Below are 230,686 nucleotides of genomic sequence, written 5' to 3' on the forward strand. Positions count from 1 at the left end.
GCCCGCTCTTCCGGCGACAGGGGCCGCTGGTCGGCCAGTTTTTCGCCCAGGCGTTCGAGGATCTGCTTTTCCTTTTTTGCCCGCTCGAAGGCGCGCATGGAAATGTCGGTATAGATGCTGCTGCCCGTCAGGGTTTCCAGCAATTCTCCCCGTTCATTGTCTTCCGTCTTGAGGAAGGTGGAAAACTCGTTCTGCGCCAGCAGCACGGCGCGTGTAAACTGGTCGAACGACAGGCCGATGCGCTTTTCGATCTCTTCCTTGACTTCCGTCTTGGTGCCGCCAATGGGCTGCAGCGCTGGCAGCTGGTGCAAGCTCATGGCGGTCGCCTGCAGCGCGCCTTCGGCCCGGGTACGCGAGCGGCGCACGCTCCAGCGCGCGCGATAGTGACCGCCGTCGTTGCCGACGAAGTCTACTTGCGCGTAACCGTCCGGCGTGCCGCGGCGCAGCAGGGTGCGCGTATCCTGGGCGTTGACGGTTTCCTTGCCCACGTCGGGCAGGGCGCTGCCCCGGCCCAGCACCTTCAGCAGGCGCGGCGTGGCGTCGTACAGGGCCAGGCACAGGGCGTCGAGCAGGGTGCTCTTGCCCGCGCCCGTGGGGCCGCTGATGGCAAACAGGCCGGAGGACGCCAGCGGCTCCTGCTGGAAGTCGACTTCAAATTCGCCGGCCAGCGAGGCCAGGTTCTTGCCGCTGATTTTCAGTATTTTCATGGTTCTTCAGGTACCGTCAGGCGCCGGGCAGCAGCAGTTCGGCCAGGGCCGACAGTTGTTCGGGCGGCGCGGGCCGGCCGTATTTTTGCAGGTACAGGCGTCGGAAGATGTCGTCGGGCTGCAGCTGGCTCAATTGGTCGAGCGTCATGTTGTCGGGCGCGCTGCTGCGCGCGGCGCTCGACGTTTCGATCTTCGCCAGGCGCACCTGCTTGCCGTCGAGCGCTGTTTCGATGCGCGTGCGCAGGCCCGGTTCCGGCGCATCGAGGCGTACGCGCACTTCCAGGAAGGGCTGCGCTTCCGGTGCTGCGGCGGGCACGTCGAGGGCGGCCAGCTGCGCCAGCACCTCGTCGATGGGCGCCGGCGTGGCGGGCACGCGCAAGAGGGGCACGGCACGCGGCACCTCGATGGTGCGCACGTCCTTCAACTGTTCGCCATCGATGTCGAGACACAGCACCTGATGGCGATAATTGACTTCGGCGAAGGACAGGGGAATCGGGCTGCCGCAATAGCGGATATGCTCCTGGCCGCCCACGGCTTGCGCCTTGTGCAGATGGCCCAGCGCCGCATAGGCGATGGCGGCGTCAAAAATCCCCGAGGGCAGCATTTCCGTGCCGCCGATGACGATGCGGCGCTCGGAATCGTTCGACATTTCGCCGCCCACCATGTGGCAGTGGCCCATGGCAACGATGGCTTGTCCGGGCTGGCGGCGCGCCAGCGCCAGGTCCGCCAGCTGGCGGTACAGCAGGGAGATGCCGCCCAGGTAGGCGTCCTGGGTATCGCCGGCCGGCAGTTTCGGCACGTCGCCGGGACGCAGGAAGGGCACGGTCAGGCACCAGGCTTGCACTTGCCCATCGGCGCCCGTCAAAGGCAACAACAGGCGCTCCAGGTCGATCTGGCCATCTTCGTCGCGCAGCAGATGGCCGATCACGTGCGTGCCGTGCGCGGCCAGCAGGGGACCGGGCGCTTCCAGCCGGCCGGCCGAATCGTGGTTGCCGGCGACGACGACCAGCTGCAGCGCGGGCAGGCGCGCGCGCGCCTGCTGCAGGAAGACGTACAGCTGCTTTTGCGAGGCGGCCGACGGGTTGGCGTTGTCGAACACGTCGCCGGCGACGAGCAGCACGTCGACCTTTTCGGCCACGAGGGTGTCGAGCAGCCAGTCGAGGAAGCGCTGGTGCTCGTAGCCCCGCTCGTAATTGTGCAGGGTCTGGCCCAGATGCCAGTCGGAAGTGTGCAGCAGGCGCATGGTGGGCCAAGGGTAGGGAAGACAGGCGCCAATATAGCAGGAATGATAGGGGTCAGACCCGCGCCAGGCGCCAGCGGCCATATCAAGTGGTCAGCATCCCGGCGCGATAGGTATTCCGGCCATCCTGCTTGGCCTTGTACAGCAGCACGTCGGCCCGCTGCAGCAGCACGGCGGGGGAAATGTCTTCGTCGCGATAGAAAGCCAGGCCGATGCTGGCGGAAATGCGCACGGTGATGCCATCGAGTTCGAACGGCTGCTGCATGGCGGCGACGATTTTTTCCGCCAGCACGGCCGCGTCCTCGGGCCGGGTGATCTGTTCCATGATGATGGTGAATTCGTCGCCGCCCAGGCGGGCGACGATGTCGGTGACGCGCATGGTTTGCGTCAGGCGCTGGGCGAAGGCGCGCAGCAGCGCGTCGCCGGTGCCGTGGCCGTGCGTGTCGTTGACGGGCTTGAAACGGTCGATATCCATGTACATGACGGCCATCAGGTGCTGATGCTGGCGGCTCGCGTGCATGGCGTCGCTGAGTTTTTGCTGGAATCCGGCGCGGTTCGACAATCCCGTCAGCGCGTCGACCTGGGCCAGTTTCAGCAGGCGCTGTTTTTCGCGCTTTTGCACGGTGATATCCTGGCGCATCACGTGAAAGCCCACCACCTGCAGCTTGTCTTCGCCGATCTGCGGGATGTAGATCACTTCCAGGCAGCGCTCGATGCCTTCCTTGTCGTCTTCTTCCTCGAAGCTCAGGGTTTCGCCCGCCAGCACTCTTTCGATGTACGGCGCCACCGTGCGGTAGCGCGCCTCGCCCACCGTGTCGCGCACGCTCTTGCCCAGCGCTTGCCGGCCCGTCAGGCCGAATTCGCGTTCATAGGCGATGTTCAGGAAGCGGTAGACCTGGTCGGCGTCGATGTAGGCGATCATGGCCGGCAGGGTGTCGGCGATGGTGCGCAGGCGCGCTTCGCTTTCCAGCAGCGCCACTTCCGATTCGCGCAGGATGGTGATGTCGTCCAGGCTGCCCACGTAGCCTTCGATCCGGCCGTCGATGAGGATGGGGGCAATTTTGACGGAGACCCATACCAGCCTGCCGTCGCGGTGCAGGCAGCGCAGGGTGGACTGGAATGGCGCATGGCTGCGCGTGAGCTGTTCCAGCGCCACGTGCATCAGCGGATAGTCGTCCGGGTGCAGGGCGCTGGTCCAGCCGGCGCCCAGGGCGGCCGCGCGCGGCAAGCCCGTGATCGATTCGAAGGTGCGGTTGACGTAGGTGCAGCGGCGCTGGCGGTCCAGGCGCACCAGGCCGAGCGGCGAAGCGTCGTTGACGGCGGCCAGTTCGGCCTGTTTCTGGCGCAGTTCCAGTTCCTGCTGGCGGCGCTGCGAGATATCCTCGGCGATGCACAGGATATGTTCGATCTGCTGGCGCTCGTCGAACACGGGCACGGAGACGGCGCGCAGGTAGCGCAGGCTGCCATCGAACAGGCGCAACGGCTTTTCCGTATGGTCGATGACGCCCCGCTCGGCCAGGATGGCGCGGTCGTCCTCGGCGTCGTGCAGGCCGAAGTCGGGCGGGAAGGCCTGGCAATCGGTCTTGCCGATGACGTCGGCGGCCAGGTGGCCGGTGATGTCCTCGGCCGCCTTGTTCCACACTTCCATCTGGCCGAAATTTTCCGGGCGCGCGCTTTTTACATAGACCAGCACGGGCAAATGGTCGATCAGCGACTGCAGGAAGCTGCGGTTGTCCTGCAGCGCCAGTTCGTCGTGCTTGCGCGCGCTGATGTCGCGCGAGGTGACGGCCACGCCGTCGGCGATCGGCACCACCTGGTGGCGCAGCCAGCGCGTGCCGCCCGAGGCCAGCGGCAGTTCGAATTCATCTTCCAGCGGCTGGCCCGTTTCCATCACCAGCACGAAGCGCTTGAAGAAACGCTCGCCGCGCAGCAGCGGTATCAGCGGCAGCACGCGCTGGCCCAGCAGTTCGGAGCGCGGCTTGCCCAGCATGTCGGCGGCGCGCTCGTTGATGTCGGCAAAGGTGAAGTCTTCCACCGGCTTGCCCGGCGCGGCGCGCCAGGCTTTCAGCAGCAGCACGGCATCGAGGCTGCCCTGGTGCGCCGCGCGCAGCAAGGCTTGCGTTTCCGTGGCCTGGCGGATGCTGCGGCGCAGGCGCGCGCTCTGGCGCATCAGCAGGGTCGTAAAGCCGGCAATGAGCACGCTGGCGGCGAGCAGCGCGCCGACATATATCAGGCGGCGGTGTTCGAAGCGCGTCAGGGCGACGGCGCGGCTCACGCCCACCACGGCCAGCAGCGGGTAGCGCGGCAGCTCGTGGTAGCTGTAGATGCGGGACGTCGCGTCGACGGGCGGCTCGATCAGCAATTCTTCGGCGGCGTGCTGCGGCGGTCCCGGCATGCGGAAGTCGATGCGGTCGCTGAGGATCAGTTGCTCGCCGATGCGCCCCGCCGTCAGGCCGCTGTCGCGCGCCACCAGCATCAGCGCGCCCTGTTCATCGAGGTTCAGGCGGTCATAGTCGTCGACAAAATACGTGGGGTCGACGAGGATGACGATGGCGCCGGCAAAGCGGCCTTGCGCATCGTTCAGGCGGCGCGCCAGGCGGATGGTCCAGTGCTTGCCGCCCGCGTCGAGCATGGGCGTGTCGACCAGGGCCGTGTCGGACGCATTGGCGGCCAGCGCCTTGAAAAATGCCTGGCCGGCCAGGTTTTCCGGCAGGTAGGCGTTGGCGCTGTCGAGCACATTGCCCTGCGCATCGACGAGGGCGATCGGCAATGCCAGCTTCGACGGCAGCACGCTGTCGAGCAAGCCCTGGCGGCGCGTGAATTCATTCAGGCGCAGGCCGCCGTCCGTTTCCTCGTATTTGAGCTTGAACAATTGCGTGGCGTGATCCGTCTGGCGCAGGGTGAAACTGGTATGGTCGGCCAGGGTGCGCGCCAGCGACTGGCTGACGGCCACGGCGTCGCGCACGGCGCTGGCCCGTTCCTGGCCCACCTGGTAAAAGACGGCCGCCCACAGCGCCAGCAGCAGGATGAGCGCGAACAGGGGCACCAGGCTGAGACGGTACAGGCGGCGGGCAAGGCGTTGCAGGGGTCTTGTTATCGCTATCACGGGCGCTTGCAGGCTATATTCATGGAAAAGGGGAGGGGCGGCGTGGCGCGCATGATAGCCGAAATCGGCCGCCTTGCGCGTCAGCGTGTTGCCGCCGCTGCCATCGTCTGTTCGCGGTCTGTCGCTGGCCTTATTTTGCTTTAAATCAAGTAGCTGTGGTGCCGCGCACGCTAAAAAAAGCACGCCGGCGGCGACACGGGCTGGCGCCGTGGCAGAAAAAGTACAATTGCGCCCCCATCCTCATTAAAATGGATGCTTCTTCCTCCCATATCGAAAGTTGTCATGCAGAGTAAAAAGCCCGACGCGGCAAGACTGGACAAGATCGTGGCTGAAGCGCGCCGCGCCGCCGACCAGCGCGAGAGCGGCTACCGCGAGCGTTCGCTGAAGATGTACCCGTGGGTCTGCGGCCGCTGCATGCGCGAATTCACGCGCGCCAACGTGCAGCAGCTGACGGTGCACCACCGCGACCACAACCACGACAACAATCCGCCCGATGGCAGCAACTGGGAACTGCTGTGCCTGTATTGCCACGACAATGAGCACTCGCGCTACCTGGAAGCGGACCGTGGCGCCGGCCTGCTGTCGGCCGAGGTGGCGCCCGCCACGCACAATCCCTTCGCCGCGCTCGCTGGCCTGATCAAGAAAAAGGACTGAGCGGCCCGTCCGCCTCCCACCCCATGCGCATCTTGCTGACCGAAGACGACCCGCAGCTGGGCCGCGCCACGCAGATTGGCCTGGAACAGGCCGGCCATGCCGTCGACTGGGTCACGAGCGCCGAACACGCGCACACGGCCGTGCGCCTGCACGACTATGGCTGCATTTTGCTGGACCTGGGCTTGCCGGGACAGGATGGCATGCAGGCGCTGGGCGTGCTGCGCGACAATGGCTACAGCGGCGCCGTGCTGGTCGTCACGGCGCGCGACCAGGTGGGCGAGCGCATCGCCGGGCTCGACGCGGGCGCCGACGACTTCATCGTGAAACCGTTCGACCTCGACGAGCTGGCCGCGCGCATCCGCAGCGCCTGCCGGCGCGCCGCAGGCCGCCTGCGCGAGCACCTCGTACACGGCGACCTCGTGCTCGATATCGCGGACCGGCAGGTGACGCAAGGGGGATTGCCCGTGATGCTCACGATGAAGGAATTTCGTATCTTGCAATTGCTGCTGGAACACGGCGGCCGGGTGCTGAGCCGGGAACAGCTGGAGAAAAACCTGTACAGCTGGGGCGATGAAGTGGAAAGCAATGCCGTGCAAGTGCATATCCACCACCTGCGCAAGAAGCTGGGGCGGGACTTGATACGCACCGTGCATGCGATCGGTTATTGCATTGATAAAGCGCAAGCGGCCTGATGGAAAAACGGGCTACCCTGAGGCAGCCCGTTGGCATCGATGATGCGGATGGATTAGCGCATCAGAAATCGACGGTGGCCGACAGCCACAGACGGCGGCCGTCCAGGCTGTTGACATAGCGGTTGGCGTAGGTCAACGTTGGCGCGCGGTAAGGCTGGTAGTCGACGAAGTCCTTGTTGAGCAGGTTGTACACGGCCGCGTTCAGGGTGACGCGCTTGTTCAGCTGGTAGCTGCTGCCCAGGTGCAACATGGTGTAGCCCTTGTAGTCGCCCAGCGCGGCCTTGGCGGCGCGCGTGGAAGCGGAGGTGCCTGGATCGCGGAAGCGCTCGCTGCGGTACTCGGCGCGCAGCCAGCCGTTCCATTCGCGCGAGATATCCCAGCTCAGGCGCGCGTTGACGGCGTGCTTGGGCGTGTCGCTCAGGGGCTTGCCGGCGTTGCTGCCGCTCTTCTGTTCGCTTTCCGTGTACGTGTAGTTGGCGCTGGCCGACAGGGTCTTGCCCAGCGGGAAGCGCGTATTCAGCTCGACGCCGCGCGTGACGGCCTCATCCACGTTGACCGACTGGCCGAACGCATCGACGTTGGGCCAGTTGCCGAAGCTGACGCAGCCGGGACGGTTTGGCGAGGGACGGTAATCGCAGTTGACGAGGCCCGTGCCCGTCGTGATCTTGTCCTTGAATTGATTGTTGAACAGGGAGCCGCTGGCGGTCCAGCCGGCCAGGTTGTCGAAATACGCGCCGATTTCCGTCGTCGTGCTCGTTTCCGGCTTCAGGTTCGGGCTGCCGACGAGGGGGATCGTGCCCTGGCCGCCGAAACCGTTGATGCCTGGGGACAATTGTTCCACGCGCGGCGTCTTGTAGCCCTTGCTGACGCCGCCCTTGACGGTCCAGCTTGGCGTCGCGTTCCACACGGCATAGGCGCGGGGGCTGGTCTGGCCGCCGAAGATGCTGTGATCGTCATAACGGGCGCCGAAGGTCAGCGCGATATTCTCCAGCACTTGCCATTCGTCTTCCACGAACAGGGCTTTTTGCGTGAATTCGAATTTCTTTGGCGCCACGCCATCCGTCATTTCCGCTTTCCACCATTGCGCGCCGACGGTGGCCATGTGTTTGCCCAACGGCATGACCAATTTGGTGTCGAACACCTGGCTTTCCACTTCCAGAGTGCGCGCGCTGCCGGCGACGGCGCCGGGCGTGCCTGGCGGAATCGTGCGGCCCAGGGTTTCCGTCTTGTTCACCATGTAGCTGCTGTCCAGGGTGCCGAAGCCGAAGCGGCCCGTGTGCGACAGGGTCCACTGGTCGCGGTTGTATTTCTGCTCGGGACCGTAGCCGCCCTGCAAGCCCAAGGTGCCCAGTTGCTTCTTCGAATTGTCGTAGGTCTGGCGGCCCGCATCCGCGTCGAGGATGACGGTATGGAAACGGTTGGGCGTGAACGCCAGGCGCGCGCCAAAGTTCTCGATGTCCGCGCGCACGGGGTTGGCGCCCATGTTCGGCACATTTTCCGCACCGGCCGCGTCGTTGTAGCGGATGTGGGCTGCATCGCGGCGTTGCTTGCTGCCGCGCAGGGATAGGCCCAGCAGGTCGGTGGCGATAGGGCCGCTCAGGTAGAAGCGGCCGCTTTTCACGTCGCCGAAATCGGACTCTTCCTGCAAGGTGTAGTCGGCCGAGATGGAACCCATCCACTGCTTGCCCACCTTGCGCGTGATGATGTTGATCACGCCGCCCATGGCGTCCGAGCCGTACAGGGTCGACATGGGGCCGCGGATGATCTCGATGCGTTCGATGGCGGCCAGCGGCGGCATGAAGCTCGTCTGCGTCCCGCCGAAGCCGTTCGGCGTGACATTGCCGGCCGCGTTCTGGCGGCGTCCGTCGATCAGCACCAGGGTGTAGTCGCTGGGCATGCCGCGGATGCTGATGTTCATGCCGCCCGTCTTGTCGCCCGCCGCGCCCACGTCGATGCCTTCCACGCTTTCCAGCGCCTGGGTCAGGTTGCCGAAGCGTTCCTTCGACAGTTCTTCACGCGTCAGCACGGTGATCGAGGCGGGCGCCTGCTTGATATCCTGCTCGAAACCGGAGGCGGAAACCACCACTTCCGGCATGCTGGCAGGCGTACCCGTCTGGGCGTGGGCCGGCAGGCAGGACAGGGCGGCCAAGGCCAGGGCCAGAGTGGTGGGACGCGGCAGGCGCGCGCGGCGGGGGCTGTTGGACATGCAAACTCCTGAGGGTGAATGAATTATTGGTCTGTATTCTTGAGGTAATGGGAATCATGAAAGCAATAAGAATCATTTACAATTGCAGGCATGGCTTCCCAAAAAATATTTCGCTCCGGATCTTGCGCAGAAGTTCTTAAGAGATTCTTAACGGCTGGCGGCGGCGTGAAAAGCTGGTCGCTGCGGCGTACCCTGCTGGCCGTGCTGCTGGGGCTGACCCTGGCCCTTTGGGTGGGCAGCGCCGCCATCGTGTACGTGGAAGCGCGCCGCGAAAGCCAGGAATTGTTCGACCAGTCGCTGATCGAGACGGGCCATTTGCTGCTGTCGCTGGTGGAAAAGGATGCGCGCGAGCATGGCTTGACGGGGCCCATCGACCTGCCGCTGCGCGGCCATCCGAATCCCCACCAGTATTTGCTGTTCAAGGTGCGCGACGCGCAGCAGCGCGTCCTGTACCGCAACGACGCGGCGTCCGACATTGCCCTGTCGCGCAGCGCGCCGGACGGCCTGTCGTGGACCAGCATCGGCGGCCAGCGCTGGCGTCTGTTTTCGCTGTGGGACCCGCAGCGCAGCCTGCAGCTGCTGGTGGCCGAACCGACCAGTCACCGCGACGACATCAGCCGCGGCTTCTTTTACCGCATCGCGCTGTTCGGCCTGCTGCTCGTGGCGCTGGCCACCATCGCCATCTGGTGGAGCATCCACCGCGTGTTTCGCGTGCTGCAGGCGTCCGCCGACGAAGTGTCGGCGCGCACGCCCGATGAACTGACGGACATGCATGTGCACGGCGCGCCCTCGGAGTTGCATCCGTTGCTGCTGGAAATCAACCGCCTGTTCGGCAGGGTGCGGCACAGCCGCGACAATGAACAGCGCTTCACGGCCGATGCTGCGCACGAGCTGCGCACGCCGCTGGCCGCCATCAAGACCAATCTGCAAGTGCTGCAGCGGGCCCGCAGCGCGGACGAATGCGAGGAATTCATCGCCGCCCTGGGCGCCAGCGTGGAGCGCGCCACGCGCCTCGTCAACCAGTTGCTGGCGCTGGCGCAGCTCGATCCGCAGTCGCAGGCAGAGACGGCGCTGGCGCCGGGCGACCTGGCGCAGCTGCTGGCAGCGCAGGGGGCGCAGTGGCAGGCGCTGGCCGCGCCGTACCAGTTGTCGCTGGCGGTCAACGTGGCGCCGGCGCCTTGCGCCCTGCATGCGGACAGCCTGCAGGTGTTGCTGCGTAACCTGGTCGACAATGCGCTGCGCTATACCCCGGCGCCGGGCGCCATCGAGATCAGCTGCGGCGTGGAGGCGGGGCGCAGCTACCTGCGCGTGGCCGATACGGGGCCGGGCATCGCCGAGCAATGGCACGCGCGCGTATTCGAACGCTTCGTGCGCCTGGGCGGCAGCCAGGTTCCCGGCAGCGGGCTGGGCCTGTCCATCGTGCGCCGCATCGCCGAGCGCCATGGCGCGCAGATCATCCTCGGCGCCGGACTGCAGGGCCGGGGGCTGGCGGTGACGGTCGTGTTTCCCGCAACGTAGCGGGCGCGATCCGATAGCGATAAAACGCACAAGGCGTGTGCAGAATGCGGTATCTTTCTGTTATGCACAGCCCACACCAGCCCATTCTTTTCGATCCCCCCGCTTTATCGCTGGCCGCCGCGCGCGCGCTGCACCTGGCCGCGCAGGGCTTGCTGCAGGCGCGGCGCAAGAAAGCCGTGAAGGCGGACGTGCTGGCCGCCGTGCGGCAGATGGGCGTGCTGCAGATCGACACCATCCACGTGGTGGCGCGCAGCCCCTACCTGGTGCTGTGGAGCCGCCTGGGCGACTATCCGCAGCCGTGGCTGGAGCAGCTGCTGGCCGAGGGCGCGCTGTTCGAGTACTGGGCGCACGAGGCTTGCTTCGTGCCCATCGAAGACTATGGCCTGTACCGCCACCGCATGCTGGACCCGGCCGCCATGGGCTGGAAATACTCCGTCAAATGGATGGCCGAGCAGGGCGAGGCCGTCGCTTCGGTGCTGGAACACATCCGCGCCAACGGCGCCGCGCGTTCGGCCGACTTCGAGCGCACGGATGGCCAGGCGGGCGGCTGGTGGAGCTGGAAGCCGGAAAAGCGCTCGCTCGAAGTGCTGTTTACGTCGGGCGTGCTGATGATCGCCAAGCGCCACAATTTCCAGCGCTATTACGACCTGGCCGAGCGCGTGCTGCCGGGCTGGCACGACGGCTTGCTGCCGTCCGAGGAGCAGGTGCGCCGCCGTTTGCTGCTGGCCAGCGTGAAGGCGCTGGGGCTGGCGCGGGCCAGCTGGATCAGCGACTACTTCCGCACGAAGCAGTCGCGTGCCAGCCTGGCGCGCGATCTGCAGGCGCTGGTGGACGAGGGCGCGCTGCTGCGCTGCACGGTCGATGGCTGGAGTGATGCCGTGTACGTGCATGCCGAGCATGGGGACTTGTTGCGCGACGCGGCGGCCGGCAAGCTGGCGCCCACCCTGACGACGATCCTGTCGCCGTTCGATCCCGTCGTCTGGGACCGGCGCCGCGCCCTGGAATTGTTCGGCTTCGACTACCGGCTTGAATGCTACACGCCGGCCGAAAAGCGCCGCTATGGTTATTTCACCTTGCCGATCTTGCGCCGCGGCGCGCTGGTGGGGCGCCTGGACGCCAAGGCGCACCGCGCGCAGGGGCGCTTCGAGATCAAGTCGCTGGCGCTGGAAGACGGCGTGCGCCTCAGTACCCGCCTGGTGCAGGACGTGGCCGGCGCCGTGCAGCGCCTGGCGCTCTGGCATGCCTGCCCGGATATTGATATTGCGCAGACGCAGCCGGCAGCCTTCGGCGCGCTGCTGGCCCAGGCCCTGCTCGACGGCGGCGCTGCCGCAAGGCGGGCCGCATGATGCTGCCGCCGGCTCCTCCCCAGCTGCTCGACGCCGATGGCGTCCCCTGCTTTGGCCGCTACACGGGGCAATTGAACGCCTTTGACTGGGCCGCTCTGGCGCCGCCCCACGCGCGCGGCGCCCTCTGGCGCCTGTTCCACCACAAGCGCTGGCATTATGTGGCCCTGTCCACGCCCACGCTGTTCTGCGGCGTGGCCATCGTCGACCTGGGCTGGACCAGCACGGCCTTCGCGTATGCCTTCGACCGCCACAAGGGCAAGATCGTGGCCAGTTTTTCGCAGGATGGCGTGCCGGGTTTGAGCGCCACGGTGGCGCCGCATGCGGGCGCCAGCAGCCGTTTCCGCTTCCTCTCGCAAGTGATCTCCATTGAGGCCCAGCCCCAGCAGCGCTATCGATTGCTGCTCGATTGCGGCCATTTCGGCATCGATGCGGAATTCGGCCCGCCCGTGGCGCCCACCTTGCTGGCCGTGGGGCCCGTGGGCGAGGGCGGCAGCGTGCATGCGACGCAAAAGTCGGGCGGCTTGCCCCTGTGGGGCAGCGTGCGCTGCGGCGCCATGGGCTACAGCTTGGACGACGGCGTGGCCAGCTTCGATTATTCGAATGGCTTGCTGGCGCGCGAAACGGAGTGGCGCTGGGCTTCGGCGCACAGCCTGGACCTGGGTTTCAACCTGCAGGCCGGCTATTTCGGCGCGCATGAAAACGCGCTGTGGCTTGATGGCCAGCTGTATCCGCTGGGCCGCGCGCATTTCGACTTCAATCCCGACAACCCGTTGGCGCCGTGGCATGTGTGGACGGACGACGATTTGCTGGACCTGCACTTCAAGCCGGAAGGCGCGCGCCGCGAGGATAAGAATCTGTGGATCGCCGCCAGCCGCTACATCCAGCCCATCGGCACCTTCAGCGGCTGGGTGCGCACCAGCGCGGACTCTCCCAAGCGCATCGTGGCGCAGCTGGCCGGGGTGACGGAAAGCCACCGCTCGCGCTGGTAGGGGTACGCGGTTTTTTCGTGAAATGCAGCGCAAGGTCAAATTTTTTTGGCAACGCATCCCTTACACTGGCGCGTAGCCGCTCCGGCAATCCCGCTCCGGCAATCCATGAGGCCAGAACATGAGTATCCGTAATCTCGACAAGCTGTTCAAGCCGGCCTCGGTGGCCCTGATCGGCGCCACGGCGCGCGAACGCAAGCTGGGCGCCATCGCCCTGTACAACCTGCTCGGTGGCGGCTACCAAGGAGACATCTGGCCCGTCAATCCCAAGTACGACGAGCTGATGGGCCTGAAATGCTACCGCAAGCTGGCGCAGTTGCCGAAAGCGCCGGACCTGGCCATCATCTGCACGCCGCCCGCCACCATCACGGCCCTGATCCGCGAACTGGGTGCGCTGGGCACGCGCGCGGCCATCGTCATGACGTCCGGCCTCGACCCCGTGCGCGAGCAGTCGCTGCGCCTGGCCATGCTGAAGGCTGCCAAGCCGCATCTGCTGCGCATCCTCGGCCCCAACAGCATGGGCTTGCTGGTGCCGAAACTGGGCTTGAACGCCAGCTTCGCCCATGTGGGCGCGACCAGCGGCAAGATCGCCTTTGTGTCGCAATCGGGCGCGCTCGTGTCGGGCGTGCTCGACTGGGCCAATGCGCATGGCGTGGGCTTTTCCAAGTTCATTTCGCTGGGCGCCAGCTACGACATCGATTTCGGCGATCTGCTCGACTACCTGGCCGGCGACATCGACACGGCCGCCATCCTGCTGTACATGGAAGATATTCAGGCGGCGCGCAAATTCATGTCGGCGGCGCGGGCGGCCGCGCGCAGCAAGCCCGTCATCGTCCTGAAAGCGGGGCGCGAGGCGGAAGGCGCGGCCATGGCGGCCTGGCATACGGGCGCGCTGGCCGGTTCCGACGCCGTGTACGACGCGGCCATCCGCCGCGCCGGCATGCTGCGCGTGTATTCGGCCGAAGAGCTCTTCGATGCCGTGGAAACCCTCACGCATATCCGCTCGCAGCGCGGCGAGCGCCTGGCGATCCTGTGCAACGGCGGTGGCCTGGGCGTGATGGCCACCGATGCGCTGGTGAGCAGCGGCGGCAAGCTGGCCGACCTGTCGCCGGACACCGTCATCGCGCTGGAAAAGGCGCTGCCACGGGGCTGGTCGCACGACAACCCCGTGGGCTTGCCCGGCGACGCGGCCGTACAGCGCTATGCCGACGCCATCAAGCCGCTGCTCGACGAGCCGCAGGCGGACGCCTTGCTGCTGCTGCACGCGCCCACGGCCATGGTCTCGTCGATCGACATCGCCGAAGCCGTCACGCCGCTGATCAAGGCCACCTCGCGCACGGTGCTGTCGTGCCTGCTGGGCGGCACCACCGTGGCGCCTGCGCGCCAGGTCTTCAACCGGGCCGGCATTCCCACCTACGACACGCCGGAAAAGGCCGTACATGGCTTCATGCAGATCGTGCAGTACCGGCGCAACCAGGAAACCCTGATGCAGGTGCCAGCGCAGCTGCCCATGTCGGCCACGCCGCGCCGCGCCAGGGTGCGCGAAATCGTCGCCGCCGCGCTGGCGGCCGGCCAGACGGTGCTGGGCGAATGCCGTTCGAAGGAAATCCTGGCCGCCTACGGCATTCCCGTCGCTACCACGCGCATGGCGGCCGACGTGGAAGAGGCGCTGGCCGTGGCGGCCGACATCGGCTATCCCGTCGCGTTGAAAATCCATTCGCCCGACATCGCCCACAAGTCCGACGTGGGCGGCGTGGCGCTCGACCTCGATACGCCCGACATCCTGCGCACGGCCGCCGCCGCCATGCTCAAGCGCGTGCGCCGCATGCGTCCCGACGCGCTGATCGACGGTTTTACCGTGCAGCAGATGGCGCGCCGGCCGCAATCGCATGAGTTGATCGTCGGCGTGACGACGGACGCCGCCTTCGGCCCCGTGATATTGGTGGGGCAGGGCGGCATCGCCGTGGAAGTGACGGCCGACCACGCCATCGGCTTGCCGCCCCTGAACATGGTGCTGGCGCGCGACATGCTGGCGCGCACGCGCGTGTCGAAGCTGCTGGCTGGCTACCGCAACCAGCCGCCGGCAGACATCGACGCCATCTGCTACACCCTGATCCAGGTGGCCGAACTGGTGGCCGATATCGGCGAGCTGGCCGAACTCGACATCAACCCCCTGGTGGCCGATGCGGATGGCGTGATCGCCCTCGACGCGCGCATCCGCCTGCAGCCGGGCCAGAAGCGCGACCGCCTGGCCATCCGCCCGTATCCGCAGGAGCTGGAAGAGCAGGTGACGTGGATGGACCAATCCATCCTGCTGCGCCCCATCCGCCCCGAGGACGCGCCGCAGCACATGGACCTGTTCCACGCGCTGGACCCGGACGACGTGCGCCTGCGCTTCTTCACGTCCATGCGCGAGCTGCCCGTGTCGCAGCTGGCGCGCCTGACGCAGATCGATTACGACCGCGCCATGGCCTTCATCGCCACGCACACGGGGCCGGACGGCAAGCCGGAAACCCTGGGCGTGGTGCGCGCCGTGGCCGATCCGGACAATATCCACGCCGATTTCGCCATCGCCGTGCGCTCGGCCCTGAAAGGCAAGGGACTGGGACACATCCTGTTCGAGAAGCTGGTCGACTATTTCCGCAGCCGGGGCACGGAAGCGCTGGTGGGCGAGGCGATGGCGCGCAACAAGGGCATGCAGCGGCTGGTGAAAAGCTTTGGCGGCGAAGTCACGCCGTCGGAAGAGCCGGGTGTCGTCAACCTGCATATCGGCTTGCGCGCGCCGTAAAAGAAAGCGCGGCTGGCCAGCCGCGGGTTTGTGCAGGATCAAACCGGCCCCTGTCGGTAGTCTTTACACTTTCACTTCCAGGATGACATATCCAGCGCGTTTTCGGGAGTGAGTGCATGCTTACTGCAACATATATATTGGTTTCCCTGTCGGTGGAACAGGCCAGCATCCGCATGAGCTTGTTGGCTTTTCAGAAATACATGCAGGTGCAACTGCGCCAGCAAAGCAGGCTCAGTTTGGCGCAACTGCAGTACACGGGCGACTGGCTGAACCGGCTGTACCAGGGGAGCTATTGGCGCAAGGTGGAGATGTACCTGATTCCCGCCATCCGCCAGGCCGCGCCCCATGTGGACGGCTTGCTGGACGAGTTGAACGGCTTGAACCACGCGGCGCTGGAAAGCATCAATGTCGTGCAGCAGCGCGCGGGTGCCGCCATCGACCATTCCGAATTACAGGCCGAGCAGCTGTGCGCCGCCATCGATGCCTTTTGCGCGGCCTTGCTGCAGCGCCTGGAAAAGGAAGAGCGCGAACTGTTCGCGCTGGCGCGCAAGGTCATCGTCGGCGAAGCGTGGTTTGCCATCGCCTACCAGTTCCTCGCCCACGATGCGCGCGCGCAGGAAGCGCGCCGTGGCAAGGCGCAAGTACTGCCCTTTGTTTTGCCAGCGCCTTTGCCGGCGCCCTTGCCTGCAGCCGGCGGCGCTGAAACGCTGGCGGATGGTGCCGCGTCCGCGCCGCCCGCGCCGGCACAGCCGCTGCGTGCGCAGGCTTGAACGGGTAGCGAGTGCACACCCCGCCAGGCGGTGTCTGCCGGAGGCGTTTTCGCGAGGGCGGCCGGCGCACCGTCTTAGGGCAAAAATCCAGGGAAAAGATTCAGGAAAGATTCGGAAAAGATTCGCTTTATTCATTTGATAACTTGTTCAGTCCTGTCCGATGCAATACCCCGGGCTTTGTTATGATGGTGGTTTTGATCCACGCGAAACCCGTCATGTTCGAATTTCTCTTCAAGCGTTCTGCCAGCAAGACTGCCGTACCCGACCCTGTCGTGGCAGAACAGGCCGCCGCCTCGGCGCAGAGCGCATCGCGCCGCGCCGAACAGGTGGCGCGTGCCCATGCCGTGGCTGGCGACGAGGCTGCCGCCTTTGAATTCATCGTGTCCAGCGAATTTGCCGATGCCCGTCTGATCGCGGCCGAACACGTCCACGCCTTGCCCCTGCTGGAAAAAGTCCACCACGCCATGCGCAACACGGACCGCCGCGTGGCCAAGCTGATGCAGGGCCGTATCGACCTGATCCGCCATCAGGCTGCCGAGACGCAACGCGCCCAGGCCAGCATCGACACGGCCCAGCGCCTGTTGAACGATGAAAAGCTCAGCCCCAACCAGGTAGCCGAACTGGACCGCCAATGGCAAGTCATCAAGGCCACGCCGGAACTGGCGACCGCCTTTACTGCCGCGCGCGCCGCCCTGGCCGCCCGCCTGGAAGCGCAAGTGGTGCTGCAGCGCGCCGTGATCGACGCCGTCGCCGCCGCGCGCGCGCTGGCCAGCAACGGCCAGTCCGCCGGCGAGCTGGCGCAGGCGCTGGCCCGCCTGGACGGGGAACATGCGCAGCATGCGCAATCGCCCGAGCGCGGCTCCTTGCCGAAACACCTGGAAAGCGACTTCGCCCAGGCACGCGAGCAGGCGCAGTCCGCCCTGCAAGCCTTGCAGCAACACCAGGCCGTGTTCGACGTGCGCCAGGCCGCGCTGGCGGAATGGCTGGCGCAGGACGCCGCCACGCTCGACGTGGATACCCTGAAGCGCGCATGGCAAGCCCTGCCGCGCCTGCCCGAGTCGCCCTTGTCCGACAGCTTGCAGCAGCAATTTGCGGCCGTGCTGGCCAGCGCGCCGGCGCCCGTGCAGGCGGCAACGCCAGAGGCCGCACCAGCCCATGCGGACCCGGCGCCGCGCAAGCCGCGCGCGGAACACGCGCCCGTGTCGAAAGAAGCGACGGAACAGTTCTTCAAGGTGCTCGACGCCATGGAAGCGGCCCTGCAGGACGGCTTGCTGCACGTGGCTTCCGAGCATGACAAGACCTTGCGCGATAGCAAGCACGGCCGTTTGACGCCTGCGCAAGCGGACCGCCTGGCCCATGTGCGGGGAGAATTCAAGCGCCTGGCCGACTGGGCGCGCTGGGGCGGCAATGTGTCGCGCGAGGAATTGGTCAAGGCGGGCGAGGAATTGCCGGCGCAGGAACTCCCAATGGCCGAGCTGGCCAAGAAAGTGGGCAGCCTGCGCGAGCGCTGGAAGTCGCTCGATACCTTGTCCGGTCCCGCGCCGAAATCCCTGTGGGAACGTTTCGACGCCGCCTGCAGCCTCGCGTACGCGCCGGCGGCCCAGCATTTCAAGCAATTGGCCGAAGAGCGCCACGGCAATGCGGCGAAGGCCCAGGAACTGATCGCGGAAACGGCGGCCCTGGCGGCCGAAGAAAGTACCGACTGGAAACACGTCGCCTCCGCTTCGCAGCGCCTGCGCCAGGCCTGGACGCGCCTGGGCACCATCGACCGCAAGGAAAAGAAACGCCTGGATACGGAATTCGGCGCCGCGCTGGACGCCCTGTCGAAGCCGCTGGACACCCAGCGCCAGATCGAGACGGCGCGCCGCGAACAATTGATCGTCGAAGTGGGCTTGCTCAAGCCATCGGAGCGCAACACGGTCGACATGCTGAAAGCCTTGCAGGATAAATGGCAGGAACTGGCGAAAGCCCTGCCGCTGGAACGCCGCGCGGAACAGGCGCTGTGGCAGCGTTTCCGTGCCGCCTGCGACGATATCTTCGCCAAGCGCAAGGAAACGGCCCACGCGGCCGACCACGAGCGCCGCGAACACCTGCATGCGCGCGAAGCGCTGTGCGCCGCGCTGGAAACGGCCGTCGTGCCCGAGGGCGACGACAAGTCCCGCACGGCCTTCATCCATCACTTGCTGCGCGACACGCGCGCCGCCTGGAACGCCACGGGCCCCGTGCCGCGCGCCAGCGAAGCGAAGATCGAGCAGCGCTACCACGCGGCCGTCGCCGGCGTGCAGGCGCAAGCGGACGCCATCGCCGAACGGGCCGGCGCGGCCCAGGCCAACGCCTTGCGCGACAAGCTGCGCCTGGTGCAATCGCTGGAAGCGTCGCTGGCCGAGGGCGGCGCCGATGCCGACGCGTCAGCGTGGAGCGAGCGCTGGAGCGCCTTGCCGCCGCTCGACACGCAATACGAACGCAGCCTGCTGCAGCGCTTTGCCGCCGCCCAGGCCGCGCTGGGCGAGGGCGCTTGCGCCTACGTGCAGCAATTGCAGGCCAACGAGGCCCGCTTGCTCGAAGAGGTCTTGCGCCTGGAAATCGTCGCCGGCGTCGACAGCGGCGCCGAATTTGCCCGCGACCGCCTGAAAATGCAGGTGGAAGTGCTGCAATCGTCGCTGAAATCGGGCCAGAAGCCGCTCACGCAAGTGTCGCAGCTGATGCAGCTGTGCGCGATTGCCGCCGCCACCGATGCGCGCACGGCCAGCCGCATCGAAACCTTGCTGCGCCGTATCGGAGGGCATGCCAAATGAGTACCAGCGTCCGCGTCCAGCAAGCTGATTTTGACTTGAGTCAAGAAATCGCACAATTGCGTGCAGGCAACCCCAAGGTGGGCGCCGTCGTCGGCTTTGTCGGCACGGTGCGCGACATGAACGAGGGGCTGGACGTGGCCGCCATGGAGCTCGAGCATTATCCGGGCATGACGGAAAAGTCCATCGAAGCCATCGTCGAGCAGGCGCGCGCGCGCTGGCCCCTGTCGGGAGCGCTGGTGATCCACCGCGTGGGGCCGCTGCTGCCGCAGGAACAGATCGTGCTGGTGGCCGTCTCGTCCGCCCACCGGGGCGAGGCGTTCGCCGCCTGCGAGTTCATCATCGACTACCTGAAGACGGAAGCGCCGTTCTGGAAGAAGGAAGATACGCCGGAAGGGGCGCGCTGGGTCGATGCGCGCGACAGCGACGAGACGGCGCTGGACAAATGGGCGACAAAAGCAAGCACCGTTTGAATCGTATCTGCCGCGCACGCTAGCATTTGCCCAAATGCAGCGGTTTTCTGCTTTGTGTATGCTTGAAAAGTACTGCCTCACCCCAATTTGGTTAACAACTAATTAACCGGGAGCGCTTTTCATGCGACAAGACAAACTCACTACCAAATTACAGGAAGCCCTGGCCGATGCGCAAAGCTTGGCCGTGGGCAACGACAATCCCTATATCGAACCAGTCCACCTGCTGACGGCCCTGTTGAACCAGGACGACGGCGGCGCCCGTTCGCTCTTGCAGCGGGCCGGCGTCAACGTGGGCGGCCTGTCCAAGGCCCTGGGCGCATCCATCGAACGCTTGCCGAAGGTGTCGGGCACGGGCGGCGACGTGCAGGTCAGCCGCGAATTCGTGGCTCTGCTGAACCTGGCCGACAAGGAATCGCAGAAGGCGGGCGACCAGTTCGTGTCCAGCGAAATGGTCTTGCTGGCCATGACGGACGACAAATCCGACTGCGGCAAGCTGGCGCGCGAAAACGGCCTGACCCGCAAGGCGCTGGAAGCGGCCATCGAGGCTGTGCGCGGCGGCAACAAGGTCGATTCGCAAGAAGCCGAAGGCCAGCGCGAAGCCTTGAAAAAATACACGCTGGACCTGACGGAGCGGGCGCGCAAGGGCAAGCTCGACCCTGTGATCGGCCGCGACGATGAAATCCGCCGCACCATCCAGATCCTGCAGCGCCGCAGCAAGAACAACCCCGTGCTGATCGGCGAACCGGGCGTGGGCAAGACGGCCATCGTCGAAGGCCTGGCGCAGCGCATTGTCAACGGCGAAGTGCCGGAATCGCTGAAAGGCAAGCGCGTACTGTCGCTGGACATGGCCGCCTTGCTGGCTGGTGCGAAATTCCGCGGCGAATTCGAGGAGCGCCTGAAATCCGTGCTGAAGGAACTGGCCATGGATGAAGGGCAAACCATCGTCTTCATCGATGAAATGCACACCATGGTGGGCGCGGGCAAGGCCGAAGGCGCGATGGATGCCGGCAATATGCTGAAACCGGCGCTGGCGCGCGGCGAGCTGCATTGCGTGGGCGCGACCACCCTCGACGAGTACCGCAAGTACATCGAGAAGGATGCCGCGCTGGAACGCCGCTTCCAGAAAGTGCTCGTCGACGAACCGACCGTGGAGGCGACGATCGCCATCCTGCGCGGCTTGCAGGATAAATATGCGCTGCACCACAAGGTGGAAATCACGGACGCGGCCATCATCGCCGCCGCCGAGCTGTCGCACCGCTACATCACGGACCGTTTTTTGCCCGACAAGGCCATCGACCTGATCGATGAAGCGGCGGCGAAGATCAAGATCGAGATCGATTCCAAGCCGGAGGTGATGGACAAGCTGGAACGCCGTTTGATCCAGCTCAAGATCGAGCGCGAAGCCGTCAAGAAGGAAAAGGACGAAGCGTCGTTGCGCCGCCTGGCCTTGATCGAGGAAGAGATCGTCAAGCTGCAGCGAGAATACAATGACTTCGAGGAAATCCTGAAGGCGGAAAAGGCCGTGGTGCAGGGCAGCACGCATATCAAGGAAGAGATCGAGCAAGTCAAGCTGCAGATGGAGCAGGCCACGCGCGAGAGCAACTGGCAGAAAGTGTCGGAATTGCAATACGGCAAGCTGCCGCAGCTGGAAGCCCAGCTCAAGCAGGCTGACAGCGGCATCCCGAAACTCGACCCTGACCAGCCGAAACTGCTGCGCACGGAAGTGGGCGCCGAGGAAATCGCCGAAGTGGTGTCGCGCGCGACGGGTATCCCCGTGTCGCGCATGATGCAGGGCGAGCGCGACAAGCTGCTGCATATCGAAGAGAAGCTGCATGAGCGCGTCGTGGGCCAGGATGAAGCGATCACGGCCGTGGCTGACGCCATCCGCCGCTCGCGCGCCGGCCTCTCCGACCCGAACCGTCCCTATGGTTCCTTCATGTTCCTGGGACCGACGGGTGTCGGCAAGACCGAGCTGAGCAAGGCGCTGGCGACCTTCCTGTTCGATACGGAAGAATCGATGATCCGCATCGACATGAGCGAGTTCATGGAGAAGCATTCCGTGGCCCGTCTGATCGGCGCGCCGCCGGGCTACGTGGGCTACGACGAGGGCGGCTACCTGACGGAAGCCGTGCGCCGCAAGCCGTACAGCGTGATCCTGCTCGACGAAGTGGAAAAGGCGCATGCCGACGTCTTCAACGTGCTGCTGCAAGTGCTCGATGATGGACGCATGACGGATGGCCAGGGCCGCACGGTGGACTTCAAGAATACCGTCATCATCATGACCTCGAACCTGGGTTCGCATAAAATCCAGGCCATGGAAAGCGATGATCCCGGTGTCGTGAAGCTGGCCGTGATGGCCGAGGTACGCTCGCACTTCCGTCCCGAGTTCGTCAACCGTATCGACGAAATCGTCGTGTTCCACGGCCTCGACGAGAAAAACATCGGCGCGATCGCGAAGATCCAGCTGAAGATCCTCGAAGAACGCCTGGCGCGCATGGACATGGCGCTGAGCTTGACGGACGCGGCCTTGCAGCAAATCGCCGAAGCGGGCTACGACCCGGTGTATGGCGCCCGTCCGCTGAAGCGGGCGATCCAGCAGCAGATCGAAAATCCGCTGTCGAAGCTGATTCTGGAAGGCAAGTTCGGCCCGAAAGACGAAATCCGCATCGACGCCCAGAACGGCAACCTCGTATTTACGGGGGCGCAAGTGGGGCTGGACAAGGTGTAATGTTGCTTGGGGTCTGACCCCGGCAGTGAAAGCAGGGCGGTATCAGGCTGGACCTGATGCCGCCCTTCTTGCTATCATCGGCACTATTTTCTGACTAATTCCGGAGGCGGTACGATGGCAAACACATGGCAAGCAGGGCGGCGCATTGGAGTGGGACTGACCTTGGCGGCGGCCGTACTGGCCTTGCCTGGCCAAGCGCAGGCTCAGGAAGAAAAGGTTCTGAACATCTATAACTGGTCGGACTATATCGGTGACGATACGATCAAGAATTTTGAGAAGGAAACGGGCATCAAGGTACGCTACGACGTTTTCGACAATAACGAAATCCTCAATGCGAAACTGGTGGCGGGCAAGTCCGGCTACGACATCGTCGTGCCCACGGCCCAGTGGGCGCGCCTGCAGATCGATGCGGGCCTGTTGCGCAAGCTCGACAAGAGCAAGCTGACGAATTTGGGCAACCTGGATCAGAACCTGCAGGCCAAGCTGTCGAAGATCGACCCGAACAACGATTACCTGGTCGACTGGCTGTGGGGCTACACGACGGTGGGCATCAACGTCAACAAGGTCAAGGCGGCGCTGGGCGGCATGCCCATGCCTGACAACGCCTGGGACCTGATCTTCGACCCGAAATACGCGGCGAAGCTGAAATCGTGCGGCGTGTCCTTCCTCGACTCGCCGTCGGAAGTGCTGCCGGCCGCCCTGCAATACCTGGGCAAGCCCGCGTACTCGAAAGCGGCCGCCGATTACCAGGAAGCGGGCAAGGTGCTGCAGGCGATCCGTCCCTACGTGACCCTGTTCAGCTCATCCGGCTACATCAACGACATGGCCAACGGCTCCGTCTGCGTCGCGCTGGGCTGGTCGGGCGACATCAATATCGCGCGCCAGCGCGCCATCGATGCGAAAAACGGCAATGTGATCCAGGTGCTGGTGCCGAAGACGGCCGCCCTGATGTTCGACACCATGGCCATCCCCGCCGACGCGCCCCATCCGAGCAACGCGCACCTGTTCATCAACTACATTTTGCGCCCGCAAGTGCATGCCAGCCTGAGCAACAAGGTGTTCTACGCGAATCCGAATCCGGCCAGCATCAAATATGTGCGCAAGGACATCGGTGAAAACAAGGCCATCTTCCTGTCGGACGCCGACAAGCAGCGCATGGCCGCACCGGAAGCGACCACGGCCGACATCCGCCGCTTGATGACGCGTATCTACACGAAGTTCAAGACGGGAGTGTAAAGTACTAGCTCCCTACAAAACTGTAGCGAGCGGAAGGGAGTTGTGATCGAGAAGCGGAACTGTGCTGTGCACGGGGCCGCCGAGGCAGTGAGCATCGCAGATTGCAAATCGCGACGCGCAGTAAGTTTTGTGGGGAGATACAAGGATGGCGCGAGGGACGGGCCTGTAGGCCGTCGCTGGCGCCATGCGATATTGCCGAGGCGAACACTACTCGTGGTAGCGATCCATCAGCTTGTGGTGACTGCCGCGCATTTCTTCGATCAGTTCAAAGGCGACGAAGCCGATGATGGCGGCGAAGATGGCGATGAAGAGAAAAACGACGAAGGTTAACATGGTCTTTCAGCCGCCGTTGGGCGGCTGTCCGCTGGGTTGCTCAATGTGCCAGAGCAGCGCTCCAACACGTAGTTGATGCAATTAAACTCTAGCAGATCGGCAGCGCTTTACAAGGCCGCCGAGTTGTAATTCCTGCTAGTATTTGTCCCAGCGCACTTTTTGCGCATTTTCTCTACTTCACCACCAGGTCATGCGCCATCACGGCCTTCAGATAAACGCTGATGGGGTCGCCTGGTTCGCGTTGGGAGAACCACCACGCGCTGGCCTTGCGCAGTTCCCATTCCTGCTCTTCTCCCGTCAATAGCAGGGCGGCGGCCTGGCCCAGGGTGGGCTGGTGGCCGACGATGAGCACGGTTTCCTTGCCGCCGGGCCAGTTGGCCGCCTTGAGGATATCCTCCGCCTCGGCGCCGGGCGCCAGTTCCGGCATCAGCTTGAACTTGCGCCCCAGCGCTTCCGCCGTTTGCAGGGTGCGCAGGGCGGGGCTGACGAGGATACGGCAATTTTCCGGTAGTTGCGAGGCCAGCCATTCGCCCATGCGGCGCGCCTGTTTCTGGCCTTTCACGGTCAGGGCGCGTTCGAGGTCGGGGACGCCCGGCTCGGCTTCTGCGTGTCGCCACAAGATGAGATCCATGCTGTGCTCCTCTGTGTAGAATTGCCTATTCGCCGACCTCCGCGCCCGGCGTGCCCAGTGAATGCATCAAATACTGCTGGGCACTGAACGGCGTTTGCTTGCCGCGCGGCTTGCGGCGCGCGTAATGGCCCGTCGGCTCCAGTTCCCATGCATTGGTATTATCCTTCAAATACGGATTCAGGCCCTCGGCGATCACGCGCCGCTTCAGCGCCCGGTCCAGCACGGGGAAGGCCACCTCCACCCTGCGGAACAGGTTGCGGCTCATCCAGTCGGCGCTGGCCAGGTAGACATCGTGCGCCAGGTCGTTGCGGAAATAATAGATGCGGCTGTGTTCGAGGAAACGGCCGATCACGGAGCGCACCTTGATGTTTTCCGACAGGCCAGGCACGCCCGGCTTCAGGGTGCAGGCGCCGCGCACGATCAGGTCTATCTTCACGCCATCGGTCGAGGCCGCATACAGGGCGCGGATTACGGATTCATCCACCAGCGCGTTGACTTTCACGATGATGCGCCCGCGCCGGCCCGAACGGGCGATCTTCGCCTCGTTGCGGATGGCCTTGATGATCTCGCTTTGCAGGCCGAACGGCGCCAGCCACAAATGGTTCAGGTTGTGCGGCTTGGTCAGGCTGGTCAGGTGGATGAAGACTTCATTGACTTCCACGGCCAGGTCCTGGTTGGCCGTCAGCAAGCCGAAGTCCGTGTACAGCTTGGTTGTCGTGGGATGGTAGTTGCCGGTACCCAAGTGGGCGTAGAAGCGCAAGGAGCCTTCTTCGCGGCGGATGACGAGCGCCACCTTGGCATGGGTTTTCAGGCCCACGACGCCGTACACGACTTGCGCGCCGGCTTGCTCGAGCTTGTCGGCCCAGTTGATATTGGCTTCTTCGTCGAAACGCGCCATCAATTCCACGATGACGGTCACTTCCTTGCCCATCTTCGCCGCCGTAATGAGCGACTCCATCAGGTCCGAGTTCATGCCTGTGCGGTAAATCGTCTGCTTGATGGCGACGACGGACGGGTCGTAGGCGGCGCTGCGGATGAAGTCGATGACCGTCTGGAACGACTGGTAGGGGTGGTGCAGCAGGATGTCGTGCTTGGTCAGCGCGGCAAAGATGTCGTTGCCGATGGCTTTGTGCGCGAGGCCGGGGAAGAACGGCGGGAAGCGCAGCTCGGGCTGCTTGACGTGGTCGATCATTTCCGACAGGCGCACGAGGTTCACGGGGCCGTTGACGCGGTACAGGCGGCTTTGATCCAGATTAAACTGGTCGAGCAGGAACTGCGACAATTCTGGCGGGCAATTGCGCGCCACTTCCAGGCGCACGGAGGTGCCGAACTGGCGACCGACCAGTTCGCCTTTCAGGGCCTGGCGCAAATTCTTGACTTCATCCTCGTCCACCCACAGGTCGCTGTCGCGCGTGACCCGGAATTGCGAATAGGCAATCACTTCGCGTCCGGCGAACAAGTCCGAGATATGCGCATGGATGACGGAGGATAATAAACAGAAGGACACGCCGTCGCCGGAAATCTCGTCCGGCAGCTTGATGACGCGTGGCAAGACGCGGGGCGCCTTGACGATGGCGATCGCCGTGCCGCGGCCGAACGCATCCTTGCCGCTCAGCGAGACGATGAAATTGAGACTCTTGTTGACGACCTGCGGGAACGGGTGGGCCGGGTCGAGGCCGATCGGCGTCAGCAGGGGGCGCACTTCGCGGTCGAAATATTCCTTCACCCACGCGCGCTGCGCCTCGTTGCGGTCGCTGTCGCGCAGCAAATGCACGCCCGCTTCGCGCAGGGCCGGCAAGACGTCGTTATTTAATATCTCGTACTGGCGTTCCACCAGCGCATGGCATTCCTTGCCGATGCGCTCCAGGTTGGCCGCCAGGGCAGGGTGGCCGGCCAGCGAACCGCCGATGCTGCCGGCCGCCAGCAGGCTGGCCACGCGCACCTCGAAAAACTCATCCATATTACTGCTGACGATGCACAGGTAGCGCAGGCGCTCGAGCAGCGGAATGTTCGGGTCTTCCGCCTGGGCCATCACGCGCCGGTTGAAAGTCAGTTGCGACAGCTCGCGGTCAAGCAGGATGCCCGATTTGGTCACTTCCGTGTGCAGTTCAGGTTTCATATTCTTTTGTCTTTGCAGATAGTTAATTCTAGCCGTATTTCATCATGTATGACGCGCTGTGAGTGTAATCATGAAATATGACGTAAGCGTGACATAAGCTGTCATAAAGCGTCGCCCGCCCTGTCATTTTTCATGCCGAAAACGGGTATTCTCGGGGCGTAGCCAATTATTTCAGGATTTTTTACCCATGTCATAAAGCTGTCATATTCGCTTGCTAGACTGCGCAGCATTCAACCGGGACTTTGAGCCCTAACAACCCTGAGGACTTGATATGCAAATGAAGCAAATGTTCAAATTTATCGTCGTGGGTGCTTCGGCAGCGATGGCATTTTCTTCCGCTTCCGTCATGGCGGCAGATATGACAGGTGCTGGCGCAACCTTCCCGTACCCTATCTACGCCAAATGGGCTGAGACGTACAAAGCCAATACCGGCAACGGCCTGAACTACCAGTCCGTCGGTTCCGGCGCTGGCATCAAGCAAATCAAGGCCAAGACTGTTGAATTCGGCGCCTCGGACATGCCTTTGAAGGCAGAAGAGCTGGAAGAAGCGGGCCTGATGCAGTTCCCGGCCATCATGGGCGGCGTGGTCACCATCGTCAACCTGGACGGTGTAACCCCAGGCCAGCTGAAAATGACGGGTAAAGTCGTTGGCGACATCTACCTGGGCAAGATCACCAAGTGGAGCGCGCCGGAAATCGCCGCACTGAACACGGGCGTCAAGCTGCCGGACACGGAAATTACCGTGGTACACCGCGCCGACGGTTCGGGCACGTCCTTCCTGTTCACCGACTTCCTGTCGAAAACCAACCCGGAATTCAAATCGAAAATCGGTGCGGGCTCGGCTGTGAAATGGGCCGTGGGCGTGGGCGGCAAGGGTAACGAAGGCGTCGCCGCCAACGTGCAGCGTATCAAGGGTTCGATCGGCTACGTCGAGTGGGCTTACGCCAAGAAAAACAAGATGTCGCACACCCAGCTGCAAAACAAGGATGGCAACTACCTGCAACCTGACGACGAAAACTTCAAGGCAGCAGCCGCTTCGGCACCTTGGACGCAAACCCCAGGCTTCGGCGTGGTCCTGACCGACCAGGCTGGCAAGAACAGCTGGCCGATCACCGGCGTGTCGTTCATCCTGATGCACAAAGTCCAGGCTGATGCAGCCAAGGCCAAGGAAGTCCTGAAATTCTTCGACTGGGCCTACAAAAACGGCGGCCCAGCTGCCGTTGAACTGGACTACGTGCCAATGCCGGCATCGGTCGTGAAACTGGTGCAAGAGTCGTGGAAAGCCAACCTGAAAGACGCATCGGGCAAGTCGATCTACTGATCCGATAGTCTGCATGCCTGACTAAGTACCCATCCTTGCCCCCGCCAGCAGCACGGCGGCGGGGCAGGGAGTTAGCCAGGACCGCCCGCAAGCCCTTGCAGACGGTCCTGGCTAAAGAAGCAACAATAAAACAAGAGTTCAAAATAGCGACACCGGCAGTACCACCCACATCTGGCACAATATGAGCGCACAATCTACCTCCTCCACGATCCCCCTGCCAGGCGGCACCATGACCGATTCCATCAGTCACGCGCAAATGCTTTCCACCATGCGCAAGCAGCGCATCCAGGATTTTCTGTTCCACAAGGTGACGATGCTGTTCGCCCTGTCGGTGCTGATCGTCCTGGTCGGCATTATCATTTCGCTGATCATGGAATCGATACCGGCCTTCCAGACCTTCGGCCTGCATTTCATCGTGTCCGCGGAATGGGACCCCGTCAATGACCAGTACGGCGCCCTGATCCCCATCATCGGCACCCTGGTGACGTCCGTCATCGCCTTGCTGATCGCCTTCCCCGTCAGCTTCGGCATCGCCCTGTTCCTCACGGAAATTTGCCCGGCCTGGCTGCGCCGCCCGCTGGGCACGGCTGTCGAGCTGCTGGCCGGCGTGCCATCGATCATCTACGGCATCTGGGGCCTGTTCGTCTTCGCGCCCCTGTTCGCCGACCACGTCCAGCCTTTGCTGAAAGCCACCCTGGGCAACGTCCCCGTCATCGGCCAGCTGTTCAGCGGCCCCATGATGGGCATCGGCTTGCTGACGGCCGGCCTGGTGCTGGCCATCATGATCATCCCCTTCATCGCTTCCGTGATGCGCGACGTGTTCGAGATCGTGCCTGCCGTGCTGAAGGAATCCGCATACGGCCTGGGTTGCACGCGCTGGGAAGTGGTGCGCAAGATTGTCTTGCCTTACACCAAGACCGGCGTCGTCGGCGGCGTCATGCTGGGCCTGGGCCGCGCGCTGGGCGAGACCATGGCCGTGACCTTCGTCATCGGCAACGCGAACAAGCTGTCGTGGTCGCTGTTTGCCGCCGGTAACAGCATCACCTCGCTGCTGGCGAACGAATTCGGCGAAGCGCAATCGGCGCTGCACGTGTCCTCGCTGTTCTCGCTGGCATTGATCCTGTTTGTCATCACCTTTATCGTCTTATCCGCCGCCAAGCTGATGCTGGCTGGCATGTCCCGCAAGGAAGGCACGAAATGAGCCAAGTAAGCACTCTCGACGTTCCGGCCAAGCCGGCCATGAACCCCGTCTACCGCAAGCGCCTGCTGATGCACCGCGTCGGCATCGCCCTGTCGGTGGCCGCCATGGCCCTCGGTCTGGCCGTGCTCGTGTGGATCCTGTTCACCCTGGTGATCAAGGGTTTCGGCGCCTTGTCCGTCGACCTGTTCACGCAAACGACGCCGGCTCCCGGCAGCGAAGGCGGCGGTCTGATCAATGCCATCGTCGGCAGCGCCCTGATGGTGGGCCTGGCAACCGTCGTCAGCACCCCGATCGGCATCCTGGCCGGCATCTACCTGGCCGAATACGGCGAAGAAAACAAGCTGGCGCAAGTGACGCGCTTCGTCACGGACATCATGCTGTCGGCCCCATCGATCGTCATCGGCCTGTTCGTGTATGCGCTGTACGTGGCGCACGTGAAGCACTTCTCCGGTTACGCGGGCGCCATCGCCCTGTCGCTGATCGCCGTGCCGGTGGTGGTGCGCACGACGGACAATATGCTGCGTCTGGTGCCGAACAGCCTGCTGGAAGCCGCATTTGCCCTGGGCGCGCCGCGCTGGAAGGTCGCCACCCTGGTGCGCTTGCGCGCCGTCAAGGCGGGCGTCATCACCGGCGTACTGCTGGCATTGGCCCGCATCGCCGGCGAAACGGCGCCGCTGCTGTTCACGGCCCTGAATAACCAGTTCCAAAGCTTCAACATGAATGCGCCGATGGCCAACTTGCCGTCCGTCATCGCATCGTTTGCGATGAGCCCGTACGACAACTGGCGCTCGCTGGCCTGGGGCGGCGCACTGCTGATCACCTTCAGCGTGCTGGCCTTGAATATCCTGTCGCGCACCGTGTTCAGCCAAAAAGTCCCTAATTAAACAGATACCGAGCGAAGCGAACCCATATGAATACGCAAATGAATCCAGCACAAGACCTGGCACCAAAGAAAAAAACCATCGAAATTTCGGGCCTGAACTTTTTTTACGGCAAAACGCAAAGCTTGCATAACGTCAACCTGGACATCCACGAAAAGAAGGTTACCGCTTTCATCGGCCCGTCCGGTTGCGGTAAATCAACCCTGCTGCGCACCCTGAACCGCATGTACGACCTGTACCCGGGTCAGCGCGCGGAAGGCTCAATCCTGTACCGCGGCCGCAACGTGCTCGACGCCGACCAGGACGTCAACATGCTGCGCGCCAAGGTCGGCATGGTGTTCCAGAAGCCGACGCCGTTCCCCATGTCCGTGTACGACAACATCGCTTTCGGCGTGCGCCTGTATGAAGATCTGTCGAAGGGCGAGATGGACGAGCGCGTCGAGTGGGCCCTGAAAAAGGCCGCGCTGTGGGGCGAAGTCAAGGATAAGCTGAGCAAGAGCGGCCTGTCGCTGTCGGGCGGCCAGCAGCAGCGTTTGTGCATCGCGCGCGGCGTGGCCGTGAAGCCGGACGTCTTGCTGCTCGACGAGCCGACCTCGGCGCTGGACCCGATCTCGACGTCGAAAGTGGAAGAGCTGATCAGCGAATTGAAACAGGATTACACGATCGCTATCGTGACGCACAATATGCAGCAGGCGGCGCGCTGCTCCGACTACACGGCCTATATGTACCTGGGCGAGCTGGTGGAATTCGGCGAAACGGACCAGATCTTCATGAATCCGGCCCGCAAGGAAACGCAGGATTACATCACGGGCCGCTTCGGCTGATCCGCCCCGCGCATACACAACAACTGAATACGGAGAGACAGCATGATAGGCGAACATTCATCCAAGCAATACGACAACGAACTCGAAGCGATCCGCTCGAAAGTGCTCCTGATGGGCGGCATCGTTGAAACCCAGTTCCTCGACGCGATGACGTGCTTCCGCATCGGCAATCCGGAACGCGCCGACCGCGTGATGCGCGAAGACGACGTCGTCAACCAGCTGGAAGTGTCGCTGGACGACGCCTGCAGCCATCTGATCGTGCGCCGCCAGCCGGCCGCCAACGACTTGCGCACCATCATGGCCACCATCAAGGTGATTACCGACCTCGAACGCGTAGGCGACGAGGCGACGAAAATCGCCCGCGTGGCGAAGAATCTGCACAAGCGCGGCAACGGCGTCGTCAACCACTACGAGATGGTGCGCGGCATTGCCAACACGGCCACCGACATGCTGCACGACGCGCTGGACGCATTCGCGCGCAACGATGGCAAGCAGGCCTTACAATTAATTGCACAAGATGCCATCATCGACCACGAGTTTCGGTCTATCATGCGCAACTTGATAACCTTTATGATGGAAGACCCGCGCACGATTTCGGCGGCGCTCGATACCCTGTGGGTGGCCAAAGCCATCGAACGGATCGGCGACCATGCGAAAAACATCGCCGAATACGTGATTTACGTGGTTGAAGGCAAGGACATCCGCCACACCAAGGTGGCTGCTCCCGCCATTTCCGAGGAGCTCCCTGAGTAAGCTTTATGGCATCTGATAAAACCACGGTATTGATTGTTGAAGATGAGCCGGCCATCGTTGAACTGGTGACCTATTCGCTGCGCGAATCCGGCTGGAATTGCTGTTCTGTACAAAACGTCGCCGATGCCTGGGAATTCATCCAGCACCGCACGCCGCACCTGATCCTGCTGGACTGGATGCTGCCGGACCAGACGGGCTTGCGCCTGCTGTCGCGCATCCGCGCCGACCGCAATTTCGCCGCCATCCCCGTCATCATGCTCACCGCCAAGAGCATGGAAGAAGACAAGCTGGCCGGCTTGAACAGCGGGGCCGACGATTACGTCACCAAGCCGTTCTCGCCGCGCGAGCTGCTGGCGCGCGCCAAGGCCTTGCTGCGACGCAAGAGTCCGGAACACGCGCAGGCGCCCATGCGCGCCGGCAACGTGGCCCTGGACCCCGTCAGCTGCACCGTGATGATGGATGAACAGAAGATCGATATCGGCCACGCCGAATACAAGCTGCTGAAATTCCTGCTGGCCCATCCGGAACGCGTGTTTTCGCGCAGCCAGCTGCTCGACAAGGTGTGGGGCGACCATGTGGTGATCGAGGAACGCACGGTCGATGTCCACGTATTGCGCTTGCGCAAAGCCTTGAAAGAGGCGGAAAGCCTGATCAAGACGGTGCGCAGCGTCGGCTACATGTTGTCTGAAAAGTAAAGTTTGACTCTATGAATCCGAAATTGCTGTTCTGGGTACCGGCCGCCCTGCGCATGGTGCTGGCGCTGCTGGGCGTTGCCGTCGTCTGGTATTTGTTTGGCGCCACGTATGCGCTGGGCATCGCCTTCGTGCTGATGGCCATGATGGTGTTCGTGCAGCTGTCGTATCTGTTCCAGCTGAGTAACTGGCTGGACAATCCGCAAAGCGCCAAGCTGCCCGACGGCTGGGGCGCCTGGACCAGCATTTTCGCGCGCCTGTACCGCATGCGCCGCGACGACGAGAAAAACCAGGCCGAGCTGACGGAATGGCTGGCGCGTTTCCGCCAGGCCATGCACCTGCTGCCCGACGGCGTCGTCATCATGGATGACGTGCTGTTCCTCGAATGGTGCAATCCTGCCGCCGAGAAACATCTGGGTCTCACGCACGAGCGCGACAAGGGCATGCGCGTGACGAACCTGATCCGCAGCCCCGAGTTCATGGATTACATCATCCTGGGCCGCTATGACCAGCCGCTGACGATCACCTTCCGCAACCGCAAGCTGATCGTGCAGATCATTCCATTTGAAAACCGCCGCCAGATTCTCGTCACGCACGATGTGACGGAGACGGAACGCATCGAAATGATGCGCCGCGACTTTATCGCCAACGCCTCGCACGAGCTGCGCACGCCGCTCACCGTCATCGTGGGCTTCCTGGAAATCGCTTCCGCCGAGCTGGACCTGGACGCCGCCACGCGCGCCGCCCACCTCAAGCTGATGACGGAGCAGGGCCACCGCATGCAGCATCTGATCGAGGACATGCTGACCCTGTCGCGCCTGGAATCGGTCGACTATCCGCTGCGTCCCGAACCGGTGGATATCAAGAAACTCATGCAGCAAGTCTTGCGCGACGCCAAAGGTTTGTCGGCCGGCAAGCATGAAGTGACCATGGAATGCAACGGTCCCGACGTGCTGGGCAGCTACGACGAGCTGTATAGCGCGTTTGGCAACCTGGCTTCGAACGCCGTGCGCTACACGCCGGCCGGCGGCACCATCACCCTGCGCTGGCAGGATGGCCCGGCCGGTCCGCAATTCATCGCGCAAGATACGGGCATCGGCATCAGCCAGGAGCATATTTCGCGCCTGACGGAACGTTTCTACCGCGTCGACAAGAGCCGTTCGCGCGAAACCCAGGGCACGGGCCTGGGCCTGGCCATCGTCAAGCACGTGCTGCTGCGCCATGGCGGGACCCTGGCCATCCAGTCCGTGGCCGACAAGGGCAGCAGTTTTATTGTCAGCATGCCAAAATCGGTCGTCACGCCGCTGCAGGGCGAGCTGCTGGTCAAGTAGGCCGGGGGGAGGGGAGTATCCCCTCCCTGTTTCCTGCGCGACTAGTGCAAGGTTGGCATAAGTCGTTACAATCAGGCCATGACTTTAATCAACGCCTCTTTTCGCCACGCCGGCGCGCAGCAACTGGCCCAGTCGCTGCAGGCCGCGCGCCAGGATACGCTTTCCCTGTTCGACTGTTATGTTACTGCCGGCCTGGACGTGGTGGCCGGCATGCCGCGCCATTCGCGGCTTACGCCGCCCCTCTGGCAACTTGCGCAGATCGCCTGGTTTGCCGAGTGGTTCATCCTGCGCGAAGCCGCTACCAGCCACCCGGCCGACGCCATTTATAACTCCCTGCTGACGCGTGGCGACGACTTGTTCGACGCCAACATGGTGGAGCACCGCGCGCGCTGGAAGCTGGAACTGCCCAGTCCGGGCGCCGTGAAGACGTATTGCCGCGAAGTACTCGACCGGGTGCTGGACAAACTCTCGCGCGAAGCCAATGTCGACAGCGCCCTGGCGCCGTACCGGCTGGCCCTGGCGCATGAAGACTTGTGCGGCGAAGAAATGCTGGCAGGTTTGCAATGGCTGGGCCTGGAAGCACCGGAGTCCCTGTCGGCCAGCCCGGCCTTGCCGCCGGGCGCGGGCGAGATCGCGTTTCCTGGGGGCACCATCGAACTGGGCTCGCCGCGCGGGGCCGGTTTTGCCTTCGACAATGAATCGCCGCCCTACAGTTGCTACGTGGCGCCGTTTTCCATCGATGCCTGCGCCATATCCAACGCCCAGTATGCCGATTTTGTCGCGGACGGCGGCTACCAGAACCGCCAGTTCTGGAGCGCTGCCGGCAGCGCCTGGCTGATGCAGCAGGAGCGCTCGTCGCCCCTGTACTGGCTGCGCGAAGCGACACAGTGGCGCACCATGCGTTTCGGCCAGCGCACGACCTTGCCGCCGAACGAAGCCGTGCGCCACATCAACCTGTTTGAAGCGCAGGCGTACTGCGCCTGGGCGGGGCGCCGCCTGGCGACCGAGGCGGAATGGGAGTATGCTGCGCTGTCCGGCCATCCGCGCTTTCACTGGGGCCAGGTGTGGGAGTGGACGGCGACGCCGTTCGAACCGTATCCGGGCTTTGCGGTGGATGCCTGGCGCGAATATTCCGCGCCGTATTTCATGCAGCACCAGGTGCTGCGCGGCGCCGCCTTCGCCACGCCGCCGCGCCTGCATTCGGCCCGCATGCGCGCCTTCCACGCGCCCGAGCGGGGCGACATCTTTGCCGGCCTGCGCACCTGCGCCTGGTAAGCACGCAAAGAGTAGTAACCATTTCAGGAATACTTTTGAGTACAGATAACGCCCCGCAGTTCATTCCCAAACGCATCACGCCCACGCCGGAGCAGGTCGCCATCCAGACGGCGCAAAAGAAAGTGGTGCTGATCGACGCCAATGCCGGCGCGGCCAAGACGACCACCCTGGCCCTGCGCCTGGCCGAGGCGCTGCACCGGGGGCGCGCGCCCGAACGCATGCTGGCCCTCGTGTTCACCGAGGCGGCGCGCGTGGCCCTGCGCCAGCGCTTGCTGGAAGTGGGCGTGCCGCTGGGCGTCGTCAAGCGCCTGACCATCGACACCTTCGACGCCTTTGCCGCCAAGGTGCTGTTACAGCTGGAAAACATGCAGGTGGCAGCCATGCGCAGCGATGAAGAGTTGCGTCCGGTTGCCTGGGAAGCACTGGAAGTCGTGTCGGAAAAGTATGCTCACCGTTACCCGCTGGAAATCAATACGACCAACGGGGCGATTGCCGAGTTCTTGAAACTGCAATTGCGCACCAAGGCGCGCCTGGATTTCCAGAATCCCGACTTCGAGAGCAATTCCCTGGATGACAACCTGGAGCTGCTGGGCATGTCGCGCACGCATTATCTGTGGCTGCGCGAATACGAAGGCTTGCGCGGAGCCGACACGGGCGATATCCAGTTCCGCGCGCCGTTCGACGCCACCTACGACCTCGTGCGCATGCTCGACGGCGACGAGCCGCTGCGCCAGCAATTGCCAGCCTTCCAGATCATCGTCGCCGATGAATTGCACGATTTGAACGAAGCGTCGTTCCGGCTGCTGACCATGCTGATACGCCGCGGCAACGCGTTTTTCTGCGGCGCGGGCGACAAGGACCAGGTCATCTACACGTGGTCGGGCGCCGACCACCGCTTCCTGCGCCAGCGCTTCGAACAGGAGTTCCCCGCCTTGCAGCGCTTGCCGCTGACGGCCTCCTACCGCTACGGCCCGCAGCTGGCGCACGCCGTGGGCGTGCTGAAAAACAAGGCCAGCGTCTCGGCCCTGTCGCGCGCCACCCACATCGAAGTGTTGCAATACGAGCATGCGCAGCCGCAAGCGTGCAGCGCCCAGCTGATCGCCGCGCTGGAACACGCGCATGCGGGCACGACGGCCATCTTGCTGCGCGACCGCGACCAGGCGATCCGCGTGGAAACGGCGCTATTCCAGAGCGGCATCGCGTATGGCCTGGTGGACATGAACAGCTATCTGCTGAGCCTGGAAGTGCTGATGCTGCGCGGGATGGTCGCCATCGCCCGCAAGGACTTGCACGCGATCAAGAGCGGCCCGCGCCGCGGCGAAATCCTCGAAGCCCTCGTGGCCTTCGCGGAAATCCCGTTTACGCGCACGGAATTGCAGCAAGCCAAGGCCGACGTGGCCAACTATCCCGACTTGCTGGAAGGTTTCCTGACGAACCAGCTGGCCAAGTCGCAGAACCAGGACAAGGCGGCGCTGACCCTGGCCGCCGTCGACTACCTGCGCGCGCTGCCTCCCGACGCTCTGGCGGGCGATGCCTTGCAGCACATCTTTGACATGATGCAGCTGGAACAGACGGCGCGCCGCATCTATGTCGACCCGGCGCAGGCCAGAGTGGTGGCCCGTTCCCTGCACGGTTTCATTGCCGTGTGCCGTGAAGCGGGCGTGGCGCTGGGCGGCTTTGCCGGCTGGCTGGGCGAGATGGAAGACGCCGTGACGGTCTCGACCGGCAAGGCTAAACTCGTCATCGCCTGCATCGACCAGATCAAGGGCCTCGAATACAACCACGTGATTTTGCCTTACCTGGCCGTCGACGAGTTCCCGCGCAGCAAGACCGACCCGCTGGAAGAGGAAAACCGTTTCTATGTGGCCGCCACCCGCGCGCGCGACAGGCTCACCTTGCTGACGCCGCAAGACCCTGCTTACCAGAGCCGCTACATCGCCGCCTTGCAGCTCAAACAGAAGATTGTTGCGCCGAAGTCATAGATCTTTTGCCGTTCGGCTTCTTTTTGCGAAAGACGAAAGCGGGCATACTGGACTGGTGTGATTCACAGCAATCTAACCAGACAGGGAGCAAGATATGAAAGTATTTTTGACAGGCGCAGCAGGTTTCATCGGCAGTTCCATCGCGGCGGGCCTCGTGCGCGCCGGCCATCAGGTCACGGGCCTCGTGCGCAAACCGGAACAGGTGGCCGAACTGGCCAAGATCGGCGTGTTGGGCGTGCAGGGCGAGTTGAACGACCGCGCATTGCTCATCGAGCAGGCAAGGGCGGCCGACGCCGTCATCAACGCGGCCAGCAGCGACCACCGGGGCGCCGTCGAAGCGATTCTCGATGCGCTGGCCGGCAGCAACAAGCCTTTCCTCCACACCAGCGGTTCGTCCATCGTGGGCGACGCTTCGGGCGGCGAGGGCACGGAGCAGATCTATTATGAAGACAAGTTGCCGGCGCCCACGGCCGACAAGGCGGCCCGCGTCGCCATCGACGACCTGGTGCTGGCCAGCGCAGGCAAGGGCGTGCGCGCCAGCGTGCTGTGCAACACCCTGATCTACGGCCATGGCACCTTGCCGCGCGACAGCGTGCAGCTGCCCCGCCTGCTCAAGCAGGCGCGCAAGAGCGGCATCGTGCGCCACGTGGGACCGGGCCGCAACATCTGGTCCAACGTGCATATCGACGATGTCGTCAGCCTGTATTTGCTGGCCCTGGAAAAGTCGCCTGCCGGCACGTTTTACTTTGTCGAATCGGGCGAAGCGGCCTTCCGCGACATGACGGCCGCCATTGCCACGGCACTGGACCTGGGGCCCGCGCAGGACTGGCCGCTGCCCGAGGCGATAGCCGAATGGGGTTACGAGATGGCTTCCTACGGCCTCGGTTCCAACAGCCGCGTGCGCGGCGAGCGGGCGCGCAAGTTGCTGGGCTGGCAGCCGCAGGGACCGTCCGTGCTGGCATGGATCAAGAACGACATGCTGCACCCGCCGCACGCCATCGGCGTTTGATGCAGCTCAGCAAAACCTCATCAGTGTGCGCTAGCGAACGGTGCTTTGTGGCGATCGGGAGTATGATGGCTTTGCTTGGTTGAGACGCACTGCCGTGAAGTTGGCGGCATGTTCGATCTTCCAGCAGGTCAGCCGGTCGCCTCAAGGATCGGCACCAGATTCTTGCTGCCGGCGCGCTTGCGTCGTGCGGCTGTGCACTGCAACTCCAGGTCGCGGTGTGGACTGCGAACCCCTTCAAGGCCGGCTCTAGCCGGTCTTTTTTTTGCCCGTTGTTTCCATCGCTGCGCCATTCACCGCTGTCTTTCCGCCATTCGCCGAAGCGGTGTTTTCCCCCGTCCGAAATCCGCGTATCTTTACGATCAACCAACTTCAAGGGGTGACCGTGAAACCTGAACCAGCTTATTGCCGCCGTACCCAGCTGCTGTGGGGCGTGCTGCTGATCGCCACCGGCGCCATCATCCTGCTGGACCGGCTCGATATGATCTATCTCCACGATTACTATTCACTATGGCATTATTGGCCGGTGATACTGGTCGTTTTCGGCTTGAACAAGCTGCTCACGCCAGTGTCCGCCAAGCAGGTATTGAGTGGCCTGTGGCTGATCTTCTTCGCCGCCTGGTGGTATGTATCGTATGAAGAACTGTGGAACCTGAGTTTTTATAACAGCTGGCCCGCCTTGCTGATCGCCTGGGGCGTGGGCCTCGTGCTGGAGCCGCTGTTGAACAAACATTTTATTGCCTACCGGGAGTCCGAGCATGAAAAATAAACCGCCGCTGCACTCGCCATCGCAGATCGTGCTGGGCGTCATCGTCATCGGCCTGGGACTGTTGTTCCTGCTCGATAACCTCGGTTTCATCGATGTGCGCTACACCTTCCGTTTCTGGCCCACGGCGCTGATCGTGTTTGGCCTGCTGAAACTGTCGCAAAGCCGCAGCGCGAACGGTTATTTATTGGGTGGCATGCTGGTGCTGCTGGGCGTGGCCTGGACCCTCAAGCACATGGGCATCTTCTATATGAACTGGGACTTGCTGTGGCCCCTGCTGATCATCGGCCTGGGCGTGGCCGTGGTGTCGAAGTCCCTGCCCGGCGCGCAGCAGCGCCAGCGCCGCCGGCGCTTTGCCGCGCAACAAGATGGAAGCGCTGCGCCCGACTCGTTCGGCCAGGCCAGGAATGGCGCCGTGTCGCTGGACAAGGATGCCGCCGATGCCACTGCGGCGCCCGGCGCCGGCGGGCAGGCGGACGATGACAGCATCATCGAAGTGACGGCTATCCTTGGCGGCTATGTGCGGCGCGTGTCGTCGCAGCGCTTCAAGGGCGGCGATATCAATGTCATCATGGCCGGCTGCGAAATCGACTTGCGCCAGGCGTCGATCGAAGGCGAAGCCGTGCTCAACGTATTTGCCCTGTGCGGCGGCGTCACCATCAAGATTCCGCCCGACTGGAGCGTCGTGCTGCAGGGCACGCCCATCCTCGGCGGCTTCGAAGAAAAGACCATCGTGCCGCCGAACCAGAACAAGCGTCTGTATGTGACGGGCTACGCCATCATGGGCGGCCTGGAAATCCGCAACTAGGCGCGCATGTCGGGGCCCTTGTCGAAACGGCGCGGCGCCGTGGTGGTGTTTCTGGTCTGCATCGCGCTGGGCCTGGCCCTGGCCTTTATTCTGGCCAGGGTGGCGCACGCGCCCTGGCTCAATGCCGTCGTGCTGGTGGTGCCCGCCACGCTCGTGTATGCGATCGGCTCGGGGTTTTCCGCGTTTTACCTGTGCCGCGCCTACCCCTTGCACGTCCGCCATCCGCTCGCCATCGCTGGCGTGGTGGGCGTGGCGGCCCTGTTCGCGGGCTTGTTGTGGGCCACCCTGCTGCAATTTCTGAATAGCGTCAGCCTGTTGCTGGAGCTGCGCTGGCTGGGCGTGAACCTGACGCAATCGCTGCTGGCCCTGTTCTTCGGCCTGGGCGTGCTGCTGTATTGTCTTGCTGCTGCAGTGCATTATCTGTTGCTGGAATTCGTGCGCGCCAGAATGGCCGAGCAGCGGGGGCTGGAAGCGCAGCTGACGGCCCAGGAAGCGCAATTGCGCATGCTGCGCACGCAAATCGATCCGCATTTCCTGTTCAACAGCTTGAACTCCATCAGCGCCTTGACGTCTATCGATGTGGCGGGCGCGCGCCAGATGACGGTGCAACTGGCCAGTTTCTTTCGCCAGAGCCTGAGCCTGGAAGCGCACAAGCACATTACCGTGGAGCAGGAGCTGGTGCTGATCCGCCATTTTCTTGCCATCGAGCACGTGCGTTTTGGCGAACGCCTGCAAGTGGCGGAAAGCATCGACACTGCCGCGCTGGCGTGTTTGCTGCCGCCCATGCTGATACAGCCGCTGGTGGAAAATGCCGTCAAGCATGGTATCTGCGGCTTGACGGAGGGTGGCCTGATCGCCATCGAGGCCCGGCGCGCAGGCAGCCTGCTGCAGATCGCCGTGCGCAATCCCGTTGATGCAGATCAAGGGCCTGCCCGCGGCAATGGCGTGGGCCTGGAGAATGTGCGCCAGCGCCTGGCTGGCGCGTATGGCCACGAAGCCAGCGTGCACTGGGGGCGGCGCGACGGCCAGTTCGAAGTGATGATTTCCATGCCGGCGCAGACCGGCGACACGGAGGAAGCATGATGCAGGCAAGAATGCGGGTCGCCATCGTTGACGATGAGCTGCTGGCGCGCAGCGTGTTGCGCGAATACCTGGCGCGCCACGACGATATCGACATCGTGGCCGAGTGCGCCAACGGCTTCGAGGCCGTCAAGGCCATCGCGGAGCTGGAACCGGAACTGGTGTTTCTCGACATCCAGATGCCGCGCCTGGACGGTTTTGAAGTGGCGGAGCTGATCGGCGCAAAGACGCGTTTGATCTTTGTCACGGCCTATGACCAGTACGCCTTGAAGGCATTCGAATGCCATGCCCTGGATTATCTGCTCAAGCCGTTCAGCGAACAGCGCTTCGACCAGGCGCTGGCCCATGCGCGCGCCAGCCGCAGCACGCCCGAGACGGTGCTGACGGTGGCGCGCGAAGCGGCCACGCGCGCCGCGCCACTGGACCGCGTGCTGATACGCGACGGCGCCAAGGTCCACGTCATCGCCAGCGCCAGGATTGATTACATCGAGGCGCAGGATGACTACATCAGCATCCGCTCCGAGGGCAAGTCCTACCTGAAAAGCCAGACCTTGGCGGAGCTGGAAACACAGCTCGACCCCGCCAAGTTCCTGCGCGTGCACCGGTCATACCTGCTCAATATCGACGGCATCCGCCGCATCGAGGCGGCCACCAAGGACAGCCACGTGGCCATCCTGCGCGACGATACGAGGATACCCGTAAGCAAGGCGGGGTATCAGAAGCTGAGGTTACTGGTTGGCTAGCTGCACATCCCACCACGTGGGCAGCAGCTGGCGAATTTCCGGGCGGGAAAAACGGTCGTCGATCAGGTAGACGACGCCCTTGTCCGATTGCGTGCGGATGACCCTGCCTGCCGCCTGCACCACCTTTTGCATGCCCGGATACAGATACGTGTAGTCGTAGCCGGCGCCGAAGATGTCGCCCATGCGTTGTCGGATCTGTTCGTTGACGGGGTTGATCTGCGGCAAACCGAGGGTGGCGATGAAGGCGCCGATCAGGCGCGCGCCGGGCAAGTCGATGCCTTCGCCGAACGCGCCGCCGAGCACGGCAAAGCCGATGCCGCGCGTGTCCAGGCCGAAACGGCCCAAAAATTGCGCGCGGGCAGCGTCGTCCATGCGGCGCGGCTGTTGCCAGAGTGGCACTTCCGGGTAATGCTGGGCGAACAAGTGGGCCGTCTTTTCCATGTAGTCGAAGCTGCTGAAGAAGGCCAGGTAATTGCCCGGCGTTTCCGCGTATTGCTTCGCCATCAGCTGGGCGATGGGCAGCAGCGAGGCGGCGCGGTGCTGGTAGCGCGTGGAAATGCTGTCGGCCACGCGCACGGACAATTGCTCCGCCTGGAACGGCGATTCCACGTCGACCCAGGCCGTGTCGGCCGGCATGCCCAGAGTGTCGCTGTAGTAATTCCACGGACTCAGGGTGGCGGAAAACAGGGCCGTGCTGTGGCTGGCCGCGAAGCGTTCCTTGAGAAACGGCGCCGGGACGATGTTGCGGAGGCAGACGGTGGAACCGGTATCCGTTTTGCTGACGTCGAACAGCGAATGCTCGCCAAAGCTTTCCGCCAGGCGGTTGATCAGCAGCACGTCAAAGTAAAAGCGCTGCAAGTCCTCGTCCAGCGCGGCGGCATGCTCGGCCAGGTAGTCGCCGATGGCCGTGGCCACCCCTTGCAGGGCGCCAAAGAATTTGTCCGGCAACGCCGCATGCACGTGGTAATCGCCATCCTGTTCTTTCAACAAGGCCGTCCACTGGCGCGAGAGGCGGTCCAGCGGCTTTTTCAAGCCCTCCGGCGCGAACTTGCGCAGCATTTTCAGGTCGATCTGTGCCAGCTCGGCCGAATACATGCTGCGCGCGCGCGACACCATATTGTGCGCTTCGTCGACCAGCACATTGACTTTCCAGTCGTGGGCCAGGGTCATGCTGTACAGCATCGCGCTGAGGTCGAAGTAATAATTGTAGTCGCCGATGACGACGTCGCTCCAGCGGGCCAATTCCATGCCCAGGTAATACGGGCAAATACCTTGCTGCAAGGCGATGGCGCGCACGGCTTCCTTGTCCAGGATCAAACCGCTGGCCAGCGCCACCTCGCGCGCCAGCGGCAAGCGGTCGTAAAAACCCTTGGCCAGCGGACACGACTGGCCATGGCAGGCTTTGTCAGGATGTTCGCAGGCGCTGCTCTTTGCGCTCAGTTCCAGCACGCGCAGCGGCAACAGGGGCGCGCTATCCTTGAGGATGGCGCAGGCGTCGAGCGCCATCTGGCGTCCCGGCACCTTGGCGGCGAGGAAAAACAGTTTATCCAGGCCATGCGCGGCCGTCGCCTTGAGCATGGGAAACAGGCTGCCTACCGTCTTGCCGATGCCGGTCGGCGCCTGCGCCAGCAAGCCGCAGCCGCGGCTGCTGGCCTTGTACATGGCTTCGGCCAGCTGGCGCTGCCCCGGGCGGAAGTCGGCATGGGGAAACGCCATGCTGGTCAGCTGTGCATCGCGGCTGGCGCGGTGCGCCAGTTCCTGCTCGGCCCAGTCGAGGAACAGCGCGCAATGCTGTTCGAAGAAAAGGCGCAACGCCTCGGCCGTGCATTCCTCGTGCATGACCGTTTCCTTCTGGCTTGCGATATCGAAATACACGAGCGCCACGCGCAGCATGGGCAGGTTCAGCTGCTGGCACAGCAAATGGCCATAGATGCGTGCCTGCGCCCAGTGCAACTGGCGGTGGTTGGCGGGCATCGTGTCCAGCTCGCCCCGGTAAGTCTTGATTTCTTCCAGCTGGCGCCGCGCCGGGTCGTAGCCGTCGGCGCGGCCCCGCACGTGCAGGGGGCCGAAGTCGCCGGACAGGCTGATTTCGCGCTGGTAATCGTCGTCGCGCCGGCCAGTGACGGTGGCGTGGCCGGCCATGCCTTCCTGCGCCGTGGGGGACGGGGTGAAGCGCAAGTCCAGGTCGCCTGCCTTGGCCGTGAATTCGCACAGGGCGCGCACGGCGATCGTGTACCGCTTGACGCTCATGCGGCCGCCTCCCACTGCAGGTAGCACACGCTGACGGGCATGGCGTGCTCGGCGCAATACGCGATCCAGCGCAGCTGGTTGTCTTGCAGGCGGTCGCCCGGACCCTTGACTTCGATCATGCGGTAGCGCTGTTCGGCCGGCCAGAACTGGATTAAATCGGGAAAGCCGCTGCGGTTGCTTTTGATGTCGAGCAAGATGCGCTCGAATGCCTTTTTCAGGTGGATGGCCGGGATGCAGGCCAGCGCCAGGTCCAGCAAGCCGTCGTCCAGCACGTCCCAGCTGACGAAGGGCGAAACGATACCGTGCTTGGCGGCAAGCGTGGCGCGGATGACGGCGTGGTAGCTGCCGTCGTCCAGTTGCGCCAGGCAAGCGGCAAAGTCCAGGCTGCGGCGCTGGTAAAAGTCGGCGCTGTGCAAGTCGGCCGGACCACGGTGAAACGGGTGGAAGAAGGCGCCCGGCATGGCCTTGAAGATGGCGGGCCAGCACAGCAGGCCGAACAGCGAGTTGATCAGGGTGTTTTCCACGTAGTACACGGGCGCGTCATCCCGCATCAGGTGTTGCTGCACCACGCCTTCCACGTAGCACGCCTGTTCCGGGCAGGGCAGCAGCAGGTCGATGCGCTCCACGCTTGCCGCCGCGCTGGCCGCCTGCTTCGCATGGCCCAGCTTGCGCCGCAAACGGGGCGCCATGCGCAAAAGTAATTGTTGTTCCGCTTCGCTTTCCGGCGCGGCCAGGGCGATCAGTAGGCGCTCATAGGCCGCTTGCGGCTGCTCATCCTTTTCCAGCACGCGGATGGCGCGGCCACGCGCGCCCGGATAGCGGCAATCGGCGTAGGCGCGGTAGGCGGCCGGCCAGTCCTGGCATTTTTCCAGGTGCTGGGCGATCTGGAAGCGCAGCTTGTCGCGCCGGCTGGCCAGCCAGGTATTGTCCTGCGACAAGGGCAGCGCCGCCAGTTCCTGCAGCACTTCGTCGGCCGGCGCACTGTCGTTGTAGCGTTCGCGGCACTGGTGCAGCACTTCATAGTGCTCGATATCCTGGCGCGTGCGAAAACCGCGCGAAGCGGGCGAGAATTCCACTTTTTCATACTGGTACACGCCCAGGTCGGACAGCACGAATTCCGACCAGTCCTGGTGATAGTTGCCAAAGTAAATCAGGCGCAAACGGTCGCACAGGGCTTGCAGGCCGATGCGGTACAGCACGTCGCCGCAGGCGGGATGCCAGGCGGAAAACGGCTTCTCATTCACATGCTGTTCGCGCAAGGTGTCCAATTGTTCCGCCTTGCGCGCCGCCTTCAGGGGCGCGGCGAGGTCGAAGGCCTGGGCGATTTCCGCTTTCAGCAGCAGGTCGAACAGCTCATCGAGCGAAATGGCGGGATCGGCCACTACCCAGCCGGTGGCCAGCAGGGGCAGGGCGGCTGCGCGCGTGTCGCCGATTTCCGGATAATTGAGCTTGCTTGCGCGAAACAAGCAACCCTTGCGCATGACGAGGCGCACGAACAGGGCGCGCGACGGCAGCGGCAGTGCGCCGAAGTCGGCGATGAACTGCGTTTCCTCAATACTCAGCAGATCGGCGTAACGCGCGCTGATCCAGTTCAGCACATCCTGGAAATTATCCAGATAGTACAGGGGATTTTCCAGGACTCTCAACATGGGGGCAATAGGGCAAGGTGATCGGTTTTACTGTGTTTATATACAGTTTAAACCTTCAGCCGCTGCTTGCACAGCGATTTTATGTTCAGCCAGCCGTGCTGTAGGCAAAACAGCTGTCGAACTTTTCGTAGGGAATCAGTTCCGCGCGCAGGCCAGCCAGTTCGATATCGCTCAGCAAGCCCCGGTGCGCTTCCTTGCGTCCCTTCGGCAGCAGCACGTCGTAATCGATGATGTCCCTGGCCAGCAAGGCTTGCAGCACCTCGGCCTGGCGCGCCGTCAGGTAGCGCGCATGCGTGCCCAGGGTGTTTGCCAGTTGTTCCTTGAATTCCCCATCGCTGACGTCGTTGTATGTATCCTGGTCGGCCATGCTGTTCAACAACATGTGAAACAGGAAATCCTGCAGATTCTTTGCCAGATATTGGGCTTCATCCTGGTCATGCCACAGCAGCACGACGGGCATGTCGCCATCGTGCTGGCCAGACGCGAAGAAGCAGTAGTGGTCGCCCGTGCCCGTTTGCGCGAACGGGATGAAGCGGAAGGCGGGATCGATCTGCCGGTAATCGTCGGGATCGGCCAGTTCTTCCATGGCTGCCGCTGCGGCTTTGACGCTCAGCAACTCGAAATCGTCCGCATGCAGCAGCAGGGTGGGCCGCTCGGTCAAGGTGGGATAGACCAGCTTGTACCAGTCGGGGCCGTATTCGCCCACGGCCAGCATGCCGTCGCGGTCCAGCTGCCGGTACAGCGCAGGATAAGTGAAGCCGTGTTGCTGTTCAATTTCTGCCAGTGTCATGTTTTCCCTGTTCAACGTGAGTCATGCGGCAATGATAGCCGAGGCGATGGCGCGCACGGCTGGTCCCACGGCGACAATGATGCGCATAATTAATAAACATTTTTGTTTACTTATGTGGCGTGCTCACGTAGTCTGGCCAGACCATCTCCATCGAGCCCGCATGAAAAACATCATCCTGATTTCCGCCGCCTGTTTGCTGGCGTTGCTGTCGACCATCGGCGCCTCCCTGCCGTACCCGATCCTGCCGCCCCTGTTCGCGGCCGAGGCGCCGAATGCTTTCAACAATTTCCTCGGCTTGCCATCGAAACTGCTGTTCGGCCTGGCGCTGACCATCAACCCGCTGGGCTTGCTGATCGGCTCGGCCTTGCTGGGGCCGCTGTCGGATCGCTATGGCCGCCGTCCCTTGCTGATGCGCACGGCCGTGGGCGCCGCCATCGGCCACGCCTTCACGGCCTGGGCGCTGGTGATCCAGTCCTACCCCCTGTTCATCGTCGCCCGTTTCATCACCGGTTTGCTGGAGGGTAACGGCGCCGTGGCCCGCGCCATGCTGGCCGACCAGCTGACGGGGCCGCTGCGCCTGCGCGCCATGTCCTGGCTGAATGGCGCGTTTTACCTGGGCTGGCTGGTGGGACCCATCTTGGCGGGCGCCACCCTGCATTGGGGCGTGACGGTGCCGTTCTGGATCGCCGCCGCCGCCCTGATGCTGGTCGCCGTGCTGGTGGCCGCGGGCTTGCCGCGCGAAACGCCCTCGTTATTGACGACGTCGTGGTGGCAAGTGGCGCGCGACCGCCATTCGCTCAATTTGCTGCGCCATGACGAGCTGCGCACCCTGTTCATCGTGCAACTGGCGCTGACGTGCGGCGTGGCCAGCTTTTACGAGTTCTATCCGCTGTGGCTGGTCGAGACGGCCAATTACCATGCGCAAGAGATTGCCTGGGTGAATGTCGGCCTGTGCGGCACGATGACCATCACCTCGCTGCTGGCGGGCGGTCCCAGCCGCCATGCGCCGTTGCTGCGCGCCAGCTGGTATGCGTGCGGCGTGGCGTTGGCCGTGGGAATCTTGGCGCTTGGCAATATCTGGGTGGGCATCGCCGCCATCGTGCTGTTCGGCATTCCGAATGCGCTGTACAACACGGTGATCCAGGGCTGGTGCGCCGAGCGCTTCAGCGCGCACGGGCAGGGCGCCGTGATGGGCTTGCTGGCCACCACCTTTTGTATCGCCAACATCGTCGTCGCCCTCAGTGGCTCCGTGCTGACCCTGATCGACACGCGGCTGATCCTCGTCGCGGGCGCCTGTTCTGCCGCCTGGGCCGCGTGGCGCATGGCCGCCTGGCGCCGCCAGCTGGCCGGCGCCGTCGATGCCGAGGCCGTGGCATGAATACGTCCGAGCAGACGCTGTTCTTGCTGAAGATGCGCGGGCCGCAGACGGCGCAGCAACTGGCGGCCTTGCTCGATATCACCTCCATGGGCGCGCGGCGCCAGCTGGAAGCGGCGCAGGACAAGGGCCTGGTGGCTTGCGGGGACGTGGCCGACAAGGTGGGGCGCCCGTCGCGGCGCTGGCAGCTGACGCCAGCGGGCCACGCGCGCTTTCCCGACCGCCATGCCGACCTGACCCTGGAATTGATCGCGCAAGTGAAAACCCTGTTCGGCGACGAGGGGCTGGATAGACTGATCGGCGCGCGCGAGCGCAGCAGCGAAGCCGCCTACGGCAAGCTGGTCGACCCTGGGCTTGATCTGGCGCAACGGGTGGATAGCCTGGCGCGGGCGCGCGATGGCGAAGGTTATATGGCCCATGCGGAACCGCAGGACGATGGCAGTGTCTTGCTGGTGGAAAACCATTGCCCGATCTGTGCGGCCGCCAGGGCGTGCCAGAATTTCTGCCGCGCCGAGCTGGCCATCTTTCAGCGGGTATTGGGGGACGATTGCACGGTGGAACGCAGCGAATATCTGCTGGAGGGGGGGAGGCGCTGCGTGTACAGAATCATACCTATCGGGACCTGAAGAATCAGGCCCCGATAGCTGCAAACTGACTTCTTGTCAAATTACTTCTTGGCAGCCTTCGGCTTGGCGGCAGGTGCCGCTTTTTCAGCCGCGGCGGTGGCGCCGCCCGTCGCTTTTTCCGTGGCTTGCGCCACTTGCGCGCTGGCCTTGGCGATCTGCTCTTCTACCGTTTTCACGGCCTGTTTCGTGGCCTTGGTCACTTGTTCGTAGCCGAGGAAGGCGTTGTCGATGGCGGCCTTGACGATGGCGACGGCGTTTTCCGAGCCTGGCGGCACGTTTTTCGTCACGTCGTAGATCAGGGCGCTCAGATTGCTTTTCGCTTCGGCCACATGGGCTTCGGCGGCCGTCGTGAATTCCGTGTGGATTTCCTTGATGATGTCGTCGAGTTGCTGTTTATACGCTTTCGCGCCGGCCACGCCCGGTTGCAGCTGGGCAGCGGCGGCGGCCATGGCGGCCTTCGGATCCTTGGCCTGACTGATTTCCTTGCTGGCGGCCAGGCCATCCTCGATGCCGGACTTGGCGGTGGCCATGTTCAGCGCCAAGACCTGTTCCACGCCTTGCACGGCCTTGGAGGTGAGGGTGTTGAAGGTCATCAGCTGGAATTCAAACAGGGCCTTGGTGGCCGTTGCGAATTGTTCGGGATTCGTAAACATGTGGTCTCCTCGGTTTGAATAGATACGTTCTTATCGTTCCATACTCTTTCGACGCCGCATTGCCATCGCTTGCTCTCAAGCCGGTGCCCCGTGTGGTCATGGCCCCATTATTTAACAAGCGCCGGTTTTTCGCAACGGCTATCTTTGTACGGTCCCGAGGCCAGTTCCCAGCCAAATCCCAGGGTCGATTGGGCGCACGACAGGGTGCCGTCGATCTTGCTGCGCCATTTGTACCAAGGGGCAGGTCCGGCCATTGCGCCAGCGCAAACTGCCAGCAGGGCAGTGGCGATAAGGTATTTCATGGGTGCTCCGAAAGAAATGCTTGCTGGCATTGTAGCGCGCTTGCCCGTCAGGGGGCGGGCGCTTGCGGCGCGGCGGCGGGCAGCTGCAAGGTGAAGGTGGTGCCGCTGCCGTCGCCGGTGCTGCTGGCAACATGGATATGGCCGCCCAGCACGCCCGTGACGATGTTGTGCGCCACATGCAGGCCCAGGCCCGACCCGCCGGAACCGAGCTTGGTCGTGAAGAAGGGGTCGTAGACATGCACGAGGTCATCGGCGGCGATGCCGACGCCCGTGTCGGCGATGGACAGGGTGATCGTCTGCCCGTCGTCGCTGCCGCGCGCGGCGATGGCGATGGTGCCGCCGCTGCGGCCCTCGAAGGCATGGCGCAGGCAGTTTTCCAGCAGGTTGCTCAGGACCTGGCCCAGCGGACCCGGATAGCTGTCCATGGCCAAGCCTTCGGGCACGTCCTGCGTCAGGCTCAGGCCGGCGGCCTTGAGCGGCGTCGACATGGGCAGCATCAGTTCGGCGATGAACTGGCGCAGCAGGAAGTGGCGGCGCTGCGAGCTGGCGCGGTCGACGGCGATCTGCTTGAAGCTCGACACCAGGTCGGCGGCGCGCTGCAGGTTGCGCAGCATGATGGCGTCCGCCTCGCTGGCCTGGGTCAGGTAGGCACCCAGTTCGGAGCGGCGCAAGCCGTCGAGGAAGCTGGCCTGGATTTCGCGCGTGCGCTCGGCCATGGTGGTGGCCACCACCAGGCCGTTGCCGATCGGCGTATTGAGTTCGTGCGCGATGCCTGCCACCAGCGCGCCCAGCGCGGCCAGCTTGTCGCGGCGCACCAGTTCTTCTTGCGTGATGGACAGGTTTTCCAGCGCGGCGGCCAATTCGAGGTTCATCTGCTCCGAGTGTTCCTTGGCCTGCGTCAGCGCTGCCGTGCGTTCGGCCACCAGCTCTTCCAGGTGGGCGCGGTGGCGCTGCAGCTCGCGTTCGTGGCGCATGCGGCCAATCGCGATGCCGGCCAGGTCGGTGGCCGTGTCGATCAGCTCCAGGTCGCGCGCGTCGGGCTGGCGCACTTCGCGGTAGTACATGGCGAAGGAGCCGAGCACGGTGCCATCCTGGCCGAAGATGGGGCGCGACCAGCAGGCGCGCAAGCCGAATGGCGCCGCCAGTTCGCGGTAGGGTGCCCACAGCGGATCGCGCATGATGTCGGTGACGACCACCGGTTCGCGCAGGAACATGGCCGTGCCGCAGGAACCCACGCCGGGGCCGATGGCCACGCCTTCGAGCAGGGCCATGTACTCGGCCGGCAGGCTGGGGCCGGCCGCGCTATGCATGTGGATGCCGTCGTCGTCGAGCAGCATGATGGAGCAGAGCACGCCGCGCGACTGGCCTTCGATCAGCAGCAGCAAGTGGTTCAGGGTGGGGATCAGCGGCGCGCCCTTGGCGACCATTTCCAGCAGGGCGCTCTGGCCCGAGCGCATCGCTTCGGCGAGGTTGCGTTCGGTCAAGTCGATGATGCGCGCATGCACCAGCTGGCGGCCGGGCACGGACAGGCGCATCAGGCGGATTTCGCAGGCGATCGGGTGGCTGTTGCGGTGGCAGCAGCTGGCGCGGAAGACGACGATCTTGCCTTGCAAGGTATCGCGGATCTTTTCTTCCAGCAGTTGCGGCGAGGCGCGGCCATCGCCCTGATGCCTGGGGAACAGCGGCTCCATGCCGCCTTGCAACAGCTCGGCCAGCGGCATGCCGAACAATTCTTCGGCCAGGTGGTTGGCGTCGATCAGCAGGCGGTTGTCGATATCGAACAGCAGCACGGCGTCGGGCGAACCGGCCAGGATGGAGTGGTAATTGACTTCCAGCGTTTGCGGATGCAGGGGGCGCGGCGGCGTGGCAGCGCGCGGCGCGGGCGCCTCGGCCTTGTGCAGCGCCAGTTCCATGAGGATTTTTTCCGCCACGTCGCGCGCATTGAAGGGCATCTTGATGTAGTCGGAAGCGCCGGCGCCCACGCTGCGGCCTTGCTCTTCGGCGCTGGGGGTGGCCGACATCAGCAGCAGGGGCACGCCGTGGCGTCCGCCAGCATTGCGCAGGCGCATGCAGGTGGCGCCGATATTCGTGCCCGCCAGGGCCGCGTCGAGCAGGATCAGGTCCGTGCCGCCGGCCGCCAGTTCCACGCCTTCGTCGATATCGCCCGCCAGCCCCGTACCCAGGTTATGCCGGTCCAGCACATACAGCAGTTCGCGCACATCGTTCGGCGAATTGCTGACCAACAGCACATTGGCCCGGTCAGTGATGGAAGAAATCAACTGGTTCATGGTGTCGCGCCCTTACGCGTTTCATGGGCCTAGTATTACATCAAGGCAAGTAGGAGTAAACGATAATTCTTGATGACTAAAAGCAATGCGGATGGCCCTCGTTCACGCGGCGTTTTGCACGGCAGGCGCCGTGGCCAGGTCGGCGCGCGCCTGTTCGATGCGCGGGTAATTGTCCTCGATCCAGTCGACCAGCACGGCCAGGCGTTCGGCCGCCTCGCGTCCCAGCGGCGTGAGGCTGTATTCCACCTTGGGCGGGATCACCAGGTAGGCCTGGCGCAGCACGAAGCCGTCGCCCGCCAGCGCTTCCAGGGTTTGCGCCAGCATTTTTTCGCTGACGCCGCCCACTTCGCGGCGCAGTTCGCTGAAGCGCCGCGTGCCGCTCAGCAGCAGTACCAGCACCAGCACGGCCCAGCGGCTGGTCAGGTGGCTGAGCACGGCGCGCGACGGGCAGGCGGCCGCCAGCAGGTGCGCGCCCTGGTTTTGGCGGGCGAGGGCGGCGCGCAGGCTGGCGCCGGGAGTGTCTGTGGACATGATAGTTGGCCTCGTTAATGAGATTTTATTTATACTTACCAAAAGGTACGTACTTACAATAAGTAAGTAATAGTCCTATTATAGGGTTTTACCACCCACGTACCAAGGAGAAATCATGATCGTCATCACCGGCGCCACAGGCAACCTGGGCCAGCACGTCATTGCCAGCCTGCTCAAATCCGTCCCTGCAGCCAACATCATCGCCGCCGTGCGCAACCCGGCCAAGGCCGCCAGCCTGGCCGCGCTGGGCGTGCAAGTGCGCCAGGCCGATTACAACGATGGCGCCAGCCTCGATGCGGCGTTCAAGGGTGCAACGAAAATCCTGCTGATCTCGTCGAGCGAAGTGGGTCAGCGCGCGCAGCAGCATCAGAACGTCATCGATGCGGCCAAGCGCGCCGGCGTGGCCTTGCTGGCCTATACCAGCGTCTTGCGCGCCGACACGTCGCCGCTGGGCCTGGCCGCCGAGCACGTCGTCACGGAAGCGGCCATCCGCGCATCCGGCTTGCCATACACTTTCCTGCGCAACGGCTGGTACCTGGAAAACCATACGGAACACCTGGCGCCCGTGCTCGAGCATGGCGTCGTGCTGGGCGCGGCGCAAAACGGGCGTTTCTCGTCGGCCGCGCGTCTCGACTACGCGGCGGCCGCCGCTGCCGTGCTGACGGCGACCCAGCCGCAAGCCATCTATGAACTGGCCGGCGACCAAGGCTTTACCCTGGCGGAATATGCGGCCGAAGTGGCGCGCCAGTCGGGCAAGGCGATCGCGTACAAGGATATGCCGCAGGCGGACTTCAAGGCGGCGCTGGTGGGCGTGGGCGTGCCGGAAGGCTTTGCCGATCTGCTGGCCGATTCCGATGCGGGCGCGGCCAAGGGCGGCCTGGAAGACCATGGCAAGCAATTGAGCGCGCTGATTGGCCGTCCGACGACGAGCCTGCATGACGCCGTGAAGGCGGCGCTGGCCAAATAAGGGGAGGATGCCGCAGGGATGCGGCATTCTGGAATCATTCTGGAATGAAAAAAGCCGCAAACTCGTGAAAGTTTGCGGCTTTTTTGCGAATTAGGTAATGGTGCCCACGAAGGGACTCGAACCCCTACACCCGAAGGCACATGGACCTGAACCATGCGCGTCTACCAATTCCGCCACGTGGGCACTGATGCTGCTAATGCTACTTCTATATCTCACTACTGTACTGCGGATTACAACGAAAACGACTCGTTGCTGGTGGTGCCCACGAAGGGACTCGAACCCCTACACCCGAAGGCACATGGACCTGAACCATGCGCGTCTACCAATTCCGCCACGTGGGCATTGTGCTGCTTTTACTGCTATCGACTACTTTACTGCGGATCACAACAATGAACAACTTGTTGCTGGTGGTGCCCACGAAGGGACTCGAACCCCTACACCCGAAGGCACATGGACCTGAACCATGCGCGTCTACCAATTCCGCCACGTGGGCATTGTTACTGCTTGCTGCTTGTCGCTGCATGTTCTGCAGCGAGGACAAAATCATAAGGGCTGGCGCGCATTCGGTCAATCAACATTTTGCACTTTTCTGCAAGAAACATGTTTTTTCGCCTGAAAAGGGCTTTTCCCTATGAGAAAAGGCTGAATCTGCCTATTTTTTCAGCGTTTTTTGATGACGGATGGCGTTCGCTGGAGTGCGGAGGGTGAATGTCATCGCCTGGCAGGTGCGTGGCGATTGCGGGGAGGGGGAATAGATTTTCGTTTCGGAAATGAAAAAAGCCGCAAACTCGTGAAAGTTTGCGGCTTTTTTGCGAATTAGGTAATGGTGCCCACGAAGGGACTCGAACCCCTACACCCGAAGGCACATGGACCTGAACCATGCGCGTCTACCAATTCCGCCACGTGGGCACTGATGCTGCTGTGACTTATTACTTTTACTGCTCGAGTACTTGTTGAAAAATAACTTCACAACAATTCTGCTATTATAGCGACTTGAAGAGTTTTGCGCCAGATGAGCTTTCGCTCCATACTGCACATCAACCCTGTACCGCTTTCCTGCAACTGCATTCCCGTGAAGGTTTGTCGCTGCAAGAGACCGAGATTATAGAGCAATATTTGCCGAAGTCAAATGCATTGCGCAGCTTTTCTCCTTTTTTTCATCGGCGGGGCACTTGTTCGGTTTCCGCTACGCTGTCCGTTAGGCAAACCAAGGCGTCCTCCGGTACACTACCGGACATCACCGTGTCAATATTGACGGTGATGTCATCGGTCTTTGTCTTCCGTTTGATCACTGTCAATAACAACTATAGAAATACTTTTGAGCCAAAATACCCACACCATCCCCAGCCGGGAGGACATTCTCGGCATATTCCGCAGCGTCAGCGCGCCTCTCGACCCGCAGTCTCTCGGGAAAACGCTGCAAGTGCATGCCGATTCCATGGATGTCCTGGTCCGTCGCCTGAAGGCGATGGAGCGCGACGGCCAGCTCAAGTCTGACGCCAGCGGTGTTTTCAGCCTGGCCGACCAGAGCGCGCTTGTCGCCGGTCGCGTCACCAGCCACCGCGACGGCTTCGGCTTTGTCATTCCCGACGACGCCAGCGCCGACCTGTTCCTGCCTGAGAAGGAAATGCAGAAAGTACTGCATGGCGACAAGGTCATGGCCCGCATTGTCGGCACGGACCGCCGCGGCCGTCCGGAAGGCACGATCGTCGAAGTCACCTACCGCGCCAATACCCACGTCATCGGCCGCCTGATCCAGGAAAACGGTACCTGGGTCGTGGCGCCGGAAGACCAGCGCATCGGCCAGGACATTTTGGTCACCGGTTCGGTGGGCAAGGCGAAGGCCGGCCAGATCGTCAGCGTCGAGCTGACGGAGCAACCGATGCGCTTCAAGCAGCCGGTCGGCAAGATCGTCGAAGTGCTCGGTGCGCTCGACGATCCCGGCATGGAAATCGAGATTGCCGTACGTAAATTCAACGTGCCGCACGTCTTTTCCGCCGCCGCCTTGAAGCAAGCTGAAAAGCTGCCCTTCGAAGTGCGCGCCGCCGACCTGAAAGACCGTGTCGACCTGCGCGACGTGCCTTTGGTAACCATCGATGGCGAAGACGCGCGCGATTTCGACGATGCCGTGTATTGCGAACCCGTCAAGATCGGCCGCGCCAACTGCTTCCGCCTGATCGTGGCGATTGCCGACGTCAGCCATTACGTGAAACCGAACGACGCGCTCGATATCGATGCGTTGGAGCGCAGCACGTCCGTCTACTTCCCGCGCCGCGTCATCCCGATGCTGCCGGAAAAGCTGTCGAATGGCCTGTGCTCGCTGAACCCGGCCGTCGACCGCCTGACCCTCGTCTGCGACGCCGTCGTCAGCGACAAGGGCGAGCTGAAGGCTTACCAGTTCTACCCGGCCGTCATCCATTCGGCCGCGCGCCTGACCTACGACGAAGTCGCTGCCGTGCTGGGCAATACCAAGGGACCTGAAGCGGCACGCCGCGCGGACATCCTGCCGCACCTGCAGAACCTGGAAGCCGTCTACCGCGCCTTGCTGAAAGCACGCACGGAGCGGGGCGCCATCGATTTCGAGACGACGGAAACGTATATCGTCTGCAATAGCGCGGGCAAGATCGAAAAGATCATCCCCCGCACGCGCAACGAAGCGCACAAGATCATCGAAGAGTGCATGCTGGCGGCCAACGTCTGCGCGGCTGATTTGTTGCTGCGCAACAAGCATCCCGGCACGTACCGCATCCATGCCAGCCCGACCAAGGAAAAGCTCACGCAAGTGCGCACCTTCCTCAAGCAGGTGGGCCTGAACCTGACGGGCGGCGACACGCCATCGGCATCCGATTACCAGACCCTGATGCAGCAGATCAAGGCGCGTCCCGACGCGGCCCTGCTGCAAACGATGTTGCTGCGCTCGATGCAGCAAGCCGTCTACAGCCCGGACAATATCGGCCACTTCGGCCTGGCCTACGAGGCGTATGCCCACTTCACCAGCCCGATCCGCCGCTATCCCGACTTGCTGACGCACCGCGCCATCAAGGCCATTCTGCAAGGCAAGAAATACGAGCCGAAGCTGTCCGAAAAAACCGTGCTGAACACGAACGTGTCGAACGCCACGCGCAAGCAGCAGGCGAAGGACAAGGCCGACGGCAAGCCGAAGAAGACGGATTTGACGATCTGGGACGCGCTGGGCGTGCATTGCTCGGCCAACGAGCGCCGCGCCGACGAAGCGTCGCGCGACGTGGAAGCCTGGCTGAAGTGCTACTTCATGCAGGACAAGCTGGGCGAAGAGTTCACCGGCACCATCACGGGCGTGACGACGTTTGGCGTCTTCGTGCAGCTCGATACGCTGTTTGTCGAAGGCCTGGTGCACGTCACCGAGCTGGGCACCGATTACTTCCAGTACGACGACGCGCGCCATGAATTGCGTGGCGAGCGCACGGGCAAGCGTTATCAATTGACCGACCGTTTGACGGTGCAAGTGGCGCGTGTCGACCTGGAAACGCGCAAGATCGACCTGCGCCTGGTCACCGATGCGGAACTGGCGGGCGAAGAAGCGCCAGCCAAGCCGAACGGCAGCGGCAAGCGCAAGGGCGAAAAGAAATCGATGGTCAAGCCCGGTCCAGCGACCGAGCAGCGCCATGAGATCAAAACCAGCGTCAACAACGGTGGCAAACCCGGCAATGGTTCCGGCGGCCGTGCCAACGGCGCCAAGGCGCAAGCCAAGCCTGCAGCCAAGGCCGCGCTGAAGGAAACCCCGAAGGCGGCAGCGCCCAAGGCCGCCGCGCCGAAACGCAGCAAGAAACCAGCCGCGGCACCCGCTGCGGCGGCACCACGAGCAGCAAAAACTGTATCTGTATCAAAAACAAGCAAGAAGAAACGATAAATAATGAAGAATAAAATGATTTTCGGCTTCCACGCCGTCACCTCGCGTCTGCGTCATGAAGCGTCGTCCGTGGAAGAAATTTTTGTCGATGCCAGCCGCGTCGACGGCCGCATGAAGGACATGATCGCCGCAGCCAAGGCTGCCAACGTGCGCGTCATGCCTGTCGACTCGTCGCGTCTGGACAAGATCGTCGGCACGCGCCGCCACCAGGGCGTGATCGCGTTTGCCTCGCAACTGTCGCTGGCGCGCAATCTCGATGAGTTGCTGGACGCCATCGACGGCCCGCCGCTGCTGTTGATTCTCGACGGCATCACCGACCCGCACAACCTGGGCGCCTGCCTGCGCGTGGCCGACGGCGTCGGCGCACATGCCGTCATCGTGCCGAAGGACCGCGCCGTGGGCCTGAACGCCACGGCCGCCAAGGTCGCCAGCGGCGCCGCCGAAACCGTCCCGTACATCACCGTGACGAATCTGGCGCGCACCATGCGTGAAATCAAGGAACGTGGCATCTGGCTGATCGGCACGTCGGACGACGGCGAAAAAGGCTTGTACGAAGCCGATTTCACGGGCCCGACGGCCCTCGTCATGGGTTCCGAAGGCGAAGGCATGCGCCGTTTGACGCGCGACACCTGCGATATCCTCGTCAGCATCCCGATGTTCGGCTCCGTCGAGAGCTTGAACGTGTCGGTCGCTTCCGGCGTCTGTCTGTACGAAGCCCGCCGCCAGCGGATTGCTTTGGAAGCTTAAGAACGTCCTGAACGTTTTGTAGCGCTTCCATGATCGGCCGCCGCCCTGGTGCTGGCGGCCGATTTGCTTTCCCCTCCAGCATTCCCCCGCCGAATACGCTACCATTTGCGTTCCACCTTATTCATTGTCATTATGTTCCACCACCTGCGCGAAGATATCAACAGCATCATTGAACGTGACCCCGCCGCCCGCAATGGCTGGGAGGTGCTGACCTGTTATCCGGGCTTGCACGCCATCGTCATGCACGGCTGGGCGCACTGGTGCTGGACGCGGCACATGAAGTGGGTAGGGCGCTTCATTTCGTATATCGGCCGCATCATCACGGGCATCGAGATCCATCCGGGCGCCGTCATCGGCCGGCGCGTCTTCATCGACCATGGTTTCGGCGTGGTGATCGGCGAGACGGCCGTCGTCGGCGACGACTGCACCATCTACCAGGGGGTGACTTTGGGCGGCACCTCGCTGCACAGCGGCAGCAAACGCCATCCGACCCTGGAACGGGGCGTCATCGTCGGCGCCGGCGCGCAGGTGCTGGGCAGCTTCACGGTGGGCGAGTACGCCAAGGTGGGCTCGAACGCCGTGCTGCTGAAACCCGTGCCGTCCGGCGCCACGGCCGTCGGCAACCCCGCGCACATCGTGCAAAAGGATGTCAGCGCCCTGCGCGAGGGCAGCACGGCCCATTTGTTCGCCGCGTATGGCGTCACGCCCAACGGCGACGATCCCCTGTCGAAAGCCCTGCAAGGCTTGATCACGCACGCCGTGGCGCAGGAACAGCGCATCGAGACCATCCTCGCCACCCTGAAGGCGGCGGGCATCTGCTGCCAGGGCGTGCCCGAGTGTGATAAATTTGATTCCGAGCAAATGAACAAGCTGGTTGATTAAGGATACAGGCATGACTACAGACGCAAACGCAGCAGAGAAAAGCAGTGACAATCCGAATCTGCTCGACCCCTTCGAGATCCGCGTGCTGGCCGTGCTGGCCGAAAAGGAAGCGCTGACGCCGGACAGCTATCCGCTGTCGCTCAACGCGCTGACGAACGGCTGCAACCAGCTGTCCAGCCGCGACCCCGTCATGGCCCTGTCCGAAGAAACCGTCTACGACGTGCTGCAGCGTTTGATGCAGCGCAAATTCGTCAACGGCATCACGCAGGCGGGTGCACGCGTCGCCAAGTACGAACACCGCATGCGCATCAAGTGGTCGCTGGAACAGGATAAATTGGCCATCCTGACGATATTGATGCTGCGCGGCTTGCAGACGGCGGGCGAGATCCGCAGCCGCAGCGGCAGGGTGCATGAATTCAAGTCCGTGGCGGAAGTGGAAGCCGGCCTGCAATTCTTGATCGACAAATACCCGCCGCTGGTGGCCAAGCTGGCCGTCGCTCCCGGCGCCAAGGAGCCGCGCTACGGCCATCTGCTGGGCGGCGAAGAGGCGCTGGCGCAGATCGAGACGGCGGCCGGTTTTGCTGGCGCCGTCAGCGCGCCGCAGCAGGGCAGCAGGGTCGCCCAGCTGGAACAGGAAGTGCTGCAATTGCGCAGCGACTTCGATGGCCTGGCGGCGCAGTTCGAGGCGTTCCGCAAGCAGTTCGAATAGTTTTCAGGGCACGCCTATTGGGCCTGCGGGTCGAAATAGGCGGTCCAGGTCAGGCTGGAAGCGGCAAGACCCTGCGCCTTGCCAAATTGCGCGATGGCCTTGCGCGGCTTTGCCAGTCCCGCCAAGGCCACCCCCAGGTTGTAATGGGTATGGCTGTCCGTCGAGCCCAGCTTGAGCGCTGTTTCCAGTACGTTGACGGCGTCCCTGTCCTTGCCCTGGTCGCACAGCACGGCGCCCAGGCAGGTGATCAGGGCGGTGTCTTGCCGGGCCGCTTGCAAGGCGCTGCGCAACACGGCTTCAGCTGCCGCCATGTGCGTCTCCCAGTGCCCGGCATCGGTTTCGGCCAGCTGGATATGCGCCCTGCTTGCGGCGATGGCGTCCATTGCCGCCCTAGCCAGGCCAGGCGGCGGAATTGCTTCCGGTTTCATAGTCGACGCTGGCGGTAAAATCCCAGTCATCGGTGTCACGCCCTGTCTTCTCGGACCAGGCCTCGGGAGCGACGCTCAACAGTTCCTCCAGCCACTCGTCCGTTTGATCGGGCATCAGTGTGGGGTCGGCCAGAACGCTGTCGTACGTGGCCTTGCCCGAGCCGACGACGAAACAGCGCGCATACAGGAAACTGTCATCCGACTTCCCTGAATCACCGGCCTGCTCCGCAAACACCTTGCCATCGAGCTGGTAGAGTGCCTGCGCCAGGCACTCTTCGAAGCCCTTGATGTCCTTGACCGGCAACTCGGCGAGGGCTTCCGTCAATGGTTCCACCGCGGCATCGGCGTCGCCGTCTTGCAGGGCTTCACGGTCGATTTTCTCTATCAGCTGCCAAAATTTTTCTTCGTTCATTGTTCATTCCAGGTAAATAGTCCATCGATACTGAAAGAGGCCAGGCATGCAATGCCCGTGGCGCGATGCGTCCCGTCTCTGCATCTTGGGATTGTTTAGAATATCATCTTGCCCGAATGCCAAGCGCACAGTTTCCCCAAGTAACTTTTTGCATGCAATACCGCAAACAATTCGAATAAGCAGCCTTCCCATATGACTTTCTCCTTCCAGTGCCGCTCCTGCGGCGAGACCCACACGGGCATGCCCAGCTTCGGCGCCGATGCGCCGTGGCTGTACGAGCAGATGGCGCCCGCCGAACGCGAAGCACGCTGCCAGCTCGACAGCGACGCCTGCATCGTCGACGAAGCGCACTGCTTCGTGCGCGCCACCATCGACATCCCCGTGCATGGCTTTGACGAGCCGTTCAGCTGGGGCGTGTGGGTGTCGCTGAGCGGTGACAGCTTCGACGCCTGGGACGCCTGCTTCAACGATGCCAAACGGGCGCATATCGGCCCCTTCTTCGGCTGGCTCAGCACGCAGCTTCCCGTGTATCCGGACACCCTGAACCTGAAAACCCGCGTGCACCTGCGCGACGATGGCATACGTCCGGCCATCGAGCTGGAACCGACGGATCACCCGCTGGCGGTGGAGCAGCGCGACGGCATCACGGCAGAGCGGGTGGCCGAGCTGTATGCGCGACTGATGCATGGCGCGTGACAGGCCCGGCGTTGCAGCCGCTCCCTGTCGGACCGGTCATGTTTCCGGTATCATTCGGCATGAATACTATTTCCTTCCAACCGTTTGTTATTGGTGTCGCTGGCGGAAGCGGCAGTGGCAAGTCCACCGTATCCCAGCAAGTGCTGGCGTCGTTCGGCGCCGACATGGTCTCGGTCGTGATGCAGGACGACTACTACTGCGACCAAACCCACCTCTCCCCTGAAGTGCGCCGGCAGCAGAATTACGACCATCCGCAGGCGTTCGAGTGGCCATTGTTGGTGCAGCACATCCAGGCCTTGCGCAATGGCGAATCGATCGAGATGCCCGAGTACGACTTCACGCTGCACAACCGCTCCGACAGAACCATCTTGGTCAAGCCGGCGCCGGTGATCGTCATCGAGGGCCTGTTTGCCCTGTATGACGAAGACTTGCGCAACATGATGTCGCTGAAGATCTTTGTCGACACGGCCTCCGACGTGCGCTTCATCCGCCGCATGCAACGCGATATCACGGAACGTGGCCGTTCGGTGGAAAGCGTCATCGAGCAATACCTGGAAACCGTGCGCCCGATGCACAAGCAATTCATCGAACCGACCAAGCGCAATGCCGACGTCATTTTGCCGCACGGCGCCAATGGCCCCGCGGTCGACATGATCACGGCCAAGGTGGCCAGCGTCATCGGTCGATTGAAGCCGGCCGTTTGAAGCCTGCCGGTGACGCAGCCCGCTGCGTCACCGCTCTCCCATCGACTCCGAGAATGTCTTGGTGATCGGTTTCGTCAGGTAGCGCAACACCGTCTTGCGGCCCGTGTTGATTTCCACGGTGGCCGTCATGCCGGGCTGGATCAGAATCGGCTCGCCATTCTTGCCCATCAGGTTGCGCCCGCTGGTCTTGATCTGCACGCGGTAGTACGGCTGCTCGTTGCCCTTGTTGTCTTCGCTTAAAGTGTCCGCGCTGATGTAGCTGACGGTGCCGCGCAGGCGGCCGTAGATGCCGTAGTCATAGGCGTCCAGTTTCACGGCCGTGGGCAGGCCGGGCTTGATGAAGGCGATGTCGGCCGGTTTGACTTTCGCTTCGATGATCAGGTCATCGTCCGTGGGCACGATTTGCAGGATTTCCTCGCCCGGCTTGGCTACGCCGCCCAGAGTAGTGAGGCGCACGTTGCGCACGATGCCGTCGGTGGGCGCGTAAATGTCCGTCGAACCCAGCTGCTCCTTGCGCTGGGTCACCGTCTGCAGCACGCCGGCCAGGTCTTCCTGGGCTTTCACCAGGTCCGTCTGGCTGTCTTGCAGGTATTTGTTGCGCCGGTTGGTGATCTGCGCCTGGATGTCGACCACTTGCCGCCGCAGTTTCAGCACCTCGGCGCGGCTGACGTCTCCCGTTTCCAGCAGCGGCAGATTCATTTCCAGCTCTTCCTTGATCAGTTTCATGGCGCTTTCCAGCGAACTCACTTCCGCCTGCACGGCGCCCTGGCGCTTGCTGAACAGGGCCAGCTGGTTGGCGCGAAATTCCGGAAACGCCTGCAGTTCGGGCGGGAACTTCGGCGCGCCGCCAAACACTTCCGCCTGCAGGCGCGCCACGGCCGCCTTCAGCCCGGCCGCCTTGGCCGTGCTTTCCAGGTAGCTCGTCTCGGCCCGCGTGCGGTCGAAACGGGCCAGCAATTCGCCTTTCTTCACGATGCTGCCTTCATGCACGCGCAGTTCGGCCAGCACGCCCCCATCGGCCACCTGGATGATCTGGTTGCGCGAGCTGGCGATCACCTGGCCGTTGGCGCGCGTGACCTGGTCCAGCTCCGCCCACGAAGCCCAGGCGATGACGCCCGCCAGCGCCGCCGTGCAGCTCCAGATCAGCACCCGGCCCCGTTTCGCTTCTTCCCTCGTTTCGACCTTGGCCAGTTTCATGCGACGGCTCCTTGCGCTGCCGCTGCCTGGACCACCGGCGCGGGCGCGGAAGCGGGAACGGCTTGCGGTTTGCCCGACAGCTTGGCCAGCACGGCATCGCGCGGGCCGTCCAGCAGCACCCGTCCCGCCTGCAGCACCACCAGGCGGTCGAGCAGGGGCAGGAGGGCGTTCTTGTGCGTGGTGGCGACCATGGTCACGCCTTCGGCCGCCAGTTCGCCCAATAGCCCGACGATGCGCGCTTCCGTCTTCGCATCCATGGCGCCCGTCGGCTCGTCGAGCAGCCAGATGCGCGGCTTGGCCAGCAGCAGGCGCGTGACGGCGATCAACTGGCGCTGGCCGCCCGACACGCCCCGTCCGCCCTCGGTGATGCCCAGCGCCAGTCCCCGTGGCTGGCCCAGTATCAGCTCGATCAGGCCCGTGCGTTTGGCGGCGGCCAGGATGGCTTCCTCGCCCGGGTCGGCCAGTCCCAATAACAGGTTGTCGCGCAGGGTGCCGCTGAACAGCCGCGTTTCCTGCGGCAGGTAGCCGACCATTTCGCGCACCACGGCCGGCGCCAGCAGGGCCATGTCGACGTCGCCCAGGTAGGCTTTCCCCTCGGCCGGCAGGTACAGGCCCGAGGCCAGTTTCAGCAGGGTGCTCTTGCCCGAGCCGATGGCGCCCACCAGGCCGACGCGTTCACCGGGGCGGATGGCGAGGTTTTCCACTTCCAGCGCCACCTTTTGCGCGCCGCCATACGTAAAGCGGATGCGTTCGAAGCGCAAGCCCGTGTCGAGGCTGCGCGGCGTCAGCGCGAACTGCGCATTGTCGGCTTCGTTGGGCAGGCTGATGACCTGTTCCAGGCCGTCGATCGAAGCGCGCGCATGCGCCCATTGCACCATCACGGCGGGCAGCTGCACGATGGGCATCAGGGCGCGGTTGCTGATGATGGTGCAGGCCATCAGGGCGCCCATGGTCATCTGGTTTTCGGCCACGAACCAGGCGCCCATGGAGATCAGCGCCACATTGGTCAGCTGCTGGAAGGCGGCCGTGATGTTTTGCGACAGGGCCGCATAGTCGCGGATATTCTGCTCGGCGTGGCTGCTCTCGGCCACCAGTTCGGCCCAGCGCGCCTGCATCATCCATTCGGCGCTGCTGCCCTTGAGTGTTTCGACGCCGTCGACGGCTTCCACCAGCAAGCCGGCCTTGCGGTTGCTGGCGTTGAGGTTCTTGCGCGTATGGCTTTCGATGGCGCGCTGGAACATCAGCCCGCACGCGAGGGCCAGCGGCAGGGCCACCAGCGGCACCACCACCAGCCAGCCGCCGATGATGGTGATCATGGCGAGAAAAATCACGGCGAAGGGCACGTCCGTCAGCACGAACAGCGATGTCGACGTGAGCACGCCGCGCACCATTTCAAAGCCTTTCACCTGCGCCGCCAGGGTACCGACGGACGCGGGGCGCGCCTCCATGCGGATGCCCAGCATGCGCTGGAAAAACCACTCGGACAGTTCATGGTCGACGTCATTGCACGAGTGGTCGACGATGCGGCTGCGCACCTGCTTGAGGATGAATTCCAGGCCGATCGACAGGGCCACGCCCACCACCAGTACCCACAGGGTGCTGAAGCTCTGGTTCGGGATCACGCGGTCGTACACCTGCATGGAAAACAGCGAGGTGGCCATGGTCAGCAGGGTCACCAGCGCCGTGGCCAGCACGGCGTCGACAAATACGCTTTTCTTCAGCCACAGGGCGTTGCGCACCAGGGCCAGGGCGCCGGGGCGGGCGCCGCTTTTTTCGCTGCGGCGCGGCAGGCCCACGCAAGCCAGGCCGGTCAGCGAGGCCAGTTGCCAGGCGCGCCCGTCGATGCCTTCGCCGCGCCAGGCGCCGTCGGCACCGCGCGACTGCAGCAAGCCCCAGCCCGTGCTGGCGCTGTAGACGGCGAACGGCAGCTCGCCCGGCGTCGGCTCGTGCAGCGCGCGCGCCGCGCCTTCCAGCCCGGCCACCTGCCAGATGGTGGTCAACACAACGCCGGGGGCGCCGTTGTCGTCGACGTCATCGAGCTGGCGCTGCAGGTCGGCCAGGCGGGCGGCGGGTACGTGCTGTCCCGTCAGGCGGGCGGCCCGCTCGATGAGTGTCAGCAAGCCATGTTTGATGGAGGTATCCACGCTGTCTCCTGTTCGTGTTCTGTGGCGGTCAATTGGCGCGCACCGACGCGGCCGGCGCCGTGCGCCCGGCCAGGGTGCCCGTTTGCGCGGCCAGGCGCAGGCTGGCGGCGATCGCCTGCGCGCGCGTGTCTTCCAGCGAAAACTGCGCCTGGGTCGCTTCGCGCACGGCGTTGAGCACGTCGTTCCAGCTCTTGCGGCCGATCACGTACTGGCGCGCATACGATTCGAATACCTGCGTCGAGGTGGTGCTGGCCTCGCCCGCGTTGCCCAGGCGCTGGCGGCTCGCCTCGGCCTCGTTCCAGTCCAGCGTGAAACGCTCGCGCACCTCGCGTTCGGCCACGTCGTGCGCGGCGCGCGCGCCTTCGCGGCGGGCCACGGCGGCATCCACGCCCGCCTTGGCCGACAGGCCGGCGCCCGGCTGCGCCTGCAGCACCAGCATGGCGCGCGTGCGGTTGTCGGCATTGATGCCGCCCGTCGGCTTTTCCATGCGCAGCACGACTTTCGGCATGTAGGCCGAGCGCTGCATGGTGATTTCGGAATCGGCGGCCTGCGCCTCGAAATCGAGGCGGTGCAGGGTGGGGGAGTAGTCGATGGCCTGGCGCATGACCCGCTCCAGGCTGGCGTCGGGCAGCGGTTCGCCCACGCCGATGCCGGTGGTGCTGACGAGGCGCACGGGCTTGCCCGCCAGCTGCGACAGCTGCGCCAGCGCGTTTTCCAGCGCCTGCCGCGCATTCGACACGTCGTTGGCCGCCTGGTAGGCGCGCGACTCGGCCAGGCGCTGGTCCGTCTGCGAGCTGACCGACTGCACCACGCGGCGCTTGATCATGTCCAGCAGGCGCTGGTGCTCGGCCAGCCCCGCCTCGGCTGAACGCACGCGCGCCGTCTGGCGCAACGCCTCGGTATAGGCGGCGATCACGCGCAGGGACAGGGTCAGGCGTTCTTCCTCGATGGCGGCGCCGGCCGCGTCGACCCGGCTGCTGGCGGCATCGATGCCGGCGTCGATGCGCCCGCCGCTCCACAGCGGCTGCTCGATGCGCACCACGCCGCCCGTTTCCTGCGAACCGGTGGGGACTTCCGCCGACAGGCTGGGAAAGCGCTGCCATTGCGCGCCATCGAGGTCGGCCCGCGCGGCTGCCTGCGCCGAGCGCCTGCCCTGCACGGCGGGATGGCTTTGCAGCGCCTGCTGCAAGACCTGGTCGAAGTTCCAGGCGGTGGCGCCCTGGGCGCCGGCGAAAGGGGTGACGCTGGCCATGGCGACGGCTGCCAGTACAGCCGCGATGCAGGGCAGGATGCCGGGCCAGGGGCGCCGGCGGCAGGGTAGTGCTGGCAAACTGCGTAATCTCATCCCGTGTTTTTCCGGCCTTGCGGCCTGCAGGGTTGCAACGAGGATCACCAGGACCGCAGGAGCGCGGCGCGACTGCGTACGCGCCCCTGCGGCCGTTGTGGCTACGTTTCCATGAGCATGGCCTCAGACATGGAAGTTCGCCGCCGTCAGCTGCGTGATGTTCACGCCGCTCAGCAGCACCAGCGCCGTGTCGATGGCGTTGGCGTTGCTCAGGTCACTCGAGTGATAGACCGTGACGGCGCCGCTGTTTTGCGCATCGGCGATGACGATGTAGCCCTGTCCCGACAAGACGCTGTTGTCGGCCGCGATGGCGCCGGCGGCATCGTGGATCGACACGGCCGTGCTGTCGAAGATGAACAGATTGTCGTTGCCAAAGTCCGTGCTCAGGTTGACGCCCACCGCCACCGCTGCCGTCAGGTGGGCGATGGCCGACATGTCGATCACGTCGCCGCCGGCGGCTGGCAGGCCGGTGCTGAAGTCGCTCACCGTCAGCGGATTGTGCAGTGCGTTCTGGCTCAGCACGAACAACTGGCTCGCATCCGTCAGGTCGGCGTGGGCCTGGGCTGCCGCTGCCGCTGCGGCTGCGGCGTTTGCCGACACCGTCAGCGAGTTTGCGTCCGTCAGGTCCGCCTGCGCCTGCGCCTGCAGGGCCGCTGCCGCTGCCGCATCCGCTGCCAGGTGCAGGGCGGCGGCGTCCGTCAGGTTGGCCGTCTGCGCCGCGGCCAGGGCGGCGGCCGCAGCCGCATCGGCGGCCTGGGTGAGCGCCACGGCATCGGTCTGGTCGGCCAGCGCTTGCACGGCGGCGGCGTGGGCGGCGTCCGCCGCCGACACCACGGCTAGGGCGCTGGCGTCCGTTTGCGCGGCCAGGGCGTTCGCTTGCACCAGGGCCGCATCGGCTGCCTGCGCGTCGGCGTTGGCCTGGGCCGCTGCCGCATCGTCCGTGTAGGCCGCATTGGCATTGGCATGTGCCTGGGCCGCTGCTGCTGCCGCGTTGGCGGCGGCGACATCGTCCGCTTGCGCGGCCTGGAAGGCCAGCAGCGAGGCGGCGGCCTGGGCCTGGGCCAGCGGCGCGGCCGCATCGGCGGCATGGGCGGCCAGCGCGGCTGCGGCCGCATTGTTGGCGTTGACGGTGGCCGCTGCCGCTGCCGCATCGTCGGCCTGTGCCTGCTGCGTGATGGCCAGCGAAATGGCGGCCTGGGCTGCTGCGGCTGCTGCGGCGTCATCGTCGTTCTGCGCCGCGGTGGCGGCGGCCAGGGCGGTGGCTGCCGTTGCCGCCGTGCTGATGGCCAGGGCATCGGCGGCGATCGCTGCCGTGTGCGCGGCGGTGGCGGCGGCGGCATTTGCCGCCGCCTGGTTGGCGGCCGTGTCGTCGGCTTGTGCTGCCTGGGCCGCGAGCAGTGCCGATGCTGCCGCCGCGGCGCTGGCGGCGGCGGCGACATCGGCGGCAGCTGCTGCCGTCGCTGCCGCTTGTGCGAGGGAGGCGGCGGCTGCGGCGTCCGCTGCGGCCTGGTCGTCGGCGACGGCGGCGTTGTGCGCTGCCTGGGCGTTGGCGGCGTTGGCCGCGGCCAGGGCGGCCGCCGCGTCATCGGCCTGTGCCGCTTGCGTGGCTGCCAGGGTAATGGCGGCCGCGACGGCCGCTGCCGCGGCGGCGGCATCGGCGTCGTGCGCGTTTTGCGCTGCCAGCTGGGCAGCGGCTGCTGCCGCTGCGGTGGCGGCGACATTGGCGTCGGCGGCGAGGGCCGCGTTCAATGCCAGCTGCGCATTCGCTGCTGCCGTGGCGGCCGCTGCTGCCGTGGCGTCATCCGCCTGGGCATTGAGCGTGGCGGCCAGCGAGATGGCCGCCTGCGCCGCCGCCGTTGCTGCGGCTGCATCGGCGTTCTGCGCTGCGACGGCCGCCGCATGCGCGGCTGTCGCATTGTTGGCGGCCGTGACGGCCGCTGCATCGTCGGCCTGGGCCGACGCCAGCGCCGCATGGGCGGCTGCCGCATTCGCGTCGGCCTGGGCTGCTGCATCGGACGCATTTTGCGCGGAGATGAGCAGGTTCAGCTTGAGCGTCTTGTCATTGTCGGCGTCCAGGGCGTTGGTATCGGCCGTTACCGCCGCGTTCAGGTTGGCGATGGCCGCGTTGAGCGCCGCATGGGCGTTGAGGGCGGCCGTGTCGGCCAGTTGCGCCGCCAGCGTGGCGGCTGCCGACAGGGCCGCCGTGTGCGCGGCACTGGCGGCCGCATCGTCGGCGGCCAGCGCGGCGCTGGCCGCGGCCAGTGCATTGTTGGCCGCCGTGGCGAGGGCTGCGAGGCCGGCGTCGGCCTGCAGCGCGGCGTCGGCAATGATCTGCGCGGCCGCGGCGGCGGCTGCCGTGCTTGCCGCCGTGGCGTCGGCACCCACGGCGGCATTAGTGGCGGCGAGCGAGTTGCTGGCAGCCAGGATTGCCGCATTGAGCGCCGTCGTGGCCGCATTCAGGGCCGCTTGCGCATTGTTGGCCGCCGTGGCCGCTGCTGCGGCGACGTTGTCGTCGTTCAGGGCCTGGTTCAGGGCGGCCAGTGCGGCTGCTGCTGCCGCCGCCGTCGTGCCGACGGCCAGGTCGGCCGCCTGCGCGGCTTGCGTGGCGGCCAGCGAGATGGCCGCCGTGAGGGCGGCTGCCGCTGCTGCGGCATCGTCCGCCTGCGCATGCTGCGTGGCGGCGGCCGAGATGGCGGCGACGGCGGCGGCAGCGGCGGCGGCCGTATCGGCGGCGGTAGCGGCCGCAGCGGCGGCCGTGGCGTTGGTGGAGTTGAGGACGGCGGCAGCGGCGGCCGCATCGTCGGCCAGTGCCTGGTTCAGCGCGGCCAATGCATTGGCGGCGATGGTGGCGGCGCTGGCGGCGGCATTGTCGGCCAGCTGTGCCGCTTGCGCGGCCGCTTGCGAGGCATTGGCGACGGTGGCGGCCGTGGCGGCGGCCAGATCGTCGGCGACGGCGGCGGCCGTGGCTGCATTGGCCGTGACGGCAGCCGCTGCGGTAGCTGCTGCATTCGCGTCGGCGGCCAGCGCCGCATTCAAGGCGGCCAGGGCATTGGCTGCCGTCGCTGCCGTCGCGGCGGCGGCGGCATCGGCCGCTTGCGCTGCCTGTGCCGCTGCCAGCGAGGTGGCGGCCACGCCGGCGGCGGTCGCCGCGAGGGTGTCGTCCAGCTGCGCCGCCGTGGCGGCAGCCTGCGAGGTCAGGGCCAGCGTGGCGGCGGCGGTGGCGGCATTGTCGGCGGCAATCGCATTGTTCAGCGTGACCAGCGAGGCGGCAGCCGTGGCGGCCGTCGAGGCGGCAGCCGCATCGTCGGCTTGCGCCGCCAGCGCCGCCGTGTGCGACAGGCCGGCCGTGGTGGCGGCCACGGTGGCGGCCAGCGCGGCCACCAGGTCGAGTGGATGGGCGGCCGAATAGGCGGCAGCCGCAGCGGCGCTGGCGGCATCGTTGTTGGCGATGGTGGTCAGCGCGGCCGCGTCCGTCAGCGCCGCCTTGGTGGCGGCCACGGTGGCGGCCGTGACGTCGAGCGTATGCTGGGTGCCCAGCACGACGGCGTCGGTCAGGCCGGCGACGGTGGCGGCGGTCGCGGCGGCCGTGGCATTCACGGTCGCCACCAGGCCCAGGGCGACGGCGTCCGTCAGGCTGGCCGTTGTTTGCGCGGCGGTGGCGGCGGCCGCATCGACGGTGGCCGTCAACCCCAGGGCCACGGCATCGGTCAGCGCGGCGGTGGCGGCAGCCGTGTTGGCGGCAGCCGTGGCGGCCGCCGAGACGGTGCCCAGGGCAACGGCGTCCGTCAGGTTGGCTGTCGTGGCGGCCAGGCTGGCGGCCGTGTTGGCGGCCGTCGAGACGAGGCCCAGCGCCACGGCATCGGTGAGGTTGGCCGTCGTTTGCGCCGTGGCGGCGAGCGCCGCATCGGCCGTGGCGACGAGGCCCAGGGCCGTGGCGTCCGTCAACGAGGCGGTGGCGGCGGCCGTATTGGCGGCCGTGGTGGCGGCGGCCGAGAGCGTGCCCAGTGCCACCGCATCGGTCAGGTTGGCAACATTCGTCGCCGTATTGGCGGCGGCGGCCGCGGCGGCGGCGGCCAGGCCCAGGGCGGCCGCGTCCGTCAAGTTGGCCGTTGTCAGCAGGGTGGCGGCCAAGGTGGCATCGGCGGTCGAGATCACGCTCAGCGCCGTGGCATCCGTCAGTGCCGCCAGGCTGGCGGCCGAGGCGGCAGCCAGGCCATCGGCGTTGGAAATGAGGCTCAGCGCGATGGCGTCCGTCTGGCCCGCCGTCGTGACGGCTGCGGCGGCGGCCGCATCGGCGGTCGACGACGCCACGGCCAGGGCCGCGGCATCGGTCTGGCCGGCCACGAGCTGTGCCGCGGTCAGGGCGTTTTGCGCCAGCGTATTGGCGGCCGTCAGTGTGCTGACGGCGGCCTGGGCGGCAAGTTCGGCGGCGGCATCGGCGGTGGAGACAAGGCCCAGTGCGCCGGCATCGGTCAGCGCGGCGGTGGCCGCTGCTGCCGTGGCGGCAGCTTGCGCCGCCGCCGCGGCGCTGACGGCCGAGATGTCGATCCCGCCCAGCAGGGCAGCCGTTTCCGCCGCCGTAACGGCCGCGGCGGCGGTGTTGGCGAGCGCCACGGCGTCGGTCAGGTTGGCAGTGGTCAGCGCAGTCGCGGCCGCCAGCGCATCGGCTGCGGAGATGCCGGCGAGGAAGAGGGCATCCGTCAGGTTGGCAGTGATGTCGGCATTGTCGGAATCGAGCTGCAAGGCGTTGACGGTGGCCGTCAGGTCGACGACGCTGGTCTGTCCTGCCGTGACGTTGGCGGCCAGGGCGGCGAGGTTGGCCAGGTTGAAGGCATTCAGGGCGACGTTGACGTCCAGCAGGCTCGCTTGCGAATGGGCGGCCGCCGCATCCGCATCGGCCTGGTCGGCAGCTTGCTGCAGAGCAACTACATCGGTCTGATCGGCCACGGCCTGGGCATTCGCGGCATCGCTGGCCGCCGCTGCGTCGGCAGCGGCCAGGGCGGCAGCGTCCGTCTGGTCGGCGGTGGCTTGCGCTGCCAGCGCGGCGGCGGCGTCATTGTCGGAGACGATTTGCAGCGCGGCCGCATCGGTCAGCGCCGCTTGCGCGGCGGCGGCGGTCGAGGTGTTGGCGGCGGCATCGGCCGTGATCTGCAAGGCGGCTGCGTCGCTCAGGTTGGCTGTCACCACGGCGTTGGCGGCGGCAGTGGCGGCAGCGGCGGCAGCGATGTCGAGCGCGGCGGCATCCGTGTTGCCGGCCAGGGTGGCCGCTGTCGCCGCTGCGGCGGCATCGGCGCTGGAAATCAGGGCCAGCGCTGCCGCGTCGGTCAGGTCGGCCTGCGCCTGCGCCGCATCCGACGCCAGGGTGGCCGCATCGGCGATCAGCCCCAGGGTGGGCGCGTCCGTCATGTTCGCTTGTGTCTGCGCATTTGCGGCGTTCGTGGCGGCCGCATCGGCGGCGGCCTGCAGGGCCACCGCATCGGTGGCGTTGGCGATCGATGCATCCCAGGCGGCTGCGCCGGCGGCGGCGTCCGCTGCCATGGTCAGCGTCACGGCGTCGGTGAGTCCTGCTTGCGTGCTGGCCGCGGCGGCGGCACTCACTGCCGCTGTGGCGGCGATGCCCAGTGCCGCGGCGTCGCTGGCATTGGCGTTGATTGCCGCATTCGCTGCCGCGGTAGCGGCCGCATTCGAGGCGGCGGTCAGGGCGACGGCATCGGTGGCGGCGGCCACGCTGGCGGCCGCGGCGGCGGTGGCCGCATCGGCATCGGAGATGACTGTCAGAGCGGCGGCGTCCGTCAGGCTGGCCTGTATGCCGGCCGTGACGGCGGCGTTGGCGGCGGCCGTTGCCGCCAGGTCCAGCGCGGCGGCGTCCGTGGCATTGGCCAGCGCCGTGGCGGCGGCAGCGGCGGCGGCATCATTGGCCGAGATGACGCCCAGCGCCGCGGCATCGGTCAGTGCCGCCTGGGTGTTGGCGGCGGCGGAGACGACATCGGCCGCATCGGCGATGACTTGCAATGCGGGGGCGTTGGTCTGGTCCGCTTGCGTCTGTGCCGCATCGGCAGCGGCGTGCGCGGCGGCGGCGTTGGCGGCGGCCGTGACGGCAGCCGCATCGGCATTTTGTGCCGACGTGGTGGCGGCCAGCGAAATGGCGGCGGTGGCCGCCGCGGCAGCGGCCGCGTTGTCGTCGGTCGTGGCAGCCGTGGCAGCGGCTTGCGCACCGGGCACGGCGGCTGCCGTGCTGGCGGCCAGCACATCGTCGCTGGTGGCGTTATTGGCTGCGAGCAAGGCTGCCGCCGCTGCAGCTGCCGCGGCGGCAGCCTGCTGGTCGGCGAGCGTGGCCGCATTCGCCGCTGCCAGCGCAGCTGCTGCCGTGGCTGCGGCTGCTGCGGCGGCGGCATCATCGGCCAGGGCACTGTTGGCCGCCGCGACCGCTGCTGCTGCGGCCAGCACGGCCGCGTCGGTAATCGTCGTGGTCGTGGATTGATTTCCCGTGCTACCGCCGGTCGAGCCGCCCGTGCCGCCAGTTCCTCCCGTTCCGCCCGTGCCACCGGTTCCTCCCGTGCCCGTGCCGCCAGTGCCTGTGCCTCCGGTCCCCGTGCCACCGGTGCCGGAACCGCCAGCCGCGGCACCGCCTCCGCCGCCACCGCCTGCTGCGGCGGCTACCAGGCCAAGGCCGCCGAGCGCGCCCAGCACGCCAAGTCCGCCCAGGCCGCCTGCAGCACCGGCGCCTGCGCCTGCGCCCGCTCCAGCTGATGCTCCTGCGACATCCACGACGCTGCCGCTGGGGATGCCGGCGGCGCCTGCGCCGGCGCCTGCCGCGCCCGCCGCACCGCCGTTGTTGTCGCCTTGCGACGTGCCGGGATCGGCACTGCCGTTGCCGGCCTGGCCTGCAGCCGCGCCGCCACCACCGGCCGCCAAGGCGGCTGCAGCCACTGCCGCGGCCGTGCCCAGGGCAGCGGCATTGCCGCTATCGGCGCTTCCCGTGACTTCCACGACATTTTCAGGCGGCATGGTCGCGCTGGCATCGGCCCCTTTTATCAGTTCGTCTTCGTCATACTGCTTGCGGTCGCCGTTTTTCGGATTGAGCACTTTTTTAGCGGGCGTCGCGATCTTGGCGCCAGCGCCTTCGGCATTGACGGGAACTTGTGCTGGATTTTGGGTGGTGGCCATTTGAAAATCTCCGGAAGAAGGTTATATGTTCGTTCAATTTTTTAAGATATTAAAAAATCAATAATGTGTTTCGTTTCCTTGCTTACTCCGGCGTGGCTTGGGCCGTGGTTGAAATTGGGTATTGCCGATGCAGATGGTGAAAGTAAAACATAACTGGGGAAAAAACGCTGGCGTAATGGAACGCCGGCCCTGAAATATTTAAAATGCCATTTTTACATTTGTTTTGCATGGCGTTATTTTCTTGCATCCTGTTTTTGCGATAACTGGCTTGCCAGCCGATGCACCTTGAAAGATAGCGGTATTTACATGCAGGCCGCACCAGCTCTCACTCTGATGGTAGTTTCAATTTTGAAACTTTCAATTTCATTTTAATCATTTTTCATGACTCTATTCTGTCAAGCTTTGCGCAAGCGAATAATCACGGATTGTCACGGAATGGGACTTTTAGGATGAATCCGCTACCCAGTTGCAGTGTTTCTGCGATTTTCATCGAAAAAACCCTATCGCTATCGAATTGCTAGTTGTTGCTTTTTTGCATGGTGATTATCAAATTTGATTGGTAATAAAATACGATAGAAATAATTATTTGTAATTTTTATATTGGATTGATGCTATCGAATGAATAGTCTTTATTCAGGGAGGGAATTTTTTAATAATCACTATCAGAAAGGTAGTTATTATTTTCAGATGTTTTGCCAGCGCAGAAATAGAAAACGCCCCGACGGGCGGGGCGTTTTTGAGGGGGAAGAGATAGTGCGCTGTCAGCCTTCCTCGCGCCAGCTGCGCAGGCGGATGGCGGCGTAAATCAGCGCCGCGCCTGCGGCCGCACCGAGCCAGACGGCCGGCAAGGCCAGGCTGGACCAGGAATTGCTGAACACATCGATGCGTGTCATGTGCGATCCCCCCTCTGCCAGGGCGTGCATGCGCGGCAGCAGTTCCGGTTCGAACAGATACCAGCTGCCGGGGAGGGTACCCAGCAGGGCGCGTCCGATGACATTCATCTGTATCCAGCTGACATCGCTTTCCGTCTGCGTCAGCTTGCCGGCCCAGACTGTCAGGATGAGCAGCAGCAACGGCACGCCGACGGCCCACAGGAAGACTTTCGACTTGGCCCAGCTCGATACCATCAGCAGCCAGCCGACAGTCGGCAAGGCCCACAGGCAATACACGGGCAGCAAGCCAAACACGCGCAGCGGTCCCAGGTACAGGCCGGAAGAGCCCAGCAGTTCGGCAAACACGTGGATGCCGTTGGCCGCCAGCACGCCGCTGAGGATCAGGATCAGGGCCAGCGACGTCAGGCTGGCGGCGGCGGCCACGATCAGCGGCGCGACCAGCAGGGCGATGGCCGCTTTCGACAGCACCGTCTGCGCATCCGAGATGGGCAGCGATTTCCAGAACAGCACGCTGCGGTCGCGGCGGTCGTCATGCAGGGCGCTGAGGCAATAGAAAAACACGAGGAAGCCCAGCGCCAGGAACAGCGGCGCGGCCGTGTACGTATAGTTGTTGGCGACGGCGTCGATGATTTCCGTGCGGCGCGGGCCAAAGGTGCGCGTATTGAAGACGGTGCTCCAGGAAATTTCCTCGCCATTGACGATGAGCGCCGTGTGCATTTTGGTCTTTGCGACGGTCGCGGCCGCCATCAGGGCGCCCAGCACCGTCATGACGACGCCGATCACGGCAGGCGTCCACACCAGCATGCCCTTGTGTTCCCACAACTCGCGCCGGAGCAGCCATTGCATCTTGTTTACAGGGGAAATACTCATTGGTACGATCCTTTCATGGTCGCGACAAACAGGTCAGCCAGGCTGGGCGTGCGTACTTCGCCGAGGGCCGCCAGCTGGGTGCGGGCGACGCCATCGAACAGCATCACGGACTTGCCGAACACGCTGCGTTCGCTGATCGGCTGCAGGGCGCGCGCCGGATTGACGTGCTGCGGGCCCACCATCACCTCGATATAGCGCTCGCCCACCTCTTCCATGCTGGATGCCAGCACGATCTTGCCGTCGCGAATGAACATCAGGTCGCTGAGGATGTGTTCCACTTCCTCGATCTGGTGCGTGGTGATGACGATGGTCTTGTTTTCATCGAAATAGTCTTCCAGCAAGTTCTGGTAGAACTGCTTGCGGTACAGAATGTCTAGGCCCAGGGTCGGTTCGTCGAGCACCAGCAGTTTGGCGTCGATGGCCATCACCAGCGCCAGGTGCAGCTGCACCACCATGCCCTTCGACATGGCCTTGACCTTCATCTTCGGCGACAGCTTGGTGTGGGCCAGATAGCGTTCGGCCTTGCTGCGGTCGAAACGTGGATGCACGCCGGCAACGAAATCGATGGCGTCGGCCACGCGCAGCCAGCCCGGCAGGATGGCCACGTCGGCGATGAAGCACACGTCGTCCATCAGCGCGTCGCGTTGCACGCGGGGATCGCGCCCCAGCACGGACAAGTCGCCATCGAAGCCCGTCAGGCCCAGGATGGCTTTCAGGGTGGTGGTCTTGCCGGAACCGTTAGGCCCGATCAAGCCGACGATGCGCCCCGGCGCGATATCGAAGCTGATGTTGTCGATGGCCACCTGCTTGCCATACTGCTTGCGCAGGCCGCGCGCGCTGATGACGCTGTCCTTGTTCAATGCATTCATGCGTTCTCTCCGTGTGCGCCGCCGTCGCGGCTCGCTTGCAGCAGTTGATCGAGATCAAGGCCCAGGCGGGTGATGTGTTCCAGCAAGGCTGGCCATTCTTCGCGCAGGAAGCGTTCGCGTTCGCTGGCCAGCAATTTGTCGCGGGCGCCTTCCAAGACATACATACCGAGTCCTCTGCGTTTTTCCACCAGGGCATCGTCGACCAGTTCCTGATAGGCGCGCGAGACCGTGATGGGATTCAATTGATAATCGGCCGCCACCTGGCGCACCGAAGGCAAGGCGTCGCCGGACTGCAGCACGCCATCGAGCATCATGCCCACCACCCTGGCCTTGAGCTGGCGGTAGATGGGGCTATTGTCGTTCCATTCCGTGCTCATGGGATGCGCTCCGACAAGGGCGGGGCGGCGCGGCGCGTAAAAAGTGCTGTAGGCATCGAAGCTCCGTGATGTATTGGGTTGGTGTTGTAGTGAACTATAACAGTGGAAATATAAATGTCAACATTTTCATGTTTCTCTATCCATGGAGAAACTATAATGTTGCGTGTTTGAGAATCTTACTTGATAACTTTTGGCGTGCATCGTCGCCACAACCATGAAAGCAGAAATGATAAATTGCTTTGGAGAAGTACAAAACCTGTTCAGGCGTGCCGGTTGCGGCGCCGCCCTGTTGGCGGTGCTGAGCGCCTGCGGCGGCGGTTCCGGCGGCGGCACGGCCACGCCGTCCACCACGCCTGCCGTTGAAACGACGCGTTACCTGCTCGGTGGCACGGTCAGCGGCTTGCTGCCTGGCGCCAGCGTCGTGCTGGCGAACGGCACGGATAAAGTGACCGTCACGGCCAACGGTCCCTTCAGTTTTGCCGGCAAGCTGGCGGCGGGCACGGCGTATCAAGGCAAGGTCGACAGCGCTTCTGCCGGCCTGGGCTGCAGCATCGCGCAAGGCGCGGCAACGATGGGCAGCGCCGACGTCAGCACCCTGGCCGTGCGTTGCCTGCCCATCGTGCTGGCGGGCGTGCAGGAACAGATCCAGCGTGTCGATGGCATGGTGCAGGATGGCGCGGGCAATTATTACTTCGCCGATTCGTCCACGCAGGTGATCCACAAGCTCGCCCCTGACGGCAGCCTCAGTATTTACGCCGGCGTGCCGGGCAAGGCTGGTGCCGTTGACGGGCCTGGGATCAGCGCGACTTTCTACATGGGTGGCGGGCGTGCACCGCTGGCGATCGACGACAAGTCGAATTTGTACGTGGGCGACAGCTGCAATGGACTGGTGCGCAAAATTACGCCAGAAAGGGTGGTCACTACTTTGGCCGGCAAGCGCCGCGCCAATTGCAGCGCGATACCGCCCGAGCCGAATGGCACGCCGGTGTATGCCGATGGGCCGGGAGCGCAAGCGGGGTTCGGATGGATCTCCAGCATGGCCGTGGAGCGTAATGGCGATCTGCTGCTCGTCGATGATGGGCAGTTCCAGCTTCGCCGGGTGACGCCAGATGGCGTGGTCAGCTCCGTGCATGTCATGTTTTTCGAACCGAACAGCCAGCTGCGGGCAGGGCAGGTTGGTCAGATTGCGGTCGATGCCAGCGGTCTCATTTATTTGAGCAACTATGGCGGCAGCAAGATATATCGCCTTGATAATGGCCAGGCTTCCCTGATGGCTGGCAATGCGAGAACGACTGGCTACGATGGCAAGGGCGTCAATGCCAGCTTCAGGGGCGTACGCAGTATGGTGTTCGAGCGCAACGGCAATTTGTTGCTGGTCGACCGCGACGCCATCCGCCGCATGGCGCCCGATGGCGAAGTGACGACGGTCGTGGGGCGCATGGTGCCTGATGCTGCGGGGAAACCTGTCGACTGGAAAAACCTCGCGCTGATATTGCGCGAGAATTCAGGCGCCATGCTGGTCTTCGATTTTGCCTTGCAACGGCTGAACCGGGTGGATGCCGGCAACAGGATTACGACCGTGCCGGTCATTCTGAGCGAAGCCGGGCCGGCGGACGGCGTGGGCGCGGCAGCCCGCGTGGGTGCGGTCAGGGCATCGGGCATGTGCAGCGACCCTGCCGGGAATGTCTATCTGCTCGATGCGGCCAACAAGGTATTGCGCCGGCTCGCGCCGAATGGCAAGCTGGAAGTCCATGCGGGGATTGCCGGCCGCGCGGGCAGCGATGACGGACCACGGCTCAGCTCGACCATGCTCAGCCCCGTGGCGATCGCTTGCGGTGCGGATGGCGCCGTGTATGTGGCGGACAGGGCGCCGAATTCTGCTTCGTTTAATTTGCGCAAGATCAATGCTGACGGCGTCATGTCCACCATCGAGCAATTGCCGGCTGGAATGACAGGCATTCAGCAGTATATCCTGGCGATTGACAAGGATGGCTATATCACATGGACGGAGTCCTTCGGCGAGGGCATTTACCGGCGCCCGCCCGGTGGCGTATTTTCCTTGTTTGTATCTTTTGAGACGCTCGCGCGCTCCTTCAGTGACAGCGATTTCGGCTTGCAAGATATTCTGCCCTACAGCATGGTGTTTGACAGCAAGGGGGAGATGTATTTTGATGACTATTATCATCAGGTGGTATTCAAGGTGAATCGTTCCGGCGCCGTGAGCGTGTTTGCCGGCACCCTGTACTCGACTAAAAATATCGACGGTGCGCCTGGCGTGGGCAGCCTGTCCTTTGCCGGCATACCCAGCCTGGCCATCGACAAGGCCGACAACCTGTACCTGAGCGGCCAGGATGGCGTGCGCAAAATCGATACGGCCGGGGTCATTTCCACACCGCAACTGGCATGGGGCAATCCCATCGTGGACATCGTGGCTTTTGGCAACGGTACCCTGTATGGCTATACCGCCCGCGCCATCGTCCAGACGCCCTTGCCTTAGGTGGAGCGATGCGCAGGCGCGGCTGGCGACTCCATCAGCCGCGCCTGCAAATCCAGCGCATTGAACAGGGCGGCTCCGGCCGCCGTGTTGTCGAAGATGCACCAGCTATCCGCCTGTGTTTGTGCGTGCAATTCAGCGGCCAGCGCCGTCAGGCAATCGGCCGGGTAGTCGGAATAGTATATTTTCGGGCTGCCGTGCAGGCGCAGGTAGGTCACTTCCGTCGTCGGCACGTGCGGCCCCGGCTGGCCGGAGGGCGGATCGGCGCGCACGCGCGTGATGCGCTGCACGGTCAACAGTTCGGTGGCTTCCGCCGCGAACCAGCCTGGGTGGCGCGCCTCGCAAGCGAGCATGCCGCCGAAGCGCTGGCGCAGCGCCTGAAAAAACTGCACGGCCACGTCCGCCTCGAAACGCAGGCTGGGCGGCAGCTGCACCAGCACGCAGCCCAATTTATTTCCCAGTTGCATGACTTCTCCCGCAAAGCGATCCAGTTCGGCCGCACAGTTGCGCAAGCGCCGTTCGTGCGTGATGCTGCGCGGCAATTTCACGCTGAAGCGGAAGTGCTCGGGTGTGCTGGCGGCCCAACGCGCGTAAGTGGCGCTCTGGTGCGAGCGGTAGAAAGAGCTGTTGATTTCCGCGCAGGGCAAGACCTGGGCATAGCGCTGCAGGTGGCTGCCATCGAGGGGGAAGTGGCTGGCGGCGGCGCTGGACAGGCTCCAGCCGGCCGTGCCGACGTAATGAGTATGCATGCTGCCATTACAGCAAGGTCGGTCGGGTTCGGCTATCGGACAAACGCCCGTGACGTGGTCGGCGCCAGCCTAGTCGATGATGTCGCCGTTCAAGTCATGGCGCGTGATGTTGCCGCGCGCATCGATGGCGATCCAGCCGCCGCGTGGCTGTTGTGGCGGCGTCACGTCGCATTCCCAGTCGGGCAAGACATAGCGCAAGGTTTCGTCAACTTTATGCAGGGCGGGGCGGTGCGTATGGCCGTGGATCATGACGGTGCTCGCATGTTCGGCAAATACTTGTGCCACGGCATCGGGCGTGACATCCATGATGTCCATGGATTTTTCGCCATTGTGCTCGCGACTGCTTTTGCGCAAGCCGTCGATGATCGCCTTGCGCTGCGCCAGCGGCATGGACAGGAACTGTTTTTGCCAGGCAGGCTGGCGCACCATGGCGCGAAACTCCATGTATTGGACGTCTTTCGTGCATTCGGCGTCGCCATGCAGCAAGACGATGCGCCGGCCGGCAAGCGTGGCCACGTGCGGTTCGCTGAGCAGGGTGGCGCCGGCGGCGGCGGCAAAGCCGGAGCCGACGAGAAAGTCGCGGTTGCCGGCGATCCAGTAGACGTGCACGCCCGCATCGCTGACGGCGCGGATGGCGGCCGTCATGCGCGCATTGAACGGGTCTTCCAGGTCATCGTCGCCGGCCCAGTATTCGAACAGGTCGCCTAATAGATACAGCGCTTGCGCATATTGCGCATGGTGTTCCAGGAAAGAAAGAAACGCCGCGCTGGTGCGCGGGTGCGAGCTCTGCAAATGCAGGTCGGAAATAAAGAGTGCGGCAGGCATTGTCATCATTCAACGCTCCCAAAAAGTGATGTACATGGAGAGGCGCAAACGCTGCAATGCCTGTTATTCATGGTGCCAGAGCCGAATTAAGCGGCTTCTACCTTCTCGATGATGACGTCGGTCACTGGCACGTCGGCGAACATGCCGGCGCGCGAGGTTTTCACGGCGCGGATGGCGTCGACGACTTCCTTGCCTTCGGTGACTTTACCGAACACGGCGTAGCCCCAGCCGTCCTGGCCTGGGTAGTCGAGGAAGCTGTTGTTCTTGATGTTGATGAAGAACTGGGCCGATGCCGAGTGCGGGTCCGACGTGCGGGCCATGGCCAGGGTGTAGGTATCGTTTTTCAGGCCGTTCTTGGCTTCGTTTTCCACGGTGGTGTCGGCTGGCTTTTGTTTCATGCCTGGCTCGAAACCGCCGCCCTGGATCATGAAGCCGTCGATGACGCGGTGGAAAATCGTGTTGTCGTAGTGGCCGGCTTGCATGTAGGCCAGGAAGTTGGCAACCGTTTTCGGCGCTTTTTCGGCGTCCAGTTCAGCGGTGATCTTGCCCAGATTGGTGGTGATGATGACGGAGGTCATGATGATCCTTAATAAATTGGATGAATAATTGATTCAGCGGCGCCAGGCAGGCGGGCGCCGCAAAAACGCTATTTTACAGTTTTGCGGGCGCTGTCTTGAGTAAAGTCGCCGATTCGATCACCACGGGGGTGACGGGCACGTTCTGGTGCGGGCCCTTGTCCGCCACGGGCACGGCCTTGATCTTGTCGACCACGTCCATGCCGCTGACGACTTTGCCGAACACCGTGTAGCCGAAACCGTCGCGGCCAGGGTAGTCGAGCGGGCCGTTGTCGTTGACGTTGATAAAGAATTGCGCGGTGGCCGAATGCGGGTCGCCCGTGCGCGCCATGGCGATGCTGTAGGTCACGTTCTGCAAGCCGTTCTGCGCTTCGTTCTTGATCGGCGCTTTCGTCGGTTTCTGCTTCATGTTCTTGTCGAAGCCGCCGCCCTGTATCATGAAGCCGTCGATGACGCGGTGAAATACGGTGCCCTTGTAGTAACCGCTGTTGACGTACTGCAGGAAATTGGCCACGCTTTTCGGTGCTTTTTCCTGGTCCAGTTCCAGCACGATCTCGCCCATGCTGGTTTTCAGGGCCACGTGCGGCGTTGGGTCGACGGCGGTCGCCGGAGCGGCTGCCACGACGGCGCTGCCCAGGGTCAGGCCGGCAAACAGGGTGCAAAAGCGGGCCAGGAAAGACAGGCGTTTCGATTTGATTTCTTGCATGAAGGCGTCCTTGATCGTTATTTTTCTTTAAACTTGCTTTAATTGTAAAGAAGTGAAAATTCGGTTGAACATCGTAAAAACCTGATTCATATCGGGCCAGTATGGTTTTTATCAATGTTATACTTGACCGCTAACGCCCTAATTCTAACAAACAAGAACAACAATATAGCGGGTCGTACAGTCTTCGGCGCACACGGCAGTTCTGTGGCGCGGCACCCCCGGTGTCCGCGCCTGTCTGTCGTTTTGCCAGGCTGGCGACCGCTCCACTTGCAAAGCACGATGAGCAATCTAAAGATTTACAACACCCTGGCTCGCGAGAAGCAGGTATTCGTCCCGATGGAAGCGGGCAAGGTTCGCATGTACGTGTGCGGCATGACCATCTACGATTATTGCCATATCGGCCATGCGCGCATGATGATGGCGTTCGACGTCATTTACCGCTGGCTGAAGGCGTCCGGCTTCGACGTCACCTATGTGCGCAACATTACGGACATCGACGACAAGATCATCCGCCGCGCCGTGGAAAACGGCGAGACGATTTCCCAGCTGACGACGCGTTTCACCAAGTACATGGATGAAGACACGGCCGCGCTGGGTATTTTGACGCCCGACCACACGCCGCGCGCCACGGAATATGTGCCGCAGATGCTGCGCCTGATCGAGCAGCTGGAAGCCAAGGATTTGGCTTACCAGGGCGCGGATGGCGATGTGAACTATGCCGTGCGCAATTTCCCCCACTACGGCAAGCTGTCGGGCAAGTCGCTCGACGACCTGCGCGCGGGCGAGCGTGTCGACGTCAACACGGGCAAGCGCGATCCGCTCGACTTCGTGCTGTGGAAGTCGTCGAAAGAGTCGGAGCCGGAAGAAGTCAAATGGGATTCGAAGTGGGGCAAGGGCCGCCCGGGCTGGCATATCGAGTGCTCGGCCATGTCGTGCGCCTTGCTAGGTGAACAATTCGACATCCACGGCGGCGGCGCGGACTTGCAATTCCCGCACCACGAAAACGAGATCGCCCAATCCGAAGGCGCGTTCGGTCATACCAGCGTCAATTACTGGATACATAACGGTTTCGTGCGCCTGGACAATGAAAAAATGTCCAAGTCGCTGGGCAACTTCTTCACCATCCGCGAAGTGCTGCAAAAATTCGATGCCGAAGTGATCCGCTTCTTCATCCTGCGCGCGCACTACCGCAGCCCCCTGAATTATTCGGACGTGCACCTCGATGACGCGCGCCTGTCCCTGACCCGGTTGTACACGGCGTTGGCCGACGTGGCGGTGGAAGAGGGCGCCATCGACTGGAGCGAAGCCCATGCCGTGCGCGTGCGCGAAGCCATGGACGACGATTTCAACACGCCGCTGGCCGTGGCCGCCCTGTTCGACCTGGCAACGGAAGTCAACAAGAGCAAGTCGCCGGCCCTGGCGCGTCAATTGAAGGGCCTGGCGGGCGTGTTCGGCTTGCTCGAGCGCACGCCGCAACAATTCCTGCAAGCAACCGTCGGCGCGGCCGCCGGCGGCCAGGATGAGGCGGCCGGCATCGAAGCGGCCATCGCGGCGCGCAGCGCGGCGAAAAAGGCGCGCGACTTTGCCCAGTCCGACAAGATCCGCGCCGAATTGTTGGCTGCGGGCATCATTCTTGAAGACAAGCCTGACGGCTCGACCAACTGGCGCCGCGCATGATGCCAACGTCCAGGGAAAACGGGGAAGCCCCGGTGGCGGCGCAGGTGATCCAGGTGCCGCATTACTGGGAAGAGGCGAAGATCGAGCTGATGAAGCGCGACCGCATCATGAAAAAGCTCATCCCGCAATTTGGCGACCTGCACCTGGTCGGCCATAGCGACCCGTTTACCACCCTGGCCCGTTCGCTGGTGGGGCAGCAGATCACGCCCAAGGCGGCGGATGCTGCCTGGAAAAAGCTGCTGCTGGCTTGCCCGAAATGCACGCCTTCGCAAGTATTGAAGGCAGGCGCCGAGCAGTTGTCCGCCTGCGGTTTGTCCAAACGCAAGACCGAATACATCCTCGACCTGGCCGACCATTTCAAGGCCAAGCGCGTGCACGCGAGCCAGTGGGACCAGATGGATGACGAAGCCGTCATCGCCGAACTGGTGCAAATCCGCGGCATCGGCCGCTGGACAGCCGAGATGTTTCTGATATTTAATCTGCTCCGGCCGAATGTCTTGCCGCTCGACGACCCCGGTTTGATCCAGGGCATCAGCGTCAATTATTTCTCCGGCGAACCAGTTTCCCGCAGCGATGCGCGCGAAGTTTCCGCCAATTGGGAACCGTGGCGCACCGTGGCGACGTGGTATTTGTGGCGCAGTCTCGACCCTGCAGCCGCCCCTGCCGCATCCGATACAGCCCCCGGCGCACCAGCCGGTACGGTAAAATAAACATAGATGACGCCGCGCGCCCTGGCGCCGTGGCCGGTAAAACCTGGAGGTACAATGACTAAAACGACTTTCCTCAATTTTGAACAGCCGATCGCGGAACTCGATTCCAAGATCGAAGAGTTGCGCTTCGTGCAAGACGATTCGGCCGTCGACATCTCGGAAGAGATCGACCGCCTGGCCAAGAAGAGCCAGCAACTGACCAAGGATATCTATGCCAAACTGACCCCTTGGCAAGTGGCGCAGATCGCGCGCCACCCGCAGCGCCCCTACACCATGGATTACGTGAATGAAATCTTTACCGATTTCCACGAATTGCATGGCGACCGCAGCTACGCGGACGATTTGTCCGTCGTCGGCGGCCTGGCCCGCTTCAACGGCCAGCCGTGCATGGTCATCGGCCATCAAAAGGGCCGCGACACGAAAGAGCGCGCCATGCGCAATTTCGGCATGCCGAAGCCGGAAGGCTACCGCAAGGCCATGCGCCTGATGAAAGTGGCTGAAAAGTTCAACTTGCCGATCTTTACCTTCGTCGACACGCCAGGCGCCTTCCCCGGCATCGACGCGGAAGAGCGCGGCCAGTCGGAAGCCATCGGCCACAACTTGTACGTGATGGCGGAACTCAAGGTGCCGCTGATCGCCACCATCATCGGTGAAGGCGGTTCCGGCGGCGCGCTGGCCATCGCCGTGGGCGATGCCGTGCTGATGCTGCAATACTCGACCTATGCCGTGATCTCGCCGGAAGGCTGCGCCTCGATCCTGTGGAAGAGTGCCGAGCGCGCCTCCGACGCGGCCGAAGCGCTGGGCCTGACGGCGCACCGCCTGAAAGCCATGGGCTTGATCGACAAGATCATCAACGAACCGCTGGGCGGCGCCCACCGCGATCCGAAACAGATGGCAACCTTGCTGAAACGCGCACTGGCCGATACCCTGCGCCAGTTCCACGGCATGAAAACCAAGGACTTGCTGGCCGCGCGCCATGAAAAACTGCTGAGCTACGGCAAGTTCAAGGAAACCACGCCGAGCGAGTAAACCATCGCCGGCGCAGGCCGGCAGCAAGAACACCAGGGACAGGCAGCCAAGCGACATCACTCGTTTGGCCACCTGTCCCTCTTTGCATTCCTGGAGTCTTATGAAAAAGCAACAAACCGCCACCGTCGCCGACATCTTCGCCAGCGCGCTGGCAACTTGCGGACCGCAAGCCGGCGAAGCGGTCGGCATCGCCCTCAGCGGCGGCCTCGATTCCTCGGCCCTGCTGCACCTGGCGCATGCCTGGGCGCAAGAGCACGGCGTGGCCCTGCACGCGTTCCACGTGCACCACGGCCTGAGCCCGAACGCGGATGCGTGGCTGGCCCACTGCGGGCAGTTGTGCGCCGGCATGGGCATCGCCTTCGAGGCACGCAAGGTCACGCTGGAAAAGAATGCGAAAACGGGCACGGAAGAGGCGGCCCGCAAGCGCCGTTACGCGGCCCTGGGCGAGCTGTGCGCCGCGCATGGCGTGCGCCTGCTGCTGACGGCGCACCACCAGGATGACCAGGCTGAAACGGTGCTGCTGCAATTGCTGCGCGGCTCCGGCACGGCGGGCTTGTCCGGCATGGATGGCGCCAACAGCGCGCCCGAGCTGCTGGGCAATCCGGACCTGGTGATGGCGCGCCCGCTGTTGCCCGTGTCGCGCAGGCAACTGGAAGCGTACGTGGCGAAACACGCGATCGCGCACATCCACGACGAATCGAACGACGATCCCCGCTTTGCCCGCAATGCCTTGCGGCACCAGGTGATGCCCGTGCTGGCGCAGGCCTTTCCCGGCTTCCAGGAACGCTTCGCCCGCAGCGCCCAGCACGCGCAATCGGCGCAGCGCCTGTTGACGGAACTGGCGACGCAGGACCTGGCGACCTGTCTCGACGGCGACTGCATCGAACTGGCGAAATTGCGTGCGCTGAGCGCGGACCGCTGCTACAACCTGCTGCGCCACTGGTTCGGCACGCGCGGCTTGCGCATGCCGTCGACGGCGTGGTTGGCGGAAATGCTGGCGCAGCTGCTGGAGGCGCGGCCCGATGCGCAATTGCTGGTCACGCATCCCGAATGCCACGTGCGGCGCCACCGCGACCGTCTGTACCTGACGCCGAAGCTCGATGACCTGGCCGGCATGCGCGAGCGTGACGATGCGGGCATTCCCGGCCTGGAAAAAGCCAGCCAGGAATTCATCTGGCAAGGCGAGGCCAGCCTGGCGTTTCCCGCGTATGGCGGCGTGCTGCATTTCGATGCGGTGGAAGAGGGCGGGCAGGGTATCGATATTGCCTGGTTGCAATCTCAAACCTTGACCATCGATTTCCGCCAGGGTGGCGAGCGCTTGAAACTGGCCTTGAACCGTCCCACCAAGAGCTTGAAATACCATTACCAGGCGTTTGACGTGCCCGCCTGGGAGCGCGAACGCCTGCCCCTTGTCTGTGCGGCGCAACAATTGCTGTTCGCGGCTGGTATTGGCCTCGATTGCCATTGCCTGAGCTTGCTGGATCGTCCCCGCGTGGCTTTGCGCTGGGTCTCCTGCTGAGCGTAAGGGCAGCCGCCACGGCCACTCCCGGGGTGGCTGCCAAGCGGCTGCCCATGCGCTCTCGACTGCATGGATTGGTTATTTCCATATACGCAATCGGTATGAGCTAATGCGCTTTTTAGCTTGTTATTTTGCATTGCGGCATGTAGAGTAAAGCCCTCCTTTTTTATTCTTCTTGAGCGGAAACTTCACTCTTATGGCTTTAATCGTCCACAAATATGGCGGTACGTCGATGGGCTCGACTGACCGTATCAAGAATGTCGCCAAGCGCGTTGCCAAGTGGCACGACGCAGGGCATCAAATCGTGGTGGTGCCATCCGCCATGTCGGGCGAGACCAACCGCCTGATTGGACTGGCCAAGGAAATCATGGATCAACCCGATCCCCGTGAACTTGACATGATCGCCTCGACAGGCGAACAAGTGTCCGTCGGCCTATTGTCGATGGCACTGCTGGCGATCGGCAAACAAGCCGTATCCTATGCTGGCTGGCAAGTCGCGATCAAGACCGATTCCGCCTTTACCAAGGCACGCATCCAGTCGATCGATGACGAAAAAGTCAAACGCGACCTCGATGCAGGCAAGATTGTCATCATTACCGGTTTCCAGGGCGTCGACGAACACGACAACATCGCGACCCTGGGCCGCGGGGGTTCGGACACCTCGGCCGTGGCGATCGCCGCCGCCATGCAGGCGGCCGAATGCCTGATCTTCACGGACGTCGACGGCGTCTACACGACCGACCCGCGCGTGGTCTCCGAGGCGCGCCGCCTGAAGACCATCACCTTTGAAGAAATGCTGGAACTGGCTTCGCTGGGTTCCAAAGTGCTGCAGACGCGCTCGGTGGAATTTGCCGGCAACTACCGCGTTCCCACGCGCGTGCTGTCGTCGCTGACCGACCCGATGTTGCCGCTGGAAATAGAAGCCAATTCAGGCACCCTGATTTCGTTTGAGGAAGATACAAACATGGAACAAGCAGTCATCTCCGGCATCGCCTTCAACCGCGATGAAGCCAAAATCACCGTGCTCGGCGTGCCCGACCGTCCAGGCGTGGCGTACCACATCCTGGGACCGGTGGCGGACGCGAACATCGAAGTCGACATGATCATACAGAATCAGTCGGTAGACGGTAAAACGGACTTCACCTTCACCGTCTCGCGCGGCGAATACACGCGCGCGCTGGCCGTGCTGGAAGCGAACCGCGAATCGCTGGGCGCGGCCAGCATCACGGGCGACGCGAAAGTGTCGAAACTGTCCGTCGTCGGCGTGGGCATGCGCAGCCATGTCGGCGTCGCATCGCAAATGTTCCGCACCTTGTCGGAAGAGGGCATCAACATCATGATGATCTCCACTTCCGAGATCAAGATCTCCGTGCTGATCGATGAAAAGTACATGGAACTGGCCGTGCGCGCGCTGCATAAAGCGTTCGAGCTGGAAAAAGCTTAAATATCCAAAAATATTGCCCCACGCCCTTGACCAAAGGGGGGGCAATCGATATTATGACGTTCGTCGCTGCAGCGCAGTTAGCTACAGAGACATAGTTGAGTAATCAGCTAGGAGACGTGGCCGAGTGGCCGAAGGCACATCCCTGCTAAGGATGCATACGGCTTATACCTGTATCGTGGGTTCGAATCCCACCGTCTCCGCCAGAATCAAATAAAAAAGCCTCCCCTGCGGGAGGCTTTTTTATTTGTCTGGACGGAACGGTGGGATTCGAAGGGCGGGGCCGTGCCGGCCCAGCCCTCTCCGAATCGCCATCCCACCGCGCTGCGCGCGGCACGTTGGCCGCGCAGCGGCCAACGCCGTCCCCTCATCTCAGGCTCCGGCAGCCAGCTCCCCCACCGGCGCCATTTCCTCAGCAATAAATACAACAAGTGACTTAGTGTGAGTATTGACTCTTTGTCATTATGGATAATGGCAATGTTATTAATAAAAATACGCATGCCCAGCCATGCTTCCATTGTCCAGTCCAATCGAGGAGTTGTCATGTCCCACCGCCTTCCCCGCAGGTACGTGTCGCTGTGCCTGGCCGCCATGCCGTTCGCTTGCAGTGCCGCCTTCGCCGCGGAAAGCACGGTCAATCTGAATGTCGACCTGAACCTGCAGTCCGTGCCCAAACTCGAGCTGCGCCTGTTGCAGGAGCCGCCGAAGCTGAAGGCGCGCGCCAGGCCCGCCAACCGCGCGGCGAGCAAGCGCGACGAGTACGAGAAAGCGTACGACCTGTACATCCGCTATGCCAACGGCAGCATCTATAACCCGACCACGGCCAAGCATGACAAGGTGCGCCTGCGCTCCTACCAGCAGACGGACGGCCTGGCGCTCGATGGACGCGACGAGAATGCGGCCACCTTCATGGCGCCCACCGTGGTGATGGCGCCGGGGCAAACCGTGCGCTTCAAGCTGCATAACCAGTTGCCGGCGCTGCCGGACGAGCAGTGCGCGACGAGCGATATCAATGCAGCGCGTCCGCTTGGCTGCTTCAACGATACCAATCTGCACTCGCATGGTCTGTGGGTCTCGCCCTCGGGCAATAGCGACAACGTGTTGATATCGATCAAGCCTGGCGTGGATTTCGAGTACGAATACAATATTCCCATCGACCATCCGGCCGGCACGTTCTGGTATCACCCGCACCAGCATGGCGCGACGGCGATGCAGGTCGCCAGCGGCATGGCCGGCGCGCTGGTGGTCGAAGGCGACCGTTATCCGAGCGCCACGGCGAATGGCGACCTCGATGTGATACTGAAGCCATTCCAGCCCGACGACGGCAGCGGCAGCGCCGGCGAGGTGATGCTGCTGCAGCAAATTCCCTATGACTGCCCCAGCAACAGCCTGACGCCGACGACGCCGTGCGCCACGGACGGGGTAGGCGTGCTGGAGGATTTCGGTCAGGTCAACGATCCGAATGCCTGGCTGAAGTCGGGCCGCTATACCTCCGTCAACGGCAAGGTGCAGCCGGTGCTGAAGATGAAGACGCAGCGCCTATACCGCTGGCGCATGATCGACACGGGTTTCCAGGCAACCGTGGTGCTGCGCATCCGCCGCGCGAACGATCCGCAAAAGCTGTTCAAGGCGCTCAGCGTGGCCAACCAGGACAAGGACGTGATGGAGCTATGCGATGGCGAGGACGTCACGCAGTTCGAGGTGGCCAGCGACGGCTTGACGCACGACAGGATCATCCCCAAGACCTTGAACTACCTGCAGCCGGGCTACCGCAGCGATATCCTGTTCTCGCTGCCGAAAGCCGGCGCCTATTGCGTATATGCGGAAACCAACGTCAACAACATGACGACGATGCATGACGTCAACAACACGCGCCTGATCGGCGTGATCGCCGCCAGGACCAACGCCAAGGCATCCGCACGCGTCAGGTCGGGCGAGTCGCCGCGCGATTTCCTGCTGGCCGAGTTGCGCAATGCCGTCCAGAGCCTGCCCGGCGCCCAGTTGCCCGATAGCGTCAAGAGCACGATCCTTGGCGACCTGGAGAATGGTTTCAAGCTCGGCAAGTTCGTCCCGCATGCGGGCTTCAGCGCGGCGGCAAAGGACGCGATGCGCGGCAAGAAGAAGGAGTATGTGACCTTCAATATCGCCAAGTTGGGCGGCAAGGCCCGCTTCATGGTGGAAGGCAAGCCGGAAGACTCGCCGATACCCGAGCTGAAGTATGTCTATGACCCGCACCGCGTCGACCACACGCTGGTGCTGGGCACCGAGCAGATCTGGGAGCTCGCTTCGAAGAATGGCAGCCACCCCTTCCATATCCACGTCAACCCCTTCCAGATCATCGGCATTACCCGCACCGACGGCGGCGCGGTCGATGCGCAATACAAGGACCTGATCGGCACGTGGAAAGACACCTTGCTGGTGATCGAAAAGCACAAGATCGAGATCGCCACGCGTTACCAGCGCTACATCGGCGAATACGTGCTGCATTGCCACATCCTCGAACATGAAGACCAGGGCATGATGCAAAACGTCAAGGTGGTACTGCCGGATGGCAAGGGCGGCGGCGACGCGGGCGGACACGGACACTGACCGTTCCTGGCGGCAGCGCGTCCGGCGCGCTTCCGCCTTTCCCAACCTGCCTCTGGAGCAACTGCCCATGTTACGCATGAAAACTTCCCTTCTTCCCCTCCTGGCCGGCTTGCTGTGCGCGGGCGTCTGCACCGCGGTACAGGCGCAGGCTGGCGTATCTTGCCGCCCGGAATTGCAGGCCCAGGCGGAGCCGGGCGGCGCGCGCGTCGTGCGCTACCGCAAGAATATCGATGAGCTGACCCCGGCCGAGCTTGACGCCTTCAAGCATGCGGTGAGCGAGATGAAACGCAAGAGCCAGGAAAACGTGTATGACCGGCGCGGCTTCCTGTGGCAAGCCTGGGTGCATAACTGCACCTCCGTCGACGTCTTCAATGACCGCCAGGCGGCCTTGCCCGGCGACAGGCTGAAGCAGTTGCTGGGCGATCCGACGCGCAACAGCTGCGACATTGCTTATTTCATCGACAAGGTGGCGACCGAGGACAATGCCCACGAGGAATTCCCGGGCGAGTGCGAGCACCAGAAGAACACCTTCCTGCAATGGCACCGGGCGCAGCTGTACTTTTATGAGCAAGCCCTGCAGGCGGCCGACCCGAACGGCGAACGGGGCCCCAGCACGCGCAACGTCGCGCTGCCGTACTGGAACTTCACCCGCAAACCTTCCGGCGTGCGCTATCCGAAAGCCTTCGAGGATGTCGATTCGCCGCTGTACGATGCCACGCGCAAGAGGGAGGGGCTCGACAGCTCGCTGGCCACGGCTTCCCCCAACTTGCTGGCCTACCAGATCTACTACATGGATTGGGCCGATTTTGGCGGCGACGAATACGGCAGCCTGGGCGGCGGCAATCTGGAGACGAAGATCCACAATCACATGCACGCCACCTACATGGGCGGCAATATGGGCGACAACGTCACGGCCGGCCTCGATCCGCTGTTCTATGCATTCCATAATTTCCTCGATTACAGTTTCGAGAAGTGGCTGGACGAGCATGGTGACGCCGGCATACGCGGCAGCGGGCGCACGGCGTTCATGCGCAGCGAACAGGACGCCAGCTTGCCACGGCCCATCGGCTGGAGCGCCGGCAGCGGCGATGCCCAGCGCAGCGATTCGGGCGACTATACGGCCAACATGGGCCAGGCGGTGCTGTACTTCGACACCCTCCGGCAAGGCTATGGCTTCCAGCCGCGCTATGGTGGCGAGTTTGCCCGCAAGAAGGATATCCAGGCCTTGATCGACCGGCACCAGCAGGCGGGGTTTGTATTCGGCGATAACCAGAAAAGCCTGTTCGCCGCCCTGCTCAGCGACGATGCGGCCGATGGCGCGGTCGCCAGGCCCGACCTCACCGTGACCAGCGCCTACACGATCCCGGCGCGGCGGGTGGCCAGCGACAAGCGGGCGAACATGGTGCTGGACCGCGCGCATGCGGACGAGGACTACAGTTTTCAGGCCGATATCTACCTGTATCCCGCCAAGGTGACTGCGCGCATCGGCGACAAGGCGTTCCGCGACCGCTACCTGGTCACCAGCACCAGCCACTGGGCTCTGTCCGGCGCCCACCAGCATGATAAATATGTCATCGAAACGGATATCACCGGCATCGTCGACAGCCTGGTTCCCAAGAAGCGCAGGCAGGCCTGGCGCATCACGGCGGCCATCACCACGAATGACAAGGGCCGCGGCCTGATACGGCAAGGCGATTTTTCCACGCCCGTGATCCAGGTCGTCGACCGCCGCAAACCTGCCGAACCCAAGTATGAGGAGAGCAAGCCATGAGCGAACGGACCAGCTTCAAGCGCGATGTGCAGGGCCTGTTTTCCCGCTACGTGGCCGACATGAACAAGATCAAGCTGTCGAACCCCGAGTCGACGGGCGTGCAGCGGCTGTACCTGAATGACTATGCGAGCGTGAAGGCGTTTGCCTGGCAAATCCAGGTGGCCATCCACGGTTACGACTATGACAGCCGCAACGCAAAATGGCGGGTGGACGCCGGGCACCGCCTGCGCGCACCGGGAGGGCGGGAAGGCGAGTATGTCATGTCCGCGCCGCATCCGATGCCGCCCGACGGGCCGATGCCGCAGGAAGGCATCGATATCTTCGACCAGTGGGTCAGGGACGGCATGCAGCCGTGACTCTCAGGCCAACCGGCACAGACACCCTTGATGATCAGGAGTTCAGCATGGCATACACAGGTTTGAGAATTCACCCGGCCATCGGCATCGCCCGCGTCGGCAACAGCGAAGAATACTATCTGGGCCCGGAAAGCCTGGCCGGCATGCCGCTCGATGGCCAGGATGGCACGGGAGGCTTGCCGATCCGGCCCGGCACGGAAGACACGACCATCGCCAGCACCGAATTGCGCGACGCGAGCGGAAAGCTCAAGCGGCAGGCGGCCCGCTTCCGCATTTACCAGTATGCGTTCGACGCGGCGGACGGCGTGGAAAGCTACCCGCTGGGCCGGCGGGGCGCGGCAGCCGAAGTGGCCATCGGCAGCATGGTCGATGGCAAGATCGTCAAGGACATCGTCTGGACCGTGCACCTGGCCAACAAGAAAGCCAATAGCTGGGAGGGCGGGGAAGGCGTGGCGCCGTTCGACAAGCAGCGCGCGCCAGCCCTGCGCAATCCGGCCTTCGGCACGCCAGGCTCGCCGCATTTCGGCACGCCGGCCGACCCGCTGCGCCTGAAGCTGCTGGTCATCGACCCCGGACCGCGCACCGTGCAGGCTTCGCGCCAAGGCGTGCAGCAGTTCGATACATCGACGCCGCCGTCGTGCGCGGATGCGGCCAGCGGCGCCGTGCGCAGCCTGCCCGACTATCCCGTGTCGTTCCCGCGTGGCGGGCAGCCTGGCGCGCCGGCGCAAGGCCCTGGCGCCATCATCGCCTCGCTGGGCGCCATCACGACGGAAAAGAATGGACGATTGCTGGTGCTGGGCGGCTATGGCAAGGCCTGCGGCTTCGACGCGCAAGGCAATTATTCGGCCGCCGCCGTCCTGCACGACAATGTCAACAATGACAACTGGTTCGATGACGTGGCCGATGGTCCCGTCACGGCCATGCTGCTTTTTGCCGACGGCACGGCGCGCAGCGTCGAGGGCGGCGCCTGGGTGATCTCGAGCGACCCGTCGTACGCGCCGCAAACGGCGAACGTCGTATCGCTGTGGGACGACCTGTATTGCACTTGGCTGGAAAAGATGGCGCTGCGGCCCGCCGTCCATGCGGACGGCCGCTACCAGACGGGCTACCGGAGCAATTTCAGCACCGATGTCCAGCCCATCCTGCGCGCGGCCTCGCTGCAGCGCTGGACGACCAGTTTGCCGGCCAGGGCGATCAAGGAGCACGACTTGCTGGGCAAGATGAAGGCGGAAGGCCTGACCTACCCGATCATGAATTTCATCCGCCATCCCGACCAGACAGGTGCGCCGTCGCTGAAGCCGCAAATGCCGCTGTCGCTGGGCGATGCGGGCAGCAGCCTGCTGACCCTGACCCGGGCCCAGTATTTTTTCATGGACCAGTGGGCGCATGGCCATTATGTGGCCGACAGCGGCGATTTCCTGCTGGGCGCGGGCGAAGCGCTCGACCGTACGGTCCTGTTCAACTGCCTGGGCGGCCGCTACAGCCCCGGCATCGAGATGGGTTTTATCGTGCGCGACCCCGGCCTGTACCGGCAGGCGTGGCGGCGCCATGATGCCGGCGGCCCATTCCGCCTCAATGCCCAGCATCTCGATTACGCGACCGCCGTCAGGGACCAGCCTTTCCTCGGCGCCGGCTACATGCCGCTGCGCGGCGGCGAGGTGCAGCCCGGCGACGTGTCGAAGTTCATGGCCTTGCCGTGGCATACCGATTACAACTCGTGCGCCACGCATTTGCCCGACCCGAATCCCGGCGGCACGGTGCTCAATAACCAGCCGGCGATCGATGCGGCCACGGCGCTCAATGGCAATGGCTACAATACCTTGCTGTATTCCTCCTGGCCGGCGCAGCGGCCCGTGGCCGTGTACACGTACGAGGACGTCGTCGCCAATGGCGGCGAATTGGCGACGCCGCGCTATTCCGTGCGCGGCAAGGGCACGCGGGCCGATGGGGTGCCGTCGACCACCCCGGAAAATGCGGAAATCGACCGGCCCGCCATGCATGTGGGCCGCTACCAGGACCGCGCGCAGTTCCTGCTGAACTGGCACCGCATCGGCGTGGTCGTGCAAAGCACGGCGATTGCGCGCAAGGCGGGCGAAAAGGCCATCTGCAAGGATTACTACCTGGAAGTCGAAAGCCTGTTCGACAGCGATGAAAGCAACCTGGTCGAGTATTGGCGCAACACGGCCATCGACAAGGTGTACCGGCCGAAGCCGCAGCCGAAACCGAAGCCCTGATGGCGGCCGCAGACAGTCCCGGCGCGGCAGGGCCATCGCGGCAGCGCTACCGGGTCGCCATCATCGGCGGCGGCCCGGCGGGCTGCGCCTGCGCGCTGGCGCTGGCGCAGCATGGCGTGCACGACGTGCTCGTGATCGAGGCGGGCGACTACGCTCAATTTCGCATCGGCGAAAGCATTCCGCCCGAAGCCAACCGTCTGTTCCACACGCTGGGCATTGTGCAGGATTTTTTCGCCGAGGCGCACGCGCCTTGCCATGGCAGCTGTTCCTGGTGGGGCAGCGACAAGCGCGGCTACAACGACGCGCTGCTGCATCCACTGGGCCATGGCTGGCACCTGGAGCGCTCCCGTTTCAATGGCTTCCTGGCGCGCCAGGCGCGCTTGCGCGGGGCGGAAGTGCTGCTGCGCGCCAGCCTGGCCGCGTCGGCCCCGGCGCAAGGCGGCGGTTTTACCCTGGAATTGATGCTGGGCGATCTCGCGCACCCGCAACCGGCCAGCATCCATGCCGATGTGGTGGTCGACGCCAGCGGCACGCGCGCCGTCTTCGCGCGCCAGCGCGGCAGCCGCAAGGTGGAAACGCTGCCGCTGGTCTGTCTGGCCATGCGCTTCGCCGCCCCCGACGGCCCCCGTTCCGGCCTGACGCACCTGGAAGCGGTCGAACATGGCTGGTGGTATGGCGCCCATCTGCCCGACGCCACCATGCTGCTGGCGTTCTACAGCGACGCGGCCACCGTCAAGGCGCGGCGCTTGCAGCATGTCGCGCACTGGCTGGAAGGGCTGGCGGCCGCGCCCAATACGGCAGCGCTGGCCCGCGGCGCGGTGCCGCTGGCAGGCGGCGTGCAGAGTTTTCCCGCGCCGTCCTACTGCCTCGAGCAACTGCATGGCGACGGCTGGCTGGCCATCGGCGACGCCGCCTCGGCCTACGATCCCGTCACCTCGCAAGGCATCGTCAAGGCGCTGGCCAACGGCATGGCGGCCGCTGGCGCCATCGCCGGCCATGCCACCCTGGACGCGGTGGCGCAGATGGTGGCGCAGCGCCATGCGCAGTACCTGGCGCAGCGCCAGCAGTACTACGGTTGGGAGCAGCGCTGGCCCGCCGCGCCGTTCTGGCGCCAGCTGCATGCGGGTGCGCAGGCGCGCTAGCGGACTTATCGCCGCTGCGCTTCGCGTTCGAGGGTATCCCTGCCGATGATCTTCAGGCTGGCGCCGCCCTTGAACGGCAGCGCTTCCTCGCTGCCCGCCGTCTGGATGCCGGCCGAGACGCCGATTTCGGCCGTCACATCGACGAATTCCGTACGGAACATGCGCAGCTCGGTATGCTTGATGACGCTTTGCAGCGCAATCGACTGACCCGGCGCGATGGGGGTGAAGGCGCGCTTGAGCGCGTGATTGGCCAGGCCTGTCTTCAATACCTGGCTTTGTTCGCTCGCGTTGTCGATCAGGCGCATATTGGGCCCCCGCGCTTGCATGTATTGGAGCGGATAGCCGACTTCCCCATTGCCGATATTCTTGATGACCACCTCGATGCGCATGTCGCTGCCCGTGAAAATGCAGGCCGGATTATCGATGCAGTGGGCGCTGATGGAGAGGATGTCGTTCGGCATGGCGTTTCCTGGGAGTTGTAGGGACACTGCGAGCAGTGCGATTAGGAGCCGTTCAGGATGATATCGCATTTGATCTGCCGTCCTATTTTCGTCCGTAGCAAGTCCTGCACTTCGATGGCGATCTGCCAGGCATGCCGGTCACGGATGACGATGGAGCCGGCCGAATTCATGATGTTGGCAGCGGCCGGTTCCGGCTCCTCATCGTCCGAGAGCGAAGGCACGGGCGCATCCCAGCTGCCGTCCGGCTTCTTGTATTTGACGGTCTCGTCGTCTCCTTCCACATACGAGTACTCATCCGGCAGGCCATAGCAGTGACCGAATTCATGGGCGTGTGTCTGGCCATCGGTCGAGGCGGACACGTCGATGATGGTACCCGTCACGCTTTCGCGGTCGTAGCGTTTGTGGATCTGCATGACGTAGTGCTCGTTGCTCTCCACATAAACGACGCGGTAGATGATGGGCAGGGTGCGCGTGCCGCATTCCGGATCGCTGATTTTCATCTGGAATTTATTGTTCCAGTGGCTTTCCAGCCCCGTGGTGGCGATGCCCTTGACGTACTTGATGACGGCGGCGCGCTGCTTGGCCCGCGTGGCGGCCTGCGGGGTACCCTTCTCGCGCTCTTCCAGCGCCTGGTCGGCAGGTTCGAGCACCGTGATCACCTTGACGCGCAATTCGGCGATGATGCCGGTATTCGACTTGACGGGCACGTAGATCTTGTAGCGCACGGTGTCGAAATAGTTATGCGGCGCGCCAGTGGCGCCGAAGGTGTTGTTGTAGCGCGGCACGCTGGAGACGCTAATCTCCTTTTCATAGTCGGCGATCCAGCAGGCGGGGCGCTTGATCAGCACTTCCTTGCGCTGCTTGTTGTCGACGGGGCTGGTGCTGGACGTACCCGTTGCCTTGAATTTCGGTTCGGGGTTGGGCGGCGCCTTGGCCGTCGTACCGGGAGCGGGCGCCTTGGCGCGCGTGTCCGAGCTGGGCGCAGGAGCCTGGTCAGGGCCGTTCTCCGTCTCGGGCAACTGGCCCGGCGACTTGAGCAGTTCGATCACCAGCGCCTCGACGGCGGCAGCGGCCACGATGTGGGTCAGGCCCCTGGCGTCCGTCATGCCCGTTTCGATGCTGCCGTCGGCGCGCTTGACGCGATACGGCTGGCGCGCCATCAGTTCGCCCGTGTCGCGGTCTTTCAGCACGAAGCCTTCGTCGAACAGTTTCAAGCGGCTGTCCGGCAACGGCGGCAGGCCGGCCGCGGCGCTGGCGCCGCCATTGAAGAGATGCTGCCCGCCCTTGACCGTAAAATGGCCGGGGCAGCGGAAGGTGATGTCGCCGCCTTCGAGCGTGATCGAGGATTGTCCCGCCTGCAGGACGATTTTCTGGTTGGCCTTGATGTCGATGCTGTCGCTCACGGAGATCACCGTGACGGCTTGATCGGCGAGGATTTCCAGCTGGTCGGTATGCGCTTCGAGCGAGACGGGGCCGTTGCCCGCGACGGCCTTGATGCCGCCTTCCTGGCTGAACAGCGTGGCCGCGTTGGCCGCCACCGAGGCGACCGTCTGGCCGGCCGTCATGTGCAGGTCGGCCTGTGCCGTCCAGTGCAGCTGCTGGCCCGCGAACAGCACGGTCGATGCGGGCGTGGCCCAGTTGATGCTGCTGGGCGACTCCATCAGCACCAGCGGCTGGGCGTAGCGTTCCACGGGCTGCGCCGTATCGGGCGCGCGCGTGCCGCTGCCCGCCTTGCTGGCTTCCTGGCCGCCGACACTGGCCTGGTACTTGCCGTCCTGCTGCGGGTCGATCTGCTTCGCCATGTCCAGCTGCGCCTGGTTCGCATCCTTGCTGACGAGGGCTTTTTGCTGGCTTGCCGATGTCGCCACCGCCTTGCTCAGTTCACAGGCGCCGCGCAGCAGGGCCAGCGCCTCCCTGGTGTCGAGCTGGCTCGACGCCACGCCAGCGCCCTGGCGCGCGCGCGCCGTGGTCGAGAGCAGTACGCCTTCGCCGGCGCGCAACATGGCCCAGGCATCGGTGCGCAACTCAAAGCCGCTGCCGCGGTAGCTGCCCCGTTGCGCCGAACTGGCGCCTTGCTGCACCAGGTAGCCCAGATTGAGCTCGGTGGCGGCGCTGCTCGAAGCGAGCCGGGTGCGCAGCTGGCCCTGGGTATCGTCCAGCACCCACTGGTTGTAGCCGGCGCCGTCGAAATTGTGGCTGTGCATGCCCGACAGGACGCCCGCGTGGTTGATGCCAGAATCCTCGCCGGCCGCATACGGCGGCGTGTCGCTGCCCGTGTAGAGCTGGGCGACGACCAGCGGGCGGTCCATGTCGCCTTCGATGAAGTCGACCAGCACTTCGGTGCCGAGGCGCGGCGTGAATTGCGAGCCCCAGTTCGGGCCGGCCAGCGCTTCGGCCACGCGCACCCAGGTGCCGGACGCCTCGTTGCCGGGCGCGTTGCCCTGCTGGTCGGTGTTGTGCGCCAGGCCGCCGGGATTGGCGGCGCTGCCGCGCTGCCAGGCAAACTGGATGCGCACCTGGTGGTCGCGGCCCGTGGTGGCCACGCTGTCGGCCAGGCCCACCACCAGCGCCGTCTGCGGACCCAGCGCCACGGCCGGCGCGCGCGCGGCGGTGGCGCGCGGCACGATGGCCACGCTGGCGCGTACGCAGCCGAAGCGGTTGCGGTAGGTGCCCGGCTCGATCTGGCCGGCGATCCAGTCGGCCACGCCGCCCAGGCCGGCCGTCCTGGCCAGCTTCGACAGCATGCCGCCCAGGCTGGCGCCGGCCGGTCCCGTACTGTTGCGCGCCTGGTGCTCGGCCCACAGCACGGTGAAGGCGTTGGCGCCATCGGCATGCTGCTCGTGCTGCAGCAGGCGCATGGCGTGGCCGGCGGCCAGGCGGCGCACGGCGCCGGCGCCGTCGAACTGCTTGTTGTCCAGCTCCAGGGCTTGCAGCATGCGCTCGCTGTGCGGCCCGGCCGCCGCGCGGTCGGCGTGCAGGCGCTCGCCGGCACCGTCATACACGGCCAGCTGCGGCAATTGCCCGGCCTCCAGGCTGGAGACCTGCTCGGCGGCGGGCGCCGTCACCTGCGCCGGGTCCCAGCTGCTGATGCTGACGGCGTTCGATTGCACCTGGCGGCGCGCGCCGAAGCGGTCGATGGCGTCGTCCGTATCGGTGGCGCGCACGCCGTGAAAGCGCATGTCGGCGCCGCCCGGCGTCTGCGGCGCGGTGGCCTTGCTGTCGAAGATCACCAGTTTGTGCCTGGCCTGGGCCTGGCCATCGCCGCTGTCCTGCGCGCCGCCGGGCTGGTCGTGCTCGAAGCGCCAGCTCAGGCCATCGGCAGCGAGCAGGCGCGCGAAGAAATCGAAGTCGCTTTCGCGGTACTGGGTGCAGATGGCGCGCGTGGCCAGCGCCTGGCTGACATCGAATGCGAAGCGCAGCTGCGGGTAGTCGGCCAGCAGCTCGGTGACGATGTCGCGCGCATTCTTGTCCTGGAAAATGTAACTGTCGCGGCGCAGCTGCAGCAGGGCCAGGGCCGGCTCGAGGCGCAGCCGGTAGCGCGCCACGCCGCCGTCGGCGCCCAGCCAGGCGCAATCGGTGCAGATGCCGTGCCAGGCGCGCTGGCTGCCGTCGGGCTGCAGCAGGCACAGCGTCATTTCCTCGCCGATGAAGGAGGCCAGGTCCAGGCTGGCCGCGGTGCTCAGGGCGTCGACCTCGAAGCGGAACAGTTCATTGACGGCCTCGCGGCCTTCGAACTGTTCCGCCATCAGCGATTCCGGCTGCCCGGATTGCTGGGCCGTGGCCAGGGTGATGAGCCGTGCATGCTGGCTCAGGCCCGTGCCGAACTGGCCCGTTGCCGCGGAGGTTTGTTGTGCGTCGCCCATCACGGCAGGGTAATGCTCAGGTTAGCCACGCGCGGCGCCAGCTTGACGATGTCGTTGTAGGCATTGATCTGCGCTTGCGTCTGTTTGGCCAGCATGGTGCGCAGCCCCAGGTAGCCCAGTGCGCAGATCAGGGCGAACACCGAGCACAGCACCCATGGCGGCACGTTGTTGCGCAGTTTGTGGATGATCTGGTCGGGCCGCTCCGCATGCGGGGCGAAGCCGGTTTTCTTACCCTTCATCTGGGCGATTTCGTCGCCCAGGCGCGCCGTCAGGTAATTGAGTTTTTCCGGGCCTTCGAGGATGTAGCGGCCCTGGAAACCCAGCAGCAGGCACATGTGGAAGACCTCGAGCGCCTGCAGGTGCGCGCTGCCGCGCGCGCGCAGCGCTTCGAGACGGATGAAGAAGTTTTCGCCGGCCAGCTGGTCGCCGAACAGCACCAGCTGCAACGGCCGCCGCGCCCATTCGTCGCGGATGCTGTAGGGCGAACGCAGGATGATTTCATCGACGGCCGCACAGAACGCATATTTGGCGGCGTCGATGTCGTCCGCCGACGCGCCCTGTTTTTTCGCACCGCGGCTGAATTCATCGAGGAAGTGCGTCATCTTGCTGATGAAATCGGCATTGTCTTGCGGTCCGCTGCCGTTCTTCAGCATGAACAGGGCGTAAAAACCGTCGTACATCAAGTCCATCAAGGTGTGTTCGGTGCCGGGGCCGGCAGCCATGCTGGCGGCATAGGCGGCCTGGCTGCCGGACATCAGGGAAGGGGGGGCGCTGGAGTGCATCGTTGGACCTCAGGAAGTGACGGCGACAAGTTCGAGTTTCAGTTCACGCATGCCGGAAGGGACATACACCAGCAGCGACTGCGCCTGCAGCATGCGTTCGTACATCTGGCCCTTGGCCTCGATGGTGAAGTAAAACATGTCGGGACGTACCGGCACGGCGGCCGGCACCTGCGGCGCATGCTGCAGGCGCACCCCAGGCAGGGCGGACAGGACGAATTTTTCCACGTCGTCCGGCGCGCCCACCTTGAAGCGCAGCGGCACCACGTCGACCAGTTCCACGCCGGCCATGTCGGCGGACACGCCCAGGTAGAACGCCGTCTTGGCATCGATCTTTTCCGAGTCCAGCTTGCCGTGATGGTAGGACGGCTTGGTTTCCGTCAGCGCGATGGCGAAGTATTTCGACGAGATCACGGTGTCGAGCAATTCGCGGATCATGGCGTGCAGCTGGGCGAACGACGGTCCGGGATCGGCATGCCGGTATGGCGGCAGGTCGGCCAGCGCATGGCTGCGTGAAAAGGTCATCAAGCCGCCCGCGAGGGCCAGCAGCTGTTCGTACAGGCGCTCCGGATGCAGCGCCGGATGATGGAAGTAATGGCTGAGCGAGGCGTAGGCCGCGCTGGCCGTGTGCAGCAGCCAGAACGAGGACATGTCGCCGGAGCGAAATTCGATCACGCTCTTGCTCGGTTCGCGGTGATGCCCATACAGCGCGTTGACCTTGGCTTGCAGCGCGTCGATCAGGCGGCGCAGTTGCAGGAACAGCAGGGGCGCGCTGCGGATGGACAGGCTGGGGGGCACGAAGGCCGGATCCTGCTCGAAGCCGCCTGTCGACAGGCGCCGCAGGCGCAGCAGGGGGAAGCTGACGTAGGAATCGCGCGGTTCGGCATCGGCGACCAGGCGCAGGGTTTTTTTCAGGTAGGTCAGTTCGGCCTGCGCGGCCTGGGTGTACAGGTCCGGCGTGCTGAGGTTGGCCTGGGCGTAGCGCGCCGCGTTGTTGGGCTGGCCGCTGGCGGCGAAGTTGCCGCCGAATGGCTTGAAAGCCGGCAAGGCGGCGTGGAAGGTCACCGATTGCAGCGACGACGGCAAGTTGCCCAGGTCGAGCGCGTCGGGCAGGTCGTCGCTTCCGGCGGCGTTGTAGATTTCGCCGTCCTGGAAGACCAGCGACAGTTCCAGCAGGCGCAAGCTGTTGTTCGCCAGCGCATCGCGGTCGATCTGCAACTGGTTCACGCCCCACGCATACGGGTGCAGCGCCTTGACGCTCTCGTGCAGGCGCTGTTCGTGGTACTGGTCTTGCTGCTGGAAATGCTGGGGCCGCAGGAACAGCCCTTCGCCCCATAACAATTTGTTTGCCATGCTCATGAATTGCCCTCTATGCCAGACACAGTGAGGCGCGCGGCAGCGACTGAAAATCATGCTTCGCATCGCGCAACTTGGTGCTTTTTTCGCAACTGCAAGAACCTTAACATTATCTTGAAGAATGGTGCGTACGGTACGTTTTTAGCGTGAGTAGTGTGAGTTTTCGCGTATTTTCTATCGAACGCAGTGAATTTTGAAATCATGCTACGCTCCGAAAAATAAACAATTAGCAACTATAAAAAGCAACTTTTCAATCGCCAAAACCGTCTTCTTTTTTGAAGGAAAGCTCAACATGACACGCCCGGTTTCGCTATGCACGCTTGCAGTTATCGCCTGTGCTTTTACCCTCAGCGCCTGCAGTACGGCGCCGGTGGCCAAGCCGCCGCCCGTCGTGGCGCCGACGCTGGAAGAACTGATGGCCAAGGCCACGCAGGCGGTGGACACGGGCAACAAGGCGGCGGCGCTGGCGCTGTGGCAGGAGGCGGCCGCCGCGGCGCCCGCCGACAAGCAGCCCTGGGTGCGCATGGCGCAAAGCCGCTACGATGCGGGCCAGTATGGTGAAGCCATCCTCAATGCCCAGGAAGTGCTGGTGCGCGATCCTGCCGACAAGCTGGCCAACAGCGTGATCGCCATCAGCGGACTGCGCCTGTCGACGCGGGCGCTGGCCGACCTGAGCCGCCAGAACAACCTGTCCGGTCCGCTGCGCGCGGAATCGCAGGACCTGGCCAAGCTGCTGCGCGAGAGCCTGGGCGAAACCGTGCTGGTGCCGCCGCCGGACAAGCCGCCCGTGCGCGCGTCGCGCAAGCAGCCAAGCAAGCGCACTGCCGATGAGGGCAGCGCCAATCCATTCAACGCCCTGAAGTAGCCAGCCAGGCACAGGTACGCCGCAGTTCAACAGGCGCATCGCCGATGCCGCCAATATTTGGGAAGGGGATGTCATGTCGAAAAAAGATAGTGTGCAGAAGCGTTTGCAAAAGGTACGCCCGCCACGCGTGCAGATGACCTATGACGTCGAGATCGGCGACGCCATCGAAAACAAGGAGCTGCCCTTCGTGGTGGGCGTGGTGGGCGATTTCGGCGGCAATTCCGAACTCGAGCAGAAGCGCCTGAAGGACCGCAAGTTCGTCGACATCGACCGCGACAATTTCGATGAAGTGATGAAGGGCATCGAGCCGCGCGCCACCTTCCGCGTGCCGAATGAACTGGGCGCCGCTGGCGGCCAGTTCGGCGTCGAGCTGAAATTTCGCGCGATCGCCGATTTCCGCCCGGAAGCGGTGGTCGAGCAGGTCGAGCCGCTGCGCAAGCTGCTCGAGGCGCGCACCAAGTTGGCCGACCTGCGCAACAAGCTGGCCGGCAACGACAAACTGGAAGACATCCTGAATGACGTGCTCAACAGCACGGAAAAACTGGCCCAGCTGGAACAACATTCCCACGTCAGGAAAGATTGATATGTCCGCACAACTGACCCCCGCATTGAGCGCTGCCGGCGCCGCCGAAATCGACTTGCTCGACCAGATCGTCGAGCAGAGCAAGGTGGCCAAGTCCAGCGTCGAACACGCCCGCGCCAAGGATCTGATTTCCGAACTGGTCAGCCAGGTCATGGATGGCACGGTGGTGGTATCGAATAACCTGGCCGCCACCATCGATGCCCGCGTGGCCGAACTGGACCAGCTTATTTCCGCGCAGCTCAGCGCCATCATGCACGCGCCCGAATTCCAGAAGCTGGAAAGCAGCTGGACGGGCCTGCACTACCTGGTGAAGAACACGGCCACCGGCACGAATCTGAAAATCAAGATGATGAACGCGACCAAGCGCGAACTGGTCAAGGATTTCCAGAGCGCGCTGGAGTTCGACCAGTCGACCATGTTCAAGAAGGTCTACGAAGAGGAATTCGGCACCTTTGGCGGCGCGCCGTTCGGCACCTTGCTGGGCGACTTCGAATTCAGCCGCCAGCCGGAAGACATGTATTTCATCGAGCAGATGTCGCACGTGGCCGCTGCCGCGCACGCGCCGTTCATCTCGTCCGCCTCGCCGGAACTGTTTGGGCTGGAAAGCTACAGCGACCTGGGCAAGCCGCGCGATCTGGCCAAGGTCTTCGACACGGTCGAGTATGCGAAGTGGAAATCCTTGCGCGAATCGGAAGATTCGCGCTACGTGGGCCTGACCTTGCCGCGCTTCCTGGGCCGGCTGCCGTTCAATCCGCTCGATGGTGCCACCGTCGACGGCTTCAATTTCGTCGAGGACGTCGACGGCACCGACCACCAGAAATACCTGTGGTGCAATGCCGCCTACGCGTTCGGCACCAAGCTGACGGCCGCCTTCGAGGATTACGGCTGGTGCGCGGCGATCCGCGGCGTGGAAGGGGGCGGCCTGGTGGAAGACTTGCCGACGCATACCTTCAAGACGGACGAGGGCGAGGTGGCGCTGAAATGCCCGACCGAGATCGCCATCACGGACCGACGCGAAAAGGAATTGAGCGACCTGGGCTTCATCTCCCTCGTGCACTGCAAGAACACGGACTATGCCGCGTTTTTTGGCGCCCAGTCGGCGCAGAAGGCGAAAAAATACAATACGGACGCCGCCAACGCGAACGCCGTGCTGTCGGCGCAGCTGCAATACATCTTCGCCGTGTCGCGCATCGCCCACTACATGAAGGCCATGATGCGCGACAAGATCGGCAGCTTTGCCGCCGCTTCCAACGTGGAAGATTTCCTCAACCGCTGGCTGACGCAGTACGTGTTGCTCGACGATAACGCCAGCCAGGAACAGAAGGCCCAGTTTCCGCTGCGCGAAGCCTCGGTGCAGGTGGCGGAAGTGCCGGGCCGGCCCGGCGTGTACCGCGCCGTGTCCTTCCTGCGTCCGCATTTCCAGCTCGACGAATTGTCCGTTTCACTCCGTTTGGTCGCGGAGCTTCCGCAGTCGACCAAATCGTAATGTATTTTTCTTCACACCCTTGAAAGGAATAACATGGCAATCGACGTATACTTGCAAATTGATGGCATCAAAGGCGAATCCACGGATAACAGCCACAAAGATTGGATCGAATGCAAGTCGGTCCAGTGGCAGGTGTTGCAACCCAAATCGGCGACCGCCTCGACGGGCGGCGGCCATACCGCCGAACGTACCGAGCACAAGGATATCGTCATCGCCAAGATGGCCGATCTCGCCAGCCCCCTGCTGCTGCAGACTTGCTCCTCTGGCAAGACCATCCCGAAAGCCAAGCTCGAGTTCCTGCGCGCCGATGGCCAGGGCGAGCGCATCAAGTACTTCGAGATCGAACTGGAGAATGTGATGATCAGCAGCGTGGCGCCATCGGTGGCCGCGGGCGACATTCTCGGCGAAGACCTGGCACTCAAGTATTCGAAGGTCAAGTGGAAGTATACGCAGCAAAAAGTGGGTGGCGGTTCGGGCGGCAACACCTCCGGCGGCTGGGACCTGTCGGCCAACAAGACAGCCTGACCGCATCTGACCGCGTACGCCAGCGGCGCGCTGCCGCCGCTGGCTTTCCTGGCCGCCGGCAGCGGCGTCCACGCCACCCATGAAACGGGAAGCCCATGAAAGGTTTTACGCCGGGCCTGTTCGACCGCCTGATGGATACGCCCGTGCACGGCGCCTCCAGCGGCACCGTCTCGCGCCTCTCGATCGAGGACTTGAAAGACACCGTGGCGCGCGACCTCGAAGCGCTGCTCAACACGCGCGCCGTGCTGCCCGAGGCGCTGCTCAAACCCTTTCCCGAGTGCGGCAAGTCGATCATCACGTACGGCTTGAACGATTTCGCCGGGCTTAGCCTGTCGAGCACGGACGACCGCGCCTATATCTGCCAGTGCCTGGAAAAGGCCATCGCCCGCCACGAGCCGCGCTTGCGCCAGGTGCGCGCGTCGCTGGAAATCGAGGAAGGCTCCATCAACCGCCTCAATTTCGCCATCAGCGCGCTGCTGGTGGTGCATGCGGCGCACGAACCGGTCAGCTTCGACGCCATCCTGCAGCCTTCCAGCCTGCATTACACGATCAGCAAGGGGCGCCGCGCCGCGTCCACGGGAGCCTGACCTTGGACGAATTGCTGCCCTATTACGAGCGCGAACTGGGTTTCCTGCGCCGCTATTCGCGCGAGTTTTCCGAGCGCTACCCGAAGATCGCCGGCCGCCTGCTGATGGGCGGCGAGGTGTGCGAAGACCCGCACATCGAGCGCATGATCCAGTCGTTCGCGCTGCTCAATTCACGCATCTCGAAGCGCATCGACGACGATTATCCCGAATTTACCGAAGCGCTGTTCGAAGTGCTGTATCCGCATTACCTGCGGCCATTCCCCTCGTGCTCGATCGCGCGCATGGATTACGGCGCCGCGGCGGCGCAGCTGACGGCGCCTGCGGAAATCGCCCGAGGCACGGAGCTGACGACGCGCCCCGTGAAAGGCGTGGCCTGCACCTTCCGTACCGCCTATTCCGTGACGGTGGCGCCGCTGGCGCTCACGCATGCGGCTTTTTCCGCCATCATCGAGGCGCCGGAACAGGTGCTGCTGCCGGCGAATGCCACCTCGGGCGTGCGCATCACCATCGAGTCGAGCGCCGCGCAGCTGTCGCTGGCCCAGCTGGGACTGGCGTCGCTGCGCGTGTTCATCGATGGCCAGCCCTCGTTTTGCGCGGCGCTGCGCGACGCTCTGTTCATGCGCACCGTGAAGGCCTATGCCGAGGCGGACGGCAGCGGCAGCTGGGTCGCGCTCGACGGCATTCCCGTGCGCAGCGCCGGCTTTGCCGAGGACGATGCACTGATCCCGTTTTCCGCCCGCTCGCATCCGGCCTACCGGCTGCTGACCGAGTATTTCTGCTTTCCCGAAAAATTCAATTTCTTCGACATCGACCTGGGCGCGCTGTGCGCCGCGCTGCCGTCCGGCAGCCGTCGCATCACCTTGCACCTGGCGCTGAGCGGCTTGCGCACCGATTCGAACACGGCACGCCTGCTGGGGACGATGAACACGCACAACCTGCTGCTGGGCTGCACGCCGGTGGTCAACCTGTTCCGCCAGCGCGGCGAGCCTATCCGCCTCACGCACACGGCCGCCAGCTATCCCGTGCTGGCCGATGCGCGCCGCGCGTATGCGTTCGAGGTGCAGGCCATCGACTCGGTCAAGCTGGTGCGGCAGACGCCGCAGGGCGAATCCGTGGTGGAATTCCGCCCATTCTATTCGCTGCGCCATGGCGAGACCCCGGCCAGGGATGGCCACTACTGGGTCATGCGGCGCGACGAGATCATCGCCAGCAAGAGTCCCGGCTACGAGATGCAGATCTCGATCGTCGACATCGATTTCGATCCGGCCGCGGTGGAAACGGACACGCTCAGCCTGGAGCTGAGCTGCACCAACCGCGACTTGCCTGCGCAGCTGACCTACGGCTTGCACGGCGGCGACCTGTTCCTCGAGGGCGGCTCCAGCGTGCGCAGCATCAGCCTGCTGCGCAAACCCAGCGAGTCGCACCGTTTCGAACGGGGCAGGGGCGCCCACTGGCGGTTGATTTCGCATCTGTCGCTGAATCACCTGTCGCTGGCCGGCAGCGGCCTGGAAGCGTTCCAGGAAATGCTGGCACTGTACGACTTGCCGCGCTCGGCCACGTCGCAGCGGCAAATCCGCGGCATCACGGCCATCGCCCACCAGGCCGCCAATGCCTGGCTGCCAGGCAATCCCTTCGCTTGCCTGGTGCGCGGCGTCGAAGTGCGGCTGACGATAGATGAAGAGGCCTTCGTCGGCAGCGGCATCCACGCCTTTGCGCATGTGATCGAGTGCTTCCTGGGCTTGTATGTGCATGCGAACAGCTTCACGCAGCTGGTGGTGCTGGCAAAAAAATCAGGAGAGGAGCTGTGGCGATGCAAACCACGCAGCGGCGATTCGAGCCTAGTGTAATCGAGCGCCTGTTTGCCCAGCCTTGCCGCTTCCAGTACTTCCAGGCGGTACGCATGCTGGAGCTTTGGCTCAGGCGCAATGGCTTGCCGCACGACGATGCGGTGGCCAGTTTCCTGCGCTTCCAGAATTCCGTCTCGCTCGACTTCGCCCCCAGCCAGATCGAAGCGCTGGCGCCCGAGCCGCGCGAACTGGCCACGGACGCCAACGCCCTGGGCGCGGCGCTGCGCAGCGCCCAGCTGAAATATGTGCGCGTCACGCCAGCCTTCATGGGTTTTCTCGGCGTCGCCGGCGCGCTGCCGCTGCACTATACGGAACGCATCGCCACGCACCAGCTGTATGAAAAGGACGAGGGGCCGCGCGCCTTCCTCGACACGTTCTCGAACCGCGCCCTGGCCTTGTTCTATGAAGCCTGGCGCAAGTACCGGCTGGAGCTCACGTATCAGCTCGATGGCAAGGACCAGTTCCTGCCGCTGCTGCTGTCGCTGGCAGGGCTGGGCAACGCCTCGCTGCGCCAGCGTCTGGCGGGGGACGGCACGGGCGTGCTCGACGAATCGGTGGGCTACTTTGCCGCCGCCATGCGCCACCGGCCGCCGTCGGCCGTGATGATTGGCCAGGTGCTGTCCGAGTATTTCGGGCAGCGCGTCGCCGTCAGCCAGTTTGTCGGCTGCTGGTACGACGTGCCGCGCGAGCAGCAAAGCACGCTGGGCGGCAGCAACGCCGTGCTGGGCGCCACCGCCATGGTCGGTGCGCGCGTCTGGCAGCGCGACTTGCGCCTGCGGCTGACCATCGGCCCCCTGGCCCGCCGCCACTTCGACGCTTTCCTGCCCGGCGGCGCGGCCGCCCTCGCGCTCGAGAAAATGCTCGCCATGTTCACCGGCCTGTGCCTGGAATACGAAGTGCAGCTGGTGCTGCGCGCCGCCGACGTGCAGGGCGTGGCGCTGGCAGTGCCGCGCAGCGGCGGGCGGCTGGGCTGGGACAGTTTCCTGATCACCGGCGGCGAGGCGTGCGACCGCGCCGATGTCCGCTATGAACTGCATGCGCCGGCTTGAGCGCGCCACTCCACCGATTTCGCCAACCATCACCCGACAAGGACCGCCGCCCCATGAGCATCAACCTGAAAACCCTGATCAGCAAGTTGAACGACACCTGCCGCACGGCCGCCACGCGCGCGGCCAGTCTGTGCGTCGGGCTGGGGCAGTATGAAGTCGACCTGGAGCATGTCTTTCTCGCCTTGCTGGAGCAGCCGCGCAGCGATTTCGTGCTGATTGCCCGCAGGAGCGGTGTCAGCGTGAGCATGCTGGAAGCGGATTTGCGCGCCGAAGTGGCGCGCCTGCAGACGGGCAATGCGCGCACGCCCGTGTTTTCCGTGCGCCTGCCGAAACTGTTCGAGCATGCCTGGCTGATCGCTTCGCTCGATTTGCGGGCCGGGCGGCAGGTGAGCATCCGCAGCGGTCACCTGCTGCAGGCGCTGCTGACCGAGCCGGAACTGGCGCAGCTGGCCTACCGGGGCTCGGCGCTGTTCCACGAATTCAAGCTCGACGAGATCAAGCACGGGCTCGACAAGCTGACCGAGGGTTCGCAGGAAGCCGGCGAGGCGGCTGCAGGGCAGGAGGGGGCGGGCGACGCCGGCGGCGATCCCGTGGGGGAATTGGCCGGCGCGGCGGCGTCGAAAACGCCGGCGCTGGACCAGTTCACCGTCAACCTGACGGCGCGCGCGCGCGCCGGCAAGGTCGATCCCGTGATCGGGCGCGACATGGAAATCCGCCAGGCGATCGATATCCTGATGCGGCGGCGCCAGAACAATCCCATCCTGACGGGCGAGGCCGGGGTCGGCAAGACGGCCGTGGTGGAGGGCCTGGCGCTGCGCATCGTGCAGGGCGACGTGCCCGACATCCTGCAGGGCGTGGAAATCCACACGCTGGACATGGGCCTGCTGCAGGCCGGCGCCAGCGTCAAGGGCGAGTTCGAGAACCGCCTGAAAAACGTCATCGCCGAAGTGGGCAAGAGCGCGCACGCCATCATCCTCTTCATCGACGAGGCGCACACGATGATCGGCGCCGGCGGCAGCGCCGGCCAGAACGACGCGGCCAACTTGCTGAAACCGGCACTGGCGCGCGGCGAGCTGCGCACCATCGCCGCCACCACGTGGGGCGAATACAAGAAATATTTTGAAAAGGATGCCGCGCTGGCGCGCCGCTTCCAGGTCGTCAAGATCGAGGAACCGAGCGAAGAGCTGGCGTGCGCCATGTTGCGCGGCATGGCGCCGCTGATGGAACAGCATTTCAAGGTGCGCATCTTCGACGAGGCGATCACCGAAGCCGTGCGCCTGTCGCACCGCTACATCGCGGGCCGCCAGCTGCCGGACAAGGCCATCAGCGTGCTAGATACGGCCTGCGCCAGGGTGGCGCTGGGGCAGAGCGCCACGCCGGCCCTGCTCGACAGCGTGGCGCGCCGGCGCGAGCGCATCGATGCGGAAGCTTCGGCCCTGGCGCGCGAGGAGAGCGGCGGCGCGCGCCATGGCGCGCGGCTGCAGCAACTCGACGTCGAACGCGGCGCCGCCACGCAGGAACACGCGCAGCTGGCCGCGCGCTGGGATGGCGAAAAGGCGCTGTCGGAACAGATCCAGGCGATCCGCCGGCAGCTCGAGGAGGGCAAGCCAGCCGACGCGGGCCAGGGGCGCGAGCTGCTGGCGCTGCAGGCCGAGCTGGCGTCGCTGCAGGGCGAGACACCGCTGGTGCCGGTGCAGGTCGACGGCCACGTGGTGGCGGAAATCGTCGCCGGCTGGACCGGTATCCCGCTGGGCAAGATGGTCAAGGATGAACTCAAGACGGTGCTGCGGCTGAAGGGCTTGCTGCAGGAGCGCGTGCTGGGCCAGCCCCACGCGATCGAGGCGGTGGCGCAGCGCGTGCGCACGGCGCGCGCCAACCTGGACGACCCGGACAAGCCGAAGGGCGTGTTCCTGTTCGTCGGCCCGTCCGGCATCGGTAAGACGGAAACGGCGCTGGCGCTGGCCGACGTGCTGTACGGCGGCGAACGCAAGCTCATTTCCATCAACATGAGCGAATACCAGGAAGCCCACAGCGTGTCGGGGCTGAAGGGTTCGCCGCCCGGCTATGTCGGCTATGGCGAAGGCGGCGTGCTGACCGAGGCGGTGCGCCGCAATCCGTACAGCGTGCTGCTGCTCGACGAGGTGGAAAAGGCGCATCCTGATGTCATGGAGCTGTTCTTCCAGGTCTTCGACAAGGGCGTGATGGACGATGCCGAGGGACGCGAGATCGATTTCAAGAATACCATCATCATCCTGACCTCGAACGTGGCGTCGGCCGCCATGATGCAGGCGTGCCTGAACCTGCCGCAAGAGCAGTTGCCGACGCCGGAGCAGCTGGAGCTGGCCATCCGTCCGCAGCTGCTGAAGGTTTTCAAGCCCGCGTTCCTGGGGCGCCTGAAGGTGATTCCCTATTATCCGCTCGGCGACGATGTGCTGGCCCGTATCATCGGCCTGAAGCTGGGCCGCATCGCGGCCCGCATCGCCGCCAATCACCAGGCCGAGTTCCTCTACGACGAGGCGCTGGTCGAGGCGGTGCTGGCGCGCTGCACCGAAGTCGATTCGGGCGCGCGCAATGTCGACAATATCCTGAATGGCAGCCTGCTGCCGGAAATCGCCGAAGCCGTGCTGGCGCGCATGGCGGAAGGGCAGGGCATCAGCCGCATCAAGGCCAGCGCCGGCAAGCAGGGGCAGTTCCGGTACACGATCAAATAGGCGTCTAGCCGGCTCAGTGGCCGCTGCCGGGCGCAATGCCCAGCAGCTCCTCGATGTGGGCCAGCGAGGCGCCGTCCTTGACCACGCCGCGCAGCCATTCGTGCAGGTTCTGCTCGCCGGCGTTGGCGGCTTTGTCGGCGAAGTAGGAGACGGGGCTGTGCGGTTCCGTCTGGCGGAAGTACTGCGCCACCTGGCGCAGCTGCGCCAGCGCCTGGGCGCGGCTTTGCAGCTCGCCGGGCGCCGCCGGCAGCAGCGCCGGCATGGCAGCCACCGCCGCCTGGCCGCCAGCCGGCATCGGCGCGGCGGCGACGCTGGAGGCAGGGATGGCCGTGGCGGCGGCAGGCAGGGCGAGCTGTATCGCCTGCAGGGCCTCGCGCGCCATGGAAAAGCCCGGGCTATCCCTGCCCAGGCGGGTATCGGCCGCCTGTTCCAGCTCGCCCAGCGCGTCCAGGCAGAACTGGGCGTCGGCGGCAAAGGCGGCGCGGAACTGCGCCGACGTGCCGCGCCGCGCCGCCTCCATGTCCACCAGCTTGGTGCCGTTGACGCCGTCCTGGTTGCTGGCGGCCCGCTTGCGCGCCGTCTCGAAGTCGACCGTCGACCAGCCGCCCGACTGCTTGTCCGTCAGCGCCATGGCGCGCACGAGGGACGGCGTGCGCGCCAGGATCCAGCTCAGGTTGCCGATGCGCTGCTCGTGGTCGTCGCCATCGGGCTGCGGGTACAGGCCCAGGTCCCAGTACTGGCGCAGCAGGCCCGCCAGCAGGCGATAGCCTTCGCCCAGGCCGCGCAAATGGTCTTGCCTGGCGCAAGCTTCGGCCAGCCAGGCGGCGAGCCGCAAGTCCTTGCTCTTTTCGCCCAGCAGGGTGGCGCAGCGCTGCAGTACGAAGGCCCAGTCGGCTTCCTTCAGGTCGGTGACCCACTCGCCCTGGTCGAGCGTAGGGTCATCGAACTTGCGCGCCTGGCCGATGGCGTCGAAGTCGGTGGAGAAGGACAGATCGACGCCGCATGGCTGTTCGGCGCTGATGGGAAGCAGGAGCTGGTCGGCTGAAATCATGTGTGTTCTCGGCAGTGGGGCGGATGGCTTGCGGGAAGCGTGGCGGTCTTACTGGACCATGCGAAATTCGATGCGGCGGTTGCGCGCGCGGCCATCGGCGCTGTCATTGCTGGCGATGGGACGGTCCGGGCCCTGTCCGGAAGCGCTGAGCAGGTCGCCGTCGATGCCCTTGCCGGCCAGGTAGGTCTTGACCGCCTCGGCGCGCGCCTGGCTCAGGTTCTGATTGCTGGCGCGCAGTCCCAGGTTGTCGGTGTGGCCGATGATGTCCACCTTGCGGCCCGCCAGCTTGTGCAGCGCCGCGCTCATTTCGTCGAGGATGGCGCGGCCAGACGGCGTCAGCGTGGTCTTGCCGCTCTCGAATTCGATGGTGCGGTTGGCCAGCGTGCCGTCGAGGATGTTCTGGTCGGAGGCGGACACGCGCAAGCCGTTGTTGACGGTGTACGTGGGATTGAGGCTGGTGGCGAAGTCGCTGGCGATCTTTTGCCGCTGCGCCTCGTTGGCCACTTCGCCGCGCACGCTGACCACGCTGCCTTCGATCTTCAGCTGGCCGCGGCGGATCTGCTTGAGGTCCGCCGTCAGCAGCTTTTGCACATAGGCGTTCCAGTTGGCTGGCTGCGCGACTTGGCCGACGGCGATCTGGTCGACCACCTTGTCGGCGCCATACAGTTCGCGCAGACGCACCAGCACCGCCGCCTTGGCCGCTTCGTCCGGCACCGTGCCGCTGGCCAGGACCTGGCCCGGTTGCGGCGTGGCGGCGGCGGGCGCCGAGACAGCGGCCGCCGGCACGGCGGCGCTTTGCGCGCTGGCGCCGGCCGGGGCGAATACCAGGCTGAGAAGGATGGCAAGGCGGAGGTGGCGCATGATCAGGTCCCGATGAAGGCGGCACGAAACGTGTCATGCGCCGATTTGAGTGACAGGTTGGGCTGTGCGAGGTAGCTCGAGGCTTTCTTGATGGCGTAGTCGCTGTTGGCGTGTTCCTCGACCCAGGCCAGGTCGTCGAAACCGATGTGGTGTTCCAGCGCAGCCTGCGGTTCCATGATGGCGTGCAGGGTCTGCGCCGAGGCGCCGCAAAAGCCCAGCACCAGCGCATGGCGGCCGCGGATGCGGGTGATGAACAGCGCCAGTTCGAAATCGGCGCGCGCCAGGAACGGGGCGATCAGGTGCATCCAGAAGGCTGCCACCAGATTGCGGTACAGCGGGTCGGCCGGCAGCGGCAGTTCCAGGCTTTTTTCCAGCCGGCTGGAGCTGCTGGCCATGACGGGCTGCAGCAGCATGCCCAGGGCCAGCAGCACCTGGCGCACGGAACCGCCAAAACCCGTGGGCGCCAGCAGGGCGTCGAGCGCGCCCACCGTCTGCAAGCCGAGGAAATCGTCGAAGGCGGCATCGTAGGCGCTGCCGCGCAAGTCCAGTTCGATGCTGGCGCCCGCCGCGGCGGCCGGCAGCGCGGCGCCGGCCGCCGCGCCGCACATTTCGGCGCTCAGAGCATCGAGGCGGTTCCACAGGCGCGACAGCACAAGCGGACTGGTCGGCACGAAGCCGGCTGGCTGCGCCACTTCCATGGCGCCCATCATCAGGAAGGGAAAGCGGCGCGACGAGGCATCGCTGCTGGCGGCGATGTGCCCGGCGATGGCGCGGCCGCGGCGCGGGCCGATGAAGGCGAAATGCAGCGGCGGCAGCGCGTCGTAGGTCAGCTTCCAGCGCGCATCGGCCGTCATCAGTTCCATGGCGTTGGCCAGCCACTCATCGAGCATCTTCAGCAGGGCCGGGTTGTCGCCGTGCTTGATGAAGTCGCCGCGGCTGGGGATCTTGCCGAAATAGCCGATCTGGGTAACGGTAGGGCGGCTCATGGCGTGTTCCCGGCGATGGCGGTGGCCGTTTCCGGCGCGCCGATGACGACCGATTCCGGCAGCTTCAGGCCGCGGAAACCCTGGTTGCCGGCGGAGGTGGCGGCCGGCGCGGTCGCGGCCACGATCTTCAGGTTGGCCATCACGGTGACGCCGCCGTTCTCCCAGCTCAGTTCGAATACGCCGCCCTCCTTGCGCGTGCGCCTGGCCGAGTCGATCATCTTCTTCAGGCCGAAATGACCCGGTTCGTTCAGCAGTACCACGGTGCGCCCTTCCGGCGTGATGGCGCTGATGCGCGAGCCGGGCACGCCCTGCGGATTGGGCCAGACCATGTGCACCCAGGGCTGCGGCTGGCCGCGCCAGCGCAGCGCCTGGCCATCGATCTCGATCGTATATTCGGTGGCGCCGGGCGCGCTCAGCGCCTGCAGGTCGAAGCGCGTCTGCGCTTCGGCGGCGCCGGCCGCCGTGGCCACGCCGTTGGCGCTGAGCGGAGCGACCCAGCCGGGCAGGCTGGCCACCACCGGCGGCGCCAGGGTGATGCCCATCGCGGCCCAGGTCCTGGCGCTGATGGCGTCGCCGCGCCGCACGACCAGCGGGCCGATGGTGGTGTTGAAGAACTTGGCGATGGCGCCTTCCGGGCCGAATACCTGGCCGATGTCGGCATTGCTCGCCTCGATGCGCGAGTCGGGCGCGAACGGATATTTCGGCGCCAGGGTTTTCTGGAACGGTTCGAGCACCTGCGCCAGCCATACCTTGTTGATTTCCGTCTCGGTGGGCTTGACGATGACGGCGAAGGTCTGCATCAGCGGGCGCACCAGCAGCGGGCGGATGGCCTGCTTTTGCGGGTCGCTCATGCCGGTCAGCATCTGCTCGTCCACGTATTTCAGCGCGTCGGCCAGCTCCGAGCCGCTGCCATCGAGCGTCTGCTGCATCAGCTGCTTGGCGCCGGGGCCCGTGTCGCCCTGGTTCTTGATCTGGTTGAAGCGCACGCGCAGCTTCGACAGGGCCGCCAGGTACCCGCGCATGGGCGAGGCTTCCTTGTCGCGCGCCACCACCAGGCGCGCCACGCCGGAAAATTCGCGGCCGACGGGCCCCATCGGCATGGCGCTGCCGGCCTGGCCCGCCGCCGCGGCGGCAGGCTTCTGGCGCAGCACCGTTTCGCGAAACCAGTCCATCGCCCCGCGCTGGGCGCGCTGCAAGCCCTGACCCAGCAGGGACGGGTTGTCCCACGAGGTTTCCTGGTACACCGTTTCGATCAGTTTGTTGAGGGGCGAGGCTTGCGGATCGCCGAGGCGGTTCATCGCCTGCGCCGCATTGTCGAAGCCGTTCAATTCGCGGATGCTGACGCCCTGGATGAATTTCTGCCACTCCCGCGCGTAATCGGTCTTGTACAGTTCCACCAGCGCCTTCTGGATCTGTTCCGGGCTGCCTTCCAGGGTCAGGTCGTCCTTCGACGCCGTTTTCAATACCCAGTCGGCGCTTTGCAATTCGCGGTTGGCCGCTTCCTGGAAGGCCTGCTGGATGTATTTTTCCCACGCGTCGCGCGTGAAGGTGCCGGGGATGGCGTAGCTGCCCAGCACCAGTTCCTTGTCCTGCTCGCCAACGATGCGTGCCACCGTCATCGACGGGAAGCGCGTGGCGGCGCGCGCCTTCACGTCCGCATACACGCGATCGCGCGCCGGCATGCCGCGCACCACGCGCCGCAGGCTGTCGCGCGACTGGTCGGCCAGGGCCAGCTTGTTCTCGATCTGCGGCCAGGACGGGTCGTCGATCTGCGTCAGGTAGAACGAGATCAGGCGTTCGGCGCTGCGGATCATCTGTTCGCGCGGCATGTTGCCCCGGTTGGCGTCGAGCCAGCCGCGCCAGTAGCGGGTCAGCTGGTCGTTCAGGTGGCCGGCCTCGGCGCGCGACTTGTCGCCCAGCATCAAGTAGGTTTTCAGGGCATTGTAGGCATCCTCCACATTCGTCGGCGCGGCATCCTTGAAGGGCTGGCTTGTCGTACCGACCGCCGTACCGGCTGCCGTGCCGACTGTGGCAGCGGCCGCCGTGCCGGCCGGCGCCGCCGTCAGCGGCTGCAGCCGGTCGGCGCCCGCGTTCACTTCCGCGAGGAAGGACTCCAGCGATTGCGCCACCGGCGCGAGCATGACTTCCTTGAGACCGGAAAAATACTCCTCGCGCAGTTTGCGCTCCAGCAAATCCCCCTGGTACAGGCCCAGGCTGAGCGCCAGCGGCCGCTTGCTGCGGTACGCCTCCAGCTGCTCGATGCGGTCCTGCATGATTTCCAGGGCCTGGAAGCGCGACTGCAGGTCCAGGCGCTGGTCCTGCACCTTGATGGCCTGCTCCAGGTCGGCCTGCACGTTGGCCGCCAGCTGGCGGTTGGCCAGGTAGGACCAGCTCCAGCCGCCCAGCGCCAGGCCGGCCAGCGCGATGGCGGTGAAAAACGTGGCATAGCGCAAGCGTGTCTTGCGTGGGCTGGCGTATTGCGCCACCAGTTCCCTGTCGGCGAAGATCACCTTGCGAAACAGGTTCAGCAGGAAATAGCCGTGCTGGTCCTGGGCCTGGACCGTCTTGTGTTCCTGCTGCTGCGGCTTGAGGTCGAAGCGCTGGGCCACCCGTTCCGACGAGGCGGAGACGGAGGCGCCTTCCTGCAGCGCGCTGGTGAAATAGAAACCGCGGAAGACGGGCTTGAACTGGAAGGGATTTTCCTCGAACAGGGTGGCGATGAAGGCGCGCAGCGGTCCCTTTACGGAACTGAATTCCAGCGGGAAGGTGAATACGCCGGGCGGCATGCGCTCGCGTCCCAGCAGCGACATATTGGCCAGGCTGAGGTCCTTCAAGCCATCGTACAGCTCGTCGAAGCGCTGGTCGAACTGCTCCAGCACATCCTGCTTCGAGCTGTTGACGCTGTAGGGCAGGGTGGCGCCCCAGACCTTGTCGCGTTCGGCGCGCTCGGCATCCTGGAAAAATTCGCTGAAGCCGGTGATCAGGTCGGCCTTGGTAAAGACCACGTACACGGGCGCATGGACTTCCAGCTTCTCCGTCAGTTCCTGCACGCGCTGGCGCAGGTTCTTGGCCAGTTCGATGGCGAATTCCGGCTTGCTGCCGGTCAGCTCGGCAATGCTGACGGCGATGATGATGCCGTTGATCGGCGCGCGCTTGCGGTGCTTTTTCAGCAGGCCGAGAAATCCGAACCATTCGGCGCGGTCTTCATCGTTGATGGCGTAGCGCCCGGCCGTGTCGAGCAGGATGCCGTCGGTGGTGAAAAACCAGTCGCAGTTGCGGGTACCGCCCATGCCTTGCACGATCTTGCTGTCGACAAAAGGAAACTGCAGGCCGGAATTGGCGATCGCCGTGCTCTTGCCGGCGGCGGGGTTGCCGATGATCATGTACCACGGCAATTCATATAGCGCGGCATCGCCCGACAGCTGGCCCAGCCGCGACGTCTTGATGGTATTGATCGCTTCCAGCATGCGCTTGCGGATGGCTTCGGTTTCCTCGCGCTGCACCGGACCGGCCTTGGGCGCGGCGCCGGCCGCCTGCTGCTCCAGCATGCTGTTGAAGCTGGCGCCCTCGCGCCGGCGCCGGCGGCGGCGCAGCCACCACACGATGGCGCCCAGCAGCGCCGCCGCGGCCAGCAAGGGCAGCAGCCGCATGGCCGGCCAGTCGAAAATGGCGGCGCAGGCGAACAGCAGCAGGATGGCGGCCGCGATGCCGAGGATGAGCAGGCTGGTGCGTGAAGTCAGGGAGTGCCAGAATCGTTGCATCATAGTTTTATAGTGTGCAAACCGTTAAGGTGCGTGAATGGGACGTCGCTGTATCAGGTGGTGCCGTGACTGTTTTCCGCGCGCGGGCCAATGACGAGGGCGCCGCGCTGCAGTGGATCGAGGTTGCTGAGACATAAAACGTGCGCACCGTCGTCGGCCGCCTGCCGCGCCATGGCCAGTGCGGCCAGCGTCGTGACGGCGCCGCACTGGCCGCATGCGGTGCCGACGCCCAGCACCTGCTCGCCCAGGTCCAGCTGGGGCAAGATGGCACCGGCGCACTGCATCAGTTCGAGCACGCGGTTGGCGCGCTGGTCGGTATCGGCGCTGACCAGCGCGATGCCGGCCGCCGCATCGTCGCCGGCTGCCGCCAGCGCCTGCCGGCCCAGTTCCGCCAGCATGCTCTTGTCGGCCGGGCCGCGCTGGCTGGCGCCTTGCGGCAGTTCGCCCGTGGCGGCGCGGTGCAGCAGGACAGGCGCCGGCTCGTCCGGTGGCGCCGTCGCGCCAGAGATGGCCAGCAGCAGGCCGGCCGCGCCTTCGCCGGGAATCTGCCCGTTCGCCTGGCTGGCGCTGAACAGCTGGCCCTGGCTCGCCAGGACATGCACGCGCAGCTCGCCCAGGTGCGAATCGCAGGCCAGCACGATGGACAGGCCGGGAGGCTGCGGTGGCGCGGCATGGCCGGCAAGCTGGTTCAACAGGGCAAACGGCGCCGGTGGCCGGGTGGCGGCTTCGGCGGGCGGCGGCAATGTCTGCGCTGGCCAGCCCTGCTCGCGCGCCAGGTAGCGCAGCCAGGCGTCGCCGGCCTGGCGCTGGGCGGCGCTCCACGAGGCCGGCAGCAGCAGGTGCAGCCGCAGCATGGGCGGCGCGCTGGCCGGCGAGGCCCGTGCGCCGGCGGACAGCGCATGCTGCAGGGCTTCGTCCACCAGTTCGGCCAGCACTTCGGCGCCCAGGGCCAGCGCGCGCACGTCTTCCGGATTGAAGGGAAACGGTTCGCTGGCCAGGCCGGCCTGCGGATGCTCGCGCAGCCAGGCGGCCAGCACTTGCTGCTGCTCTTCTTCGTCGATGCCGTCCACCCTGCCGCACAGCAGGGGATAGCCGTCTTCATCGAGCAACTGGCCGTCGAGCGCGGGTCGCGCCTGGCGGGAGCGCATGGCGGCCAGCAATTCTGACGGCGTGGCGCCGCCCGGCATGCGCAGGGTGGCCGCCACGATATGCAGCGGCAGCGGTGCCGCGGGAGGTGTCGCCGCCTCGGCCTGGAGTGGCGCTGCCAGACCCGGCGCCGCCAGGGCTGGCCCGGCCAAGAGCCTGGCCAACAGTTTTTTACCCAGCCACAGCATCAATAGCAGGGCCAGCGGTAGCGCCAGCATGGCGCCGGCCAGTTCGCCCGGCGTCGGCATGCGCGTGCTGTCGCGCCAGTAGGCGATGGCGCCCGTCCAGCTCAGCGCAAAGACGGACACGGTCAGCAGGCCGCGTCGCAACCAGGGGCGCATCAGCGGGCTCCTCCGCGTATGGGCAGGGCCGTCATGCCTGGTCGATGGTGGCTTGCTGGCTGGCGATCAGCAACGCCCCGCAGCTGGTCTTGTCGCCGTGGCGCGCCACGGGCTTGCCATCGACGATGAAGCTGGAGTCGCCGCTGACGATGGGGCAGACGCCATGGCCGGGCAGGGGACAGGCGACCTTGTCGCCGACCCGCGCCATGCCGATGCCGCCGCTGTCGCTCACCGCCGATGCTTCCAGCACGGTGCCGCCATGCGATGTCTTGTCGCCCAATCTGATTACCGGACCCGCCATACGCGCTCCCCTCAGTGTTTTTTCATTACGCCGGGCAGGCGCAGTTCGGTATGCCCGAAATCCATCATTTTCCAGCGTCCACCCCAGGTCATGCCGACCGATTCGGCCACTTCGCCATACAGCTGGTAGCCGCGCATGGCCCACGGGTCCTTCTCGGAAATGACCAGCTTGCCATTGCGCAGGAAGGCGCAGTCGGCCGCCAAGCCGTACTGGTGCCAGCTTTGAAAGGCGGCCGCGTTGCTGACGTTGGGACCCATGCCCGCCAACATGTCTTGCCGCTCGGGGCTGCGATAGCCTTCCAGCAGCGCCATCTCGTAGCCATGCTTTTCCTTCATGATCTTGAAGACCAGCAGCAAGCGCTGGGCGTATTCCACATTCAGCAAGGTCCAGTTGCGGCTGGCCGATACCAGCAGCGGGCGCTCCTGGCGCACTTCTTCCGTGGCAAACACGAGCGGCGGCAGGTCGACGGGCGGCACCAGCTGTTCGCCCTGCAGCAGGCTGGCGACCTGCGTATTCATTTCGCGCGTCGATACATCGTAGGCGCCCAGCATGGATTTGCTGTCGGCCATCAGGGCCAGCAGGGTCGGCAGGCTGAGCGCAGCCACGCCCGCGAGACACAGCAGGTAATGACGGCGCAGCAAGTCGGCAGTGCGGGCCCACAGCGCGCTGCTGCGCTGTCCCAGGCTGGCCATGCCCGTCTGCCGGCGCCTGGCCACGCGCTGCAGGCAGGCGGTGAGGCGCTGCTCCGCGCCATCGACGGCATGCAGCACGAAATCGCGCCCGGCCGGGAACAGGATCAGCCAGCTGATCAGGCATGCCAGGATGAAATACAGCGCTACCGCGAGTAAGAACACGCTAACCTCAATCAAGAAATGTTTGGCTGCGGGGAACGGTGCTGCCCATCGGGAAAAACAGTGAATCGATGGATATTGCCTGGAAGTATATCTTACAAAACTGATAATTAAGGGGGGCTTTTTTCAATTGTGCGGAGGGTGCGCACTGTTGATTTTATGGCACGCGTCATGATTTTGTTGAATAGCGTAAAGTCTTGCAAATATTACAGGAGCGCACATTTTGCGAACTCATGACGATAGCCCCCGGCTCCCGGCCCGGCCCAGCCTGTTGACGCAGGCGCAGCAGGCGGAGGCCGACCGTAACCGCATCCTGAGCACGCTCGAGGGTGGCAATGCCGGCGCGTCCGCGAAGGCCAGGCGCCGCAGCCTGGCCCTGCGCGGAGGCGTGGGCGCGTTGCTGCTGTTATTGGCAGCGGGCGTCTGGCTGGGGCAGCGCGGCGAACGGGTTGGCGACGACGATGCGCGGGCGGCGCCGGTTTCCCCGCCCGTCGCCACCACCGCGCCCGCCGCCGTGGAAGCGCCTCCGGTCGTCGCCAGCATCCGTGACGAGGCGCTGCCCGGCGCCGCCGCACCGCAGCAGAGCCTGAGCGAGATGCTCGATGCCGGCGCTGCCGCCACAGCCGCCACTGCCGCTGCCCGGAACGCGGGTGCCGCGCACCCCGGCGATGTCCTGAGCAAGGCGCTGGAAACGCCGTCGCCCCCAGCCGCCGCCTCGAAACCCGTCACGAAACAGGTGGCCAAGGCGCCCCGTCCGGCAGCCAAAAAACCGCCGGCGAAAGGGCCTGCGGCCACGCCCGCCCGCCGCGCGGAAGACAGCGATATCGCCCTGCTGTCGGCCCTGCTGGCACACGCGCAGGCCGCGCCGGCGCCGAAGAAAACCGTTCCCAATCTGCGGACCCAGTTGCAGCAATGCGCGGCGCTCAAGCGCGACGCCGCCGCCGCGTGCCGCGCGCGCGCCTGCCAGGGCCATGCCGATAACGCGCAATGCAAGGCCGGGCAAGTTGCCGTGAAAGGCGAAAAATGAGCGCCGCCAGCGCCGCTCAGGTCAACGCTTCCCTCGCTGGTTTCAGCAGTGTGACGCGGTTGTATGAGCTGTCGCTGGACGGCGGCGACGCCGGCGACGGCGGGACGGCGCAGTGGCTGGTGGAAGCGTTTGTCGCCGACGAGCAGTTGCAGGCCGTGGGCGTGCGCGACGTCATCGTGCTGTCCACGCAGGCGAATGTGGCGCTGGCGCCTCTGCTGGGCAAGCGGGCCGCGCTGCACGTCAGCCTGGCCGACGGCAGCCGCGCTGTCTTCAGCGGCTATGTCAGCGAAGCGGCGATGCTGGGCAGCGACGGCGGACTGGCCCGTTTCCGGCTGCGCCTGACGCCGTGGCTATGGCTGTTGAGCCAGGTACGCAACAGCCGCGTCTGGCAAGACAAGAGCGTCATCGAAATCGTCGACAGCGTGTTCCAGGCTTACGCGCCGCAAGCCGACTGGCGCTGGAGCGGCGACACGGGGCCGTTCATGGCCGAGGTGCCGCCGCGCAGCTATTGCTGCCAGTACCGCGAGTCGGACCTGGCCTTCGTCACGCGCCTGCTGGGCGAAGAAGGCCTGGCTTGGCGTTTCGAAGAACACGAGGGTGGCCATTGCCTGGTACTGTTCGCCGACAGCAGCGCCTTGAGCGCGGTGCCTGAAGACGCCAGCAGCGCGCAAGGCGGCGGCATCCGTTTTCATGGCGCGCGGGCCATGGAGCAGGCCGACGCCATCCAGGCGCTCAGCCGGGCACACGCCTTGCGCACGGCGGTGGCGACCGTGCTCAGCTACGATTACAAGGCCAAGAAGGCCGTCAGCGCCAGCGTGCCGACGCGCTTGGCGCCGGGTGGGAAAAATGCGCCCATGCTGGAAAGCTATGACACGCCAGGCCAGTATTTCTATGCCAATGCGGCCCAGGCCGAACACTATGCCTTGTTGCGGATGCAGGCGCTCGAAGCGCGCGTCGAACGCTGGCAGGCGCGTTCGACGGTGCGCACCTTGCGTGCCGGCACGCGCTTTACTCTGACGCAGGGACCGTTGCAGCAGGACGGCGCCGACGCGCCGGCGCTGGTCGTGCTGCGCGTGTACAGCGTGGGCGTGAATAACTTGCCGGCGCCCGCCAGGCAGGGCCTGGCTGAGCTATTCGGCCCCATACCCGAATTGCTGCAGGAAGGCCTGGCTGGCCAGGCGCTGGCGCCGCGCGATATCGCGCATGTCCAGCAAGTGATCGCCCAGGCGGTCGAGAGTGGCTATGCCAACCATATTGAGGCGATCGCGGCCGATACGCCATGGCGCCCGGCACCAGAGGGCGGCGATGCGCGCCACCATCCGGCACCGACGGCCCGCGGCAGCCAGAGCGCCATCGTCGTCGGCGCCGACGGCAGCGCCAGCGGCGGCAGCGAGATCCATTGCGACAAGCTGGGCCGGGTGCGCATCCGTTTCCACTGGCAGCAGGAAGGCTGCGCCACCTGCTGGGTACGCGTGGCGCAGCGCTCGGCCGGCGGCGGCATGGGCAGCCAGTTCCTGCCGCGCATCGGCCAGGAAGTGCTGGTGCAATTCCTGGAAAACGATATCGACCGCCCCATCATCGTCGGCGCCCTGTACAACGGGCAGGGCGAGGGCGGCGTCGCGCCCTCGCCGGGCGGCATCACGGACAAGCCCGCGGATGCCCGTGTCTTCGAACCGGCGCGCGACCATGCGCCATCGGCGCAGGGCAACATGGCCGGCGGCAACAGTCCGGTCTGGCATGGCGCGGCCGGCGGCAGCGCCGGCCACCGCAACGGCGCGGCGCAATGGGGTATCCGCAGCAAGGAATTCGGCGCCGCCGGCTACAACCAGTTGCTGTTCGACGATACCGACCAGCAGGGGCGCATCCAGCTCAAGAGCAGCCATGCGGCAAGCGAACTCAATCTTGGCCACCTGATCCATGCGGCCGACAATTACCGGGGCAGCCTGCGCGGCATGGGCGCCGAGCTGCGCACCGACGCTTACGGCGCCGTGCGGGCCGGCGCCGGGCTCCTGATTTCCAGCTACCTCGTCAACCACGACGCGCAGGCGCGCGATCCGGCCGGCGACAATGCGCCGGGCATGGTCTTGCTCAAGCAGGCGGCCAAGCTGGGTGCAACCTTCAGCGCCGCCGCCGTCACGCACAAGACGGTCGCGTATGCGAGCCACTTGGGGCCGGCCAAGGCGAATGCCAGTGTGCTCGACGAAAAGGCGGCGCCCTTGCCGGCATTCCTGACCAGCGTCTCCGGCATGCTGAGCCAGGACGATACGGCCGCCGCCAGGCGCGACGCGGCGGGCAAACCGACCAGCCCCGGCGATGACAAGTTGCCGCACAGCAGCGACGCCATCATCGCCATTGCCGCCCGCGCCGGCCTGGGCGTGCTGGCGGGCCAGGATATCCAGCTGGCAAATGGCGAAACCACCTCCTTGATGAGCGGTCTGGACACCCAGTTCGTCGGCGGCGGCCAGCTGCGTGTGCACAGCGGCCAGGCCATCGGCGCCCTGGCCGGCGTCGTCAAGGCGGGCGAGAACAATATCGGCCTGCAATTGATCGCCGCCAAACAGGCCATCGACCTGCAGGCGCAGGCCGACGTGCTCAACGTGCAGGCGCGCGAGGAAGTCAACATCGTCAGCGCCGCCGCGCACATCGACTGGGCGGCGGCCAAGAGCATCCGCCTGTCGACGGCGGGCGGGGCGAACATCACGATCGAGGGCGGCAACATCACCGTGCAGTGTCCCGGCAAGATCACGGTGCATGCCGGCAAGAAGAGTTTTACGGGGCCATCCCGTGCAAGCTACCCGCTGCCGGTCATGCCTCGCAGTATTTGCAAGGAATGTCTGTTAAATGCGGCCAGGAGCGGCTCGCCTTTTGCCGCGAAGGGGGAGTAAGCATGCGCGACGACGATGGCGGGGCTCCCGCCTGCGGCTTGCAGCTGCTTGCGCTGTTCGATAGCCATCCTGCCGACCAGGGCGTGACCCTGTACAGCTTGATTGACGGCGCCAAGTTCGATGGTTTGGCCCGTATCCGCTTGCCAAGCGATCACAGCGTCGAGTTGTATTCCTTGTTAGGTGAATTGGCCGAGCCAGACGCCCTGTACGCCGGCCCGATATTGTTGCGGCATATCAAGGGCGAGCAATGTCCCTTGCTCGCCCAATTGCTTTGCACTGCCGGCAGCGCCCATTTCATGTCGCTGATTGTTTCTGACCGGCCCCTGCCGCAATTGCTGGAACGGCTGACGTGGCTGACCGAGGTGGAGCACGATGACGGTACGGAGTGGATCATGCGCTACTACGATCCGCTTATCCTGCCGCACTGGCTGGACGTGCTGGAAACGGCGCAGCGCCAGGCTGCACTCGCGGAAATCACGGGCTGGTTGTACATGGACGTGCGTGGGGTGCCACAAATTGTACCTGGCGAGAAGGATGAGGAGTCTGTGCCCCTTGGAAGTGAACGAATGCTTTTGACACAACATCAATATGTCGAGCTGATGAATAGAACAGCGCCGTACATGCTGATGAAGCAAATGGAGAGCGATGATCCGCAGGCGCTCGACGGTTTGCCTCCGGATCAGCGCTATGACTTTTTCTTTCAACAGCTGGGCAGGGCGCAGGCATATGGACTCAGTTCGCCCACAGACTTGAAAAGCTACTGCATGTTGTCGCTCATGCTGGGCGCCGATTTTCATCTGTCCCCAATCGCCGCCATCGCTTTGCAGGCCACGGGAACGGCGCAGTCATTCAGCGACCGGATATTGGCCTGGACTCCCCAGCAATGGGCTGCACTCGAAGAAATTTCCGCTTCCAGCATATGAATGCGATCCCGACATGAAAAAACTGACCTCTATCGTATTGTGCCTGGTTATTTTGGCCGCTTGCAATTCCAAGGAAAAGGAAAATCGCTTGCAACAGGAATTAAGCGAGAAAACCTTCACTACCACCTCATATAACTACACGCCGTACGATATTTACTCCATCACCTTCAAGGGTATTTCACTGCCATTCAAGATCGATGAAGCTCCCAGCGGCGGTTCCATTTTTTTTCGCGACGCCAGCGAGGCGGAAATGGACAATGGTGAAAAAGTCCGTTTCAGTAGCGGAAATTGCTGTTTTATCTGGGACACTCCCGTGGATAAACCGCTGAGAGTGCGCGTGGTCTGGAGCGTGGTGTTCGATACTGCCTATCACAATGGAAAATCGAGTGTTGACTATGATGAACGCACTTCCAGGCAGAGTTCTCCCGGAAGCCGCTGGTGTCAGGCCACTGTGGACATTCTGCCCGCCAAAGGGCCAGATCGTCCAACCACCGTGCTCTTGCACTTTCTTGCCGATGGAACAGTCCAGGCACATCTGGGAACCTTCAAGACGCAGGCGCCACTTGCTGCCGAGCAAGTGAAACTGCATGCCACGCGCCTTCCCCAAGGCCAGTTCTGCAAGCAGGAAATCGAGAATCCTTTTTATGGCATACCTCGCACACCGCATAGGGAATAGACCATGAGTAAACCAACGATACGCCGGCTTAGCGACGTCACGAAGAGTGAAAGACTTGCCCGAGGAATTTATCGCAAGGAATTGGAGAAATGTGCGAAGGAGTCGGATTGCCGAAAGCCCGTCTGGATCAGTTGTTTTTTTGATGGAACTGGAAATAATTTCAAAAAAGATGGAAATGGTTCGCTGGCTTCGTCGAATGTAAAGTACAGCAATATTGCGAAACTGGGAAAGTTTGCGCATACGGCCGAAGACGAAAAAAACAAGACCTACGCGATATATACGCCAGGGGTCGGCACGCCGTTTCCGGAAATTCAAGACAGCGGTGATGGAATCGATGGGGCGCTCGGCATGGCATCGGCTGCCAAAGGGCAGGCCCGGATCAGCTGGATGCTGAAGGAGTTGAAGGTGCGGGTGGACAAACACATGCCGCATGTAAATCAAATCAATGTTGCCGTGTTTGGTTTCAGTCGGGGGGCGGCCCAGGCGCGGGCCTTTGTGCGTCAGTTGGCTGGACAGTGTTATCAGCAGGGAGATGGTTTGATCTGGATCAAAAGTGGCGGATTTATTCAACCGCGTCTGGTGATTTACTTCCTCGGCATTTTTGATACCGTGGCCTCGGTGGGGTTTGGCGGTAGCCGCCTTGAGTCCAATCTCAAATATCACCTGGGACCTGTCTGGGGCGGCGTGATGTATCTGGCAGACGAGGGCGGCCATGCGGAATGGGCCTCCGATCTGCGTATTCCACCGTATGTGCGCTTTTGCGAGCATTATGTCGCAGCGCATGAAGTGCGCGAGAAATTTCCATCAGACTCTATCCGAATCGACCAGGCCACTGACTCGAACTGTCGGGAAACCCTTTATCCCGGGGCACACTCCGACGTGGGCGGCGGTTATGACGACATGAATCAGGAGGGGCGGTCAAACGAACTGGCGCGCATTCCGCTGTGCAATATGTATCTGTCGGCATATGCCGCCGGGGTGCCGTTCAAGTCACCCGAAGAGGTTCTTCAGGATTATGGCTCGCTGTTTAACATCAGCAGCGAATTGGAGGCATGCTTCGATGCTTACATGAAGCACGTCAGCGCGGACAAGCGGCTCGAGACGCAAGTCATCAGCCACATGAACAATTACTATCATTGGCGCTGGGGACGCACGGAACGCCAGCGCGCGGCGCGCAAAGAACGCGAAGCCATCATCGCAAAGGGGCAGTCCGTCATGTATGCCACGCCTGACAAGTACATGACCACGACGGACAGCGAATGGGAACGCGACGTTCAGAACATTGCAGAAAAGAAAACCGGCTTTTTTCGCAGTGCCACGGAACCGCTGGAGGACGCGATCTACGATGCCTGGAAAGGCAAGCTCCGAAAGTCGCTGTCGGTTGCGGAGCGGACTTTATTTGACAAATTCTTCGATCGCTATGTGCATGATTCTGTTGCGGGATTCAAGAATCAGATGAGTGACGCCAGTATCGGCTTTGTTGAAGCCAGTCGCTGGTCCCGAAACCGGCAGTATTTCATGGGAAAACGAGGCAAGAAATATCTTTATTGGCGATATGAGGGGGAAAAACCGGCATCGGGCGGCGTAAAAGAGGCGATGCTGGTGCCGAAAGAAGCGTCGACAGGTGGCGACACGGCGATAGCCTAGCAGAAACGGGCCTAGCCGCTATCTGGCGCGGGCCGCCGCCCTGGCTTGCTTGTCGCACTCGCGCACGGCCGCTTTGCATGCGGAAAACGCTTCCAGATACGTCACGGCGGCCTGCCGCTCTTCGACCAGTTCCGCCACCCGCTGCGTGAGCTGCAACGGTGTCGTCGGGGGCAGGTTTTTCAGTTTCTTGCTGATATCTTTGAGAGAACGTTGCTGACGCGCCAGTTCCGCGGCCAGCACGGCCTTGCGCTCGGCAGCGGGCAGGGCAGGATACAGCCTGCCGTTGCCGGCCTTGACGCTGCCATCCGCCGTCATCGACTGCGATTCGTGCGGGGCGCGAAATTCCAGCGCCAGCTTGCCATCGGCTTGCACGACGACCAGCAGCTCCTCGGTGGCATTGCCGGCAGGCAACGGCAGCGTGCGCGTTTCCGGCTTGCCGTCAGGCAACCAGCGGTACTCGATGGTCAGCTGTACCGGTTTGTGCGGCGTGGCCGGCAGGTAGAAACAGCAATTGGCGGCGCTGCTCATGTAAGGGTTCAGGGGATCGGTATCGACGGCATTGGCGGGATTGCCGGCATCGCTGACGCCGACCTGGATGGGACGGGCGCTGTAGTTCAGGGTGCTGACCACTATCTTCGCATCATCGGCCCGGGGCCGGTAATCGTGCTGGCCGCGCTCGCCGCGTTCGGCATGGCCTGCCAGCAGCGGCCGGCGTTGCATGGACTTGATGCCGATGGCAAAGATATGACTCAGGTAGCCGGTATCCGAACGGCCGTCGCGCGAATAGCTGTCGCCGGGCGGGCGGTAGAGGTAGCCGATGTCTGCGATGGCCAGGGTGCGTACCTTGCTGTCCTGCGGAAATAGTGCTTCCTCCAGATAGCGGTCCCTGGCGCCCATCACCTTTCCAGAGAGCACGCCGGCCCACGCCCGTTCCCCTGCGAAGCGGGGAAAGACGTTGAATTCGCCGTTGATGAACGGTTCGATTTTCAGCACATCCTGCGTCATGCCCGTGACGGGATCGATGACGGAATAAATCCCAGGGAAGGGGGCGTCGGTGGCGTGCGAGAGCGTGGGCATGGCGAAGATGAGGCAGGCTGCGATCACGGCCGGTTTGTGGCTCATGCCGGCTCCGATCGCATACAGTGTGGCTGACGGTGGAATGCCACCAGGTCGGCGGGATAGAAATTGGCATCGCGGTAGCTGCTGTCGTCGATATCGAGCAGGCAGGTGATGGCCGCCGCTTCCCATGACCAGTAGCCTGAAAAGGACGTGTCGCGCGCGTGGCTGTCATAGTAGGGTTCGCGGCGGCTGGCGTCATACCATTGCCTCAGGTAATCCTTCATCAGCGCCGGGCGCTGGTTTTTTTCTGCCGCAAATATCTTGAGCGTCTTGACGTAGGGCAAGTGGCGGGTACATTCCGGCCAGGCGGTATCCCTGTTATCGATGGAAAATGCCAGCAGGCGTTCGACCAGCCCATCTTTTTCGTGGTTGTTGAAATCGATGACTGGCGCCAGGCGGGGCAGCAAATTGCCCCAACCCAGGAGAATGCCAAGGCAGATCATGCGGTTGACCTGCTCGTAGCCATCACCGGGCAGGGCGAAGTGGGGAAATCCCTGTTCCGCAGCGCAGGCCTGCACGTCAAAAGCCCTGTCATAGTTGGCAAACTCTTCCCAGTGTTCGAGTATCGTGGGATACAGCGCGCGCAGATCGGCTATCGTATGACCGGCGCTGTAGGCCAGGCTGAGCAGGTCTATGCCATCCCAGGCCCGCTGGCGCGTGGCCGTCATGAAATTTTCTGGCGGGATATTTTGCAGTACTTCGGCAGGCTGTTGCAAGCCTGCCTCCACCATGTCGAAGCACTCGTCGTGGCTGTCTTTGCTTTCAAGGTAAATCGCGTAGGACAGCAGCGGTTCCCTGCGCCAGGCCAAAAAAGTGTGTTCGTCCAGAGTCTGCATTCTTACTCCCGAAAATCCGTGTCACGGCAGGGCTGTTTGCCTTCGACATGCCCGCCATCGCTTGCCTCATTCCTATCTATGCTGGTATAGCGAGCTTCTTTCGATAACTGTCGCGCATAGTCAACGAGGTCTTTTGGATAGACCAAATGGTCTATGTCGCTGTCATCGAGGTCAAAAACAAAAACCATTGCAGCTGCTTCAAATGCCCAATAACCATAATATGGAGCGTAGCCTTCATCGCTGATTCTGAGATGGCCGTTGTACCAGCGAGGATGGTCCTTCATCGCCGGGTACCATTGTTTTAAATACTTCTTGAGTAAATTTCGTGCCGAATTTTCATCATCTTCATAAACTGTCTGCAGCAAGACATCGTACGGTTTGCCAAGTACGCAAGTGTCGATCATGATCGCATCCTCCACATAGGCGCTAATCAGTTCCTCGAACAAGCCATCCTGTCCACGGTGGCTGCTAAGTATGCGTATGATGCGACTGACCGAACGCTGGTCACGCAATAATATAGCGATACTCAGTAATTGCAGCGTATCTTCATAGTCGCCAAGGTCGCCAAAATTTGGTGCTGCCCGATATTTATATGGGCCATATTCAGGGTATTTCGATAATATTTCCTTCTGATGGATTTGATCGACTTCATTCCACTCCGTAAACTTGTCCACGATGCCAGACAGGCGTGGTGCGAGGTCCTTTATGGGCATGCCCGCAGTGTAATCGAGTAGCCAAATCCAGAAATTTTCAAGATACAGAAAATTGTAAGCCAGACTGAGATCTGCCGCGGATTCAGCCGATTCCTTATTCTTCTGTTGGACTTTTATCAGGGCAAGTGAATTTTCCAGGGTTTTTTCATACAGTTCCTGGTAAATGAATTGCTGGCGGCGGCGATCATCGAATGGTGGATTTTTCATTTTATTCGCCGCCTTCTCGTTTGGCCGATGGTTTCATCTCCACGCTGCTGTGGCGGCCTTCTTTCCGCAGCTGGCGCGCATAATCGACCAGGTCCTTGGGGTAGACCAGATGGTCGATCTGGCTGTCCTCCAGGTCAAGTAAAAAAACCGCCGCACCCGCTTCAAATGCCCAGTAACCGTAATAGGGAGCATACCCCTCGTCCCTGATTCTCAGATGCCCGTCGTACCAGCGGGGATGATCTTTCATGGCTGGATACCACTGTTTCAGGTATTTTTGGACCAGTTTGAGTATCTCTCTCTCATTATTTTCATAGAAAACCTGAAGCAAAGTATCATAGGGATTTTCGAGAATGCACGAATCAAGATCTTGCTTATTCTCGACATATGCGCCAATCAATTGCTCAAATAATCCATCCTGGCCACGGTGGCTGCGTAACACATGGATGATGCGCAAGGCCGAATGTTGATCGCGCAGTAATAGTGCAATACTGAGTAGTTGTAGCGTGTTCTCATAATTTGCAAGCGTGGAAAAGTCTGGTGCTCCCTTGTATTCGTACGGCCCATAATCCGGAAACTCAAGCGCCGCTTCCTGTTGACAGAATTGATCGACCTCATTCCAATCTTCAAACTTATCCACGATGCCGGCGATACGCGGCGCCAGTGCATCGATCGGTTCACCCGCTGTGTAATCCAGCATCCAGATCCAGAACGCTTCCAAATACAGAAACTGATGTACCACAGAGTTTTCCAGCGTTGATTCCACTATTTTTTTATTTGCAAGTCGGACTTCAATTAATGCGAGCAGATTCTCCCGCGTTTTATGATAAAGATCTTCGTAGAGAAATTTCTGCCGGCGCCGCATATCGAACGGGGCGGCCATCATTGTTTGTCCGTCGTTTTTGCTTCTCGCTGGCGCAACTCGGCGCTGGGCCAGTCGCTGTCGGCGTCGAAGCGCCGCATCCAGCGTAGCGAGTCGGCGTCATTGAAGCGTTCGTTAGGGTCGCCGTCCCATTGGCCAAAGCCCAGCAGCGCCATGTGGTCGTTGCGGATCGGCTTGAGCAGTTTGTTGAGCAGCGCCGGCAATTCCGGCACGCCGTCCTCCACCGGGTAGAGGGCCGGTTCCTCGCCCAGTTCGATCCATAGGCCTGCGCCGAGCTCGTCGATCCGGATGTGCGGATGTTGCAGGCTGAGTTTTATCTGGTCGCGGCTGAGATCCAATTTTTCGCGCCACATATCCGACAGCAGGAAGCCCCAGGTTGGCGGGCGAATGCCGTCTGCCAGCGAGCCGCTCATGGAAAAAGGATAATCAATGTCCAAACCAAAAAATCGAGGTGCCAGAGAGCGTTCCCACACGGTCACTGCCGAGCGGGTGCCGAAAGCAATCGGATTGGCCATCGAAAAGCCGCTATAAACCTGATCAGGTTTTAGTTTTCCCATGGTTTCCAGAACAAACCGCCGCCATGCATTCTTGTTATCCTTCCACCATGACCAGCGATAGTAGAATTGAATGAATGAGTAATCCCTGTTTGACGGTTCTGAATTATCGTTCATATGATCCCGCATTTTCCAGAAATATCCAGCAGTGGAAGGCGACGAGTTATGTTTTTTCTGATCGGTAAAATTGAAAATGAAAATAGTCTTCTTTTTTTGTTTTTCTTGCAAACTCACGCAGATCAGGTAAACGTTTCGATCCGTAAGGGTGCGGTCTCTCAGAACTCGGATGCGTTGCGATAATATATGGATTTCCTGTGATTTTATAAAATTCTTCATGGATATCAATCATGAGATTGGATATGTCAAGATGGCGTTTAGTATCATACAAGAAGTAAAATGTTATGAAAGGAGACACCCCCAGATCTTGATTACCATCGTCACAGGACATGTTTGGCCATTCTTTGAGGTCAGCAACCATTCCCTCTACATCTTCGGCAGTAAAAAAACGTTCCGTTGTGCTCATCTTTTCTCCTCTCACTGCATTGTTTCTTTACGCCTTCATAAAACGCCACACCGTCAAGCCATAGGCAGAATCCAGATTGCTCATGATCTCGCCCTGTTCAAATCGCCGGGTTGACGGAGGAACGTCCAGCGCTTGCCACTGGCCGGCCTGCGGGCAGACCTAGCCGGCTTCAGCGCGCAATTCCAAAGGCCTCTGCACTGGACCAGCCGCTGACTGTGCGAGATGGAATTTGGCTATTGTTCTTCACTCCAATGCCAGATGGTTTCACCGTATGCCGCATCGTCAAAAACAGGCATCACTTGGCCTTGCGCGAAGTGGCTACGGCTGTGTAACCTTGTTGGGGCTTCCCAGAAGCCAGTTTGGGGGCAGGGGTGACCACCCTCAACACGACCGGCCTTATTTATTAAGTCAGTATCCATGCTTGTGTAACGGTGTTCCGCGCGTAACTTGCGGCCATAATTGACCAAGTCTTTAGGGTAGACCAGATGATCGATAGCGCTGTCGTCCAGATCGAGAATAAAGACTGCAGCTCCGGCTTCAAATGCCCAATAGCCATAATAGCCGGCATAGCCCTCTTCGCTGATCCTAAGGTGCTCGTCGTGCCAGCGTGGATGATCCTTCATTGCCGGATACCACTGTTGTAAATATTGCTTGAGCAAGCTGAGTGTGGCAGTCTCACCTTCTTCATAAAAGACACCTAGCAAGGTGTCATAAGGAGCGCCAAGCACGCAGGTATCGCGCTCGACGACGTTGTCGACATAAGCACTGATCAATTGCTCGAACAGGCCATCTTGACCGCGATGGCTACGTAGTACGTGGATGATGCGTTGGACCGAACGCTGATCGCGTAGCAAGATGGCAATGCTCAGCAGTTGCAGTGTGTCTTCATAGTCGGAAAGTGTCGAGAAATCGGGCGCCCCCGAATATTTATATGGACCATATTCAGGCAGCTTCAGTGCACACTCCTGTTGATACTTTTGATCCACTTCGTTCCACTCTTCAAATTTGTCCACGATATCGGCGATTTGAGGCGCCAGTTGATCGAGGGTTATGCCAGCCGTGTAGTCAAGCATCCATATCCAGAGTAATTCCAGATACAGGAAATGATGAACGGAGGAGCTTTCGCCTATCGAATATGCATCCTTTTTGTTTTCTTCTCCTCCGCGGATCAAGGAAAGTTGATTTATCCGTGTTTTTTTATAAAGTTCTTCATAAAGAAATTGTTGCCGACGCCGTTCGTGAAAGACGTTATTTTTCATGGTGAAGTACCATTTTTCTTGTTTGGTGCAGATTTCTTCAAGATGTTGTCGGACATTACTTTCAACGTAAATGCCTAACATACTTGGCTGTGTGAGATGAAATATTGACTATTGTCCTTCACTCCAATGCCAGATTGTTTCGCCGTATGCCGCATCGTCAAAAACAGGCATCACCTGGCCTTGCGCGAAGTGGCTGCGGCTGTGTAACCTTGCTGAGGTTTCCCAGAAACCACTTTGGGGACACGGATTTCCCCCTTCAACACGGCGGACATTGTGCTGCTGTTTCGTATACAAGCTGGTGTAACGGTTTTCTTCGCGTAATTTTCGCCCGTAGTCTACAAGGTCTTTTGGATAGACCAGGTGATTGATGCCGCTGTCATCGAGATCGAGTAGATAGACTGTTGCGCCTGCTTCGAATGCCCAGTAACCATAATAACCGGAATAACCTTCCTCGTTGATATGCAAGTGTTCGTCATACCAGCGTGGATGATCCTTCATGGCTGGGTACCATAATTTCAAATACTTTTTCACAAGATTGAGCGTCGCACTTTCGTCTTCTTCATAAAATACCTGCAGCAGCGTGTCATAGGGTTTTTCAAGAATGCAACTGTCTAGATTTATTTCTTCTTCGACATATCCTCCAATTAATTGTTCGAATAAGCCATCTTGATCACGGTGACTACGTAGCACATTAATGATGCGCATGACCGAGTTCTGGTCGCGCATTAAAATGGCAATGCTAATTAATTGAATGGTATTTTCGTATTCAAAAAGATTGGAAAATTGCGGGGCGCCGACATATTCGTAAGGTCCAAATTCTGGAAATTCAAGTGCAGCAGCCTGTTGAAATGATTGATATACATCATTCCATTTTTCAAATGCGTCGATAATAACAGCAAGGCGCGAGGCAAGTTCATGGATGGGGACGCCTGCGGTGTAGTCCAACATCCAGAGCCAAAATAGTTCGAGATGCAAGAACTGATAAATCGAATTTTTTCTTTGTGTTGTGCTGGCTACTTTTTCATTATCATTTCCTACTTTAATGAGGAGGAATTGATTTTCTCGTGTTTTATTGTAAAGTTCTTCATAGAGAAATTGCTGTCTGCGTCGGTGATGAAAGGGTAAATCTTCCATGGCTACTTGCTTTTTTCTTGGGTAAATTGTATTCCTGTCAAAGAAGGTACGCGCATGCTGAAACCGCAATGCATGATTGCCTTTTTCAGTCGAGCATCAGGTCGATGGTTTCGAACATCAGTACCGTCGCTGTTCTTCATGCGTTCAGGAAGCGCCACACCGTCAAGCCATAGGCGCAATCCAGATTGCGCATGATCTCGCCTTGTTCAAATCGCCGGGTTTGCGGCGGAATGTCCAGCGCTTGCCACTGTCCGGTCTGCGGGCAGGCCTCGCCGGCGTAGGCGTGCAATTCCAAAGCCTCCTGCGCTGGGCCGGTCGCTGGCTGTGCGAGATGGAATTTGGCTATTGTTCTTCACTCCAATACCAGATGGTTTCACCGTATGCCGCATCGTCAAAAACAGGCATTATTTGGCCTTGCGCGAAGTGGCTGCGGCTGTGTAATTTTGCTGGGGTTTCCCAGAAGCCAGTTTGAGGGCAGGGCTGGCCGCCCTCGACGCGTCCCTTGCGCATCAGTGGTTCTGTTTCCTGACTGGTAAAGCGGCCTACTTCCCATAACTGTCGTGCATAGTCGACCAGGTCTTTGGGGTAGACCAGATGGTCGATCTGGCTGTCGTCCAGGTCGAGTATAAAGACGGTCGCCCCTGCTTCGAATGCCCAGTAGCCGTAATAGGCGGCATAGCCTTCCTCGTTGATGTTGAGATGCTCATCGTACCAGCGCGGATGATTTCTCATAGCTGGGTACCACTGTTTCAGGTATTTTTGCAGCAGGACTAAGCTAGCTTTCTCATCTTCCTCATAGAATACTTGCAACAGGGTGTCGTAGGGTTTGCTGATAATGCAGGTGTCGAGGTCTTGACTGTCCTCGACATATGCGCCAATTAATTGCTCGAACAGCCCATCGTGGCCACGGTGGCTACGCAGTACGTGGATGATGCGTCGCACCGAACGCTGATCGCGTAGCAGGATGGCGATGCTGAGTAGTTGAAGCGTGTCTTCATAATCGGAAAGGATGGAAAACTGTGGCGCTCCCTCGTATTCGTATGGCCCGTATTCTGGAAAGTCAAGCGCCGCTTCCTGTTGATAAAGTTGATCGACTTCATTCCATTCTTCAAATTTATCCACGATGCCTGCAATGCGCGGCGCCAGTGCATCGATCGGCTCACCTGCCGTATAGTCGAGTATCCAGATCCATAGCGCTTCCAAATACAAAAACTGGTAAATGACAGTTTGACTTTGTGTTGATTCGGCCACTTTTTTGTTGGCAAGTTGACCTTTAATTAGTGAAAGTTGATTTTCTCGAGTTTTAGTGTAAAGCTCCTCATAAAGGAATTGTTGGCGACGGCGTTCATGGAATTCTGGGTTCTTCATTGTTATTTTCTCCGCTTTCTCTTTCCTGAAACTGCTTTGCTTGATTTATTCTTGTTCTCTTGCTGTTCTTGTTGATCGACTGGTTTTTTAGACGTTGCTTTTTCGAGGCTTCTACGTCCTTTGTCTATGCGATCAATTTCCATATAGTTGAATGTGTCGCTTATGCCATGAGTTTCTTTGTGTTTGTCATGTATTTTTATATTGTAATGATCACCTGACGCGAGTAATTCCAATGTCGCTGCAAGATGGTCGACAACTCCAGGTGCTGCTGCTAACTTGAGCTTGCCATGCGGGTGTGCCGCCGTCACAAACGGATTAGAGAGTGCGGTGCTTCCCAGTATTAGATATGTCCAGCGATTTTTTAAATTTTCAACGGATTGCATGACACCGTTTTTGGTGCTGTTGGTAAGCCATTTTTTCCCCATCTGCGTGCCCTTTATACGTTCACCGAGCAAAGTCCATAACATCAGCTCTCTATCGTTGAGGGATGCCGGGGGGCGTGGGATGTTGCCACGTTCCACTTCCTTTTGCAGCCGCTGGAACAGTGTGTAGGCACTGCTACTGAATTTTGCTTCGATGAAATGGAAAGTGTCGCTATTTGTCTGCCAGATGGTATCCACACCATTTTGTAGCATTTTTTTTAAGTCTTCGGGTACAAGCTCTGTCGGGCGTTTGTGTGCATTATCGGGACCGACAACGCGCGGGTAGTCAAAGCGCCATTTTCCATTGACGTTACCGTGCGGCCAGGCGGTGGCTTTTTTAAGCACGTGTTCCATATGATAATAATCTGCCATATGCTCGCCGATGAGTCCCTTTGGCCCGAATGGCACTTTGGACAGCAATTCGCGAATCTGCCGCGACGTATTCTTCACCGGTGCGGTGCCGCCGTCGCTGCTCTGGCGGTGCGAGTCGTCCACGGGTTTGTGTTCCTTGCCCTTGCCCGGCGAGTCCCGTTCTTTGGTTTTTGCTTTGGTATCCACGCCCTTGGTTTTTTTATCGGTGCTGATCGTGGGCGACTTGAACTGGGCGTTGGCGCTGTGCGGATGTGTGTTGCCGGGCTTGTGATTGTGCCTGGCTGCCGTATTGGCGCCGGTGCCGGCGGCGACGGCGATTTTTTTTGCCGCCCATAACGCGTCTTCGCCCAGCATGTCCTCGATCAAGTCCTGCAACGCCTTGGCGCCTTGCGCAATGCCGGCCTTGAGGGGGCCGCGCACCGCTTCGACTTGCGGCTTCATGTCGCGTGCCAAATGCTGCAAGTCCGATGGCAGCCACCAATGGCTGGTCGACAGGTAGCCGAGCAATTGCACGCAGTTGTCCAGCGCGCTCATGGCCGTGCTGATTGCCAGCTGGGTGTTTTGCGCCCACTGGAAGGTTTTCAGGAATTTGATCGCGGCGCCCTTGCTCTTGCCCAGCATGGCTTCGATCATGACATTGCCGCCAGCGGCCGCCGCGCCAACCTCCTTGCGGTACTTGCGCAAAGGCTTGATGATGGTCTTGAACAGGCTGCCGACTTCCGGAATGCAGCCGAACGCCGCCAGCGCCATGTCGACCCAGTCATCGCGGGTCGCGCGCGACACGCCTTTCCTGCCGACCCGGTAGATCATGCCCGAGACATCGCGCACATCCATCACCTGGTCAACCACGGGGATCAGGGAAATGGCGCCGCCGACGATCATGGCGGCCTTGCCCTGGTCATCCTCGAAGTCGCCCAGGATCAGGTCCTTGAAAAACTCTACAATCTCATCGACAAAGTTCTGGCTCATGGTTGGGGATCCGGTTTACTGCTTTTCCTGGCCGCTTCCAGCAATGCGGAAGCCTGTTTCAGCTGCTGCCTCGCTTGCTGCAGACGGGGTTCCGCTACCAATGGCGGCGCTACCCAGTCGCGCTGGTCCTCGCCATATTCAATGTGATATGCGCCGGGAGGAATGTTTTCGAGGCGGGCATGGCCCTTGTCGTTGAGCAATCCACTGAGTGAAGTACCATTGGCGAACGTGATTTTGTAGGGGGAGTTAATGACAGGTTCGAGATCGCCATAATGCAGGTTCAGTTCGACTGCCCGGCCCAGGTCGGCTGCATTCGGCATCGCCGGCAAGGTGGGCTGGCTGCTCGCCGGCCCCGTCAATTCCTTCATGCTGGCGTTGAAATCGATCTTGCCCGGTCCATGCAGCATGATGTTGCCGCCTTCGAGGCGGATGTACGCGCCCTGGGCCGTCATCAGGATGTGCTGCTTGGCCGCCGCCGTGACGCTCTTGGCGGTGCTGCTGACGGTGATGGCCTTGTCGGCCGTCAGCCGTGTCGCATCGGACTGGCTTTGGCTGCTGACCTTGCCGCTGGCCGCATGCAGGCGGATGCCGGTTTCCTGGTTGGGCTTATCCTTGCTGCTGGCCTTGCCATAGGTAAACAGGCTGATGCCCTTGCCCAGCGCGTACAGGCTGTTGCCCTGCGCGGCAAAGTTGAGATCCGCGCCCGCCGCCAGACTGCCATTGCCGCCGGCGACCAGCACGGCGTTGGCCGGTGTGGTGGCGGCGATGCCGGACGGACTGGATAATTGCAGCTGCGGGTCGCCATACGCGCTGGCCTGGCCTTCGCCGCCCGCCGCCTGCTGGCCCTGGCCCGCAGCGGCGGCGCCCTCGGCCGTCGCGCCCAGGACCTCGATGCTGTGCTGCATCTGGGCAAGGGCGGGGAGCTGGGCGGCTGGCGCAGGCGTCTGCGGCTGGTCCGGCGTGGCAGCGGAAGCTGGCGCGGCCGCACCGGCTGTGGCCGGGCTGGGCATTTCGAGCGCGAAATGTTTTTGCGCCTGCTCGGCCAGCGAGGTCTGCAGTTGCAAGCTTTGCCTGAGTTGTTCCAGCGCTTCCTGCGCATCCATCTGGCTGCCGCCGGCATCGCGGCCATGCGCCGACAGCAGCATGCCCGCTCCCGCGCGCAGGGCAGCGCTGTGTTCTGTTTTCAGCTCGGCGCCAAAGCCGGACGGCGCCAGCCGCTGGTTGTCGCTCTGGTGGCGCAAATGGCCCAGGTTCAGTTCGGCCGTGCCCTGGTGAGGGCCGGCGTGGCGCTGCAAGGCGACACGGCCCTGGCCCGGGCTGTCGTCGAATACCAGCTGGCTGTAGGCGCCGCCGCCGCCCTGGCTGGCTTGCATGGCTTGCGTCTTGATGCCGGACAAGGCCGCCGGGTGGGCGTGGGCGCCGGCCTGGCCGGGAAACCAGGCCGGCGCGTTGCCCGTCGCCGCGCCCGTGCCCTGGCTGACCTGGTTGTTTTGCGCGTCTGCCTGGCCGCGGCCGTTGTACAGCGTGCCGATGACGACGGGGCGGTCGATATTGCCTTCCAGGAAATCGACGAGCACTTCCTGGCCCACGCGGGGCAGGGCGTTGCTGCCCCAGTTGGCGCCGGCGACGGGCGCCAGCGGCGTGGCGACCCTGACCCAGGTGCCGGCGCTATCGTCGCCGGGCGCGCCCGTGTGGCCGTCGGCTGCCGGATGCGCCAGGCGGCTATGGCTTTGCGCTCCCCGCTGCCAGTGGAATTGCACCTTGATGCGGTGGTCGCGGTCCGTATGCAGCTGGACGCCGGCCGGGCCGACGACGATGGCGGTCTGCTGACCCATGATGCTGGGGCGCGGATGCAGCAGTTGCCCATGCTGGTCGGCATAGCTGCTGCGGTAGGGGATCTTGCTGCGGATGGCGTCGATGCGGTTGCGGTAGGGCGGGCGTTCGCCGATGGTGTCGCCGACGGCATGCAGGCTGCCGGCCGCTTCGTCGCCGATCAGCGCGTCGAGCAAGCCCTTGCCGAAGCGCTGCAGCAGTCCGCCGCCCAGCTCCGCATCGAGGTTGTTATGCATCAGGTGCACCGTGCGGGTGACGAGGAAAGTCGCTGCGTCGCCATCGCCCGCCGCGTCCGTTTGCGCCTGGCCGCTCAGGGTGAAGGTGGTGCCGGGCGCCAGGGTGCGCACGGTGCCGGCGCCGGTAAACACTTCCCTGGCCGCCGTCAGCGCCTGCAATTGGCGCTCGGCAAGCCGTTGTCCGTGCTCACGCGACGGGTAGGCATAGGCGCCGGGCGCGTCGCGGCTGAGCAGCGCCATCGTCCCGTCCCTGGCGCCAGCGGCGCTGATGGGGCGCTGGCCCAGCGCGCGGTAATCCCAGCTGGACAGTTCGATGCCGTTGGTTTGCTGGCGCAACTGCATGCGCCAGCGGTCCATCGTGTCTTGCGGCATGACGGCGCCTGGCTGGCTGTAGGCGATGCTGGCTTGGGCGTTGGGCTTGAAGCTGCCGTTGTGGTCGGCGATGACGAGGGTATGGCTGCCCAGGCTGGCACTGCCCGCATCGCCCGTGTGTTCCGCATAATAAAACAGCCCTTCCTCGCTCATCAGCCGTTCCGCAAAGGCCCAGTCGCTTTCCTGATACTGGCTGCAGATGCTGCGTTTCGGATAGGCCGCGCGGTCGAGCAGGTCGAAGCGCCAGGCGGGCGCCAGCATGCCCTGGCCCTGGTAGCGGGCGAAGACGACTTCGAGGATGTCCGGTACCGCCAGGTCCTGGAAGACGCGGCTGTCGCGGCCGTGCGCCAGGAAGGCCGTCCACGGCTGCATGGTCAGGTTGTAGCGGGCAAAGCCGCCGTTCGCGCCCGCCAGTTCGACGGCGGTGATGTGGCCGTGGAACGGGCGCCAGTCCTCGGTGCCGGCGGCCGTGCGCAATTCCAGCAGGATGGGCTGGCCGATCAGCGACTTGAGGGGAATGGCCGCGTCGAGCGACAGGGCGGCGATATTGAAGACATAGCCCAGTCCCAGGCCTTCCTCGCCGCGCACGCATTCGGCCAGCAGCTTGTCCGGGCCCAGGGGCGTACTCAGCTTCAGCAGGCGCGTGGCCTGGCTGAAGCCGGTGGCGACGGGTGACGTAGCAGGTGACGGCGACGCGCTTGCTTGGACCGGTTCGGACATTGATTGGAACTCCGTGTGGAGAAATGAGCGTACTTGCAATTAATTCAATGACTTGCTTATAAGATTACACCTTAGAAATAGTGATTTAACAAGCGCGATTCAATTGAATCGTGCGGCAGGCCGGGTCGTGCGCGGGCCGTGCGGGCCGTTTTTGCCCCTTCTGCTAGAGTGCGGATCTTGCCAATTCCACCATTGCAAAAAATACTGCTAAATATTACTTGGAAGCAATAATTTGGCGTGCCGTGCCTGTTTTTCGGCAGCCGTCCCCCGTGAACCGGAGCAAGAATGAATACAATGAAATGCGCGGCTGCCGCCGTGCTGTGTGCCAGCCTGTCGCCCCTCATGGTGACGGCATCCCCCGTCGAACCACCGTTTCTCGATGTGCTCGTCCATCTGTACGCCAGTTGCGTCCAACCCGCCTATCACCAGGCCGAGCTGCGGGTACAGGACGGGACGGGGCGCTACCAGATCGACGTCAAGGGCGAGGCTTACACGGTCGAACTGCAGGAGCGCATGGGCTTTTCGCTGCAGGCGGGCATTGACGGTCCCGTGGCAGCCGTCGTCAAGCTGGACCGGCCGCCAACGGGGCAGTTCGGGGAGCAGGCGCGCTGGCGCGAACGCTGGCTGCGCGATGTGGCCGAGCGCAGCGGCGTGGCGCTGGAAGAGCGGGCGCTGGCCGGTGGCGCGCGCCTGCTGATCGTGAACAAGGGCGAGATCAAGGGCAATTATGTGGGCCAGTCCCTGCTGATCGATCCGGCGCGGCTGTTGTTCATTGATGTGGCGTGGCCGAACACGCTGGGGATCTATCGTGGCCCCGACGGCTTGCGGCATGTGCGGCAGGTGCAGGACGACGTCTGGCAGCGCCTGCTGTCTTGCCCGCCGGCTGCGTGACGCTGGCGGCTGCCGCATACCCCTACTGCGCGCACGCGCATAGACAAATAATAATGATTCTCATTTATAATTCGAATCCATGGGGGTGCGATGGGCTGGCGCCATGGCGCCACGGTCGGTGAAGGAGGGCATGATGGGCAGTGTGTATGGCAACGAAGACATGATCGCGCACGAGCATCGCGTGCTGATGGGGGAATATGGCCGCGCGCAGGCGCGCTGCAGTGCGCAACTGGCTGCGCAGGCGGCCCGCATCGCGCAACTGGAGGCGGAATTGATGCGCGCGCGGGCGCAGGTCGTGATCCGCGATACCCGGCTGGCGCTGGCGCGCGACGAGCTGGCGGAACTGGCGGCCAGCGTGCCGGGCTTGCCGACGCGCGCCCGGCTGGCCCGCCGGGTCGAGTGGCTCGGCGAACGGGTGCAGGACCTGATGCGCGAATTGCTGCGCCTGCAGTGGCTGCCCACGCCTTCCGTCGTACCCGTGCCCGCCTTGCAGGCCGATGTGCGCGAAAAAGCCGTGCTATATGTGAGCAACTATTCAAGCCTGGAGCTTGGCCAGGACGCGGGTGGCGCCAACGTGGCGCAGCAAGCCATCGAGCAGGCCGGCGGGCGCTTCCTGCACCATGCCGGCGGCGACGATGGCGCCGACGATGCGGCGGCGCTGGAAGCGGGCCTGGTGGCTGCCGACCTGGTGATTTGCCAGACGGGCTGCGTCAGCCACGACGCCTACTGGCGCGTGCACGACCACTGCAAGCGCACGGGCAAGCAGTGCGTGCTGGTGGACCAGCCGCAAGCCATGCATTTCGTGCGCAAGGAAGCGCTGGCCGCTTCTTAACGCCCGCTTAATCCGCATCGGGCAGAATGGCCGTCCATTCGACGTTATAAAGAGCGCCCATGCTGTCCCTGCAAATCGGCCCCCTGGCCCTGCCTACGGGCCTGGTCCTGCTGATCGTTTCCCTGTGCGTCGCCTACGGCGCGGCGTGGGCGGTACGGCGCTATCGCCAACTGCCGGCCGCCGGCCCCCTCGTTTCCGACATGCTGATCGCCGGCCTGCTGGCGGCGCGGCTGGCATTCGTCTTGCGCTGGCACGAACAGTATTTCAGCTCCCCCTTGGCGGCGCCCTGGTCCATCCTCAACATCCGCGATGGCGGCTTCATGGCGCCGGCCGGCATCGCCGCTGGCGTGGCCATCGCCGCGTGGCGCTGCCGGCGTCCCGCCATGGCGGCCATGCGCCGGCCTCTCGCCATCAGCGTGGCGTCGGGCGCGCTGGTCTGGGGCGTGCTGAGCGCAGGGATCTCGCTGGCCTACGACAAGCCGGCGGCCTTGCCGGCCGTGGCGCTGCAGGCGCTCGATGGCGCACCGGTGACCCTGGCGGCGCTGGCCGGCGGCAAGCCGCTGGTGGTCAATCTGTGGGCCAGCTGGTGCCCGCCATGCCGGCGCGAGATGCCCGTGCTGGCCGCCGCGCAGCAGGCGCGCGCCGATATCGTCTTCGTGTATGCGAACCAGCGCGAGGATGCGGCTGCGGCCAGCGCTTTCCTGGACAGGAGCGGCGTGACCCTGCGCAATGTGCTGCTCGACAGCGAGGCGGCGCTGGGCAAGGCGGCCGGTTCATCGGCCCTGCCCACCACCCTGTTCTATGACGCGCAGGGGCGCCTGGTCGATACGCACCTGGGCGAATTGTCCGACGCTTCGCTGGCCAGCAAGCTGCGCAAGATCGCGCCGGCGCCATAGCGCCTGTTCCTGCCTGAATGAGCCGCCCATCCGCGAGGATGCGCGGCTTTTTTTTAACGCCTTGCCGCACGCGGCGCGCTTTCTGATAGTATACCCCCCTATAGTATTTATCGGAGTGAAACCATGGGACACACGGCGCACAACAAGACCAAGCTGTTGAACAGGATCAAACGCATCAAGGGACAGGTGGAAGGCCTGGAGCGGGGCCTGGAAGAGGGGCGCGACTGCGGCGAAGTGCTGCAGCTGATCGCGGCCGTGCGCGGCGCCGTGAATGGCCTGATGGCCGAAGTCATCGAAGAACACCTGCGCGAGCACGTGGCCAGTCCCGATATTTCCGGCGACGAGCGGGCCAGGGGCGCCGACGACATCGCGGGCATCCTGCGCACCTACCTCAAGTAAGGAGTACGTCATGCAAACGCCATCCATCAAGGAAGACCTGTCCGCCTGGCAGCATGAACACGTCTTTGGTGCAGCCAGCGACAAGGCGGAACGCCGCGCGCGCATCGTCATGTGGATCACCCTGGCCACCATGGTGCTGGAAATCGTCGCTGGCTGGTGGTACAACTCCATGGCCCTGCTGGCCGACGGCTGGCATATGAGTTCGCACGCGCTGGCCATCGGCCTGGCCGCGTTTGCGTATGCGGCCGCGCGCCGCTATGCGCGCGACCCGCGCTTTGCCTTCGGCACGTGGAAGATCGAAGTGCTGGCCGGCTACACGAGCGCCATCCTGCTGCTGGGCGTGGCCGTGCTGATGGTGGCCGCTTCCGTCGAACGCCTGTTCTCGCCGCAGCCCATCCACTATCCGCAGGCGATGGTGGTGGCGGCCTTCGGCCTGGCTGTCAACCTCGTGTGCGCGCTGATCCTCGGCGGGCACCACGACCATGGCCACGATCACGGTCATCATGATCATCATGACCATCACGGTCACCATGAGCAGCATGGCCACGGCGAAGACTTGAACATGAAGGCCGCGTACGTCCACGTGCTGGCCGACGCCGCCACGTCCGTGCTGGCCATCCTTGCGCTGGCCGGCGCGTGGGCTTACGGCTGGCGCTGGCTCGATCCCGTGATGGGCATCGCGGGCGCCGTGCTGGTGGCCCTGTGGGCGAAAAAGCTGATGCAGGAGACGGGCAAGGTCTTGCTGGACCGCGAGATGGACCACCCCGTGGTGGATGAAATCCGCGAAGCCGTGGAAGTGGAAAGCGCAGGCGACACGCCGCGCGTCGTCGACCTGCACGTGTGGCGGGTCGGCAAGCAGCTGTATTCATGCGCCCTGTCCGTCGTCAGCCGCGACGCCAGCCTGACGGCGGCCGAACTGCGCGCGCGCATCGGCATCCACGAAGAAATTGTCCACAGCACCATCGAGATTATTCGCCGTCATTGATAATGATGGCGAAAAAAGCAAGCTGATGCGGGGCGTAGGCAGTATAATGTCGGCTTTTACAGCACGCGCTGTTCACCAGACAGAGAAGAAAATGAGCACATTACCACCATGCCCGCAATGCCAATCCGAATTCACGTATGAAGATGGCAGCCAGTTGATCTGCCCTGAATGCGCGCATGAATGGTCGGCCACGGCTGCAGAAGCGGCGGAAGAGGGCGCCAAGGTGTACCGCGATTCGGCCGGCAATATCCTGCAGGACGGCGACACGGTCAGCGTCATCAAGGACTTGAAATTGAAGGGCGGCGGCGGTGTCGTCAAGATGGGCACCAAGGTCAAGAACATCCGCCTGGTCGACAGCGACCACGATATCGATTGCAAGATCGACGGCTTCGGTTCCATGAGCCTGAAAACCGAGTTCGTGAAAAAGGTCTAAGCTATATATTACCATTCGCGGCGCGCCTCGCATTCCTGCCGGCGCGCCGTTTTTTATTCAGAATCCATGCAAATCGATCATCTCCGCCAGCGCCTGCGCGCCCTGGGCGCCAAGCCCCTGCACGAACAGCGCGTGCTGCGCGACTGGATACAGGCGCAGCCGCACGATCAGGGCCGGCGCCGCGCCGAAGATTTTTTGCCGCTGCCCGTGCGCGAGGCCTTGCCCGCGCTCGACCTGGAATTGCAGGGCATGCTGAAATTGCTCAGCACGCACCCGGGCGCCGACGGTTCCGCGCGCCTGCTGGTGGGGCTGCACGATGGCCAGACGGTGGAAAGCGTGCTGCTGCCGCGCGATGGCTTGTGCGTGTCCAGCCAGGTCGGTTGCGCCGTCGGCTGTCAGTTCTGCATGACGGGCCGAGACGGCTTGATCCGGCAGGTGACCAGTGGAGAAATTGTCGCCCAAGTGGTGCTGGCGCGCACCTTGCGCCCCGTGAAAAAAGTCGTCTTCATGGGCATGGGCGAACCGGCGCATAACCTGAACAACGTGATGGAAGCGATCGACCTGCTGGGCACCGAGGGCAATATCGGCCACAAGAACCTCGTGTTTTCCACCGTGGGCGACCCGCGCGCCTTCGAGCGCCTGCCGCAAGGTCGCGTCAAGCCGGCGCTGGCCCTGTCCCTGCATACCACCAAGCCTGCGCTGCGCGAACAGCTGCTGCCGCGCGCGCCCAGGCTCACCCCGCAGGAACTGGTGGACTTCGGCGAATCGTATGCGCGCCTGACCGGCTACCCGGTGCAGTACCAGTGGACCTTGATGGAAGGCGTCAACGATGGCGAAGACGAGATGGACGGCATCGTTGAACTCTTGAAGGGGAAATATGCGGTGCTGAACATGATCCCGTATAACACCATAGCCGACTTGCCGTTCCAGCGCCCCAGCTGGGAAAAGGCACGGGCGATCGCCGCCGCCCTGCACGCGCGCGGGGTGCTGACCAAATTGCGCGATTCGGCCGGGCAGGACGTGGAGGGCGGCTGCGGACAGTTGCGGGCGCGCGAAGCGAAGGGCAGGGTCATTCCCATCCGCGCCGGCGTCTAGACACCACCCAGCAAGTCGTTTTCATTCAGGATCGCAAAGGCGATTTCAGGATGCGCAGCCAGGCAGCGGCGTACGGCGGCCGGAATGGCGGCGCGCGTCTTGCGGCACAGGCCGGGCCGCTCCAGCAGACGGATCTGGAAACCGCGCACGGTGCGCACTTCGCCGCTGCCCGGTGTAATCTGCAATTCCACGCCCAGGTTGTCGCGCAAGCGCTGCTGCAGATTCCGCAACTGCGCATGGGTGGCGATGCCCTCGATATGCGCCAGCAGGCGCTTTTCTTCCGTCAGGTTCAGGCGCAGGATGGCAAGGTCCGCCTGCGCATCGTCGAGCAGGCGCTCGCGTTCGCAGTCGCACAACTGCGGCGGGCACTCCTTGCGGATTTCAAAGTCGACGATGCGCATACGCGGCTTCCAATGGCGATCCCGGATAAATCAAGTATCGTCCGCCACCTGGCGCCTGTCAATCAGCGCGGGCTGACGATCAGGCGCCAGCGGATCGGCCCCTGCTCGCTGTTGTGCTGATGGTGATTTTGCGGCGGCATGACGTGGCCTTCCGTGGAGACGATTTCGTGCGCGCAGCCGTCGCAGCGGTAGATGCCCGAATACGGCACGGCGTCGCCCGGTGACGTCAGTTCATCGAAACGCGGGTGCATGGAGCGGGCCACATAGCTGGGGTTCTTGTAGTCGGCCATGGATTCCTCGGGAAGTGGGCAGGCCCCATTCTGGCACACAATCGCGCGTGGGCTTGACCGCGTGTCTTGGCGCGCGCGCCGCCCTGTGTTGTAATGTTGATCATCCCGATTGAACACGCCAGGCCATGAGAACCCGCATCAAGATTTGCTGTATCGCTTCCATCGACGAAGCGCAACTGGCCATTGCCGCCGGCGCCGACGCGCTGGGCCTGGTGGCGGCCATGCCGTCCGGCCCTGGCCCGATTCCCGATGCGCGCATCGCGCAAATCGCCGCCTGGACGCCGCCGCCCGTGGCCACGTTCCTGCTGACGTCCGAGACGACGGCGCCAGCCATCGCCGAGCACGTGCGCGCCACGCAGCCGTCCACCGTGCAGATCGTCGGGCATATCGACCCGGGCGAGGTGGCCGAACTGGCGCGCTTGCTGCCGCACGTGCGGCGCGTGCAGGTGATCCACGTGGAGGGGCCCGAGGCTTTGGCGCTGATCCCCGCCTATGCGCCCCACGTCCATGCGTTTTTGCTCGACTCGGGCCGTCCCGGCGCTGCCGTGCCTGAACTGGGCGGCACGGGCCGTACGCACGACTGGTCTGTCAGCGCGCGCTTCGTGCGCGCCAGCCCCCGTCCCGTCTTCCTGGCCGGCGGGCTGGACGCCACCAACGTAGCCGATGCGCTGCGCCAGGTACGCCCCTACGGCATCGACCTGTGCTCGCGCGTGCGCACGGACGGCAAGCTCGATGTCATGAAGCTGGCCTTGCTGATGGCGGCCGTGCGCGACGCGGATGCGGCGCTGTATGCGGAAGGCTAATCGGCCGGCAGCTTGGCCATCTCGCGCACGAATGCTTCCGTGAACGCGGCCACCATGCCGCTGGCCGCGCGCGGCGAGATCAATCCCACGATGGAATGCGATTCCTCGTCCGGCAGGGCGATAAAACGCACGCCGGGCGGCGCCACCAGGCGCATGCTGTCCGGGACGATGGCGATGCCCATGTTCGCTTCGATCAGGTTCAGCTGTGAAGTCTTGCGCGACAGGGCGCGCGCCGCCTTCGGGAAGAATCCCTGCGCCAGGCACAGGCCCGCCACCAGGTAGCTGAGGCCTCCCCGGTCCTTGTGCGGGATCGAGACGAAGGCTTCGTCGCGCAGGGCGGCGATCGTCGTGCGTTCCAGCGCGGCCAATGGCGACATCGCTGACACGGCCACCACCAGCTTTTCCGCGTACAGTTCGCGTACGACGATGTTGGCGTGCTTGCGCAGGGTGGGCAGGCGCACGAGGCCCAGGTCGGCGCGGCCTTCCTCGATGTCTGCCGCCTGGTTTTCCGACGATCCCTTGGAGATATCCAGCGAAACGCCGGGGAACTGCGCCAGCAGGCGGTTCAGTACGGCGCCGATGGCGGGCGTGAGGGTGACGGAACTCGAATGCAGCAGGCGGATGATGCCTTGCGCCCCTTGTCCCACATGGCGCGTCTGGCGCACGGTTTCGTCGATATCTTCGAGGATGCGTTTGGCCCGCTCATAAAAGACCTGTCCCGCAGGCGTCAGTTCGATATGGCGCGCGTCGCGCGTCAGCAGCAGCGCCTGCACCTCGCCCTCCAGCTCCTTGATCTGCCGGCTCAGGGCCGATTGCGCGATATATAATTTTTCCGCCGCGCGCGAGTAGCTGCCCGCATCGACGACTTCGACAAAATAGCGGAACTGTCTGATGGAAATCAATCGTATGCCTTTTTGAGATCGTAGACTGCCTGATTTGATATTAGCCTGGCCCCGGGGTTCGCGTTACAGTGGCCTGGTCTGCTGTCACTGCAAAGGAATGGCCATGCTGGAATTGATCGGGGTGCTGGGACTGCTCGTCAGTATTATTGTAAAACTGATTTTCGTCCAGATCGGCGCGGCGGCCGAGGGCAAGGAAGACTAGTATGCCAGGGTCGCCACATACGGAGCCGCCAAGCTCAAAGGCTGCAGGCGGCAAGCTGGCGCAGCTCCGTCCCATTCCGCCAGCGGCAAGCCCGCGCACTTGAGTGCCGCCTCGCGCGCCGTCCACGCTTGCGCCAGGGCCAAGGGGCGTTGAGCATCGGGCAATGAAGCCAGCTCCTGTGTCACCTGCGGCCCCAGGTAATCGCGCGCCAGATTGCACCAGTCGGCAATAGCCTGCACCCGCATCACGTCAAGGCCGACAGGGCCGTGCAGATGGACGGCGGCCAGCGAGATGCCCTCGTCATGGGTCAATGACAAACCCGCTGGGCGGCCGGCCAGCAGCAGGCGCGGGGCCTGGCCAGGTGTCGACTCCACCGAAATCGCCTCGATGTCCAGCTTCAGCCACTGGGCTAGCGCCTCGCGCACGGCGGCGCGGATGCGCAAGCGGGCCTCGGCGCGCGGCAGCACGGCGGCGATGCCGATCACCAGCACGCCGTTTCCAGACCAGAGCACCGTACGATTCATCGACTGCGATCAGCTGCGCAGCGGCGCGGCCGGGCAGCCCGCCCAGTTGCTGCCGGCGGGGATGTGCTCGCCCTTCATCACCAGGGTCAACGGTCCCAGGCGCGCATTGTCGCCCACCTTGGCGCTGTACAGCACGGAGCTGCGCGGACCCATGTAGACGCGCTGGCCGATGTCCACGTGGTCGATCTTCATCACGCGGTCTTCGAACAGATGCGTTTGCGGGCAGGTGAGGGCGTTCAATTCGCTGTAGTCGCCGATGTGCACGCAGTCGAATTCCGTGATGTCCGTCGTGTCCATGTAGACGCCGCGGCCGATCTTGCAGCCGAACAGGCGGAAGGCAAGAGGCAGCCACGGCGTGCCGCGCAGGTAGCGCATGAAGTTGGGTACGGCGATGCCTTCGTACAGATTCGTCACGCCTTCGGAAATCCACACGAATGGCGTCCACATGGGCGCCGCGTGTTTGCGGTAGCGTCCCAGCAGCAGCCACTTGAACAGCACCACCACCAAAAAATTGCCGATGCCGTAGGCCAGGCCGGCGATGGCCAGGTCGCTGACCACTTCGCCCCAGCGCCCGGCGCCCGCGATCGGCATCACGTCCAGCACCAGGGTATAGCCGACGGCGATCACCACCGCGTGCGGCGCGACGATGCGGAATGCTTCGATCAGGCTGCGGCCCAGGCGGCGCAATAGCGATGGCTTGAACGTCAGGTGCTCGGCAAAGCCGCTGACCTGTTCACGCGCGGGCAGGTGCATGGGCGGGGAGCCCAGCCAGGTGTCGCCGCTGTGCATCTGCTCATTGCATGGCGCATGCGTGTGCACGCCGATCAGCACGTGTTCGGGCAGCACGGTGCCATCCGGGATATAGCTGCCGTTGCCGACGAAGCTGCGGTGCGAGATGACGGTGGGGCGCATGGTCATCCAGCCGCCGTCGATCTGTTCGTCGCCCAGCATGACGGCGTCGGCGATGAAGGTGTCGTCGCCCAGGGTCAGCATGTCGGGCACCACGCCCAGCGCCGTGGAAATCTCGGCGCCCTTGCCCACCTTGGCGCCCAGCAGGCGGTACCAGTACGGCGCGTAGACGGTGGCGTAAATACCGTGCAGCACGTTCAGGCTCGATTCCTGGATATGGCTGACCAGCCACTTGGCGCAATAGATATTGCTGTGCACGGGCGAGCTGCCCGGCTTGAGGCGCGGCAGCGCGCCCCAGCGGATGGCGGCCGACAGCAGGGCCGTGAGCACGATCAGCACGGCGCTGGCGGGGAAGGCCAGCAGGAAGTAGCGGGCCAGCTGGGTCGTCACGTCGCGTCCCTGCAGCCACGGCATCATTTCGCGCTCGTCGAACCAGTCGATCAGCACGAAGCTGGGGAAGACGGGCATGAAGAACAGCACGGCGATGAGGACCATGCCAAAGCAGAAGAACAGGGTTTCGCCCGTCAGGCGCAGGCGCGAGACGGCGGGGCGCGGCGGCTGGCTGGCCACGTCAAACGGGCCGATATCGCGCGCGGGCGAGCCAGTCCAGACCCTGCCGGCAGGTACCGCTGCGCCATCGGCCAGCGCCGATTGTCCCTCCAGGTGGCCAAACGCGCCCACGCTGGTATTGCCTTCCAGGATAGCGTAAGAGCTGATGCAGGCATCGTCGCCGATGCGGATCTGGCCCAGCAACAGGCGGCCCCGCTCGACCCTGGCGTTTTCAAAGTTGACGGCATTGCCCACGCTGACGTTGTCGCCGATGGCCAGCAGGTCAGGCGCGCGCAGGGTCATCGAGCCGATGACAACTTCCTTGCCCACCTTGGCGCCCAGCGCGCGCAGCCACCAGCTGTTCAGGGACGAGCCGCTGAGCAGGTAGGCGGGCGCCGATTCGACCAGGCGGTCTGCCAGCCACCAGCGGTAGTAGGTGACGCCCCACAGCGGATAGCTGCCCGGCTTCAGGCGCCCGGCGATCAGCCACTTGCCGGCAATCGCAATGGCAAATTCGGCCAGCGTCGCCAGCAGGAATACGCCGATCGAGGCAGCGATGGCGCGCGGCACCGTATCGCCCGTGTCGCCCGTGAAGAAGTGGTAAGTGAAGAAGGGCGCCATCCACTGCGCCATGCGCAGGGTGACGAGGCCAGGCACGGCCGCCGCCTGCGCGGCGCCGCACAGCCAGCGCTTCCAGGTCGATGGCGGCGTCCATTCCGCTTCCGGGGTGGCCAGCGCAGGCGCTTCACCCAGCACGGCGGCGATCTTGCCGATCTGCCGGTTCTGGTAAATGTCGCGCACCGTCATGTGGGCGTAGGCCGGATCGGCGCGCAGGGCGGATGCGAGGCGCGCAGCCAGGAAGGAATGGCCACCGAGGTCGCTGAAAAAATCCAGCTGGCGCAAGATCGCCTGGCCAGGAAACAGCTTGGCCAGCGCCGCGAACAGGGCCGCTTCGGCCGGCGTTTCCGGCACGTCCGATTCGCCCGCCTCGCCTGCGGGCGGCGTGGCCAATGGCATGGCCTTTAATGCTTTCCGGTCGATCTTGCCGGAAGTGAGGCGCGGCATCAGCGGCAGCAATTCAAAGCGGCCCGGCACCATATACGGCGGCAAATGCAGGTTCAGGGCAGTGCGCAGGGTTTTCGCCGCCAGGGCGTCCTCGGGCGCCTCGTCGCTGCCGACGATATACGCCACCAGCTGGTCGATGCCGTCGTCCTTGCGCAGCAATACTGCCACCGTGCCCACGCCCGCCTGCTGCGCCAGCACGGCTTCGATCTCGCCCAGCTCCACGCGGAAGCCGCGAATTTTCACCTGGTCGTCGGCGCGGCCCAGGCACAGCACCTGGCCGTCCGCATCGATGCGCGCCAGGTCACCCGTGCGGTACAGGCGCGCGTCATCGTCGCTGGTCGCCCAGGGATTGGGCAGGAATTTTTCCACCGTCAGGTCGGGCCGGCCCAGGTAACCCTCGGCCAGGCCGGGGCCGATGATGCACAATTCTCCCGTCTCGCCGCGAGGCAGCAGGGCCAGGGGACGGTTTTCTCCCGCTTCGGCCACCTGCAGCACCAGCAAGCCATAGTTGGGCAGCGGCGTGCCGATGGTGACCGGTTCGCCGGGCCGCAGGCGCGCCAGGCTGCACGAGACGGTGGCCTCCGTAGGGCCATAGGTGTTGAACATGGCGCGGCCCGGACGCGACCAGCGTTCGACCAGCGACTCCGGGCACATCTCGCCGCCCAGGTTGATCAGGCGCAGGCTCGGTACTTCCTCGGCGAACAGGGCCAGCAGGGTCGGCACCGCGTGCAGAACGGTGACCTTGTTCTCTGCCAGGGCGCGGGGCAAGGCTTCCGGGTCGCCCGAGATATCCTTGGGTCCCAGCCACAGGGTGGCGCCCACCAGGTAGGCGATCCAGATTTCCTCGAATGACATGTCGAAGGCGACGGAAAAGCCCTGGTAGACGGTGTCGTCCTGCGTCACTTCCAGCACGGCGTTTTCGCTGCGCAGGAAGTGGCAGATGCTGCGTTGATTGATCAGGATACCCTTCGGTTTTCCCGTGGAGCCGGACGTGTAGATCACGTACGCCGGGTGTTCAGGCAGCACGGCGCCGCGCGCGGGCAGCACTTCGCCCGGCGCGGCGGGCGCCAGCAGGCTTTCCGCCGTCCACACGGGGCGGCCCACGCTGGCCTCCGCCAGGCGTGGCGCGAAATGCGCGCAGCTGACGACGCCGGCGCCATTGGCGTCATCGAGGCACACTTGCAGGCGCTCGACGGGCGTGTCTTCATCGACGGGCAGCCAGGCGGCGCCCGCCTTGGCGATGGCCGCCTGCATCAGCAGCAAATGGGCGCCGCGCGGCAGCCACAGGCCCACGATGTCGCCCGGCTTGACGCCGGCCGCCACCAGGCGCGACGCCGCCAGGCCCGCCTGGGCATCGAGCTCCGCATACGTGATGCGGCGCGCGCCATCGATCAGGGCGATTTGCTGCGGGCAGCGGCGGGCCGTCGCTTCCAGCAGGTCGGCCAGCACTTCCTCGCGCAGCAGATCCGGTCGCGGCGGGCCGTACAGGATGTCGGCATGGGTGGAAGGGGTGCCTGGGCTGGCTGCGGTGAAATCGTTCATGGATGACGCTTATCTGTAATGCGGTGTGAGGAATCTGACGGGCTGCGCGTGGTACGCAGCACAGTTGATACATTACAGCACGCAAGACATTTCAGCGTTGCAGAACGGGGAATTTTGCGGGGCTTTCCGAAATAATGTGCTTGTCGGCTCAACTGCCATGATTACGGAATGTAAAACGGGGAAACATGGCGCCGATTTGCGCTACCGTGCGCGCCGCCGGATAGCCGTGCAGGGGGCGCCCGGACAGCGCCGCATCCGCGCAGCCTTCGGCGCGGAATTGCTGCAGCACGTAGTTATCGACGCCTTTGGCGGCTAGGGTGGCGGCCAGGGCCAGCAGCTGCTCGTCCGGCAGCAGGTCCGGATGGGTGGTGGTGCGGCATTCGTAGGCGACGCCGCTGGCGAGGATGGCGTCCAGGCAGGCGCGCGCCGGGTCGCCGCTGTCGGCCACGCGGGTCACATGTCGATAGTCGGCAAACGGCGCCTTGATGTCGAAACCCACCCAGTCGACCAGGGGCAGCACTTCCTGCAGGCGCTGCGGATAGATGCAGGCCGTGTGCAGGCCGATGCCGAAACCCAGTTCCCTGACGTCTTGCATGGCCCGCCCCAGCGCCCGATCCATGCACGCCTCGCCGCCGCTGAAGACGACGGCGTCGACCAGGCCCGTTCTGCGGCGCAGCCAGGTCAGGACGTCTTGCCACGGCATGGCGCCTTCCGGCGTGCGCGCCTGCAGGTGCGGATTGTGGCAATAGCCGCAACGCCAGGGACAGCCCTGCACGAACACCACCGCCGCCAGCTTGCCGGGATAGTCGGTGGCGGAAAAGGGCGTCAGGCCGCCCACCTTCAATTCAGCCGCCATGGCAGGCGGGCTGGCCAACCCGGGCGCTCGCTTCCGTAAAATACTGGCGCTCGTGGAATTCGCCCTGCTTGCCGATGTTGAACGAGGCGACGGGGCGGTGGTAGCCCATCACGCGGGTCCAGATTTCGCAGCGCTGGCGTTCCGTATCGAGCAGGGTGATGGCGGGAGTGAAGTCGGGACGTGCATTCATGGCGTTTCCTTGAGTGGGTGAGCAAGATCGGATTGTTTGCGGGCGATCAGTTCCGCATCGCAGGTGGGGCAGAATTCATGCTTGCCGGCCAGGTAGCCGTGGCGCGGGCAGATGGAAAACGTGGGCGTGACGGTGATGTAGGGCAGCGAAAAGCGGCTCAGCGCGCGTTTCACCAGTTCGCGGCAGGCGTTCGCGTCGGACAGTGCTTCCGTCATGTACAGGTGCAGCACCGTGCCGCCCGTGTATTTGCGCTGCAGCACATCCTGTAATTCCAGCGCCTCGAACGGGTCGTCCGTGTGGCCCACGGGCAGCTGCGACGAGTTCGTGTAGTACGGGTTGTCGGCGGTGCCCGCCTGCAGGATGGCGGGAAAGCGCTTGCGGTCTTCGCGGGCGAAACGGTACGTCGTGCCTTCGGCTGGCGTCGCTTCCAGGTTGTACATATGGCCCGTCTCTTCCTGGAAGGCCACCATGCGGGCGCGCACGTGGTCGAGCAGGCGTACGGCCAGCGCGTGGCCTTCTGGCGTCGTGATGTCCCAGGCGTCGCCGCTGAAATTGCGGATCATCTCGTTGATGCCGTTCACGCCCAGGGTGGAAAAGTGATTGCGCAGGGTGCCCAGATAGCGTTTCGTGTAGGGGAACAGGCCTTGCTGCATCAATTCCTCGATGGTGCGGCGCTTGATTTCCAGGCTGGTCTTGCCCAGCTCCAGCAGGCGGTCCAGGTCGGCCATCAGGGCTGGCTCGTCGCCGCGCCACAGGTGGCCCAGGCGCGCGCAGTTGATCGTCACCACGCCCAGGGAACCCGTCTGCTCGGCGGAACCGAACAGGCCATTGCCCCGTTTCAGCAGTTCGCGCAAGTCCAGTTGCAATCGGCAGCACATGGAGCGGATCATGTTCGGCTTGAGTTCCGAATTGATGAAATTCTGGAAGTAGGGCAGGCCGTAGCGGGCCGTCATTTCGAACAGACGTTCGGCATTCTCGCTATGCCAGTCGAAATCCTCGGTGATGTTATAGGTGGGAATGGGGAAGGTGAAGACCCGGCCCTTGGCGTCGCCCGCCATCATGATCTCGATGTAGGCGCGGTTGATCATGTCCATCTCGGCCTGCAGCTCGCCATAGCTGAAGTCCATCTCCTGGCCGGCGATGACGGGAATCTGCTCGCGCAGGTCGTCCGGGCAGACCCAGTCGAAGGTGAGGTTGGTGAACGGCGTCTGTGTGCCCCAGCGCGAGGGAACGTTGAGGTTGAAGATCAGTTCCTGCATGTACTGGCGCACGTCTTCGTAGCGCAGGCTGTCCTTGCGGATGTAGGGCGCCATATAGGTGTCGAAGGAGCTGAACGCCTGCGCGCCGGCCCACTCGTTTTGCAGCGTGCCGAGAAAATTGACGATCTGGCCGATGGCGCTCGACATGTGTTTCGGCGGACCGGACTCGATCTTGCCCGGCACGCCATTCAAGCCTTCGTGCAGCAGGGTGCGCAGCGACCAGCCGGCGCAATAGCCGGCCAGCATGTCGAGGTCGTGGATGTGCAGCGCCGCTTCGCGGTGCGCCGCGCCCACTTCCGGCGGATAGACCTGGTCCAGCCAGTAGTTGGCGATGACCTTGCCCGACACATTGAGTATCAGGCCGCCCAGCGAGTAACCCTGGTTGGCGTTGGCGTTGACACGCCAGTCGCGCCGGTCCAGGTATTCATTGATGGACGCGGCGACATCGACCTGGCCGCGTGTGGGGGAAACTGCATTCGTCGTCATGAAACCTCCAATAAACACAACATGCGGTGTTTTTATGGAGATTAATCACTAAATATAGTGGCGTCAAAGGGCGCGTGCAGTGGCATGACGAATCCTTGATGCAGGTGAAAAAAGCGCCCCGTTTACTTTTTCGCGCGGCCCTGGCGCAGGATGAAGGCGCTCGCGGCAAAGTAGGCGGCGCCGCAGACGGCGATGCTGAGGACGGAGGCGGGCAGCACGTGCGCCCAGATTTCCCGCGCCGAGAAGGTGCTCCAGCTGGCCACGCGCGCGTCGAACGTGACGTAGTTCGCCAGCAGCCAGTAGACGGCCAGCAGTCCCGTGCAGATGGCGGCCTGGCGCGTCACGGGCATGGCGCGGCGCGCGAAGACGGCTTGCAGGAACAGCAGCAGCACGCCCGGATACGCGCCCAGCACTTCGGGCGACAGCACGGAGAGCGCCTCGGCGTCGTAGCCTTCCGTGGGGGCGGCCCACTGCACCTGCAGCACGGTGAGGAACAGGGTGAGCAGGAAGATCAGCAGCGGTTTGCGGGGCATGGCGGGCAATCGAAGAGGGAGAAAAGGAGGGCATTTTACAGCCAGGTCAAGCAAGTTGAACGCGCGCCAGCCATGCATGCATTCCTTCACCTGCGTCAAGGACTGGGCAGCCTGGGCGGGGCTATAGTCTGCACCCTGAGCCGATACAGGACTGTGAACACCATGATGCTTGAATCAACCACCGCCACCCGCGTGGCCGGACCGCTGGAACTGGTCTGCCCCGCCGGCAGCCTGCCAGCCTTGAAAGCGGCCATCGACAATGGCGCCGACACCGTTTATCTGGGTTTTCGCGATGCCACCAATGCGCGCAATTTCGCCGGCCTCAATTTCGACGAGAAGGCCATCGCCGAGGGCGTGCGCTACGCCCACCAATATGGACGCAAGGTGCTGCTGGCGCTGAACACCTATCCGCAGCCGCACAACTGGGCCGTGTGGCGCAGCGCCATCGACCGCGCCGCCGATGCCGGCATCGACGCCATGATCGTGGCCGATCCGGGCCTGATGGCGTATGCGGCCCAGCACCAGCCGCAGCTGCGCCTGCACCTGTCCGTGCAAGGTTCGGCCACCAACTACGAAGCCATCAATTTTTACCATGAACACTTTGGCATCGCCCGCGCCGTGCTGCCGCGCGTGCTGTCGATGGCGCAGGTGGAGCAACTGATCGCCAAGACGGAAGTCGAGATCGAGGTGTTCGGCTTCGGCAGCCTGTGCGTGATGGTCGAAGGGCGCTGCGCACTGTCGTCGTATGCGACGGGCGAGGCGCCGAACACCCACGGCGTGTGCTCGCCGGCGAAATCCGTGCGCTGGCTGGAAACGCCGAACGGGCTCGAATCGCGCCTGAACGGTGTGCTGATCGACCGCTATGCGCCCGGCGAAAACGCCAGCTATCCCACCCTGTGCAAGGGGCGTTTCGAAGTCAACGACGAAGAGTATTACGCCATCGAGGAACCGGCCAGCCTGAACACCTTGGCGCTGCTGCCGCAACTGATCGCCATGGGCGTGCGCGCCGTGAAGATCGAAGGGCGCCAGCGCAGCCCCGCGTACGTGGCACAGGTCACGCGTGTGTGGCGCGAAGCGATCGACGCCTGCCGCGAAGGCAATGCGCGCTACGCCGTCAAGCCGGGCTGGATGGCGGCCATGGACAAGCTGGCCGAAGGCCAGCAGCACACCTTGGGCGCTTACCACAGATCTTGGAAATAGAGGATGAACATGCTGAAGCTTTCACTGGGCCCTTTGCTGTACTACTGGCCGTGCGCCACCGTCTTCGAGTTTTACCAGCAGATCGCCGGCACCGCCGTCGATATCGTCTACCTGGGTGAAACCGTCTGCTCGCGCCGGCATGAGGTGCGTCTGGCCGACTGGCTCGATATCGCGGACATGCTGGCCGCCGCCGGCAAGGAAGTGGTGCTGTCGACGCAGGCGCTGATCGAGGCGGGCGCGGAACTGGCGACCCTGCGCCGCATCACGGGCAATGGCCGCTACGGCGTCGAGGCCAACGACATGGGCGCCGTGCACTGCATGGAAAAGGGCACGTCCTTCGTCGCCGGTCCCCATTTGAACCTGTTCAATGGCCCCAGCCTGCAATTGCTGGCGCGCCTGGGCGCGCGGCGCTGGGTGATGCCGCTGGAAATGGGGCAGACGGCGCTGGCCGAGATGCAGCGCCAGAAACCGGAAGGACTGGAGACGGAAGTCTTTGCCTACGGCCGCATGCCGCTGGCGTTTTCCGCGCGCTGCTTCACGGCGCGCAACCGCAACCTGCCGAAGGACGATTGCGGCTACAGCTGCCTGGAAGAGCCGGACGGCCTGTTGCTGCGCACGCGCGACGAAGTGCCCTTCCTCGTACTGAATGGCACGCAGACGCAGTCGGCGCTCGTCTACAACCTGGTGCGCGAACTCGACGCCATGCGCGACATGGGCGTGGCGGTGGCGCGCATCAGCCCGCAGGCCATGCATACGGAACAAGTCATCGCCATCTTCGACCGCGCCCGCCGCGGCCAGGTCAGCGGCATCGGCGCCCAGGCCCAACTGGCGGCCTGCCAGCCGGCCGGCGCCTGCGACGGCTACTGGCACGGCCAGCCCGGCATGGAACAGCACGCCGCCCATTGAACGCCTCGAAAGGAAGCACCATGCAAGATCAACTGGAAAGATTGCCTGTCCCGGCGCCGGTACCCGCCCGTCCCGGCATGAGCAAGCCCGCAGTGTCGTACCGGCTGCCGGAACCGCTGGCCGAATTGCTGTCCAAGCTGCCCCCGTATCCCGCCTCGTGGCTGTTCGTGCAGGGCTTGAATCGCCTGCTGGCGCCGCAATTGCCCGACGACGTGCGGCGCAGCCTGGAAGGGCGCAGTTTGCGCTTGCGGCTGCTGGACGCGGGCATCGCCTTCGATTTCGAGTGGCAGGGCACGGTGTTCGTGGCGGAGCGCTATGCGGACGTGCCGGACCTGTGCATCGCCGCCAGCGTGCATGATTTGATGCTGCTGGCGCGGCGCCAGGAAGATCCGGACACGCTGTTCTTCAGCCGCCGTTTGAGCCTGGAAGGCGACACGGAACTGGGCTTGTTGTTCAAGAATACGCTCGATGCCATTGAGTTGCCGCCATTCGACCTGCAGGCGCTGGGGCCGCGCCGCGTGTTGGCGCATCTGCGCGACCGGGGCGCGCGCGAAGGCTGAGCGAAGAAAGGGAGGGCGGGCGCTCAGTGGCGCTCAGTGGCGGCAGTGGCCGCAGGCGCCGCTGCACGAGGCCAGCTGTTCTTCATCCGTCGCCTCGCCCATGAAGCCGGCGTCATTGACGGCGGCCAGCAGGCGTTCCTGCGTGGCCAGCCGTTCGTCGAACTGCACCGTGGCGCCGTGGCGCGCCAGCGAGACGCACACGGTGGCCACGCCCGTGACGGCTTCGAGCGCGCCCGTCAGCCTGTCGGCGCAGCCTTCATGATCCATTCCGATAATATTCAAGCGTGCTGTCTGCATGGGTTCCTCTTGTTTTTCAGATAAAAAAACAGCGTAGGCGAGCCATGCGCATGCCGTCCAGAGCAGCACGCAAGATTTATTTTGTATTTGCGGTTTTATTGATCTGGATTAATCCCCAGCCCTGCGGGTCACCTTGAAAGTGCTGTTGTTTTGTACACAGTTGCCGTATTCCAGTCGACAAGCGTGCCCTGCTGCGCGATACTGTCATTCTGATAAGAACGCTATGACAGCGCTGGAAAGGAGGGGCCATGCAGCGCCGCCCTCTGTCAAGCTTGCCGCCCTGTGGCCATTGGGCGCGGCCGCCGGCGCGGTGCCGCCGCTGCCGCTCGTGTATCCGCGCCACCAGGCGCTCTATGATCCGCAGCAAGGCTATGTGACGGCCTTGCTGCAACAGGCGCTGGCCCGTTCGGGCCAGGCCTATGCCTTGCGCCGCTCCGAACTGCGCATGGTGCAGACGCGCGCGATGCAGGAAATCGCCACGGCGTCGGGCGGTGTCAACGTCGTCTGGGCCATGACGAGCCGCGCGCGCGAAACGCAATTGTTGCCGGTGCGCATCCCCATCGACCGCGGCCTGATCGGCTGGCGCGTGGCCCTGATCCAGGCCCGCCAGCCGCAGATGCTGCGCGGCGTGCGCAGCATCGCCGCCCTGGCGCGACTGTCGGCCGGCCAGATGCGCGACTGGCCCGACTCCGCCATCCTGCAGGCGAATGGCTTGCGCCTCGATACCTCGAGTACCTACGAAGGCCTGTTCCAGCAACTGGCGGCAGGGCGCATCGATTACTTTCCCCGTTCCGTAATCGAGGCGCAAAGCGAACTGGCCAGCCATGCGCACTTGCCGCTGGCGCTCGACGCCTACCTGGTCATCCGCTACCCGGCCGCGCTGTACTTCTTTGTCGGCAAGCACCGGCCGGAACTGGCACGCCACATTGAAAGGGGATTGGAAAGCATGCTTGCCGATGGCAGTTTCGCGCAGCTGTTCCAGCGCCATTTCGGCCGCCTCGCGGATGGCTTGCAGCTGTCCCGGCGCCACGTGCTGGAGCTGGCCAATCCCGACTTGCCGGAGGAGACGCCGCTGGCGCGCAAGGCACTTTGGTACCGTCCCAAACATTACTAATAATCTTATTGATCAATGTCAAACAGCGGCTTCAATCGTGCGCCCGATGTTTGATGAAGCGCAAAGCGAGTTCAACAGAACACCTGTTGACACTTATTAAATTTTCGCCGAACATAATTCCACGTTGCAACTTTTTCCCAGTACAAGCGCTTGCCGCAGGAGTCGTGCGGGAGCCGTGCGCCCGTTCCACAGCCAGCTGCCGCCAGCCGCCGAACGCGCTGTCCCCTTGTCACCATCCGTTATCTTTTCGAAGGTTCGTCCATGCTCGATTCGATCACGTCCGTATTGCACCAGGTGCCGGAACTGGCCCTGTTCCTGGCGCTGGCGCTCGGTTACGCGGTAGGGCAGATACGCTTCGGCCCCATCCAGCTGGGCGGCGTGTGCGGCACCCTGGTCGCCGCGCTGCTGATCGGCCAGCTGGGCATCACCCTGGACGCCAGCGTCAAGAATGTCTTCTTCATGCTGTTCATCTTTGCCCTCGGCTATGCGGGCGGCCCCCAGTTCTTTGCCAACCTGAATGCCAAGGGCTTGCGCCTGGGCCTGCTGTGCCTGATCGAAGTGGTGGTGGTGCTGGCGCTGGTGCTGCTGGCCACGCGCTTCCTGGGCCTGGACCAGGGCACGGCGGCCGGCATGATGGCGGGCGCGGCGACGGAGTCGGCCGTCGTCGGCACGGCCACGGATGCCATCTCGAAGCTGGCGCTGCCGGCCGCCCGCATCGCCGAGCTGCAGGCCAACGTCGTCACCGCGTATTCCATCACGTACATTTTCGGCCTGATCGCCATCGTCATCGTCACCAGCCAGATTTTTCCGCTGTTGCTGCGTGTCAATTTGCGCGAAGAAGCCGATAAGTTGTGGGAAAAGATGGGCGGCGCGCAGACCGACGGCGATGGCGTGCAAGCTACGCCGGAGATGGTGGGGCGCGCCTACCGCATCAGCCGCGGCGCGGGACGCCGCCTCGACGCCTTGCAGCATATCTTTGCGGGCCGCGCCAGCATTACGCGCGTGCGCCGCCATGGCAAGGTCTTGCCCTTGGAACCGGCATTGCGCTTGCGCAATAACGACGAAGTGCTGGTGATCGGCCACCGTCCCGCGTTGGTGGCGGCCGAAGCCATCCTGGGCGAGGAATTTGCCGACACGACGGGCTTGAACATGGCCGTCTCCGCCGTCGAAGTGGTGCTGCAGCAAGCCGCGCTGGCGGGCCAGCCCTTGCGCCAGCTGGCCTTGCCCTCCGGCGTGCACGTGGCGGCCGTTGTGCGTGGCGAGCACAGCATGCCGCCCTTGCCGGATCTGGCCCTGCAGCGCGATGACGTGCTGCGCCTGTATGGCACGACGGAAGGGCGCGAGCTGAACACGGCGCTGGCCGCCATCGGCAAGCGCGTGCCCACGGGCGACCGCAGCAATATCGTCTACGCCAGCATCGGCATCGTGCTGGGCGTGTATATCGGCGGCTTTTCCGCCAAGCTGGGCGGCATCCCGTTTTCGCTGGGCACGGGCGGCGGCGCCTTGCTGACGGGCCTCGTGTTCGGCTGGTACCAGGCGCGCAAGCCGGGCATGCAGGGTATCCCCTCCAGCGCGCTCGACATGATGAAGGATATCGGTCTGGCCACCTTCATCGCCTGCGTGGGCCTGGCGTCGGGGCCGCAGGCGATCGATCTGATCCGCCAGTACGGCCTGTCCTTGCCGCTGATGGGGGTATTGATCGCCGTCATCCCCGCCTCGCTGTCGCTGCTGGTAGGCCACTTTTTCCTCAAGCTGGAAGCGCCCGTGCTGCTGGGCGCCATCGCCGGCCAGCAGTGCAGCACGCCGGCCCTGTCGGCCGTGCAGAATGCGGCCGGCAATTCCACGCCCTTGCTGGGCTACACGATTACCTATGCCATCTCGAACGTGGTGCTGCCCCTGCTGGGGCCGCTGATCGTGGCCCTGGCAGGGTCGGTGCACGCATGAGCAGCAAGCAAGGGCAAACGCAGTAAAGAATTCCTTCAACACGAAAGGCGGTCCGCATGGAATGGTTGCATGAGTTATTCAAGAAGTCGCCTGAAATTGCCTTGTTTCTCTCCCTGGCAGTGGGTTACTACATCGGCAAGATCAAGTTCGGCTCGTTTCAGCTGGGCGGGGTCGCCGGTTCACTCCTGGTGGCGGTGCTCGTCAGCCAGGTTGGCGTCGCCATCGATCCCGGCGTGAAATCGGTGCTGTTCGCGCTGTTCATTTACGCCGTCGGCTATGAAAGCGGGCCGCAATTCTTCAATTCCCTGGGCCGCCAGTCGGTGCGTGAAATCATCCTGGCCGTCGTGCTGGCCGTGACGGCGCTGCTGACGGTGGTCATCCTGGCCAAGGTCTTTGGCTTGGACAAGGGCCTGGCGGCCGGCGTGGCGGCGGGCGGCTTGACGCAGTCGGCCATCATCGGCACGGCCGGCGACGCGATCACCAAGCTGGGCCTGGCGGCCGACGAAGTGGCGCGCCTGCAGGGCAACGTGGCCGTCGGCTATGCCGTGACGTATGTGTTCGGCTCGTTTGGCGCCATCATCGTCTGCGTCAATATCTTGCCGAAGCTCATGGGGCGCACCATCCGCGAAGATGCGATCAAGGCGGAAACGGCGCTGCAGGCGGGCGTGCAAGTGCTGGGGCCGGGCCAGACGCCGGCTGCGCCCGACCTCATCGGCCGCATCTACGATGTGGGTCCGGGCGCCGGACGCTCCGTGGCGGACATCGAAAGCGCCCATCCGAGCACGGCCATCACCATCGAACGCGTGAAACGCAATGGCCAGATCATCGACGTCAGCCCGGACCTGGTGCTGGCGGCCGACGATATCGTGCTGCTGGTGGGCCGCCGCGAAGCCATGCTCAGCGTGTCTTCCCAGCTGGGCAAGGAATTGCTGGCCGTCGAAGGCATGGAACTGGTGATGCAGCGCCGCGACATGGTGCTGACCAACAAGGCTTACCACAACAAGACGGTGGGCGAAATCCGCAGCGCCACGGCGCCGGGTGTGCGCCACGGCATCTTTGTCGTGCAACTGAGCCGCATGGGCAAGATTCTGCCCATGCAAGCGGAAACCGTCGTGCAGACGGGCGACGTGGTGACCATCTATGGCGCCGAGCAGGATGTCAAGCGCGTGGCGGCCGAAGTGGGCTACATGATCGTGCCGAGCGCCAAGACGGACTTCGTCTACATGGGCGCCGGCCTCGTCGTCGGGCTGCTCGTGGGCTTGCTGGTGGCGCGCATCGGCTCGATTCCGCTGACCCTGGGCAGCGGCGGCGGCGTGCTGCTGTCGGGCCTGGTATTCGGCTGGTTCCGCGCGAAGCGCCAGACGTTTGGCTACATGCCCAGCGGCGCCGTGCAAATCCTGAAAGACCTGGGCCTGGCCGGCTTCGTTGCCGTCGTCGGCCTCACGTCCGGCCTGCAAGCTGTGCAAACCGTGCGCGAACACGGTCTGACCCTGTTTGGCGTGGGCGTGGTGGTGACCATTCTGCCGATGATCTTGACCATGCTGATCGGCCGCTACATCTTGCGTTATGACAACGTCGCCATCTTCGCGGGCGCCTTGTCCGGTTCGCGCAGCGCCAATCCTGCGTTCGGCGAAGTGCTGAACGCGGCGCAAAACTCGATTCCCACCGTACCGTTTGCCATTACGTATGCCCTGGCCAACGTTTTCCTGACCTTGCTGGGGCCGCTGATTGTGGCCTTTGTCTGAGTCGGGCGTATTTGCAGGACCTAAGCCGCCTGTGCGGGGCTTTTCCCATATTGTCAGTTGATAAGGAGTCGTTGAAATGGATTTCAGTAACCCAAGCAAACTCGCGCTGTTGAGCCCCTTCGAATTGAAGGATGCGCTGATCCAGACGGCCAAGCAAAGCAACCGTCTGATGCTCAATGCGGGCCGCGGCAACCCGAATTTCCTGGCCACCACGCCGCGCCATGGCTTCTTCCAGTTCGGCCAGTTCGCCATGACGGAAGCGGAACGTTCCTATGTGTACATGGATGATGTGGGCGGCTTCCCCACGCGCGACGGCATCGAGGCGCGCTTTGAAATCTTCGTGCGCAAGCATGAAGGCAACCCCGGCGTGCATTTCATCGAGGCAGCCATGTCGTATGTGCGCGACCAGCTGGGCCTGGACGCGGGCGACTTCATCTACGAGATGTGCGAAGCCATTCTCGGCTGCAACTATCCCGTGCCGGACCGCATGCTGCGCCTGTCCGAGAAAATCGTCGGCCAGTATATCCACCGCGAAATGATCGGCGACCATCCGTTCGTCGGCAACTTCGACATGTACGCCGTCGAAGGCGGCACGGCGGCCATGACGTATCTGTTCGCCAGCCTGAAATCGAACCACATCATCCAGGAAGGCGACACGATTGCCCTGGGCATGCCGATCTTCACGCCGTACATCGAGATTCCCCAGCTCAATGATTACAAGCTGAACACAGTGCATATTGATGCGCCGCAATCGAACAATTGGCAATTCACAAAGAAAGAGCTGGACAAGCTGCTGGACCCGAAAGTCAAGGCCTTCTTCCTCGTCAACCCCAGCAATCCGCCGTCCGTCAAGATCGACGATGACACGCTGGAATACATCGCCAAGATCATCAAGAAGCGCCCGGACCTGATCATCCTGACCGATGACGTGTACGGCACGTTTGCCGACAATTTCGTTTCGCTGTTCGCCATGTGTCCGTACAACACCATCCTCGTGTATTCGTTCTCGAAATACTTCGGCGCGACGGGCTGGCGCATGGGCGTGGTGGCCACGCATGAGAAAAATGTACTCGACGACAAGATTGCCAAGTTGCCGGAAACCATCAAGAAGCAGCTCGATGCGCGCTATCACTCGATCACGACGGAGCCGCGCGAGCTGAAATTCATCGACCGCCTGGTAGCCGACAGCCGCACGGTGGCGCTGAACCATACGGCCGGCCTGTCCACGCCCGTGCAGGCGCAGATGACCTTGTTCTCCCTGTTCTCGCTGATGGATGAAGAGCAAAAGTACAAGCAGTCGATGAAACGTATCGTGCTGCGCCGCAAGGAAGCGCTGTACCGCGAACTGGGCTTGCCGATGGTGCACGACGCCAATTCCGTGCGCTACTACCACCTGCTGGACATGGAGTCCCTGGCCGCGCAGATGCATGGTGTGGAGTTTTCGCAGTGGCTGCTGAAAAAGCTCAAACCGAACGAAGCGCTGTTCCGCCTGGCCGATGAAACGGGCGTCATCCTGTTGCCGGGCCGCGGCTTCGGCACCACGCACCCGTCGGGCCGCGTGTCGTTGGCCAACCTGAACGAATACGACTACGCCAACATCGGCCGCGCCATCCGCAACATGGCGTCCGAGTTCTTTGCCGTATTTGAAAAGGAAAAAGAGAAGGGCGGCAAGAAGGCGAAGAAGTAATTCGCCGGGTAGCTGCTTGAGCTCAACGGGCGCCCCGCAAGAGGCGCCCGTTTTTGCGTATCCGCCGCAGTAAGCAATAGTGCAGGCTGGAATAGACATCCGTAGATATAATTGCTATTGTGAAAGTATAAACATGGCAACCCCGTGCTTTCCCCTCATTCATTGACTGGACGCTACATGGGCAGATTGCAAGGACACATATCATTATTGCTGGCGGGCGCGCTGGGCGCGGCCATGCCCGCCCTGGCGCAGTTGCCGGCCGGCGCGCCGCTGACATTCAACGAAGCGCTGCAGCAGGCGGCCCAGGCTTCGGGCGCCGTGCAGGGCGCCGCGCTCGACGTGCGCGCCAAAACCCTCAAGGCGGAGGCGCTGTCGAATATCGATGGTCCTTCCGTGGACTTGACGGCGTTTCGCGGCCGTTTGTCGACGGATTTGAGCATCGACACGAGCGGCTTGTCCGGCGTGGTGGGCGGCATCGAATCCGTGCTGCCGCCGATTCCCGGCTTGCCCACGCCGCATATTCCCAACTCCCTGAACCGCGAAGTGGTGACGGACCTGACCTCGTTCGGCTTGCTGGGCATGTGGCCCATCTACACGGGCGGGCGCCTGGACGCCGTCAAGGGGCTCGCATCGAGCCTGACCCTGGCCGCGCAGGCCGAGCGCACGGAAGCGGAAGAGCAACTGGCCACCCTGGTGGCGCAGCGCTATTTTCAGTTGCTGCTGGCCAAGAGAGTGGTGGCCGTGCGGGCCGAAGTGACGGCCGGCGTGACGCAGCACCAGCGCGATGCGGCCAAGCTGGAAAAGGGCGGCCTGATTTCGCGCGCGGAACGCTTGCGCGCCGACGTGGCCCTGGACAGCGCCCGCAGCGACGAAGCGCAGGCGCGCAGCGACGAGGAAATCGCCCAGGTGGCGCTTGATCGTTTGCTCGCCGTCAATACGCAAGTGCGCCCCAGCACGCCGCTGTTCGTCAATAGCTTGCCGGTCGGCACCTTGCAATCGTTCATCAGCACGGGCATGCGCGAAAATGCGAACTGGAAAAAGATCGACAGCAAGCGCGTGCAGGCCGAGCAAGCCTTGAAGCTGCATGGCAAGGAATACGCACCTACCGTGTTTGCCATCGGTAACTACAATTTGAACCGCGGCAATGAAAAGCTCGTGCGCTCGAACTGGGCCGTCGGCCTGGTCGTGTCCGTACCCCTCGTGCACCGCATCAATACGGGCAAGATGATCGCCGCCGCCAAGCTGGACCAGGAGCGGGTGGAAGTGGTGGCGCGCCAGGCCGAGCGCGACATTCCGACCTTGATCGAAAAGAATTGGCGCGCGTTGGAAAACGCCCGTATCCAGTATCTGTCCACGGCTTCGTCGGTGGAGCTGGCGCGCGAAAATATCCGCCTGCAAACCGTGGCTTTCCAGCAAGGACAAGTGACGTCGCTGGAAGTGGTCGACGCGCGCCTGAACCTGGCGAAGGTGGAAACGCAGCGCGCGCAGACGGCCTATAACTATGTGATGGGGCTGGCGCAATTGCTGGAAGCGACGGGCGAGACGCAGCGCCTGGGCAGCCTGGCCGCCGCGGCCGATATCCAATTACCTGTGGACAAATAATAATGAGCACCTCCAAAAAACCCTTGGCCATAGTCGCCGCCGTCATTGTCCTGGCCTTCGTGGGCTGGGGCTTGTACCAGGCCTTCCAGCCGCAGCGCCTGCCCTTGCAGGGACAGATGGATGCGCAGGAAGTCAATGTCTCGTCGAAAGTGCCGGGCCGGGTGGGCGAGCTGTACGTCAAGCTGGGCCAGACCGTGCCGAAAGGTGAGCTGCTGTTCCAGCTGACGAGCCCGGAAGTGGATGCGAAGATCGCGCAAGCGACGGCCGCCACGCAAGCGGCCGAAGCCGTGGCGCACAAGGCGCAAGCGGGAGCGCGTCCGGAAGAAATTGCGGCCGCGAAAGCGAACTGGGAGCGGGCGCAAACGGGGGCCAGCATCGCCAAGACCACCTATACCCGCGTCAACAATATGTTCGAGCAAGGCGTGATTGCCCAGCAGAAACGTGACGAGGCGCAAGCGCAATGGCGCGCCGCCGACCAGCTTGCCCAAGCGGCCCGCGCCCAGTTTGATATGGCGCAAAAGGGCGCCCGTCCCGAAGACAAGACGGCCGCCGCCGCCCAGGCGCGCCAGGTGGGCGCCGTACTGACGGAAGCGCAGATCGCGCTGGCCGAGACGAAGATCGCCGCGCCGGTGGCTGGCCAGGTCAGCAAGATCCAGATCCAGCCGGGCGAACTGGCGCCACAAGGTTTCCCCGTGATTACGCTGGTGAACCTCGATGACGCCTGGGCCGTGCTGCAAGTGCGCGAAGATGAAATGGCGGCGTTTTCCATGGGCAGCACGCACACGGCGAACGTGCCGGCCTTGAAACAGCAACTGAGCTTCAAGGTCAGCTCGGTTGCCGTGCTGCCGGACTTCGCCACGTGGCGCGCGGCCCGTCCGGGCGGCACGGATTTGCGCACGTTTGAAATCCGTTTGCGTCCCGCCATCAAGGTCGAAGGCTTGCGTCCGGGCATGTCGGTCGTGTTCCCGCCGCTCTGATAGCCGATGAGCGAGATTGACAAAGAGCAGCCGGCGGCGCTGGCACGCGAGTGGCGGCGGCTGCGCGGCGACTTCTGGGACTTCGGCATGCTCAGCTGGATTCCTGTCGTGCTGTGCGGCATGCTGTGGCTGGTGTTTTCCGCCGGCATCGCGCGCGACTTGCCCATCGTCGTCATCGATAACGACAATTCCACCCTGTCGCGCCAGCTCACGCGCTGGCTCGACGCTTCGCCCGGCATCGATGTGGCGGCGAAAGTGGCGTCCAGCGACGAAGCCCTGCATCGCTTGCGCGAACGCACGGCGTTCGGCTATCTGCTGATCCCGAACGATTTCGAGCAGAAACTGCTGGGCGGCCGGCAAGCCACCGTGCAATGGCTGTACAACGCGCAGTTTTCCTCGCACGCGGGCGCCTTGCTGCGCGACGTGCGCACGGTCAGCACGACCTTGTCGGCCGGCATCGAGATGACGGCGCGGGTGAAAAAGGGTATGTCGGGCGTGCAGGCGGCGGCTCAGTTCGAACCGATACGCACGACCTTGAACAGTTTGTATAACGAAAACATCAGCTATGAAGCATTTTTAACGTTGGCGCTGATGCCGGCCATGCTGCAGATTTTCATCGTCGTCGCCGTCGTCACGAGTATCGGACGCGAGTTGCGCGACGGCACGGTGCCGCAATGGCTGGCCTCGGCCCATGGCAGCTGGCTGCGTGCCGTGGGCGCCAAGCTGCTGTTTCCCCTCGTCGCCTACTGTGCGCTGGCGCTGCTGTACTTGCTGTTCTTCAGCCTGGCGCGGGATTGGGCCGTGGCGGGCAGCTTGCCGGCATTGCTGGTGAGCATGCTGTTGCTGGTGCTCGCGTATTGCGGCCTGGCCACCTTGCTGATCGCCGCCACCCTGTCCCTGCGCCTGGCGCTGTCGGGCGCGGCCTTCATCACGGCGCCCGCGTTCGCGTTTGCGGGCCAGGCTTTTCCCTTGATGGCCATGCCGGCGCCAGCGCGCGCCTGGGCGGAAGCCTTGCCGCTCACGCATTACTTGCAATTGCAAACGAAATACTGGCTGGCCGGCGCGCCGTGGCGCTATGGCGTGCAGGAAATGCTGATACTGGCCGGCATCGCCATCGGCTGCGGCGCCGTGGGCGTGTTCCTGCTGGCGCGCCGCGCGAATGCGCCTGCGGCCTGGGGGCGCACATGATCTGGCCGGCCTTTGTCGCCACCTGGCGCGCCATGCTGACGGACAAGGGCGCGCTGACCTTGCTGTTTATCGGCGGTATCATCTATTCATTCTTCTATCCGCTGCCGTATTCGACGGAAATCGTCCAGCGCGTGCCCGTGGCCGTCGTCGACCAGGACCGCAGCGCCATGTCGCGCCAGTTGACGCGCTTTGCCATGGCCCACCCGTCGCTGGACGTGGTCGCCGTCACGCCGGACTTGCCCGTCGCGCAAGATTTATTATGGCGCGACCAGATCATGGGCGTATTGATCATTCCCGATGGTTTGCAGACGGACGTGCTGGCCGGCCGCGCCGCCCACGCGCAAGTGGCGGGCAATGGCTTGTATTTGATGCTGAACAAGGTGGCCCTGAACGGGCTGGCCGAAGTGGTGGGCACGGTGTCGGCCGGTATTGAGCTCAAGCGTTTGGGCGCGGGCACGCCGTCCACCATCCAGGCCAGCCAGCAGCGCTCGCCCATCGCCTTCGACGCCGTGCCCCTGTTTAACGTCAAGGAAGGCTATGGCGCCTATGTCGTGCCGGGAGTGGCTACTCTCATTGTGCAGCAGACTTTGCTGATCGGCATGACCATGCTGTTCGGCACCTGGTACCAGCGCAAGGCCTTCCCCGTGGCAGGCAAGCGCACGGTGGGTGGGTATATGGGCATGCTGCTGGCGTTTGCCTGCGTGGCGTTTTTGAATTGCTGCTATTTCTTCGGCTTTGTCTTCTGGTTCCAGGATTACCCCCGTGGCGGCAACTTTGGCGGCATGCTCTTGCTGCTGGTGCTGTTCTCGCTGTGTGAGGCGGCCTTCGGCATGTTGCTGGGCATGCTGTTCCGCACGCGCGAGCGGGGTACGCAGCTGATGATCGCCACCTCGATGCCCGTGCTGTTCCTCGCGGGCCTGACCTGGCCCGTGTCGTCCATGCCCGTCGTGCTGCAATGGCTGCGCTGGCTGCTGCCGTCCACGGCCGGCATCCAGGGCTTTGTTGCGCTTAATCAAATGGGCGCCTCGCTGTATGAAATTCGCCATGAAGTGGCCGGGCTGCTGGCCTTGCTGGTCGCTTGCGTGGCGCTGGGCTGGCGGCGCTGGCGCGGGATGGAGGAGACTGTTGTCGATTTGAACAAGGCGTAACTGGGCCGATATGCAATAATTTCGTTTCCACATTAAATAACAACGCCTGACAAAACCGTAGCGAGCGGAAGGGAGTTGCGGCCGAGAAGTGCAACTGTGCGAATGTACAGTGAGCATCGCAGGCCGTAAATACCGACGCGCAGTAGGTTTTGACAGGCGTTAGCCAATCATGTCAGCTTTTAATCTGTTCCAGCGCCTGTCCCAGGCCCCCACCAAACCCAAGGCGGCGCCCGCCGCGCGGCAGTTCGACGTGGCGGACCTGTACCAGGGCCCCATCGCGCTGGGAGCGGAAGGCGCGGCGCAAGCGCGGCCTTTCGATGAAAAGCTGCGCCAGGCATACTTTTGGATCGTCAACCACGCCATCATCAGCCCCCATTACGATATCGAGTACAACGACGGCCCGTCGCAGACGTATGCCGTGGGCGACAGCCGCCGCACCCTGAATTTGCCGTCGGCGCAAAGCTATTCCAGCTTCATTTTGCTGCCCCTGCTGACGTTCGCCACGCGCCGCAAATGCCTGTTCGTCGGCGGGCCGGGGCGGGGCAAGACGGCCAGCGCCCTGTTGATGGGCGTGCTGGCCGGTTCCACCGTCAAGGAAGTCAAGCGCGCCATGCAGCATGGCCATCCGCAGATGACTGTGGCCGACTTGCTCGGCAATCCGCTGCCGGCCGACCTGGTCAACGCGCAAAGCATGGACGAGATCCGCATCGCCTGGCGCGCCTGGCTGGGCATGCGCGTGAAAATCGTCGATGAATACAACCGCATCCCCACGCGCACGCAAAGCGCGCTGCTCACCGTCATGGGCGACAATTACGCGGAAGTGCTGAACCATATTTACGAATGTCCGGAAGCGGCCTGGTATCTGACGGCCAACGATGATCAGGGCGGCGGCACCTACCAGGTGATCGAAGCGCTGCGCGACCGGGTCGACGTGACGGTGCAGGCACTGGCCTTCAACCCCCGCTTCCTGAATGAGTTGCTGCTGCGCGTGGAAGAAAACGTGCGGCCAGAAGAACTGGTGCCGCCCGATATCATCTTTACGGAAGCGGAGGTAGATCAAATTGGCGAATCCATCCGCCAGGTGGGCGTGCCCGAAGCCGTGCGCCGCCGCCTGGAATTTTTCGCCAGCCAGTTCGAGCTGTTCGAGACGGCGGGCGGCCAGTTCGAATACATGACCAAGGATACGGCCCGCCTGGCCGGCGCCGACCGTGGCGCCGCGCAGGCGGCCGACAATGGGCGCGACCGTTTGAAGGATCTCGGTTGCCAGACCTTGAATGGCATTTCCGTGCGCACCCTGATGGCGCTGTTGATCTATGCCAAGGCCATGGCTTATTTCCGTGGCAATGGCGAGGTGGAGCTGGAAGACTTGCGCCAGGTGCTGCCGTTCGTCCTGCATAACAAGCTGCAGCCGGACCCGGATGCGCCATTTTTCGCGCTGCCGGAAAACGCCGCCTATCGCAGCGACAGGCTGGGCTGGCTGCGCCGCCTGTTCGATTTGTCGAACGATGAATTCAACCGCCTGGACCTGGACCGCGACGACCCTGTGGGCGTGCTGTCGGCCGAATTCGACCTGGGCCTCGATGGCGTGAGCGAGCGCGAAACCCTGGCGCGCCTGAACCGCATCGAAAAGCTGATCGGCGAACGTACCAAAGGGAGAAAACTGTACGGGCCCCTGTATGACGATTTGTTGAAGCTCAAATATCTGCACCAGCGCTATACGAATTACCGCAGCTGGCTGCGTTCGCAATGAATGACGCACTGAATATCGACCATTGCCGCGGGTTTCTCGACGCCCTGGCCATGTTGAACAGCGAGGCCAGCGACCTGTGCGCAAGCTATGAGCTGCAACGGCTGCCCGACGCGCCGGATCTGCTCACGGCGCTGGGCTTGCGTGTGGAAGATTACACCCTGAATGTAAGCACCCCGGCGCGCGCGCTGCCGGCGCCCTTGTGGCAGATCACGGTGGCGCCGCGCGGGCGCGCGCACCTGGAGCAGGTGTGCCAGCGCTGGTTCTTCTCGTCGGACCACATGCGGACGGCGCCGCCGGACCGTTTCCGCGCCTGCCTCGTCAACGCCTTCCTCGACGCGCTGGACATGTCGCTGGCCGGATTCACTATGCATATCGTGAAGATGACGCCGCCGCCTGGTGTCTGGTATGCGATCCACTGGGACGAGATCGCGTTTGAATCAGGGGATGAGCGCTATCTGCTGCATTTTTCGCACAGCGATTGAGGAGGAACAATGATTTCTCCTGCCTTTGCAACTATCCTTGCCAGCGGCCGCGCCCAGTTCAACGGCCGCGCAGCGGAAGCGCGCCGGCGCTTTCCCGCGCTCGACATGGCCGCCTTCGGCGCCTTCTTGCACGATGGCGTCGATCCGCTGGTGGTGGCCGTGGCCGCCGCCGCGCCCGAGCGCGTGGGCGGCGTCACCTTGGCCGCCTATGACATGGCCCTGGAGCTGGTGGGCCATGTCCTGGCCGGTCCGGTCGCGAAAAATCCCTTCCTGAATAGCGTGTGGCGCGAACTGACGCCATCGTTTGCGCCGCTGCTGTCGACGGCCCCTGTCGACGTGCTGGGCATGCTGAGCAACGCCGCCATCCACATTGGCGCCGTGGCGGGCGCGCGGCCCGCGCAATGGCAGGCCGGGATGGCTGCCGTGGCGCCGCAAGTCGGCAGCATCGCGCAGCTGCGCGCCGTGGGTCAGGTGCTGGCCTGGCGCGCCGGCGTCGCGCATTTCCGCCAGGGCGCGCTGGCCGCCGCCGACACCTTGCCGCATGCGCTGGCGCTGGCCGCCTTTGGCGAGCCGGGCGCGCAATGGCCGCAGGTGCATGCGCAGCTCATGGCTAATCCGTGGCGCGGCAATGCCGAGGGCAGGGAGTTCGGCGCCTTCACGGGCCTGGGTGGCGATTTCGCCACGCCGCCGCAAGTGCGCGCCACGCTTTACGGTTTTGTCGTGCGCAGCGCCGAGCGCCATTATTTGCTGGTGGCCGACGCCTATGGCGCCGTGCTGCACAGCGCCACGGCGCAGGAGTTTGAGTTGGCGCAAACCGGCGTGCCGGCGTCCGTGCGCCTCGATGGAGCCACCGTTCACGTCGGCGCGCGCAGCATCGCGCTCGACCTGCCGGCCGGCGACATCGCGCTGGCCGCGAATGCGCATACGCTGGCCATCACGTCACCGTGGACGCACGCCATCCGCCTGCTGCCGCTCGCATGAAGAACGATGCCGACACCGTCCTGATCGACCGCTGGCGCGCCGCCTGGCCCGAGGCCCTGGCCGTGTGGAGCAAGTTTACGCGCCTGCGCGACCCCAGCCTGTGCGCCAGCCGCGTCGAAGCCGGCAAGCAGGGCTTGTCCGGCAGCTTCGCCATGATCCGCTTGCTGGACCAGAGCGTGGTGGTGGACTTGCCGCTGGTGACGGAACTGGGACTGGACGACTATGCGCTGGAAATCCTCGCCCATGAAATCGGCCACCACATCCTCGCACCGGGCAGCGCCAGCGACCAGTTCCGCCTGCTGGCGCGCATGCGCCGCGCCTTGCCGACCTTGGAGCAGCACGCGCCCATGGTGGCCAACCTGTACACGGACCTGTTCATCAACGACCGCCTGCAGCGCCAGGCGAATCTGCGCATGGCGGACATCTACCGCAAGCTGCAGCAGGGGCGCACGGTGCAAGCTGATGGCAAGGGCAGCGGCGGCGTATGGACACTGTACATGCGTATCTATGAAAACCTGTGGCAGCTGGAAAAGGGCGAGCTGGGCGGCGGCCACGCTGACGAGCGCCTGGACACGGACGCCTGGCTGGGTGCGCGCCTCATTCGCGTGTATGCGAACGACTGGATGCTGGCGGCGGGCCGCTTCGCCACCTTGCTGCTGCCCTACCTGGTGGAAGATACGGATGCCCTCGGTGACATTGACCCCAGCCGCTACCTGCAGGACACGCGCGACGCGGCACGCGGCTGCCAGACGTATGGCGCGCAGCAGATCGAGGATGACGAAGAGGACGGCGCCATCCATCCCGTGCACGACAAGCGCATCTCGGGCCTCGATGGCGAGGAACCGCAAGCCGAGGCGCCGCCCGGGAACGGCGGCGGCCAGCTGCGCGAACCGTTTGAGTTGGGCGACATTCTGAAGGCCTCGGGCGTGGACCTGAGCGACCATGAAATCGCCATCCGCTACTACCGCGAGCGGGCTTTGCCGCACCTGGTGGCATTTCCCAGCCGCCCCGCACCCGAGTCGCAGGAGCCGCAGATGGAAGGTCTGGAGCCTTGGGAAATCGGCGATCCCCTGGAAGACATCGACTGGCTGCAGTCCGTGATGCAGTCGCCGCGCCTCGTGCCGGGCGTGACCACCGTGCGCCGCGTGTATGGCCGCGAACCGGCGCGCGCCACCGACGCCGTGCCCGTCGACCTGGACATGTACGTGGACAGTTCCGGCTCCATGCCGAACCCGCAGGCGCACACCTCGTTCCTGACACTGGCCGGCGCCGTCATCGCCTTGTCCGCCCTGCGCGCCGGCGCAAAAGTGCAGGTCACCCTGTGGAGCGGCAAGAACGAGGTAATGCAGACGCCAGGTTTCGTGCGCGATGAAGACATTATCCTCGGCGTGCTGACGGAATTTTTTGGCGGCGGCACCTGTTTCCCCATCCACCGCCTGCGCCAGACCTATGCGGCCAAACGCGAACGGCCCGCGCACATCCTGATGATTTCCGACGATGGCATCACCACCATGTTCGACAAGGATGAACTGGGCAACAGCGGCTGGGATATCTCGGCGAAAGCGCTGGCCCAGGGCGGCGCGGGCGGCACCATGGCCTTGAACCTGGCGCGCGACTGGGATGGCGCGGCCAGCCACCAGTGGCTGCAGCAGACCTATGACGATTTGAAACGCGCGCGCCGCGAGCAGGGCTGGGATATCCACGCCGTGGAACGCTACGAGGATTTGCTGGACTTTGCGCGGGCGTTCAGCCGGCGCCACTATATACAATCATGACATGCAGATTCCCGGACCCCACCTCGAAAGATTAACCCACCGCCTGGCCGACACGCCCGTCGAATTCCTCGCCGAGCCCCGTATCGCCGGCGTCGCCAATGCGCAGGCCGTGGCGGTGGCAGCGCTGGTCAACGACGTTTTGCTGCTGCATGGCGCGCGCGCGCCGGCCGCGTCCCTGCAGGGGTTCATCGGCGCGCAAGTGAAGGCGGACCGCAACCGGCTGGCGCTGGCCATGATCCTGTGCTGGCTGCTGGCCGACGAGTGGTTCACCGCGCAGCAACTGCCGCAGCCAGCCTTGCTGCAGGTACTGGGCGAGGCGGCGCGCGAACTGGCCGCCGCCACGCCGGCCCACCAGTTCACGCAAGACCCCGAGCGGCGCGAGGAACTTGCGCGCATCGTGCTGGCGCGCCTGGGTTTTCGGCCCCTCGATGAAAGCGTGGCGCAGGCCACGGACAGATTGTCCGCCATCAGCGGCACGGAGCGCCGCCGCCTGCTTGAAGCGAGCCGCCTGGCCGAACAGCGCGCGCGGGAAATCCGCGAGGCGCTGGCGAAGAAGGCGGCCGAGGAATCGGCCGACAAGTGGTCGCGCGAATGAGCGTGGACGTCAATCTGCCGGCTGGCGCCTGGGAAGCGGACCGCGACTACTGTCCCACCCTGACGCCGGCGGGCGCACGGATGCTGGACAAACTGCGCAGCCACCCGGCGGCGCCCCGCTACCGCAACCGCAGCGGCAACAAGTTGCAGGCCGGGGAAGTGGCGGCCTTGCGCGCCTACGAGCAGGAAGTCATGCAGGCGGATATCGGCTGGAGCGCCGATGCGCCGCCGCCTTGGCTGGCGGATTTTCTCAGGACGGCCTACGCCACGGTGCCGCATTACCGCGCCTGCGGCTCGCCGCCCGCGCGCCTGGCGGACGTGGCGCCCATCAGCCGCGCCGAACTGGCGCACGACATCGCCGCCTTCGTGCCCGACGATGCGGACCTGGCGCGCATGATCAACTTCCAGACGACGGGCACCACGGGCCACCCGCTGCTGATCGCTTCGCACCCGCTGGTGGCGGGGCGCTATCTGGCCTACCACAAGCGCGCGCTGCAGCGTTTTGGCGTAACCCTGCGCTATGGCGCGGGGCAGGTGGGCGTGATGCTGCTGGGGCACCAGCGCCGCTGCTTCACCTATGTCTCCGTCACGCCGACGATGAACGAATCCGGCCTGGCGAAGATCAACCTGCACCCGGACGACTGGCGCGCCCCGGACGACCGCGCGCGCTACCTGGACGCCATGGCGCCCGAGCTGATCGCGGGCGACCCCATCTCGTTTGCCGAACTCCTGACCTTGCCCATGGCGCACAAGCCCGCCGCGCTGATGTCCGTCTCGATGATGCTGTTGCCGGGCATGCGCGCGCGCCTGGAAGCGCGTTTCGCTTGTCCCGTGCTCGACATCTATTCGCTCAATGAAGTGGGGCCGGTCGCCGTCTACGACGAACGGGCAGGCGGCCACGTGCTGCTGCAGCACCGGCTGTACGTGGAAATCATCGATAGCTGCGGCCAGCCCGTGGCCGATGGCGCGCGCGGCGAAATCACGGTGACGGGCGGCTTCAATTTCTGCCTGCCTCTCGTGCGCTACCGCACGGGCGATTACGCATCGCTGGCGCATGGCCCGCACGGCCCCGTGCTGGTGGGGCTGGCCGGCCGCAGCCCCCTGCGCTACAGGACGATGACGGGCGAGTGGATCAATAATATCGATATCACGCATGCCTTGAAACCGCTGGCCATCGCCTTGTTCGGCGTGCACCAGCATGGCGACGGCGCCATCGCGCTGCGCCTGGCGCCGAACGCCATGCCGCAGGCTGACCGGGCGCGCGCCTTGCTCGCGCCTTTTTTCGACGTCATCACGGTCGAGACCTTGCTGGCGGAAGACAAGATCATTCAATACACCTCGGATTTGCAGGAAGCAGTGGCATGAACCTTTATAAACGCGGCCTCGTGGTCGGCAAATTTTGCCCGCTGCACCAGGGCCACGAACTGTTGATCAAGCGTGCGCAAGACGCCTGCGAAGAACTGCTGGTGGTCAGCTACACCAGGCCCGAATTTCCCGGCTATGAGCCGGCGCGCCGGGAACGGTGGCTGCGGGCGCAATTCCCGCAAGCGCACATCGTGGTGCTGGACGATGCGCGCCTGGCGGCCCTGTGCACCGCGCGCGGCGTGCCTGCCCGCCATCTGCCGCACAACGACGACGATGGCGAGCTGCATCGCCACTTCATGGGCTGGCTGTGCTGGACGGTGCTGGCGCTGCCCGTCGATGCCGTGTTCACCAGCGAAGACTATGGCCCCGGCTTTGCCCAGGTGCTGGAACGGCATTATGCCGGCGGGCCGGTGGCGCACGTGAGCGTGGATCAGGCGAGAACTGCGGTGCCCGTGTCCGGCACCAGGGTGCGGCAAGACCCGCATGCGCACAGCGCCTTCCTGTCGCCGATTGTGCGCGCCGATTTTGTCACGCGCGTGTGCGTGCTCGGCGGCGAATCGAGCGGCAAGACTACCTTGGCGCAAGCGCTGGCGGCGCATTTCGAGACGGCCTGGGTGGCCGAATATGGCCGCGAATTGTGGGAAAGCCAGGATGGCATATTGAACTATGACGATTTGCTGAAAATCGGCCGGGAACAGCTGCGCCGCGAAGCGCAGGCGCGTCTGGCTGCGCGGCGCTGGCTGTTTTGCGATACCTCGCCCATGACGACGTATTTCTACTGCGTCGAGATGTTCGGCAAGGCGGAGCAGGAGCTGGCGCGGCTGGCCGAGCACCGCTACGATCTGGTGCTGCTGTGCGCGCCCGATTTTCCCTTCATCCAGGATGGCACGCGCCGCGACGAGGATTTCCGCGCGCGCCAGCATGCGTGGTACCAGGCCGAGCTGGCGCGGCGGGGGATCGCCTTTGTCAATGTGTCAGGTTCGGTGGACGAGAGGGGCAGGCAGGTGGCGCTAGTGCTGGCGGCGCGAATGCCATGCTGACCGCCGCCAGTATCTCGTCCGAAAACGCGGCATCGTCGACGGCGCGCGCCAGCGCCACGGCGCCCACCATGGCCGACAGCATGACGATGGCTTCCTGCCGGGGGGGGCGTTTTTTCTGCCACGGAAAATGCGTGGTCAGCTTGCCGATGATGGATTTCAGGTGGAAGGTGAAGGCTGGCAGCACTGCCGGCTGCTTGCGCGCGTCGCCGGCCAGCGCCGCCAGCAAGCACCCGTTGCCCGGCGCATCGCGGTGGGCCGCGCTCACATAATCGCGCACGTACTGGCGCATGGCTTCCGGGCTGATGGTTGCCGCATCGAGCGCCGCGCGCGAGTGCTCCGAGCCGTGCAGCGTGCTTTCCGCCATCAGCGCTTCCTTCGAGGCAAAGTGGTTGTAGAAGGGGCCATGCGTGAGTCCTGTCGCCTTCATGATCTGTCCCACGCTGACGCCGTCAAAGCCCTGTTCACGGAACAGCCGCGCCGCTTCCTGCAGGATGCGCTGGTGTTTTTCTGCCGTTTCGGCCGCTGGGTATCGCATGGTGTTCTCCCGATCATTAAATAATTTCTGTTGACATCATACATTACGTACATCATGCTTGTGACACTAAGCATGATGATCGTCATGTTTAGTGTCGCGCCAAAGCATGATGGCTATCATGTTTGATGCATCCTGCTGAAAGCCATTCATTCGAATTTATCAATTGCAAAGGAACCATCATGAGTACAGTCAATACACCGGGCACGGCCCTCGTCACTGGCGCGTCGTCGGGCCTGGGCGCCGTATATGCGGACCGCCTGGCCAGCCGCGGCTTCGATTTGATCCTGGTGGCGCGCCGGATCGAACGCCTGGACGTGCTGGCCAGGTCGCTGGCGGAAAAGTATGGCGTGTCCGTGCGTGCCATGGCGGCGGACTTGTCCGCACCGGCCGACCTGCAGCGCGTGGCCGATGAACTGGCCAGCAATCCGGCCATCACCATGCTGGTCAATAATGCGGGCGCGTCGACCCTGGCGCCCGTCGTCGATACGCCGAAAGCGGGCATCGCCACCATGGACAAGGTCAACGTGACGGCCGTGGCGGAGCTGAGCTACGCCGTGCTGCCGCGGTTCAAGCAGCGCAACAGCGGCACCATCATCAATATCGGCTCCGTGCTGTCCTTCCACATCTTGCCCGTCAGCACGATCTACAGCGCCACCAAGGGCTATGTGATGAATTTCACGCGCGGCTTGCAGCAGGAGCTGGCCGGCACGGGCATCGTGGTGCAGCTGGTGCTGCCCGCATCGACGGCGACGGAAATCTGGGAATTGAGCGGCGTGCCGCTGGCGCAGCTGGACCAGGCCACCATCATGCGCGCCGAAGACTGTGTCGATGCGGCGCTGGCGGGCCTGGACCAGGGCGAACTGGTGACCTTGCCTTCCGTCGAAGACCAGGCATTGTGGGAGAAGTTTGATGCAGCCCGCCTGGCCCTGTTCGCAGGCGCGATGCGCGGCAAGCCGGCATCGCGCTATGGCATCGCGGGCTGATACACGCGAAAGAGGAAGCTACAGCGGCCGTACGGGGATGCAGATGTCGCAAGAGAATTCGCCGGTGGCCGGATCCAGCGCCGTGGCCGCGGAAAAGCGCTCGAAGCACGGGCGCTCATCCCACTGCAGGCCGCTGGCCGGCAGCCATTCGCGCGTCATGCGCGTCCACGTTTCGGCAATGGCGCTGGATGGTCCCTTGAATTGCGCTACCGCATAGCGCCCGCCCGGCAGGGTGGTGATGCTGGCCCGGCCGCCCGACTGGAATGCATCGGGCACGGCGACGCAGGCGTCGTAGCGGCATTTGTCTGGCGGCGTGATGCTGGGATCGTCATGGCCGATGCCGTAGCACGTCGCGTCGCCCAGGCCGTGCGACTGCATCCATGGCGCGACGGTGTCGCGCCAGAAGGCGCCGATGGCGGGGCCGTAGGGGCCGATATGGCGCTGGCACGCCACGGTGGCGGGCGGCAGGTCGAGGATGGTGACTTGCATGGGACTCTCTCTATGAAGTGGATTGGAGTGCCCATGGTGCTGGAAGTTCGGCCCGTTTTCCTGACCGGGATTGCGCATGGCCTGATCCGGATTGCTATCTTGCCGGCGCAGGCGCATGGCTGCGAGCATGGCAGCGTTTTTTGCGGCGACGCCGGCGCGCCAGGCCGTCGGCGTGCAGCCGAATTTCAGCTTGAAGGCGCGCGCGAACGCTTCGCCGGAGCCGAAGCCCGTCGCCAGCGCGATGTCCAGTATCGCTTCGCCGGGGCGGCAGGCCAGCCGCAAGGCGGCCGTTTCCAGGCGCCGGCGGCGCGCATAGTCGCCCAGCGTCTCGCCCATCCAGGCGGCGAACACGCGGTGAAAGTGGAAGCGTGAAAAATGCGCGACGTCGGCCAGCTGCGCCAGCTCCAGCGGCGTGTCGAGGTGGCGGTCGATATGGTCAAGCACGGCATTCATGCGCCGCACGTATTCGGCGCGGAAATGGCCGGATGTCGGCTGCTCAGGGGGAGTAGGAGGGGAAGACATGCCGCCGATTATGGCATGAAGTCCCCTCCGGGCGGCGTGGAAAAGAGGCTTACGCCGCGTTCAATGCCTGCTCCAGGTCTTCGCGCAAGTCGTCGATATGCTCGATCCCCACGGACAGGCGCAGCATGTCTTCGGACACGCCGGCCTTGGCCAGTTCTTCCGGATTGAGCTGGCGGTGCGTGGTGGAGGCCGGGTGGGTGGCCAGCGACTTGGCGTCGCCGATGTTGACCAGGCGCGTGAACAGTTGCAGGGCGTCGAGCACGCGGGCGCCGGCCGCGCGCGGATCTTCTCCACTGGCCAGTTTCAGGCCGAAGGACAGGATGCCCGAGGCGCGGCCGTGCATGTATTTTTTCACCAGCGCGTGGTCCGGGTGGTCTTCCAGGCCAGCGTAATTGACCCACGCGACTTTCGGATGGTTTTTCAAGTGCTTGGCCAGGGCCAGGGTGTTGTCGCAGATGCGGTCCATGCGCAGGGCCAGGGTCTCGATGCCCTGGATCAGCTGGAAGGCGGAGAGTGGCGAGATGGCCGCGCCCATGTTGCGCAGCGGGACGACGCGCGCGCGGCCGATGAAGGCGGCGGGGCCGAACGCTTCCGTGTAGACGACGCCGTGATACGACACGTCCGGTTCGTTCAGGCGCTTGAAGCGCTCCTTGTGTTCGGCCCATGGGAATTTGCCGCTGTCGACGATGGCGCCGCCCACGGTGGTGCCGTGGCCGCCCAGGTATTTGGTCAGCGAGTGGACGACGATGTCGGCGCCATGCTCGATGGGGCGGAACAGGTAGGGGCTGGGCACCGTGTTATCGACGATCAGCGGGATGCCGTGCGCGTGCGCGATTTCGGCCAGCTTCGCCACATCCGTGACGTTGCCCAGCGGGTTGCCGATCGATTCGCAGAAGATGGCCTTGGTGCGCGCATCGATCAGCGCGGCGAAGGTTTCGGGCTGGCGCGCGTCGGCGAAGCGCACTTCGATGCCGATTTGCGGCAGGGTGTGGGCAAACAGGTTGTAGGTGCCGCCATACAGCTGGCTGGCGGAGATGAAATTGTCGCCCGCTTCCGCGATGGTCTGGATCGCGTAGGTGATGGCCGCCATGCCCGACGCCACGGCCAGCGCGGCCACGCCGCCTTCCAGTGCCGCGACCCGCTTTTCCAGCACGTCCTGCGTGGGGTTCATGATGCGCGTGTAGATATTCCCGGCGACCTTCAGGTCGAACAGGTCGGCGCCATGCTGGGCATTGTCGAAGGCGTAGGCTACCGTCTGGTAGATGGGGACGGCGGCGGCCTTGGTTGTCGGGTCGGGGGTATAGCCGGCGTGCACGGCCAGGGTTTCGATTCTCATGTGGTCTCCGGTTCGAATGGTCTGCAATGGTGAAATCCGCAGCCATTGTGCCATGCGCCCGTTACCAAGTTATCACGCTTGATAGAATTTTAAGTCATAAGCTAGTGCCGTCTTGATATAAGTCATTCAGCTCTGCCTTGCCGATAAACCGTTCATGCGTGCCATGCTGGGCGCAGGCAAACGCGCCGCCGATGGCGCCGCGGCGCATGGCTTCGTCCAGGCCCGCGCCGCCCAGCCAGGCGTGCAGGAAGGCGGCCACGAACGAGTCGCCTGCGCCATTCGTGTCCACCACGGGCAGCTTCAAGCCAGCCGCCGGAGTGTGGCGCACGGTCTCGCTGCCCCGTTCCAGCAGGTAGGCGCCGTGCGCGCCCGCCATGGCGATCACGGCCTGCGCGCGGCCTTCCGCGACAATCGCGCGCATGACGGACTCCGTGCGCTCGCCAAGCGCCGCCGTGCTGAGGAAGACCAGGTCGGCGCGCAGCGCAAAGACCTTGTGGTGCGGATTGACGCCATCCCAGTCGTGCAAATCGGTCGACACGGTGGTGCCGCACGTTTGCGCATCGTCAAACAGCGCGGCCACCCAGCCCATGATGGAAAAGTGCGCGTGGCGCGCCGGGCCCAGGTAGGGCAGATAGAAGGCGGCGGGCATGCGCACGTCTTCCGGGTGGCGGCCGTCGTACAGCGACATCCTGCGCCCTTGCGGGTCGACCAGGTTGACGCTGCGCCGCGTGCCCGACGGTTCGACGATGTGCGAGAAATCGAGCCTGGCATCTTTATAGCGCTGCAGGATGGCCGCGCCTTGCGCATCGTCGCCGATGAAGTCGATGAACTTGCAGCGCAGTCCCAGCGCGTGGCAACCGAGCGCCACGCCATTGCCCGTGTGCGCCACGTAGTCGCGGATGGGCGGCACGTGCAGCGAATCGGTGACGGGCAATTGCAGGTCGGGGACGCGCACGATGGTGTCGATGCCGGCGCCGCCGACTACTAAGATGTCATAGCTACTCATGGTGCTGCCTTTTCTAACAGGACGGTGCCGGCCGCATTCACGGCGACGGCGCCGTCTTTGACGGTGTAAGTGTGATTGGTGTAGGCGTCGCGCAGCGGGGTGCCATCGGCGAAGACGCCGTGTACCTTCAGTTCGAGTGCGCCTTGCGCTTCGGGCACGGCGATGATGGCGTCGCCATCCATCACGCGGGCAAACGCGTACGGCTTGTCGTCGATGAAGCGGTGTTCGCCGCGCGCCAGGGCAGGGTGGCGCAGGCGGAACTGGCCCAGCTTGCGCGCATGCGCGAGGGTTGCCGCATCCATCGAGCTCCAGTTCATGTCGGAGCGTGTGGCCTGCTGTTCGTCGCCGATGGGCGCCGCGCCAGGCTGGCGCGCGCTTTCATCGCCATAGAACAGCTGCACGCCGCCCGGCGCCAGCAGCAGGGCGGACAAGCCATGTTTCAGCCGGTCGCGCGGGAACAGGCTGGTGTCGTGCGAGGAGATGTACGACAGGATGTCGTAGCGGGGCGCATTGCCAATGCGCTCGCCCAGCAGGCCCGCGTACTGGCGGTACACGCCGTCGATGCTTTTCCAGTCGCCGTTGGCGCGATTCTGGAAATCGAAATTGATCATCGAATCGAAGCCCGCGTCATGCCAGCTGCTGCGCTCGGGGCCATGGCCCCACGCTTCGCCCGTCATCCAGAACGGTGCGTCGTCGATCTTCTGCTGCGGGTGGCGGGTTTTCCAATCCTTGAGGGCATCGGTGGCCGCCGCGCGCAGGGCCAGCCAGCTGGCCGGCTCCACGTGCTTGACGGTGTCGGCCCTGAAACCGTCGACGCCGAATTCGCGCACCCAGTCGGCCAGCCAGTGGACAAGGTAGGTGCGGACAGTCGCATCGGGCAGGGCCACGGCGCGCGTGTCGCTTTTACGCTGCAGGATGGGCGGCAAGCCCACGGCCTTGCTGCTTTCCGTGCGGAAGTCGGGCAGATACGCCAGCTGCATGGTGAAATCGTCCTTGCCGCCGTCGGGATAGCCTGGCAGGCCGGCGCGCACCCAGTCCGGACCCCACCATTGTGCGAAATCAAAGTTGTTGTAGTCGATGTAGCTATGATAGTCGCGCAGGGTGGCTTTTTCATGGCCCGGCCACAGCACGGGTACTTTGTATTCGGACAGGGTGCGCAAGTCCGCGTAACCGGGGTGGTTCAGCACCACGTCGAACAGCACGCGGATGCCTTGCGCGTGGGCAATATCGATCATCTCGCGCAATTCCTCGCGCGTGCCCATGTTGGCGTCCATGGTCGTGTAGTCGAGCGCCCAGTAGCCGTGGTAGGCGTAATGCTGGAATTGCTGCTTGCCGCCCACCACCCAGCCGTGGATCTGCTCGTATGGCGCCGTGATCCACAGGGCGTTGACGCCCAGTTCCTTGAAGTAGCCAGCTTTGAGCTGCTGCGTGAGGCCGGCGATGTCGCCGCCGTGAAAGCTGCCGACGTCGCCGCCTTGCGGGTCGGCGGCGCGGCCATAACTGTGGTCGTTGCCGGGATTGCCGTTGGCGAAACGGTCCGTCACGGCGAAGTAGACGATGGGGTTGTCAGCGAAGCTGAAGCTCCCTGCCTGCGCCGAAGCGCTGAGTAACAGGGCGGCCAGCGCAGTCAGGGAGCGTCGCATGGTCAGCCTTTCACGCCGCCAGCCGTCAGGCCGGAGATCATCCATTTTTGCGCCAGCAGGAACACGGCCGTGATGGGCAAGCCGGACAAAATGGCGGCCGCGGCGAAGTCGCCCCACAAGTATTTTTGTTCGTACAGGAACAGTTTCGAGCCGACGGCCAGGGTCAGGTTGTTCTGTTCATGCAGCAGCACGGAAGCGATCGGGTATTCGATGATGGCGCCGATGAACGACAACAGGAACACCACCATCAGGATGGGCACCGTCATCGGCAGCAGCACGTAGACAAACGCCTGCCATTGCGTGGCGCCGTCGACCTTGGCCGCTTCCTCGATTTCGATGGGGATGGTTTGATAGTAGCCCTTGATGGTCCAGATATGCAGGGCGATGCCGCCCGTATAGGCCAGCACCAGGCTGCCGTGGTGGTCGATGCCCAGCCACGGCACGTAGCTGCCCAGCACGTCGAAGATGGCGTAGATGGCTACCAGGGCCAGCACGGCGGGGAACATCTGCAGCAGCATCAGCGCCGACAGGGTTTGCGACTTGAAGCGGAACTGCATGCGCGCGAATGCGTACGCGCAGGTGGTCGACAGCAGCACGGTGACGGTGGCGCTCATGCTGGCCACCTTGATGGAATTCCAAAGCCACAGCAGCACGGGGAAGTCCGGCTCGACCAGGGTGCCGTTGGGCGCCTGGTAAGACATGCCCAGTGCCAGGCGCCAGTGCTCGAAGCTGATCTCGGGCGGTATCAAACTGCCCGAGGCGAAATTGCCAGGGCGCAATGAGATCGACAAGATCATCAGGAAGGGAAACATCACCAGCGCGATCAGCGCGATCACGGCGACGTGGGCCGCCAGGATGCGCCAGCGGTTGGAACGGTCGACAACGATAGCCATGGTCGGTCCTTTATGCTTTGTTCATGCGCGTCAGGCGCATGTTGACCAGCGAAATCGCGGCCACGAGGAAGAAGATCAGGGTCGAGATGGCGGCGGCCAGGCCAAAGTTCTGGCCGGAATCCTCGAACGCGATGCGGTAGGTGTAGGACACGAGCAAGTCCGTCGTGCCGGCCGGTAACGTCGTGTCGAGGAAATCGGGACGTCCGCCCGTCAACAAGCTGATCAGCACGAAATTGTTGAAGTTGAAACCCAGGCTGGCCACCATCAGCGGCGTCAGCGGTTTGATGATCAGGGGTAACGTTATTTTGAAGAAATTCGTCAGCGGTCCCGCGCCAGCCAGGGCCGACGCTTCGTACAGGTCCGACGGGATCGCCTTGATCAAGCCCATGCACACCACCATCATGTAGGGGTAGCCGAGCCAGGTGTTGACGATCAAAATCATGGCCTTGGCCAGGGTGGTGTCGGAGAACCAGGCGGGCTTGATGCCGAACAAGGCGTCGAGCACGAGGTTGATTTCGCCGAAGTTATTGTTAAACAAACCTTTGAAGACCAGGATGGAAATGAAGCCCGGTACGGCGTACGGCAGGAACAGCAGGGTACGGTACAGGCCGCGGAAGCGCAGCGCATCCCAGTTCAAGAGCACGGCCAGCACCATGCCCAGGCCCGTCGTGGTGGCCACGCTGATCAGGGCGAAAACGATGGTCCACACGAAAATGCGCAGGAAGGGACCGCGGAACGCTTCGTCGGAGAAGATCTTCACGAAATTGGCGAAACCGACGTTGACCTTGAAGCCCGGTTCCAGCTTCGTGCCGTCCGGCATTTCATAAAAACCCGTCTTGAAGTTCGGTGTCACGAGTTCGCCCGTGGCGATTTTCTTGAGCGTTTTGTCCGGCAACTGCTTGTAGACATGCGCGACGGGGCCGAATTCGCGCAAGCCCACCATGCGCAGCTCGATCCTGTTCGGCAAGATCAATGTGAGCAACTTCAGATCCTTTTGCAAGGCGATGATGTCCTTGATGGGCAGCGGCGGGGCCAGCACGGGCGCCTGCACGGGGTCGAGCGGCGTCACTTCCACGTTCAGGGGCACGGCGCGCTTGAGGGCCAGCGGCTGCGTCAGCAGCACTTCGCCTGTGTCCGGGCTTTCCAGGCGCAAGCGGTATTCCTTGTTGTCGGCATGCACGGTCATGGCATAGCCGGCGCTTTCCACGCGCTGCGTCTCGTCCAGCAGGTATTGCGTGGCGCGCTCATAGGTGAGCAGGTTGCGCGAACTGAAATTGGTAAAGCCGATCGACACCGTGTACACCATCGGCAGCAGCACGAAGACGATGACCGCCGTAATGCCGGGAAACAGATAGCGGTAGGCATAGGCGCGCGGCGACGTGAAGACAAACGTCGTCAGGGTCAGCAAGCCGAGGAAAACGGCGGCCAGCATGGTCTGGCCGGAAATGTACAACATGAAGAGCAGATACAGACCCAGCGCCATGCTGATGGTCAATACCGTAGGGCCGATAAACTTGCGCACGATGGGATACCTGTGAAGATGGAGTGATACGAGATGGCGCAGGTCGGATCAGGCCCGAAGGCCCGTGATCCGGCCTGCGCCAGGCAGTACGATATGCTTAATTCGCCGTCGTAATCCGCTTCGCCGCCGCATCCAGGCCATCCTTGGTCGTCTGGCGGCCTTGCGTGATGTTTTCCAGCGCCGATTGCATCGACGACCAGAAGCGGCCCATTTCCGGGTTGTTCGGCATCGGACGGCCCGCTTGCGCGCTTTCCATCGTCGCCTGGATGTTCGGATTGGCTTTCAATTCCGCGAACAGCACCTTGTTGGCTGGCGTGCCCAGCGGGACGTCGGCGTTGATGGTTTTCAGGCCATTGATCTGCAGCATCTGGTTTTCCAGGAATTCCGTGGCCAGGTCCTTGTTCGGGCTGGCTTTCGAAATCATCGCGCCCAGCACGCCCACGAACGGGGTGGCCGTCTTGCCTGCGACGGTAGGGATCGTTGCCACGCCGAAATTGATCTTCGACTTGCGCGCATTGTCCCACGACCATGGGCCGTTGATCATCATGGCGATCTTGCCCTGGTTGAAACCGGCTTCCATCTCGGCATAGCCGGCGCCCTTCGGCATGGCGCCGCTGTTGATCAGGGTCATCAGCGCATTCACGCCGGCCTGCGAACCGGCATTGTTCACGCCCGTTTTCGCCGCATCGTAGCGGCCGTCGGACTTGACTTCAAACGGGAAGCCGCCGCCCGCGCCCAGCAAAGGCCACGTGAAATAGGTATTCGTGTAATCCCAAAGGATGGCTTTCTTGCCTTGCGCGGACAATTTCTTGTCCAGCGCGGCGATTTCTTCGAAGGTTTTTGGCGGGGTCGGCACCAGGTCCTTGTTGTAGACGAGGGCGACGGCTTCGATGGAGATCGGGTAGCCCCAGGTCTTGCCGCCCACGGTGAAGGCGTTCCACGCCAGCGGCAGGATGGCGGCGCGCGCTTCCTTGCTTGGCGTCAATGGTTGCAGCAAGCCGGCGTCGATCCAGGTGCCGATGCGGTCATGCGGCCAGATCCAGATGTCCGGGCCCTTGCCGGCGGCGGCCGCTTGCTGGAATTTGTTCGGCGCATCTTCCGGGTGCTCGACGACGACCTTGATGCCCGTCTTCTTGGTGAATTCCTCGCCGACCTTGGCCAGGCCCTTGTAGCCTTTGTCGCCGTTGATCCAGATCAAGAGGGTGCCTGCTTCGGCCGCGTTCGCCATGCTGACGGCGGCCAGGTTGCCGATGCCGGCCAGGGCGGCGGCGATCAGGGTGGTTTTGATGAAGCTGCGTTTCGGGTGCGTGAAGGACATGTCAATCTCCAGTATCTTTTTTTATGCTAAGTTTATGTTGAATATCAAGGCTGAAACGATGCAACCAGGCCAGGCGGCGCCTGTAGCGCCTGGCCCTTAAATCCGGAATCAGGTACGCGTCTGGCCATGCTCGTCGAACACGTGGACGCGGGCGGGCGCCACCTGCAGCGCCACGGATTGGCCAATGGCCCAGTCCGTTTCCGCATCGGCGCGCACCACCAGCGGCTCGTCGCCGCCCGGTACCTGCACATACAGATAGCTGACGTCGCCCAGTTTTTCCACCGCTTGCACGGTGGCCGTGAGGGCGGCGGTGGAGCCAGGTGCGCACGCCTGCACGTGCTCGGGGCGCGCGCCGACGGTGACGGGGGTGCCGCTGGCCAATGGCTGCGTCAACACGGCTTGCAGCATGCCGCCCGCGTTGGTGGCGATGGTGGCCACGCCGTCCGCATAGCTGTGGATCTTGCCTTTGAGGAAATTCATGCGGGGCGAACCGAGGAAGCCGGCCACGAACAGGTTGGCGGGGTGGTGGTACAGCTCCAGCGGGGCGCCCACTTGCTCGATGCGGCCCGCGTTGAGCACGACGATGCGGTCGGCCAGGGTCATCGCCTCGACCTGGTCATGCGTGACGTAAATCATGGTCGAGCGCAATTCGCGGTGCAGATTCGCCAGTTCGATGCGCATCTGCACGCGCAGCGAGGCGTCCAGGTTGGACAGCGGTTCGTCGAACAGGAAGACGTCGGGCTTGCGCACGATGGCGCGGCCGATGGCCACGCGCTGGCGCTGGCCGCCCGACAAGTCTTTTGGTTTGCGTTCCAGCAAAGGTTCGATGCGCAGGATTTGCGCGGCGCGCTGCACGGCGTCGGCGATCTGCACCTTGTTCATGCCGGCCAGTTTCAGGCCGAAGGCCATGTTTTGCGCCACGCTCATGTGCGGGTACAGGGCGTAGCTCTGAAATACCATGGCGATGCCGCGCTTGGCGGGCGGCACGTCGTTCATGCGGGTCTTGCCAATATACAAGTCGCCGCCGCTGATTTCTTCCAGGCCGCAGATGCTGCGCAGCAAGGTGGATTTGCCGCAACCCGACGGGCCCACGAAGACCATGAATTCGCCGTCGGCAATCTCCAGGTCGATGCCGTGCAGGGTTTGCACGTCGCCATATGCCTTCTTCAGGCCTGTTAACTTCAGTCCAGCCATGTCTGTCGTCCTCAATCTCACTGAATGTGCCTGGCCAAATCTACTGCGCGTCGAACTTGCGGCTGGCGATGCTCACTGTGCATTCGCACAGCTGCGCTTCTCAGCCACAGCTTTCATCCGCTCGCTACGATTTTGCCAAGCACTGATACTCTGTTGTTCGGCCCCGCTGATGCGCGGGGCTCGTTATTGTAATTGGCGGCATGGCCGCCAAAGGCTGCGATTTACGCCAGGGTGCCGAACCAGCCGCCATGCGGGGGCAGGGTGAGCTGTTGGCCATCCTTGCTGCCTGGCAAGCCATGACCGGCCAGGTCGGCCGCTGGCGCCGCGTCAGGCCAGGCAAACGTGACGGCTTGCGTGCCCAGGTTGAAGGCGGCCAGCACGGGCGCTTGGCCTGGCAAGTCGCGGCGCAGGGCCAGCACGGGTTCCGGCGCATCGAAGAAGACTATGTCGCCGCGCAACAATTGCGGCAGGGTGCGGCGCCAGGCGAGGATGTTCTGCGCAAACTGCAATGGTGAAGCGGCATCGTTTTCTTCGACATCAACGGCGCGCGCCAAATGCTCGGGCGGCACGGGCAACCAAGGTTTTGCCGTGCTGAAGCCGCCGTGCGGCGCCTCGGCCACCCATGGCATCGGCGTGCGGCAGCCATCGCGGCCCTTGAACTGGGGCCAGAACGGGATGCCGTACGGGTCTTGCAGCGCTTCGAAAGGAATATCCGCTTCCGTCAGGGCCAGCTCGTCGCCCTGGTACAGGCACGGCGTGCCTTTCAGCGCCGCCTGCACGGCCAGCACCACCTTGGCCAGCGATGGCGACGGGTTTTCGCCGCCCCAGCGCGTCATGACGCGTACGCTGTCGTGGTTGCCCACGGACCAGGACGCCCAGCCGTCGGCCACTTGCGCCTCAAACTCTTCCACTTGCGTGCGGATGTGCGCGGCCGAAAACTCCGCCGTCAGCAAATTGAAGCTGTAGGCCATGTGCAGCTTGTCGGCGCCCGTGTAGGCAGCCATGGTGGCCAGCGCATTGTCGTCGCCCACTTCGCCGATGGAAATGGCTTGATATTCGTCAAGTACGGCGCGCACGCGCTGCAAATAAGCGATGTTTTCCGGCTGCGTCTTGTCGTACACGTGCGCCTGCATGCCGTACGGGTTGATGGCGGACACGCTGCTCGCATCGCGCTGGGCGGCGGGGGGATTGTCGCGCAGCAATTGGTCGTGATACGGGAAGTTGCAGGAATCGAAGCGGAAGCCATCGACGCCGCGTTCCAGCCAGAAACGCAGGTTGTCCAGCTGCGCCTGCTGCACGGCCGGATTGTGGAAATTCAGGTCGGGCTGGCTGGCGAGGAAATCGTGCAGGTAATACTGGCCGCGGCGCGGCTCCCATTGCCAGGCGGAACCGCCGAATACGGACAGCCAGTTGTTCGGCGCCGTGCCATCCGGTTTCTGATCGGCCCACACATACCAGTCGGCCTTGGCATTGTCGCGGCTGGAGCGGCTTTCCACGAACCACGGGTGGTTGTCGGACGAGTGCGACAGCACCTGGTCGATCATCACTTTCAAGCCCAGTTCATGGGCGCGCGCCACCAGGCGGTCGAAATCGGCCAGGGTGCCAAACATGGGGTCGACGTCGCAGAAGTCGGCCACGTCGTAGCCGAAGTCTTTCATCGGCGACGTGAAGAAGGGGGAAATCCACACGATGTCGGCGCCCAGGGCGGCGATGTAATCGAGCTTGGAAGTAATGCCAGGCAAGTCGCCGATGCCGTCGCCATTGCTGTCGAGGAAGCTGCGTGGATAAACCTGGTAGATGACGGCGCTGCGCCACCAGTCGGCGGGCAGATGGGCGAGATTGTTCTGGATGGTCGGCATGAATGATTTCTTAAAAGTTGCCTGTAGCCTTGGCTATCAGGGCGGCGCTGCTGGTTGGTAGGCGAACGTCTTATTTTAAAATTCAAAGCGCTTTGGGTATGAAATGAGTATAGTTCAAAGCGCTTTGAAAAGTAAAGCGATACACGCGCCAGACATACGATTTTTTTATGAGGGTGATTCAGGAAGGCGAGGCGGGAGCGCCGGCCAGGCGGCCGGCGGCATGGGGACAGCGGAAAACGTCTAAGTAATCCTCAGGAAATTATTGTGAATTACTTAGTGCGGCACGGGGCCGGCGGACTCGCCCGGCAACAGTTCGCATGGCCACAGTTCCTGCAAGTCGGTGACGGGCGCGCCGTCCATCAGGGCCAGCAGCATGTGGATCATCTTCGCGCCGGCGCCGCGCGGGTCGGGCTGGACGACGGTGGTGACGTTGTGGCCGGCCAGGGAATCTTCCATCACGCCCCAGACGATCAGCGACATGTCGCGGCCGATGGCGATGCCCGCGTCGAGCAGGGCGCGCACGGCGCCCACGCCCGACATGTGGTTGTCGACGATGACGGCCGTGGGGCGGGGCGAGCGGGCCAGCAGGCGCTGCATGGCCTGGTAGCCGGCGCGGCGGTCGTGCGCGTTGTCGACCAGGTTGTCCGGGTCGACGGCGAGGCCGCCCGCCTGCATGGCGTGCTGGAAACTCTCGACGCGCTGGCGCACGAAGTTCAGGTCCGGCGTGGCGCTGATCAGGCCGATGCGCTGGTGGCCCAGCTGCGCCAGGCGCTCGACGGCCAGGCGCATGCCGGCCTCGTTGTCGTAGTCGAACCACGCGTGCGGCTGGTTCAGCTGGGTGCGGCCATGCGCGACAAACGGCATGCCCTGCTGCGCCAGGTAGGCGATGCGCTCGTCGAACGGCTTCGTGCGGCCGACAACGAGGCCATCGATGCGGCGGCCCTTGACCATGCGTTCATAGGTGTGGAATTCGTTGGTGGCCGAGGCGGGCGCGATCATCATGTCCATCTGTTGGGCTTCCAGCGCTTCCGACATGCCGCCCACGATGTCGATGAACATGGGGTCGGCCAGGTCGTTCGGCATCAGCGGGTAGATGATGCCGACGATATTCGTGCGTCCCACGGCCAGGCTGCGCGCCATGGGATTGGGGCGGTAACCGGCCGCCTGCGCGGCGGCCAGCACCCGCTCGCGCGTGCGTTCGCTCACTTCCGGATAGCCATTCAAGGCGCGGCTGACGGTGGTTTCGGATATTCCTAGCGTTTTGGCGAGATTTTTGAGGTTCATGGATGCTGCGGTTGGGGTCTATCCAGGGTGGGTCGGGAGCGGTGCCGTGCGATGACGGGTAGTTTATCTGATAAATGCCGGATTGATCAGGGTCATGACAAGCGGCGGCGGCGCCCAAAAAAATACGCGGGCAAACCCAGGGGCGCCCGCGCTAAAAGAGGATACTGCTGAATCACTACATTGAAGCTGCCGGCCATCGCGTGCAGCGGCGAAATGGTGGGTCCGGATATTACTTGCCCCTGGATGAGCGGGCGGTGTTGCTGCCACCGGCAAGCGTCCGGGGACGCTTGCCAACGTTCTAGCGGCCTGCGATTACCACCAGCTTTCCACTTGGAAACCGACGGAACTGCCGTTGGTCTTGCCACCGAACACGCCGGTCGACGACAGCGCCGATTCCGCGGCGGCGGCCGACTGGGCTGCCTTGTTCCATTTGGCGTAGGTGTAGAAAGCGCGCAGCACGGGACGGGACCAGAAGCTGTTGCCGGCCGACAGTTGCGGCGCGAAGGTCAGCTTGGTCAGGTTGCGGCTTTCGCCGCCTTCCGGCTTGACGATGTCGTGGCCCAGTTCCACGGCCAGGCTGTAGTTGTCCGTGAAGTGGTAGACGGGACGCGCGCCGATCGACGTCCACTTGCTGCTCACGCCTGCCGATTCCTTGTCTTCGTAGACGAAGGTGCCCATGCCCGACCAGGCGCCTTTGGGCTGGATCATGATCTGTTCCGTCAGGCGCACGACCTTGTCATCCTTGTTGGCGCCCAGGCTGAAGCCGCCCGTGTTGGCGGCGCTGCCCTTGCCGTACTGTAATGCCACCTTGTTGAAGCCGCCCAGCAGATTGCCCTGCGTATGCATGATGGTCAGCAAGTGGCCGCTGGCGATGGGGGCCGCGCCTTGCGCATTGCGTTTCTGGTTGAATTGCAGGCCCAGGGTCAGTTCGCCATCCGGGTTGACCTTGATGCCGGAGAAGCGCAGGTCGTGGGACAGGCCCATGCGCTTGCTGTCGCCGTCATCGGCCGTGCGCACGACGGCGTAGGCCAGCTTGGCGGCGCCCAGGTCGATGTTTTCCAGGCCGGCGCCAGGGCCGCTGTTGTTCCAGAAGTAGTAATCGGTGATGTGCACGTCCTGGCGGTCGTAGTAGCGCTTGCCGACCCAGGCGCGCGCTTCGGCGAAAGCGCCCGTGCCGATCTTGTCGGCGACGACGTTCATTTCGCGCCACGACGGGTCCGATTGCTCCCAGTCCTGGTTCTGGTTGACGGAGAACGCCACCAGGGTATTGATGCGGAAGGTGGTGCCGTTGGCTGCCTTGAAGGCTTCGCCGCCGAATTTCAGCTCGCCGTAGGTTTCGCACTCATTGCCCAGACGATACTTGGACGAGGCGCCGGCCAGGCCGAAACACGCTTCCTTGCCGCCTTCGCTGCTGGTGCCGAAGCCCGAGCGGATGTAGCCGCCGAAATCGATCGGCAGGGCGGCCTGGGCGGCCGAAGCGCTCAAGGCCAACGCCACGGCGGCAGGCAAAGTTTTCAAGAAATGTTTGTTCATTGCGTCTCCAGTGTTTTTATAGGTGTGGGATCGGTGCGCATAACTTCGCACAACCAAAGCGCTTTAGTTATGTTTCAAAGCGCTTTGAGTATAGTTCAAAGCGCTTTGATGAGTAAACTAGTTTTATCTTTGAAAACTTTTGAGGTGTTGCGGAGAAGCATCAAAGGCGGGCGGCGGCGCGTGGGCGCCGCCGGGTATGGCGGGGCAAGGGATGGCTGCTGCGGGAAAGCCGGGCCGCTTAGTTTGGCGTCTTGCAGGCGGGCAGGGCGGCCGCGTCCCGCGCGGCGTCGGCCGCATTCGCCGGATGGCGCAGGAAGGCGAGGATCAGCAGGGCCGACGCCGTGGTGATGCTGGCCAGCACATACAGCAAGTGGCGGAAGGCGGCGCCATAGGCTTGCGCCAGTTCGGCGGCGCCGGCCTGCGGCAACAACGTGCCCGCATGGCGCAGCTCGCCCAGCGCCAGGAAGGGTGCCGCCAGCGCCGCCTGCTCCGCGCCGATGCCGGCAAGGCCGGCGCCGCCCAGCGCCGCCATGGTGAAGGTGCCCAGCAGCGCGCTGACGATGGCCAGCGCCAGCCCTTCGCCCGCCACGCGCGTCGTATTGAAGATGCCGGCCGCCATGCCGGCCCGTTCGACGGGCACGACGCTGATGGCCAGGCCATCCATCAAGCCCCAGGGCAGGCTGATGCCGCAGCCGATCAGCAACAGTGGCCCCAGCAAGGTGGCGGGTGCCTGGCCCGGTGTGCAAGTGGAGAGCCACAGCAAGCCGCCCGCCGCCAGCAGCAGGCCGCTGGCGCAGATGTGCGCGGCGGCAAGGCGCTGCGCCGCCATGCCGGCCAGGATCGGCAGCACCAGCATGGGCGCCGACAGGGCGATCATCATGCGTCCCGCTTCCAGCGCGCTGTAGCCTTCGATGCCGATGAAGCGGGCCGGCAGCAGCACCAGCAGCACGACGAAGGAAAACGCGGGCGCGGCCGCCAGCAGTTGCACACCGGCAAAGGCGGGCAGGCGGAACAGGGATAAATCCAGCATGGGCCGCGCCGCGCGCCGTTCCACGCGGATGAAGATAGCCAGCAGCAAGGCCGCGGCACTGAACAAACCCAGGCTGGCGGCGCTGTCCCAGCCACTGTCGGGCGCCTGCAGCAAGCCATAGGTAAACAGGGACAATGCGCCGGTAAACGTCAGGGCGCCGGGCCAGTCGACGCCCTGCGCCTGCGGGTCGCGCGATTCGCGCATGGCGCGCGCGGCGGCCAGCAGGGCGGCCAGGCCAGCCGCGGCCGTGGCGACAAAAATGGCGCGCCAGCCCGTGTGCGTGATCAAGGTGCCGGCCAGGAAGGGACCGAAGGCCAGGCCCACGCCGAAGGCCGTGCCGATCAGGCTGAAGGCGCGCGCGCGGGCGGGGCCGTCGAATTCCTGCGCCAGGGCCGCCAGTCCGCTCGACAGGGCCATGGCGCAGCCCAGGCCCTGCACGGCGCGCAGCACGTCGAGCCACAGGATGCCGGGCGCGGCCGAGAGCGCCAGCGCGGCGGCGGAAAACACGCCCATGCCCAGCAAGAACACGCGCTTGCGGCCATAGCGGTCGGCCAGCGCGCCGGCCACCATCAGGCAGCCGCCAAAGCTGAGCATGAAGGCATTCGTGATCCACGCCAGCGCCAGCGGCGAGCCGTGCAGGTCGGCGGCGATGGCGGGAATGGCGATGGCCGGCCCCGTAAAACTGAGCGGCATGCATAGCGCGGCCAGGCAGACGGCCGCCAGCACGAAGGCACGCCGGGCCGGGGAGGCCGGCTTCATACGGTGATTGGTATCCATGGGAATGATTCCAGAAAGAGGGAATCCGATGATAATATGGACGTAATCAATGAAAAAGTGGTTGAAAATCCACTCATAACGGACAAATATTCCCCAATCAACATGGCGAGATGATATGGATAATCTGAACGGCATTGCCGCCTTCGTGCGCGCGGCGGAAACGTCCAGTTATGTGGCGGCCGGGCGGCTGCTCGGGGTGTCGGCCTCGGCCGTGGGCAAGAGCGTGGCGCGGCTGGAAGAAAAGCTGGGCGTGCGCCTGCTCAACCGCAGCACGCGGCGCATCAGCCTGAGCAACGAGGGGGCGCTGTTTTACGAACGCTGCCAGCGCATCCTGGCCGACCTCGGTGATGCCGAGGCGGAACTGTCGCACCTGGCCGAGGCGCCGCGCGGCAAGCTCAAGGTCAGCCTGCCCGTGATCGGCTACCGCATCATCCTGCCCCTGTTGGCCGACTTTACGCGCCGGTATCCGGAAATCGAGCTCGACCTCGATTTCAACGACCGCCTCGTCGACGTGGTAGCCGAAGGCGTCGACGTGGCCGTGCGCAGCGGCACCTTGACGGATTCGCGGCTGATGGCGCGCGAGTTGGGGCCGTTTGCCTTCGCCATCGTCGGCTCGCCCGCGTATTTCGCCCGCCACGGCGTGCCGGCCACGCCGCGCGCGCTGGAAGGGCACGCTTGCGTGCGCTATAAATTCCCCACCACGGGAAAACTGCAGGAATGGGCGCTGCAGCGGGCCGGGGGCGACAGCGGCGGCGAGTTGCGCTTGCCGACGGCCTTGACCTGCAACAATATCGAAGCCTTGATCGGCGCCGCCACGCAGGGCGTGGGCCTCGCTTACCTGCCTGACTTTATCGTGCACGACGCCATCGCGCGCGGCGAATTGCAAGCCGTGCTGGCCGGCTACCTGCTGCACTCAAGCAAGTTCTGGGTGCTGTGGCCATCGAGCCGCCACCTGTCGCCCAAAATTCGCGTCTTTGTTGACCATTTGTGTACCCACCTGCATTTTTCCGCGCCCCCTGCCGACCCTGCATCCTTCCCGTGATGCCCCTGGCCGCCGCACCGGCGGCTGGTTGGGGGAATATTCCTACCCCAAAGAGATTATTCCTAACAGCGCTGAATTTATATTTGCTGCACCGCATCAGGCAATGCCGCACGGCATCAACTTATACCCTTCCTGAATACCCGTCATTCGTTATGGAAATTGCCATAAGGAATTTATTTATGTTAATTTCATATCTGTTTCTGCAACATTGCATCGGCTGGTCGCTTGCGGGAACATGTGCAGGATTAGGCGCCATAAGCGTGTAGTAACCAACAATTAAGGGATGGTAACCCCGTTCCGTTCAGGGAGTGTGCATGAAGACAGTCACGACGACACCGCCGGATCTGGCGCCAGCCGCGCCAGCGAAACCGGCCCGTAAAACGGGTCTGCTGCTTGGTGGCGGCGCACCAAATTCCACCTTGATCGCCGGCGCCCTGGCCGCTTTCCTCGACGAAGGCATCGAGTTCGACGTCATTTCCGCCTCGGGCGCCGGTGTGTTGATGGGTTTGCTTTACACGACGCCGCACGAGGCAACGCCGCGCCAGGCCTTGCAAAGCTGGGCCGACACGGGCGTGGCCGACAGCATTTACAAGATGATCCCGATCAACTACAAGGTGTTCCAGAAGCCGGGCATGCACGCGAGCACTTTCCGCGACGCCTTCCAGCCGCCGGCCAACAATCCTTTTTTTCAGGCGTTCCAGCAAACGTTTGCGGGCGTGCCCACGGCCTGGTCGGACTGGGGCAAGCTGATGGTGTCGTCGCTGTCGCCGTCGGACCTGTCGGCGAAAAGCCTGGGCCTGTGCGCGCACTTGCCCTTCCTGGAAAAGGCCGTGGATTTCTCGGGCGTGGCCCGCATGCGTCCCGATTTCTACATCAATGCCTACAACCTCAGCGAACACCGCATGCAAATCTGGGGCAAGCACGAAATCGAACCCATCCACGTGCGCGCCGCGTTGTCGTTCCCGTTTCTGTATGCGCCCACGACCATCGCGGGCGACGATTACATCGAAGGCGCGGCGCTCGACACGCTCAATTTCGACCCGTTTATCGAAGGCAAGGGCGAGCACCATGACGCCGACACCCTGGTCATCCTCGATATCCTCGGTGACGAACGCTTGCTGCGCAAGCCGCGCAACCTGTACGACGCCTGGGTGCGCTCCATCATCACGCCGCTGGTGAAGATTTCCAAGAGCGAGCTGCGTCTGTTCGAACTCGAGCACAACACGGATGCGCGCACGGGCCAGCCCAAGCGGCGCCTGCTCAAGCTCGACCTGATGGGCGGCATCCCGGAACAGCACTGGCCCGATACCCTGGACTGGTCCAGTTCGAACATGCAACTGCTGTTCGACGTGGGCCACAAGGCGGGCCTGGCGTTTTGCCGCCAGCATGGCGACTTGCTGCGCCGCACGCCTGACGCTTCCCCGCTGGCGGCCTAGCCACCGATCCCCGGCCACCCGATCGGCAGCTATTTATCCTGCCTGGCCTTGCCAGGCCACTCTTTTTACTGTGAAACACCATGAATATCACCAAGCAATTAATTCTGACTCTCACCATCGCATTGCTGGCCCTGCTGTTGCTGGGCGCCGGCGGCGCCATCCAGCTGCAGCGCGCCCAGGAGCGTTTTGACACGGTGCAAAACCGCATCATCCCCAGCATCCAGGGCTTGAATGCGGCCAAGGGTTTCCTGGCCGATTCGCGCCTGGCCGGCTACCGCCTGTCCGTGTTCTCGAATTTGGCCGACAAGACGGCGCTGGACAAGGCTGTCGCCGATGCCAACACGAATTTCGACAAGGTCATCACCACTTACCGCGCCGAGCGCCTGTACGACGCGACGGACAGCAAGATGCTCGATGCCGACCAGGCCGCCATGGAAGCCTACCGCCGCGCACTGGTGCCATTCTTTGCCGCCGCCTACGCGGGTGACATGGATGGCGTGCGCGCCACCTTGCTGGCCGGCACGCCGCTGGCCATCACGGCCGCGGCCGCCAAGAAAAGCATGGATGACCATATCGCCTACAACAACAAGCTGGTCGATGACGTGAAAGCGGAAAGCCTGGCCGCCTACGATACGGCGTTCAACACCATGCTGGCCGTGCTGGGCGTGGCCGTGCTGCTGACGGGCGCGCTGGCCTGGCATATCTACCGCACCATCAGCGGTGGCCTGGGCGATATCGAACACACGCTGGAGCGTGTCAGCGCTTCGCTGGACCTGTCCGCCGCCATGCCCGTCGAGCGCATGGATGAAGTGGGCCGCACGGCCACCGCCTTCAACAAATTCCTCGAGCGTATCGTTGGCGTGATCGCCACCGTGCGCACCTCGGCCGATACGGTCAGCGTGGCGGCCGCGCAGATTTCCGCCGGCAACGCGGACTTGTCCGTACGCACGGAGCAGCAGGCGTCTTCCCTGGAAGAAACTGCGTCCAGCCTGGAAGAGTTGACCTCGGCCGTGCGCCAGAATACGGACAATGCGCGCCAGGCGAATTCGCTGGCCGTGTCCGCTTCGGACGTGGCCCGCAAGGGTGGCGCCGTGGTGGCGCAAGTGGTGGGCACGATGGGTTCGATCAATGAATCGGCGAAGAAGATCGCCGACATTATCGGCGTGATCGACGGCATTGCCTTCCAAACCAACATTTTGGCGTTGAATGCGGCCGTCGAAGCGGCCCGCGCGGGCGAACAGGGCCGCGGCTTCGCCGTGGTGGCCACCGAAGTGCGCAACCTGGCGCAGCGCTCGGCGGCTGCCGCCAAGGAAATCAAGGGCTTGATCGAGGATTCCGTCGACAAGGTCAACACGGGCAGCGCGCTGGTCGACCAGGCGGGCGCGACGATGGAAGAAATCGTCGCCAGCATCCGTCGCGTGACGGACATCATGGGCGACATCGCCAACGCCAGCCACGAGCAAAGCGCCGGCATCGAGCAAGTGAACCAGGCCATTTCGCAAATGGACCAGGTGACCCAGCAGAACGCGGCCCTGGTGGAAGAGGCGGCCGCAGCCGCATCCTCGCTGCAAGACCGCGCCGTCGAGCTGGTCGACGTGGTGGCCGTGTTCCGCCTGCGTGGCGACGCCCAGGCAAAACCGTTGAAAGTGGCAGGCGGCTTGCCGGCCCCGGCTTCCGCCTCAGCCAGCCGGCGCCTGGCGTTGCCAGGCCGCAGCGCCCGCGCTTAAGCTTGGAAATTGCCCCGGTACGCCGGGGTTTTTCTTTGGTGGCGGTGCTGTTCCATGGGGGAACGTTGATGTTGGGATGGCAAGGGCAGGGCGCCGCCTGGTTCCGCGGCAGTCTGGGAGTATGCTTGCCTTTTACGCGTGTGAGTCCGCAGTCCAAAGCGGATATCGCAGTCGAAGCGCGTTAAGACGGGAGTAAGCGATCAAGTTTGGCCCCGTGTCATAACTTGCCCGAAGCAGGAGTGCGTTTGCGCTCTGGCAAGTTGAATCCCGTTTTATAAAACGCATCCTTGAATTCTACGCATCCATTACAGGGCCTAACGGTTTCTAATGCCGATATGCGCTGTTCAGTCAGTTGCATCAAACATAGGTCCATCGAAAAATGGTAAGCACTTCCACCATGCATCGCCTTGTTCTGGAACTTGCACTCCGCGTCGCGGAAAACAAGCCATGCACGTTGCGCGCTTTGCAGCCCTTGTGGCTTGGCAAGCGCGTACATCAATGTCTTGTAGATGACGTTTAAACGCGTGTCGGATTCTTTAAGCTCTCGACTCATGCAGAAAGTATTTTCAAGATTATTACTTTCTTCACAATGCTCCTGCTTTATCGATGCCATATCGCTTTGTTGTTCGGAGGCATTGGTCAAGGACGACAGCGAAAGGCACAAGAAAATACCGCCCAACATGGATAACCGGCTTAAAACAGCAATTCCCACGAGCACTCGCTCCTTCTGATAATTGATCGTATTGAGGTCCGCTCCTGGCCTGACCCAGTTGTTAATCAAAGATAATTCGCTGTCCCACTTCGAATTCATTCTCGTGGCAGTAAAACAGGATAAGCGGCGTGTCCTTCGAATAAACCATCGCGTCGTCACGTGAAGGGACAAAAATATCCGACCAATTCTCGACCAGGAACACACTGCTGCACAAGAAACATTCGTCTTCTCCAAATACCACCACGACTTGCTGGTTTCCCGGCACACGGGCACGTAACCATTTGCTTGCGATGGCCGCATCCTCTCCGGATGCGAACCGCTCGATCGCGTCAACGGTGTTAACGTTCAGGCCGAGATGCGTCTTCGAGTCGTGAAGGCCTGCTATCCCATAGGCGCGGCGGGCATCCTCGGCATGCAGCCAGGCGATATCCGCTGAGTGATGCTGTAGTTCCTGAACCCGCCAATGTGCTGTGTTCATCATTTCTCAAAGTTTCATATGTTCATGGCCATGGCGAGCAGCAGTTTATGGTCGAATCCGGTGTCTTCCTTGATCCTGGCGCCAAACAAGGCTGTCATCATGGCCCGGCTTTATCTGCGACCAGTATAACCAGAATCTAATTCTATTGGCATGATAAAAAAACAGTGTATCCTGTAATTCCAGCAGATATATTTTTTTGTCGAGGCAAAGAAAAAGCTGCGGCATTTGTTTTTGCTGGCGAAGTATCTTTGAACTGGCGCAATGGCATGGCGATATTGTGTAATGAATGTTATGCCGCAGGCCAATATGCAGACACTGCGCGGCGCCGGATAGCAGACCCAGTTACTTTCACCACAATGATAGGGAGATTCCCAATTGATGCAAATCAAAGAAAGCATCCACATTGCAGTCCCGCCCACGGTCGTCGACCAGATTTGGAGCGAGGTCGACCGTTGGCACCTTTGGGATCCGGATACAAAGCAAGCCCGGCTCAATGGGCCGTTCGCGGTGGGGACGCATGGCAGGATCGTTCCCAGCAAGGGCATGGGCATTCCGCTGCTGGTCACGGAGCGCACTGCCGGCCGCTCGTTCACCGTCGAGGGCCACATCCCCCTGTTCCGCATCCACTTCGAGCACACGGTTGCCGCCGTCAATGGCGGGTCGGAAGTCGTTCACCGCGTGTGGTTCACGGGAGCGCTTGCCTTTCTGTTCGGGCCAGGCGTTGCCAGGCAAGTCAGGGACGGGCTTCCCAAGACGATGCTTTCGCTGAAGGCCTATGCCGAGAAGCGCAACGAAACGCTCCACGATGACGAGGCGGGCAAGGCGGACGCGACAACAGCCTGATAGATAGTTTCCCCTCGTCAATTCCTTGCAAAGCACTGCAGCAAATTAACGTGCCGTTCCCGTCATGATGGAATACAATTCTTGCGTGGCAGCCAGCTTGCCTGGCAAGGCCGGGCACGGCACCACGCTTTGACCTCGGAAAGATGTTGGCTTATGACTCTGCAGTTCCCCCTGCGAACGGCGCCTTGCGCGCCATCCACGCTCCGCCTTTCACGCAAGCCCTTCGTTTCCCTGTTCGTCCTGACGTTTTCGTGCCTGCTGCTCACGGCGCCCGTCATGGCGGCCACGCCAGCCAGCGGCAGCGTCATGCTGGAAGAACTGACCAGCACGGAGTTGCGCAGCCGTATCGACCATGGCGCCACCACTGTGCTGGTGCCGATTGGCGGCGTCGAGCAGAGCGGGCCGTACATCGCGCTGGGCAAGCACAATGTGCGCGCCGGGCTGCTGGCGCGGCAGATTGCGCAAAAGCTGGGCAATACCATCGTCGCGCCCGTCGTTTCCTACGTGCCGGAAGGCAGTATTTCGCCGCCGGCAGGCCACATGCGCTTTGCCGGCACGATCTCGATACCGCCAGCCGCCTTCGAAGCCGTGCTGGAAGGGGCGGCCGCCAGCCTGCGCCAGCATGGTTTCCGCGACATCATTTTTCTCGGCGACCATGGCGGCTATCAAAAGAACGAGCAAAACGTGGCGAATAAGCTCAACCGCGCCTGGGGCAAGGCTTCCACCGGCAAGGAAGCGCGCGCTTATGCCTTGCTCGACTACTATGACATCACGCAATCGGCCTATATTGCCGAACTGCAGAAGCGCGGCCACAGCAGCGCCGAGATCGGCCTGCATGCCGGTTTGGCGGACGCGGCGCTGATGCTGGCGACGGACCCGTCGCTCGTGCGCAGCGAGGCCATGGCTCACGGACCCAAGCCTGGCGTGGCGGACGGCGTGCGCGGCGACGCGACCCGCGCCACGGCTGAACTGGGCCAGATCGGTATCAAGCTGCAGGTGGACACCTCGGTGGCCGCCATCAGGCAACTGCTGCAACGACCTAAATAATTCCGCTGGAAGTGCTGAACTTCCGGCTTTTGCAACGAAACGACGCGAAATCACATGAAAAAATCTCAACGACGCACCATCGTCACCTTGTCCGCCCTGGCTGCCGCACTGGCCGGCTTGGGCGTGGCCAGCCAGGTCATCGGCGCCAGTACGCCGGCCCTGGCCGCTGCAGCACCGGCCGCAACCTATTCGCCGCTGCCGGGCATGCCGCCGCTGGTGGACCCGAAAAACGTGTATGGCAGCATCGCCAGCAGCAATATGAGCCCCGTCGTCAAGGATCACTTGCGCCGCGTCTACGTGCCCAACCTGCGCTCGAACGACGTGTATGTGATCGACCAGGACAGCCTGAAAGTGGTGGACAAGTTCAAGGTGGGCAGCGGTCCGCAACACGTCGTGCCGTCGTGGGACTTGCGCACCCTGTGGGTGGCGAATAACGCCGAGCGCACGGACAAGGGCAGTTTGACGCCGATCGACCCCCTGACGGGCAAGCCGGGCAAGGAAGTGCCCGTCGATGATCCCTACAATATGTATTACACGCCGGACGGCAAGTCGGCCATCGTCGTGGCCGAAGCGCGCCACCGCCTCGATTTCCGCGATCCGAAGACCATGGCCGTGCAGTATTCGATCGACACGCCCCAGTGCGGCGGCATCAACCATGCCGATTTTTCCAATGATGGCCGCTACGCCATGTTTACCTGCGAATTCGACGGCACCATCGCCAAGATCGACCTGGTGGGCCGCAAGGTCGATGGTTATTTGAAATTGCAGATGCCGGCCAAGCGCTTTGCCGAGTCCGGCCCCGTGGGCGGCCCGGCGAATGAAATCTGCAGCGTCAAGAAGGGCATGCCGCAAGACATACGCATCTCGCCGGACGGCAAGAAATTCTTTATCGCCGACATGGACGCCGACGGCGTACACATCGTCGATGGCGCCACGCTGAAGGAAATCGGCTTCATCCAGACGGGCGTGGGCGCGCACGGCCTGTACCCCAGCCGTGATGGTAAAAAGTTGTACGTGGCCAACCGCGGCACGCACCGCATCCACGGCAAGCCGAAGGGCAAGGGCAGCGTCAGCGTGATCGATTTCGCGACGGAAAAAGTCGTGTCGAACTGGCCGATCCCCGGCGGCGGCAGCCCCGACATGGGCAATGTGAGTGCCGATGGTAAATATCTGTGGCTGTCCGGCCGTTTCGACGACGTGGTGTACCGCATCGATACCAACAGTGGCGACGTTTCCAAAGTGAAAGTCGGCCAGGAGCCGCACGGCCTGACCGTGTGGCCGCAGCCGGGCCGCTATTCGCTGGGCCATACGGGCAACCTGCGCTAGGCGAGGCGCGTGGCGCTCCCTGGAGCCGCAGTGCCGGGTCTGCAGTTATGCTTGCCTAAAAGGCAATGTTGGCGCATACTGTATTCCCCATTCCACTACCTTCAGGGAGCACCAGCATGATTCTTGATCACATCGGTTTGAATGTCAGCGATGCACAGGCCAGCAAGGCCTTCTTTTCGGCCGCCCTGGCGCCTCTGGGCGTATCGGTGGTGATGGAAGTGCAGGGCTGGGTCGGCCTGGGCAAGGATGGCAAGCCCGATTTCTGGTTCGGCGTGGGCGGCGCGCCGCATGCCGGCATGCATCTCGCCTTCGCGGCGGACAACCGCGCCCAGGTGGACGCGTTTTACCAGGCCGCGCTGGCCGCGGGCGGCAAGGACAATGGCGCCCCCGGTATCCGCGAAATCTATCACCCGAATTACTACGGCGCCTTCGTGCTGGGCCCGGACGGTCACAATGTCGAAGCCGTCTGCCACCGTCCCGAACCTTGACGCCGGTCATTACCTGAAGAGAGCAGCATGAAGCACAGCGCCACCCTGTTTGCCGACGATGCCGGCCGCTATGCCTATGTGAAAGCGGGCTTTTCCTGGCCGGCTCTTTTGCTGGGCTCGCTCTGGGCCGTCGCCAAGCGCCGCTGGTGGCTGTTGCTGCTCATGCTGGCCATGGATGCCTGCCTGTGGTTTGGCAGCCACCTGGCCACCGAACTGCGCATCGGCCCGATGATGCTGCTGATGGCCGCCGCGGAGCTCAGTTACCTGCTGGCGCGCGGCTGGTATGGCAACCGCTGGCTGGAAGCGTCGCTGCGCAGCCGTGGCTACAAGCCCGTCGTGCCGGGCTGAGCGTGCCTGGCACAAATTTCCCGTCACGTCACTGACGTTTGCCAAAGGCAAGCCGTCCAGCCAAAACTTTCTGCGCAGCCTAGCGCACCTTTGATCCAGATCATCCCTCAACTGCGGTGCTCACGTAGCCTTGGGACTCGCGTTGCAAAGCATCGTCCCACCAATCGGATATGTTTTTTCGCGTTTCGTGGCGTAGCCCGGCCGTCTCCCTCACCGTTCGACAGCCGGTGGTGTCGCCATCTGTTTATGTCCACCCAACCGCTATCTAATGAGGAACTCCATGTATCCATATTCCCGTAGTGTTACCCCCGCCGCCAAAAACCACCTGGAAGCGCAACTGGCTTTTTTCAATGGACTGTCGAAGTCGCTGTTCCAGTCGGTGCAGCACTTCAGCGACCTGAACATGCAACTGGCGCAAGGCTTGCTGGAAGAAACCGCAGTCACCAGCCAGAACCTGCTGACGGTCGAGCGCGCTGAAGATGTGTTCCAGGTGGCTGCCGCGGCGGGCCAGCCAGCCGCCGAGCAACTGCGCAAGTACCAGCAACAGGTGTCGCGCCTGGCAGCCGATACGCAGGTCGAACTGGCCAACGTGGCAGAGCGTCATGTGAATGAAACGAGCCGTACTGCCAAGGCGCTGGCCGAAGAAGTGGCCCGCACGGCGTCGGAAGAAACGGAGAAAAACGTGCGCAAGCAGCAGGAAGCCATGCAGCGCATCGCTGAACCGTTCCAGGCCTATCAGCAAAACGGCGCCAGCCGCGACCAGCAACGGGGCGCGCAAAGCCGTGACGGCCAAAGCCTGCAAAGCGGCAGCCACCAGGGCAGCCAGCAGTCGGCCGGCAGCGAAGGCTCGGCCAGCGGCAGCGTATCGCAAGCGGGTTCCGCACAAAGCAAGAGCAGCAGCGCCAGCCGTAAAGAGTAAGCACGAGGCTGCTTGCGGCTGAGCCGCTTCGCGAGGGCCGAGCCTTGAGCTGCGGCCAGCCGGCACGCAGTATCGTGCCTCCTGGTTTTGGGCAGAGCGCCCGCCCTTCACGGGGCGGGCGTTTTGTCGTATGCGTGCAGTTCAGAGGCCGGCGTGGCCGCGCCAGGTGAGCGGGTGGGCACGGTGATGCTTGCCGGCACGGCTGTCTTCGGCGAGACGGCGGACAAGACCGCGTCACCGCTCCCGCTCCCGCTGTTGGCGTCGATGAAGGCGCTGACGGCGTCCAGGGTGGGCGCCAGCCTGCGCAAGGGCGCGGCCAGCGTGGCGACCAGGGTGGCGTGGCCCACGTGGTCGAAATACGTTTCCGTCACGGGCCTGGCAAGCGTCCGCAAGGCCTTGGCCAGACCGCCCGTGTTGCGTCGCGGATCGACCAGTTTATCCTGTCCGGGCAGGGGGGCGATCAGCAGGGCGGGCGGGGCTTCGGCCGTCACGTGGTGGATGGGCTGCGACGCGGCGGGTGTGTCCGGGTAAAAGAAAACGGGCCGGGTGGTGGTGTTTTCGATTGGCAAGAAATCATAGGGGCCGGCCAGGCCTATCCAGCCCCGCAAGTCGTGCGGGTGCATGCCGTGGCGCGCCAGCAGGCTGGCGTCGAGCGCCACCATCGCCGCATTGTAGGCGCCGGCGCTATGGCCCATGACGAACAGGCGCGTCGGGTCGCCGCCGTGGCGGCTCGATTCCATCGCGGCCCAGGCCACGGCGCGGGCCGCGTCCTGCAGGATTTCGGGATAGTGCACGTCCGGATACAGCCGGTAGTCGGCGATCACGGCCAGATAGCCGCGCGCCGCCAGCGCATGGCCCACAAAGGCATAGTCGGCGCGCTCGCCCGTCGTCCAGTTGCCGCCATAAAAGAACACCACCACGGGCACGGGCCCCGTGCGGGTCTTGGGGGCGTACACATCGAGTTTTTGCCGTGGCAGGGGGCCGTAAGCGAGGCCGCGCGTCACGTGCGAGGCGCTGCCGGACGAGAAGGCATTGATGGCCATCAAGGGCGAGCAGGCGGCCAGGCCGGCAGCCAGCGGGATGGCCGCCAGCAAACCGAGCAGGGTGGTGCGCAGGATCGTCATGCCAGCTCCTGATGGTGAGGGTTGATGCTTGCAGTGTAGGCCAGGCAGGGCAGGGCGCACACGGGAAAGTTGCTGTATAGCATAGATAAATGTGGCATGCGTCAATCAATCCTGCAACAGCCATTTGCGCGCGGTGGCGATGACGGCGTCCGACAGGGTGCGCGTGAGCGGGGTCTGGATATCCCAGGCATGCCAGGTCAGGGGCACGTCGAGCGCCTGCCCGGCCGCCACGTCGACCAGCCTGCCGGCGGCCAGCGCCGTTTCCGCCTGCAGCAAAGGCACCATGCCATAAGCATAGCCCGCTTCGATGAAGCGCACGAAGTCGCGCGCCGAACCGAGCACGTGGTGCGGATAGCGGCCCGTGTAGCCGAGGCGGTGTTGCAGGTAGCGCTCGTGCAGGGCATCCTTGCTGCCGAACGTGATGGCGGGCGCCTGGCTGACGGCTTCCACCGTAAAACCATGGGGAAACCATTGCTGCGCGAACGCGGGCGAGGCCACGCACAGGTAGCGCATGCCGCCCAGCGGCGTGGCCGTGGTGCCCGCCACCAGGTCGTTGGCGCTGGTGACGCAGGCAAACACGCGCCCTTCGCGCAACTGGCTCAGGGTGTGGTCCTGGTCGTCGAGGCGGATATCGAGCAGGCAGGACGGCGGCGACAGCAGCGGCCCCAGCGCTTCCGGGATCCAGGTGGCGGCGCTGTCGGCGTTGACGGCGATGGCCAGTTCCGGCAAATGCGTGGTGGGGCCGGGCTGGGCGTCGAGCGCCGCTTCGAGCAGCTTGACTTGCCGGTAATGGGCGATCAGGCGCTGGCCCGCTTCCGTGGGCAGGGGCGGGTGGCTGCGGATGATCAGCAGGGTGCCTTCCAGGTTTTCTAGGGTGCGGATGCGCTGCGACACGGCCGGCTGGCTGATCGCCAGCGCCTGCGCGGCCTTTTCAAAGCTGCCCAGGCCGATCACGGCGTCGAGGGCGGCCAATCCACGGTAATCGACGACACGCATAAGTTTCTCTTATATATGGTTAGAATCATTCATTATACTTATATTTACTTTTTCTTTACACTGTTGAAATAGGGTAACAACTCCACTCTCCCGCGCGGTCCTGCTGGTACCGCTACACCCTCCACCTACCTTTGATGACTTTGCCGTTGCCGGCAGAGCGTGGGCGGCCGTGCGCGTGATGGAAAGCAATAAAGGAATCGATATGGACAGCGCAATCTTCTTGAAAGGCATGGGGCTCGGAGCGAGCCTGATCGTTGCCATCGGCACGCAAAACGCCTTCTTGCTGAAACAGGGCTTGAAGCGCCATTACGTGCTCACCTGCATCCTGGTCTGCCTGGTGTGCGATGCGATCTTGATCACGGCCGGCGTGGCCGGCATGGGCACCTTCATTGCAGACAACCCCAATTTCTTGCTGTGGGCCAAGGCCGGCGGCGCCACCTTCCTGATCGCGTATGGCTTGCGTGCCGCCAAGTCCGCCTGGCGCCCAACGGCCTTGACGGTGTCGGCCGCCAAGTCGCCGGAAGGCTACTGGGCCGTGATCGGCGCCGCACTGGCGTTCAGCCTGCTGAACCCGCACGCCTTCCTCGATACGGTCATCCTGCTCGGCTCGATCGGCGGCCAGCATGAAGGCGTGGGACGCTTTTACTTTGCCGGCGGCGCCATCATGGCTTCGGCCCTGTGGTTCTTCCTGCTGGGCTTTGGCGCCCGCTACCTGGCGCCCGTGTTTGCCAAGCCCATGGCCTGGCGCGTGCTCGACGGCATCATCGCTCTCGTCATGTGGGCCATCGCCGCCTCGCTGTTCCTGTAATCAGCGGGTCAGGAAGGCCAGCACGCGGCTGGCCAGCTTGCCATACGGCGGCCACAGCAGTTTCAACGCACTGTAGCGGGCCTGATAAAACACGGGCCGCAGCTTGCTGAAGGTGTGAAAGCCTTCGACGCCGTGGTAGTGGCCCATGCCGGACTCGCCCACGCCGCCGAACGGCAGGTCGTGCTGGCCTACGTGGTACAGGGCGTCGTTGACGGACACGCCGCCCGACATCACGCGGTCGATCAGCAGCTGCACCGTGTCTGTTTTGTTGCTGAACGGATAGATGGCCAGCGGCCGTGGTCCCGCATTGATGCTGTCGATCACGGTCTCAAGCCTGGCATAGCCGCGCAGCGGCAGGATGGGGCCGAAGATTTCCCGCGTCAGCAGCAGGCTGTCATCGGGCGCGCCGAGCACGATGTGCGGCGCGATCTTGCGCGTGGCCCGGTCGTAGGCGGGCCCCGGCAACAGCGAAATCACTTGCGCGCCCCGTGCGCGTGCTTCGTCGAGCGCCTGCAGCAGGCGATCAAAGGCGGCCTCGTCGATGATGGAGGTGTAGTCGGGCGTGTCCAGCCGCGGGTAGCGCGTGGGCACGATGGCGCGTGCGTGCTCGACGAAGGCAGGAATGCTGGCCTCTGGCAGCCAGGCGTGGTCGACGCTGGTGCAGATTTGTCCCGCGTTCAGGAACTTGACGAACAGGATGCGCTCGGCTGCCGTGCGCACGTCGAAATCGGCGCAGACGATGGCCGGCGCCTTGCCGCCCAGCTCCAGCGTGACGGGGCACAGATTGCGCGCGGCGGCCGCCATGACGGCGCGGCCCGTCTGGCCGGAACCCGTAAACAGCAGGTGGTCGAACGGCAGTTGTGAAAAAGCCATGCCCACGCCGCCCGTTTCGTCAAAGAACTGCAGCTTTTCTGGTGGAAAGTAGGCAGGCATGGTGTCGATCAGCAGCCGCGCCAGGTGGCGCGAGTTTTCGCTCATCTTGACCATGGCGCGGTTGCCGGCGGCGAAGATGTAGGTCAAGGGCACCAGGCTCAGGTTCACGGGGAAATTCCATGGCACGATGACGCCCACCACGCCCAGCGGCTGCGGCATCACGCGGTTGCGGGCGCCAGGAAAGCTGCGCCAGTCCACGCCGCGGCGCTGTGGCCGCATCCATTTTTTCAAGTGTTTTAATACATGGGCTATGCCATCGATGGCGGGAAAGATTTCCGCCAGCAAGGTTTCGTGACGGGAACGGTTGCCGTAGTCGGCGCTGATCGCCGCGCACAGCGCGTCCTTGTGGTCGCGGATGAAGCGCTGCAAGGTGTGCAGGTCGCGTTTGCGCTCGGCCAGGGTCGGCACGGGGTGGGCCAGGCAGGCGGCGCGCTGCAAGCGCAGGGCGGCAGCGAGTTCGGTGCTCAATTGCATGTTTTCTGCGACATCAGGCATTGTTTTCCTTGGCCGGCCCGGCAATGTGTGCGCCGTTCCTGCACACTATAGTGGACTCTGCGGACAAGTGCCGCCAGCGTGCCGACGGCGCTGCACGATACGCCGTAAAATGTCCGGCAACTGTACGCTACTCTTTCCAGGAATGCCATGACCTCGACCACGCCAGACTCCCTGCACATCGTGTGCCCCCATTGCGACGCCGTCAACCGCTTGCCGGCGGCGCGCCTGATCGAACAGCCCACGTGCGGCAAGTGCCAGAAGGATTTGTTTACGGGCCAGCCCGTGGATCTGGCCAGCGCCCGCTTCCTCAAGCATATCGAACGCAGCGACATTCCCGTGCTGGTCGACTTCTGGGCGCCGTGGTGCGGTCCCTGCCGCAGCATGGCGCCATTCTATGTGCAAGCCGCCAAGACCCTGGAACCCGCATTTCGCGTCGTGAAGGTGAATACGGAAGCGTCGCCGGACCTGGGCAGCCGTTTCAATATCCGCAGCATTCCCACGCTGGCCCTGTTTCGCAAGGGCGTGGAAGTGGCGCGCCAGCCGGGCGCCATCGATGCGCAAGCCATCATCGCCTGGGCGAGGGACAAGGCGCGTCTCTAAGCGCATGGGAAAACCATTGAGGTTTTCCATTTGACATTTAATGTGGTGCCATATTATATTGTGCCATATGATAAAACTCGAACAGAAATACACGGCCTTGCTGGGCGACGTGCAGCGTCGCGCCAGCGGTCTCGACATGGCGCAGTCCGGGGCGCGCTTGCGCCTGTGCTTTGAAGTGCTGGGCCTGGCCTCCGCCATCGATGGCGATTGCGCCGCGCGCCTGGGCCGGCATGGCTTGTCGGAAGGAAAATTTGTGCTGTTGTCCCTGCTGCGCGACGTGCCAGGCGGACTGTCGCCGCACGAGCTGGCCGAGCGGGCCGGCGTGACGCGCGGCACCATCACGGGCTTGCTCGACGGCCTGGAACGCGATGGTTTCCTGGCGCGCCACGCGGACCAGGCTGACCGGCGCAAGCTGCTGGTGCGCCTGAGCGCCAAGGGAGACCTGGCCGCCGCCACCCTGGTCGATGAACACGCGCAATGGATCGCCAGCCTGTTTGCCGATTTCACGCCGGAAGAAATGCAGTTGCTGAGTACGCTACTGGAAAAAGCCTGGCGCAAGACGGACCGGGGGGCTGCATGAGTCGCGGCGTCGCCGACATCGCTCCCGCGCGCCTGGCCCTGCTGAACGGAGGAAGCGTGGCCAGCGCCACCCTGACGGAAGGGCTGGCCATCGATTTCAGCGTGCTGCTGGCTGCGGCCGTGCCCGCTATCGGCGCCGCCCGCTTGGATCAACTGCGCGCGCAGGCCGCAGCCGGCATCACCAAACGCATGGCGCTGGCGGCGCAATTGCTGCTGGAAGCCAACGCCGACCTGGCGCTGCTGCAAGCCCATGCTTCCGACACGGTACGGGGCTGGGTCTGCTTTGCCATCGCCGCCCAAACCGGCTTGACCTTGCCGCAACGGCTGGCGGACATGCGGCCGCTGGCCGACGATGGGCACTTCGGCGTGCGCGAATGGGCCTGGCTGGCCCTGCGGCCCCATCTGGCGGCGCATCTTGACGACGCCATTGCCTTGCTGGCGCCGTGGACGGCTGACCCGTCGGAAAGAGTACGCCGTTTCGCTTGCGAAGCGCTGCGTCCGCGCGGCGTGTGGTGCGCGCATATTGCCCGGTTGAAAGAACAGCCGCAGCTGGCCTTGCCCGTGTTGCACGCCTTGCGCGCCGATCCGGCCGTCTATGTGCAGGATTCCGTGGCCAACTGGCTCAACGATGCGGCCAAGAGCCAGCCGGATTGGGTGCGCAGCCTGTGCGCGCAATGGCTGCAGGACAGTGCCCCCGCCACCCAACGCATCTGCAAGCGCGCCCAACGCTCGCTTGCTTAACTTTTTGGAGGAAAACATGCATTACCTGTTAGAACTGTACAGTCCGAAACCCGCCTGGCTGGCCCTCGACGCCGCCGCGCGCCAGGCGTATTTCGGCACGGTGGGCGCCGGCATGGCAGCCTTGTCCGGCACGGGCGCGGAGGCGCTGGCCATGGGCGCCGTCGATGGCGGCAAGCTGCATGGGGCTGCCCAGCAATTTTATGCCGTCTGGCGCTTCCCGGACGAGGCGGCACTGGATGCCTTGCTGGCCGGCATCGCGGCTACTGGCTGGCATGATTACTTCGACACCGTCAATGCGGCGGGACCGGCCGTGGATTTTCCTGCCCACCTGGCGCAACTGGCGGGCGTCTAGCCGTCCGCCGTTTTCCTTGCCGCTGCGGTAAAGTTGGCATTTTCATCCGACCATTGACGTTGATGCCAATCAAACTGCTCTCCATCCTGATGCTTGCCCTGGCGCCCATGCTGGCGTCGGCCATCCCTGCCACCCCGCAAGCCCTCGTCGTCGCCGCCCGCAAGCAGGTGGGCGTGACCCTGCAGTACGACCCGCGCTACGAACGCCTTGCCTATCCGGGCGGCGACGTACCGCTGGAACGGGGCGTGTGCACGGACGTGGTGGTGCGCGCCTACCGCCAGCTGGGGCAGGATTTGCAGGTGCTGGTGCACGAAGACATGCGCAAGGCGTGGCAGGTGTACCAGCAGCAGGGGCGCTGGCAGATGAAGGGGCCGGACCGCAATATCGACCATCGGCGCGTGCCGAACCTGGGCACCTACTTTGCCCGCCATGGCACCAGCTTGCCGCCAAGCAAGGAAGCGAACGCTTACCGCGCTGGCGACATCGTCACCTGGCGCCTGCCGCGCAACCTCACGCACATCGGCATCGTCAGCGACAAGCAGTCGTGGAGCGGCGTGCCGCTCATCATCCACAACATCGGCGAAGGCGCGCGCGAGGAAAATATTCTATTCAGCTATCCCATCACGGGACACTATCGTTGGCAACCCCGCTGAGGGGCAGGGGAGCGATCTCCTGCAGGATCGCTAGCACCTGGGCCAGCGCCGTGTCGATATCGAGCTTGTCGATGGCGCCATAGCCGAGGAACAGGCCTGCGTGGCGTGCCACGCCATAGTAAAAGCCCGATAACGCATACAGGCTGATGTCGGCCAGGCGCGCGCGGCGCAGCAATTCGGCGATGTCAAGCGGCGCCTGGGCCAGGGCCGCCACGTGGAAGCCGGCGCTGGCGGGCACCAGGCGGAACCACGGAGACAGCGGGCCGTTGAACCAGTGCTGCAGCCGCTCGCGCCGCCCCGCATAGATATCGTGGCAGCGGCGGATATGGCGCAGCAGATGGCCGTCGCCGATGAACTTGGCCAGCGCATGCTGGCCCAGGCTGGCCGTGTGGCAATCGCTCAGGTATTTCACCGTTTCCACGGCGGCCACGATAGCTTGCGGCAGCACAACATAGCCGAGCCGCAATTCTGGCAGCATGATCTTGGAAAAGCTGCCCACGTGCGCGACGACGCCGTAGCGGTCCATGCTTTGCAGGGAATCTTCGGGCCGGCCTTCGTAACGGAAGGCGCTGTCGTAGTCGTCCTCGATGATGATGGCGCCCAGCTGCTGCGCCCGTTCCAGCAAGGCATGGCGGCGCGCCATGCTCATCGGCATGCCCAGCGGAAATTGATGCGCGGGCGTGACATAGATCAGCCGCGTGCCGTCCGGGATTTGTCCGACGATGAGGCCATCCTCGTCCACGTCGATGCCCACCACGCGGGCGCCCTGGCTGGCGAACACGGCGCGCGCCACCGGGTAGCCGGGTTCTTCCACGGCAACCGTGTCGCCTGCTTCCAGCAAGGTCAGCGCCAGCAGGTGCAAGGCTTGCTGCGCGCCGCTGGTGACGAGCACTTGTTCCTCGGTGCAATGGATGCCGCGGCTGAAAGCGGCATGGCCGGCGATCGCCGCGCGCAAGGCCGGCAAGCCGGCGACAGGGCCATAGCGGCCGCGCGCCTGGCCACCCTGGCGCAGCGCGTGCAGCATGCAGGCGCGCCATTCATCCTGCGGGAAGTGCGCGGGCGTGGCGCGCCCGCCGATGAAGGCGTAGCGCGCCGGCTCTTCCTGGCTGGCGCGGCGCAAGGGCGTGGGCGTCGCTTCCCAGCGGGCGATGCGCTGCGCGCTGGCCAGCGGCGTGCTGGCGTGCCGGCGCTGCGGCGACGCGTGCGGCGTCTGCACGAAGCTGCCCACGCCCACTTTGCCGACCAGCAGCTTTTCATAACCGAGCTTGTCATACACGTCGGACACCGTCTTGCGCGACAGGCCCAGCTGGCTGGCCAGCAGGCGCGAGGGCGGCAATTGCTGTCCATCCGTCAGCCGGCCCGAGCGGATGGCCTCGCTGAGCTGGCGGTACAGCTGGCCGCCCAGGTCGCGCGTGCCGTCGATCAGGATGTGTAATTCCATGGAGTATCTGCTGGTGGTCTGCTGTTTTTCGGGGGGATTGGCCTGCCGCGCGCTGTTCCTGGGCCACTACAATGGTGCATCTCTACTCCCTCAAGGAATACATCATGACACAGCAACGACTCGATTTTACACAAGCTTCGCCGGACGCCGTCAAGGCCATGTATGCGCTGGAAGCGGCAATCGCCAGGCTGGGCGTGGAACACTCGCTGCTCGAGCTGATCCGCCTGCGCGCCTCGCAAATCAATGGCTGCGCCTTTTGCGTGGACATGCACACGAGCGACGCGCGCAAGGCGGGCGAAACGGAGCGCCGCCTGTATGCCGTGTCCGTCTGGCGCGAAACGCCGTTCTTCACGCCGCGCGAGCGGGCCGTGCTGGCCTGGACGGAAGCGCTGACCCTGCTGCCGCAAAGCCAGGCGCCCGATGACGTGTATGCGGCGCTGGCGGAACAATTGACGCCGGCGGAAATGGTCAACGTGACCCTGGCCATCGGCTCCATCAATACCTGGAACCGCCTGGCAGTGGGTTTCCGCAAGATGCCCGAATAAATCCTGTGTTCGTTCGCGAACAGACGCCTGGCTGGTCCCTGCGTAGTCTGGCAAGACAACTTGTCAGCGAGGGAACGGCCATGGAAGTCAATATCAGCGAAGCAATTGAAAAGACACCGGAACAGCTGGAAGAAGCGCGCCGCGAATTCATCGCGGAACTGTGGCGGCGCTTTGAAACCTTGCAGGAATGGGCCGTCAGCCACTGGCCAGACCAGGAACACCCGCTCAGTTCCGCCGACTTCGTCGAGGCGCGCAAGGAAATCTTGAGCCTGCGTTCGCCGGCCGGTTCCCTGAACCAGCCGGCGCAGCAAAATGAAGCGGAACCGGAGCAGGGCGGCGCGCAGTATGTGGATGTGACGCCCTCCCCCTGGCCTTGAGGAGCGCCTGAGAAAACGTCCATGACTGCGTTGCCGCGCCTGGCCGTACTGGCTACTGCTTGCGGCACGGCGCCTTGTCCTGAACGTTTTTCAGGTGCCCCCGTCCTGAAAAATCCGCTGTAAAAGCTACTGCTTGACCACTTCCGCTTTCTTGCCCTGCGCAAACACCCAGCACAGCAAACTCACCAGCAATCCCGCCATCACGCCATACGCCAGATTCAGGGCGCTGTCGAACAGCAGCGGCGCCACCAGGCCCGACACCAGCGCGAACAGCAGCATCTGGATGAACGATTGCATCGACGACGCCAGGCCGCTGTTGTTGGGGAAGTGGTTCAGGGCCATCAGGGTCATCGGCGGCATGGCGATCGACAGGGCGAACGAGTAGAAGAACAATGGCAGCACGGCCCACGGCACTTCGGCGGCAAAGAAGTAGTTGTAGCCGATGTTGACCAGTGCGGCGATGAGCATCAGGATGAAGCCGGTCCAGATCATCTGGCGCTGGCTGTAGCGGTGGGCGATTTTCGCCGACAGGGCCGAACCGAACACCATGCCGCTAATTAAGGGAATGAACAGCCAGGCGAATGCCGTCTCCGGCAGGTGCAGGATGTTGATGATGAAGTAGGCGGCCGAACCGATGTACAGGGCGAAGCCGCCAAAGGCCGCGCCGATGGCCGTCGACAGCAGCAGGAACTGGCGGTGGCACAGCACTTTCCAGTAATTGACGGCGATGTCGCCCAGGTGGAAGGCGTGGCGCTGCTCCTTCGGCAAGCTTTCCGGTAGCGCGCGCCAGACGACGACGAACATCAGCACGCCGAAGGCCGTCAGGAACCAGAAGATCCAGCGCCAGCCCAGGCCCACTTGCAGCCAGCCGCCCAACACGGGCGCGATGGCCGGCGCCAGCGCGAACACCATCATGATGTGCGAGAGGATTTTCTGCGCGGCGGCGCCCGAATAGCGGTCTTGCACGATGGCGCGGCCGATGACGGAACCGGCGCCCGCCGACAGGCCCTGCAGCACGCGCCAGGCCAGAAGCCAACCCAGCGACGGCGCCAGCGCGGCGCCCACGGAAGCGATCACATACAGCACCAGCGAGACGAGAATGACGGGACGGCGGCCGAACGAGTCGGACAGGGTGCCGTAAAACAGCATCATGAAGGCGAACGTGAACAGGAAAAAGCTCAGGGTTTGCTGCACCAGCAGGGGGCTGGCATTGAAATCATGCGCGATGGCGGGGAAAGACGGCAGATAGGTGTCAATTGCAAGCGGTCCGACCATCGCCAGGCCCGCCAAAATCCATGTTAATAATTTAGTCATGTTGAAGAGTGTTTTTGTTAGTCCGTCATTTTACGCTAGTGACCGGAATCAGGTTTGACGCCGGCCTTTTTGCCATCCATATGCGTTTTTCGCATATGGAATCTTGAAATTCTTCGTTTGCATCGCTTGCCGCCGCCGCTAAGCTGGGGCGACCCGGCTTGTTTGCCGTTTTCTGGAAGTGATACGCCATGCACAGTATTTATCCCGCGGCGCCCGCCGACGACACGGCCCAGTGGAACCTGGGGCCCGTGATCCAGGCCTTGCGCAGCTCGCGCGAAGACAAGCACAAGATCCGCCATAACGGCAGGGTGCGCGAACTGCCGTCGCGCGAAGCCCTTACCACCATCGTCAACGGCCTGTCGGCAGCCTTGTTCCCCACGCATTACGGGCGGCCCAACCTGACGGACGAAAGCATCGACTATTTTGTCGGCGACACGCTCAACACCACCCTGAACCGCCTCAGCGAGCAGGTGCGGCGCGGCTTGCTCTTTTCCGTGCCGGCCGGCGATGAAGGCGATGGCGCGGGCGACGATGCGGCCCTGGCGCAGCAGGCGCGCGACATCACGCGCGCCTTTGCCGCCAGCCTGCCCGATATCCGCGCGCTGCTGGTGTCGGACGTGCAGGCCGCCTACGCGGGCGACCCGGCCGCCACCTCGGTGGCCGAGATCATGCTGTGCTATCCGGGCACCATCGCCATCCTGTACCACCGCCTGGCGCACCGGCTGCACGCCCTCGGCGCGCCCTTCCTGGCGCGCCTGATCGCCGACATCGCGCACACGCTGACGGGCATCGACATCCACCCGGGCGCCCACATCGGCGCCTCCTTCTTCATCGACCACGGCACGGGCGTGGTGATCGGCGAGACGGCCATCATCGGCCAGCGCGTGCGCCTGTACCAGGCAGTCACCCTGGGCGCCAAGCGCTTCCCCGCCGATGCCAGCGGTGTGCTGATCAAGGGCACGCCGCGCCACCCCATCGTCGAGGACGACGTGGTCATTTATGCGGGCGCGACCGTGCTGGGGCGCATCACCATCGGCGCGGGATCGACCATCGGGGGGAATGTGTGGCTGACGCAGAGCGTGCCGCCAGAAAGCAATGTATCGCAGGCGCAGATGCGCAACGATTGAAGCGTGGCCGAGAAAACGTCCATGGCGGCGCTGCGCTTTACCCTGAACATTTTTCGGCCACTCTTCGCGCCAGGAGAGGGTTCCTGGCTTTGTGATGACCTTACTTCACCGTCAGCGCTTCATAGCGCGCCACGGGCACGCCATCCTTCAGCAGCAGCAATTCCTGGTCGGCGTAGCGGTAGCCATTGACTTCGCCCAGGGTGGTCAGCAGCAGGCGCTCGAGTTCCATGTCCTGCGGCTGGCACATCATCATGGTGCCGGCCAGCTGTCCAAAGTTCAGGGTGCTGACGCCATCGCTGGTGTAGCCGCCCATCATCTGGTTGCAGCCGCTGTTGCCGCTGGCGCGGCCTTCAGCCAGCAGCAGGGTCACTTCGCGCTGCTCGGGCGCCTTGCGCACCACTTGTTTGCCCTTCAATTCCTTCAGCTTCCACTGCGTGCCCGTCAGCTTGAGCGCCGGCTTGGCGGGCGAGGTGGCGCCTGGCGCGGCGGCGGCAGCGTCGCTGCGCACCGGTGTTTGCGCGCAGCCGGCGGTGATGGCGACGATGGCGGCGAGGGGTATCAGGCTGGCGAGTTTGAACATGGCGGTTCCTTCTTTAAATGAATGGCGCCAGCGTAGCAGATCGGCGCTGCGCCAGCGTGCACGGTTGACAAGCTCATTGGCAAGTTCACTGCTGCTTTTCCTGTTCAAGCCGGGAGTCGAGCACGGTGCGCGCCGCCGCCACATAGGCGCGGCAGGCTTGCGGGTCGACAAAGGCGTCGCTGCCGGCCGTGGCGCTCGCCTCCAGCCGTTCCCACAACTGTGCAGCCTCCGGATGCGCGGAGATCAGCACGTCGCAAGGCAGTTTTTCCAGGGTCTCGAAGCTGCGGCGCAAGTCCGCCACCGCGTTCGGATACTCGCTGCTGGCGCTGAACTTGAAGCCGGGACGCGAGACGGCGTTGAGGCTGTCCGCATAGACCATGTTCAGGCAGCGGGGGCCGTCGCACGATTGCCACGTCCAGCTCAAGCCTCCGGGGGTGTGGCCCGGCGTGGCGTGCGCCGTCAGGTTGACGGGGCCGACATTGAACTGGCCGCCGTCGCGCGCCAGGCGCATGTCCTTCACAGGCGGGTACTTGGGCAGCGCGTGGTATTGCGGGTCGTCCGGCCCCACTTCACCCGACGCCAGGTCCAGCGCCGCCGACGGGCTGGCGGCCACCAGCGCATTGCTGCGCCGCTGCAGTTCGGCCAGACCGCCCGCATGGTCGATATGGCCGTGCGAATTGAGGATCAGCTTGACGTCCTCGATGCGAAAACCCAGCGTGCCGATATTGGCGATGATCTTGGGCGCCGATTCCGGCAAGCCGCCGTCGATCAGCACGTGGCCCTGCGGCGACGTCACCAGCACGGAACTGAGGCCTTTTACGCCCACATAATAGGTATTGCCGAAGATGCGGAACGGCGCCTGGTCCGCATTCCAGGTGGCGCAGACGTCGCAGCCAGGCGTCGGCGGCGTGACTGGCGCCTGCGCCAATGCCAGGGAGCCATGGCCTGCCAGTAGCGCCAGTGCCAGCGCGCGCGTAAGAGTGGGGGGCATTGCGATCCTTATCCGTGGTGCCAGGGTGGCATATGCTGACATGGAATGGGGCTGGACGCAAACGTTTACAGGGAGGCAGGCGGCGCGGCGCCAGTGTCCTTGTAGACCAGTTCGATCAAGGTATCGTCCGCATAGCGGGTGTCGCCCAAGGGGGCCAGGAAGGACGTGCCGCCATTTTTCACCTGCAGCGCGACGCGGCGCCCGCCATCGAGCAGGGTGGCGCTGGCAATGGCCGGATCGCTGTACGTGCTCATCTTGAGTTCAACGGCGGAGCACCAGTCGGTGGTGCGCAGCTTGGCGGCGACCAGGGTGCGTAGCAAGAAGGGCGTCTCTTTCTTGGCAATGGCGATGCCGACCTGGCACTGCAGGCGCAGGTCGCCCAGCCGGCGCATGCCGGGCGGTACATCGTCGCTGCGGACGCTGGCTTGCCAGCGGTACGCGTCCTTCTTCCTGTTGGTGACCAGGTCCGCGTCTTCGCGCTCGGCTTGCGCGCTGCGCGGCAGCGTAAAACTGCCGTCGGCGGCCAGGGACAGGACGATTGAGGTTTCATTGCCGGCGATACGCAAGCTCAGATCCTGCATGGCGTTGTCCGGTGCGCCGGGGCCGGGAATCAGCTGGAAGCGCACTTCGCGTGCCCTGGGCGCCAGTGCATGGTGGTCGTCAAAGGCATCGAGGCCGGCCGCCATCACGCGGTACGATTTCAGCTCCGGATTGCGGATGCTGTTGATGTGGATCGATTGGCCGGTTTCCGCCGGCGCTTCCACTGGCACGTCCGCTTGCGCTGCCGCGTGGCAGGCGGCCAGGATGGCGAAGAGCAAAGTCGAAGAGAGCTTGCCGCGAAAAGAAAGGAGGTCCACGTCGTCGCTTGTCATGTTTTTAACATGACAAGCTAACATGATAGTCAACGCTTGTCACTGGCGCCGTCAGGCCACCGCCAGCGCCACCCCTTCTGGTGCGATGCTGACCTGGCGGCCCGCGTGATCGGCGGGCAGGCGCGGGCCCTGGCCGAAGACCTTGTGGCGCAAGCTGCCTTCCTCGTAATGGGTGCGGTAGCGGCCGCGCCGCTGCAGTTCCGGCACGATGTATTGCACCACGTCGGCCATGCTGTCGTGGGCGACGGCGAAGGCCAGATTGAAACCGTCGATGCCCGTTTCATCGAGCCAGCTTTCCAGCTGGTCGGCCACCTGGCGCGCGTCGCCGACGATGACTGGGCCGCGTCCGCCCAGGCCGATGTATTCGGCTGCTTCGCGCACCGTCCAGCGGCGATCCGGGTCGGCTTGGCTGAACGAGGCCAGCGCCGAGCGGCCGGCCGGAGAATCGATGTACTCGATGGTGGCGTCGAGCGGGTAGCGGCTGAAATCGACGCCCGTCCAGCCGGAGAGCAGCACGAGGGCCGCCTCGATATTCACGTGGCGCAGGTAATCGGCATGCTTGGCGCGCGCTTCTTCTTCCGTGACGCCCGTGATGACCAGCGCTTGCGCGTAGATGAGCAATGCGTCGCCATCGCGTCCGCTTTGTCGCACGGCGGCGCGCAAGTCGTCCGCGTAACGCTTGACGACCGTCTTGCTGGGGCCACTGACAAAGGTGGCTTCCGCATGGCGCGCCGCGAAGCGCGTGCCGCGCGGCGAGGTGCCCGCCTGGTACAGCAGCGGCGTGCGCTGCGGCGACGGCTCGCACAAATGGATGCCGGGCACCTGGTAGTGGCGCCCGGCATGGTTGATCGGATGCACGCGGGCCGGATCGGCATAGATGCCGCGCGCCTTGTCGTTGACGACGGCGTCGTCGTCCCAGCTCTTTTCCCACAGCTTGTAGACGACGTCCAGGTATTCGTCGGCCAGGTCGTAGCGCTCGTCGTGGCCCAGCTGCTGGCTCAAGCCCAGGTTGCGCGCCGCGCTATCGAGATAGCCGGTGACGATATTCCAGCCGATGCGCCCTTTCGTCAGGTGATCGAGGGTGGAAATGCGGCGCGCGAACGTGTACGGGTGCTCGTAGGTGAGGGCGCAGGTGACGCCAAAGCCAAGGTGCGTGGTGGCCTGCGCCATGATGGGCACGAGCGCCAGCGGGTCGTTCAGCGGCACCTGCACGCCGTGTTCCAGGGCCGCATCGAGGCTGCCCCGGTACACGTCATACACGCCCAGCACGTCGGCGAGGAAAACCGCGTCGAACAGGCCCGCTTCCAGCAGTTGCGCCAGTTCCGTCCAGTGTTCGGGGTCCGTGTAGCGGTGGCTGCGGTCGCGCGCATGCGTCCACAGGCCCGGCGACTGGTGACCGACGGTATTCATCTGGAAGGCGTTGAAGCGTATCGACTTGGCCATGGCTTATTTGGCCGCCGTCTGCAAGGCTTGCTGGTAATCGGGTTTCGAGTAGCCGGCAAAGTGCTTGTTCGTGATGTCGAGGAATTCGCGCGAGCGGTAGGCGGCCGCAAGGTCTTTCGCGAACTGCTTGTCCTTGTCCGCCGTGCGGATGGCCACCAGGTTGATGTAGTTGGGCGAGATTTTCTCGGCCACCAGCGCATCCGTCAGCTTCAGTCCGGACGCCAGCGCGTAATTGCCGTTGATGAAGGAGTAATCGGTGTCGCCCAGCGAGCGTGGCAGTTGCGCCGCTTCCAGCGGCAGCAGCTTGATTTTCTTCGTGTTGACGGCGATATCCTTTTCCGATGCGCGCACGGGGTCGAAGCTGGGGCGCAACTTGATCCACCCCAGCTGGTCGAGCAGCACCAGCGCGCGCGCCTGGTTGGTCGGGTCGTTCGGCAAGCCCACCGTCGTGCCTTCCTTCACGTCGTCCAGGGTCTTGTGCTTCTTGCTGTAGATGGCGATCGGCGCCGTGGGTATTGTGATCAGGTCCGTCAGGGCCAGTTTGTGTTCCAGCGCGAATTTCTTCAGGTAGACGATGTGCTGGAAGACGTTGGCGTCCAGCGAACCCTCGGCCAGCGCGAAGTTCGGCTGGATATAGTCGTTGAATTCCACCAGTTTGACCTTGTAGCCCTGCTTTTCCAGGATAGGCTTGATACCCAGCTTGATCTGGTCCGCGTACGGCCCGGCGCTGGTGCCGATGGTGATGTCCTTCGGGTCCTTGGCGTGGACGAAGCTGCTGGCCAGTGCCAGGGTCAGGGCGGTGAGGAGGATGCTGCGGCGGGCGATGGTCATGGAGGCTCCTTGGTGGGTGAATCAGGAATACGCCGTCGGCTCGGGCACGGTGCCATTCAAGGCAAAGCGTCCCAGGTCGCGCAGCTTGTAGTCGATGGGGTCGTGCAGGGTATGCACGCGCACGTTGCGCCAGTAGCGGTCGAAGCCGTATTGGGCCGAGGTGGAGCGGGCGCCCGTCAGTTCGAACATCTGGCTGCTGATCTCCAGTCCCGCCTTGTGCGCCAGGCACTTGGCTTCGGCCACGGCGACGGCCAGCAAGCCCCGTTCGCGCGCCGTCACCAGCGCGCCCTTGCGGAACACTTTTTCCAGTTCCTGCGCCGCCGCGTCGGCCAGCACCTGCGCGGGGCGCAGCAAGAGCCACAGCTGGCCATAGCGGTGCTGTACCAGAGGGTCGTCCGTTGCCTTGGCCACGCCCGAGGCAAACCAGGCTTTCGCCTGTTCGTCCGTGTAGCGGCGCGCCGCCTCGAACGCGCCTTCGGCGATGCCAAGGTACAGGTTCGCCATGATCAGCTGTGCGATTTGCGAGCGCACGGTGGCTTGCGGCGTGGCGGCCTGCGCGGGCGCCTGCAGCACCAGCTCGCGCGGCAGGGCCACCGCCTGGAAATGCACATTGCCGCTGTCCGTCTGGCGTTGGCCGAAGGCGTCCCAGTCCGCCTGCACGGTCACGCCATCCTGGCGCGTAGGCAGGGCGGCGATCAGCGCCGTTTGCGTGGGCGCGTGCCAGGCCGAGACGGTCAGCCAGTCCGAGCCCACGGAACCGGAAGAAAAGCTCTTGATGCCGTCGAGGGTAAAACCGTCGTCGCTGTCGGCCGCGGTGACCCGTTTGTCGAGGGGATTCAAGGCATTGCCCCAGAACAGGCGCTCGTCGACGGTCAAGGTGAGCAGGCGGCGCTGTTGCTGTGCGCTGCCATACAGCTGCAGGCCGGCCAGCTGCAGATGGTGGAAGCCGAAGACATGCGCCAGCGCGCTGTCGGCCCGCGCCAGGATGCGGATTACCTGGTACACGAGGGGCCAGGACGCGCCCTGGCCGCCAAATTCCACGGGAATGGACAAAGTCAGCAGACCCGACTCGCGCAGCCATTCGCGTTCCTGCGCCGCGTGCCCGCCGGCCTGGTCGCGGGCATTGGCCGTTTCGGCCAGGCGCGCGGCCAGCTTTGTTGCGATGCGGATGGCGTCCTGCAGGGGTTCCGGCACAGGCGGCTGGGGACGGGCGGCATGGAGAAAAACGCTAGACATGAGTGACATTCCAGAAAGACGATGACGCCGATATTGCACCGCCAGGCGTGCGCCGTACACGAAGAAAACCGCGCATGCATATGCGAAAAAAGCCGCGCGGGAGCCGGCGCCTCCGCTTGCGGGGCGTCAGGCCCGGATAGTCGAAAAACGCATATCGAAGCGCGAAAGCATTCGTTTTGCCGGACTGCTGATGGCGATAGGCTGCAAGCATCCGAGCAACTCCAATCCGACAACCTACAGGGACGGGCATCACATGAGCATCTTGTTATTGGGCGGTAGCCCGCAACTCCCCTCGAGTTCCAGCCGCCTGCTGCTGCATATCGGCGAACAGCTGGCGCTGCGGGGCCACAGCTACGCCAAGCTGCATGTGCGCGACCTGCCGGCGCGCGCCTTGCTGCTGGCCGACTACGACGATGCGGCGATTGCCCGCGCCGTGCGCGCCGTGGCCGACGCCGACGCCATCGTGATCGCCACGCCCATCTACAAGGCGTCGTATACAGGGTTGCTGAAAGCCTTCCTCGACCTGCTGCCGCAAGATGGCCTGGCCGGCAAGCTGGTGCTGCCGCTGGCCACGGGCGGCGGCCATGCCCACACCCTGGCGCTCGACTACGCGCTGCGCCCCGTGCTGCATGCGCTGGGCGCCAAGCAGGTCTTCACCAGCATCTACGCGAATGCGCAGCAGCTGGCGTGGCACGAAGAACGGGGCCTGAGCCTGGATGCGCCGATTGCAGAGCGCGTGCAGGCGGGCATCGAGGAACTCTCCACCGGCCTGTTCGTGCTGCAGGGGCAGCGCCCGCCCGCGCCCGCCGATATTTCTGTCCCCGTGCGTTCGCTGCAAGACCAGCCTTACGCGCCGCAGTATCAAGCCGCCTGATTATTCACCGACCAAGGAACTGCCATGACACACCGCCACGCACAACGATTTTCGCGCCGTACCACCCTGGGTTTGCTGTTTTCTGCCGTCGCCGGCGTGATGGCGGCCGGCATGCCGGTCGCGGCGCAGGCGCAAGCTAAGGGCGAGGTGCGCATCGGCTACCAGAAATACGGCACATTGACCTTGCTCAAGGGGCGCGGCACCCTGGAAAAACGCCTGGCCGAGCAGGGCGTGGGCGTGAAGTGGACGGAGTTCCCGGCCGGTCCCGTGCTGCTGGAAGGCCTGAACGTGGGCAGCATCGACTTCGGTACGGTGGGCGAGGCGCCGCCGATCTTTGCCCAGGCGGCCGGCGCCAACCTGGTGTATGTCGGCAATGAGCCGGCGTCGCCCGCCAGCGAAGCCATCGTCGTGCCCAAGGGTTCCGGCCTGCGCACGCTGGCTGACTTGAAGGGCAAGAAAATCGCCCTGAACAAGGGCTCGAACGTGCATTACCTGTTATTGAAGGCGCTGGAAAAGGCCGGCGTCGCCTACGCCGACATCCAGCCCGTATTCCTGCCGCCGGCCGATGCGCGCGCCGCCTTCGAGCGGGGCAGCGTGGATGCCTGGGCCATCTGGGATCCGTTCCTGGCGGCCGCCGAAAAGCAGCTGGGCGCCCGCGTGCTGGCCGATGGCAAGGGCCTGGTGGCGAACTACCAGTTCTATCTCGCCTCGCGCACGTATGCCGAGAAAAACCCGGAAATCCTGCGCATCGTGCTCGATGAAGTGGCCAAGGTCGATGACTGGGGCCGCAACAACCCGGAAGAAGTGGCGACGATTCTGTCGGCGCAGACGGGGCTGGGCAAGGATGTCGTGGCGCTGGCCGCCTCGCGCTATGCGTATGGCGTCAAACCCGTGTCGGTCGACGTCATCGCGTCGCAGCAAAGGGTGGCCGATGCCTTTTCCAGCCTGAAGCTGATCCCGAAACCGATCGTCGTCAAGGACGCGCTGCTGCCGGCGCGCCAGCTGGCCACCAGCACCAAATAATCAAGGAATACACACCATGTCATTGAATGTCTTCTGGTTCATCCCTACCCACGGCGACAGCCGCTACCTGGGTACGTCGCAGGGCGCGCGTCCCGTCGATGCCGATTATCTGCGCCAGGTGGCCGTGGCCGCCGACACGCTCGGCTACGACGGCGTGCTGCTGCCCACGGGCCGCTCCTGCGAAGATGCGTGGGTGGTGGCGTCGTCGCTGATCAGCGTGACGCAAAAGCTCAAATTTTTAGTGGCCGTGCGGCCCGGCCTGTCCACGCCCGGCCTGGCCGTGCGCATGGCGTCCACCTTCGACCGCCTGTCGAACGGGCGCCTGCTCATCAATGTCGTCACGGGCGGTGATCAGGGAGAACTGGAGGCGGACGGCCTGTTTGCCGACCACGCCAAGCGCTATGAAATCTCCGATGAATTCATCAAGGTGTGGCGCGCCACCCTGGCGGGCGAGGGCGGTGCTGCCGGCTACGATTTCGAGGGCAAGCATATCCAGGTGAAGGGCGCGAAAACCCTGTATCCGCCCGTGCAGAAACCGTATCCTCCCCTGTATTTCGGCGGCTCGTCGGAGCCCGCGCATGAACTGGCGGCCGAGCAGATGGACGTGTACCTGACGTGGGGCGAGCCGCCGGCCGCAGTCGCCGAGAAAATCGCGGACATCCGCGCGCGCGCCGCCAAGCGGGGACGCACGGTGCGCTTCGGCATTCGCCTGCACGTGATCGTGCGCGAAACCAACGAGGCGGCCTGGCGCGCGGCCGATGAACTGATCAGCCACCTGGACGACGACATCATCGCCAAGGCGCAGGCGGCGTTCGGCAAGATGGATTCCGTGGGCCAGCAACGGATGGCGGCCCTGCATGGCGGGCGGCGCGACAAGCTCGAAGTGTCGCCCAACCTGTGGGCCGGCGTGGGCCTGGTGCGCGGCGGCGCGGGCACGGCCCTCGTGGGCGATGGCCCGACCGTGGTGGCGCGCATGCAGGAATACGCGGACCTGGGTATCGACACCTTCATTTTCTCCGGCTACCCGCACCTGGAAGAATCGTACCGCTTCGCTGAACTGGTGTTCCCGTTGCTGGGCAAGGGCAAGGCCGTGGGTGAGCAGTCACTGACGGGACCGTTCGGCGAAGTCATGGCCAGCAATATCGTGCCGGCCGCGCCGCAGAAAAAGGCGGCCTGAGATGGGCGCCGGCCCCACTTTCACCACCAAGCGTCTGCCCGGCACGCCGTGGCGCAATGCGCTGGCGCCGTGGGCCTTGCCCGTGGCACTGCTGCTGGCCTGGCAACTGGCGGCGCAGTGGGGCTGGCTGTCGAGCCGCATCTTGCCCGAGCCGTGGGCCGTGGCGAAAGCCTTCTGGCACCTGGCCGTATCGGGCGAATTGTGGCTGCACCTGAAAACGAGCTTGTGGCGCGCCACGGTCGGTTTTACCGTCGGCGCGGGACTGGGCCTGCTGCTGGGACTTTTGACGGGCAGCTTCCGCCACGCGGAAACCCTGCTCGACACGACCCTGCAAATGGTGCGTAACATCCCGGCCCTGGCCCTGATCCCGCTGGTGATCCTGTGGTTCGGCATCGACGAGACGGCGAAACTGTTCTTGCTGGCCGTCGGCGTGTTTTTTCCCGTCTACCTGAACACCTTCCACGGCATCCGCTCGGCGGACCAGGGCTTGATCGAAATGGCGAAAAGCTATGGCCTTTCGGGCTGGCCCCTGTACCGCGACGTGATCCTGCCGGCCGCCATGCCTTCCATTCTGGTGGGCGTGCGCTTTTCGCTCGGTCTCGTGTGGGTGCTGCTGATCGTCGCCGAAACCATCTCGGCGCAGGCCGGCATCGGCTACATGACCATGAATGCCCGCGAATTCCTGCAAACGGACGTGGTGCTGGTGGGGATTTTGCTGTACGCCTTGCTGGGCAAGCTGGCCGATTTGTTCTCGCGCCGGCTGGAACGCCACTGCCTGCGCTGGAATCCCGCCTACCGATAGTGACGAAATGAGGAAAGAACACCATGCTGCTCGCCCCCATCCAGATCGAAACGGATTTCCTGTCGCACTTCGTGCAGTACGACCCGGCCAGCGCACCGCAGGCCAAGGCCGCCCTGCAGGCTCCCCTGGCGCGCCGTGGCGTGCCGCTGGCCTTGACGCAATTGAGCAAGGCCTATGGCGAACGTCCGGTCCTGAAAAACGTCGACCTGCAACTGGAAGCGGGCGAATTTGTCGCCATCGTGGGACGCAGCGGCTGCGGCAAGAGCACCTTGCTGCGCTCGATCGCGGGCCTGGAAAGCGTCGATGAAGGCCAAATCGCCATCGGCAGCGGCGTGGGCGCGCCCGATATCCGCATCATGTTCCAGGAATCGCGGCTGCTGCCGTGGAAGACGGTGCTCGACAACGTGGCCCTGGGCTTGCCCCGTTCCGTCGGCG

At 63.8% G+C, this 230,686-nt stretch carries 193 protein-coding genes, 5 tRNA genes and 1 pseudogene (2 of these 199 only partly in view); 109 read left to right on the forward strand and 90 right to left on the reverse strand.

What is annotated here, in order from left to right:
* The 3 genes from O3301_RS17935 to O3301_RS17945 form a co-directional block, all read right to left on the reverse strand.
* Window positions 1-707, reverse strand: the 5' portion of a protein-coding gene (locus tag O3301_RS17935; RefSeq protein ID WP_305057050.1) for an AAA family ATPase. Its footprint begins 3,052 nt before the window's first position; only the first 707 of its 3,759 coding nucleotides appear in the window; it begins with the start codon at window positions 705-707; its stop codon lies beyond the left edge, outside the window.
* Between the two features lie 16 nt (window positions 708-723).
* The gene (locus O3301_RS17940) at window positions 724-1,950 is read right to left on the reverse strand and encodes an exonuclease SbcCD subunit D C-terminal domain-containing protein (protein ID WP_305057051.1); all 1,227 of its coding nucleotides are present in this window, start codon (window positions 1,948-1,950) and stop codon (window positions 724-726) included.
* Between the two features lie 82 nt (window positions 1,951-2,032).
* The gene (locus tag O3301_RS17945; protein ID WP_305057052.1) at window positions 2,033-5,053 is read right to left on the reverse strand and encodes a PAS domain-containing protein; all 3,021 of its coding nucleotides are present in this window, start codon (window positions 5,051-5,053) and stop codon (window positions 2,033-2,035) included.
* Window positions 5,054-5,335: 282 nt separating this feature from the next.
* Here O3301_RS17945 and O3301_RS17950 point away from each other — a divergent pair, with 282 nt between their 5' ends.
* Window positions 5,336-5,707, forward strand: coding sequence for a YajD family HNH nuclease (locus O3301_RS17950; RefSeq protein ID WP_034755042.1), 372 nt, complete (start codon window positions 5,336-5,338; stop codon window positions 5,705-5,707).
* A gap of 23 nt (window positions 5,708-5,730) precedes the next feature.
* A complete protein-coding gene (locus O3301_RS17955) occupies window positions 5,731-6,399 on the forward strand; it encodes a response regulator (protein WP_099664720.1) in 669 nt (222 codons plus the stop codon).
* A gap of 61 nt (window positions 6,400-6,460) precedes the next feature.
* Here the strand turns inward: O3301_RS17955 and O3301_RS17960 are convergent, their stop codons facing one another.
* Complete coding sequence (locus O3301_RS17960) at window positions 6,461-8,605, reverse strand: TonB-dependent receptor domain-containing protein (protein WP_305057053.1); 2,145 nt, start codon at window positions 8,603-8,605, stop codon at window positions 6,461-6,463.
* A 165-nt stretch (window positions 8,606-8,770) separates the two neighbouring features.
* Between O3301_RS17960 and O3301_RS17965 the strand changes: the two genes are divergently transcribed.
* From O3301_RS17965 to O3301_RS18005, 9 genes are all read left to right on the forward strand, one after another.
* On the forward strand, window positions 8,771-10,123 hold the full coding sequence (locus O3301_RS17965; RefSeq protein ID WP_305057054.1) for an ATP-binding protein: 1,353 nt from the start codon (window positions 8,771-8,773) through the stop codon (window positions 10,121-10,123).
* Between the two features lie 62 nt (window positions 10,124-10,185).
* Entirely contained in the window at window positions 10,186-11,469 is a 1,284-nt protein-coding gene (locus O3301_RS17970) for a winged helix-turn-helix domain-containing protein (RefSeq protein ID WP_305057055.1), read from the forward strand.
* Entirely contained in the window at window positions 11,466-12,458 is a 993-nt protein-coding gene (locus O3301_RS17975; RefSeq protein WP_305053367.1) for a DUF2804 domain-containing protein, read from the forward strand. The genes O3301_RS17970 and O3301_RS17975 overlap by 4 nt, the downstream gene beginning before the upstream one ends.
* A gap of 118 nt (window positions 12,459-12,576) precedes the next feature.
* Window positions 12,577-15,243 (forward strand): bifunctional acetate--CoA ligase family protein/GNAT family N-acetyltransferase, encoded by a 2,667-nt coding sequence (locus O3301_RS17980; protein ID WP_305057056.1) that lies wholly within the window; start codon window positions 12,577-12,579, stop codon window positions 15,241-15,243.
* 116 nt (window positions 15,244-15,359) lie between these two features.
* Window positions 15,360-16,013: a hypothetical protein gene (locus O3301_RS17985; RefSeq protein WP_289899117.1), complete on the forward strand. Its 654-nt coding sequence runs from the start codon at window positions 15,360-15,362 to the stop codon at window positions 16,011-16,013.
* Window positions 16,014-16,195: 182 nt separating this feature from the next.
* On the forward strand, window positions 16,196-18,808 hold the full coding sequence (locus O3301_RS17990) for a DUF349 domain-containing protein (protein WP_305057057.1): 2,613 nt from the start codon (window positions 16,196-16,198) through the stop codon (window positions 18,806-18,808).
* The gene (moaE, locus tag O3301_RS17995) at window positions 18,805-19,278 is read left to right on the forward strand and encodes a molybdopterin synthase catalytic subunit MoaE (RefSeq protein WP_305057058.1); all 474 of its coding nucleotides are present in this window, start codon (window positions 18,805-18,807) and stop codon (window positions 19,276-19,278) included. Before O3301_RS17990 ends, moaE begins: the two co-directional genes overlap by 4 nt.
* 121 nt (window positions 19,279-19,399) lie before the next feature.
* The gene (gene clpB / locus O3301_RS18000) at window positions 19,400-22,006 is read left to right on the forward strand and encodes an ATP-dependent chaperone ClpB (RefSeq protein WP_251351801.1); all 2,607 of its coding nucleotides are present in this window, start codon (window positions 19,400-19,402) and stop codon (window positions 22,004-22,006) included.
* Window positions 22,007-22,120: 114 nt separating this feature from the next.
* Window positions 22,121-23,242 (forward strand): polyamine ABC transporter substrate-binding protein, encoded by a 1,122-nt coding sequence (locus O3301_RS18005; RefSeq protein ID WP_289911805.1) that lies wholly within the window; start codon window positions 22,121-22,123, stop codon window positions 23,240-23,242.
* Between the two features lie 207 nt (window positions 23,243-23,449).
* Here the strand turns inward: O3301_RS18005 and O3301_RS18010 are convergent, their stop codons facing one another.
* The 3 genes from O3301_RS18010 to ppk1 all read right to left on the reverse strand — a co-directional run bounded on the left by O3301_RS18010 (window position 23,450) and on the right by ppk1 (window position 26,325).
* Window positions 23,450-23,575 carry a hypothetical protein gene (locus O3301_RS18010; RefSeq protein WP_257218666.1) on the reverse strand — a complete coding sequence of 42 codons (126 nt, stop codon included), beginning with the start codon at window positions 23,573-23,575 and terminating at the stop codon, window positions 23,450-23,452.
* A gap of 172 nt (window positions 23,576-23,747) precedes the next feature.
* The gene (gene sixA, locus O3301_RS18015; protein ID WP_070254143.1) at window positions 23,748-24,206 is read right to left on the reverse strand and encodes a phosphohistidine phosphatase SixA; all 459 of its coding nucleotides are present in this window, start codon (window positions 24,204-24,206) and stop codon (window positions 23,748-23,750) included.
* A 25-nt stretch (window positions 24,207-24,231) separates the two neighbouring features.
* Window positions 24,232-26,325 carry a polyphosphate kinase 1 gene (ppk1, locus tag O3301_RS18020; protein WP_099664711.1) on the reverse strand — a complete coding sequence of 698 codons (2,094 nt, stop codon included), beginning with the start codon at window positions 26,323-26,325 and terminating at the stop codon, window positions 24,232-24,234.
* A gap of 271 nt (window positions 26,326-26,596) precedes the next feature.
* Between ppk1 and pstS the strand changes: the two genes are divergently transcribed.
* The 14 genes from pstS (at window position 26,597) to O3301_RS18090 (ending at window position 40,988) form a co-directional block, all read left to right on the forward strand.
* Window positions 26,597-27,646, forward strand: a complete 1,050-nt coding sequence (pstS, locus tag O3301_RS18025) for a phosphate ABC transporter substrate-binding protein PstS (protein WP_099664710.1) — start codon at window positions 26,597-26,599, stop codon at window positions 27,644-27,646.
* A gap of 229 nt (window positions 27,647-27,875) precedes the next feature.
* The gene (pstC, locus tag O3301_RS18030) at window positions 27,876-28,847 is read left to right on the forward strand and encodes a phosphate ABC transporter permease subunit PstC (RefSeq protein WP_099664709.1); all 972 of its coding nucleotides are present in this window, start codon (window positions 27,876-27,878) and stop codon (window positions 28,845-28,847) included.
* A complete protein-coding gene (gene pstA, locus O3301_RS18035) occupies window positions 28,844-29,731 on the forward strand; it encodes a phosphate ABC transporter permease PstA (protein ID WP_077402151.1) in 888 nt (295 codons plus the stop codon). Before pstC ends, pstA begins: the two co-directional genes overlap by 4 nt.
* Window positions 29,732-29,769: 38 nt before the next feature.
* Window positions 29,770-30,552, forward strand: coding sequence for a phosphate ABC transporter ATP-binding protein PstB (gene pstB / locus O3301_RS18040; protein ID WP_010396817.1), 783 nt, complete (start codon window positions 29,770-29,772; stop codon window positions 30,550-30,552).
* A gap of 42 nt (window positions 30,553-30,594) precedes the next feature.
* Window positions 30,595-31,305: a phosphate signaling complex protein PhoU gene (phoU, locus tag O3301_RS18045; protein WP_034778131.1), complete on the forward strand. Its 711-nt coding sequence runs from the start codon at window positions 30,595-30,597 to the stop codon at window positions 31,303-31,305.
* A 5-nt stretch (window positions 31,306-31,310) separates the two neighbouring features.
* Window positions 31,311-32,000: a response regulator gene (locus tag O3301_RS18050; RefSeq protein ID WP_034755074.1), complete on the forward strand. Its 690-nt coding sequence runs from the start codon at window positions 31,311-31,313 to the stop codon at window positions 31,998-32,000.
* An 11-nt stretch (window positions 32,001-32,011) separates the two neighbouring features.
* Complete coding sequence (gene phoR, locus O3301_RS18055; RefSeq protein WP_034778134.1) at window positions 32,012-33,328, forward strand: phosphate regulon sensor histidine kinase PhoR; 1,317 nt, start codon at window positions 32,012-32,014, stop codon at window positions 33,326-33,328.
* A gap of 78 nt (window positions 33,329-33,406) precedes the next feature.
* The gene (gene senA / locus O3301_RS18060; protein WP_305057059.1) at window positions 33,407-34,603 is read left to right on the forward strand and encodes a selenoneine synthase SenA; all 1,197 of its coding nucleotides are present in this window, start codon (window positions 33,407-33,409) and stop codon (window positions 34,601-34,603) included.
* Window positions 34,604-34,638: 35 nt separating this feature from the next.
* Complete coding sequence (locus tag O3301_RS18065) at window positions 34,639-36,585, forward strand: UvrD-helicase domain-containing protein (protein ID WP_305057060.1); 1,947 nt, start codon at window positions 34,639-34,641, stop codon at window positions 36,583-36,585.
* A 94-nt stretch (window positions 36,586-36,679) separates the two neighbouring features.
* On the forward strand, window positions 36,680-37,594 hold the full coding sequence (locus tag O3301_RS18070; protein WP_289916029.1) for an NAD-dependent epimerase/dehydratase family protein: 915 nt from the start codon (window positions 36,680-36,682) through the stop codon (window positions 37,592-37,594).
* A gap of 382 nt (window positions 37,595-37,976) precedes the next feature.
* Window positions 37,977-38,360, forward strand: coding sequence for a LiaI-LiaF-like domain-containing protein (locus tag O3301_RS18075; protein WP_099668154.1), 384 nt, complete (start codon window positions 37,977-37,979; stop codon window positions 38,358-38,360).
* Window positions 38,350-39,165, forward strand: coding sequence for a LiaI-LiaF-like domain-containing protein (locus O3301_RS18080; protein ID WP_251351797.1), 816 nt, complete (start codon window positions 38,350-38,352; stop codon window positions 39,163-39,165). The genes O3301_RS18075 and O3301_RS18080 overlap by 11 nt, the downstream gene beginning before the upstream one ends.
* A 6-nt stretch (window positions 39,166-39,171) precedes the next feature.
* Window positions 39,172-40,248: a sensor histidine kinase gene (locus O3301_RS18085; protein WP_099664705.1), complete on the forward strand. Its 1,077-nt coding sequence runs from the start codon at window positions 39,172-39,174 to the stop codon at window positions 40,246-40,248.
* A gap of 11 nt (window positions 40,249-40,259) precedes the next feature.
* Entirely contained in the window at window positions 40,260-40,988 is a 729-nt protein-coding gene (locus tag O3301_RS18090) for a LytTR family DNA-binding domain-containing protein (RefSeq protein WP_305057243.1), read from the forward strand.
* Here O3301_RS18090 and O3301_RS18095 read toward each other — a convergent pair.
* The 3 genes from O3301_RS18095 to O3301_RS18105 all read right to left on the reverse strand — a co-directional run bounded on the left by O3301_RS18095 (window position 40,974) and on the right by O3301_RS18105 (window position 45,677).
* Entirely contained in the window at window positions 40,974-43,238 is a 2,265-nt protein-coding gene (locus O3301_RS18095) for an ATP-dependent DNA helicase (RefSeq protein ID WP_305057061.1), read from the reverse strand. The genes O3301_RS18090 and O3301_RS18095 overlap by 15 nt on opposite strands.
* Window positions 43,235-44,887: a VRR-NUC domain-containing protein gene (locus tag O3301_RS18100; RefSeq protein WP_305057062.1), complete on the reverse strand. Its 1,653-nt coding sequence runs from the start codon at window positions 44,885-44,887 to the stop codon at window positions 43,235-43,237. The genes O3301_RS18095 and O3301_RS18100 overlap by 4 nt, the downstream gene beginning before the upstream one ends.
* A gap of 85 nt (window positions 44,888-44,972) precedes the next feature.
* A complete protein-coding gene (locus O3301_RS18105) occupies window positions 44,973-45,677 on the reverse strand; it encodes an SMI1/KNR4 family protein (protein ID WP_305057063.1) in 705 nt (234 codons plus the stop codon).
* A gap of 160 nt (window positions 45,678-45,837) precedes the next feature.
* Here O3301_RS18105 and O3301_RS18110 point away from each other — a divergent pair, with 160 nt between their 5' ends.
* A complete protein-coding gene (locus O3301_RS18110) occupies window positions 45,838-47,055 on the forward strand; it encodes an MFS transporter (protein WP_289899103.1) in 1,218 nt (405 codons plus the stop codon).
* A complete protein-coding gene (locus O3301_RS18115; RefSeq protein ID WP_305057064.1) occupies window positions 47,052-47,678 on the forward strand; it encodes a metalloregulator ArsR/SmtB family transcription factor in 627 nt (208 codons plus the stop codon). Before O3301_RS18110 ends, O3301_RS18115 begins: the two co-directional genes overlap by 4 nt.
* A 41-nt stretch (window positions 47,679-47,719) precedes the next feature.
* Here O3301_RS18115 and phaP read toward each other — a convergent pair whose 3' ends face one another.
* The 4 genes from phaP to O3301_RS18135 form a co-directional block, all read right to left on the reverse strand.
* On the reverse strand, window positions 47,720-48,331 hold the full coding sequence (gene phaP / locus O3301_RS18120) for a TIGR01841 family phasin (protein WP_077402186.1): 612 nt from the start codon (window positions 48,329-48,331) through the stop codon (window positions 47,720-47,722).
* A 107-nt stretch (window positions 48,332-48,438) separates the two neighbouring features.
* Window positions 48,439-48,633, reverse strand: a complete 195-nt coding sequence (locus O3301_RS18125) for a hypothetical protein (protein WP_099664698.1) — start codon at window positions 48,631-48,633, stop codon at window positions 48,439-48,441.
* A gap of 47 nt (window positions 48,634-48,680) precedes the next feature.
* Window positions 48,681-50,921 (reverse strand): ATP-binding protein, encoded by a 2,241-nt coding sequence (locus O3301_RS18130; protein WP_305057065.1) that lies wholly within the window; start codon window positions 50,919-50,921, stop codon window positions 48,681-48,683.
* Window positions 50,922-51,023: 102 nt separating this feature from the next.
* Complete coding sequence (locus tag O3301_RS18135) at window positions 51,024-51,452, reverse strand: helix-turn-helix domain-containing protein (protein ID WP_289911789.1); 429 nt, start codon at window positions 51,450-51,452, stop codon at window positions 51,024-51,026.
* Between the two features lie 115 nt (window positions 51,453-51,567).
* On the opposite strand from O3301_RS18135, the gene O3301_RS18140 reads away from it, so the two are divergent.
* Window positions 51,568-52,419: an SDR family oxidoreductase gene (locus tag O3301_RS18140; protein ID WP_305057066.1), complete on the forward strand. Its 852-nt coding sequence runs from the start codon at window positions 51,568-51,570 to the stop codon at window positions 52,417-52,419.
* A 98-nt stretch (window positions 52,420-52,517) separates the two neighbouring features.
* On the opposite strand, the gene O3301_RS18145 is transcribed toward O3301_RS18140, so the two are convergent.
* The 4 genes from O3301_RS18145 to O3301_RS18160 form a co-directional block, all read right to left on the reverse strand.
* Window positions 52,518-52,602, reverse strand: a tRNA-Leu gene (locus tag O3301_RS18145).
* Window positions 52,603-52,675: 73 nt separating this feature from the next.
* Window positions 52,676-52,760, reverse strand: a tRNA-Leu gene (locus O3301_RS18150).
* Window positions 52,761-52,827: 67 nt separating this feature from the next.
* A tRNA-Leu gene (locus O3301_RS18155) sits at window positions 52,828-52,912 on the reverse strand.
* A gap of 331 nt (window positions 52,913-53,243) precedes the next feature.
* A tRNA-Leu gene (locus O3301_RS18160) sits at window positions 53,244-53,328 on the reverse strand.
* Window positions 53,329-53,737: 409 nt separating this feature from the next.
* On the opposite strand from O3301_RS18160, the gene rnr reads away from it, so the two are divergent.
* From rnr to O3301_RS18180, 4 genes are all read left to right on the forward strand, one after another.
* Entirely contained in the window at window positions 53,738-56,308 is a 2,571-nt protein-coding gene (gene rnr / locus O3301_RS18165) for a ribonuclease R (protein WP_289916005.1), read from the forward strand.
* Between the two features lie 3 nt (window positions 56,309-56,311).
* The gene (gene rlmB / locus O3301_RS18170; RefSeq protein WP_305057067.1) at window positions 56,312-57,055 is read left to right on the forward strand and encodes a 23S rRNA (guanosine(2251)-2'-O)-methyltransferase RlmB; all 744 of its coding nucleotides are present in this window, start codon (window positions 56,312-56,314) and stop codon (window positions 57,053-57,055) included.
* 132 nt (window positions 57,056-57,187) lie between these two features.
* Window positions 57,188-57,937 carry a serine O-acetyltransferase gene (gene cysE, locus O3301_RS18175; protein ID WP_099664693.1) on the forward strand — a complete coding sequence of 250 codons (750 nt, stop codon included), beginning with the start codon at window positions 57,188-57,190 and terminating at the stop codon, window positions 57,935-57,937.
* Between the two features lie 10 nt (window positions 57,938-57,947).
* A complete protein-coding gene (locus O3301_RS18180) occupies window positions 57,948-58,646 on the forward strand; it encodes a YceH family protein (protein ID WP_070260269.1) in 699 nt (232 codons plus the stop codon).
* A 14-nt stretch (window positions 58,647-58,660) separates the two neighbouring features.
* On the opposite strand, the gene O3301_RS18185 is transcribed toward O3301_RS18180, so the two are convergent.
* Complete coding sequence (locus O3301_RS18185; protein WP_305057068.1) at window positions 58,661-59,029, reverse strand: hypothetical protein; 369 nt, start codon at window positions 59,027-59,029, stop codon at window positions 58,661-58,663.
* Window positions 59,030-59,036: 7 nt separating this feature from the next.
* The gene (locus tag O3301_RS18190) at window positions 59,037-59,486 is read right to left on the reverse strand and encodes a DUF4240 domain-containing protein (RefSeq protein WP_305057069.1); all 450 of its coding nucleotides are present in this window, start codon (window positions 59,484-59,486) and stop codon (window positions 59,037-59,039) included.
* A gap of 192 nt (window positions 59,487-59,678) precedes the next feature.
* On the opposite strand from O3301_RS18190, the gene O3301_RS18195 reads away from it, so the two are divergent.
* Both O3301_RS18195 and udk read left to right on the forward strand, forming a co-directional pair.
* Entirely contained in the window at window positions 59,679-60,182 is a 504-nt protein-coding gene (locus O3301_RS18195; RefSeq protein ID WP_099664689.1) for a DUF2199 domain-containing protein, read from the forward strand.
* A gap of 59 nt (window positions 60,183-60,241) precedes the next feature.
* Complete coding sequence (gene udk / locus O3301_RS18200; RefSeq protein WP_099668153.1) at window positions 60,242-60,886, forward strand: uridine kinase; 645 nt, start codon at window positions 60,242-60,244, stop codon at window positions 60,884-60,886.
* 27 nt (window positions 60,887-60,913) lie between these two features.
* Here the strand turns inward: udk and O3301_RS18205 are convergent, their stop codons facing one another.
* The 7 genes from O3301_RS18205 to O3301_RS18235 form a co-directional block, all read right to left on the reverse strand.
* Complete coding sequence (locus O3301_RS18205) at window positions 60,914-62,083, reverse strand: HlyD family type I secretion periplasmic adaptor subunit (RefSeq protein ID WP_099664688.1); 1,170 nt, start codon at window positions 62,081-62,083, stop codon at window positions 60,914-60,916.
* Entirely contained in the window at window positions 62,080-64,227 is a 2,148-nt protein-coding gene (locus tag O3301_RS18210) for an ATP-binding cassette domain-containing protein (protein ID WP_305057070.1), read from the reverse strand. Before O3301_RS18210 ends, O3301_RS18205 begins: the two co-directional genes overlap by 4 nt.
* A 28-nt stretch (window positions 64,228-64,255) precedes the next feature.
* Window positions 64,256-65,479: a TolC family protein gene (locus O3301_RS18215; protein ID WP_289911781.1), complete on the reverse strand. Its 1,224-nt coding sequence runs from the start codon at window positions 65,477-65,479 to the stop codon at window positions 64,256-64,258.
* Window positions 65,480-65,695: 216 nt separating this feature from the next.
* Window positions 65,696-72,739: a hypothetical protein gene (locus O3301_RS18220; RefSeq protein ID WP_305057071.1), complete on the reverse strand. Its 7,044-nt coding sequence runs from the start codon at window positions 72,737-72,739 to the stop codon at window positions 65,696-65,698.
* A gap of 761 nt (window positions 72,740-73,500) precedes the next feature.
* On the reverse strand, window positions 73,501-74,502 hold the full coding sequence (locus tag O3301_RS18225; protein ID WP_289911778.1) for a hypothetical protein: 1,002 nt from the start codon (window positions 74,500-74,502) through the stop codon (window positions 73,501-73,503).
* Window positions 74,499-75,371, reverse strand: coding sequence for an ABC transporter ATP-binding protein (locus O3301_RS18230; protein WP_289906649.1), 873 nt, complete (start codon window positions 75,369-75,371; stop codon window positions 74,499-74,501). Before O3301_RS18230 ends, O3301_RS18225 begins: the two co-directional genes overlap by 4 nt.
* Entirely contained in the window at window positions 75,368-75,748 is a 381-nt protein-coding gene (locus O3301_RS18235) for a GntR family transcriptional regulator (protein WP_289915998.1), read from the reverse strand. The genes O3301_RS18230 and O3301_RS18235 overlap by 4 nt, the downstream gene beginning before the upstream one ends.
* A 226-nt stretch (window positions 75,749-75,974) precedes the next feature.
* Here O3301_RS18235 and O3301_RS18240 point away from each other — a divergent pair, with 226 nt between their 5' ends.
* Entirely contained in the window at window positions 75,975-78,245 is a 2,271-nt protein-coding gene (locus O3301_RS18240; RefSeq protein WP_289915997.1) for a hypothetical protein, read from the forward strand.
* On the opposite strand, the gene O3301_RS18245 is transcribed toward O3301_RS18240, so the two are convergent.
* The 4 genes from O3301_RS18245 to O3301_RS18260 form a co-directional block, all read right to left on the reverse strand.
* Complete coding sequence (locus tag O3301_RS18245) at window positions 78,242-78,991, reverse strand: DUF72 domain-containing protein (protein WP_305057072.1); 750 nt, start codon at window positions 78,989-78,991, stop codon at window positions 78,242-78,244. The two genes, O3301_RS18240 and O3301_RS18245, sit on opposite strands and share 4 nt — an antisense overlap.
* A gap of 69 nt (window positions 78,992-79,060) precedes the next feature.
* Window positions 79,061-79,816: a UDP-2,3-diacylglucosamine diphosphatase gene (locus O3301_RS18250; protein ID WP_077402238.1), complete on the reverse strand. Its 756-nt coding sequence runs from the start codon at window positions 79,814-79,816 to the stop codon at window positions 79,061-79,063.
* Window positions 79,817-79,902: 86 nt separating this feature from the next.
* Window positions 79,903-80,394: a peptidylprolyl isomerase gene (locus O3301_RS18255; RefSeq protein ID WP_035817428.1), complete on the reverse strand. Its 492-nt coding sequence runs from the start codon at window positions 80,392-80,394 to the stop codon at window positions 79,903-79,905.
* Window positions 80,395-80,467: 73 nt separating this feature from the next.
* Window positions 80,468-81,097 (reverse strand): peptidylprolyl isomerase, encoded by a 630-nt coding sequence (locus O3301_RS18260; protein ID WP_099664682.1) that lies wholly within the window; start codon window positions 81,095-81,097, stop codon window positions 80,468-80,470.
* 279 nt (window positions 81,098-81,376) lie between these two features.
* Between O3301_RS18260 and cysS the strand changes: the two genes are divergently transcribed.
* The 11 genes from cysS to O3301_RS18315 all read left to right on the forward strand — a co-directional run bounded on the left by cysS (window position 81,377) and on the right by O3301_RS18315 (window position 95,565).
* The gene (cysS, locus tag O3301_RS18265; RefSeq protein ID WP_305057073.1) at window positions 81,377-82,774 is read left to right on the forward strand and encodes a cysteine--tRNA ligase; all 1,398 of its coding nucleotides are present in this window, start codon (window positions 81,377-81,379) and stop codon (window positions 82,772-82,774) included.
* Complete coding sequence (locus tag O3301_RS18270) at window positions 82,771-83,484, forward strand: DNA-3-methyladenine glycosylase (RefSeq protein WP_369811602.1); 714 nt, start codon at window positions 82,771-82,773, stop codon at window positions 83,482-83,484. The genes cysS and O3301_RS18270 overlap by 4 nt, the downstream gene beginning before the upstream one ends.
* 54 nt (window positions 83,485-83,538) lie before the next feature.
* Complete coding sequence (locus tag O3301_RS18275; protein WP_034756951.1) at window positions 83,539-84,513, forward strand: acetyl-CoA carboxylase carboxyltransferase subunit alpha; 975 nt, start codon at window positions 83,539-83,541, stop codon at window positions 84,511-84,513.
* 100 nt (window positions 84,514-84,613) lie between these two features.
* A complete protein-coding gene (tilS, locus tag O3301_RS18280) occupies window positions 84,614-86,032 on the forward strand; it encodes a tRNA lysidine(34) synthetase TilS (RefSeq protein ID WP_305057074.1) in 1,419 nt (472 codons plus the stop codon).
* Between the two features lie 196 nt (window positions 86,033-86,228).
* Window positions 86,229-87,476: an aspartate kinase gene (locus O3301_RS18285; protein ID WP_099664679.1), complete on the forward strand. Its 1,248-nt coding sequence runs from the start codon at window positions 86,229-86,231 to the stop codon at window positions 87,474-87,476.
* 110 nt (window positions 87,477-87,586) lie between these two features.
* Window positions 87,587-87,679: transfer RNA gene (locus O3301_RS18290), tRNA-Ser, on the forward strand.
* Window positions 87,680-88,016: 337 nt separating this feature from the next.
* Window positions 88,017-90,062 carry a multicopper oxidase family protein gene (locus O3301_RS18295; RefSeq protein ID WP_305057075.1) on the forward strand — a complete coding sequence of 682 codons (2,046 nt, stop codon included), beginning with the start codon at window positions 88,017-88,019 and terminating at the stop codon, window positions 90,060-90,062.
* A gap of 67 nt (window positions 90,063-90,129) precedes the next feature.
* Entirely contained in the window at window positions 90,130-91,833 is a 1,704-nt protein-coding gene (locus tag O3301_RS18300; RefSeq protein WP_305057076.1) for a tyrosinase family protein, read from the forward strand.
* Window positions 91,830-92,189, forward strand: a complete 360-nt coding sequence (locus tag O3301_RS18305; protein WP_289906656.1) for a hypothetical protein — start codon at window positions 91,830-91,832, stop codon at window positions 92,187-92,189. The genes O3301_RS18300 and O3301_RS18305 overlap by 4 nt, the downstream gene beginning before the upstream one ends.
* A gap of 47 nt (window positions 92,190-92,236) precedes the next feature.
* The gene (locus tag O3301_RS18310; protein WP_305057077.1) at window positions 92,237-94,423 is read left to right on the forward strand and encodes a LodA/GoxA family CTQ-dependent oxidase; all 2,187 of its coding nucleotides are present in this window, start codon (window positions 92,237-92,239) and stop codon (window positions 94,421-94,423) included.
* A complete protein-coding gene (locus O3301_RS18315; protein ID WP_305057078.1) occupies window positions 94,423-95,565 on the forward strand; it encodes an FAD-dependent oxidoreductase in 1,143 nt (380 codons plus the stop codon). The genes O3301_RS18310 and O3301_RS18315 overlap by 1 nt, the downstream gene beginning before the upstream one ends.
* Window positions 95,566-95,570: 5 nt before the next feature.
* Here O3301_RS18315 and O3301_RS18320 read toward each other — a convergent pair whose 3' ends face one another.
* The 4 genes and pseudogenes from O3301_RS18320 to tssK form a co-directional block, all read right to left on the reverse strand.
* Entirely contained in the window at window positions 95,571-96,026 is a 456-nt protein-coding gene (locus tag O3301_RS18320; protein ID WP_099664668.1) for a hypothetical protein, read from the reverse strand.
* Window positions 96,027-97,248: 1,222 nt separating this feature from the next.
* A pseudogene (locus tag O3301_RS18325) lies at window positions 97,249-99,889 on the reverse strand (type VI secretion system Vgr family protein); the annotation flags it as partial.
* Complete coding sequence (gene icmH, locus O3301_RS18330) at window positions 99,889-100,671, reverse strand: type IVB secretion system protein IcmH/DotU (RefSeq protein ID WP_099664666.1); 783 nt, start codon at window positions 100,669-100,671, stop codon at window positions 99,889-99,891. The pseudogene O3301_RS18325 and the gene icmH, both read right to left, overlap by 1 nt.
* 9 nt (window positions 100,672-100,680) lie before the next feature.
* Window positions 100,681-102,027: a type VI secretion system baseplate subunit TssK gene (tssK, locus tag O3301_RS18335; protein ID WP_099664665.1), complete on the reverse strand. Its 1,347-nt coding sequence runs from the start codon at window positions 102,025-102,027 to the stop codon at window positions 100,681-100,683.
* Between the two features lie 289 nt (window positions 102,028-102,316).
* Here tssK and O3301_RS18340 point away from each other — a divergent pair, with 289 nt between their 5' ends.
* The 8 genes from O3301_RS18340 to tssH all read left to right on the forward strand — a co-directional run bounded on the left by O3301_RS18340 (window position 102,317) and on the right by tssH (window position 111,677).
* Window positions 102,317-102,889 carry a hypothetical protein gene (locus O3301_RS18340; protein WP_257218664.1) on the forward strand — a complete coding sequence of 191 codons (573 nt, stop codon included), beginning with the start codon at window positions 102,317-102,319 and terminating at the stop codon, window positions 102,887-102,889.
* Window positions 102,890-102,962: 73 nt separating this feature from the next.
* Window positions 102,963-103,472, forward strand: a complete 510-nt coding sequence (gene tssB / locus O3301_RS18345) for a type VI secretion system contractile sheath small subunit (RefSeq protein ID WP_077402277.1) — start codon at window positions 102,963-102,965, stop codon at window positions 103,470-103,472.
* A 1-nt stretch (window position 103,473) separates the two neighbouring features.
* A complete protein-coding gene (tssC, locus tag O3301_RS18350; RefSeq protein WP_099664664.1) occupies window positions 103,474-104,958 on the forward strand; it encodes a type VI secretion system contractile sheath large subunit in 1,485 nt (494 codons plus the stop codon).
* Between the two features lie 33 nt (window positions 104,959-104,991).
* The gene (locus O3301_RS18355; protein ID WP_035817450.1) at window positions 104,992-105,483 is read left to right on the forward strand and encodes a type VI secretion system tube protein Hcp; all 492 of its coding nucleotides are present in this window, start codon (window positions 104,992-104,994) and stop codon (window positions 105,481-105,483) included.
* A 95-nt stretch (window positions 105,484-105,578) separates the two neighbouring features.
* Window positions 105,579-106,070, forward strand: coding sequence for a type VI secretion system baseplate subunit TssE (tssE, locus tag O3301_RS18360; RefSeq protein WP_305057079.1), 492 nt, complete (start codon window positions 105,579-105,581; stop codon window positions 106,068-106,070).
* 2 nt (window positions 106,071-106,072) lie between these two features.
* Window positions 106,073-107,917, forward strand: coding sequence for a type VI secretion system baseplate subunit TssF (gene tssF / locus O3301_RS18365; RefSeq protein WP_289915976.1), 1,845 nt, complete (start codon window positions 106,073-106,075; stop codon window positions 107,915-107,917).
* Window positions 107,881-108,966 (forward strand): type VI secretion system baseplate subunit TssG, encoded by a 1,086-nt coding sequence (gene tssG, locus O3301_RS18370; RefSeq protein ID WP_289915974.1) that lies wholly within the window; start codon window positions 107,881-107,883, stop codon window positions 108,964-108,966. The genes tssF and tssG overlap by 37 nt, the downstream gene beginning before the upstream one ends.
* Before the next feature lie 53 nt (window positions 108,967-109,019).
* Window positions 109,020-111,677: a type VI secretion system ATPase TssH gene (tssH, locus tag O3301_RS18375; RefSeq protein WP_305057080.1), complete on the forward strand. Its 2,658-nt coding sequence runs from the start codon at window positions 109,020-109,022 to the stop codon at window positions 111,675-111,677.
* A gap of 13 nt (window positions 111,678-111,690) precedes the next feature.
* On the opposite strand, the gene tssA is transcribed toward tssH, so the two are convergent.
* From tssA to O3301_RS18410, 7 genes are read right to left on the reverse strand one after another with little or no spacing between them, the layout of a single operon-like run.
* On the reverse strand, window positions 111,691-112,728 hold the full coding sequence (gene tssA / locus O3301_RS18380) for a type VI secretion system protein TssA (RefSeq protein ID WP_305057081.1): 1,038 nt from the start codon (window positions 112,726-112,728) through the stop codon (window positions 111,691-111,693).
* 48 nt (window positions 112,729-112,776) lie between these two features.
* Window positions 112,777-113,589 carry an OmpA family protein gene (locus O3301_RS18385; protein ID WP_289899074.1) on the reverse strand — a complete coding sequence of 271 codons (813 nt, stop codon included), beginning with the start codon at window positions 113,587-113,589 and terminating at the stop codon, window positions 112,777-112,779.
* Window positions 113,590-113,591: 2 nt separating this feature from the next.
* A complete protein-coding gene (tagF, locus tag O3301_RS18390; protein ID WP_289899073.1) occupies window positions 113,592-114,575 on the reverse strand; it encodes a type VI secretion system-associated protein TagF in 984 nt (327 codons plus the stop codon).
* A complete protein-coding gene (tssM, locus tag O3301_RS18395) occupies window positions 114,572-118,336 on the reverse strand; it encodes a type VI secretion system membrane subunit TssM (protein WP_305057245.1) in 3,765 nt (1,254 codons plus the stop codon). Before tssM ends, tagF begins: the two co-directional genes overlap by 4 nt.
* Before the next feature lie 53 nt (window positions 118,337-118,389).
* Window positions 118,390-119,823: a hypothetical protein gene (locus O3301_RS18400; protein WP_305057082.1), complete on the reverse strand. Its 1,434-nt coding sequence runs from the start codon at window positions 119,821-119,823 to the stop codon at window positions 118,390-118,392.
* Window positions 119,824-119,854: 31 nt separating this feature from the next.
* Complete coding sequence (locus tag O3301_RS18405; RefSeq protein ID WP_077402302.1) at window positions 119,855-120,124, reverse strand: PAAR domain-containing protein; 270 nt, start codon at window positions 120,122-120,124, stop codon at window positions 119,855-119,857.
* A gap of 11 nt (window positions 120,125-120,135) precedes the next feature.
* Window positions 120,136-120,978, reverse strand: a complete 843-nt coding sequence (locus O3301_RS18410) for a M15 family metallopeptidase (RefSeq protein WP_305057083.1) — start codon at window positions 120,976-120,978, stop codon at window positions 120,136-120,138.
* Window positions 120,979-121,198: 220 nt separating this feature from the next.
* Here O3301_RS18410 and O3301_RS18415 point away from each other — a divergent pair, with 220 nt between their 5' ends.
* From O3301_RS18415 to O3301_RS18435, 5 genes are read left to right on the forward strand one after another with little or no spacing between them, the layout of a single operon-like run.
* Complete coding sequence (locus O3301_RS18415) at window positions 121,199-122,002, forward strand: hypothetical protein (RefSeq protein ID WP_305057084.1); 804 nt, start codon at window positions 121,199-121,201, stop codon at window positions 122,000-122,002.
* A complete protein-coding gene (locus O3301_RS18420; RefSeq protein WP_305057085.1) occupies window positions 121,999-124,887 on the forward strand; it encodes a type VI secretion system Vgr family protein in 2,889 nt (962 codons plus the stop codon). The genes O3301_RS18415 and O3301_RS18420 overlap by 4 nt, the downstream gene beginning before the upstream one ends.
* 2 nt (window positions 124,888-124,889) lie before the next feature.
* Window positions 124,890-125,810, forward strand: a complete 921-nt coding sequence (locus tag O3301_RS18425; RefSeq protein WP_305057086.1) for a DUF4123 domain-containing protein — start codon at window positions 124,890-124,892, stop codon at window positions 125,808-125,810.
* A 13-nt stretch (window positions 125,811-125,823) separates the two neighbouring features.
* Complete coding sequence (locus O3301_RS18430; RefSeq protein WP_305057087.1) at window positions 125,824-126,486, forward strand: hypothetical protein; 663 nt, start codon at window positions 125,824-125,826, stop codon at window positions 126,484-126,486.
* Window positions 126,487-126,489: 3 nt separating this feature from the next.
* On the forward strand, window positions 126,490-128,133 hold the full coding sequence (locus tag O3301_RS18435; protein ID WP_305057088.1) for a DUF2235 domain-containing protein: 1,644 nt from the start codon (window positions 126,490-126,492) through the stop codon (window positions 128,131-128,133).
* An 18-nt stretch (window positions 128,134-128,151) separates the two neighbouring features.
* On the opposite strand, the gene O3301_RS18440 is transcribed toward O3301_RS18435, so the two are convergent.
* The 12 genes from O3301_RS18440 to O3301_RS18495 form a co-directional block, all read right to left on the reverse strand.
* Complete coding sequence (locus O3301_RS18440; RefSeq protein ID WP_305057089.1) at window positions 128,152-129,255, reverse strand: hypothetical protein; 1,104 nt, start codon at window positions 129,253-129,255, stop codon at window positions 128,152-128,154.
* Window positions 129,252-130,088 carry a PoNe immunity protein domain-containing protein gene (locus O3301_RS18445; protein ID WP_305057090.1) on the reverse strand — a complete coding sequence of 279 codons (837 nt, stop codon included), beginning with the start codon at window positions 130,086-130,088 and terminating at the stop codon, window positions 129,252-129,254. The genes O3301_RS18440 and O3301_RS18445 overlap by 4 nt, the downstream gene beginning before the upstream one ends.
* A 2-nt stretch (window positions 130,089-130,090) precedes the next feature.
* Window positions 130,091-131,008, reverse strand: coding sequence for a PoNe immunity protein domain-containing protein (locus O3301_RS18450; RefSeq protein ID WP_305057091.1), 918 nt, complete (start codon window positions 131,006-131,008; stop codon window positions 130,091-130,093).
* 1 nt (window position 131,009) lies between these two features.
* Complete coding sequence (locus O3301_RS18455) at window positions 131,010-131,891, reverse strand: PoNe immunity protein domain-containing protein (RefSeq protein WP_305057092.1); 882 nt, start codon at window positions 131,889-131,891, stop codon at window positions 131,010-131,012.
* Window positions 131,888-132,676, reverse strand: coding sequence for a type VI immunity family protein (locus O3301_RS18460; protein WP_305057093.1), 789 nt, complete (start codon window positions 132,674-132,676; stop codon window positions 131,888-131,890). The genes O3301_RS18455 and O3301_RS18460 overlap by 4 nt, the downstream gene beginning before the upstream one ends.
* Complete coding sequence (locus O3301_RS18465; RefSeq protein WP_305057094.1) at window positions 132,606-132,965, reverse strand: hypothetical protein; 360 nt, start codon at window positions 132,963-132,965, stop codon at window positions 132,606-132,608. Before O3301_RS18465 ends, O3301_RS18460 begins: the two co-directional genes overlap by 71 nt.
* Before the next feature lie 233 nt (window positions 132,966-133,198).
* Window positions 133,199-134,224, reverse strand: coding sequence for a PoNe immunity protein domain-containing protein (locus O3301_RS18470; protein ID WP_305057095.1), 1,026 nt, complete (start codon window positions 134,222-134,224; stop codon window positions 133,199-133,201).
* 108 nt (window positions 134,225-134,332) lie between these two features.
* Complete coding sequence (locus O3301_RS18475; RefSeq protein ID WP_305057096.1) at window positions 134,333-135,358, reverse strand: PoNe immunity protein domain-containing protein; 1,026 nt, start codon at window positions 135,356-135,358, stop codon at window positions 134,333-134,335.
* A gap of 136 nt (window positions 135,359-135,494) precedes the next feature.
* Window positions 135,495-135,653, reverse strand: coding sequence for a hypothetical protein (locus O3301_RS18480; RefSeq protein WP_289906684.1), 159 nt, complete (start codon window positions 135,651-135,653; stop codon window positions 135,495-135,497).
* A 47-nt stretch (window positions 135,654-135,700) separates the two neighbouring features.
* Window positions 135,701-136,726, reverse strand: coding sequence for a PoNe immunity protein domain-containing protein (locus O3301_RS18485; protein ID WP_099664642.1), 1,026 nt, complete (start codon window positions 136,724-136,726; stop codon window positions 135,701-135,703).
* 2 nt (window positions 136,727-136,728) lie between these two features.
* Complete coding sequence (locus O3301_RS18490; RefSeq protein WP_305057097.1) at window positions 136,729-138,489, reverse strand: hypothetical protein; 1,761 nt, start codon at window positions 138,487-138,489, stop codon at window positions 136,729-136,731.
* Window positions 138,486-141,650, reverse strand: coding sequence for a type VI secretion system Vgr family protein (locus O3301_RS18495; protein ID WP_305057098.1), 3,165 nt, complete (start codon window positions 141,648-141,650; stop codon window positions 138,486-138,488). Before O3301_RS18495 ends, O3301_RS18490 begins: the two co-directional genes overlap by 4 nt.
* Window positions 141,651-141,935: 285 nt before the next feature.
* On the opposite strand from O3301_RS18495, the gene O3301_RS18500 reads away from it, so the two are divergent.
* The 7 genes from O3301_RS18500 (at window position 141,936) to O3301_RS18530 (ending at window position 147,181) form a co-directional block, all read left to right on the forward strand.
* A complete protein-coding gene (locus O3301_RS18500; protein ID WP_289915942.1) occupies window positions 141,936-142,541 on the forward strand; it encodes a hypothetical protein in 606 nt (201 codons plus the stop codon).
* Window positions 142,542-142,674: 133 nt separating this feature from the next.
* On the forward strand, window positions 142,675-143,373 hold the full coding sequence (locus O3301_RS18505; RefSeq protein WP_369812211.1) for a DUF2325 domain-containing protein: 699 nt from the start codon (window positions 142,675-142,677) through the stop codon (window positions 143,371-143,373).
* A 59-nt stretch (window positions 143,374-143,432) separates the two neighbouring features.
* Window positions 143,433-144,269, forward strand: coding sequence for a TlpA disulfide reductase family protein (locus O3301_RS18510; protein WP_305057100.1), 837 nt, complete (start codon window positions 143,433-143,435; stop codon window positions 144,267-144,269).
* A gap of 123 nt (window positions 144,270-144,392) precedes the next feature.
* Complete coding sequence (locus O3301_RS18515; protein ID WP_099664637.1) at window positions 144,393-144,668, forward strand: metal/formaldehyde-sensitive transcriptional repressor; 276 nt, start codon at window positions 144,393-144,395, stop codon at window positions 144,666-144,668.
* A gap of 10 nt (window positions 144,669-144,678) precedes the next feature.
* Window positions 144,679-145,653 carry a CDF family Co(II)/Ni(II) efflux transporter DmeF gene (dmeF, locus tag O3301_RS18520; protein WP_305057101.1) on the forward strand — a complete coding sequence of 325 codons (975 nt, stop codon included), beginning with the start codon at window positions 144,679-144,681 and terminating at the stop codon, window positions 145,651-145,653.
* Window positions 145,654-145,744: 91 nt separating this feature from the next.
* Entirely contained in the window at window positions 145,745-146,086 is a 342-nt protein-coding gene (locus O3301_RS18525) for a zinc ribbon domain-containing protein YjdM (protein ID WP_077402365.1), read from the forward strand.
* A 66-nt stretch (window positions 146,087-146,152) separates the two neighbouring features.
* Window positions 146,153-147,181: an RNA methyltransferase gene (locus tag O3301_RS18530; RefSeq protein ID WP_305057102.1), complete on the forward strand. Its 1,029-nt coding sequence runs from the start codon at window positions 146,153-146,155 to the stop codon at window positions 147,179-147,181.
* Here the strand turns inward: O3301_RS18530 and O3301_RS18535 are convergent.
* Both O3301_RS18535 and O3301_RS18540 read right to left on the reverse strand, forming a co-directional pair.
* Complete coding sequence (locus tag O3301_RS18535; RefSeq protein ID WP_305057103.1) at window positions 147,178-147,582, reverse strand: hypothetical protein; 405 nt, start codon at window positions 147,580-147,582, stop codon at window positions 147,178-147,180. The genes O3301_RS18530 and O3301_RS18535 overlap by 4 nt on opposite strands.
* A 62-nt stretch (window positions 147,583-147,644) precedes the next feature.
* Window positions 147,645-147,872: a protein L gene (locus tag O3301_RS18540; protein WP_099664633.1), complete on the reverse strand. Its 228-nt coding sequence runs from the start codon at window positions 147,870-147,872 to the stop codon at window positions 147,645-147,647.
* A 125-nt stretch (window positions 147,873-147,997) separates the two neighbouring features.
* Here O3301_RS18540 and O3301_RS18545 point away from each other — a divergent pair, with 125 nt between their 5' ends.
* Entirely contained in the window at window positions 147,998-148,675 is a 678-nt protein-coding gene (locus O3301_RS18545; protein WP_305057104.1) for a phosphoribosylanthranilate isomerase, read from the forward strand.
* Here O3301_RS18545 and O3301_RS18550 read toward each other — a convergent pair.
* The 7 genes from O3301_RS18550 to O3301_RS18580 form a co-directional block, all read right to left on the reverse strand.
* On the reverse strand, window positions 148,672-149,577 hold the full coding sequence (locus tag O3301_RS18550) for a LysR family transcriptional regulator (protein WP_305057105.1): 906 nt from the start codon (window positions 149,575-149,577) through the stop codon (window positions 148,672-148,674). The genes O3301_RS18545 and O3301_RS18550 overlap by 4 nt on opposite strands.
* A 198-nt stretch (window positions 149,578-149,775) precedes the next feature.
* Window positions 149,776-150,291: a 4'-phosphopantetheinyl transferase superfamily protein gene (locus O3301_RS18555; RefSeq protein WP_305057106.1), complete on the reverse strand. Its 516-nt coding sequence runs from the start codon at window positions 150,289-150,291 to the stop codon at window positions 149,776-149,778.
* A 21-nt stretch (window positions 150,292-150,312) separates the two neighbouring features.
* The gene (locus tag O3301_RS18560) at window positions 150,313-154,368 is read right to left on the reverse strand and encodes a Pls/PosA family non-ribosomal peptide synthetase (RefSeq protein ID WP_305057107.1); all 4,056 of its coding nucleotides are present in this window, start codon (window positions 154,366-154,368) and stop codon (window positions 150,313-150,315) included.
* Between the two features lie 148 nt (window positions 154,369-154,516).
* Entirely contained in the window at window positions 154,517-155,224 is a 708-nt protein-coding gene (locus O3301_RS18565) for an anaerobic ribonucleoside-triphosphate reductase activating protein (RefSeq protein ID WP_305057108.1), read from the reverse strand.
* Window positions 155,214-155,414 carry an anaerobic ribonucleoside-triphosphate reductase gene (nrdD, locus tag O3301_RS18570; protein WP_092712624.1) on the reverse strand — a complete coding sequence of 67 codons (201 nt, stop codon included), beginning with the start codon at window positions 155,412-155,414 and terminating at the stop codon, window positions 155,214-155,216. Before nrdD ends, O3301_RS18565 begins: the two co-directional genes overlap by 11 nt.
* Entirely contained in the window at window positions 155,411-157,159 is a 1,749-nt protein-coding gene (locus O3301_RS18575) for a ribonucleoside triphosphate reductase (protein ID WP_289915923.1), read from the reverse strand. The genes nrdD and O3301_RS18575 overlap by 4 nt, the downstream gene beginning before the upstream one ends.
* Before the next feature lie 122 nt (window positions 157,160-157,281).
* Window positions 157,282-157,692, reverse strand: coding sequence for a hypothetical protein (locus tag O3301_RS18580; protein ID WP_305057109.1), 411 nt, complete (start codon window positions 157,690-157,692; stop codon window positions 157,282-157,284).
* A gap of 165 nt (window positions 157,693-157,857) precedes the next feature.
* On the opposite strand from O3301_RS18580, the gene O3301_RS18585 reads away from it, so the two are divergent.
* Genes O3301_RS18585 through O3301_RS18595 form a run of 3 tightly spaced genes read left to right on the forward strand, consistent with a single transcriptional unit; the run spans window position 157,858 to window position 160,358 of the window.
* The gene (locus tag O3301_RS18585; RefSeq protein ID WP_289916171.1) at window positions 157,858-158,892 is read left to right on the forward strand and encodes a peptidase U32 family protein; all 1,035 of its coding nucleotides are present in this window, start codon (window positions 157,858-157,860) and stop codon (window positions 158,890-158,892) included.
* 9 nt (window positions 158,893-158,901) lie between these two features.
* Complete coding sequence (locus O3301_RS18590) at window positions 158,902-159,798, forward strand: U32 family peptidase (protein ID WP_305057110.1); 897 nt, start codon at window positions 158,902-158,904, stop codon at window positions 159,796-159,798.
* Between the two features lie 20 nt (window positions 159,799-159,818).
* Window positions 159,819-160,358 carry an SCP2 domain-containing protein gene (locus tag O3301_RS18595; protein WP_289899053.1) on the forward strand — a complete coding sequence of 180 codons (540 nt, stop codon included), beginning with the start codon at window positions 159,819-159,821 and terminating at the stop codon, window positions 160,356-160,358.
* Between the two features lie 33 nt (window positions 160,359-160,391).
* Here O3301_RS18595 and O3301_RS18600 read toward each other — a convergent pair whose 3' ends face one another.
* On the reverse strand, window positions 160,392-160,655 hold the full coding sequence (locus tag O3301_RS18600; RefSeq protein WP_077402408.1) for a heavy-metal-associated domain-containing protein: 264 nt from the start codon (window positions 160,653-160,655) through the stop codon (window positions 160,392-160,394).
* 223 nt (window positions 160,656-160,878) lie between these two features.
* On the opposite strand from O3301_RS18600, the gene O3301_RS18605 reads away from it, so the two are divergent.
* The 15 genes from O3301_RS18605 (at window position 160,879) to O3301_RS18675 (ending at window position 180,047) form a co-directional block, all read left to right on the forward strand.
* Entirely contained in the window at window positions 160,879-161,769 is an 891-nt protein-coding gene (locus tag O3301_RS18605; RefSeq protein WP_305057111.1) for an ABC transporter substrate-binding protein, read from the forward strand.
* Window positions 161,770-162,030: 261 nt separating this feature from the next.
* Complete coding sequence (gene aspT / locus O3301_RS18610; protein WP_305057112.1) at window positions 162,031-163,713, forward strand: aspartate-alanine antiporter; 1,683 nt, start codon at window positions 162,031-162,033, stop codon at window positions 163,711-163,713.
* A 56-nt stretch (window positions 163,714-163,769) separates the two neighbouring features.
* On the forward strand, window positions 163,770-165,458 hold the full coding sequence (gene aspT, locus O3301_RS18615) for an aspartate-alanine antiporter (protein WP_099664622.1): 1,689 nt from the start codon (window positions 163,770-163,772) through the stop codon (window positions 165,456-165,458).
* A 76-nt stretch (window positions 165,459-165,534) separates the two neighbouring features.
* Window positions 165,535-167,145 (forward strand): bifunctional aspartate transaminase/aspartate 4-decarboxylase, encoded by a 1,611-nt coding sequence (locus tag O3301_RS18620; protein WP_305057113.1) that lies wholly within the window; start codon window positions 165,535-165,537, stop codon window positions 167,143-167,145.
* 177 nt (window positions 167,146-167,322) lie between these two features.
* The gene (locus O3301_RS18625; RefSeq protein ID WP_305057114.1) at window positions 167,323-168,747 is read left to right on the forward strand and encodes a TolC family protein; all 1,425 of its coding nucleotides are present in this window, start codon (window positions 167,323-167,325) and stop codon (window positions 168,745-168,747) included.
* 2 nt (window positions 168,748-168,749) lie between these two features.
* Entirely contained in the window at window positions 168,750-169,724 is a 975-nt protein-coding gene (locus O3301_RS18630; protein ID WP_289899049.1) for an HlyD family secretion protein, read from the forward strand.
* 6 nt (window positions 169,725-169,730) lie between these two features.
* Complete coding sequence (locus O3301_RS18635; RefSeq protein WP_305057115.1) at window positions 169,731-170,912, forward strand: ABC transporter permease; 1,182 nt, start codon at window positions 169,731-169,733, stop codon at window positions 170,910-170,912.
* A complete protein-coding gene (locus tag O3301_RS18640) occupies window positions 170,909-172,060 on the forward strand; it encodes an ABC transporter permease (protein ID WP_305057116.1) in 1,152 nt (383 codons plus the stop codon). Before O3301_RS18635 ends, O3301_RS18640 begins: the two co-directional genes overlap by 4 nt.
* A 169-nt stretch (window positions 172,061-172,229) precedes the next feature.
* Window positions 172,230-173,810 (forward strand): AAA family ATPase, encoded by a 1,581-nt coding sequence (locus O3301_RS18645; RefSeq protein WP_305057117.1) that lies wholly within the window; start codon window positions 172,230-172,232, stop codon window positions 173,808-173,810.
* Complete coding sequence (locus O3301_RS18650) at window positions 173,807-174,292, forward strand: hypothetical protein (protein ID WP_305057118.1); 486 nt, start codon at window positions 173,807-173,809, stop codon at window positions 174,290-174,292. The genes O3301_RS18645 and O3301_RS18650 overlap by 4 nt, the downstream gene beginning before the upstream one ends.
* 9 nt (window positions 174,293-174,301) lie before the next feature.
* On the forward strand, window positions 174,302-175,273 hold the full coding sequence (locus O3301_RS18655) for a hypothetical protein (protein WP_305057119.1): 972 nt from the start codon (window positions 174,302-174,304) through the stop codon (window positions 175,271-175,273).
* Window positions 175,270-177,048 (forward strand): VWA domain-containing protein, encoded by a 1,779-nt coding sequence (locus O3301_RS18660; RefSeq protein WP_305057120.1) that lies wholly within the window; start codon window positions 175,270-175,272, stop codon window positions 177,046-177,048. The genes O3301_RS18655 and O3301_RS18660 overlap by 4 nt, the downstream gene beginning before the upstream one ends.
* A gap of 1 nt (window position 177,049) precedes the next feature.
* On the forward strand, window positions 177,050-177,643 hold the full coding sequence (locus O3301_RS18665) for a hypothetical protein (RefSeq protein ID WP_305057121.1): 594 nt from the start codon (window positions 177,050-177,052) through the stop codon (window positions 177,641-177,643).
* 2 nt (window positions 177,644-177,645) lie between these two features.
* Complete coding sequence (locus O3301_RS18670; protein ID WP_305057122.1) at window positions 177,646-179,007, forward strand: capsule biosynthesis protein CapK; 1,362 nt, start codon at window positions 177,646-177,648, stop codon at window positions 179,005-179,007.
* Window positions 179,004-180,047 carry an AAA family ATPase gene (locus tag O3301_RS18675; RefSeq protein WP_305057123.1) on the forward strand — a complete coding sequence of 348 codons (1,044 nt, stop codon included), beginning with the start codon at window positions 179,004-179,006 and terminating at the stop codon, window positions 180,045-180,047. Before O3301_RS18670 ends, O3301_RS18675 begins: the two co-directional genes overlap by 4 nt.
* Here the strand turns inward: O3301_RS18675 and O3301_RS18680 are convergent.
* Window positions 179,974-180,582: a TetR/AcrR family transcriptional regulator gene (locus O3301_RS18680; RefSeq protein WP_305057124.1), complete on the reverse strand. Its 609-nt coding sequence runs from the start codon at window positions 180,580-180,582 to the stop codon at window positions 179,974-179,976. The two genes, O3301_RS18675 and O3301_RS18680, sit on opposite strands and share 74 nt — an antisense overlap.
* 179 nt (window positions 180,583-180,761) lie before the next feature.
* Between O3301_RS18680 and O3301_RS18685 the strand changes: the two genes are divergently transcribed.
* A complete protein-coding gene (locus tag O3301_RS18685; protein WP_305057125.1) occupies window positions 180,762-181,565 on the forward strand; it encodes an SDR family oxidoreductase in 804 nt (267 codons plus the stop codon).
* Window positions 181,566-181,583: 18 nt separating this feature from the next.
* On the opposite strand, the gene O3301_RS18690 is transcribed toward O3301_RS18685, so the two are convergent.
* From O3301_RS18690 to O3301_RS18745, 12 genes are all read right to left on the reverse strand, one after another.
* A complete protein-coding gene (locus O3301_RS18690) occupies window positions 181,584-182,576 on the reverse strand; it encodes a GyrI-like domain-containing protein (RefSeq protein ID WP_305057126.1) in 993 nt (330 codons plus the stop codon).
* Between the two features lie 49 nt (window positions 182,577-182,625).
* On the reverse strand, window positions 182,626-183,912 hold the full coding sequence (locus tag O3301_RS18695; protein WP_289911673.1) for an O-acetylhomoserine aminocarboxypropyltransferase/cysteine synthase family protein: 1,287 nt from the start codon (window positions 183,910-183,912) through the stop codon (window positions 182,626-182,628).
* A 94-nt stretch (window positions 183,913-184,006) separates the two neighbouring features.
* Window positions 184,007-184,918, reverse strand: a complete 912-nt coding sequence (locus tag O3301_RS18700; RefSeq protein WP_305057127.1) for a carbohydrate kinase family protein — start codon at window positions 184,916-184,918, stop codon at window positions 184,007-184,009.
* Complete coding sequence (locus tag O3301_RS18705; protein WP_305057128.1) at window positions 184,915-186,561, reverse strand: alpha-amylase family glycosyl hydrolase; 1,647 nt, start codon at window positions 186,559-186,561, stop codon at window positions 184,915-184,917. The genes O3301_RS18700 and O3301_RS18705 overlap by 4 nt, the downstream gene beginning before the upstream one ends.
* A gap of 2 nt (window positions 186,562-186,563) precedes the next feature.
* On the reverse strand, window positions 186,564-187,454 hold the full coding sequence (gene malG, locus O3301_RS18710; protein ID WP_077402472.1) for a maltose ABC transporter permease MalG: 891 nt from the start codon (window positions 187,452-187,454) through the stop codon (window positions 186,564-186,566).
* 10 nt (window positions 187,455-187,464) lie between these two features.
* Window positions 187,465-188,976 carry a maltose ABC transporter permease MalF gene (malF, locus tag O3301_RS18715; protein WP_099664600.1) on the reverse strand — a complete coding sequence of 504 codons (1,512 nt, stop codon included), beginning with the start codon at window positions 188,974-188,976 and terminating at the stop codon, window positions 187,465-187,467.
* A 97-nt stretch (window positions 188,977-189,073) separates the two neighbouring features.
* The gene (malE, locus tag O3301_RS18720) at window positions 189,074-190,294 is read right to left on the reverse strand and encodes a maltose/maltodextrin ABC transporter substrate-binding protein MalE (RefSeq protein WP_077402478.1); all 1,221 of its coding nucleotides are present in this window, start codon (window positions 190,292-190,294) and stop codon (window positions 189,074-189,076) included.
* Between the two features lie 108 nt (window positions 190,295-190,402).
* Window positions 190,403-191,488: an ABC transporter ATP-binding protein gene (locus O3301_RS18725; RefSeq protein WP_289915889.1), complete on the reverse strand. Its 1,086-nt coding sequence runs from the start codon at window positions 191,486-191,488 to the stop codon at window positions 190,403-190,405.
* A 221-nt stretch (window positions 191,489-191,709) separates the two neighbouring features.
* Window positions 191,710-193,347: an alpha-amylase family glycosyl hydrolase gene (locus tag O3301_RS18730; RefSeq protein WP_305057129.1), complete on the reverse strand. Its 1,638-nt coding sequence runs from the start codon at window positions 193,345-193,347 to the stop codon at window positions 191,710-191,712.
* A 273-nt stretch (window positions 193,348-193,620) separates the two neighbouring features.
* Complete coding sequence (locus O3301_RS18735; protein WP_305057130.1) at window positions 193,621-194,631, reverse strand: substrate-binding domain-containing protein; 1,011 nt, start codon at window positions 194,629-194,631, stop codon at window positions 193,621-193,623.
* A 312-nt stretch (window positions 194,632-194,943) separates the two neighbouring features.
* Window positions 194,944-196,164: a carbohydrate porin gene (locus tag O3301_RS18740; protein WP_099664596.1), complete on the reverse strand. Its 1,221-nt coding sequence runs from the start codon at window positions 196,162-196,164 to the stop codon at window positions 194,944-194,946.
* 238 nt (window positions 196,165-196,402) lie between these two features.
* A complete protein-coding gene (locus tag O3301_RS18745; protein WP_305057131.1) occupies window positions 196,403-197,971 on the reverse strand; it encodes an MFS transporter in 1,569 nt (522 codons plus the stop codon).
* A 115-nt stretch (window positions 197,972-198,086) separates the two neighbouring features.
* Here O3301_RS18745 and O3301_RS18750 point away from each other — a divergent pair, with 115 nt between their 5' ends.
* From O3301_RS18750 to O3301_RS18760, 3 genes are all read left to right on the forward strand, one after another.
* Window positions 198,087-199,013 (forward strand): LysR family transcriptional regulator, encoded by a 927-nt coding sequence (locus O3301_RS18750; protein WP_289915881.1) that lies wholly within the window; start codon window positions 198,087-198,089, stop codon window positions 199,011-199,013.
* A gap of 314 nt (window positions 199,014-199,327) precedes the next feature.
* Entirely contained in the window at window positions 199,328-200,449 is a 1,122-nt protein-coding gene (locus tag O3301_RS18755) for a patatin-like phospholipase family protein (RefSeq protein ID WP_289906722.1), read from the forward strand.
* An 80-nt stretch (window positions 200,450-200,529) separates the two neighbouring features.
* Entirely contained in the window at window positions 200,530-202,176 is a 1,647-nt protein-coding gene (locus O3301_RS18760) for a methyl-accepting chemotaxis protein (protein ID WP_099664592.1), read from the forward strand.
* 217 nt (window positions 202,177-202,393) lie between these two features.
* Here the strand turns inward: O3301_RS18760 and O3301_RS18765 are convergent, their stop codons facing one another.
* Window positions 202,394-202,987, reverse strand: coding sequence for a lysozyme inhibitor LprI family protein (locus O3301_RS18765; RefSeq protein ID WP_305057132.1), 594 nt, complete (start codon window positions 202,985-202,987; stop codon window positions 202,394-202,396).
* Complete coding sequence (locus O3301_RS18770; RefSeq protein WP_305057133.1) at window positions 202,950-203,369, reverse strand: hypothetical protein; 420 nt, start codon at window positions 203,367-203,369, stop codon at window positions 202,950-202,952. Before O3301_RS18770 ends, O3301_RS18765 begins: the two co-directional genes overlap by 38 nt.
* A gap of 375 nt (window positions 203,370-203,744) precedes the next feature.
* On the opposite strand from O3301_RS18770, the gene O3301_RS18775 reads away from it, so the two are divergent.
* From O3301_RS18775 to O3301_RS18800, 6 genes are all read left to right on the forward strand, one after another.
* Entirely contained in the window at window positions 203,745-204,209 is a 465-nt protein-coding gene (locus tag O3301_RS18775) for an SRPBCC family protein (RefSeq protein WP_305057134.1), read from the forward strand.
* Between the two features lie 276 nt (window positions 204,210-204,485).
* Entirely contained in the window at window positions 204,486-205,256 is a 771-nt protein-coding gene (locus tag O3301_RS18780; protein WP_289905604.1) for a creatininase family protein, read from the forward strand.
* Between the two features lie 54 nt (window positions 205,257-205,310).
* Window positions 205,311-206,582, forward strand: coding sequence for a YncE family protein (locus O3301_RS18785; RefSeq protein WP_305057135.1), 1,272 nt, complete (start codon window positions 205,311-205,313; stop codon window positions 206,580-206,582).
* 116 nt (window positions 206,583-206,698) lie between these two features.
* Window positions 206,699-207,070, forward strand: coding sequence for a VOC family protein (locus O3301_RS18790; RefSeq protein WP_289905571.1), 372 nt, complete (start codon window positions 206,699-206,701; stop codon window positions 207,068-207,070).
* A gap of 27 nt (window positions 207,071-207,097) precedes the next feature.
* Window positions 207,098-207,418, forward strand: a complete 321-nt coding sequence (locus tag O3301_RS18795; protein WP_289911655.1) for a hypothetical protein — start codon at window positions 207,098-207,100, stop codon at window positions 207,416-207,418.
* Between the two features lie 280 nt (window positions 207,419-207,698).
* Complete coding sequence (locus O3301_RS18800) at window positions 207,699-208,337, forward strand: phasin family protein (protein WP_099664585.1); 639 nt, start codon at window positions 207,699-207,701, stop codon at window positions 208,335-208,337.
* Between the two features lie 107 nt (window positions 208,338-208,444).
* On the opposite strand, the gene O3301_RS18805 is transcribed toward O3301_RS18800, so the two are convergent.
* A complete protein-coding gene (locus O3301_RS18805) occupies window positions 208,445-209,461 on the reverse strand; it encodes an alpha/beta hydrolase (RefSeq protein ID WP_305057136.1) in 1,017 nt (338 codons plus the stop codon).
* A 105-nt stretch (window positions 209,462-209,566) separates the two neighbouring features.
* Window positions 209,567-210,457: a LysR family transcriptional regulator ArgP gene (locus O3301_RS18810; protein WP_034785706.1), complete on the reverse strand. Its 891-nt coding sequence runs from the start codon at window positions 210,455-210,457 to the stop codon at window positions 209,567-209,569.
* Window positions 210,458-210,659: 202 nt separating this feature from the next.
* Between O3301_RS18810 and O3301_RS18815 the strand changes: the two genes are divergently transcribed.
* Window positions 210,660-211,265, forward strand: a complete 606-nt coding sequence (locus O3301_RS18815) for a LysE/ArgO family amino acid transporter (RefSeq protein ID WP_034785705.1) — start codon at window positions 210,660-210,662, stop codon at window positions 211,263-211,265.
* On the opposite strand, the gene O3301_RS18820 is transcribed toward O3301_RS18815, so the two are convergent.
* Entirely contained in the window at window positions 211,266-212,693 is a 1,428-nt protein-coding gene (locus tag O3301_RS18820) for a coniferyl aldehyde dehydrogenase (protein ID WP_305057137.1), read from the reverse strand.
* A 147-nt stretch (window positions 212,694-212,840) separates the two neighbouring features.
* On the opposite strand from O3301_RS18820, the gene trxC reads away from it, so the two are divergent.
* From trxC to O3301_RS18845, 5 genes are all read left to right on the forward strand, one after another.
* Window positions 212,841-213,293, forward strand: a complete 453-nt coding sequence (gene trxC / locus O3301_RS18825) for a thioredoxin TrxC (RefSeq protein WP_305057138.1) — start codon at window positions 212,841-212,843, stop codon at window positions 213,291-213,293.
* Between the two features lie 70 nt (window positions 213,294-213,363).
* Window positions 213,364-213,873, forward strand: coding sequence for a MarR family winged helix-turn-helix transcriptional regulator (locus tag O3301_RS18830; protein ID WP_305057246.1), 510 nt, complete (start codon window positions 213,364-213,366; stop codon window positions 213,871-213,873).
* Complete coding sequence (locus O3301_RS18835) at window positions 213,870-214,613, forward strand: HEAT repeat domain-containing protein (RefSeq protein WP_305057139.1); 744 nt, start codon at window positions 213,870-213,872, stop codon at window positions 214,611-214,613. Before O3301_RS18830 ends, O3301_RS18835 begins: the two co-directional genes overlap by 4 nt.
* Before the next feature lie 16 nt (window positions 214,614-214,629).
* Complete coding sequence (locus O3301_RS18840) at window positions 214,630-214,965, forward strand: DUF6616 family protein (protein WP_305057140.1); 336 nt, start codon at window positions 214,630-214,632, stop codon at window positions 214,963-214,965.
* A 62-nt stretch (window positions 214,966-215,027) separates the two neighbouring features.
* Complete coding sequence (locus O3301_RS18845; RefSeq protein WP_305057141.1) at window positions 215,028-215,618, forward strand: DUF1287 domain-containing protein; 591 nt, start codon at window positions 215,028-215,030, stop codon at window positions 215,616-215,618.
* Here the strand turns inward: O3301_RS18845 and O3301_RS18850 are convergent.
* Window positions 215,587-217,059 (reverse strand): PLP-dependent aminotransferase family protein, encoded by a 1,473-nt coding sequence (locus O3301_RS18850; protein ID WP_305057142.1) that lies wholly within the window; start codon window positions 217,057-217,059, stop codon window positions 215,587-215,589. The genes O3301_RS18845 and O3301_RS18850 overlap by 32 nt on opposite strands.
* A gap of 104 nt (window positions 217,060-217,163) precedes the next feature.
* On the opposite strand from O3301_RS18850, the gene O3301_RS18855 reads away from it, so the two are divergent.
* Together O3301_RS18855 and O3301_RS18860 are read left to right on the forward strand one after the other, a co-directional pair.
* Entirely contained in the window at window positions 217,164-217,604 is a 441-nt protein-coding gene (locus O3301_RS18855; RefSeq protein WP_035817618.1) for a carboxymuconolactone decarboxylase family protein, read from the forward strand.
* Between the two features lie 80 nt (window positions 217,605-217,684).
* Window positions 217,685-217,981 carry a hypothetical protein gene (locus O3301_RS18860; protein WP_305057143.1) on the forward strand — a complete coding sequence of 99 codons (297 nt, stop codon included), beginning with the start codon at window positions 217,685-217,687 and terminating at the stop codon, window positions 217,979-217,981.
* Window positions 217,982-218,107: 126 nt separating this feature from the next.
* Here the strand turns inward: O3301_RS18860 and O3301_RS18865 are convergent, their stop codons facing one another.
* Entirely contained in the window at window positions 218,108-219,295 is a 1,188-nt protein-coding gene (locus O3301_RS18865; protein ID WP_077402553.1) for a multidrug effflux MFS transporter, read from the reverse strand.
* 188 nt (window positions 219,296-219,483) lie between these two features.
* Between O3301_RS18865 and epsC the strand changes: the two genes are divergently transcribed.
* Window positions 219,484-220,422: a serine O-acetyltransferase EpsC gene (gene epsC, locus O3301_RS18870; RefSeq protein WP_305057144.1), complete on the forward strand. Its 939-nt coding sequence runs from the start codon at window positions 219,484-219,486 to the stop codon at window positions 220,420-220,422.
* Window positions 220,423-220,522: 100 nt separating this feature from the next.
* Here the strand turns inward: epsC and O3301_RS18875 are convergent, their stop codons facing one another.
* The 6 genes from O3301_RS18875 to O3301_RS18900 form a co-directional block, all read right to left on the reverse strand.
* The gene (locus tag O3301_RS18875; protein WP_305057145.1) at window positions 220,523-221,002 is read right to left on the reverse strand and encodes an META domain-containing protein; all 480 of its coding nucleotides are present in this window, start codon (window positions 221,000-221,002) and stop codon (window positions 220,523-220,525) included.
* 85 nt (window positions 221,003-221,087) lie between these two features.
* Entirely contained in the window at window positions 221,088-221,993 is a 906-nt protein-coding gene (gene bla, locus O3301_RS18880) for a subclass B3 metallo-beta-lactamase (RefSeq protein ID WP_289905560.1), read from the reverse strand.
* Between the two features lie 65 nt (window positions 221,994-222,058).
* Window positions 222,059-222,865 (reverse strand): hypothetical protein, encoded by an 807-nt coding sequence (locus O3301_RS18885; RefSeq protein ID WP_305057146.1) that lies wholly within the window; start codon window positions 222,863-222,865, stop codon window positions 222,059-222,061.
* Window positions 222,866-222,916: 51 nt separating this feature from the next.
* Window positions 222,917-224,308: an LLM class flavin-dependent oxidoreductase gene (locus tag O3301_RS18890; protein WP_305057147.1), complete on the reverse strand. Its 1,392-nt coding sequence runs from the start codon at window positions 224,306-224,308 to the stop codon at window positions 222,917-222,919.
* A gap of 3 nt (window positions 224,309-224,311) precedes the next feature.
* Window positions 224,312-225,139: a MetQ/NlpA family ABC transporter substrate-binding protein gene (locus tag O3301_RS18895; protein ID WP_289905554.1), complete on the reverse strand. Its 828-nt coding sequence runs from the start codon at window positions 225,137-225,139 to the stop codon at window positions 224,312-224,314.
* Window positions 225,140-225,160: 21 nt separating this feature from the next.
* Window positions 225,161-226,375: an acyl-CoA dehydrogenase family protein gene (locus tag O3301_RS18900; RefSeq protein WP_305057148.1), complete on the reverse strand. Its 1,215-nt coding sequence runs from the start codon at window positions 226,373-226,375 to the stop codon at window positions 225,161-225,163.
* 253 nt (window positions 226,376-226,628) lie between these two features.
* Here O3301_RS18900 and ssuE point away from each other — a divergent pair, with 253 nt between their 5' ends.
* The 5 genes in view from ssuE to O3301_RS18925 are tightly spaced (at most 24 nt apart) and all read left to right on the forward strand, a layout consistent with a single transcriptional unit that may run on beyond the window.
* Window positions 226,629-227,249, forward strand: coding sequence for an NADPH-dependent FMN reductase (gene ssuE, locus O3301_RS18905; RefSeq protein ID WP_305057149.1), 621 nt, complete (start codon window positions 226,629-226,631; stop codon window positions 227,247-227,249).
* Window positions 227,250-227,273: 24 nt separating this feature from the next.
* Window positions 227,274-228,272, forward strand: a complete 999-nt coding sequence (locus O3301_RS18910) for a sulfonate ABC transporter substrate-binding protein (protein ID WP_305057150.1) — start codon at window positions 227,274-227,276, stop codon at window positions 228,270-228,272.
* Between the two features lie 16 nt (window positions 228,273-228,288).
* On the forward strand, window positions 228,289-229,449 hold the full coding sequence (ssuD, locus tag O3301_RS18915; RefSeq protein ID WP_305057151.1) for an FMNH2-dependent alkanesulfonate monooxygenase: 1,161 nt from the start codon (window positions 228,289-228,291) through the stop codon (window positions 229,447-229,449).
* Between the two features lies 1 nt (window position 229,450).
* A complete protein-coding gene (ssuC, locus tag O3301_RS18920) occupies window positions 229,451-230,251 on the forward strand; it encodes an aliphatic sulfonate ABC transporter permease SsuC (protein ID WP_289905550.1) in 801 nt (266 codons plus the stop codon).
* Between the two features lie 23 nt (window positions 230,252-230,274).
* Window positions 230,275-230,686, forward strand: the 5' portion of a protein-coding gene (locus O3301_RS18925) for an ATP-binding cassette domain-containing protein (RefSeq protein WP_289915840.1). The gene runs 428 nt beyond the window's last position; the window shows 412 of its 840 coding nt (coding positions 1-412); its start codon is at window positions 230,275-230,277; the stop codon falls past the right edge of the window.

It is taken from the genome of Janthinobacterium sp. SUN211, from assembly GCF_030587315.1.
Lineage (GTDB): Bacteria > Pseudomonadota > Gammaproteobacteria > Burkholderiales > Burkholderiaceae_D > Janthinobacterium > Janthinobacterium kumbetense.

Excerpts from the sequence above, each read along its gene's own strand:
- O3301_RS18420 (WP_305057085.1), top strand. The coding sequence starts at position 121,999 with ATGAGCGCCGCCAGCGCCGCTCAGGTCAACGCTTCCCTCGCTGGTTTC.
- O3301_RS18620 (WP_305057113.1), top strand. The coding sequence starts at position 165,535 with ATGGATTTCAGTAACCCAAGCAAACTCGCGCTGTTGAGCCCCTTCGAA.
- O3301_RS18400 (WP_305057082.1), bottom strand. The coding sequence starts at position 119,823 with ATGCGCCCCTGGTTGCGACGCGGCCTGCTGACCGTGTCCGTCTTTGCG.
- O3301_RS18690 (WP_305057126.1), bottom strand. The coding sequence starts at position 182,576 with ATGTCTTCCCCTCCTACTCCCCCTGAGCAGCCGACATCCGGCCATTTC.
- O3301_RS18705 (WP_305057128.1), bottom strand. The coding sequence starts at position 186,561 with ATGCGACGCTCCCTGACTGCGCTGGCCGCCCTGTTACTCAGCGCTTCG.
- O3301_RS18895 (WP_289905554.1), bottom strand. The coding sequence starts at position 225,139 with ATGACCATCGCCCGCCGCAGCATCCTCCTCACCGCCCTGACCCTGGCA.
- tssA (WP_305057081.1), bottom strand. The coding sequence starts at position 112,728 with ATGATTTCAGCCGACCAGCTCCTGCTTCCCATCAGCGCCGAACAGCCA.
- O3301_RS18315 (WP_305057078.1), top strand. The coding sequence starts at position 94,423 with ATGGCGGCCGCAGACAGTCCCGGCGCGGCAGGGCCATCGCGGCAGCGC.
- O3301_RS18305 (WP_289906656.1), top strand. The coding sequence starts at position 91,830 with ATGAGCGAACGGACCAGCTTCAAGCGCGATGTGCAGGGCCTGTTTTCC.
- O3301_RS18500 (WP_289915942.1), top strand. The coding sequence starts at position 141,936 with ATGAATACAATGAAATGCGCGGCTGCCGCCGTGCTGTGTGCCAGCCTG.
- tssK (WP_099664665.1), bottom strand. The coding sequence starts at position 102,027 with ATGAGCATGGCAAACAAATTGTTATGGGGCGAAGGGCTGTTCCTGCGG.
- O3301_RS18320 (WP_099664668.1), bottom strand. The coding sequence starts at position 96,026 with ATGCCGAACGACATCCTCTCCATCAGCGCCCACTGCATCGATAATCCG.
- pstC (WP_099664709.1), top strand. The coding sequence starts at position 27,876 with ATGACCGATTCCATCAGTCACGCGCAAATGCTTTCCACCATGCGCAAG.
- O3301_RS17980 (WP_305057056.1), top strand. The coding sequence starts at position 12,577 with ATGAGTATCCGTAATCTCGACAAGCTGTTCAAGCCGGCCTCGGTGGCC.
- O3301_RS18215 (WP_289911781.1), bottom strand. The coding sequence starts at position 65,479 with ATGGCCAGCGTCACCCCTTTCGCCGGCGCCCAGGGCGCCACCGCCTGG.
- O3301_RS18800 (WP_099664585.1), top strand. The coding sequence starts at position 207,699 with ATGTATCCATATTCCCGTAGTGTTACCCCCGCCGCCAAAAACCACCTG.
- O3301_RS17985 (WP_289899117.1), top strand. The coding sequence starts at position 15,360 with ATGCTTACTGCAACATATATATTGGTTTCCCTGTCGGTGGAACAGGCC.
- O3301_RS18275 (WP_034756951.1), top strand. The coding sequence starts at position 83,539 with ATGACTAAAACGACTTTCCTCAATTTTGAACAGCCGATCGCGGAACTC.
- O3301_RS18865 (WP_077402553.1), bottom strand. The coding sequence starts at position 219,295 with ATGACTAAATTATTAACATGGATTTTGGCGGGCCTGGCGATGGTCGGA.
- O3301_RS18230 (WP_289906649.1), bottom strand. The coding sequence starts at position 75,371 with ATGAATGCATTGAACAAGGACAGCGTCATCAGCGCGCGCGGCCTGCGC.
- O3301_RS18655 (WP_305057119.1), top strand. The coding sequence starts at position 174,302 with ATGATTTCTCCTGCCTTTGCAACTATCCTTGCCAGCGGCCGCGCCCAG.
- O3301_RS18890 (WP_305057147.1), bottom strand. The coding sequence starts at position 224,308 with ATGGCCAAGTCGATACGCTTCAACGCCTTCCAGATGAATACCGTCGGT.
- tssB (WP_077402277.1), top strand. The coding sequence starts at position 102,963 with ATGTCGAAAAAAGATAGTGTGCAGAAGCGTTTGCAAAAGGTACGCCCG.
- bla (WP_289905560.1), bottom strand. The coding sequence starts at position 221,993 with ATGCCCCCCACTCTTACGCGCGCGCTGGCACTGGCGCTACTGGCAGGC.
- O3301_RS18515 (WP_099664637.1), top strand. The coding sequence starts at position 144,393 with ATGGGACACACGGCGCACAACAAGACCAAGCTGTTGAACAGGATCAAA.
- O3301_RS18190 (WP_305057069.1), bottom strand. The coding sequence starts at position 59,486 with ATGAACGAAGAAAAATTTTGGCAGCTGATAGAGAAAATCGACCGTGAA.
- clpB (WP_251351801.1), top strand. The coding sequence starts at position 19,400 with ATGCGACAAGACAAACTCACTACCAAATTACAGGAAGCCCTGGCCGAT.
- O3301_RS18240 (WP_289915997.1), top strand. The coding sequence starts at position 75,975 with ATGATAAATTGCTTTGGAGAAGTACAAAACCTGTTCAGGCGTGCCGGT.
- O3301_RS18225 (WP_289911778.1), bottom strand. The coding sequence starts at position 74,502 with ATGAGTATTTCCCCTGTAAACAAGATGCAATGGCTGCTCCGGCGCGAG.
- O3301_RS18775 (WP_305057134.1), top strand. The coding sequence starts at position 203,745 with ATGCAAATCAAAGAAAGCATCCACATTGCAGTCCCGCCCACGGTCGTC.
- O3301_RS18815 (WP_034785705.1), top strand. The coding sequence starts at position 210,660 with ATGGACAGCGCAATCTTCTTGAAAGGCATGGGGCTCGGAGCGAGCCTG.
- O3301_RS18445 (WP_305057090.1), bottom strand. The coding sequence starts at position 130,088 with ATGCAGACTCTGGACGAACACACTTTTTTGGCCTGGCGCAGGGAACCG.
- trxC (WP_305057138.1), top strand. The coding sequence starts at position 212,841 with ATGACCTCGACCACGCCAGACTCCCTGCACATCGTGTGCCCCCATTGC.
- O3301_RS18105 (WP_305057063.1), bottom strand. The coding sequence starts at position 45,677 with ATGACACTGGCAGAAATTGAACAGCAACACGGCTTCACTTATCCTGCG.
- aspT (WP_305057112.1), top strand. The coding sequence starts at position 162,031 with ATGCTCGATTCGATCACGTCCGTATTGCACCAGGTGCCGGAACTGGCC.
- O3301_RS18070 (WP_289916029.1), top strand. The coding sequence starts at position 36,680 with ATGAAAGTATTTTTGACAGGCGCAGCAGGTTTCATCGGCAGTTCCATC.
- O3301_RS18470 (WP_305057095.1), bottom strand. The coding sequence starts at position 134,224 with ATGAAAAATAACGTCTTTCACGAACGGCGTCGGCAACAATTTCTTTAT.
- O3301_RS17955 (WP_099664720.1), top strand. The coding sequence starts at position 5,731 with ATGCGCATCTTGCTGACCGAAGACGACCCGCAGCTGGGCCGCGCCACG.
- O3301_RS18205 (WP_099664688.1), bottom strand. The coding sequence starts at position 62,083 with ATGAAACTGGCCAAGGTCGAAACGAGGGAAGAAGCGAAACGGGGCCGG.
- O3301_RS18725 (WP_289915889.1), bottom strand. The coding sequence starts at position 191,488 with ATGGCTGGACTGAAGTTAACAGGCCTGAAGAAGGCATATGGCGACGTG.
- O3301_RS18810 (WP_034785706.1), bottom strand. The coding sequence starts at position 210,457 with ATGCGTGTCGTCGATTACCGTGGATTGGCCGCCCTCGACGCCGTGATC.
- O3301_RS18575 (WP_289915923.1), bottom strand. The coding sequence starts at position 157,159 with ATGACGACGAATGCAGTTTCCCCCACACGCGGCCAGGTCGATGTCGCC.
- O3301_RS18625 (WP_305057114.1), top strand. The coding sequence starts at position 167,323 with ATGGGCAGATTGCAAGGACACATATCATTATTGCTGGCGGGCGCGCTG.
- O3301_RS18050 (WP_034755074.1), top strand. The coding sequence starts at position 31,311 with ATGGCATCTGATAAAACCACGGTATTGATTGTTGAAGATGAGCCGGCC.
- O3301_RS18495 (WP_305057098.1), bottom strand. The coding sequence starts at position 141,650 with ATGTCCGAACCGGTCCAAGCAAGCGCGTCGCCGTCACCTGCTACGTCA.
- O3301_RS18285 (WP_099664679.1), top strand. The coding sequence starts at position 86,229 with ATGGCTTTAATCGTCCACAAATATGGCGGTACGTCGATGGGCTCGACT.
- moaE (WP_305057058.1), top strand. The coding sequence starts at position 18,805 with ATGAGTACCAGCGTCCGCGTCCAGCAAGCTGATTTTGACTTGAGTCAA.
- O3301_RS18860 (WP_305057143.1), top strand. The coding sequence starts at position 217,685 with ATGGAAGTCAATATCAGCGAAGCAATTGAAAAGACACCGGAACAGCTG.
- cysE (WP_099664693.1), top strand. The coding sequence starts at position 57,188 with ATGTTCCACCACCTGCGCGAAGATATCAACAGCATCATTGAACGTGAC.
- O3301_RS18080 (WP_251351797.1), top strand. The coding sequence starts at position 38,350 with ATGAAAAATAAACCGCCGCTGCACTCGCCATCGCAGATCGTGCTGGGC.
- O3301_RS18425 (WP_305057086.1), top strand. The coding sequence starts at position 124,890 with ATGCGCGACGACGATGGCGGGGCTCCCGCCTGCGGCTTGCAGCTGCTT.
- O3301_RS18355 (WP_035817450.1), top strand. The coding sequence starts at position 104,992 with ATGGCAATCGACGTATACTTGCAAATTGATGGCATCAAAGGCGAATCC.
- O3301_RS18885 (WP_305057146.1), bottom strand. The coding sequence starts at position 222,865 with ATGACAAGCGACGACGTGGACCTCCTTTCTTTTCGCGGCAAGCTCTCT.
- O3301_RS18730 (WP_305057129.1), bottom strand. The coding sequence starts at position 193,347 with ATGCCGACCATCCAGAACAATCTCGCCCATCTGCCCGCCGACTGGTGG.
- O3301_RS18565 (WP_305057108.1), bottom strand. The coding sequence starts at position 155,224 with ATGGCGGCTGAATTGAAGGTGGGCGGCCTGACGCCCTTTTCCGCCACC.
- O3301_RS18660 (WP_305057120.1), top strand. The coding sequence starts at position 175,270 with ATGAAGAACGATGCCGACACCGTCCTGATCGACCGCTGGCGCGCCGCC.
- tssH (WP_305057080.1), top strand. The coding sequence starts at position 109,020 with ATGAGCATCAACCTGAAAACCCTGATCAGCAAGTTGAACGACACCTGC.
- O3301_RS18235 (WP_289915998.1), bottom strand. The coding sequence starts at position 75,748 with ATGAGCACGGAATGGAACGACAATAGCCCCATCTACCGCCAGCTCAAG.
- O3301_RS17950 (WP_034755042.1), top strand. The coding sequence starts at position 5,336 with ATGCAGAGTAAAAAGCCCGACGCGGCAAGACTGGACAAGATCGTGGCT.
- O3301_RS18820 (WP_305057137.1), bottom strand. The coding sequence starts at position 212,693 with ATGCCTGATGTCGCAGAAAACATGCAATTGAGCACCGAACTCGCTGCC.
- O3301_RS18465 (WP_305057094.1), bottom strand. The coding sequence starts at position 132,965 with ATGAGCACAACGGAACGTTTTTTTACTGCCGAAGATGTAGAGGGAATG.
- O3301_RS18405 (WP_077402302.1), bottom strand. The coding sequence starts at position 120,124 with ATGGCGGGTCCGGTAATCAGATTGGGCGACAAGACATCGCATGGCGGC.
- O3301_RS18795 (WP_289911655.1), top strand. The coding sequence starts at position 207,098 with ATGAAGCACAGCGCCACCCTGTTTGCCGACGATGCCGGCCGCTATGCC.
- O3301_RS18435 (WP_305057088.1), top strand. The coding sequence starts at position 126,490 with ATGAGTAAACCAACGATACGCCGGCTTAGCGACGTCACGAAGAGTGAA.
- O3301_RS18635 (WP_305057115.1), top strand. The coding sequence starts at position 169,731 with ATGAGCGAGATTGACAAAGAGCAGCCGGCGGCGCTGGCACGCGAGTGG.
- O3301_RS18875 (WP_305057145.1), bottom strand. The coding sequence starts at position 221,002 with ATGTTCAAACTCGCCAGCCTGATACCCCTCGCCGCCATCGTCGCCATC.
- O3301_RS18510 (WP_305057100.1), top strand. The coding sequence starts at position 143,433 with ATGCTGTCCCTGCAAATCGGCCCCCTGGCCCTGCCTACGGGCCTGGTC.
- O3301_RS18630 (WP_289899049.1), top strand. The coding sequence starts at position 168,750 with ATGAGCACCTCCAAAAAACCCTTGGCCATAGTCGCCGCCGTCATTGTC.
- O3301_RS18430 (WP_305057087.1), top strand. The coding sequence starts at position 125,824 with ATGAAAAAACTGACCTCTATCGTATTGTGCCTGGTTATTTTGGCCGCT.
- O3301_RS18185 (WP_305057068.1), bottom strand. The coding sequence starts at position 59,029 with ATGGACGCCATCGCCGCAAGCAGGGCGCATATCCAGCTGGCCGAAACC.
- O3301_RS18450 (WP_305057091.1), bottom strand. The coding sequence starts at position 131,008 with ATGAAAAATCCACCATTCGATGATCGCCGCCGCCAGCAATTCATTTAC.
- tilS (WP_305057074.1), top strand. The coding sequence starts at position 84,614 with ATGAAAAAGCAACAAACCGCCACCGTCGCCGACATCTTCGCCAGCGCG.
- pstA (WP_077402151.1), top strand. The coding sequence starts at position 28,844 with ATGAGCCAAGTAAGCACTCTCGACGTTCCGGCCAAGCCGGCCATGAAC.
- O3301_RS18745 (WP_305057131.1), bottom strand. The coding sequence starts at position 197,971 with ATGGATACCAATCACCGTATGAAGCCGGCCTCCCCGGCCCGGCGTGCC.
- O3301_RS18125 (WP_099664698.1), bottom strand. The coding sequence starts at position 48,633 with ATGAAATACCTTATCGCCACTGCCCTGCTGGCAGTTTGCGCTGGCGCA.
- O3301_RS18910 (WP_305057150.1), top strand. The coding sequence starts at position 227,274 with ATGACACACCGCCACGCACAACGATTTTCGCGCCGTACCACCCTGGGT.
- O3301_RS18600 (WP_077402408.1), bottom strand. The coding sequence starts at position 160,655 with ATGCAGACAGCACGCTTGAATATTATCGGAATGGATCATGAAGGCTGC.
- O3301_RS18385 (WP_289899074.1), bottom strand. The coding sequence starts at position 113,589 with ATGCGCCACCTCCGCCTTGCCATCCTTCTCAGCCTGGTATTCGCCCCG.
- O3301_RS18740 (WP_099664596.1), bottom strand. The coding sequence starts at position 196,164 with ATGAACAAACATTTCTTGAAAACTTTGCCTGCCGCCGTGGCGTTGGCC.
- senA (WP_305057059.1), top strand. The coding sequence starts at position 33,407 with ATGACTTTAATCAACGCCTCTTTTCGCCACGCCGGCGCGCAGCAACTG.
- O3301_RS18560 (WP_305057107.1), bottom strand. The coding sequence starts at position 154,368 with ATGAACGATTTCACCGCAGCCAGCCCAGGCACCCCTTCCACCCATGCC.
- ssuE (WP_305057149.1), top strand. The coding sequence starts at position 226,629 with ATGAGCATCTTGTTATTGGGCGGTAGCCCGCAACTCCCCTCGAGTTCC.
- O3301_RS18110 (WP_289899103.1), top strand. The coding sequence starts at position 45,838 with ATGAAAAACATCATCCTGATTTCCGCCGCCTGTTTGCTGGCGTTGCTG.
- O3301_RS18260 (WP_099664682.1), bottom strand. The coding sequence starts at position 81,097 with ATGCAAGAAATCAAATCGAAACGCCTGTCTTTCCTGGCCCGCTTTTGC.
- O3301_RS18640 (WP_305057116.1), top strand. The coding sequence starts at position 170,909 with ATGATCTGGCCGGCCTTTGTCGCCACCTGGCGCGCCATGCTGACGGAC.
- O3301_RS18180 (WP_070260269.1), top strand. The coding sequence starts at position 57,948 with ATGACTACAGACGCAAACGCAGCAGAGAAAAGCAGTGACAATCCGAAT.
- O3301_RS18530 (WP_305057102.1), top strand. The coding sequence starts at position 146,153 with ATGCAAATCGATCATCTCCGCCAGCGCCTGCGCGCCCTGGGCGCCAAG.
- O3301_RS18755 (WP_289906722.1), top strand. The coding sequence starts at position 199,328 with ATGAAGACAGTCACGACGACACCGCCGGATCTGGCGCCAGCCGCGCCA.
- tssM (WP_305057245.1), bottom strand. The coding sequence starts at position 118,336 with ATGCAACGATTCTGGCACTCCCTGACTTCACGCACCAGCCTGCTCATC.
- O3301_RS17970 (WP_305057055.1), top strand. The coding sequence starts at position 10,186 with ATGCACAGCCCACACCAGCCCATTCTTTTCGATCCCCCCGCTTTATCG.
- O3301_RS18835 (WP_305057139.1), top strand. The coding sequence starts at position 213,870 with ATGAGTCGCGGCGTCGCCGACATCGCTCCCGCGCGCCTGGCCCTGCTG.
- phoU (WP_034778131.1), top strand. The coding sequence starts at position 30,595 with ATGATAGGCGAACATTCATCCAAGCAATACGACAACGAACTCGAAGCG.
- O3301_RS18310 (WP_305057077.1), top strand. The coding sequence starts at position 92,237 with ATGGCATACACAGGTTTGAGAATTCACCCGGCCATCGGCATCGCCCGC.
- O3301_RS18300 (WP_305057076.1), top strand. The coding sequence starts at position 90,130 with ATGTTACGCATGAAAACTTCCCTTCTTCCCCTCCTGGCCGGCTTGCTG.
- O3301_RS17960 (WP_305057053.1), bottom strand. The coding sequence starts at position 8,605 with ATGTCCAACAGCCCCCGCCGCGCGCGCCTGCCGCGTCCCACCACTCTG.
- O3301_RS17990 (WP_305057057.1), top strand. The coding sequence starts at position 16,196 with ATGATGGTGGTTTTGATCCACGCGAAACCCGTCATGTTCGAATTTCTC.
- O3301_RS18340 (WP_257218664.1), top strand. The coding sequence starts at position 102,317 with ATGACACGCCCGGTTTCGCTATGCACGCTTGCAGTTATCGCCTGTGCT.
- O3301_RS18245 (WP_305057072.1), bottom strand. The coding sequence starts at position 78,991 with ATGCATACTCATTACGTCGGCACGGCCGGCTGGAGCCTGTCCAGCGCC.
- O3301_RS18505 (WP_369812211.1), top strand. The coding sequence starts at position 142,675 with ATGGGCAGTGTGTATGGCAACGAAGACATGATCGCGCACGAGCATCGC.
- O3301_RS18685 (WP_305057125.1), top strand. The coding sequence starts at position 180,762 with ATGAGTACAGTCAATACACCGGGCACGGCCCTCGTCACTGGCGCGTCG.
- O3301_RS18140 (WP_305057066.1), top strand. The coding sequence starts at position 51,568 with ATGATCGTCATCACCGGCGCCACAGGCAACCTGGGCCAGCACGTCATT.
- O3301_RS18085 (WP_099664705.1), top strand. The coding sequence starts at position 39,172 with ATGTCGGGGCCCTTGTCGAAACGGCGCGGCGCCGTGGTGGTGTTTCTG.
- O3301_RS18295 (WP_305057075.1), top strand. The coding sequence starts at position 88,017 with ATGTCCCACCGCCTTCCCCGCAGGTACGTGTCGCTGTGCCTGGCCGCC.
- O3301_RS18130 (WP_305057065.1), bottom strand. The coding sequence starts at position 50,921 with ATGAACCAGTTGATTTCTTCCATCACTGACCGGGCCAATGTGCTGTTG.
- O3301_RS18540 (WP_099664633.1), bottom strand. The coding sequence starts at position 147,872 with ATGGCCGACTACAAGAACCCCAGCTATGTGGCCCGCTCCATGCACCCG.
- malE (WP_077402478.1), bottom strand. The coding sequence starts at position 190,294 with ATGTCCTTCACGCACCCGAAACGCAGCTTCATCAAAACCACCCTGATC.
- O3301_RS18090 (WP_305057243.1), top strand. The coding sequence starts at position 40,260 with ATGCGGGTCGCCATCGTTGACGATGAGCTGCTGGCGCGCAGCGTGTTG.
- pstS (WP_099664710.1), top strand. The coding sequence starts at position 26,597 with ATGCAAATGAAGCAAATGTTCAAATTTATCGTCGTGGGTGCTTCGGCA.
- O3301_RS18900 (WP_305057148.1), bottom strand. The coding sequence starts at position 226,375 with ATGTCTAGCGTTTTTCTCCATGCCGCCCGTCCCCAGCCGCCTGTGCCG.
- O3301_RS18525 (WP_077402365.1), top strand. The coding sequence starts at position 145,745 with ATGAGCACATTACCACCATGCCCGCAATGCCAATCCGAATTCACGTAT.
- O3301_RS18855 (WP_035817618.1), top strand. The coding sequence starts at position 217,164 with ATGACACAGCAACGACTCGATTTTACACAAGCTTCGCCGGACGCCGTC.
- O3301_RS18790 (WP_289905571.1), top strand. The coding sequence starts at position 206,699 with ATGATTCTTGATCACATCGGTTTGAATGTCAGCGATGCACAGGCCAGC.
- O3301_RS18770 (WP_305057133.1), bottom strand. The coding sequence starts at position 203,369 with ATGATGAACACAGCACATTGGCGGGTTCAGGAACTACAGCATCACTCA.
- O3301_RS18135 (WP_289911789.1), bottom strand. The coding sequence starts at position 51,452 with ATGTCCACAGACACTCCCGGCGCCAGCCTGCGCGCCGCCCTCGCCCGC.
- O3301_RS18840 (WP_305057140.1), top strand. The coding sequence starts at position 214,630 with ATGCATTACCTGTTAGAACTGTACAGTCCGAAACCCGCCTGGCTGGCC.
- O3301_RS18665 (WP_305057121.1), top strand. The coding sequence starts at position 177,050 with ATGCAGATTCCCGGACCCCACCTCGAAAGATTAACCCACCGCCTGGCC.
- nrdD (WP_092712624.1), bottom strand. The coding sequence starts at position 155,414 with ATGAATGCACGTCCCGACTTCACTCCCGCCATCACCCTGCTCGATACG.
- O3301_RS18455 (WP_305057092.1), bottom strand. The coding sequence starts at position 131,891 with ATGATGGCCGCCCCGTTCGATATGCGGCGCCGGCAGAAATTTCTCTAC.
- ppk1 (WP_099664711.1), bottom strand. The coding sequence starts at position 26,325 with ATGAAACCTGAACTGCACACGGAAGTGACCAAATCGGGCATCCTGCTT.
- O3301_RS18010 (WP_257218666.1), bottom strand. The coding sequence starts at position 23,575 with ATGTTAACCTTCGTCGTTTTTCTCTTCATCGCCATCTTCGCCGCCATC.
- O3301_RS18535 (WP_305057103.1), bottom strand. The coding sequence starts at position 147,582 with ATGCGCATCGTCGACTTTGAAATCCGCAAGGAGTGCCCGCCGCAGTTG.
- O3301_RS18255 (WP_035817428.1), bottom strand. The coding sequence starts at position 80,394 with ATGACCTCCGTCATCATCACCACCAATCTGGGCAAGATCACCGCTGAA.
- O3301_RS18605 (WP_305057111.1), top strand. The coding sequence starts at position 160,879 with ATGACAGCGCTGGAAAGGAGGGGCCATGCAGCGCCGCCCTCTGTCAAG.
- O3301_RS18780 (WP_289905604.1), top strand. The coding sequence starts at position 204,486 with ATGGCGGCCACGCCAGCCAGCGGCAGCGTCATGCTGGAAGAACTGACC.
- icmH (WP_099664666.1), bottom strand. The coding sequence starts at position 100,671 with ATGCACTCCAGCGCCCCCCCTTCCCTGATGTCCGGCAGCCAGGCCGCC.
- O3301_RS18750 (WP_289915881.1), top strand. The coding sequence starts at position 198,087 with ATGGATAATCTGAACGGCATTGCCGCCTTCGTGCGCGCGGCGGAAACG.
- O3301_RS18765 (WP_305057132.1), bottom strand. The coding sequence starts at position 202,987 with ATGAATTCGAAGTGGGACAGCGAATTATCTTTGATTAACAACTGGGTC.
- tssE (WP_305057079.1), top strand. The coding sequence starts at position 105,579 with ATGAAAGGTTTTACGCCGGGCCTGTTCGACCGCCTGATGGATACGCCC.
- udk (WP_099668153.1), top strand. The coding sequence starts at position 60,242 with ATGAATACTATTTCCTTCCAACCGTTTGTTATTGGTGTCGCTGGCGGA.
- tssG (WP_289915974.1), top strand. The coding sequence starts at position 107,881 with ATGCAAACCACGCAGCGGCGATTCGAGCCTAGTGTAATCGAGCGCCTG.
- ssuC (WP_289905550.1), top strand. The coding sequence starts at position 229,451 with ATGGGCGCCGGCCCCACTTTCACCACCAAGCGTCTGCCCGGCACGCCG.
- tagF (WP_289899073.1), bottom strand. The coding sequence starts at position 114,575 with ATGAGCCGCCCTACCGTTACCCAGATCGGCTATTTCGGCAAGATCCCC.
- phaP (WP_077402186.1), bottom strand. The coding sequence starts at position 48,331 with ATGTTTACGAATCCCGAACAATTCGCAACGGCCACCAAGGCCCTGTTT.
- O3301_RS18850 (WP_305057142.1), bottom strand. The coding sequence starts at position 217,059 with ATGGAATTACACATCCTGATCGACGGCACGCGCGACCTGGGCGGCCAG.
- aspT (WP_099664622.1), top strand. The coding sequence starts at position 163,770 with ATGGAATGGTTGCATGAGTTATTCAAGAAGTCGCCTGAAATTGCCTTG.
- O3301_RS18490 (WP_305057097.1), bottom strand. The coding sequence starts at position 138,489 with ATGAGCCAGAACTTTGTCGATGAGATTGTAGAGTTTTTCAAGGACCTG.
- O3301_RS18595 (WP_289899053.1), top strand. The coding sequence starts at position 159,819 with ATGCAAGATCAACTGGAAAGATTGCCTGTCCCGGCGCCGGTACCCGCC.
- O3301_RS18580 (WP_305057109.1), bottom strand. The coding sequence starts at position 157,692 with ATGCCCCGCAAACCGCTGCTGATCTTCCTGCTCACCCTGTTCCTCACC.
- O3301_RS18220 (WP_305057071.1), bottom strand. The coding sequence starts at position 72,739 with ATGGCCACCACCCAAAATCCAGCACAAGTTCCCGTCAATGCCGAAGGC.
- O3301_RS18195 (WP_099664689.1), top strand. The coding sequence starts at position 59,679 with ATGACTTTCTCCTTCCAGTGCCGCTCCTGCGGCGAGACCCACACGGGC.
- O3301_RS18100 (WP_305057062.1), bottom strand. The coding sequence starts at position 44,887 with ATGTTGAGAGTCCTGGAAAATCCCCTGTACTATCTGGATAATTTCCAG.
- O3301_RS17975 (WP_305053367.1), top strand. The coding sequence starts at position 11,466 with ATGATGCTGCCGCCGGCTCCTCCCCAGCTGCTCGACGCCGATGGCGTC.
- O3301_RS18645 (WP_305057117.1), top strand. The coding sequence starts at position 172,230 with ATGTCAGCTTTTAATCTGTTCCAGCGCCTGTCCCAGGCCCCCACCAAA.
- phoR (WP_034778134.1), top strand. The coding sequence starts at position 32,012 with ATGAATCCGAAATTGCTGTTCTGGGTACCGGCCGCCCTGCGCATGGTG.
- O3301_RS18680 (WP_305057124.1), bottom strand. The coding sequence starts at position 180,582 with ATGCGATACCCAGCGGCCGAAACGGCAGAAAAACACCAGCGCATCCTG.
- O3301_RS18270 (WP_369811602.1), top strand. The coding sequence starts at position 82,771 with ATGATGCCAACGTCCAGGGAAAACGGGGAAGCCCCGGTGGCGGCGCAG.
- pstB (WP_010396817.1), top strand. The coding sequence starts at position 29,770 with ATGAATCCAGCACAAGACCTGGCACCAAAGAAAAAAACCATCGAAATT.
- O3301_RS18485 (WP_099664642.1), bottom strand. The coding sequence starts at position 136,726 with ATGAAGAACCCAGAATTCCATGAACGCCGTCGCCAACAATTCCTTTAT.
- ssuD (WP_305057151.1), top strand. The coding sequence starts at position 228,289 with ATGTCATTGAATGTCTTCTGGTTCATCCCTACCCACGGCGACAGCCGC.
- O3301_RS18700 (WP_305057127.1), bottom strand. The coding sequence starts at position 184,918 with ATGAGTAGCTATGACATCTTAGTAGTCGGCGGCGCCGGCATCGACACC.
- O3301_RS18695 (WP_289911673.1), bottom strand. The coding sequence starts at position 183,912 with ATGAGAATCGAAACCCTGGCCGTGCACGCCGGCTATACCCCCGACCCG.
- O3301_RS18650 (WP_305057118.1), top strand. The coding sequence starts at position 173,807 with ATGAATGACGCACTGAATATCGACCATTGCCGCGGGTTTCTCGACGCC.
- O3301_RS18545 (WP_305057104.1), top strand. The coding sequence starts at position 147,998 with ATGAGAACCCGCATCAAGATTTGCTGTATCGCTTCCATCGACGAAGCG.
- O3301_RS18590 (WP_305057110.1), top strand. The coding sequence starts at position 158,902 with ATGCTGAAGCTTTCACTGGGCCCTTTGCTGTACTACTGGCCGTGCGCC.
- O3301_RS18475 (WP_305057096.1), bottom strand. The coding sequence starts at position 135,358 with ATGGAAGATTTACCCTTTCATCACCGACGCAGACAGCAATTTCTCTAT.
- O3301_RS18760 (WP_099664592.1), top strand. The coding sequence starts at position 200,530 with ATGAATATCACCAAGCAATTAATTCTGACTCTCACCATCGCATTGCTG.
- epsC (WP_305057144.1), top strand. The coding sequence starts at position 219,484 with ATGCACAGTATTTATCCCGCGGCGCCCGCCGACGACACGGCCCAGTGG.
- O3301_RS18805 (WP_305057136.1), bottom strand. The coding sequence starts at position 209,461 with ATGACGATCCTGCGCACCACCCTGCTCGGTTTGCTGGCGGCCATCCCG.
- O3301_RS18115 (WP_305057064.1), top strand. The coding sequence starts at position 47,052 with ATGAATACGTCCGAGCAGACGCTGTTCTTGCTGAAGATGCGCGGGCCG.
- O3301_RS18250 (WP_077402238.1), bottom strand. The coding sequence starts at position 79,816 with ATGCCTGCCGCACTCTTTATTTCCGACCTGCATTTGCAGAGCTCGCAC.
- O3301_RS18675 (WP_305057123.1), top strand. The coding sequence starts at position 179,004 with ATGAACCTTTATAAACGCGGCCTCGTGGTCGGCAAATTTTGCCCGCTG.
- O3301_RS18440 (WP_305057089.1), bottom strand. The coding sequence starts at position 129,255 with ATGAGCCACAAACCGGCCGTGATCGCAGCCTGCCTCATCTTCGCCATG.
- O3301_RS18095 (WP_305057061.1), bottom strand. The coding sequence starts at position 43,238 with ATGAGCGTCAAGCGGTACACGATCGCCGTGCGCGCCCTGTGCGAATTC.
- O3301_RS18735 (WP_305057130.1), bottom strand. The coding sequence starts at position 194,631 with ATGAACCTCAAAAATCTCGCCAAAACGCTAGGAATATCCGAAACCACC.
- cysS (WP_305057073.1), top strand. The coding sequence starts at position 81,377 with ATGAGCAATCTAAAGATTTACAACACCCTGGCTCGCGAGAAGCAGGTA.
- tssC (WP_099664664.1), top strand. The coding sequence starts at position 103,474 with ATGTCCGCACAACTGACCCCCGCATTGAGCGCTGCCGGCGCCGCCGAA.
- dmeF (WP_305057101.1), top strand. The coding sequence starts at position 144,679 with ATGCAAACGCCATCCATCAAGGAAGACCTGTCCGCCTGGCAGCATGAA.
- O3301_RS18005 (WP_289911805.1), top strand. The coding sequence starts at position 22,121 with ATGGCAAACACATGGCAAGCAGGGCGGCGCATTGGAGTGGGACTGACC.
- O3301_RS18585 (WP_289916171.1), top strand. The coding sequence starts at position 157,858 with ATGCTTGAATCAACCACCGCCACCCGCGTGGCCGGACCGCTGGAACTG.
- O3301_RS17940 (WP_305057051.1), bottom strand. The coding sequence starts at position 1,950 with ATGCGCCTGCTGCACACTTCCGACTGGCATCTGGGCCAGACCCTGCAC.
- sixA (WP_070254143.1), bottom strand. The coding sequence starts at position 24,206 with ATGGATCTCATCTTGTGGCGACACGCAGAAGCCGAGCCGGGCGTCCCC.
- O3301_RS18845 (WP_305057141.1), top strand. The coding sequence starts at position 215,028 with ATGCCAATCAAACTGCTCTCCATCCTGATGCTTGCCCTGGCGCCCATG.
- O3301_RS18785 (WP_305057135.1), top strand. The coding sequence starts at position 205,311 with ATGAAAAAATCTCAACGACGCACCATCGTCACCTTGTCCGCCCTGGCT.
- rlmB (WP_305057067.1), top strand. The coding sequence starts at position 56,312 with ATGAAGAATAAAATGATTTTCGGCTTCCACGCCGTCACCTCGCGTCTG.
- malG (WP_077402472.1), bottom strand. The coding sequence starts at position 187,454 with ATGGCTATCGTTGTCGACCGTTCCAACCGCTGGCGCATCCTGGCGGCC.